This window comes from Pararhodonellum marinum (assembly GCF_015354735.1).
GTDB classification, from domain to species: Bacteria; Bacteroidota; Bacteroidia; order Cytophagales; family Cyclobacteriaceae; genus Pararhodonellum; species Pararhodonellum marinum.
This window is the reverse complement of record NZ_JACEFJ010000002.1, coordinates 115,344-346,029: the sequence shown is the minus strand read 5'-3', so window position 1 is coordinate 346,029 and position 230,686 is coordinate 115,344. Positions and strand designations below refer to the sequence as shown.

Here is a 230,686-nt window from a genome sequence, read left to right as displayed (position 1 = left end):
CAGAATAATGCGTAAATTAACCTTAAATTTTCTTTTTGCTTTTGTGATACTTGGCCTATTAGGCTCATGTGATCAGCAGCAGAATCCCTTCGGCGGACCACAGTATGACTTTGAAGGAAACTTGGCCATTGACCGAGAAAAAATTGATACCTATCTTGAAACCGCCCAAATAGATAGTTTATACAGAATCCATGATCCCAGCGGGGTGGTTATCATTGTACAGGAAGAGGGAGAAGGTGCAAGACCTAATCCAGGAAATTTTGTATACTGTAACTATACTGGGGCTCTTCTAGATGGCACTGTCTTCGATACAAATATCAGAGAAGTAGCCGAGGACAATGACCTGAATACAGATCGTCCCTTCAATGTATTTCAGTTTGTGGTCTTCTCTCAGGCAGGTCCCTCTGCCATTGAAGGCTTTAACCATGGTTTTAGCAGACTCAGAAGTGGCTCAAAGGCAGTGCTTTTGATTCCTTCCCCGTTGGCTTATCGAGACACGGAAAGTAATCCTTTGATTCCACCCAACTCAGTATTGGTGTTTGATGTGGATTTCTTAGGCCTTGACTAAATAAAAAAACCGCTGATAGCGGTTTTTTTATTTATCTTTTTTGGGGTTTTTGATTTCGTCCAAGTCATCCCTGTCTTTGAGTTTTTTATCCTCCACATTCTTATTTAAGAACTCATTGATTTTATCAATAGAGAATGAACTTGATATTTCACCAAAAGTATTGATGTTCATTTTAAACCCTTCCAAATCCGGGTTCACTTTCGGATTTTCTTCTTTTTTTGATTTTTTCTTAGCCATACAAATAAATTCAAGGTCGGGTTTTGCTTTTGTTTTCAGGTAGATAACTTTTTGACAAAGCTCAATACCTATAATGGTATAAACGGATTTATGGTCAACAAGTTAACAAATAGCCGCGTTGACTAGGCAATGATTTTTAAATTTTCCAAAGCATATCCGATCCTGCGGATCAATTCTTCCTTTCCAATGATGGCAAAAACGGCCATCAAATCCGGTCCAGCACCCACACCGGTGGTGGCCAAACGAACCGCCTGCATCACTTTTCCCAATTTTATGTCATTTTCTGCTGCGGACTGTTCTAGCAGAGATTTGGCGCTTTCGGAGGTAAGCTCCTCATGAAAATTTTCCAGCTTTTCTTTATAAGTAGCCAAAACCGACACCGCTTCCTGATTCCAGCGTTTAGCCAGCACAGCCTCATCAAATGTGGTAGGAGGAAATAACATGAACTTGCCTTCTTTCCATAGATCACCGGGAAAAGTAGCCCTTTCTTTCATCAATCCAGCAATTTGAGCTGCCTTTCCTGCCTCTACCGTGAAGCCTTCTTTTTCAAGATCCTGCATCAAGTAGTTGGCCAATTCCTCATCTGACTTAGCCCTTAGGTATTGTTCATTGTACCATTTGGCTTTGTTGATGTCAAATTTGGTCCCTGCTTTACCTATCCGTTCCACCGAAAAAGCCTCCACCAACTCGTCAAGAGAGAAAATTTCACGATGGTCTCCTGGATTCCATCCAAGGAAAGAAAGGAAGTTCAAAAATGCATCCGGCAAATAACCCTGCTCCCTGAAGCCCATGACAAGATCTCCACTATTGGGGTCTTTCCAGTCAAGAGGAAAAATAGGGAAGCCATGTTTTTCTGCATCTCTTTTGGATAATTTACCGTTCCCATCCGGTTTCAGCAACAAAGGAAGATGGGCAAATTGAGGCATGGTATCCTCCCATCCAAAATATTTATACAACAATACATGCAACGGGGCTGAGGGAAGCCACTCTTCACCCCTGATTACATGGGTAATTTCCATCAGATGGTCATCCACAATGTTGGCCAAATGGTAGGTGGGCATGCCATCAGACTTCATCAATACTTTATCATCTAAAGTATTGGAGTGCACCATGACCCAACCCCGGATCATGTCATTGAGCCGAACCTCTTCTTTGCGGGGAATCTTTACCCGGATCACATAGGGTTCACCCGAAGCCAACCTAGCCTTTACCTCATCTTCAGGCAAAGTCAATGAGTTTTTCATCTGGGTTCTGGTAATGGCATTGTACTGGGGAGAAACTACTCTGGCTGCAGTCAGTCTTTCCCGCATGGCGTCCAGTTCTTCGCTCGTGTCAAAAGCATAGTAGGCATGTCCTTTTTCCACCAAATCCAGAGCATATTGCATGTACATAGGCTTTCGTTCCGACTGTCGGTAAGGACCACAGTCCCCCGGATTCCAGGGACTTTCGTCCGGAGAAATGTCCAGCCATTCCAGCGCCTCCTTTATATACTCTTCTGCTCCTGGCACAAATCGGGTCTGATCCGTGTCTTCTATTCTCAACAGAAATTTCCCGCCTTGCTTTTTGGCAAAAAGATAATTGTATAAAGCGGTTCTAACTCCGCCAATATGCAATGCCCCTGTGGGTGATGGTGCAAAACGCACGCGTACTTCCCTATCCATCTTATTGTTTTTTCCTTTAAATTCCTACAGTAAATGAAGCCTAAACATAAGCAGCTGTACTGTAATTTAGGGTGCAAAGATAAGGAAAAGTTGATGAAGAAGGGAACATAATCCTAAGGACCTTTGGCATTAAGGGTTTAAAAAAAAGACTGAAAACATTCTCTTCACCTCACACTTTAAATCAGGAGACTCAATCCAGCCTAGGAAGGCTGAGCTTATACTTCACCGCAATCAAGCGTATGGCAATGATCACCATCAATGAAATCAGCAGGTTATAATCCCTTGCCAACCCAAACTCCCTGAGCAGCAAATACAACACCGCGCCAGCAAGACAGGCAGAGGCATAGACTTCCTTGCGAAACAAGATCGGAATCTCATTGGTCAAGGTATCTCGGATTACGCCTCCCATAACCGCAGAAAACATCCCCATAATGGCCGCAATCTCTACCCTTACACCGAGACTTAAAGCCTTTTCTACCCCGAGTACGGTAAAAAAGGCGATACCCAAGGTATCAAACAAAAACATGGTCTTTCTCAATTTGGTCAAGGCCGGAAAAATAAATGCCATAATGATTCCAGCAAAAATGGCATACAAGAAATACACATCGCCTATCCAAACCAATGGATAGCTCCCCAACAAGACATCCCGCAAACTGCCTCCGCCTATCGCGGTGATAAAGCCGGTAAAACCTGCACCGAAAAGATCATGCTCCCGGTCTTTGACTGCCAAGGCGCCAGAGATGGCAAACACAAATGTTCCGATCAATTCAAGGGGATATTGGATGTCCACAGCCTAAATTTCTTTTATTGATCCCATTTTATTGACAAAATCCCATACCGTAATTCCCAAACTTACAGCAATGTTAAGGGAATGTTTGCTACCAAACTGCGGGATTTCCAACACGTGGTCACAGGCGAGAACAACTTCCTCTTCTACCCCAAAAACCTCATTGCCGAAAACCAATGCATATTTCTTTCTGGCATCCGGCTGGAAGTCCTGCAATTTTGCACTTCTATCTGCCTGTTCCAGAGCACATACCAGATAGCCTTGCTTTTTGAGTTCTTTTACCAATTCAAGGGTGTCTTCCCGGTAGGCCCAATCTACAGTTTCCGTAGCGCCTAATGCTGTCTTTTGAATTTCCCGGTGGGGTGGGGTGGCAGTAATGCCACAAAGCCAGATTTTTTCTATCAAAAAAGCATCAGATGTACGGAAAGCTGCTCCTACATTGTTCATGCTGCGTACATTGTCCAAGACAATCACCAGCGGGGTTTTGGGCACAGCTTTAAATTGATCCACAGATAGGCGGTTTAACTCATCCATGCTTAATTTTTTCATGTGCCTTTTTGATTACCTTGGTTTATGACTTAATTTCAGGTTTCAATCCTGATTCAAAATTAGCACAAAGATTTATATATGGCCAAGGCAAAGGAAAAAGAGGTGAAAGAAACCCCTCTCATGAAGCAATACAATGCCATCAAAGCCAAACACCCGGGCGCCTTATTGCTCTTTAGGGTAGGGGATTTTTATGAGACATTTGGAGAAGATGCTATCAAGGCCAGCAAAATTCTGGATATCGTGCTGACCAAAAGGGCCAATGGTGCCGCTTCTCATATTGAATTGGCCGGTTTTCCACACCATTCCTTAGACAGCTACCTGCCCAAACTGGTAAGGGCAGGTCAGCGGGTGGCCATTTGTGACCAATTGGAGGATCCCAAGGAGGTAAAAGGAATAGTCAAAAGAGGTGTCACCGAACTCGTCACTCCGGGGCTTTCCTTCAATGACAATGTATTGGACAAGCGTAGAAACAATTACCTGGCCTCCATCTATTTTGGGAAGGATCTCTTAGGCATTGCATTTCTTGATCTCTCTACAGGAGAATTCATGTGTGCCGAGGGGACCAGGGATTATATTGAAAAATTGCTGCAGAGTTTTTCTCCAACGGAAATCATATATTCAAAAGCAGCCAGAAAAGCCGCTGAGGAAGTCCTCAAAGACCAATATGCCACCTTCCATTGCGAAGATTGGGTTTATCAATATGACTATACCTATGAAAAACTCACCAACCATTTTGAAACCCAAAATCTCAAAGGATTTGGCATAGATAACCTAGGGCATGGCATCATAGCAGCTGGGGCCATTCTGTTTTATCTGGAAGAAACCGAACACAAGGAAGTCAAGCACATTTCCTCCATCTCCAAAATAGCAGAAGAAAAATATGTATGGCTGGATAAGTTTACGATCCGAAACCTGGAGTTGGTTTATTCTCAGCAGGAAGGGGGCGTGCCTCTGATCCAAATCCTCGATCAATCCGTCACGCCCATGGGCTCCCGACTGATGAAGAAATGGCTGGTCCTCCCGCTGAAGGAAAAAGAACCTATCGACGAAAGATTAAAGATCGTCACGCATCTCTATGAGGATGATACTTTGAGGGATGAAATCATATCGCCACTCAAGCAAATTGGAGATTTGGAACGTCTGATATCGAAGGTGGCGGTGGGGAGAATCAACCCAAGAGAGATGAACCAATTGAAAAGGGCGCTTAAAAGCACCCTTCCCATCAAAAAATTGCTTAAAAGTCAAAAAAATACTGCGCTTAAAAAACTCTCAGACCAGATCAACTCCTGTGAGTTTTTGCTGGAGAAAATTGAAAATGAACTGATGGAAGATGCCCCTATGCTGACCCATCAAGGCGGAGTGATCAAAAATGGGGTAGATCCTGACTTGGATGAATACCGGGAACTGGCCAATAAAGGGAAAGATTATCTTCTGCAACTCCAATATAGGGAAACCAAAAATACAGGCATTTCTTCTCTGAAGATCGCTTATAACAAGGTCTTTGGATACTATCTGGAAGTGACCAATTCGCATAAAGACAAAGTTCCTCAAGAATGGATCAGAAAACAGACTTTGGTCAATGCGGAACGGTACATTACCCCGGAACTCAAGGAATATGAGGAGAAAATCCTGAATGCTGAGGAGCGGATGATTGCCTTAGAGCAAAAATACTTTGCGGCCTTGGTTCAGGATGCGGCTGAATATGTGGCTTTGATCCAGCAAAATGCCCGGATATTGGGAACGGTAGACTGCTTGCTTTCCTTTGCACAGGTGGCCAAGAGCAATCAATACTGCAGACCTAAGATCTCGGATACCAATTCTCTGGAAATTAAGGATGGCAGACATCCCGTCATAGAAAAACAACTGCCAGTCGGAGAGAATTATGTCCCCAACGACATCTATCTGGACAACGAAACCCAACAAATCATCATCATCACAGGCCCCAACATGGCCGGAAAGTCAGCCCTCCTCAGACAAACTGCCCTGATTGTGCTGATGGCACAAATGGGCAGCTTTGTTCCGGCTTCCTACGCCAGAATTGGCATCATTGACAAGGTTTTTACAAGAGTTGGCGCCTCCGATAACCTGTCCAAAGGTGAATCCACCTTTATGGTAGAAATGACTGAAACGGCCAGCATACTCAACAACCTCTCTGACAGGAGTCTGGTATTGATGGATGAAATCGGGAGGGGGACTTCCACCTATGATGGGATTTCCATTGCCTGGTCCATTGTCGAATTCTTGCACAACCATCCCAAGTACAGGGCAAAAACGCTCTTCGCTACCCACTATCATGAACTGAACCAATTGGCTGAGGATTTTCCCAAGATCAAAAACTTCAATGTCTCAGTGAAAGAAATAGGAAATAAAGTGATATTTATGCGGAAACTTAAACCGGGGGGAAGTGAGCACAGTTTCGGAATTCATGTGGCCCAAATGGCCGGTATGCCCAATCAGGTGGTTCTTCGGTCTTCAGAAATCATGTCTCACCTGGAAAAGGATAAATCTGTCAACAAGCAAAAGGCACAGATGAAAGATCTTCCAAAAAACAATTACCAATTGAGCCTGTTTGAGATGGATCCAAAATTCAAAACCGCCAAAGCGCTGTTGGACCAGCTGGATATCAACACCATTTCCCCCGTGGAAGCCTTGTTAAAACTCAATGAAATCAAGAAATCTCTGGAATAGATAGGCGTTTGAAAATCAGGCGCCTGTCCTTTATTGGTAAAAAAATAGCCAAAGGATATTGCGCAATCCAAAAAACCACTATACCTTTGCACTCACAAAAACGAAAGGTTTTCGTAATTTTGATCTTCATGCGAGAGTAGCTCAGTTGGTAGAGCACGACCTTGCCAAGGTCGGGGTCGCGGGTTCGAATCCCGTCTCTCGCTCAACGAAGCCCTTGAAAGAGGGCTTTGTCATTTCAAGGTACGCTACTTTCTAGGTAGCCAAGCCGGGATGGTGGAATAGGTAGACACGCAAGACTTAAAATCTTGTGGCCGTAAGGCCGTGCGGGTTCGATTCCCGCTCCTGGTACATAACCTCGCTGTAAATAGCGGGGTTTTTTTGTGGTTTAAATAATACCTTGAGATTTTTGTACCTTATCAGAATTAGAAGTGCTTACAATTCATCAGCCATTTTAACTACAAATCCACTTTATACACCGTCCAAAAGTCTTCTTCTTCTTCCAAATTCAACCTTGAAAGAAACCAAAGGAATCCCTCCCGGAATAGAAACTGTTGATTGTGTAACTGACTCGGAATTTCAAAATCAGTCAGCTTCTCCCCCTCCTTGTTTAAAACCAAAAGGTGGTCCGGGTATTTATCCTTTTTGCTTTCCAGAAAAATCTGGCTCTCTTGAAAGGTTTTCAGTGCCTTAAATTCTTCCCTGTCCAATTCGTCCAATCCTCTAAAATAGCTAATGATCACGTGCTTATCCGTCACCTTCATGTTCTTGATTCGGCCAAAAGTCATATCGGGTCTGATCGCCAAGGGGTCCATTTCCTTCATCGGCAAACCCGGGTTTTGATCAAATTCCTGAACAGGTAGAGCGGTCTTCTGTAGCAGTGCATGAGGCGGGTTTAAATCATATACGTTTAAAAATAAGTCTTTTCCGACAATCATCCAGATCTTTTCATCCCGGATCTGAATAAGGGGAATCATATCCGAAACATCGTGCCCATTGCCGTTTTTGAAGACACTTTCCTCTTCAAGCTTTATTACCCGCTCTACTTCACCATTTTCAGCATCTATTTTGGCCAAAAGTTCAAAATTATCGTAATACGCAGGAATGTTGTTTGGATATTCACCTCTTGGGACAATCCCAACGGTATGGAATTTATTTTCTACCTCAAAAAACTCAGATTCTGCACTAGCCCTTCCAGGAAAATAAACCGGTTCGGGATACCTCATCGCATGGATCAAATTCCCCTCAAAATCATAGGTAAATGCTCCCAGATAAGACAAAATCCTAAAGGAGCTTCCATCAATAAATTTACCGGCAGTCAATGGAAAACTCCCAAAGCTATCCGGAGCATCCCCTGTTTTATTGAATTTAGCCAGTTGGTTTCCTTCAAAGTCGGATACCAGAAAATCACGGGTTTGCTGATCAAAAAAAAGTACTTTTCCAATTTCGGGATTTACATCCATCAAATGGAGTTGGCCCAGGTATTCAAATCTTACGGAATCCAAAACCTCCAATTCAAGTTTTCCGTCAGAGTCCATTTTTTCTGATGGCTTGGTTCCACAAGATAGGACTATCATTAACACCAGACAGTTCAAAGAAAAGGTTTTCATAAACAAATATTTTAGTCTAAAACTAATGATTTATTTATTCAAATCCTGCAATATCCGCTTAAATGAATATATTTTTTTAAACGCTTTTGTTTTTAATTTTCCTTTGACTGTAATAAAATAATAAGGCGAATGCCAAAATGACCTAGCTTCTGTCTTCGGTCATCCGCCATCTGTCTAACCCGGATTGTATTGCTGTCAAGAAAGCAGCTAACTGTTTTAAAGCCTACCTCCAATCACCCTCTCAAGGTCTGCGGGAGAATACTGAACTGACTTTAAAGTCTTTCGGTCTCCTTCCCGATAAACCAAAAATAGATCCCCCTCCTTCTCATAAAAACAGGATACGCCTTGCTTTCGGTAATGATCCAAAGTTGCTTCTGCTTCATCTTTGGTTTTACAGGCCTTGCTCATGTTGGAGCGCTGCACCTCATCAAACAAGGCCTTGAATTTTTCCCCTAGCCCAAATTCCAATACCGCACCAGCCAAAACATACTGGATGTCACACAAAGCATCCGCCACTTCCACAATATCCTGATTTTGGATGGCCTCTTCCAGTTCTTTCAGTTCTTCTGCAATCAGGGAGACCCTTAGTTGACATCTCTTCTCCTCAGGAATGCCGGGTCTAGTCAAAATCGGGTGCTTAAAGGTCTGGTGGAACTCAGCAACGGAGGTTAGTGTCTTGGGATCTTGCATGTTTTTGTCATTCAGGTTTAGAATTTCAAACATAGCAAATGGTATGAACAAAATCACTTAAAAATTCATTAAATCACCGCAAAATCTCTGCTTCAAAACTATACCAATGCCCTGTTAAATCATAGAAAACTTATCGTCCTCCCACAAAGCTTGTTACCTAATAAAGCTGTTATACTCCCATTAATTTTACTAATTTTGCTGGAGTAAAAGAAATTCTGTATGCTTGATAAATTAGAAGCCATCAAGGAAAGGTTTGAAGACGTGGGACAGTTGATCATCCAGCCTGATGCCATGTCTGACATGGGAAAGTACACCAAATTGACCAAGGAATACAAAGAGCTCGAAAGGGTGGTGGCTGTGTATGAGATGTACAAACTGGTATTGGAAAACATTGACAGCACCAAGGCCTTGTTAGACAAAGAAAAAGACCCTGACTTTAGGGAAATGGCCAAAGTGGAACTGGATGAGCTTAAAGAGAAACAAATACAGATGGAGGAGGAAATCAGGCAGCTCTTGATTCCCAAAGATCCCAATGATTCCAAGGACTGCATCCTTGAAATCCGTGCTGGAACCGGGGGAGATGAGGCTGCGATTTTTGCCGGTGATCTGTTTAGAATGTATGAACGCTTTTGCGAAAAGCAAGGACTTCAACTCACTGTACTTGATCTTACTTTTGGGTCAGCTGGGGGATATAAAGAAATTATCAGCACAGTGAGCGGCGTGGATGCTTACGGTAGACTTAAATATGAATCCGGTGTTCACCGGGTACAGCGCGTTCCGGCCACCGAAACCCAGGGCAGGGTGCATACTTCCGCAGCTACAGTCGCTGTATTGCCCGAAATGGAAGAAGTAGAGGTGGAGATTGATATGAATGAAGTCCGAAAGGATACCTACTGTTCCTCTGGTCCTGGAGGACAATCGGTCAACACCACCTATTCTGCTGTCAGATTGACTCACGAACCTACCGGATTGGTGGTTACCTGCCAAGACCAAAAGTCTCAAATCAAAAATTTTGAAAAAGCCCTAAAGGTGCTTCGGTCCAGGATCTATGAAATTGAGCTGGCCAAACACAATGAAACTGTAGGTGCACAGCGAAAATCGATGGTAGGCAGTGGAGACCGCTCTGATAAAATCAGAACCTACAATTATCCACAAAGTAGGGTAACTGACCACAGGATAAATAAAACGGTGTATAACCTGCCTGATGTCATGGAAGGGAGCATTGAGGATTTTATTTCAGCACTGCGATTGGCCGAAAACGCCGAAAAGATGAAAATGGGTGGCATGGAAGAAAATTAGAGGCGCTTAAAATAGGCCCTTGCTATTTTACCTTGAATTTTTTTCACTTTATCAACTTGCTTGGTATGATATGTGTCGAATGGGTAGAAACCCAATGAAGAGATGATAATACAAGGAACAGAAACTGTTTTGCTGAAAACTTGGAGTGACGCGCACTACCATCAATTGTACAAATTGGCCAATAACCCAAAAATTGCCCATAACCTCAGAGACAGTTTTCCACATCCTTACACTGTTCACGATGCCAAAAACTGGATAAGTTTCAATCAAAAATTCAACCCTGCACTAAACTTTGCCATTCACCACAAAGGGCAGCTAGTCGGTGCGATAGGGGGTGAGCGGGGAAAGGACGAACTGAGGACCAACATAGAAATTGGCTTTTGGTTGGGCGAACCCTATTGGGGAAAAGGAATCGCTGTTGAGGCTTTGCAGCTGTATGTGGAATACATTTTCGAAAAATTTCCAACCCTCCATAGGCTTTTTGCCCAAGTTTATGATTTCAATACCAGTTCTTTTAAAGTTTTAGAAAAAGCCGGCTTTGAGCCAGAAGCTATACTTAAAAAGGCTTACATAAAAAATGGACAGATTGGAGACTTGTTTCAATATGTATTGATTAGGCCTGATTAAGACATCAATTTCGAAATTCCACGGTATTGATCAGGTGCATCAGGTCCAATTTGATGTATTCAATAATGGGCTCCAAGGAATCATTTTTGACTGCTGTATTAAAATATAGGGCTCCTCTGAGAAAATTCTTGGTGGAGTCCGTCACCACAAACTGAAATTGTGTAGGCACCTCTCCACTCAGCTCGGCCACCACGCCCGTGTAGCCATTAGGAGTTACGACAATACCTTCCTCAATGCCATACGCTTTGATTTGATGTTTGGCTGTCAGGGTAAAGGCGTCTTCCAAATAGGCCTTTAGGGTAGCTTGCTGACCATCGATGGGCTTGTATGTGAGATGTACCTTAGCGTCAAGGGCTTGGTAATTCAAATTGATCCAGTCCTTTTCCGCTTTGTTGAAAGTATCCGGCTCTACAAGTCCATGTACTGAATGCTCAAACACAAAAGGATGGTTTTCCTTAAGTGGTGTAAACTCCCGCTCCGGCAAATCGATCCTATTAAACCCTTTCGGTTTGGGCAGATAATCAGCTCCACATCCACACATCGAAAGGATGAAGCCTAAGGCAAACACTTTACTTTTCCACATGACTCCAAAGTTATACATTTGGATGGAATTAGCTGGTTAAAATTGGCAGATTAAGGTTGAAACAAAAAATCCCTCTCCTTCAAAAACCTACCTTACCCATGCTACTTTGTCTTCAAGAGGTTTTCTCTTCCCTTCAGGCCACCTGTCAATGGCAGGTTTGGCCACATAAAAGAAACCCATCAACATATCTTCCTCCTCCAATTCAAAATAGGGCCTGGCCTCTGGCCAAAAGGTTAACCCGCCGGTTCCCCAGTAGGCCGCCAAACCATATGCGCTTGCGGTGAGGTACATATTCTGCACAGCCATGGACACAGATGCAATCTCCTCCATTAAAGGCAATCCGGCCTTCAGGTCTCGTTTTAAGATAATGGCAATGATATGGGAAGCCTTTAAGGGGTTATCTCTTAATTTTTCGTAGGTAGCCTGTATAAAGTTTCCTGCTTTCTCAGATCTTTCTTTATACAAGGACGCCTGTAGGGTAGAAAATTTATGTAAGCCATCTCCTGTAAAAACCACAAATCTCCAGGGTTCAGTCATCTTGTGTGTTGGAGCCCAGTTGGCATTTTCAAGAAGCTGATGAATGATTTCATCCTCCACCGGATCATTTTCCTTGAATTGAGCTACAAACATCGATCTTCGGTGTCGTATGATTTTGTTGATTTCTGCGCTATTAAAATCCGGTCTTTCCATGTTTCGAGGTTTTTACGCTAAATAAGGCCTTTTTCTGCTCAGAAGTTTCTTTCGCAGCGTGATTTTTCCATTTTTTTCAAAAAATTAAAGATTTTGGAAAAAAAAGGTCAGTAATTGGCGAAAATCATCTCATAAATTTCAGTTTTGATCAGATTTATTTCCATAAATACATATAATAAAACATAGAAAACATATTCCTATTTTAATTTTTCAGAGATTTGTTTTCATATGGCACAAAGATTGTTTTCAATAGATTATATATCTATTAACCACTAAACCAATTAATTATGAGCTCTTTATTGTATTTTATCGCCTTTATCCTTGTAATCGGATGGTTACTTGGATTCTTTGTCTACAGTGTAGGTGGCTTGATCCACATCTTACTGGTACTGGCGGTCATAGCCATCCTGTTCCGATTAATCAGCGGTCGACCCGTTTAAACATAAGCTCCCCTCGGGGAGCTTTTTTTTACCTTTGTTTTTTTGAAAGGCAGTCGATTTTCATCGAGCAATTTTATTTCTTTTGCATAAAATGCCTTAATTATCTTAATTTTACCCCTTCATCTATAACATTTTTACTGCGTGCAACAGCATCACCAAAATCAAACCTTAGGAATTCTTGGCGGGGGTCAATTGGGTCGGATGGTCATACAGGCTGCCATCAATTACAACACCAACATTCATGTCCTGGACCCTGACCCCGATGCCCCCTGTAGACATTTGGTAGCTAATTTCACACAGGGTAATATCAGGGATTTTGATACGGTTTACGCTTTCGGTCAGGCCTGTGACATCATTACCATTGAAATAGAAAATGTAAATACTGATGCCCTGAAAGTTTTGGAAAAGGAGGGCAAAAAAGTATTTCCCCAACCACATGTCATTGAACTCATACAGGACAAGCGGAAACAAAAGCAATTCTATAAGGACAATCAAATTCCAACGGCTCCTTTTCATCTTACTGAAACCAAGGCTGATGTAGCCAAACACATTCCTTTTTTGCCTGCTGTCCATAAATTGGGGAGAGAAGGGTACGATGGGAGAGGAGTGCAGATCATCAGAGTAAGCCAGGACTTGGACAAAGCCTTTGATGCCCCTGGCCTTTTGGAAAAACTGGTGGATTTTGAATTGGAGATTTCAGTGATTGTGGCCCAAAATGAACAGGGGGCGTGTAAAGCTTTCCCTGCGGTGGCCTGTGAATTTCATCCTACTGCAAACTTGGTTGAATTTCTATTCGCGCCTTCCGGCCTTGAGGATTCCTTAGAGAAAAAAGCGGTGGACATCGCCATAAATCTGATCCAAAAACTAGATATGATAGGCTTATTGGCAGTGGAAATGTTTGTCACCAAAGACCGAGAAATCCTCGTCAACGAGATTGCTCCGCGTCCCCATAACAGTGGACACCATAGCATTGAAGCTAATTATACCTCTCAGTTTGAGCAACACCTACGTGCCGTTATGGGAATGCCACTAGGTGATACAAGTTTGCGGATACCCGCTGCCATGATCAATCTTTTGGGAGAGCCTGATCACCAGGGTGAGGCCTATGTTGAGGGGTTGGATGAAGTGCTGACGCAGAAGGGGGTCTATGTTCACCTTTATGGCAAAAAAATCACCAAACCTTTCAGAAAAATGGGGCATGTCACCATCTTGGATGAGGACATGCAACTACTAAAATCCAGAGCGATGGAAATCAAAAAAATATTAAAAATCAAAGCCATATGAGTAAATCCGTTGGAATCATCATGGGTAGTACCTCCGATCTTCCGGTCATGTCAGAAGCAGCCAAGGTATTGGAAGAGTTGGGAGTAAGTTATGAATTGACCATTGTTTCTGCACACAGAACGCCTCACAGGATGCTTGAATATGCGGAAAATGCCCGAAAAAATGGTTTCAAAGCCATTATTGCAGGAGCCGGTGGAGCGGCGCACCTGCCTGGCATGGTAGCCTCATTGACTACCCTACCGGTCATCGGAGTACCTGTGAAATCTTCGAATTCTATCGATGGCTGGGACAGCATTCTTTCCATTTTACAGATGCCTGCAGGAATTCCAGTGGCCACCGTTGCCCTTGATGGGGGGAGAAATGCCGGCATTTTAGCTGCTTCTATCGTTGGTGCGTATGAGGAGAAGATAGCCGATGCCTTGGAAAAGTTCAAGTCCGCCCTGAAAGAAAAAGTGGAATCTTCCGCCAATGAAATTGAAACCAAGGGCTGGAAGGCTGCTTTGGATCGGTAAATTTCCCTAGATAAAGATTACTAATTTGATATTCAATAGGGGCACTTAAATCGGTGCCCCTATTGTTTTATTCCATTTTATCTCAGTTTTTTCCAGGATTTTAAGACAATAAATCCACCAGTCAGGGCCACCAATGTGGATACAATGGCCATCTCCACTTTTCCGTATAACCAAAAACCAGTTGCAAACAAGGCAGCGTAAACCATGATGGAGGCCACCAACATCAGGCCTATTTCAAGGGGTAAACTACCCTGCTCGACCTTTTCTTCCGGATATCGCACGAGAACTTTGTTCCAACCAAAGGCTGCCGGTCTCACTTTTCTGTAGAAGGACAACAATACGGCGTCTTTTTCCGGCGCAGTGAGAAAAGTAACCAACAGCCAGGTAGCAGTAGTAAGACCAACACCGTAGAGCAGTTTTAAATATTCTTGGCCTACCGGGATATCGATCAGGTTGATTTTAGGATTGATGGTTTCAAAAAATATGGCAATGATAAATGACACAATCATGGCAGAAATTTCTGTATAGGCATTGATGCGCCACCAAAACCACCTCAGAATAAAAATCAATCCTGTTCCTGCACCTATTTGAAGAAGGATATTGAACGCTTCCAAAGCATTGGATAGAGCCAAGGCCAGAAAAGCAGCCAATACCATCAGCGTAACCGTGGAGATCCGGCCCACCGCCACCAGTTCTTTTTCGCTCGCTTCCGGTTTTAAGAACCTCAGGTAAAAATCATTGACGACATATGAAGATCCCCAATTCAAATGGGTGGATAAAGTAGACATCACGGCTGCGATCAAAGATGCCAGAACTATACCGATCAGACCGGTTGGCAAGAAAGTCAACATGGCAGAGTAGGCCAGGTCATCTCCCAGTTTATCCGCCGGCATATGGGGAAAAGCTTCCTGCAAGTCACTGATTTGAGGAAAGACTATTATGGATGCCAAGGCAATGATGATCCATGGCCATGGCCTCAGCGCATAATGAGCAATGTTGAAAAATAGCGTAGCGCCAATTGCATTTTTTTCGTCTTTTGCAGAAAGCATCCGCTGGGCAATATAACCTCCTCCACCAGGCTCGGCTCCTGGATACCAAGTAGCCCACCACTGTATGGCCAAGGGCATGATCAATAAAGGAACCACCGTGTTCCAATCATCAAAATCCGGTAAAAAAGATAGTTTGGTGGATACTTCCGGGTGGGTCAAAAGATTGCTTAAGGATCCTATTTCAGGCAAATCCAAGATGTAATAGGCTGCCCCGAAAGCCCCGATCATCGCAATGAAAAACTGGAAGAAATCAGTCAGCAGAACGCCTTTCAATCCACCTAGAGAGGAATAAATCACCGTGACGATCGATGCCAGTAACAAGGTTTCATATGGCTTGAGTCCCAGCATCACCCCACCGATTTTGATGGCGGCAAGAGATACCGTGGCCATGATCACCACATTAAAAAAAACACCTAAATACAAAGCTCTAAATGCCCTCAGAAATGCTGCAGGCTTGCCTCCATACCTTATTTCATAGAATTCCAGATCAGTCGTGACCTCAGAGCGCCTCCACAATTTGGCATAGACAAAAACTGTTAACATTCCTGTAAGCAGAAATGCCCACCACACCCAGTTTCCGGAAACGCCGTCCTTTCTTACAATGTCAGTTACCAGATTCGGGGTGTCAGCAGAAAAGGTGGTCGCCACCATGGAAACCCCCAAAAGCCACCATGGCATATTTCGACCGGAAAGAAAAAATTCTTTTGAACTCTTTCCGGCAGTTCGGGATGCATAAAGGCCAATCAACATCGAAATGACAAAAAATGCGATGATGATGCCCCAATCAATCATGGATATATTCATGTGCTTGGCTGTCTTGGTTTTGAATTAGGAAACTTGGGTTTTTGGTAACAATGAACTTAAAGTTATTGAAAATTTTATCCTTAGCAATATATACTTTTCTAATAAATTCTAATAACAACTGAATTCTTTTGTGTAATGCATCTATCATTTTTTTATCATTATCTTTAAAAAATCGTTTTTGATTTCTAAAAAGTAAATCCTCAAAGACAAAAATAAAGGCTTGATCAACCCTTTGAATATTTCAGAAATTGCCGTAATGTCAGGCAACTTACAATAAGTAAAGTATAGAAATTAGATGAAATTGGACCCAAAGATCCTGTTAAATGCTTATCGTCTAGACAAAGAAACTCCCTTTGAGATAGATAAGTACGGAGGTGGCCATATCCACCATACCTACATGTTGAGAATAGGTGATCGGAAATTCATTCTCCAGGAATTCAATCAGAAAGTGTTCCCCCAATACCACCGAATAGCCAATAACCAAAATATGGTGATGTCTAAAGCAAACCTGAAGGATTTGGATTTTCAACTACCCCTGCCTATTCGAAATGTTGATGGAGAACTATTCAGTAAGCTTGGGGATCAGCTGTTCAGGCTCTATCCTTTTGTTCATGGCCAATGCATTCCACAAGTCCATTCAAATCTGGAAGCTTCCCTTTCCGCAGAAGCCTTTGCTGCTTTCATCAAGGCCTGTAGTGGGATTGATGTGAAAGAAATGGCAGAAATAATTCCTGGGTTTCATGACCTCCAACTCCGGTATCAGCAATTGGAAACTGCCATTGGCATTACTCAAGTGGATTTCAATGATGAATTGGAAAACTTAGTGCGCTTCTATTTGGATCAAAAAGAACTTGTCGCCCGGTACAAACAGTTTATGATGGATCTTCCGCTGCGGGTGACTCACAATGATACCAAGATCAATAACCTTATTTTTTCAGAGGACTTTACCAAAGTTGAGGCCCTGATTGACCTTGACACGATTATGCCTGGTCTTTGCCTGTTTGATTTCGGTGATTTGGTAAGGACTGTCTGTTGCACTGTGGATGAAAACTCCCAAACTTGGAAAGACATACATTTTGATCTTTCTACGTTTGAAGCCTTGTTAAAAGGTTTCTTGAAGGTCGGCAAAGACTTCATGACAAAAGAGGAAATTCTGTCCCTTTCATTCGGAGGTGAGATGATGACCTACATCATGGGATTGAGGTTTCTGGCTGATTACCTCAATGGCAATATTTATTATAACATCCATTATGCAGATCACAATCTGCATCGAGCCATCAATCAATCCTATTTTCTGCGGGCCCAAATGGCGCATAGGACTCCAATCAGAGGTCTGATTTTAGAGACAATGGAAAAAGACATGTGAATTCTTCCCATTTAACGTTTCATTTATAAAGGTCAACGGGTATTTTCTGGGAAAATTGATGATTTCATTTTACCTTTTGCCTCCAATTGACCTCAAACCCATTAGACCATGAACAGAAGACTTGCCCTGAAAAACCTGGCTTTGATTTCTGGTGGATTGATTTTGGTTCCTTCCTGCGATTTTTCCCAAGAAGAAATCTTAGAGGCTTATGATAAGCTTAAGATCACGCCATCTCAGAATGCCTTAATTGCTCAAATTGCCGATACTATTATCCCCCCTGGAAAAATCAAAGGAGCCCAAGATATTTCTGTTCAGGATTTTATTCTCATCATGGTCAATGATTGTTACTCAGAAGAGCAACAGGCCTCCTTTATAACTGGATTGAATGGGTTTGAGGCCTACAGCAAAAACAACAAAGGGAAAAAATTTCAACGCTTGGATCAGGCGGAAAGAGAAAGCCTGATTTTGAACGGACTTCAGGACAAAGCAGAAGAAAACAAAGACTTATCCACTTTTTTGAGCATGACCAAAAGGTTAACCATTCAAGGTTTTATGAGCTCCGAATACATGCAGACGGAAGTAAAACCCTACTCACTTATCCCCGGAGCATACCAAGGGGCTGTCCTGATTTCCAACCTTAATCCCGAACAGCTCCATGGCTAATCTTAATATAAAAGCACAGGCGGAAAATACCTATCAGGCCATCGTCATCGGTTCCGGAATGAGTGGCAGCTGGGCAGCCAAAGAACTCTGCGAGAATGGGGTCAAAACCCTGGTCATTGAAAGGGGAAAGGATGTGAAACACATCAAAGATTACCCCACCACCAACATGCTTCCTTATGAGTTTCCCCACCGGGGACAGTTAACCCAGGAAATTCAAAAGGAAAACCCCATTGCCAGCAGGTGTTATGCTTTTCGGGAAGATGCTGCCCATTTTTTTGTCAAGGATCAGGAACACCCTTATGTCCAGGAAAAACCATTTGATTGGATCAGAGGCTATCAGGTGGGCGGTAAATCACTTCTATGGGCACGGCAGGTACAACGGCTTTCAGACTTTGATTTTGAAGGTCCTGCACGGGATGGCTTCGCAGTAGACTGGCCCATCCGTTACCGGGACATTGCCCCGTGGTACAGCCATGTGGAGAAGTTCGCAGGCGTCTCAGGCAACAAGGACGGATTAGCCCATTTGCCTGATGGGGAATTTCTCCCTGGTTTTCCACTGAATATCGTGGAACAGTATTTTCAAGAAGAGCTCAAAAAGCATTATGGCAACGATCGCCACATGATTTTGGCCCGGTGTGCCCACATCACAGGCAATCTGGAACATTTCCAAAAGCAAGGCCGAGCCAAATGCCAGAGCCGAAACCTCTGCCAGCGTGGTTGTCCATTTGGAGGCTATTTTTCTGCCAACGCCTCTACATTACCCTGGGCTGAACGAACCGGAAACCTGACTATGCGTACCGATGCAGTAGTCCATTCCATCATCTATGATGAAGCAAAGGGAAAAGCTACCGGTGTCCGCATCATAGACACCCATACCAAAGAGGAAGAAAGCTATTTTGCTGAGGTCATTTTTGTCAATGCGTCCGCCTTGAATACCAATTTGATCCTATTGAACTCCACTTCCAATCGTTTTCCCAATGGATTGGGAAATGACAATGGCTTGCTGGGAAAATATGTGGCTTTTCACAATTACAGGGCAGGGATATCCGCAGAACATGAAGGACATCAGGAATATACCACCGCAGGTGGAAGACCAACGAGCGGTTATTTCCCAAGATTCAGAAATCTTCACAAACAGGAAACTGATTTCCTCAGGGGCTATGCAGCCGGCTTTAGTGCTGGCCGAGGAAGCTATGCTGACCAAAGTGGCATAGGCATGGAACTGAAAGAAAACCTACTCAACCCTAGCCAATATGGTCCATGGCATGTGGGCTCCCACATGATGGGAGAGACCATCCCCAAAGAAAGCAATTATGTGGCTTTGGACGCCAATGAAAAAGACCCTTGGGGCATTCCTCAGCTCAAAGTACATGTGGATTATGATGACAACGACGAAAAGATGATAAAGGATTATTTGGAACAGATGACAGAAATGTTCGAAAAAGCCGGTTTCACCAACATCAAAACCCGGGATGATAAAAGGGCGCCTGGCTTAGATATCCATGAAATGGGCGGAGTCAGAATGGGCCGGGATCCAAGAACATCCCTTCTGAATGCCAACCACCAGCTCCATTCCGTGCCTAACGTATATGTCACTGACGGGGCCTGCATGACCTCCACCGCTACCCAAAATCCATCGCTGACCTATATGGCTTTTGCGGCAAGGGCTGCGCATCATGCGATGAAGGATTTCTGAATTGCAGAAACATAGAATCCATGACCCCTGAGCAGGAAATTGCCTCAGGGGTTTTTGTATAAAAAAGATTATGCTATCAAGGTTCATGAGATACCTCTTTGTAACGGAAACAATCCACGAGATGATCATTGACCAATCCAGTGGCCTGCATGTGGGCATAGAGGGTGGTAGATCCCAGAAACTTAAAGCCTCGCTTTTTCATGTCCTTGGCCAGTCGGTCGGATTCATTTGTGCTTGCGGGTGCTTCAGCCATGGATTTGAGCTGATTTTGGATCGGTTTGCCTCCCACAAAAGACCAGATATAGGCAGAAAAACTGCCAAATTCGGCTTGTACCTCTATGAATCTTTGGGCATTGTTGATCGCTGCCTGTATTTTCAGCCTGTTTCGGATGATGCTGCTGTCCTGCAACAGTTCCAATACGTAGCTTTCCGGAAAGGTGGCCACTACCCGGTAATCAAAATCCGCAAAGGCCTTCCGGTATCCTGCTCTTTTTTTGAGGATGGTAGCCCAGCTTAAACCTGCCTGCGCTGATTCGAGGACCAGGAATTCAAAATGCTTTCGGTCATCATAAACCGGAACTCCCCATTCCTCATCATGATAAGCCTTGTATTGGTCAAAACCAAGACACCAGGGGCACCTAATGGGTGTAATGCTATTATTTCCTTTCATAAGCTTTTAATGGGGTAGATAGTCAAATATATTTGAGGGAATACTTATTGATGTTGAAATCAACAGAACGATTTTCTTTCAGCTGTAACGCTTCGAAATCAAAAGATAATAAATACTTAGATCATCTTCTGGATTTTCATTAAACCAAATGATACTGTCCATCTCAAAATGCATGTTTGGATGTTTGGTACCAAATGTATTCTTAGTTAACAACCATGTGTAATAGCAGGCTTTTAAGTCAGTAAGGACAACTTTCCGGATACTAGGATTTTCTGAGCTTTTCAACAAATTCCCAAAGACCGCTCGCTATGATACTATCTTCCAAGGGATAGGATCCTTTCACGTGACAAATGATCACTCCTTTTTCAGCATCCAGGTCATCCTTACTGATCCTAAAGCCTTTGCTGATTTTTGGAGATAAGGTATTTTTGATTTCTATGGCATACTTCACTTTTCCTGACCTGAGCAATAACAAGTCACATTCCGCACCCTGATGGGTACGGTAAAAATAATACTCATATTCATCACCTAACACATTACAAATCTGTTCAATCACAAATCCTTCCCAGGAATTGCCTACCAAAAGTTGGTTAATGAGGTCTTCATAAGCGTCTATTCCCGTAAGACTGTGTAAAATGCCGGAGTCTCGGATGTACACCTTTGGAGACGCGACGAGGCGTTTTTTCACATTGGGAAAGTAAGGTTGGAGAAGTCGAACCATAAAGGACCCGTGCAAAAATTCCAGGTATTTATTCACTGTGGGACGTGAGATTCCAAGTGCTTTTGCGAAGTTTTCCGAAACGAGCAATCCCCCTTGGGCATGGGCCAGCATTCTCCAAAACCGCTCCACCAAATAAGGGTCTGTATTCAAACCCAAAAGGCCGAGATCTCTTTCAATATAGGTCTTGATAAAGTTTTCCCTCCATAATCGGCTTGATCTTTCTGAACCTGCTAAATACGAGAGTGGAAAACCACCACGGATCCATAACCGGTCCAATTCATCATATTCCGTTTCTCCTAAATGAAATGGCGTTAATTCCAAATAACCAATCCTTCCCGCCAAGGAATCTGCAGATTTCCGGATCAGTTCCGGGGATGCAGAACCCAATAGGATGAATCTTCCCGTTTCTCTTTTTTCATCAATCAGGCTTCTCAGCTCAGCAAACAATTCGGGCATCATTTGGATTTCATCCAAAATGACGGTTTTATCCACATGGGCTCTAAGAAAAAGTTCAGGGTCGGATAGTTTAGCCCGATCACTGGACTTTTCCAGATCAAGATAAATTCTTTCTTTTTCCAAGGTAAGATTCTGGACCAAGGTAGTCTTCCCGACCTGTCTAGGTCCCACTATCCCCACAGCGGGAAATAAATCCAGGTATTCCTGAAGCAAAGTCCGTATGTAGCGGTTTACCATGAAAATTGAAAGTTTGAGTTACGATTTTCATGGTAAATTTAGATTGAAAACATTGATTAAAAAAACATTTCCATGAAAAATGAAAGTTTGAGTTGCGTTTTTCATGGATAAATATTAGGGATTATTATCTGTTTTTCTATTCGCCCCTTTGTGACTTAGTGTCTTTGTGGCCAAAATTGTTCAAAACTAAGCAAGCAGGTAGGAGACCCATGTTTTCGCCACTGCACATTATATTTTGAAAAAATATACTGATGAAAAGGAATTGAGAATGAAATTATATGAATTGACTGATTTAATTCAGCTGATTGATGTTACGGAAACAAACCTGAAATAGGCGCTATTGTCTGAATTTAAGGATTTTGAAGATGGCCTTCAGATATATTCAGCCATTTCAATCGGCTAAGTTGATTATATTGTGACTAGAAATATAAAGGATTTTAAAAATTCAATTATACCAGTTCTAACATCAGACGAACTCATCTCTATGATTGAGCTTGACAAATAACCAAAAAAACGCCACGTTATGTTCAAAGTATGGGAGAATGGTGAATGACAGCAAAGGCAAATAAATTTCAGTCCTCTTAAATAATCTATCAATCAGAGGAATCTACCATAAGATTGAATCCTGACATAACTTTTTGTCAAGTAAAACTTCCAGTAACCTTCTTCATCTGACTTCCCTCCGATACCTCATCGGACCTGAGCCTTAGCATTTCTAAGCTTTACTTTTTCATTTAATCACTAGGGGCTGTCAAACGATAAAACACGATCAGTGGATTTTTCTCCTCGGAATTTTCCCTGTCCCGTAGAATAGAGTAAAACACATCCTCATTTAATTGCCTTGGGATGCTCTCTATGGTCAACTCCCTATCAAATAGTTGCCTTAAATGAATCAGGGGACGGTTGCTTTCTAAATCAATTACTATAAAATAGGAAGAATTGTCATATACAATGCGTAAAAACGCATGGCTATCTGACATCACTACTTGGCCCATTCCCAATTGAAGTGTGTTGTCAAATCCAATGAAATGAAGTAGGTATTCTGGGGTCAATCGACCCTCCTGTTTTCTAAAAATCGTATCCCTGTCGCTATGCGATGATACTTCTCCCAAAGGAAAATAGAAAAAGCACCGATAATGTAACCAGCAGGTGCTTCATGAAGTTGGATAAAATATTTACATGCTATGGCTTGAACTTAGAGAAGGAGGCTTAGGCGCACAAAACCCAACTCATCATCCATATTTTCATACATCCAGATTTTGCCGCCCTTGACAAAATGATTACCTGGCCTTTTCTTCAAAACCCCCACCGGGGATTCTCCTACCATATTCAAGTCCCGGTCAAATATGGTCAAATAAACCTGGGCATTGGCTTCACTTTCCACTGTACCTGAGTCCTGGCCCGCTTGCTTTTCGATATAGGAGAACCGATAAAACAAAGCTTTTTCTTCATCCCAAACAGGTGCCATAAACCTGATTTCTTCTTTGGCTTTTTCCATCATTTCCCTTAGTTCAGCCTGGCTTTCCACCACCGGGGGAAATTTTATTTTTCGCTCATTTTCAGTCAATTGGCTTTCGTAAAGCTGATAGTAAAGGCTGTCTTTTTCAATGTCATACCAATAGAATTCATTGGCTGCATCATTGGATAAAATTATTTTACCTTCTGAGGCATCCAACATGATGGATGGGCCCATAATCATCCTGCGCGTGCCGTCATTCAGTTCCATGAAAAAATCCTTTAATTTGACGAATTCGGGAAGTTCATATTTTTTAAATTGATTGGCATCATGGTTCAATTTTGCAAACTCCACGCTTTTATCAGTCCAATTTCTGAGAAGCCCATAAAATGTCTGTGGCTGATCCTCCAAAGAGACAATTGAAGAAAAGTCCTCTCCTTCTAAAAAACCTCCTCCTTCATATTCCCGTTTTTTAAAATCAAATTTTTCAAGTCTTTCTCCTTCATGGTTATAAAACCCTTTCGCCTCAAAACCTCCAATGAAAAAGCGGTCCTCTCCCAATACATAAAAATCATTGGGAAACATGCCCAACCCATTGGGGCCCTCCTTTTCATAAGGCAGCTTCTCGACAAGCTTCAGTTCCTCAAGATCAATTTTTTCGAGGGTATAATCATTCATGTTAAAATTATACAGGAAGTTTTTGTCCCCGGAAAGGTCTGAAACCCCCAAGGACCATTGGAGGTAGATGATTTCATCCCCGGGATCCACCACCACGGTATCCATGGAGAAGGAAATATTGGAAAAGTCAGTTTGGGTCTCGTTTTTATTTTTGCCGCATGCAAATAAAAGAACTGAAAGCAGAATTATTAATTGGTTTTTCATAGCGCTATTTAATTATTTGAAATAGATAGGCGGATAAATCCCATTTCATCCTCCATATTTTTGAAAATCCAGATTTTCCCGTCCTTGTAAAAATAGAATTCAGGCTGGAAGTCTAGGTCTTTTACACTGGATTCTGCAAGCTGATTCAGATCCTGATCAAATATGGTTAGGAATACCTCTGCTGTAGGTTCACTATCTTCGGCATCTTCGCTGAATTTGAGCTTATGGCTGAATCGATAAAAATTCCCGTTCTGGTCTGCAAAAAACTTTCCTTGGTTGGCCTCGGAACGCATTTCTTTCACCACTTCCTGAATTTCCTCCCAGGATTCTACCTGCGTTTTAACCGGCTTTTTCAATAAGTCAGGAAATAGTTCGCTTTGGAAGGAATGGTAAACGGGATCTCCATTCAAGCCCTGTATGGTCAAAGCTTCGTTGGCAACATTGGTACTGAGTATTACTTTTTTTGGGCTTCCACTCACTATGACACTTGGCCCATATCCTCCTGCCAGCCTGCCATCTATCGTCATGTTGATTTTATAATCTTTGAGTTTTAGCAAGGACTCATGGTCGGTCTTCTCAACTGTCTTTTTATCCAAATCAACTTTGGTTATCTGATACAGGTCCTCTTCCCAGTTCATTAAATACCCATAAAGGACCAATTCATTGGAGTTAAAAATTTTTTGGGGGCCAATGAAATCTGAATTTTCCAGACCGCTGTCTTCCATATTCATAAAATCTACTTTCTCCAAAAGATTGCCTTCCTCATCCACCCAAAAATAACTGTTGCGGCCTTGAACCAGAAGCTTTCCATTCTCCAATACATAAAAATCAGAAAGGTAATCACCCACCCCATTGGGACCTTCTTTGGCCAAAGCAATAGATTTTTCAAAAACCAACCCATCCAAGTTAACCTTTTCTATTTTCGTATCCCTCCAATTGTAATTATATAAATAGCGGTTTTGAGGGTCAATTTTTGCCATATTGAGGTTGCCGTTCAAAAAGAGGAATTCCTCCTTAGCGTCTACCATCACCGTATCGATCGTAAAGGTCATTTGATCGCTAAACTCTTTTACTTCTTTATCCGATTCACAGGAAAACAGGATTATTGAAAACAAAATAACATTATACCTTATCATCATAAATGTCTTTTTGGAATTACAAAATAAGTTTTAAAAACTTCTTTTAATAAAAAACAATGTGAAATTTAGTTAATATAATTCATGTTATACTGTAGTGCTGAGGTTGTTTGAAAGTTGTGTCTTCGGACTGCTGATTGTGGAGTTTTCGACTCCGGTGTAGTGAGCCAGAGGCTCAAAGCTTTCCATTGAGGTCAGTTTTCCCTACTGACATTAAAAATCGTAAATTTTGATGTCAGTTATTAATGCCATGATTGATAGCCGTATAAAAGCCATTTCATCCTCCATATTTTCAAAAATCCAGATTTTACCGTCTTTGACAAAATGGTGGTTCGGAATTTTTGTATATGAAGCCAACGGAGTTTCTGAAATTAATCGAAAGTCCTTGTCCAACACGATTAAAAATACTTCAGCGCCATCGGATTGCGGTTTTCCTTCCACTTCCTTGTTTTTCATAAAGTAGGCAAAGCGATAGTAAACCTGATTTTCTTCATCCCATACAGGTGAAGTAAAGTTGATGTCCTCTCCGAGTTTGCGATTGTGTGCATGGAATTCTTCCAGTGATTCAACTATAGGTGGCATTTTATTGGATTTTCTTGAGGGAATGGAATGGTGATCCATTGGCTTATGATTTAGAACTTCGGTATCAAGATCCAAAACATATAAATCTGAACCTATATTGTTCGATACGATTATTTTGTTGTTTGATTCGGTTAATCCCATCTGTTCACCTAAGATAGCCCTAGGGTTGCCACCATCAGAAAAAATCATCCTGAATTCTCCCAGATAATCAAATTCAGGAATGGGCAAATCTTGAAAGGTTTTCTTTTGGGTATCTATAAGTCCAAAGATACTAAGCCCTTCTCCCCATACATTCAATACAGAAAAAAGTTTGTATTGGTCTCTGGGATCGGTCATCAATGATTTTTCTATATAATCCGGTGGCATGTCATCACCTCCCAGCTCATCCATTTTAAAATTTAAGTTTTTTAGCTTAACCCCTTCAAGATCAAAAATTCCCCGATGGGTAAAACTCCCAATAAAGATCCGCTCATCTGATAAGACCTGAAACTGCATGGGAAACCTGCCCAGGCCATTTGGTCCTTCCTCCTCGTAAGAAACCCTCTTAACAAACTCCAATTGGTTCAGATCGACAATTTCCAAAGTCAGGCCCATGGGGTTTAAATAGTACAGATATTGATTGTCAGCAGAAAGGTCAGCTATCATTAAGTCACCTATCAGAAACAGAATTTCATCCTTTGAATCTACAATGACCGTGTCTAAAGTAAATGTGATTTGGCTGTAATCGATTTTACTTTCATTGGAAGGGCCGCAAGCAATAAACAGCGTAAGGGCCATAAAAGCCAAAAGTGCATTTTTCATATTGCGCAGGTTTTTAAGACTAAAAAGTTAATCATTATTATTATATATTTAAAACTAATTTTAAAAATGTTTTTTTTATTCACAAAGAATCAGGTAGGCATGTATTTTTAGATAATTTTACTAGTAGACTAGGTAAATTATCTGATATTTTTACTAGTTCAATAGGTAAATTATCTGATATTTTTACTAGTATGAGAAACAGTTACAAGTAAAAAGGTTAAATTTAAAAAGAATTATTATGATACAATGAAAAGAAAACTCTACAACAAGCTCCTCCAACATCTCCCCAAAAAAGAATTTACCATCTTGACGGGTGCCAGGCAAACCGGCAAGTCCACCTTATTGAATGACTTGAGGTTACATTGTCAGAGAAGGGGAATTCCTGAGGTATTTATAAATCTGGAAAACAAAACATTTTTAGCAGAATTGAACACCAATCCTTTAAATCTGCTTTCATACCTCCCTACCCAAGAGAAGAAAACAGTTGTCTTTTTGGATGAAATACAGTATTTATCTGACCCATCAAATTTTCTGAAATTGATTTATGATGACTTTCAGGACAAAATAAAAATAATAGCAAGCGGAAGCAGTGCATTCTATATTGATACAAAATTCAAGGATTCCCTTGCAGGGAGAAAAAGGATTTTTAACTTAATGACCTGTGATTTTGAAGATTATTTGATGTTGCAGAATAAGGAGGAACTTTGGAAAGAAGTGGTAAGAATTAAAGAACAGCCTTTGGCTAAGAGCCTAAAATTGGATCTCTTACGACTGGAATGGGAGGCATACATGATTTACGGAGGATACCCTGCAGTAATCACTGAGTCATCCATTCCTGAAAAAGCAGAAATGCTCAAAGAAATAAGGGACTCCTTCATCAAGCGAGACATTGTAGAGTCCGGTGTTCAAAATGAGGCAGTTTTCTACCGTCTCTTCCAGATATTGGCATCTCAAACCAGGCAATTGGTCAACGTAAACGAATTGAGTAACACACTCAAATCAAGAAACGAAACCATACAAAACTATTTGGAAATCATGGAAAAATGTTTTCATGTGACTTTAGTTCGTCCCTTTTATGCAAACTTACGTAAAGAGCTGGTAAAAATGCCCAAGGTGTATTTATTGGATGCTGGACTGAGAAATTCCCTCCTCAATAATTTTGCCCCCATCAATCAAAGGGTTGACAAGGGTGAATTGTGGGAACAGGCGGTTTTTAGAATATTGGCAGACCAGTTTGGAATGGATGGGATCAGATTCTGGAGAACAGCTGATAGCAAAGAAATTGATTTTGTGCTCCCATATGAAAATCCTCCAATGGCCTTTGAGGCAAAATTTGATGAAAGCCTGGCAAAAATCAAAAAATACCGATTATTTATGGATACCTATCCTGAATTCAATTTTCAGTTTGCAGGTTTTCAACCTTGGTCAGAGGATTTTTTCAGAAAATTTATGTGATATAATCGGTTTTCAACCTTTACCTTCAATTTCCTACTCATTTCCGTTGTCATGTTGTCACGCCCCAACTACGGGGGCGGTTATCGGGTTGTCGGAACCGCTTTGACTGCGGTTTTCGCACCCAGTACGAATCTGTTTTCGCGCTTAAATGAAATCCCGTTTCCTGTTAACAAAACCTCCCACTTTTTACCTTTGAGCAGTTCCTCTACAATCCTTTTTATCCACTTCAATTTATTACTTGGATCTTCCAAAAATTCTCACTTCATCCCTCATCCTTTCAAGCTCACCCATCCAACCACTCCTTCAAAGCCCCTACCTTTTCCCTGCTGACCAGAATGTCCTGGTCACTGCAATTGGCCAGTTTGATTTTCAGGCGGCTGTTGGAATAGGTGTGGATCTCGGCAATGGCCGGGAATGAAGCAATGTACTTTCTGTTCAGTCTGAAAAACTGCTTGGGATCCAACATGTTTTCAAGTTGATCCAGGGTATAATCCAAAATATACTTTTTACCCTCCGTAGTCTGCAGGAAAGTAATGCGCTCCTCACTGTAAAAATATGCGGTCTCAGACGTCATGACAGAGTGGATTTTCTCCCCGATTTTAACCATAAAACGGCTTTTAAATTCCCGCTGCTGGGGTTGGAGCAATGCTTTGATCTGGTCAAGGTCCAAATTGGATTTGAGGGACATGTTCTGAAATTTCTCAATGGCCTTGGCGAGTTCTTCCGGGTCGATGGGCTTGAGCAAATAGTCCACAGCGTTTACCTTAAAGGCCTTGATGGCATACTGATCAAAGGCTGTTGTAAAGATGATCGGGGAAGCGATTTTTACTTTTTCAAAAATCCTGAAACTCAGACCATCAGCCAATTGGATGTCACAGAAAATCAGGTCCGGGGCAGGATGGGACTCAAGCCATTCTACTGCTGAAGTGATGCTGTCCAGATGGCCCGAAACCTCAGAATTGGGCAGCGCTTGATGAATCAGCTGCCTGAGCCGGTTTGCAGCGGGACGCTCATCTTCAATCAGCAGGATTTTCATGGCTTACTCAGTTTTAGCAAAGGCAATTCCACAATAAATTCATGGTCTGTTTCAGAAATTTTTGGGGCTTGATCACTGAGCAAGGCATACCTCTTTTCAATGTTTTTTAATCCGATACCTCCTTCCGCTTCCATGGGGGTGGTTTTGGGCTGCAAAACATTCCTAATGACCAAAGCATCCCCGGTCTGCTCAATCCTGATCTGCAAGGGCTTTTCAAGGCTCGCAATATTGTGTTTGATGGCATTTTCCAAAAGCAGCTGCAGCGAAAGCGGCGGTAAATAAAACCCTTTTGTGTCCCGTAGATCCATCCCATAATCCAAACTTCCTTCAAAGCGGATTTTTTGCAGGTTCAGGTAATTTTCAGCAAAGCCGATTTCTTGGTCCAGACCTACCAATTCTTCCTGCTGTACATCGAGCACATAGCGGTAGATTTTGGACAACTGTTGGATAAATGCTGCGGATTTATCAGCATTTTCATATACCAGGTTACTCAATACATTGAGCGAATTGAACAGAAAATGGGGATTTAACTGGTCTTTCAGGGATTGGTATTGGCTGGCGATGTTCTCTGATTTTAACTGTTCTGCCTCAATGGCGGCATTTCTCCATTCATACAACCAGGATCGGGCAGTGAAAAAAGCCATGAAACATAAGCCGATGATGACGGGAGTTTTGGTAAATTCCAAAAGTGCCTTCCAGGGGATGTTTGACAGTTCAAATTGACCCTTTAAATACGAGACAATTAATACAATTAGATAACTGAAAAACAAACAGTAAATGATATAAACAATGGCAGTCACCAACAACCTGGCCAAGGGAAATTTCACCCAAGGCAAGCGGCTGTCGAGTATGGTGTCGGTCCAATATCCCCCAAAACTCAGGCAACTGGAAATCAAAAAAGAAAAAACGAAATCAGGAAAAACAGCCCTCAATCCCTCCCAGCTGGTAAGACATTGGGGACAAAGCACAACGATTAAAAATGTGGCTATCCCGACATTTAACAAAATGAATTTCCAGAATGACTTGAAAATACTATCCGAGCTGTAGGGACGGACTTTGCTCATATCATGAAGGTTTGCTAAAGCTATTGATTTAGACATATCTTTCCAAGGATTTAGACCTGCCAGGTTTTGAAAACCTGGCAGGTCTAAAGTTAATATTTTTCTACAACTGGCAATTTTCCTTCATCTTTAAGGCTATATCTTTGCCCCAAGTAGGCAGCAGGGTATTTTCGGCTTGCCCAGCCTCCTCCTTTTTAAACAATTCCAGACTTGACCCGACCAACCCACAGGCTTTTTCGGGCCCCTGTCCAAAAAACTGCGCCATACCCAATTCCATCTGGGCCATCAATATGATCGCACGGGGATTTTGCCTGTTCAACTCTATGGCCTTCCCAAAAGTCTGCAAGGCTAAAGGAGATAGACTTTGGCCCCTTGAATTGGGATCCACACTTAATTCTCCCATTACAATATATCCTTTCAAGGCCTCAATTTCGGAGTTGTTCCCGGAAATGGCTGCGGCCTTTTCAGCATGCTGTTTTGCGGCATGAAAATAACGGTCCTTTTCCTTTTTGTCCTCCTGAATCCTAAAGCCGGCATTGGCCAAAGCCAGTGCGGCATAGTAATCCGGCAGCCACTCTTCAGGCATCATTTCTGAAATCCTTGCAAATCCATTGGCCACCTTCTGCAGCTCTTCAGGACTTTTTGCGGCTTTCATTTGTTGTAATTCCTTGTGCATGGCTTTTTCGTAAGCCTCATTGGATGCTTCTGAAATCATGGAAATAAGCATCATGACGATAATGGCAATACAGTACTTTTTCATGGTTTGTAAAATTTATAGGTTGTTCAAATTATTGGCGGTTTTATCTTTGGAAAGGGTCAGGAATATGCCCAGAAATAGAAATCTGGGGGCCTGAAGCCTGATGGGCATCCCTTCAAATTGACCCAGTTCATTGGGTTGGTCACTGAACTGATACCCGAAAATATTGTCCCTTCCGAGCACATTGGAGCAGGCCAAGTGGATGATCAGGTTGGGCTTGGCCAAATAACTCCATCCTAGGCTCAGGTCCTGAAAGCTTTTGGTTTTGGCATTCATCTGACCCGGCAAATTGGGGTTGTCATAGGTATAGCCGTCGTTAAGGCTAAATGAAATTCCCAGCTGGGATTTGACCGGAGCTATGAAGTGTTTGACCACCACCGACCCATTGTGCTTGGGGGCAAAAGCCGGTTGTACCATTTCAGTAAACTGGGCGAATTTTCTGCGGCTGTCAATCAAACTGTAAGTCACCCAGAAGTCGGTATTTTTAAAACTCTTTTGATCGCGATAAAAGACATCAAATCCCCGGGCATAGCCTTGGCCATTTTGTTGGAGGTTGCTGATTCCGATGGGCATGGGAAGCAATTGTGCCACTTCATAGGTAATGAGCTCCTTGTAATCTTTGTAAAAGGCCTCAGCCCGGATGGTTCTGCCGTTTTTGGTCAGGAAATAATTGAGGATCAGATGGTCAGCACGGGTATTCTGAAGCGCTGTGCTCAGGATTCTAAGTTGCTCCACCGGCATTTGGCTAAACTGACCTGCTGCAAGGGAAAGCTGCCCTTCGTGGTCAAACTTATAAGCCAATGAAATCCTCGGATCCAGCCAAGATTGCCCGGCCAGGGAACTGTGCCCAGCCCTGAGGCCTCCCCGTAAAATGAGCTTGTTGCTGACATAGAAATCCGCTTCGCTAAACCAAACCGCATGGTGATCCCGGAAGCTACGGCTTTCCTGAACTGTGACCAATGTTTCTGCATAATCAAACAGATAGGATTCCAGTCCCATTTTGACTGAAAAGCGGTCAGAAAAGCCCTTAATCCCCGCAAGTTTAGTATGTAAAACCTGATTTCTGTTGTGGATGTCCACCTGGTCCAGCGTAAATTCATCCACGTTGTTGGAATAGGAAATCCCCCCATAATAGCTCCAGTCATTCTTCGCGGTTTGTTTGAAGGAAAGCTGACCAAACGTATAGTGGTTCTGCACACCGACCAGCTGACCCCGGTCTTCTGAACCTGGCATGGCCTGCCAGATCTTCATCCCATTGGATTCGGTATGGAGATAGGCTTTGACCATGCCGTTTTTGCCCCATTTCTGTCTGGCCGAAATTTCGGCATCCCAGCCATAAGGGGCCCTTTCCCAATCGAAATTTTGCCTGATCAGGGACTGATAAGGAGATAAGTCAAAGTAATTGGCGGATGCAGTAAGGCTGTTTTTTTCTCCGGCCAAAGTTTGGGTATATCCTCCTCCGACTGACATCAGGCTGATGTCTCCCTGGTTCCTTACCGGAAAATCCACAGTATTTAAAGCCAAAGCAGAGGATAGTGCCTGCCCGTATTCTGCAGAATAACCTCCGGTACTGAAAAAGGAACCTTTGAATAAATTGGGATTGAACCGGGTGCGGGTAGGTACATTGGTGGCGGTGGTGCCAAAGGCATTTCCTACCTTGAGTCCATCAATAAAAATGGCGGTTTCGGAAGCATCTCCCCCTCTGACAAACAGCCTGCCGTCATTGCCCACATTTGCTGTCCCAGGCAAGGTCTGAAACGCCCCAATGATATCTCCCATGGCAGAAGGTACCGTTACAATATCAACCGGCCTTAGGACAACCGCCCTTTTCTCATCGGATGTTTCCATTGCTCCCGCGGATATGGTCACGGCATTCATTTCGCTGATGGTTTCTTTCAAAACCGGATTGAAAATCAGAAGCTCCTCTTCTAATTCCACCGGTATTTCCACCGTCTTAAAGCCCATGGATTGAAAAACAAGGGTTTTTTGCCCTATAGCATCAGTGGTAAAATCAAAGGTGCCGTCCACCTCGGAAGAAGTGCCTTCATACGTTCCCTTTAAGTAGATGCTTACCCCTGGAATGGTTTTTCCTTTGACATCCAACACAGTCCCTTTCAGCTGGGTTTGCGCCCAAAGGGTGGCTGGTAAAAAGAAGATGATGATGGTGAAAAGTGCTTTCATTTTTGATCCTTTGACCCAAAATTCAGCAGAATAGCGGCCTTAAAAAATTAAAGGTGATTGAAGCGTGGAATTTTAGGGATGAAGTGAATTTGTCCCGGACTGGAATTGCTTATCTTGTCTAAAATTCTCCTATTAATCTGTTGATCTATATGAAAAATTTCCTGCTTTTTGTGATGATTTGGTTTGTTGTCACCGGGTGTTCCCAAGATCCCCGCATCGGGATTTTTCAATACAGCAAAGATATCGGTGATCCAAAACTTGCTGGAAAGGCTACTTTCAATGAAAAGGATCAAAGTTATTTATTGGAAGGTGCAGGGTACAATATCTGGTTTGACACAGATGAGTTTTATTATTTATTCAGCGAATGGCAGGGAGATTTTATATTGACCGCTGATTTTGAATTCATCGGAGCAGGAACTGACCCCCATCGGAAAATCGGCCTGATGGTAAGGGAATCTGAGCAAGCCAATGCCTCCCATATCAGTGCCACCCTACATGGGGATGGCTTGACCGTACTGCAGTGGAGAAGGGCTGAAGGGGAAGCCATGAGAGACCCTGAGGACCAGATTTTTGCTTCTAAAAGTCAGTATCAAACGCTCCAACTAGATCGGAAAGGAAATCAATTTACCATGCACGCTGCCTTGGCGGGTGAGCCGCTTGAAAAAATCGGTTCCCATACCATGTCGGCATTGGATGAAAAAGTATTGCTTGGTCTCTTTATCAATTCCCACCATGAGGATGTATTGGAACAGGCAAAAATATGGAATGTCCGACTGGAAAAACCTCCATTTTGAACCCAGTCGGACATTTCTTTCCAAAATGAATTTTTAGGGAAATATACCCAGATCCATGTAGCTCACTGCGATTCTTTCCAGTGCCAGAATAAAGCCTGCTGTACGAAGGCTTTTGATTTTCTTTTCTTTCCGCTTCTCATTCATGCTGTGATAAGCAGTTACCATGGTTTCTTCCAGACCTGAAATCACCAAATCTCTTTCGCTTGCTCCTTTGGCAATGGCATGCTTTTGATCGTCCGAAAAACTATCACCAGTGGTGTTTTCTATGCTTTCCAATAAAGTTTCATATTTTTTCATGTCATACCTCTTTTCCAGCTTTCCAAAAGATACCCTGGATAGGTTTTTGAGCCACTCAAAATAAGAAACTGTAACACCTCCTGCATTCAGGTACATATCTGGAAGTATCAAAACATTCTTTTTTAACAAAATCTGTTCAGCTTCTTGAGTAACTGGACCGTTGGCAGCTTCGGCTATGATTTTTGCCTTGATCATTTCTGCATTTTGTCCGGTAATTTGGTTTTCCAAAGCTGCAGGCACCAAAATATCGCATTGATAGGTCAGTAAATCTCCAGCGTTTTCAATGAATTTCCCTTTACTGTATCCTTTGAAACCCTTGTTTTTTATTTGGTAGGCCTTGATGGTCTCTACATCTATTCCATCCTCATCATAAATGCCACCATTCCATTCTGCTATGCCAATGACTTTGGCGCCTGCTTCCTGAAGATACTTACCCGTATGAAACCCGACATTACCAAGACCTTGGATGATGACGGATTTTCCAGATATACCAGTGGTCAAGCCTAGCTCATCCATGTCTTCCTTGACACTTACAGCCTCTCTGATACCAATGAAAACCCCCATACCAGTGGCTTCTGTCCGGCCATCTATTCCATGCTGGGAAAGGGGCTTACCGGTCACACAACCTTTGGCATTGATGGAATCCGGGTTGAAAGCCTCATAGGTATCTACTATCCAAGCCATCTCTCTAGAACTGGTTCCATAATCTGGTGCAGGTACATCCAAAGCTGGACCAATAAACTTTTTTTTGATCAATTCTGAGGTGTATCTTCGGGTAATTCGCTCAAGCTGATCTACATTGTACTTGGTTGGATCTATTTTGATCCCACCTTTTGCCCCACCATAAGGAATGTTGACCAATGCACATTTGTAAGTCATCAAAGCTGCCAATCCTTTTACCTCATCTTCATTTACCAAACTACTGTAACGTATTCCACCTTTAACAGGAAGTTTGTGATGGGAATGCTGCACCCTGTAACCTTCTAGGGTTTCGTAAGTACCGTCTCCATTTTTAAGCGGAAAATAAAATTTGTAAATGCTGTTACAAAACTTAATCTGCTCCACTAGGCTTGGATCCAAATCCATGTGCTTAGCGGCCTCATCCACAAATTTGCAGACATCATCAAATAAGCTATAATTATCGTGTGTTGACATAAAAATTTTTTTGGTTTTCAGGAAATATACAAAAAATTATAAGGATAAAATAAAAAACCAACCTAGAATTAGGTTGGTTTTCCTCTAACGAATCTATTTGGGTTTTATGAAAACGGATATCTTCCGCGATCGATCATATGGTCAGCTATTTCTCTTCTCAACTCCTTGGTATTGAACAAATCCACCTTGGTAAATCTTTTCAATCCCATCAGCATCACCTTCTGTTCATCTCCTGAAGTAAAGCTTCCAATGGCTTCTTTAGCTGCTGCTGTTATTTTATCTACTGCTTCTGTCAGGTAGATCTGGCACATGGCTATTTGGTGTTTACAGGCTTCATCACCTCTCATTCCTACCAGTTTTTCAGTCCTCAATATAGCGGATTCAGCAGCATAGATTTCAATCATCACATCGGCCAGGTTCATCATGATTTCCTGTTCACTGTCTATTTTGGCCTGAAGCGTCATGGCGGCCTTACCCCCCACCATCAGGAATACTTTTTTGAGTCTTTTGATTACCTCTTTTTCTGAGGCAAATAGTTCTGAAGTATCGATGGATTCAAATGAAGGTACAGAAGTCAATTCCTTGGAAACAGCCATGGCCGGATCAAAGATGTTCACCTCACCTTTCATGGCTTTTTTGAGCAACATGCCCACCATCAACATGCGGTTGATTTCATTGGTACCTTCATATATTCTGGTGATCCTTGCATCCCGATACGCTCGCTCCATGGGTGCATCTGCAGAATAGCCCATCCCCCCATAAATCTGAACGCCTTGATCCACCACATAATCGAGGATTTCAGATCCGTGGATTTTGGCAATGGCACATTCTATGGCAAAGTGCTCCACCCCTTTGAGTTTGGCTTCGGAGTCTTCCATTCCCTGGGCGATCAGGTCATTGATTCGGTCCTCTACATCTTGCCCAGCCCGATAGCACAGAGATTCACATACATAGGCCTTTACAGCCATTTCAGCCAATTTGCTCTTGATGGCACCAAAGGTATTGATGGCAACTCCAAATTGCTTGCGTTCGGTGGAATACTGAATACACTGGGATATGACGGTTCTACATCCTCCCAAAACACCAGCCCCTAGTTTGATCCTTCCAATGTTTAGGATATTTACGGCTATTTTAAAGCCATTTCCCCTGTCAGAAAGCATGTTTTCAACGGGAACTTTACAGTCATTGAAGAAAACCTGACGGGTTGAGGAGCCTTTGATTCCCATTTTTTTCTCTTCCTCATTCATGGTGATGCCACCAAATTCTTTTTCCACGATAAAGGCAGAAAGGTTTTTGTCATCATCCACTTTTGCAAAAACAATGAAAAGGTCTGCAAACCCTGCATTGGAAATCCACATCTTCTGACCATTCAACAGATAATGTTTCCCGTCTTCTGACAACAGCGCCTTGGTTTTTCCACTGTTGGCATCGGAACCTGCATCAGGCTCAGTAAGGCAATAGCATGCGGCCCATTGACCTGTAGCCAAGAGAGGCAGATACTTCTTTTTTTGCTCTTCCGTGCCATAATACAGGATGGGTAAAGTACCGATTCCGGTATGGGCACCATACGTGGTGGAAAACGATCCCACTCCGCCGATGATGTCTGCAATTAACATAGAGGTATTGAAGCTCATGCCCAGTCCTCCATACTCTTCTGGAACAGCCACACCCAATAGGCCCAATTCCCCTGCTTTTTTTAAAATCTGAGGGACCAGGTCCGGATTTTTCATAGAATCTATTTCCTCTAAGTGAGGATTGATCTCGGTATCGATAAAATCCTGACAGGCTTGCGCCATCATGCGTTGTTCTTCACTGAATTCTTCGAAAATAAAGACTTCTTTGGAGTCCGTTTCCTTAACTAAAAACTCACCTCCTGTACTTGATTTTTTTATGGTTTCCATTTCAATTGATTTTCTAACTATTTATACGACGGAAAAAGATCATTTTAACAATTCATAGATGCCTGAAACACCTTGACCTCCACCTACACAAGCGGTTACCATTCCGTACTTTCCTTTCCTTTTTCTCAACTCATTGAGAACCTGTACAGACAGCTTGGCTCCTGTGCAGCCCAATGGGTGACCCAATGCTACTGCCCCGCCATTTACATTGACAATTTCCGGATTCAGGTCAAGGGATTTGATTACCGCTAGGGCCTGTGCGGCGAATGCCTCATTGAGTTCAATCAGATCTATGTCCTTTAATTGCAGCCCAGCTTGTTTGAGGGATTTTGGAACGGCTTCTTTTGGACCTATGCCCATGATCCTGGGCTCTACACCTGCTACGGCATAAGATAGGAGGCGAGCTACTGGCTCCAGATTAAGTTCTTTAACCATCCTCTCAGACATCACGAGCGCAAAAGCTGCCCCATCAGAAGTCTGGGATGAGTTGCCAGCAGTTACTTGGCCCCCGTTTTTGAACGCCGGCTTTAGGTTGGCCAGAGCTTCCATACTGGTACCTGCTCTTGGGCCTTCATCTGTATCAATTGTGAATGTCCTTGTTTTGCGTTTGCCTTTTTCATCCAAATAAGTCTCCTCGACATTAATAGGAACAATGTCTTCTTTGAATCTTCCTGACTTGATGGCCTCCAAAGCTTTCTCGTGGGATTTCACAGAAAAGGCATCAGAATCTTCTCTACTGATGTCATAATCCTTAGCCAATTCTTCGGCAGTCAATCCCATGCTGAGGTAATAATCCGGTGTTTCCGAGGCTATTTTCCAGTTCAATGCAGTTTTATAACCCATCATAGGCACCATGGACATAGATTCAGTTCCTCCGGCAATGATACAATCGGCCATTCCTGCTTTGATTTTACCTACTGCCAAAGCAATGGCTTCTAAACCAGAGCCACAATATCTGTTGACGATAAATCCCGGAACTTCTTGTCCTAGGGCCAGAAGAGAAATCATTCTTCCCATCTGCATGCCCTGTTCTGCTTCGGGCACGGCATTGCCCACGATTAGGTCATCCACCCTTTTGGGATCTAACCCTGGGGTTTTGGCCAGTATGTGTTTGATTACATCAGCGGCAAGGTCATCAGGTCTGTAAAACCTAAATCCTCCTTTTTTGGCTTTGCCAACTGCAGTCCTATATCCTGTTACAATATATGCTTCCATTTGCTTGTTTTTTTACGGTTAAGTTGGATAGTATTGGGTTGAATTAGACAAGAAATTCTCTTAGTTTCTCAGCGGTTTTCCTTTGAATAAAATGCTATGGATCCTTTCCAAGGTCTTTTGTTCTCCTGTTAAACTAAGAAAAGCTTCCCGTTCCAATTCCAAAAGGTACTGCTCACTCACCTCTGTAGGTGATGAGAGATCTCCCCCTGACATTACCCATGCAAGCTTCCGGGCTATCTTGGCATCATGGTCAGAGATGTAAGCTCCGTACTGCATTCCAGTAATCCCTGCTTCAAATAAGGCCAGAGAGGTTTTTCCTACCACTTTTATATTGGTTTGTTCTACGGGTTGGGTATAACCTGCTTCATATAATTCCAATACTTTCGCTTTTGCGTCTGCCAATTGTCGTTTTCGATTGAGCGTGATGCCGTCTTTTGCTTGTAAATATCCAAGACCTCTTGCTTCTTCAGCTGAAGTGGATACTTTGGCCGTAGCGATGTTCATGAAATATTCCTGCAATCTGTTCAACTCCACATCCCCCTCTTTCAGTTGGTTTGACCAGCGAAGGGTCATTTCTTTGGTACCTCCGCCTGCCGGAATTAGTCCGACTCCAAATTCAACCAATCCCATGTATAATTCCGCATGGGCCTGAACAGCATCTCCGTGAAGAGACATTTCACATCCCCCACCCAAAGCCATGTTGTGGGGAGCTACTACCACAGGGATAGAAGAATACCTCACCCGCATCATGGTTTTTTGGAATTGTGCGATCATTAAGTTTATCTCATCAAACTCCTGATCCCCGGCATACATAAATAGCATGGCCAGGTTTGCACCAGCCGAAAAATTTTGCCCTTCATTTCCGATAACCAAACCTTTGTATTCCTTTTCAGCCATTGAAATGGCAGTATTGAGCCCTTCGTTGACTTCGGCACCCAGAGAATTCATTTTTGTATGGAATTCCAAACCGATGACTTCATCTCCCAGATCATAAATGGTGGTTCCTGCATTGCCCCAGATTTTCTTTCCTGCTGCCTTGAGTGTATCCAATATGATAAACTCTTCTGTTCCTGGAATATCTTGGTAAGTCTTAGAGGGAATATCATAATATTTTTTCTTGCCTCCCTCTACTTTGTAAAATGACTCATGTCCTGCAACTAGCATTTCATGCACCCATGAAGCTGCTTTTTCACCAGCTGCTTCCATTTTTTCGACGGTTTCTTTTACTCCAAGAATATCCCAATTTTCAAAAGGTCCGTACTCCCAGCCAAAACCTGCACAAACTGCCTGATCAATTCTATACAGTTCATCGGCTATTTCTGGTATGCGATGGGAACAGTATTTGAACAAGTCATAAAAGGATGCGCGGTAGAATTCACCTGCTTTATCATCAAAGTTGACCAGGAATTTGATCCGTTTTTTTAGATCATCGATCTCCTTGGAGGCCTCCAAAGCCTTGAATTTTGGCTTTTCTACATCTTTATATTCGAAAGTTTCAAAATCAATTTCTTTTAGTTCTTTGCTTCCGTCTTTATGACGGATCATCTTAAAATAACCCTGTCCGGTTTTGTCTCCAAACCATTTGTTGTCATACAAAACCTGAACAATTTTGGGTAATTTAAATTTGTCTCTTGATTCATCATGTTCGAGTGCTTTATGGAGGTTGTTGGCTACATTGACGGTCGTATCAAGCCCTACCACATCCATGGTTCTGAAGGTCGCTGATTTGGCACGGCCAATGACTGTTCCTGTCAATTTATCTACCTCAGATACGCCCATGCCCATTTTTTCGATCATGTGCATGCCTGAAATGATGGAGTAAACACCGATCCTATTGGCTATAAATGCTGGGGTATCTTTACAAAGGACTGTTTCTTTACCAAGAAACCGGTCGCCGTAATCCATTAGAAATTCTATAAGTGCAGGGTCTGTTTTGGGTCCTGGAATGATCTCAAGTAACCTCAAGTACCTTGGTGGATTAAAAAAGTGGGTTCCTGCAAAATTCCTTTGAAAATCTTCCGACCTGCCTTCACACATCATGTGCATTGGAATTCCGGAAGTGTTGGAAGTGATAAGTGTCCCGGATTTTCTGTGTTTTTCCACTTTTTCAAAAAGGGATTGCTTAATATCAAGGCGTTCTATGATCACCTCAATGATCCAATCTACCTCCGAGATCTTAGGTAGATCATCTTCAAAATTCCCTGTAGATATTCTGGATACAAAACTGCTGTCATAAAGGGGAGATGGTTTTGATTTTACAGCTGTGGCCAAGGATTCATCTACAATTCTGTTCCTCACCGATTTGTCCTCTAGGGTGAGTCCCTTTTTCTTCTCTTGGTCATTGAGTTCTTTTGGAATGATGTCCATTAACAATACCTTCACCCCGATGTTGGCAAAGTGACAGGCTATTCTGGATCCCATTACTCCTGAACCTAGGACTGCAATTTTTTGGATGGCTCTTTTCATAATATGTTGGTTTCAATTGGGTATTACTCGTATATGGTTTCTGGATTTAACGCTTCTGAATGTATCTGTTCGATGATTTTGTTGATTTTCTCAAAAACTTTGAAGAAAACCGTCAATTCCTCCTCTTCAACTACTTCCCTCACCATTTGATTGAAATCTTTGATGGTCTTGACCGATATTTCCTTTTTTTGTTTTCCTTCTTCTGTAAGAAAAATACGAACCGATCTTTTGTCTATTGGATCAGGCTTCCTTTCTATCAGGCCTTTCTCTTCCATGGTTTTAAGCATGCGGGTCAAGCTCCTCGCTTCCAATCCCATCAATGGAGCAATCTTCGTGGCGGGAGTACCTTCCTTTGAGTTGATATTGATGAGCACAAATCCTATCGAAGTAGTGAAATCTTCCTGTACCGCTTTTTGGTTATACATCCTGGATATGGCATGCCAGGCACTTTTAATGTGATAATCAACTGTTTCCTCTCTTTTCATAATCCTCAGGTCCCACTCTTATAATGTCCAATTTACAAAAAATATTGTATGCATGCATACTATTTCTTAAAAAAGTTATGCATGCATAAGAAATTAATTTTGTTGAATTAATCAATTATCAAAATATTATTTGTATTAATAATTAAAATTTTAAATATTTTAATGGAAAATTCGGAATTTGGCCCGAATTCCGAATAAGTTTTTAAAAATTTCAACTCTAATTTCTTACAAAGAAACCGTAGCGAACTTTGAAATAAAAAGATCCTAGATTCATATCAGGTGCATTGGTGAGTCGCGGTCTAAGCCTGCTCTTTAATACCACTATATTTGTCCCAAGCTCCAGACTGAAGGTATTTTTTAAGCGTCCGGCCTCTATGCTTTCATTGATGTCATTGATCAAAACATTCACGTTCAACCCGTAATTATTTTGCCTTAAAATAAGTTCGTTAAATTGGGGAGGCGTATTGAGTATCTGATCAAAATCTCCTAAATCCTGGGCATTTCGCAACCGATAATCCCCCAGAATATAGAAAATTCCCATTCCTGGCTCTACCCGCAAGAGTGAACTTTCAGGCATGATGTTATAATTGGCCCCTATTTTGAAACCTGTTACTGCAAATGAACTGTTTAAATCCGGATTGTCTTCAAAATTCCTTCTTACATTGGTAATCTGTACTTCCATAAGCACAATTCGCCATGATTCAATGATATTAGAGAACCCAAAGCCCACCCCCAGATTAGACGTTGGAATTCGGGTATAACCCATTGATTCCAACCCGTCAGAAAATGATCGATTAGCTAAATAATCAAGACCAAATCCAAAATATAAATCCTGCCCTCTAAACTTTCTTTCTTGAAAAATCAGTCCTTCCTGTGCATAAGAATAGGCTGACAACAGTAAAAATAGGACAGGTATAAATATCCATTTCATTGATAAAGTGCAGCTATCTCTTTTTCAAATTTTTTGTGAATAACTTTCCTTTTCAGTTTCATGGTAGGAGTCAATTCATCGGTTTCCACACTCCAAGGTTCGGAAAGTAAAGTGAATTTTTTTATCTGTTCCCATTTTCCAAAATATTTATTGAAATGATCGATTTCTTCCTGATATTTATCAAGGATTTCATGCTTTCTGATCATCTCAATATTGTCCGTAAAAGGAATGTCTTTTCTTTTGCAATAATCCTTTAAGCCGTCAAAACTAGGTACAATCAATGCTGATGGATAATTTTTGTTTTCGCCCAATACCAGAATCTGTTCTATTAGAACAGATTCTTTAAATTTATTCTCCATAGGTTGAGGCGCAATATACTTCCCTCCAGATGTCTTGAACATCTCTTTTTTTCTATCTGTAATTTTAAGATAATTACCCTCTACCAATTCACCAATATCCCCAGTATGGAACCACCCGTTTTTTATGACATCAGCCGTCATTTCAGGTTCTTTGTAATATCCCTTCATCACATTAGGACCTTTTACCAGAATTTCTCCGTCATCCGCAATCTTTACCTCAACATCTTTCACTAATTTTCCTACGTATCCTATTCTGATTTCTTCATGGTTACCTACTGATGCGGACACCACTGGGGAAGTCTCTGTAAGCCCATAACCTTCACAGACCTGAATCTGTGCTGCCCAAAAAACCCTAGCCAGTCTCGGTTGTAATGCAGAAGCTCCGGAATTAATTTGTTTGATATTTCCTCCAAGCGCTTCACGCCATTTGCTGAAAATGATTTTATTGGCCAACTTTAGCTGAAAAGTATACCAAAAACCTTGGTCTTTATTTGGTTCATATTTTAGTCCTAAGTTTAAAGCCCAAAAGAAAAGGCTTTTCTTTATCCCATCAAGTTCATAGCCTTTGGCAACAATTTTATCATATACTTTCTCTAGCAATCTGGGTACGGTATTAAAAAGTTGAGGCTGAATCTCCTTAAGATTTTCCCCTATTGTTTCCATGCTCTCTGCATAATAAATTGATATGCCCATGTAAATAAAACAGAAAGATCCGGTCCTTTCATAGATATGGCAGAGAGGCAAAAAGCTCAAAGCCTTAGATTTCCCCAATTCTACAACCAACCTATCTTTCACTGCCTCTACATTAGAAAAAACATTATTATGGGTCAACATCACTCCTTTCGGTCTACCTGTGGTACCTGATGTATAAATGATAGTGAAAACATCCTCTGATTGAATCGTTGCTTTAATCAGCTCCAATTCGGCCAAATTTGCTAAATCACCTTTTTTTATATAATCCTTCCAATATTGGGCACCATTGATAGAATCAAAGGTGATTATGGGAATTAAAGTATCTTCTGTGGCCACTTTTGCTTTTTCGAATATCTCCTGATTGCCAACGAAAATTTTCTTGACTTCAGCATGAGTAAAGATATATTTGTAATCATCGGAAGAAATAGTTGGATACATGGGAACCGAAAGGGCCCCGATCTGCTGCAATGCCATATCCACGAAATTCCACTCAGGCCTATTATCTGAAATGATGGCTACCTTATCTTCTTTTTTTATTCCGTCTGCTAAAAAAGCAAGGCTTAAGGTATCTACAATATCTTTAAATTGCTTTGAAGAATAAGTTTCCCATTTCCCATTGATTTTATGAGCTAGGGCTTCATCCTTTTCATAATTCGAGATCTGATAAGGAATTAAATCAAAGAGTCTGGTTGGATTCATTTTGGGTTAATTTGTTGGAGTGGATTAAGATATCAAAACTCTAGCAATTAACCAAAAATGATGTTTTCCACAATACCTTATATTAAATGTAGTTTTATAAGAATTTTAAAATAAGAAACTATTAAAGTTATTATGCTGTGGATTTGTGGAGAAATAAACCGTATTTAATTACCCACACAAAATGATTACGGTTTCTTAGGTTATTCCACTTCTTATTCACAGTCTATTAACATTTAATGTGTTGATAATAAATTGTTTACAGATAAAAATATTGGTTTGTTGAAAAGAGAAGCCTGAGTATTTGTGAATGATTTGTTGTTCGGAATATTGGGGATACAAGTGGATAAGTCTGTGGTTATTACCAATTTGATTATGTATTGATTTGTTACCAATCCAGGATGGGGAAAACTTAACTGTTATCCATATGTTAAGGAATACTTATCCACTTATTATCTAGGTCTTATCTACATTTTTTATTTTATTTCTCAATATTTTCTTCTTCAGATTGACCCTGTTCTTCTGTTTCTTCCCTAATAATTGGTTCTTGTATTTCTGTTTCTTCTGAGGTAGGTATGGGCGTTTGGGGTTTGGCAGGTATACCTGACTCTCTGATAGGTTTGACATCCATCTGTTCCATGGCCCATCCCCCTCTTATCATTAAAAAACGAGTACTGTCTACGGGGTTTTTAAAATAGTATATTGGCTCTGGTTGCCTGCCGATTGTGATGTCTCCTGTATCCCATTTCCTGTTCTTATTCCGGTCAATTATGGCTCTTATTTGATAATCACCCGCTTCTATGTCATTAAATCTGTATTGATTGGTTTCATTAAGGTATTGTTCATACATTAATTCGTCTTTTTTATTGAGCAGTTGAACTAGTATAGGGAATTCATCTGTAAGAATTCTGCCTTCTATCATATCCGCTAAGTTTTCAGATTTTATCTTTTTATAATTAGCCTCCAATTTGTTTTCATTCATCATACCCTCCACGTCCGTGAATGTAGAATCAGCTGCATAAACGGTAAATATTTCAGTAATGACTGTGTCGGGAACGGTTATGGCAACACTCAGTACATTTAATCGGGTGCTGTCCAAAAAAGAAACATTTTCAGCTCTTATGGGAATAACTGAAGCTGTATCAAATTTTACCAAAAGGGAATCATAGTTAATATGTAAAATAGGTTTATTAAATGTAAGCTCAGCTCTTATGGTTTTTACAAAGTTTTTGCCGCTATTGGCAGAAACTTCAAGTTTTTCTTTGGCACGGGTGCTTTCCTCGAATACCGCATAAATAGTAGTATCTATTTTGAATCCCACGGAATCTCTTATACTTAAACTGATTTCTGTGCTATCATTGACCAGTTTTCTGTGATATAGACGTATGTTTTTTTCTTTGATTCTGTAATACAAATCACTTAAAAAGTCTGGATGGGTGATCTGTACATCGACTGGATCTTTGCTTAAAACCAGGTCGTAGCTTCCCTGAACAGAGCTGCTTCTGTTAATGGCCAGCGGGGTGATATCAGACCTAAATAAATTTAACCTTACATCTCGAATGTCTTCCTGCATATCAATGGTATCTGCTATAAAGGCATATGGTTCTGTCTTGGGTTCTGCCTTTAAGGAATTGTTATCATCATACCATGCATATGCACGGTATCTACCTGCTTTGATATTCGTTATTTCAAAGTTTCCAGATGTATCAGCCTGAGCTATATAGTACGGTGGAGCGGTTACCACATCGGTGGTATCATTGGCTTGGTATAGACCTACCAAGACCTTTTTTATTTGTTTGTCTTTGATGGGGAAAAGATAATGTACCTTTCCGGAAAAATTAAGGCTATCTATCTCATTGCCTGTAGAAAAGACCAATTTGAGATTTTCGGCTGGATTATTTTCGGTAATATCTTTTACGCTTGTTTGAAAATTGAAAACATAGGTTGTACTATCCTCCAATTCTTGATTTAGTTTGATGTTCAATCTGTTTTTAAGAGCGACGTATTCAATTTCATCTGTGTTCAGCTTTGGGGTGATGATAATTTGCTTGTTAGGATTTTCTACTTTTATATATTCACTGAATTCTAGAATAATTTCTCTCGGTGATACGTTAAGTGATTGATCCTCAGGGTTTGATGAAATTAATCTCGGTGGATCCTCGTCCTGAGGGCCCCCCAATGGTGTACTTTGTCTGGCGCATGCTAATATAATCAAGAGAGCAAGAACGCTATAAACTAAGTGATTAAATCTCATTTTTTCTTCAGAATATATAATATACTGCTGTAGTTCTTGTCCTCTTTGGCTGCTTTATTAGAATTCCAACCATTTCGAAAAGCAGTAAATGCTTTTTTGAATAGGTTATTTTCTTGGAAATTTTCTGAAAGCCATGAAACATAGTAACTATCGAATAGCATAGGTTTTCTAGAAATTATTTTTAGATCAAATTCTTTGGCTAGAAATTCAACGGATTTTTGATCAAAATGGTATAAATGCCTAGGTACATCCCAGGCGGCCCAGGTTTGATTGTAGGTAACTGCATCCAAGGAAGCTGTATTTGGCAGGGCCACGCATATAATGCCTGTGGATTTAAGTTTATTTAGGAGCAGTTTAATGGTTTTTCTGAGTTCATGTACATGTTCGAGAACATGAAACAAAGTGATTACATCAAATTTCTTTTCTTCTTTTACACTTTTGAGATCACTGAAAAACGTTAGGCCAAAATTCTCTTTTGCAATTTTCACTGCGGTTGAGTTGGGTTCATAGCCAACTCCGTTCCAGCCTTCCTTAATTGCTGCATTCAAAAAATATCCTGTTCCTGCACCATAATCCAATAACCGGCCTTTTTTTGGTTTCAATTTATTTATCAATGTGACTTTTTGTCGAATCGTAATCCGCCGTACAATTTTATAGACCAAATGGATTAGGTTCTTCGTATTGTCTTGATGTGAGATATAATCTTCAGAAGCATAGTACTTATCGATTTGGTCTGCATGTGGTCTTGGGTTGGTAAAAAGCAATCCACAGGAATTGCACTTACAAACCACAAACGATTCTTGACTGATAGAATGGTCTTTTATGATCTGATGATTAAGAAAAAGCCCGCTTTTGCATAGCGGGCATTTATTTAACCTCTCGTACATGTCTTTAACGGCCAAGATATACAGTTAAAATGGATAAATCCGCAGGGGAAACCCCGCTGATCCTAGAGGCCTGTCCTAAAGTTTCTGGTTTGACTTTATGAAGCTTTTGTTTTCCTTCAGCAGAGAGCGCAGGTATAGCGAGATAGTCAAATTTACTTGGAATTCTAAAGTTTTCCATGTTGTTGATTTTATCTACCATCATCTTTTCTTTTTCTATGTAACTCTCATATTTAATGGTGATTTCTGCTTGCTCTATGACTTCTTTTGAAAAAGGGGAGATAAAGCTTTTGAAATCTTTGTCCATGGTTACTAAGTCTAAAATTCCTACATGGGGCCTTTTGAGCAACTTTTCAACACTTATTTTCTCCTTAATTGTAGCAGTATCCAAATTTTCAAGACCATTATTGATTGATTCAGGACTCAGCTTCATTTGCTTCAATTTCTCAATCAAATCGTTGGTCTCGGATTGTTTGTCTAATACTTTCTCTAGCCGTATGTCATCGGCTAAGCCAACTTGATGCCCAAGTCGGGTTAGTCTTAAGTCCGCATTGTCCTGTCTCAGCAAAAGCCTGAATTCTGCCCTTGATGTAAACATTCTGTAAGGTTCCTCTGTCCCTTTATTGATCAGATCATCCACTAAGACACCGATGTAGGCTTCGGATCTTTTCAAAAGGAAAGGATCTTTTTCCTGTACTTTTTGAGAGGCATTAATACCCGCAATTAAACCTTGAGCTGCGGCTTCCTCATAACCGGTAGTTCCGTTGATTTGTCCTGCAAAAAACAGATGTTCTATTAAATGTGTTTCTAAGGTCAATTTAAGCTGGGTAGGCGGAAAATAATCATATTCGATCGCATAACCTGGGCGAAACATTTTTGCATTTTCAAACCCGGCGATTTTCCTGATTGCGGCATATTGGACATCTTCTGGAAGAGAGGTAGAAAAACCATTTACATACATCTCGACAGTATTCCAGCCTTCTGGCTCCACAAATATCTGATGCCTATCCCGTTCTGCAAAACGATTGATTTTATCTTCTATGGAAGGACAATACCTTGGTCCTAGTCCCTGTATCCTTCCATTGAACATAGGAGATCTGTCAAAACCTGTTTCCAGCGTCTCATGAACCGATTTGTTGGTATAAGTGATCCAGCAGTTGTGTTGGTGTTTTAATGGACTGGTTTGGTCTGTATAAGAGAACTTTTCAGGGTTTTCATCCCCATATTGGACTTCCATTTTACTGTAATCCAAACTCCTTCCATCGACTCTTGGGGGAGTACCAGTTTTCATCCGGCCGGATTCAAAACCCAGTTGAACCAGCTGTTCGGTAATTCCCTTGGCAGCTGCCTCACCTGTTCTTCCCCCACCCAATTGCTTTTCACCGATGTGTATGATGCCATTAAGGAAAGTGCCATTGGTTAAGACTACTGATTTTGCATTGATCTCTAAACCCATGCCAGTCCTTACTCCTACCGCTCGGCGGTCTTTTATCAATAGCCCTGTAATCATTTCCTGCCAAAAATCTACGCCTGAGGTTTGTTCCAATGCAAGCCGCCACTCTTCAGCAAATTTCATCCTGTCGTTTTGGGTCCTAGGAGACCACATTGCCGGGCCTTTAGACCTATTTAACATTCTAAATTGAATCATGGACTTGTCTGCAATGATCCCGGACAACCCACCAAGTGCGTCAATTTCTCTCACGATTTGACCCTTGGCCACGCCGCCCATTGCCGGATTGCAAGACATTTGGGCAATGGTGTTCATGTTCATGGTACATAATAAAACACTGGATCCCATTTTTGCAGCAGCATGTGCTGCTTCACAACCGGCATGTCCTGCCCCTACTACTATTACATCGTACTCTGGAAACATATCCTTATAATTGAGATGTTCCACGTGGAACATCAGTTGGTCTTTTAACACTGTTCCACGTGGAACAGTTTAATTCAAGCTGTCAAAAACTGATAAAGCGAAATCTTCTTTTTCTCTCATTTTCAACGAATCTTTCTGCGTTTTATCTTTGAAACCACAAAGATGAAGGACACCATGGCTTAGCACCCTTCTTAGTTCTTTTTCAAAAACCTCGTTTCTATTTCGCGCATTTTCTTTTACTCTATCAATACTTATAAAAACATCTCCTTCAATGACTTTTGAATTTTCTGAATTATCGAAGGTGATGATGTCTGTATACGTATCATGGTCCAAGTAATCCCGATTTAATTCATAGAGATACTCATCTGAACAAAAGATAAAGTTTAAGTTGGAAATCCAAAATCCATGAATTGCAGCAATTTCACGCAACCATTTTTTCACTTTCAATTTTTGGGGAAGCTGGTATTTGATGTCTTCCTCAAAGAAAAGGATTGGCATTGCAATTAATTCATGTAGAAAGTTAGGACAATTCTTTTCCCCTCATTTTCAAAGCTGACTTCATCACAAAGGTGTTTGATGATGAATATGCCTCTCCCTCCCGGATTCTCCAGATTTTCGGGAGCAGTTGGATCATTGAGGTCATCAAAGTCGAATCCATCTCCTTCATCCTCAATAATAAATTGAAGCTGATTTTCCAGGAACTTCAATTCTAAATCTACCTTTTTGTTTCCTTTGTTTTGGTTGCCATGGATGATCGCATTACTGACGCACTCAGTTACCGAAATCATGATATTTCCGTAAATGTCATCATTGATGTCAAACTTTTCTTTGGCATTGTCTATAAAGCTTTCAATGATTTTAATGTTTTCAATCATTGAAGGGATAGAAATTTTTATGGATTTCATTCAGCTTTTATTAAATATTTTAGGTAGAATTTTCTTAATTAATGATCTAATTCCAATAGTACGGGACAATGGTCCGAATGTTTTGCTTCATGTAAAATGGTACTCGCCTTTACCCTGGTTTTTAAGGGCAGACTTGTCATGTGATAGTCAATTCGCCAACCCAGGTTTTTGACCCTTGCATTTGCCCGATAACTCCACCATGTGTACTGATGTGGTTCCTGATTCATTAATCGGAAACTGTCATCGAATCCAGACTGAGTAAATTTATCCATCCAAGCCCTTTCCTCCGGAAGAAATCCAGAAGAGTTTTTATTGGAAATCGGATTATGGATGTCAATGGCTTTGTGACAAATGTTGTAATCTCCGCTTAAAATCAAATTAGGAAATTTTTTGATTAAATCCTGAGTATATCCATAAATGTCGTCTAGAAAACGGTATTTAAATTCCTGTCGGATGTCTCCTGTAGTTCCGGAAGGAAAATAGGCCGAAAGGAAAGATAATCCATCAAAATCAACTCTAATCATTCGACCTTCGTCGTCATACATCGAATGACCCATGCCGTATTCCACATGCTTCGCTTTGATTTTACTCAGAATTGCGACACCGCTATACCCTTTTTTGATGGCTGGATACCAATATATATGGTAACCCATATCCTCAAAAATGCTTGTATCAAATTGTGCTTCAGATGCTTTAACCTCCTGTAAACCAATCACATCGGGATTTTCTTGAAGCAACCATTCTCCAAAACCCCTGTTTAGTGCCGCTCTAATTCCGTTAACATTGTAAGTAATGAATTTCATTTTTATTTCTTATTCTTATCAATCAATCCTTTATGGGACGCCGAATTTGTCTCATTTGATGATCACCTCAAACTCTTGTTCGAAATAATCCAAAACCTGAATCTTAAGTAATTTTTCCTGTTCTAATACATCAAAGAAAGGCAATTCCTTGACCAATTTCCAATGGGGCCACCCATCTTGATCAATAAAGTCAAGTTCATAAAAGCCTGCCAAACTAAGGACTTTGCAAATGCCAATATGCATTAAATCCTGTTTTTGTTCTTTGGAGAAATTTTTAAACCCTTGACCTAACTCCTGAACGCCTATGATAAAGATCACCCCATTCAGGTCTGCCGGCTTTTTGCCGATAACCTCTTCAATGGCAAGCAGAAGCTTACCCCAACGTTTTTCAAGATCTAGATCTTTCTTAAACATTTCTTTCTATTTGCTTTTCTAGCTCTTCCCAATATTCCGTGGCCCTACGGAGGTGGGGGATCACAATGCTTCCACCTATTAATGTGGCAAGGGAAAATACCTCAAAAACTTCTTCGGTACTTAAACCCAACTCATGGCACTTTCCCAGGTGATAGCGCACGCAATCATCACATCTCAACACCATAGAACAAGCCAATCCGATCATTTCTTTTGACTTGACATCTACTGCCCCAGCTGCATAGGCATTGGTGTCCAAGTTGAAGAACCGCTTTACTACTTTATTGTCTGTAGCCATGATTTTTTCATTCATCTGGCTTCTATAGGCATTGAATTCTTCTACTAAATTCATTAACTTAAGGTATGTTTGAATTAACTAGCAAATATAACAGGTATTTCCCTGTGAATTAGAACCAACAAGCCTTTTTCATGAAGCGTTTCACTTTTTGGGAAGATTTTTTGTCCCTTGTATTTCCGAGAACCTGCTGCGTCTGTAAGAGGAGTCTTTTCAGCTTTGAAAACCAGTTGTGTAAGCTGTGTGAGGCAAAATTACCTATTGCTTCCTATCATTTGAGACCTCAGAATAACGAACTCAAAATCAAGATTTTAGGATTAGCTGAACCCAATTTGGTGATGTCTTTTCTCAGGTTTACCAAAAAGGGGATGAGCCAAAAACTGCTGCATCAACTGAAATACAGGAACAAACCTGAACTAGGCATTCAGCTAGGTCGGATTTACGGAGAATTGCTTAAGTCAACTGGTTTCCAAGACCACTGGGAAGTTATCCTCCCTGTTCCGCTCCACCCCATGAAAATCAAAAGAAGGGGATACAACCAAAGTGAGAAATTTGCTTGTGGCCTTTCTGAAATACTGGATATCCGGCTAGGAACCGAACTGATTAGGGTAAAAATGACAGAAACCCAAACCAAAAAATCCAGACTTGAAAGGTTGGTCAATGTTCAAGATGCTTTCAAAGTCAATGATGTTGGCAGCCTTCAAAACAAAAACGTTTTGCTTGTTGATGATGTACTCACTACAGGAGCTACTTTGGCAGCTTGCGCCAACGTGCTTTATGCTGCGGGAGCGAAGTCGGTAGATTTTGCCGTCATTGCAGCAGGAGGACAATAAATGGTGTTTTAGATCTAATCCAAAAGGTACTTGAAATATTAAGCAATTACTTAGCGTCTTTTATCGAAGATTCTTTTCCAGCAAAGAGTATCGAGGTTTTTTATGCATTTTTTTATAATTTCAAGATTGAACCTATCATAACCTTATGTCTGAGTATAGAAAAAACACCAGAAGAATTTTCTTAAAACAATCTGCCTTGATCGGCGCAGGAATAGGCCTAAGTAGCCCTCAATGGCTTCAAGCGGCCAACATGTACAAACCCACAAACAAACTTCCAAAATGGAGGGGCTTTAACCTGTTGGACTTTTTCTCTCCTGAAGCGGATAAAGGACGCAAAAATCCTGATGAATACCTTGAATGGATGTCAGACTGGGGATTTGACTTTGTAAGACTTCCCATCTCTTATCCCAGTTATCTTGATTTTGACCGGTCCAAGCCCATTCGGCCAGATGAGGTGCTCAATTTCGATGAAAGGCGTCTAGAAGAAATCGACCGGTTGATATCAAAAGCCCACCAACACGGGCTTCATGTCAGTTTAAACCTGCATAGGGCTCCTGGGTTTTGTATCAATGCAGGCTTTGTGGAACCCTATAACCTATGGAAAGACCAGGAAGCCCTGGATGCCTTTTGCGCCCATTGGGAAATGTGGGCCAAACGCTACAAAAATGTATCCCACAAAAAGCTCAGCTTTGATTTGGTCAATGAACCATTTATGAGGGAAGATCCCAATGATCAACATTCCCCAGGGGGTCCTGTTCCGGTTGGGGATTATTACAGGGTCGCTGAAGCAGCTTTAAATACCATCAAAGGCATCAATAAAAAAAGAGTAGTCATAGCAGATGGGAACAATGGTGGAGGAACCGCAGTCCCTGAACTTTCTGGATTGGACTTGGCCCAAAGCTGCCGGGGCTATTATCCACACGCCATATCCCACCATGCGGCCCCGTGGGTATACAAAGACCCAGAAAGCTTGCCTGATCCCAAATGGCCGGGAAAGATCAATGAAATTCAATACAGCAGGGAAAACCTCGAAAAACACTATGCACCTTGGATAGCATTAATGCAAAAAGGAGTTGGTGTACATTGTGGAGAATGTGGGGCATATAGCAAAACACCCCATGATGTCTTTTTGGCTTGGTTTGAAGATGTACTTGATATCTTGGATGAAAATGGGATAGGGTTTGGAATTTGGGAGTTCTCAGGAAGCTTCGGCGTGTTGAACTCCGGCAGAAATGATGTGGCCTACGAAGATTGGTATGGCCAAAAACTGGATAGAAAGTTTCTGAATCTTTTGATGAAACATGCTTAAAAGCAATAATAAATTTCTACTCAAGGTGATTATCTTTTCCAAATGACCATTGATCTTTGGAAAGATCCAACCCTTTCATGCCAAGATGTCTTGAACATATACTGAAATTTTGGGCAAGCTCAACAAAGATCAAAACATTCAACCTGTTGAAGCCTAAAAAATTGGCTAATTTTAGGTGAGAGTGATTAACTTATCCATCTTATCATTTCTAACCCTTTCATCCATGAATATTAACCTTTCAGGACAACGCATTTTGGTCACTGGAGCTTCCAGAGGTATTGGCAAAGCGATTGCGCAACAATTATCTGAAGCTGGGGCAGAGATCCTTATTCATTGCCATCAGAACAAGGAAGCCGCAAAAGCTTTACAGCAATCCCTTCCCCATAAATCAATCGTGGTATCCTGCGATCTTGCCCAAACTGAGCAGGTCATAGGATGGTTGCCTGGTCTGGTAAAAAAGTTTGGGAAAATAGATGCCGTGGTGAACAATGCCGGGATAGCCATAGGTGTAACCGATAGCAGTGATACCTTGGATTGGTTCAGTGTCTGGGAAAAAACCATGGCCGTCAACCTGAATGCCTTGGCCATTATCTGCAAAGAATTTGTAGAGCTGGCCATAAAAAACACAAATGGAAGAATAATCAATATTTCTTCCAGAGCGGCTTTCCGTGGAGATACGCCGGAATACCTCGCTTATGCAGCCTCCAAGGGAGGTATAGTCAGCCTTACCCGGTCCATAGCCCGGTATTATGGTAAATCTGGCATCAAGGCGTTTATTCTGGCTCCAGGGTTTACCAGGACCGACATGGCAGAGGACATCCTGGGCCGCTATGGGGAACATTTTGCCTTGAATGACATTGCCTTGAATAAATTGACTGAACCTGAAGATATCGCACCCATGGTGGCCTTGTTGTGTTCAGGCCTTGCTGACCATGCCACTGGCTGCACCATTGATATCAATGCGGGGTCCTATGTCCACTGATAGAAACTGATAAAATGAACCCGAAGGATTTTCGCAAACACGCTCATGAACTGGTTGATTGGATGGCCGATTACCTGGAAAAGAAGGATTCCTTTCCTGTTACCCCCAACCTCAAACCTGGGTCTATCAAGAGCAAACTGCCCGAAAAAGCACCTGATGAGGGAGAAGCGTTTAATAAAATCATGTCCGAATTCAATTCGATTATCCTTCCGGGGATGACCCATTGGCAACATCCCAAGTTTTTTGGCTATTTCCCCGCCAACAGTTCCCCTCCATCTGTATTGGCAGAAATGCTGACCGCCACATTAGGGGCTCAATGCATGTCTTGGCTTACCTCACCTGCAGCGACTGAATTGGAAGAAAGGATGGCAGACTGGCTGAGGGATGCAAAGGGTTTGGACCCTAGTTGGAAAGGAGTGATTCAGGATACTGCTTCAACAGCTACACTGTGTGCCTTGCTTACTGCGAGAGAGAAATTTTCCAAGTATCAAATCAATAAAAAGGGTTTTGATGGTTATGGAAAATTCAGGGTCTACAGTTCGACGCATGTCCACTCTTCTATCGATAAATCGCTTATGGTGGCAGGCATTGGTAAGGAAAATTTGGTAAGAATTGAGGTAGATGAACATTTTGCCATGGTTCCGGAAGCCTTGGAATCGGCCATTAAGGAGGATCTGGCTGCGGGCTTTACTCCTTTGTGTGTGGTTTCCGCACTTGGGACCACTTCCTCGACCGCCATTGACCCCGTTGCAGACATTTCCGATGTATGTGAACAATTTGGAATATGGCACCACATTGATGCGGCGTATGCAGGGACGGCTTTATTGCTGCCCGAGTATAGATGGATGATCAAGGGTCATGAAAAAGCTGATAGCTATGTTTTCAATCCGCACAAATGGATGTTTACCAATTTTGACTGTACGCTACTGTACCTGAAAGAACCTCAATATCTAGTCAACACCTTTTCCCTAACCCCGGAATACCTGAAAACTGCTTCGGATGGGGAGGTAAACAACTACAGGGATTGGGGAATTCAATTGGGAAGAAGATTTAGGGCTTTGAAATTGTGGTTCGTTATTCGCTCATACGGTTTACAGGGTATTAGGAATAAGTTGTATTTCCATTTACAACTTACCCAACTGGCCAAAAGCTGGATAGAGGCTGAGGGCAGTTTAGAAATCGTGGCACCAGTTCCTTTGAATACCATCTGCTTTCGGTATGTGGAGAAAAATGCCTCTCTAGACCAGTTAAATGACTTCAATGCACGATGGATGGATGCGGTCAACCAAACTGGGGAAGCTTTCTTTTCACATACCAAACTGAATGGCCAATTTGTGATCAGATGGGTCATTGGGCAAACAGACGTTGAGGAAAAACATATCCAGGAAGCCTGGAGTTTATTGTTGGAAAAGCTTGGTTCTATAACCCCAATAGACCTCCCTTAGCCTTTTTACCAATATGCCCAGATCAACCCATGATACTTTTTCTCCCGAAATGATCAAAATCCTCAAGATTTTTGGTTTGGGATCTTTGTTTCTGGTATTGCTGCTCTCCTTTTTTAATGAAAAAAGGGCAAGGAATTCCGGTGAGGAAATCATGTCTATCACTTCTTCCAGCAGACTTTACTTTAAAAACATCAGAATGGCATACTATGATGCTGAAGGAAGAGCCGATGCAAAAATGAACATTTACAGATATGGAAAAAGGGTACAATCGAAGGAAAAACCATTGCTAAACCTTTCCATCATCATCAACCGAGTCAAGGATGAGGCCTACATTTATTTGGAGCCTAATGAATTGTTGACTTCCGCTTCTCCTTTAAGACTTCAATGGAGAGATGCAATGATTCAGGAAGAAGGAGAGTTGGTTTTTTACAACGGGGACAAATTTGCCCATTTTCATTTTGTGGAAGAATTGTACCCTTTAGTCCTGAATAATGCGTATGTTGAGGTAGAAATAGAGGGCATTTGGCATGAAATACTTCAAACCCAAGAAGAAAGGGATGCCTTCCGCATCACTTGTGCTGACTATTTTCGATTGATAGAAAACCCAAAATGACCATTTGCATGGAGCTCCAAAGGATCAATAACCTGTGGAAGTTTCTGGCCCTCAAAAACAACTTGCCTTTGACTGTATCAGCAGAGGCCGACATCAAATATGTCATCAAAAAGGGGGGATTGGAGCTGACACATTGCTTTAACCAAAAGTTTCTGAAACAATCCTCACTTAAATTGAAGGAAGGCACCTTCAATGAGAATCAGATTGCCCATTTTTTTAACGACCAGAAATTGCGGTTTGGCTTTGACCATGCTTCTTTTAATCCTCCCCATTCAAGGATTTTTTTCCCTAAAGATTTGCTTCAGCTCAAGACAAAATATGACCTTAAAGTACAAAAAGACAGAAATGGCCATTTCGAAATTACCATTCAGCCATTTTCACCCAAAAATATTTATGACATATTGAATGCTACCAACTTAATTTCAAGGACCTTGTGGAAAAAAAACTATTTTGCAGAAGGAATAAGGAATTAGGCTAAAGCCATCTTTTGAAAGAAACCAAAGGACTGGGATATTGGTTTTCCAGCTTGGAAATCCCATTCTGTTTCAAGGCTTGCTTGTCAAGTTCGTGGGGATTATGGATCTCAAAACCTTTTATTTTCTGCAACTCAGGAACCCAAGTCCTTACATATTCCCCCTCTTTGTCATAGTTTTTCCCCTGCCTTAGGATGTTGAAATACCGATTTTCTCTGGGGTCATTGCCAACGCCGCCAACGTACATCCAATTGCCCCAATTGCTACATACATCATAATCGATCAATTTGCATTCAAAATATTGAGCTCCCCAAGTCCAGTCTATGTTAAGGTCATTGACCAAGAAACTGGCTACAATCTGACGGCCTCTATTGCTCATGAAACCAGTCTGATTGAGTTCCCTCATGTTGGCATCCACGAAGGGAACCCCCGTCAATCCATTCTTCCAGTTCTCAAAGACAGCTTCATTTCTTTCCCAATCGCCTAGCTGATTTTTAATGCCTTGAATCTGAAAAACTTTATTGCCGTGTTTCTTACAGATAAATCTGAAATAATCCCGCCAAATCAGTTCGAAAATCAACCAATACGTGGATTGGTTTTTATGCCGTTCCTTTTCATATCGGACTACCTCTTGGTAGACGAATCGTGGAGAAAGACATCCCAAAGCAAGCCAAGGGGAGAATTTGCTGCTATAATTTTCACCTAACAACCCATTTCTGGTTTCTTTGTAGGACTTTAAAGCATTTGTCGTCCAGAAATAATGATTCAGCCTTTTTTGCCCCTCCAATTCCCCTCCTTTAAATGCCAAAACAGCTTTAGATGAGAGGTTTTCCTCTTCTATACCAAATTGGGATTTGCATGGCAGATCAGTATTGGCTAACTTCTTTTCCTGAAAGACAGGAATTTTTGGAAAAGGCAATGTAGGCCTGATTTCTGACATTTTCTCACAGACCTTTCTGAATTGGGTAAAAACCTCAGGAGTTTGGTTCACTGGAAAGGGTAGATCATCTAGGTGGTAAAGCGTGTGTTGCCAGTAGCTTTCAGTTCCTATTCCCTCAGACCATGCCTTCTCTTCCAGTGCTTTTTCCACTTTTATTTCTTCATCGGTGACTTCTTGAGAAAAATAGATGGATTTGGCATTTATGGATTTTCCTAATTTCGGAATTTCAATTTCAGGATGACCAACCAGCAAGATCAGGTTACTTTTTATTTGAATTAAAGACCTCTTCAAGGCATTTACAGATTCCCAAAGAAATTTTGCCCTGAACGATCCAGTTTTAGGCAACCCTAGAAAAGTCGGGGCAAAGTGCCTGGGATCAAAACAGTAAACAGGGACTACTTCTTCGGCGTTTTCACAGGCGTAAAATAAGGCTGCATGATCATGCAGCCTTAAGTCATTCCTAAACCAAACTATCACTTTATGATGCTTCATTTGGATTTAGAACAGGTTGTTTAATGAAAGTGTTTTGCAAAAAATTAAAATAATAAAACTGGCCTTTCAAAACCAATTCATAAATATTTGGCTAAATTGATAGTAAATTCTTTAACACAAAGAATTAAAAATTAACGCAAAGGCAATTTCCATAAATCTACGATCATCGTTTCTCATCACGTGCTTTATTTGCTATGAATGGTCATTTTTTAACCAAACCTTTTCCATATGTACTCCTTTTGTCTAAAAGACTGGGATTGAGTGTGGGCTTGATGGTGGTTGTGACTTTTATTCTAATTTTTATGGAACCTTATGACATAGGTTTGAAAATCATAAGGCCCAGGAATTTATTGCTGATGGGATATGGTTTTTGTGTTTTAATAGTGGATTTACCATTGATTGTCATTGAAAGGGAGTTGGTACTTAGGATAAAAAGAAAGTGGACTTTGCGGGCCGAACTTACCTATCATTTTCTGTTGTTTGCCTTGACTGGCATTTTAATCTATGCCTATGACCTTAGCATTATCAAACATGAAAAACTATACTGGAATCATTTAATGTCATTTGGGATCCAATTTGTATTGCCATTTACCATACTTATTCAGCCCGTTCTTTTTTACATCCGGAAGAAGCAAGGAGTACTGATCAAAGAGACAGCGCTAGAAAACCGGGAAATCCAATTGATCGGCAAAAACAAAGAGGATCGGCTTACGCTGCCGGACAATCAACTGCTATTTTTCAAATCTATGGACAATTATGTAAAAATTTTCTACTTGGGCAGCGATGGAAAAGTCAACGCGATCATGATGCGAACCACGCTGAAGAAATTGGCAGATCAAGCGCCATTTATGGCCAATTGTCATCGAAGTTACATGATAGATCCCTTTCATATCAAAGAACTTAAAGGCCACAAACAAAACGCAACGTTGGTTTTAAATCATGTGTTAGAAGAGATTCCTGTTTCCTCTACCTATTTCGAAAGGATAAAAAATTTGGTTGACGGATAATTTCGCCACTCAAACCTATTATTTCACCACAAATTTTATATACACACCAATTTTTATTCTTTTTCTGCCACAGCCATTTTTTTCTTAACCTCTTTAGTTTTTGCTTTGTATTCCAATAAGGATGGTGTTCCTTCCATCTTAGCCTCATTAATTTTAAATTCTTCAAAAACATCTGGTAGAAAGGTTGCTATAATCACCCAATAGACCTATTCAACCAGGTTGGGAGCGGTGTCCTTGCGGCATCGCTCTTTATTTTTTTGTCTGAAAAGCAAACCAACATTTTTCAAGAAATAGAGATTATTAATAAATGATTTAGTTTGAAAAATCCTTTTATCTTTTTAACTATCGGCTTAATCCTTTTTCCTAACTTCTATGATCAATTCAAGATCCCGCTTGTTCCTTTTTTCATTGATTTTGCTCCCAATGATAAGCTTTTCTCAGCAGACCAAAGAAATTGCTATCAAAACCAACATTGAAAAGGTTACAGTTTTCAGAGAAGGGGCACAGATTTACCGGAAAGGTGAAACCCGCCTCAACTCTGGAGAAACCTCCCTAAAAATTAAAGGCCTTTCCCCATACCTAGACCCCAAAAGCATACAAGTCAATGCCATGGGAGATTTTGTAGTGCTAGCCATAAACCATGAGGTCAACTACCTTGAAGAGTTGGAATTGGACAGGCAAAAGGAAATTTTTGAAAAAGAATTGGCTGACCTAGACAAAAAACTGGATCAAATCGATTCCCGAAAAGCGGTTTTAGATGAAAAACAAAGTCTGCTTAATGCCAATAAAACGCTGGGCGGTGTGAACAATGGGGCAACCATTTCACAATTGAATGAGGCCCTGAACTTCTTTGAAACCCAGTTGACTCAGATTAAAACAGAGCATTCAAAAATCAGACAGGACCAAAAAGCCCTTTTAGAACAAAAAGAAAAAATTCAAAAACAGCTTAATGATACTAAAAGCGCAAAAAGGAAACCTAGCGGTGAAATTGAAATAAAGCTGAAAGCCAGTGTACAAGGAGAGGCTAAAATAGAGTTTTCTTATTTGGTATCAAATGCAGGCTGGTACCCAAAATATGACATCAGGGTGGATGACATTGAAAAACCACTTAATATTCAATACAAAGCAGAAGTCTATCAAAATACAGGGATAGACTGGGAAAAAGTTAAACTGACGTTTTCCAATGGTAATCCCAACCAAAGCGGTGTAGCTCCCGAACTAAGGCCTTGGCGGTTAAATTATGCCAGAAACACCATTTATTCCAAAGATGATTTCTTGGGTATTAGGGGTCCACAAGGGAGTATCAGCGGGGTGGTCTACGATCTAAGTGATCAAATGCCGCTTCCAGGAGTAAACATTCAGATTCCCGGAAGTACCCTAGGTACAGTCACAGATCTTCAGGGGCGATTCAGTCTTACACTTCCCAAGGATGCAAGAAGTTTAAGGTTTTCCTTTGTTGGATTTTTAACTCAGGAGCTGCCTATCTCCGGTCCTCAGATAACTGTTGGCTTAGAACCAGATACTCAAGATCTAGAAGAACTTGTCGTGGTAGGATATGGTGTCAATGAAAGGAACCTTCAGGGACGCGTGGCCGGGGTTAATGTCCGACCTGCACCGAAAATGGCACAATCGGTTACTACCATCACTGTAGAAAATCAAACCTCAGTTGAATTTGAAGTGGAGGAACCCTACAGTGTGGCTTCCAATGGGCGAGCTCTCACCGTAGATTTAAAAAATTTAGAGATAGAAACTGTATATGAGTATTATGCCATTCCCAAGATAGACAAAGATGCATTTTTGGTAGCCAAGATCATTAACTGGGATCAATACAACCTGTTGGAAGGAGAGGCTAATCTCTATTTTGAAAAAGCATATATCGGAAGGACAATCTTGGACGTCAAAAACTTTTCTGACACCTTGAACATTTCATTGGGCAGGGATCGAAACATCCTTCTAGCAAGAAACAAGGTAGATGAATATAGTAAACGAAGAACCATAGGGGCGAATCAAGTTGAAACCAGAGGTTTTGATATCTTGGTGAGAAATAAAAAATCCCAAGCTATCAGATTGATTCTATTTGATCAGATTCCGGTTGCTGCCATAAGTGAGATAGGTGTTCTAGCCACCGAACTTTCCCTTGGCCACTTGGAACCAGAAACCGGTGAAATAAGATGGGAATTGGATATCCCGGGACAACAACAACAAGACCTTAAGCTGCAATATGAAGTAAAATATCCTAAGAGAGAACGGGTAATATTGGAGTAAGTGCTAAGGTGCAAAAATTTGACTGGGATCCTGAAAGGATTTGAATTCCAGCGCATTGCCACTGGGGTCCATAAAAAACATGGTGGCTTGTTCGCCGGTTTCCCCTTTGAATCTGATATAAGGCTCTATAATAAATTCCATACCTGCGTCCTTGAGCTTATCAGCAAGTTCATGCCATTCTTCCCAAGGCAAAATGGCTCCAAAGTGACGGACCGGAACTTGTTTTCCATCCACCTCATTGGCATGAGAAGCAGCGAGTTCCTCAGGTTTCAGGTGAGCGGACAATTGATGTCCAAAGAAATTAAAATCGATCCACTTTTCCGTGCTTCTTCCGATCTCACAGCCAAGGAGTTTGCCGTAAAATTCTCTGGTTTCCTCAATGTCCCTAATAGGAAAGGCCAGGTGAAAAGGCTTGAATTGGTCCATAATTGATGTAATTTTGTTTTGCTTGTTTCCAGAAGCAAATTTATATGATAATTGTGGTAAAATGCGCATGAAGAAAAAAACCGTTGCTTTGGTACTGTCAAGCGGGGGAGCAAGAGGCTTGGCGCATATAGGGGTCATAGAGGCGTTGGAGGAAGCTGGATTTTCTATCAGGGGCATTGCCGGATGTTCCATGGGGGCATTGATCGGAGGAGTTTATGCCAAAGGTAAGCTGCCGGAGTTCAAGGATTGGATCTGCCACTTGGATCGAATTGATGTTTTTTCGCTTATGGATTTTACTTTTTCAAGCAGGGGATTTATCAAGGGAGAAAAAGTATTTAATGTCATCAAGGGTTTTGTTGGAGACGGAGAGATAGAGGAGTTACCCATTCCCTTTTTATGCAATGCGGTGGATATCAATCTTGGTGTCGAAAAGGTTTTTTACCAAGGCAGCTTGTTTGAGGCAATAAGGGCATCTGCCTCTATACCTACTGTCATCAAGCCGGCCTATTTTGGTGGATCAGACTATATCGATGGGGGTGTGATGAACCCAATACCGCTTGACTTGGCTAGGAATTTCAAAGCGAATTACCTGATGGCTTCTGATGTAAATGCCCCTTTGTCCTGTTTCATTGAACCACCCAAGTTTACCAAATCTGAAAAATCCATCATGGCCGTTCCATCTTGGGTCGTAGAATATCAGGCAAAAATGAGCAAGTTTTTTCCCAAAGAAAAAGAGCTTAAAGAAAAACCGAAGAGCTTGGGATTTCTGGATCTGATGAACCTTTCCTTTGACATGATGCAGGATAGGTTGTCCGATTTGTTGGTACAGCAATATGCATTGGACCTTTTGGTAGAAGTGTCCAGGCGTCAATGTGGCACTTTTGAGTTTTACAGGGCTTCTGAGATCATTCAAATTGGAAAGGAATTAACTGAGGAGGCTTTGATTAAGAATGGATTGGTAAAGGAATGAATGTAAGCGATCTAAATAAGTTGTTGGGAAATATCGATATCTATCTTTTAGATCAGATCCTGAAAGGAAGGTTTAGCAAGGATATGAAAATACTGGATGCAGGTTGTGGAGAGGGTCGAAATCTCATTTATTTTTTGAATGAAGGGTACCAAGTTTTTGGAATTGACCAGGATCCATTGGCGATTCAGATGGTAAGATTGACCGCTAAATCCATCCAAAAATCCTATGATACACTTCGGTTTCAAAGGGCAAAAGTGGAAGAGATACCTTTCCATGATGGTGCTTTCGATGCTGTGTTGAGTTCTGCCGTGTTGCATTTTGCCGATAGCCACGATCATTTCGAAAGGATGTTTGAGGAAATGATGCGGGTTTTAAAGACCGGAGGCTTGCTTTTTTTAAGAATGACAACTGGTTTTGGTGGAATGGAAGAATTAGCCCTTCCCCTTCAAAATGGAATTTATCAATTGCCTGACGGCAGCGACAGGTATCTTTTGACACAAGAAATTTTGGAAAAATTATTGGATTTTTACCGATTGAAGGAATTAGAACAGCCCAAATCTGTATTGGTTCATGGAAAGCGGGCAATGGGGGTGTTGGTTATGGAGAAAGGATAGATTGCAAATAAGGGTCAAAACCATCCCGCCAAGGAGCCTAGTGCAAATACTCCCACTGCAGCCAAGGCGATGCCGCCTGCCAGGATAAATGATTGAACAGCACTGGTTCTTTTTACTTTTATGGCCTGAATCTCATCTAATTCAAATTGCATCAGCTTCGGTTCGGCTTTGATTCTATTCTGGGTTTTCTGGAACCCCATCCCCATAAGCTTTCCATCCATAAGCTGTTCAAAATCCAATAGATAAAGACTCCCGTCCTGGTGGGCCACCATAACTTGGTCACCCCGTTCAAGCGCCTGAACCTGCAGCGGAAGATCTTGAGAAGCTTTGATATTTTGATAGGACTTACATGACGTAATTTGAATGAATAAAGCACTGAGGACAATTGCGTAAAGTATGTTTTTTTTATTCATAGCTTGAGTGCCTAAGTTGGGATTTATTAACATTGTTCAGTATGGGTATCCTTTGCCTTGCTTAGAAATTCCTGCATGGGACTTCTATTAAAAGTACCACAAATTTCTTTTTTTCCCTAGGTCTTTAAATTTCTCCATCCTAATTTTTTGGAAGCCTTTTATCAGTATTTATTTCCAATCTTACCTGAAGTATAGGAAATTCCAAGGGATTGGTTTATTTTGATCCTTCCCATCCTAAGTACCCTGGAATCCATTCAATCACGGCGAAGACCTATGCACTTTAATGTTCGATTCAGCTTACTATTACTAATTTGTTGCTTATCTCTTCTTTTGTTTGCAATTCCTGCAAACGCACAGGAAAGAGAAATCCACTTTAGGGTCAATCAAGTGGGATATCTACCAGATGATCAAAAGGAGGCGATTCTGTTTAGCGATAAACCCATTCGAGGCAAGGTATCCCTGATTGATGAGAAAACCGGTAAGGCAGCAGGGACATTTCAACCAAGGAAGCTTCTGGCTGGGTGGGGGAATTTCAAGTACTACAGCGCAATTGATTTCTCCTCCATTAAGGAAGAAGGACAGTATCATCTGAAAGGTCCATCCCAAAATTACCGCTCAGCTTCATTTTCCATTTCAAAAACGGCCTATATGGGTTATCAGGAAAATCTCCTGGAATTCATGCGTCAGCAAAGGTGCGGATATAACCCGACCTTGGACATGGTTTGCCATGCCAAAGATGGGCGGACTTTTTTTGGTCCAATGCCTGATAGCACTTACGTGGATGTAACTGGAGGCTGGCATGATGCGGGAGATCAGCTGAAATACCTCATTACCGGAAGTTATGCCACCGCCCATATGCTGAAAGCCTTTGAAATGTATCCTGACAGATTTGATGATCAGCACAATGACCTGGGACAGCATGGGGCCAATGGAATACCGGATATTTTGGATGAGGCAAAGTGGGGATTGGATTGGATTCACAAGATGCATCCAGCCCCTGATCAATTGTTTCATCAGGTAGCAGATGACCGGGATCACAAAGGTTTCAAAATACCCAACCAGGACAATGCCGATTATGGTTGGGGAGAAAACAGTTACAGGGTAGCTTATTTTGCCACTGGACAACCTCAAGGACTCCAACAATACAAAAGTGTAGCAACTGGAATCGCCAATCTGGCAGGAAGATCAGCCGCAGCCATGGCCATAGCGGCTAGGATTTGGAAAAAGATTGATCCAGCCTTCGCAGCCAAATGCCATCAGGCAGCCCTCTCCCTATATGCATTGGGAAGAGCGCAGGAAGGCTTTCAGCAAGGCAACAGTTATGGGGCACCTTACCGATACAATGAAGAGACTTGGGCGGATGATATGGAATGGGGAGCCGCAGAACTTTACAAGCTGACCCTGGATGAATCTTATCTTAATCAAGCCAAAGTGTATGCGCGTAAGTCCAATACCATCGATTCATGGACAGTCAAAGACACCGCTGCTCATTACCAACTGTACCCATTTGTAAATTTAGGGCATTTTGTACTGCATGAATTTGTAGATAGGAATTTTAAGGATACCTTGGAGATGTATTACCGGGATGGAATTGAACACACACTATCCAGGGCTGAGAAAAACCCATTTCATGTTGGTGTACCCTTTATTTGGTGTTCCAATAACCTGTTGACCAGCCTGATTACACAAACGATTCTCTACGAAAAAATGAGTGGTGACCTACAATTTGATTCGTTCCTGATGGCCCAAAGAGATTGGCTTTTTGGAAGAAATCCATGGGGAACGAGCATGTTTACTGGAATACCGGAAGGGGGAGAATTTCCGGTGGAGGTTCATACCAGTCTATATGTGCTTAAAGGTCTGGAAGTAAAGGGAGGATTGGTGGACGGGCCTGTATATGCGTCTATTTACAACAGTCTTTTGGGTTTGAAACTGGAAAAAACGGATAAGTTTAGTCGGTTTCAAAACAACCATGTGGTTTACCATGATGATGTTGGGGATTATTCCACCAATGAACCTACCATGGATGGAACTGCAGGAGCAATTTTGATGATGACACATTTCGGAAACGCAACACCTAATAAATAATCAAATATAATGAAGCAAGCATGGATTTACACATTTGCTGTATGCCTACTTTGGAGTTGTGGGCCGGCTGAAAAAAATGAAGAAATAAAAGTGGAAAAAAAAGAAGTGGTCAAGGAAAAGAAAGACAATAAGCCTTTGTTGCGGCATGTGGTGTTGTTTTCCTTTAAAGAAGGAACTACTCAGGCTGAAGTAAAAGAGGTGGAAGATGCTTTTAAAGCTTTGCCCAAAAAAATCCCCCAAATCAAAGGCTTCGAATGGGGTACCAACAACAGTCCGGAAGGATTGGACAAAGGTTTTACCCATTGTTTTTTTCTGACTTTTGAAAGTGAAGCCGATCGATATGTTTATCTCCCTCATCCAGACCACAAGGCTTTCGGAGAGGTCCTGAAGCCCTACCTGAAAGATGTACTGGTAGTGGATTATTGGACCACTCAATAAGTATGGGTCGGATCTTAATTTATGGGGCCTATGGTTATACTGGGAAACTTATCATAGAGGAAGCTTTAGCCATCGGCTTAAACCCGATAGTGGCGGGTAGGAATCCGGGGAAAACGAAAGCTTTGGCCAGCGAACATGGTCTGGATTTCAGAATCTTTGGTTTGGCAAACAAAGATGAAATCATTAATGGGCTCAAAGGGATCGATCTGGTATTGAATGCAGCTGGGCCTTTTGTCCAAACCGCCAAGCCTATGGTGGAGGCTTGTTTAGCAAGTAAAACTCATTACTTGGATATCACCGGGGAGATTCCTGTGTTTGATTGGGTGAGTAAACATCATGAGGCTGCTTTGAAATCAGGGATATGTCTGATGCCAGGTGCTGGATTTGACATCGTTCCTACTGATTGCATGGCCAAAAGGCTTCACAAAGCCATGCCTGATGCCACTCACCTTGAGTTGGCATTCGCCAGTCTTGGTGGAGGAGTTTCTCACGGTACCATGCTGACCATGGTAGAGAATCTCGGTAATTCTGGGGCCATAAGGGAAAACGGAAAGATTGTAAACAATCCAATTGGATCCAAAGGAAAATACATTGATTTTGGACTCAAGAAGCTGTTTTGTATGAGTATTCCTTGGGGAGATGTGGTGACTTCTTTTTACACCACAGGTATTCTCAACATCACGGTTTTCACTGCCGCTTCAAAAAGCACCTTCCGCTTTTTGAAACTTCAAGGCTTGTTCAACCCCATCCTGCGAACAAAATGGGTAAAAAATACCATCAAAAAATACATCAATAAAAAAATCACCGGCCCTTCACGGGAGAGTAATAAAAACGGAATTTCTTTAATTTGGGGTGAGGTAAGCAACAGTCAAGGAAAAAAACATAGTCTGCGATTACAGACCAGAGAAGGCTATTTGTTGACAGCGAAAATGTCAGTCCTCCTTATAAAGAAGGTTTTGGAGAAAGGTCCCGTTGGTTTTCATACACCTGCTGCTTGTTTCGGAAGTGACCTCATCCTTGAAATAGAAGGGTCGTCTTTCCTGGAACAATAGCCTATCGGGTATCTATTTGAAGGTTTTGTAGAAAATTGGTCAAGGCCACTCTCCAATTGGGATCAGCATCCCATTTAGGGCCTACATAAAGTTCATTTCTCACCAGAAACCGGATGTAATATTTGATCACAATCCTGTTTTTGTCAGCTAAATCTGAGGAATTTAGCCCCATACTTTCCATCAAGTCAGCTTCCCTGCCCTCTACTTTGACCAGAACAAACTGAACGCGTTCACCAATAAGTTCTTGATCGGATTTAAAACTGGTTAAATATTCCACTTGATGTGGATAAAAGTTTTTGACGACTGCTTCAACGCCGGCCCTTTCCGCTTGTTGTTCCGCTTCTATCGCTGCTGCTGATTTACCAAGTAGGTCATATCTAAAGGAAGTCAGCAAGGCAGATTCTCCTGCTACTCCGGAAAGGGGAATACCAAGTTTAAAGGTTTCCAGATTTAAAGGATTTCGAGCAATAAAACGGTTTGTTTCGCCACTGAGCCCTCCAGGCCCCGAAGCAGAAAGGAATTCGGGTACATCTATTGCCAGCAGATTTTGACTTTTATGATTGGTACCCGCGGCTTTCACTCTTTCACCAACTTCCTTTACGGTAGGTGCGCTTGTGCTCCAGATATTTCCTGGACTGAGGATATTTTTGTCTTTGGTGTAGCTTCCTATGTTTAAGTGGATTTGTCCATTGCTGGTCCGAGATAAAATGATGATGTTTTTGATTTGCCGTCGGTTAAAAACATTCGCATAGCCAGCCTGTATTTCTTCCGAAAGGATGATGTCCTCCAGTTCATAATAAGCCACCGGGTCACCGCCGGCGTCTAAAAGTGAAGAATGAATTTCTTTGGAAATATCCTGCCAATCTAAAATAGGTCTTGCGTCTGGAGCAGCCGACACCAGTACAATGGCCTTGCCATCCCAAAAATTTTCTGGTAGCGTGCCTTGAGCAGCAACGATTTGGGGAGTACAAATCCAAGCGATTAAAGCAAAGATATATTTTGTCATTTTCTTGAGAGGCATGAGCCAATTTTAGTAAATTCAGCGCTAATTCACCAGAATTTGTGGTATTATCACCTTTCTTGTTTTATCGGCATTTTTTTTGAATGACCGATAAAAACATATTGCGACAAATAATAAAGAAAGGAATAGACGGATGAATTACCAAAAGGTGATTTTGTGGCAAACAAATTCCTTACCAATATACGTTAATTAACGAAGCATTAATTTGATCATTATGAGAAACCCCCTTAAACTGTTTTTTTTAATACTTTTCTTCGGTCCTCAAGTTCTTTTCTCCCAAGAGATCAACAAAGAACAGCTGCTGACGGATCTGCAATACCTCGCTTCCAATGAACTTCAAGGGAGAAAAACCTTGACACCGGGAAATGTACTGGCCCAACAATTCATCAAAGATAGGTTTGATTCCTTAGGGCTATCCAGTCAATTTCCTGATTTCACCCAGCATTTTAACTTTTACAACAGAAAAGAAAAAATCACTTATGAAAAGGCGGTCAATCTTGTTGGATTTGTAGCAGGAAGTGAAAAAGAAGATATTATATTGATTTTGGCGCATTATGACCACTTGGGAAAAATCAATGAGCAGGTTTTTTTAGGAGCTGACGATAATGCCTCCGGAGTCGCTGCATTGTTGCAATTGGCTGGATATTTTTCTTTCGAAAGACCCCTGCACTCTATGATTTTTGCAGCTTTGGATGCGGAGGAGATGGGCTTACATGGGGCAAAAGCTTTGTTGGAAGATTTCCCTTTTGATAAGTCTCAAATCAAATTGGTAGTAAATTTAGATATGGTCAGTAGAAGTAAGGATCAGGAACTCTTTGCGGTAGGCACCCATCATTATCCAGAATTGAAAAGACCCCTTGAAAATGTGGCAAAAAATGCATCGATCAATTTAACACTGGGAAAAGATATTCCTGGAACGGGTAAGGAAGATTGGAGTCAGGCATCTGACCACGGTCCTTTTCATGCAGCAGGGATCCCTTTTATTTATTTTGGGGTGGAAGACCATGAAGACTATCATCAGCCTACAGATACGTTTGAAAACATAGATCAGGATTTCTATTTTGAGGCGGTAAAAACCATTTTAGAAGCCTTAAGGGAATTTGATGCGCAATAGGTTTTTAGGATTTATACACGGTAAAAAGTGATTTTTGGAAAAATTTTAGCATATTCGCAGCACAAAGGGTCGTTAGCTCAGTTGGTTTAGAGCGCTGCCTTGACAGGGCAGAGGTCATCAGTTCGAATCTGATACGACCCACTATTTCTTCACTCCTCACTATCATCAAACAGCCGGTTTTCCCCTCCTAAAACCCCAACGTCACCTGTAATCCAGTAGGTTTTGGTAGGTTTTTTTCATCTTTTCCGGAGACCGTTTCATATAGAACATCATGAATACCGTCAGGTTGGAAAGCTGCACCCTCAGCCAGCTGTTGTGATCGTATTTTCGGGCGGAGACCAATATGTTTTTGGGAATGATTTTAAAGGCATATTTTCTTCTCAACCTGATCAAAAAATCATAATCCTCCATGATGGTATACTTTTCATCGTAGCCCCCCACATCCTCAAAAACTTCTTTAAGGATAAAAAGTGTCTGGTCTCCTCCCCTGCACATCAATCTGTCAAAGCGGGTAAAGTAGGCATTGATTTTCAGAATTTTTCGTCCAGAGTCAAACCGGTACCGGTAACATCCGGCCATATAACCTTCTTCTAAGGCTGCCTCGATGTCCGATACAAACGTGGCCACAGGCAGGGTATCGGCATGAACAAAATAAAAAACCTCCCCTTTTGAAGCTCTTGCACCGAGGTTCATCTGGGTAGCCCGGCATTTTTGGGGACTGTGAAGTACCTTGGCCCCGAGTTTTTTAGCTGTCTCTACAGAGTTATCCACACTACCACCATCCACCATGATTACCTCCACTACCGAATGGCTCCCATTTTCAAAAATAAAGGGAATCAACCGACTCAGGTTTTTGGCTTCATTCAGCACCGGGATGATCACACTTAGCTTCATAATTTACATCATTATCATAGGGTGGGGTTTTCCTCAGTATGGGCCTGATACCAGCATATACGCCATTAGTTGATCCGTTGGATCACATAATTCTTGATCGGGCTTTGCATCACCGCTTTTTCGAACTTGCCTTCCTTATAATAATACCGGTTGGTGTTTCCGTCTATTTCCACCTGATAATATGCATCATTGATCTTTTTGATGGGGCTGACCAAACCATAATTTTCAGCAATCATTTCTTTAAATTCAACAGGCTCTTCAAAGTACATCCGGATGCCTGAAAAATGCATGGGTTTTTCCAGAGAATCCAAGAGGGCATAACGATAGGTTTCCGCATTGATGTGATACTGATTTTCCACCCATTCAATAGTTGATTGATAATCCCCTTTGTTGGAAACGGAAGTGACCTTAGACTTGATAAATTTCCCGTTTTCATAATCAGAAAAAGTCTTCACATCCACTTTAACCCTGCCAAAAAACCAGAAATTCACTTCACTGTTCAGGATGTAACTGGTATTGCCATTGTCCTGAATGGCAGTGGCTTGTACCTCTCCGATTTTTATTCCCGCCACCTTGATGGCAAATGTATCCTCTGTTTGCTGGGCAGTAGCCGTTGCACAACCTGCAAAACACAATACACAAAAGAGAACAAAACATCTCATTTCCTCACCCATCCCGTTAAATCAACAACAACCACCCCCGTCATAAAAAAAGGTGGAATCTGATATGAAAATGTCACTTCTATCCAGCTTTTTCAATGCCAAGGCAGTCTTATCACATACAGACAAAGGCTGATTATTCATTAGCGTATGTCCGTTTTGATCGTCAAAATAGGCCTCTCTGCCAAAGTATATGGCAGTTTTTCCCGTGAATATACAAGGTCCATCCGATGGCATAGGGTCTTTAATGGCACAGACCTCCACACTTTCAAGAAAAATCAGGGCTTCCGTACCGTAATGCAAGGGATCCAGAATTCTATAGGGGCGTTTGGCTCTGATTTCCACTGTTCCGAATCCCACTGCTGTAATCATATCCAAATATTCCCTAAGGGATAAGGAACCGCTTAGGCAAAGTGCACGCAGGCGTTCGTCATTTTTAAGCTTGTCAGGAATGGGGTTTTCGGAAACCGGGTCACTCAAGACTAATCTACCATGTGGCTTCAGGACCCTGTACATTTCTTTTAGCGCTTTCTCCAGGTCTTCTTTGGTAAAAATATTGAAGAGACAGTTTTGTGCAGCAACATCCACAGAAGCATCTTCTAAGGGCAGGTTGAGGGCATTTCCTTTTCTTAGAGAAATAAAATCCCTGCTGAACCACTCATTGTTTTTTTCGGCCTCCAACAGGTTTTGATCACAGGCCTGCAGCATCTCTTCCACTACATCCACCCCGATTATTCCCGCCTTTTTGCGGGAAAAGTAGGCAAACTGAAAGATTTCCATGCCACCTCCGACGCCTACATACAGTACCGTGGGCTCATTGACCAGATCTCTGGGATTGACCGTGGAACCACAGCCATAATTCATTTCCAACATGATCTTGGGCATGGATAAACCAGGCAATTGCCAAACCGGTGTGGTGGTACAACACAGCCCCACATCCGGGGTAAGGGCTGCCTGCCGGTAAACATCTACCGTAGTATCCAAATAATCTTTCATAGATGATTTCAATGGGGGTGATTTTTTTACAAGTTTCGATTGTTGCCGGTTTCTGCATTTTAACCTCAGGAAGTAGCTCCACCGCAACTGGACCCTGCCCCGGCAGTGCATCCGAAGCAATGTTGTCTGACGATGATCTCCCTTCCCGTCAAGGCTTGCTGATTCCAGGTGGAGATGTGCTGGCTGTTTTGAGCAGCTACTTTTAAGTCCAGCATCTGATTGAAGTCACAGTCATACAGATACCCATCCCAGCCAACTGAAATGGTAGTGCGGCACATGACATTTTGCGCAGCCACAGGGTTAAAGGCCTCCATCAGTTTTTCCATATATCCTTCATAATTGCCACTGCTGACCAGGTATTCCAGAAAGCGGCTGATGGGCAGATTGGTGATGGCAAAAAGGGAATTGAACTGTATTTGATATAGGTCCCAGAGCTTCTTTTTAAACTGATCTTCCAAAGCGCTTTGAGCAGCAGGCAAAAAAGCCCCTGCTGGATTATAGACCAAGTTAAGGATCAGGCCGGAATCCGGCATTCCGTATCCGATTTCATTCAGCATTTCCAAAGCCTTGATGGATTTTCCAAAAACACCCTCACCCCGCTGGGAGTCTGTTTTGATGGCCGTAAAATAAGGTAAGGAAGACACGACCTCAATGCGGTGTTTTTTGTAAAATTCTGGAAGATCATGGTATTTGGGATTGGCCAGAATGATGGTCAGGTTACACCTGACGATGATTTTGATGGATGGGCTGATTTTCCTGATTTCTTCCACAAACCACCTGAAATCCGGGTTCATCTCAGGAGCGCCACCGGTTAGGTCCACTGTCTTGACTAGATGTTGCCGGATGACCTGAAGGCAAGCTTTCATGACTTCCCGGGTCATGATTTCTTTTCTGTCCGGACCCGCATCCACATGACAGTGCTTGCAAACCTGATTGCACATTTTACCCATGTTGATTTGTAAAATCTCTATTTGGGTAGGTTTCAACGGGTACAAGCCCACATTTGCCAGCTTATCTGAAAAAAGTTGTCCTTCGTTTTCAGTACTTTCCAGTACTTCCAACTCATATTCGGGATTGGAAAATTGATTGGATCTTGCCTTTAATGACTTCATCACATGGATAGTTCTTTCGCTTTGTTCATCATTTGGGTGCTGTGTACCAGAGAAGCCCCACCCCGAATGGCAGCAGCTACGTGCACCGCTTCCATCATTTGCTCTTCATCGCATCCTTTTTCAAGGGTATCGACCGTGTAGGCATCGATGCAATAAGGACATTGGATGGCATGGGCTACTGCAAGTGCGATCAGGGATTTTTCTCTTGCAGTCAAAGCACCTTCCTGGAATACAGCACCATAATAATCGAAAAATTTGTCAGCTAAGGGTTTTTGAAAATCAGCAATTTTGCCAAATTTTTTGAGGTCTTCGGGATCATAATATGTTTTCATGGAATTTATTTTTGTGGTGATTAGTATTAGTTTTTCAAGCTTGCCAGCCAAAATTGAAAAACAGGATGTGATTGGAATTGTTTCATATTCCTTTTCTATGAATTTCAATATACGACAATTTGATAGAGGGTAGATTTGCCTGATTGTGTTTTTTTTGATTTTGTCGCCTTAGCGACGCTCAGTGATGATGATGCCTTAAAACCAAATACCTTGCTTTTTAAAATAAATTGAGCCGTATTTGAAAAGGAATTGGTTTAGCTAAGCGAAAGGAATTATCTTCGGGCTTCATTTCAATGTCGTATCATTCAATCTTCAATAATGAGAAAAATTTACTTCAGTTTGTTCATGCTGCTGCCTCTGCAGCTTGTTTTTGCCCAAACCAAAAGCCCTGCAGAGTTTCTGGGCTATGAATTGGGAGAACGTTTCACACCGCATCACCAAATCATCGCCTATTTTGAGCATGTAGCAGCCAATAATGACAATGTAGAACTGGAGCGATATGGGGAGACCTATGAGCTCCGTCCGTTGGTTTTGGCATTTGTATCCTCCAAATCCAACATGGACAACAGGGAACAAATCCGTCAGGATAACCTAAAGCGGATCGGTATGCTGGAGGGCAACCCTACCGGCAAAAAGGTGGCCATCAACTGGCTCAGCTATAATGTCCATGGGAATGAAGCCGTATCTTCTGAGGCCACCATGATGACCCTATGGGAACTGGTCAATCCATCCAATCAAGCCACCAAAAAGTGGCTGGAAAATTCGCTTGTGATCATCGATCCCTGTATGAACCCCGATGGCAGAGACCGGTATTCCAATTGGTACAACCAGAAAAAGAATAAAAGAATGCAGCCTGATCGGCAATCTGTGGAGCACAATGAACCTTGGCCAGGTGGGAGACCTAACCATTATCTTTTTGATCTGAACAGAGACTGGGCATGGCAGACCCAGCAGGAATCACAGTTTAGGCTATTGAAATACAATGAGTGGATGCCTCATCTACATACGGATTTCCATGAGCAGGGCATTGACAGTCCTTATTATTTTCCTCCGGCGGCTGAGCCTTTGCACAAGCAACTCAGCGCCTTCCAACATGAATTTCAGGATCTTGTAGGACGGAACATTGCCAAATACTTTGATCAAGAGTCATGGTTTTATTTTACCAAAGAGCGCTTCGACATCCTCTACCCCAGCTATGGTGACAGCTGGCCCATGTATAACGGAGCCATTGGCATGACCATAGAACAAGGGGGCTCTGGAAGGGCTGGTATAGGTGTGTACACGGCAGAGGGGGACACCCTTACTTTAAAAGACCGGATTCTTCACCACCACACTACCGGCTTGGCCATCGTGGAGGTGACTTCCGACCATGCCGAGAAGGTGGTGGATGAATTTCAGAAGTATTTCAACAGCAACCGACAAAACCCAACTGGTAAGTACAAAAGCTTTGTCATCAAAGGGGATCAAAACCAGGAAAAACTGGCTGAATTGCTGAATTTGTTGGATAAAAATGGCATTCAATATGGCATGGGTCCCAACAGGTCAGGACTAAGGGGCTACGAATACCAGACGGGCAAATCCGCTTCTTTTGCGGTGTCTGACAAAGACATCGTCATCAATGCTTTTCAACCTAAATCCGTTTTGACCCAAGTCCTTTTTGAACCCAATCCGGAACTGGCTGACAGCATTACCTATGACATCACGAGTTGGGCACTTCCTTATGCCTATGGCCTTCAGGCTTATGCTTTAGAAAGCAGGCTGGATGCAGGAAGAGCTTATGAAAAAACGGCCTTTAACAGCAATCAGGTAAGTGGAAAGCCTTTGGCCTATATTGCCCCTTGGTCGGCCACCGTTCATGCCAAATTTTTGGCAGCCTTGCTGAATGAAGGCATCAAAGTCAGGTATGCGGCCTATCCCTTCGAAATTCAGGGAAAATCCTATGCTCGGGGATCCCTGTTGATTACGAGGAGAGGGAATGAATACAAGGCGGATTTTGACAAAACCGTGGTGGATTTGGCCAATCAACATCAGATTGCCCTCAGTACTTCCAACACCGGATATGTGGACAAAGGCAAGGATTTTGGTTCTGGAGATGTTCATTTGATTACTGCTCCCAAAGTCGCTCTGATCGGTGGTACAGGGGTCAGTTCTTTAAATTTTGGCGAGCTTTGGCATTTCTTTGAACAAGAGTTGGATTACCCGCTGAGCATCCTGGAAAATGACCTGATGGGTAGGTATGATCTCAGTAAATATGATGTGCTGATCATGCCTTCAGGAAATTACAGTGGGCTTGGAGATGCAGGCACGCAGATGCTGAAAGACTTTGTATCCAAAGGCGGTAAGGTCATCGCGATCGATGGTGCCTTGAATTTCTTTGCCAACAAGGAGGGCTTTGATCTGAGAACCTATGATTCTGAGGATGAAAAGAAAGAAATAGAAAAAGTGCAGGCCGCCATCGAAAGGGAAGAACGCATTGCAGATCAGCAGGAATCCGAAAGGTTGAACATCTCCAATTTTGCAGCCGGAGCAATTTTTGAAGTTAAAATGGATCCCACCTACCCCCTTTCTTATGGAATGGATGGAAGGTTTTATACCTTAAAGAATAATGGAAACCGATTTGCATACCTCAACAAAGGGGTCAATGCCGGTATAATTCCAAGCAATGAAGCCTATAGAACCGGATTCATTGGGTACAAGGTCAAATCTAAAATGCCTGAATCTTTGGCTTTTGGGGTGGAACCCCAGGGAAGGGGCCACATAATTTATATGGTGGACAACCCCAGTTTCCGGAACTTCTGGCAAAATGGCAAGCTGATATTGGCGAATGCGATTTTCCTCGTAGGTAAATAAAAACAGGCCTGAATCCCAACAAAAAAGCGGCTCCATCAATTGGAGCCGCTTTTTGTTTTTCAGGGGTTTAATTGGCCCATCAGATTTTTAAGCCGGATGATCCTTTCAGAAGGGTACAGATGCGCCGCTTTGATCAATTGATAATAAGCCTTCTTGTAACTTTTTTGATTAAATTGGTCGATGGCATCGTTGTAATACTGCAGGCCGGCCAATTCCTGGAAATCTACAGTTTGAAAAAGTTTTTTATTGGCATGGTTTGTCTCAAGTTTGCTAAGTCTCCTGTTTAGGTCTAAATCATCTATGTTGTTTTCTGTAGGAAGCATAGACGCAATAAATGCCTCAACATTTTTCTGATCGGCCTTAAAGCCTTTCAGAGAATCAGTGCTTTCGAAAACATAAGTTTGCTTTCCACTGTAAGCGAGTAAAAATACGTGGTAATCGGTTTCTATCAACTTGAAATCATATCCATACCGCTCTAACAACAAGGCGAAAGCAGCAGATCCACTCACACAATCAAACACTCCGTTTTTTAACATTCCGGAAAAATCAGAATGGATTTCGTATTCTACAAGCAAAATTCGTTGGGTGTTATAAAAAACTTTCCTTAAAAATTTTTCATTGGAACGCTTCTTTTCAAACTGACGGTCCAGCTTAACCAATAATTTTTCCCATTTGTTTGCCTGAAGGTTCTGTTGAGGATTTACACTTTGAAGCAACAGAAAAGGATTGTCTTGGTGTTGAGTGAACAAGGTAAGTTCTAAGGAATCTTCAAAAATATCATGATAGGTGGGCATACTTGTTTGTTGGGATTGCGCATAAAGTCCCCAAAGCCCCAAACAGCAAGTGAAAAAGTATTGCTTTATCTTCTCCATTCCTCCCCAATGTTAAGTAATTGTTACCTAATATAACAATTACTTAACATTGAGTCAAGTTCAGATCAAAATCTTAACATTGAGTTAACATTGATAGATAAATTCCGGCGCAATGAAGGATTGTCTAGCCGCACTTATCGATGGTGATAAGGCTCGTTTTTCAAAATAGTAAATGCACGATAGAGTTGCTCCAAAAAAAAGGGCCTTATCATTTGATGTGAAAAAGTCATTTTGGATAAAGAGAGCTTTGAGTTGGCCCGCTGATACACCTGTTCAGAGAAGCCGTATGGTCCTCCGATGACAAAAATAAGCTGTTTGATCCCCGCATTCATCTTTTTTTGCAGGTATTCAGAAAAATCGATGGATGTATAGGATTTGCCTGTTTCATCCAAAAGAACAAGTTCATCTGCGGCCTGCACCTTTTTGAGAATCAATTCCCCTTCCTTTTCTTTTTGTTTGGCTTCGTTCAGGCTTTTGCTGTTTTTTAGATCAGGAATGATTTCAAGCTCAAAGCGAATGTAAAAGCCCAACCTTTTGCAGTATTCTTCTATCAGGTTTTGTATGGCAGGATGGTCAGTCTTACCAACAGCCAAAAGTTTTATTTGCATGTATTAAAAGTAAGGAATACCTAATAAAATGAAAAGTATAGTGTGGTTACTAGCTTAAGAAATGACTAAAAGTAAAATATTACTAAAAATAAATTTTTAAATTGCTGAAAGCATGTGATTTATGGATTAAAAAAGGTTGCTATGCAAGGATCGGTTTGTATTACAGGTTTACTCCTAACTATTTTGGTCATGGGATTTGCACAAGCCCAAATGACCGGTAAAGTGATCAGGGAAAATCTTGGCTTGGAGTTTACCATTCCAGAAGGATGGATGGGCCAGGAAACAGATGAAGCCATCATACTGGGGTCGAATCAAGTAGCAGGTTTCGTGTACCTCACTTTGCATGAGCACGAAACGATGGCTGACATTCAACAGGAACTGAGACAAGGCTTCTCCGATGGAACCACAACCCATATGATGCCAACAGGTGTTTTTGAGGACTTCGATTTAAATATGGTTGGAGTTACTTTTGAAGGGACTATGGAAGGACAGGCTGCCAAGGCTTTTGTCGTGGCAATACTAAATCCTGAGGGCTATGGTATAAGCATGATGGCAGCTACTGAAGCCAACCTATACAATACAGATTATGAATCGGTGGCAAAAACCATTGCCAGAAGCTTTAGGTTCAAGAAAATGGAATCTGAAGGCGAAATTGCTGCTTGGAAACAAAAATTAAGTAATCAGGCATTAAATTACATCAGTTCCTATTCAAGCGGTAGTTCTGGAGGCACATCTGCAGAATCCAAGATTGACTTATGTCCCAATGGCCTTTTTACATTCAGAAGCACCTCGCAGTTAAGCGTTGATGTTGGAGGCGCTTTTGGGAGCTCCTCGAGTCAAGACGGTGGTACAGGAACATGGGAGATTGTATCCAATAAACGAGGTGGAGCCAAACTTATGATGTTTTTCGATGATGGCAGGGCTTGGGAGTATGAATTGACCAGCAACGACCAAGGTCATACTTTTTTAAACGGAAGAAGATATTTTGTCATAGGTCCAAATGACCCCAATGGCCGGGGGCCCAATTGTTTTTAAAAATAGTCAAACGATTTAGATTTGTGTTTGAAATCAAAATAAAAATAAACCAACAACAAACATAATTTTTTTTATAAACTTTTGGCAAACAATCAGATAGGGTTTAAGCTTATAAGATGCATAGACCAAAAAAACAATTACCATGAAAAAATTATTGTCATTCGCGTTGATTGCCACTTTTTTAGTGACGTCCGCATTTACGCTTAACAGAGATGCCTCCACTTTCGCAGACGAAGACATTGTGGATTTAGCTGCTCAAACAGATTTCTTGTCTACATTGGTAGCTGCCGTGAAAGCTGGCGACCTGGTTGACGTATTAAAAGGAGATGGTCCATTTACCGTCTTTGCCCCTACCAATGAGGCTTTTGCAAAACTTCCTGCGGGAACCGTTGAGAATTTATTGAAGCCTGAGAACAAAGCGCAACTTGTCGCTGTGTTGACTTACCACGTGGTACCAGGAAAAGTTTGGTCAAAAGATTTGAAAAATGGTCAGAAAGCCAAAACAGTTCAAGGTTCTGAAGTGACTGTATCATTGAAAGATGGTAAAGCCATGATTAACGGTGCCAATGTGACTACTGCGGATATTGAAGCATCAAATGGTGTGGTACACGTCATCGATAGTGTTATATTACCCCCTATGTAATTGAAAAACGTTTTTTTAAAAAAGCCATCTTGATCAGATGGCTTTTTTTGTTTCAATACCAGAAGTATATCCTTTTCTTTTCAAAATCGTTTCTACAAATTTTTTATCGTTCTCTGAATTAAAAATCTTGAAGGGCAAATGGATAAATTGCGCTTTGGACATGACCAAGACAAAAGCATTTTTCGTAATGTTCGCACTTTTTATCATGTTCCAGTTGATGGGCATTCCTTGTTTGGGATTGATTTTCATCAAAACTTGCTGACTGCTGATTTCATAAGACAGTTTTTCAAACATGGGTTTATTTTGCTCCATTTGGGTAACCCCTGCAAATTGTATAACCCAAAATAAGAGGTACAATATATAGGCTAAAATTGCCATACTGATCCACCACCAAGAAGGAATCCAGAAGTATCCGCAAGCAATGGCCACTGCTATCAAAGCAACCCACCATTGTTCTTTCAGGATATTGGCAAGGCCCATTTTGATATAGGTCCCTGTTTCTAGTTTGTATTTTTTTGTTTTTACGATCATGATAAATTTTTTCCGTGGGCAAATATCACATGATATCCCTTATTTAGCAAATAGATCAATTATTCTTAAAAAAAATCCGTTTATTTTCAACAAAGCTAATAAGCTGTGTGTTAGAATTTTGACATCTTGAAAATAATCTTGTAAATTAAGGGAAATTTAGAAATTGTGATGAGTAGTTTGTTTATAGATTTAATCTTGGTTGGAGTGGCTTACGTCGTTCTGATTTATTTTGTAGCGACTTTAACCAAAGCAAGGCTAAATCATGGAAAAGACAATGATAGCAATGACGGAGATGGTGGGGTGGAAAACATTACACCTCCCAAAATTGATTTGCCTCCCGGAGTCATTTGGCCCAGTGACAGCCCTGTCAGAAGAAAAAGAACAGACCCTATAGAAGCCTAAGCGCATTTGTTACATATTCCCTGAACCAAAACATTCACTTCTTTACTTTTATAACCTTTTGGTAAGGCAATATTTGGTAGACTTATTTCCTCTATACAATTAGTCAATCCGCATACCTCACACTTGAAATGGACATGGTTGTGGTCATGTTGTTCATGTTCTTCGTGTTGATGACTACAAAGCGCAAACTTTGCTGCCCCACTATCATCAAGTACTTTGTGAATAAGGTCTTTATCCAAAAAAGTCTTCAGTGTCCGGTATAAAGTGACACGATCAAAGTTTTCCTTCAAAACCTCTTCCAAATCAGCATGTGATAAAGCTACCTGTCTGCTGATAAATGTATTCAAAACATCTATTCGGCAATCAGTGACTCTCAGGTTATTTTCTTTCAGCAAGTGGGTAGGTTTCTCTGACATTTTTCGAGATTTATTAAATGGCTTAACAGCAGTAGAGTAAAAATAATTCTAATTTTCGAGAAACAAAAAAAGAGACCCCCTTGGAGGTCTCCTTGTCATTTAGGGAGAAGTCAATGTTTACTTAGGGTCTAAAATAAGGTTAATGCGTTCCAGCGCATCTTCCAAATGCACTTTACTCAGCCGATCAGACGTTCTGGGAATGGCTGCTCTGATTTGGGTTTGAAGCGTTTTCAGTTCACCCCTTACCACAGGTCGGATATCAGATTGAGACGCATTGATCTGTGTGCCGATAAAGCGTCTAAATTGAGCGGGTACGTCTGGTGCTTTTCCTGTCAAAAGTGTTTCCAGCCTTTCTATATGTGCTCGTTGTAAGCTTCTTCTGTGAACATCAATGGCAGTACCTCTGCCAAGTTCTGACCAAAGCCCTTTTCTCAAGTCATCAAAAAGTTCTAAGATCGGATACGCATCTGAACCGTTGAGGGCCTCATTTTCGATCATTCTTCCCAATCGATTCCATTCCAAAACACTGTTAAGTGTGCCTTCCTGCACGGCTCTGACTCTTTCAAGTGCACCAAAATCAGAGGTTCTACTAATGATGTCTTGATCCATTAACCAAGTGGGAGATGTAAAAAGCTCTTTGTTCAAAAACGCCACAGCCTCTTTTTGGGTTGATTTGTCTACATGGGTATAGACAGGTTCGGATTGTCCTGAGGCTTTGTATATCTCATAGACACCACCTACATTGGTTCGAACGTGGCCCATGTATCGGTTATACTGCCCAATTACCTGCCCATACATTTCTTCCAAATCGCTAAAATCTTTGAAGGGCTTATCCACTTCGGTAGTCCATTCCATAAGATTGGGCATGATTCGTTTTAGATTTTTTATTCCGTATTCCGATGCCTGCATGGCATTGTCACCCAAATCCTCGCTCTGTGTACTCGGGTCATAAGCATTGCCTTGGCGTCCATACCGATAGACAGGGTCACCTTGTTTCTCCATGATCCATTGATCAAGGATTGGTTGTTCTTCTTCAGGTGTTTTGGCACCTAAGATAGGTCTGTAGCCCCAAGCGATTGCATATTTATCATAAGGGCCTACATCTGGCATTAAACTTACTCCTTCATCTTCTGGTTGTGCAATATAATTGAACCTGGCATAATCCATGATGGAAGGCGCTGTTCCAAATTCGTGGGTAAAGGTAGCAGACCTCAAGGAATCTACGGGGTAAGCAAACGAGGAGGCGAAATTGTGGGGAAGGCCTAAGGTGTGGCCTACTTCATGTGCAGATACAAATCGGATCAACCTTCCCATCACCTCGTCTTCAAATTTCACTCCACGCGCTTCAGGATTGATGGCGGCAGTTTGGATAAAGAACCAATTTCTCAACAGATTCATCACGTTGTGGTACCAGCCTATGTCGGACTCGATGATTTCTCCAGATCTGGGATCGGAAACATGAGGGCCATAGGCATTTTGAATGTCAGAGGCAAAATAACGAATCACAGAATATCGGGCATCCTCAGGGCTCCAACCTGGATCTTCTTCAGGGGTAGGAGCATCTTTAGCGGCTATTGCGTTTTTGAATCCGGCCATCTCAAAGGCTTTGTTCCAATCTTCAACACCCTGTTTTAAGTATGGCCTCCATTTTTCAGGAGTGGCTGGATCTATATAGTAGACGATTTGCTTTTTTGGTTCTACCAGTTCTCCAGCCTTGAATTTTTCTACATCCTCATCCTTGACTTCTAGTCTCCAACGATCCAGAAATGCTCTTTTTGTGGCCTTTTGTTCATCCAAACCATAATCAGTGACGGTTCTTGAAAACCAGCCTACTCTGCGGTCAGCCAAGCGCTGCATCATGGGTTCCTTTGGCAAAAGTACCATGGAAGCATTCAATTCCACCGTGATGCTTCCGGTGCTGCTGTTGGATGGCGGCTCGGTTGCCACATAGGTCATCACATATCTTGCCTCTATGTTGATGGGATAGGTACTGATCTTTTCAATGTAAGACCGATCATTGTCCAGCCTAGTGACTTTATATTGGGTCCTTCTGTTTTTTGGAAGCCCAATCGCTTGAACATCTTTGGTAAATAAATCCGTCACTTCGATCACCACACCAGTGCTGTCAGTTGACTTGGACTTGACATCAAATTTGTAGATGATGGGTTCAAGGTTTGAACTTCTAACCGCGTCAAAAATCGGCAAGCTGTCTGCCGCTGTGTTGCTGTAAGAAACCAGTTTCAGGAGGATATTATTGGCATTTTGGTCCCACCTTACCAGTAGGGTATTGCTTCTTTCCCCTCCATATCCAAGGCCTTCAGCGGTTTTTGCAATGGTGGTTACCATTAACATCTCGCGGTTCAGCAAGCTGTCCGGTATTTCGTAAAAGTACTTCCCTTCTATTTCATGTACCTTAAATAAGCCATCTTTGGATTTGGCTTTGGCGGTAATGACTTCACTGTAAGGTTTTGGACCACTTTGATTATTGGCAGGTTTGGAGCTGGTTTGCGCTGTAGGGGTTGCATTTTTATCCTTCTTTTTCTTCTTTTGAGCAAGGGCTTCACCTCCTGAGAGTAAGACGGCGAAAAGAAAAAATCCGGTCACTAAAGCTTTTGTATATTTGGGCATGAACATATGGGTAAGTTTGACTGTTAACAGAGAATTAATTGGTAAATTAACTTTTAAATAGGCTTTGTTCTTAAATCTTGGGCTTGAAATTTTATAAACGGTATATTCCACTAGTGAAAGGTAGAAATTCTGATGAAGCAACATGATGTCCTCATTGTGGGTGGTGGATTGGCAGGGCTGGTTGCGGCCCATCAATTGGCCAAAGGAGGCAGGGAGGTTTTGCTGATAGAAAAAAAATCCTATCCTTTCCACAGGGTGTGCGGGGAATACATATCCAATGAAGTAAGGGATTTTTTGGAAAAAGAAGAGCTCTTTCCGTTTCAATATAAGCCCAGTGAAATCAGGAGATTTAGATTGACCTCTGTCAAAGGGAAAGTGGCCGAGGCACCCTTGGACATGGGTGGGTTTGGGGTCAGTAGATACCTCCTTGACCGATTCATCTATGAAAAATCGCTCGAAAAAGGGGCGTCTTTTCTTCTGAACACACAGGTAGAGAAGGTCCATTACGACTCTAAAAATAAAATTTTTAAGGTAGATGGGTCAGACGGCTCCATGAGGTACGCGAAGCACCTTATTGGAGCTTTTGGGAAAAGATCCAAAATAGACAAATCCATGAATAGGGATTTTATGAATAAACGAAGCCCCTATATCGGTGTCAAATACCATATCAAGGTAAGTCATGAAGAGGACATGGTGGCATTACATAATTTTGATGGGGGCTATTGTGGAATCAATAAAATCGAAAACGACCTTTACAACCTTTGTTATTTGGGGTCAAGAGAACATCTTAGGTATTTCGGGAGCATACCCAAAATGGAAACGTCCATTTTATATCAAAATCCCCAATTGAAACGAATTTTTGAAGCGGGGGAATTTGTCTTTGACAAACCTGAAGTGATCAATGAAATCAATTTTTCTCCCAAAAAACCCATCGAAAACCATGTTTTGATGACTGGAGATGCTGCTGGGCTGATCACACCACTTTGTGGAAATGGAATGGCTATCGCCATCCACACTGGAAAGCTTGCAGCAGAGGCTATCCTTCAAAACCGGTCCCAACCTGACATCGAGTACCAGTATCTTCATAATTGGAATAGGTTTTTCAAAACCCGACTATGGGTAGGCCGCAGGGTGCAACAATTGTTTGGTGCTAAATGGACTTCAGAATTTTCTGTGGGCCTGCTAAAGAGAAGTCCTTACCTTGCTCAACAAATCATCCAAAGAACCCATGGAGATCAAGTGGTTTGATCAAACTGTATTCAGTCAAAAACCTGCAAGACTTGGGTATTTTCCAGAAAATAATAGATGAAAAATAGGTTGAGAGCCAAAGCTGAAACCCTGTTCATCCACATAGCCCAAGAATAGCTTGCATGTTTAATTGGGTCTTTCCTCACAAACCAAAACCAAACATTGAAATACAACATCACAGGGGCCATTGCGGCCAAAAAGGCCCATAAGGCCCATTCTTGGTTACGGTTTAGAAAAAACCAGGCAAAGGCGATTCCCGCAATCAAAAACCAGATGGATGAGAACAAAAAAGTCCCATTGATGCCGAGCTTGAGACTCAGGGTATGGTCTCCTCTTCTGCTGTCCTCCCTGTGTTGATACACCTGGGTAAGCGGATAAGATCCCCAAAGCATGATACTGGTAAGCATTCCCGGAATCAATACATGCGGCATGAAAAATACCTCCCAGCCGAAATCAGACAAACCTGCATAAGCCATGGCAAAGGTAAAATAACCTTGAAAAAGACCTGCAATGATCCAGCTTGCATAGGGGTATTTTTTGATCCGGATGCTGGGATGGCTGTAGGCCATAGACACCAAACTGTAAACCAGAAGCATACTGGCAAAAGCCCAACTGATCAACAGGCCCAACAACAAAGCGATCAACAAAAAAACATGGGAAAGATAATACAAGCCAAGACTTACTTTGGGCGGGTTTTTCAGTCCTCCGATGCTTTCCTCATCCTTGTCAAAATAGCTGTTGTATCCGTTGCTGGAAGGGTATAAGAATAGGTGCAGGGAAACAAAAACAATCAATAGTCTTCCAAGATCCAAATTGGGGGTGAATGCCAATGCAAATAAAAAGACAGGCATCAGAAAAAATGAAAATGGGATTCGGAGATGTAACCAATTTGAATGTTTAAACATGTTTTATGGTTTTATTGATAACTTTAGGGACATGAGTAAGTTTTTGTTATACCACATCCAATATATAAAAATAAAGCGTAATTTAATTTGATGGATAACCATATTGTTAGTATTGGGACGGCTAATCCAGGTGATCCGATTCCACAGGAGAATATAAGTGATTTTATGAAGCTGGCCCATGGTTTGAGCAAAGAAGATTTCAGAAAACTGAATTTTGTCTACAAGCTTACAGGCATCAATTTTAGACACAGCGCATTGACAGACTTTAGATATAGTCAACCTGAAAAATTTAAATTTTTTCCGAAAAATAAAGAATTGGAACCCTTTCCTGGGACTAAGGCCAGGATGCAGGTATTTCAGAAAACAGCCGCAGATTTGGGCATAGTTGCCATCAAATCCTGCCTTGGTAAGACGGATGTTACTGTTTCGGAAGTATCCCATTTGATTTTGGTTTCCTGTACAGGAATGTTTGCTCCAGGGGTGGAAATGGAGATCATTCACAAAATGGGCTTTTCAACCAACATTGAACGGTACTGTATTCACTTTATGGGTTGTTATGCCGCTTTCAATGCACTGAGGCTTTCAGATAGAATCTGCGATAGTGATACAGATGCAAACGTGATGATAGTATCTGTTGAGTTATGTACCATTCATTTTCAGAAAACATACAATGAGGATAATCTCTTGGCCAACGCACTCTTTGCCGATGGGGCTGCTGCAGCTTTGGTTTCCAGAAAAGGAGAAGGGTTGAAACTCAAAGGCTATCAAAGCAATGTGTTCAAAGAGGGAGAAAAAGACATGGCCTGGCAGATCGGGGATTTTGGATTTGAAATGAGACTCAGTAAATACATTCCTTCACTTTTGGAAAAAGGGATTCATCAATTAAAGGAACAAATGGAAAAAAAATTCAATTTATCCGTTATTCAGCATTTTGCTATCCATCCTGGAGGCAAGCAGATTTTGAATAAAGTTGAGCAGGCCTTTGGCATACAAAAAACCCAAAATGCCCATGCCCATGATGTATTGGAAAATTTCGGAAACATGTCCTCTTCCACTATACTCTTCGTTCTTGAAAAGATCATGCAAGACCCAAAAATAATAGGCGAGGTGCTTGCCATGGGTTTTGGTCCTGGTCTTACTCTTGAAACAATAATGTTGGAGCGTTCATGAGCAAGTTTGAAAAAAGGAGCTATCAAAAAGAATTGATGGACGATTTGGATTGTGGGGGAGCCGAACTTACTCAGACGCTAAAGGAGTTGAGGATCATCAACAGGCTCCTGGGCGGTAACCATGTTACCACCAATGGTTTAAATCAACTTTTTAAGCTTTTTCCACAAAAAAGCTATTCCATAGCGGATGTGGGTTGTGGAGGGGGTGACATGATTAGAGTGATGCATGAGTGGGCAAAAAAAAGGAAGCTCGATTGTCATTTTGTCGGAATTGATGCCAATCCCAACATCATAGCTGAAGCCAAGCAAAATCTTGCTAATTTGCCAAATGTAAGTTTTGAAACCGCCAATGTTTTTAATGCAAGTTTCCCCAGTGAAAAAACAGATATAGTGAGCTGTACGCTTTTTACACATCATTTCACCGATGATGAATTGGGACAAATTTTTGGGGCATTTAAATCAAAAGCAAGAATAGGCATTGTCATCAATGACCTGCACAGACACCCATTGGCCTATCACAGCATAAAAATTATCACCAGACTTTTTTCCAAATCCCAAATGGTCAAGAACGATGGCCCCCTTTCTGTGTTGAGAAGCTTTAAGCGTGATGAAATTGTAAACCTACTGCATAAAATTGGATATGATAATGTCCGCATCAAGTGGAAATGGGCTTTCCGATGGCAAATAATTTGTTATCTTTGAACAATATTTTAAGAAGAAATATTTCTAAAATTCTTCTTTGTGCCGCTCCTGAGACTATCTTGGAGGCACATCTTGGACATTCCTGCTCAGCTTAGATAGCCTTTAGATTGATGATGTTCTAGATTGTATAAATCAAAAATTCTATTTATTTAACCAAAAACCAACTTATATGGATTTAGATGCTTCCACTTTACAAACCATTTATGATCAGGCAATAAACTTGCTTTTTGACATTGTGCCCAAATTGGCAGGTGCGATCATTGTTTACCTCGTTGGCAAATTTATCATTCAAAAATTGACCAAAGGATTTGGCATTGTAATAGAAAAACAAGCGGATAATCCTTCTCTGACTAAGTTCCTCATGAGTATGGTCAGGGCATTTTTGTACGTGCTTCTATTCCTTACCATTGCCTATATAGTCGGAATCAATGTCACCTCTTTTGTAGCTTTATTGGGTGCTGCCGGTTTGGCCGTTGGCTTGGCCTTGCAAGGGTCCTTAGCCAACTTTGCAGGCGGGGTTTTGATCTTGATGTTTAAGCCTTTTAAAGTTGGCGATGTAATAGAGGGTCAGGGACACCTCGGCACAGTAGAATCAATTGATATTTTGTACACCAAATTAAAAACTTTTGACAATCGCTCCATCATCATCCCCAATGGCGCATTGTCTAATGCTGACATCATTAACATTACATCCAAGCCAACTAGAAGAGTGGATTTTGAGGTGGGGGTAGCCTATGGTACGGATTTAAAGAAAACCCGCAAAGTAATTATCGACACTTTATCCAAAGATGAAAGGATCCATAAAGATCCTGCTCCAGTGGCCTTTTTTAAGGAATTTGGAGACAGTTCTTTGGATATCTCCGCAAGGGTGTGGACAGATGCTCCAAATTATTGGGGCGTATTCTTCGACAACATGGAGAACCTCAAAGAAGCCTTCGAAGCGGCTGAAATCGAGATCCCTTTCCCTCAGCGAGATGTGCACCATTACTTTCCTGAAGGCAACCCTCAAAGTGAAAAAAATAATCTTTGAAAGCTAAATCGGTGACTAAAAGTGACTTTTTTAGGGTCAAGAATTAAATTTGTGCGATAAAAAAAGCGGTCCATGATCGGACCGCTTTTTCTATGGCTATCGGTATTACTTTTTCCTTAAATGTTCAAGGAAATCAATTTATTTTCGCCATTGTAGGATATGGTAACTGTGCGATCACAGGAACCATTGCCATAGTCCACTTGAATTTCCCCTGTGGGTTGGGCGGTTTCCAAATCAATTGCGATCTTCCCTTCACTAGGGATCCAATTGCCACTGTTTATACAGCTTTGAAAGTAAATCAAAGGTTCTAGGATTTCTGATTGGTATGGAATCCCAATCCTGGTAATTCCTTCTGAAGTGCCTTCAATTTCATACTTGTTTTCGGTAGGTTGGGTTCCCAAAAATACTTTTCTCTGATGGTTCCAAGCAATGGTTGTCGATGATCCATCCTCCCAAGTTACCTTGCCGGATTCCAGTACCGAAGAAAAAACCATAGTTTTGGCCATGATATCCACACTTTCATTGGTTACCTTCCGGATCCCCTCAATTTTTTTTCCATTTACTTCATATCCTTCAAAAGTGGTAGTGATTAAAGTTCCTGGCATCCAATACAAGCCAGTGTAGGTAATTTTAACCTTACCTTTTCTCTGGGTACCATTTGGGCTGAGGCAACCATCGCCAAAATCCACCAAGATGGTTTTTATCTGCCCATTCAAATTCACCTCGGCTTCAGGACACCAATCAGCATTCAATAATTCACCCATCCTTCCGGATGGCTCTGATTCCTGTATAGCTCGGAAAGTAACATAATCCGCATCCTCATACATGGCCATTGTTTCAGACTTTTCTTGAGCCGCATCCAAATCAACTTCATTTCTGGGTACCTCATTTTCATTTTTGCAACTCAACAATGCCAGAAATACTGATACACAGTAAATAGTTAACGGTTTAGTGATTTTTTTCATCGGTACAAAAATTTTTTAGAATTACATTGATAAAAATAATGCCAAAAAAAGCTTTAGTAAAAAACAGCGATTTCTTCCAGTGGTTTTCTTTGAAGAGCGGGAACAAAGGTTTCTGGAAGAGGATAACCGATGGGAATAAGTAAATATGGTTTTTCATTTTCCGGTCTTTCAAGGATTTTTGAAAGGAAATTCATGGGACTCGGGGTATGGGTCAAGGCCACCAAGCCCGCTTGATGGATAGCCGCCAATAAAAATCCCGTAGCAAGACCCACGGATTCATTCACGTAATAGTGTTGTACCTTGTGATCTCCTTCCTTACCATAGGTTTTTTTGAAGATCGCAATCAGGTGTGGAGCCATCTCTAAGAAAGGTTTTTCCCAATTGGTTCCTAAAGGTTTCAAATCCTGTATCCAAGCCGCATTCATCCTTTCTTCATAGTTTTTACGCTCTTCAGCTTCTGCTGCTTCGCGTATTTTTTTCTTCAAATCAGGATTTGAAACCACACAGAATGTCCAGGGTTGTTTGTGGGCGCCAGAAGGTGCCGTTCCCGCTGTTTTTAGCAGGTTTTTTACCACATCCAATGAAACAGGCCGATCCGAAAATTCTCTGACAGTCCTTCGGCTATCCATTTCCTGGTAAAACTGTTCGCTCCGAACCATGAGCTCATTTTCATTTACCAATGGTCTGATGTAAGATTGGTACGGAAATCCATCAATATCTCTTTTCATGGAACATTTATTTAATTCTTGATTTCTTTTTTTGGTCTTTTTCCTCCGCATCCTACATTTTGCGTAAGGGAAATATCATTAGGAAAACCACCAAAATCACTGGGGATTTCTTGGTCCTTGATCAATTTTTTAGGGATTATTTTCGGTTGACTTGATTCCTTCGCCATTGGATCTGGTTTTAAGCTAAAGTTAAAATAAATTAATGGATTTAAGTGGCAACCGTTCAACCAAAATTGCCGTTTACAAAAGTAGGTTTTAAACTTGTCATTTATGAGAAAGCTATTCTATGCAGTGTTTGCTTTGGGTTTGCTGCTATCTTGTGCGAGCCCATATACCATTAGCCGGCTAACTCCTGATGAATCCGACATAGCCTTTTGGGATCAGGGAAGGGCATTCACCAGCCAAGGGGATGAGGCCTACACGGTGAAAATTGCTTTTGAAGAAAGCACTCAGGATCACATTATCATGAATTTTGAAGTTTATAATTTTTCAGATGAAAGCATCATGATTGATCCCCTTGATTTTTCAGTTCAATATGAAATGGATAATGGTGGGAGGCCTGTTCAAAGAGCCGTGGACCCGGAATCTACGATCTTGGATTTGGAAATGGCCATCTCTAGAAATTGGGCACAAGAAAGAAATGCTCAGACCAGCAATGCGATATTGGCTTTCTCAGAAGTAGCCGCTTCAGCAACCGCATTGGCCTCAGGTGTGGATGCCACCCCAATATACGAAAGCAGCATTGATCGTCAGATCAATCATGAAGGCTCCATGCAAAATCATGCCAATAGGCATTACAATCTCCATGACCAAAGGGCTTATTACAGAGAGGCTGTTCTCAGAAAGACCTCCATATTCCCTGGGAATTTCTTGGCCGGTAAGGTGGTGTTTCCGAGAATTGAAGCCTCCGATGCCATGGTGTTTAGGGTACCGGTAGAGCAGAGGTTGTTTGAATTCCGGTTTTTTCATTTTGCACATCGTCCCATCGCTAACGTGGCACAGTAATATTTGGCTCTTGAGGTGAGAAATCCAAAAGGATCTGGCTTTTTGGCCTGATATAATTACCTTCGTAGATAGAAATCATCAACCGATCATATACATGGAAATCAGTGGAAAAATCATACAGATAAATGCCGAGCAATCAGGTAATTCCAGAAACGGAAACACCTGGAGGAAGAAAGAGTATATTCTTGAAACAGCAGGAACCTATCCAAAAAAGGTATGTTTAGCAGTTTGGGGAGATAAAATTGACCAGTTTGACATTCAGGAAGGGGATGAAATTACCGCAGGAATAGAGGTGGAAAGTCGTGAATACAACGGAAAATGGTACACTGATGTGAAGGCTTGGAAAGTTGATAAAATGTCAGGAGCTACTTCTACCCCTCAGCATCCCTCTGCCATGCCTGATGTCACTTCTTTCAGTGAAGAAAGTGAAGATGATGTCCTCCCTTTTTAAGGACTGAATTGATTTTCCCCAATATTAAAACCGAAATAAGCACCCAATAGCATCAGCAGGACTGCGATTGAAAAAAACAGGATCAAAACCCCTAGGGGAACCTCCCATAATTCTCCGCCTAATTTGAATTTTATGATCTTTTTTAGGTTCATGGATTACTGATTTGACTCATTCCGTTCTAATGCCAATTTCACCAAAGGAAGGCGCTTGGCCATCCAGTGTCCTCCTGGCTAAAAGCCGGATATATCGGGCATTGATTTTTGAAAACTTCACTTCCTGTTCAATAGGGCTGTTGGCAATGTTTCCAAATTCCCCTTCTGCCACCTTTTCCCATTGATCTCCATTCTGGCTGACATGAAATTCGTAGTTTTGGATAATTCCAGTCATGTAGCGGTGCTGCATGGGAAGGTAAGTAAAACCAATGAGTGTTAGGTTTTCTCCTAAATCTATGTCGATCTTACCCTGTTTACTTGTAAAGTAGGACTTTTCATCCTCATCTATTGCCTTTTTCCCATCAGGATCATTTGTAATTACCTTCCATTTGGCTTTGGAAAGGTCAAAAAAAGCCATGCTTATTTCGCTCTTTTTTCCCTCAGTTTCCTTATCTATGGAAATCGCCTTTACCATGGCAGGTTTTTCCAAAAGAAAAGGGCCTTCAAATGGGGTACTGTTTTCATCAGGGTCTTGACCGTCAATGGTGTAATAAACTGCAACATTTTTATCCGGAACTTCTACCTGGATATACCCTGCCACATTCCTGCTGAGAATTGGTGGCGTGACCAATTTGGGAGCCTTATAAAGAGAAATCCGGGAAATTAACGGAATCGCCTTGGCATCGGTAACGGTGAATCTAACTGCTGTAGTGGTTTGATCCGATAATCTTAAAATTCGTTTATAACCAACAGTTGTTTCCTCCGCTACGCTGATCCATTCGTCATCACTCAATACCTCCACCGAGAAGGATTTAACCCTTTGGCCCAAGGGAACATGTTCCTGAACCAAAAACCGATTGAAGGAAACGGGATTTTCAAATTGTAAAATCAAAGAGGTACCGATTTCAGCCTTCCAATAGGTATTGGGGTTAGTATCGATCACATTTTTTGCTGGATGCCCGTTCCTTTGGTATTCCTCCGTGGTAAGTTTTGCAAGTAAGGCAAGGTCTTCAGCAAAATCCTCTTTGATTTTCGCACTCAATTGTTGAATCTGAATCACGTCATTTTCATGGATCAAACCTCTTTTATCCACAGGAAAGTTGAGTAGCAAGGAGGCATTTTGTCCAATGCTCAGGTAGTAAATGTCCAATAACTCTGCTAATGATTTAACTTTGTGGTCTTCATATGCATGGTAATACCAGCCTGGCCGGATGGATACATCAGCTTCCGCAGGCACCCAATGCGTTCCATTTTCCTGCCCTGTGGCATATAATTCCGCATATTCAGGCATGCCCGCGTATACGGAATCCCTCATCAGATTAGACCAGGTGGTGCGATAGGCGTGGCCATGTTCGTTACCTACCCAGCGGACATCCGGACCTGCATCACCAAAGATGACCGCATCGGGTTGCAGTTCCCTGACCAGTTCAATCGTTTTCTCCCAATCATAATAACTCCTCTTGTCTACCCGTCTGTCTTCATTGGCTCCTCCATAAAAACCGGTACCACCGTTTGCCCCATCAAACCACACTTCAAACACCTCCCCATACTCTGTCAAAAGTTCAGTAAGCTGATTTCGCATGTATAGGAGGTACTCAGGTTGGCCATATTCCGCATGATTGCGGTCCCAAGGAGAATAATAAATGCCCATTTTAAGGCCATACTCTTTGCAGGATTCGGCCAATTCTTGGATCAAATCACCCTTTCCATCCTTCCATGGAGCATTCTTGACAGAATGCTCAGTATATTTCGAGGGCCAAAGGCAAAAACCGTCATGGTGCTTGGCCGTGATGATGATGCCTGTCATTCCAGCCTCTTTGACAACCCTAGCCCATTGTTTTGTATCTAATTCAGTGGGATTAAATTGTTTGGGAGACTCATCGCCCATCCCCCATTCCATGTCCGAAAAGGTATTCATATTGAAGTGGACAAAAGCATAAAATTCCAATTCCTGCCAGTTCATTTGTCGCTCCGATGGTATAGGGTGAACGGGATCTGGAGGGTTTTGGTGAGGGGATTGACATCCCAGCAATACCATTTTTGTCAAAAACAATGTAAAATAAAACTGGGTTTTCATAAGGGAGATTTAAAACTGAAATTAACAAAAATATGACACAGTAAAAATAGGATACCACTGATCATATAATAAGGCAATAGGCCATGGAAATTTGGTATTTTTACAAAAATTGTCCTGATCATGTACCGTATTTATTGCCTTATATTTTTATTGGTGCCATTGTCCTTGCGTGGACAGACCCAATTGATGGTTCAAGATAGCCAAAGCCAGTCTGGTATACCAGGAGTAGTGGTCCAATCCAATGAAGGTTCTAAGGGCATCACTGATGCAGAAGGTAAATTATCTTTGGATTTGCCGGCAAATGCTACCCTTGTGTTCTCACATGTTTCTTATGACCGAAAAGTCCTGGTGTTGGATGGCAGCAACACCATATTGGTTAAATTAGATAAAAAGTTCAATACTTTGGCGGAGGTGGTGGTGTCTGGTTTTGATTCAGAAAGACCACTTTTTCAGCAGGCAGCTTCCATTGCCCGCATCCCGGAAGAAGCCCTTTTTAGGTTCAATGAAGCCTCCATTGTAAATGCCTTCAATACTCAGGCAGGGGTAAGGGTGGAAGAAAGGGCTCCAGCAAGTTATAGGATCTCTATTCGAGGCAGTTCTCTTAGATCACCTTTCGGTGTAAGAAATGTAAAAGTTTATTGGAATGATATTCCTTTCACTTCCCCAGACGGCACCACCCCTCTCAATATCCTGGACCTTTCCAATATCCAACAGACCGAAATCATCAAAGGCCCAGCAGGCAGCATTTATGGAGCAGGTAATGGAGGGGTCATCAGTTTTCAAAGTCGGCAAACAGTACCTGAAAACAAGATATCCACAGAATTGGGAATCGGAGAATTTGGATTGGTCCGATACAGAATCGGTATGGATCAACAGTTGGAAAAAGCCGCCTTCAGCGCCTCCTATGTCAGCCAAAAAAGTGATGGGTATAGGGACCACAGTGCCGTGGACCGTCAGGTATTCCAAATGGCAGGACACTTTTTTCCTTCTGACAGGCAACGCATTTCTACACAGTTGCTTTATTCGGACTTGGACTACCAGATTCCGGGAGCTCTAAACCAAAGTCAGTTTGACGAAAACCCTCGGCAGGCTAGACCTGGATCTGAAGAACAAAACAGTTCCATAGCTCAGAAATCAATGATTGGGGCCATTTCTCATGAATATGCGATCACTCCAAAAATTGACAATATCACTTCTCTTTATCTTCAGACTACTGAATTTGAAAATCCCTTTATTCTAGACTACAAAAAGGAAACTGCCTTTGGATATGGAGGTAGGACCAAATTTGTTTGGAATGACCAATGGGGTCGAATGCCTGTGCGGGTATTACTGGGTGGGGAATTCCAATACGGAAAAACCTTGGCTCAAAATTTTGGAAATCGAAATGGACTTGCAGATACGGTCAGGTTCAGTGATGATTTGGTCACTACCCAAGGCTTTTTGTTTCAACAGTTGGAACTCGAGGTTTCTCCCAAAACCCTGCTTACTGTGGGGCTTAGTCAAAATTATTCCAGATTCGATATTGATAGATCCATAGATGCCGGGCCCAACGAACCAGCATTCAACAGCCGCAGATTTGATCCCATTGTAATTCCCAGAGTGGCTTTGGCCTATCAGCTTAATCAGCAATCAGCGGTGCATGGAAGTATCAGTTCAGGATTTTCACCACCAACCATTGATGAGGTTAGGACCAACGAAGGAAGTGTTAACTTGGAATTGGAAGCTGAAAAGGGCATTAACTATGAACTCGGATACAGGGCTGTTTTCATCAATAGCAGAGTTAATTTAGATGCAAGTGCTTTTTATTTTCAGCTAGATGAAACAATTACAACATTTACCAATGAACAGGGAGTCGTATTGTTTAGAAATGCTGGTGCCACAGACCAAAAGGGCATCGAAGTTCAACTGGATTATTTGCTTATTCAGCAGCAGGGTGCCTTTATCAATCAACTCAAGATCACCCATGCGTTTACCGGGCATTACTTCCAATTCAGTGATTATGAAAGAGGAGGAGAGGATTTTACAGGAAACCAACTTACTGGTGTGGCACCCAATACCCTGGTAAACCAAGTAGATTTGAGCAACCGATCTGGTATATACCTGAATTTTACCCATCAGTTTGTAGATGAAATACCGCTCAACGACGGCAATACGGTGTATCAGGATGCCTATAATCTGATCAGTACCAGGTTGGGTTGGAGAAGTACAGTTGCTGCCAAGTTGGATTTTGAGGTATATACCGGATTGGAAAATCTTTTGGACGAGACCTATAGTCTAGGCAATGACCTCAATGCCTTTGGGGGCAGGTATTTTCAACCTGCGCCAGGCAGAAATTGGTTTGGGGGGATTAAATTGGCTTTTAGGTATTAAGAATTCGTCAAGCTGTCACTTTTTAATATTTTATATTCATAAAATTGATGGACACGCCGGCAAAAGGGTCAATACCTCTGAGGAAAATGGTATTGATGTCGTTTACGGCCAATGACACAAATAAGGATTCTGTAAGACCTATGGAAACACCCACGGGTATCCTGAAATTGACTTCAGCGCCATAAAACACCCCTGCGCTAAGATTGACTATGCCGTCAAGGGGGGACCAGTTGAAATAGCCTGAATAGAAGGCTGGGTTGTAAAACATAGGGAGTTCGTTATCAAACGACCGAAGTGGAATCATAAAATCCGTACTGATGTTCATGGAAGGCCCTAGATAAAAGAGTGTATTGAGTCTTAACTTGGTGGCAAATGGAGAAGTAAATGCAGGTCCAGGTTGGTGGTTGGAGGCATCGTAAAGCCGGTCCAGGTTTTCAATGATGGAATAATTTTGAATGATCCCATCACCCACCCCACCCAAAACTGTTTCAAAATCGGCGTCCGCCACTGTGATGTTATCATTCCAATTCATGCTTCCAATGTCAAGGATCGATGCACTGAATCGCCCTAATCCTTTTACTTTCATATCCACCCCAAGATCCAAAAGAAAACCACCTCCAGAAGTATCTAAAAGACCTCCACTGATGTTCTCAAGACTGGAAGAAACACTACTATAATCTACATCATAGAAAGCAGAAAATGAGGAGCCTCCCCGCAACCTTTGGTTATCAATGTAACTGTCAAAATAACCTACACCCCAGATTTTGGAGAAAGTTGCTCCGAGGTCAATGGAAAAATTTTCCTGCTTGACTATACTGCGTGCATAACTCAGTGTCAGTTCCCTCAAGTGAGTGTACTGGGTTTGGGTTCCATTTCCAATGGATAGTCTTTGGTCTGGAGTCAATTCTTCAAAGGCCGGAGAGTTGGTACCGAAAAACAGCACACCCAAGAATTCGTTGGGAATAAGGCTTCTCTGGTTTATCCGGTCCCTCAGGCTGATGGACAAGCCTCCAAACTTGGGGTCAAATACGGAATAGGATAACCAAGTAAAGTCCAGATTGGCATTCCATATGTATGCCGTTTGATCATCTCCACGGTCCAATATATCCTGTCTCTCCAATTCTGGAATGACATTGTCTGAAAACCCAAAGCGCAAGACTTCTGCAAAATTCAGTTGATTGCTGTGAAAATTAAAACCAATCTGCAAAAAACCAAATGTGGATACTTTTTTCCCCCTTTGACTAAGAAAGGCAGGGTTGACGCGGATGGCCTGTGCATTTCCGGTTAGAAGACTGTCTCCACAACAAATCATCCTACCTTCACTTTCATACATTTGAGCCATTGCATTTTGCTGATATCCGACCAAAACTAAACAAAAGGCAATAGCGAAAACATTGTTTTTGAGCATCAAATCGCAGTTAAAATAATTTTGAAACCAAATAAATCGAAGCTAACTCTGAAGAACTTTTGCAAAAAGTTCAACACCATCAAACCAAAATAAAATTGGGGATCAAGACTATCGGGTATTTCCTTGACTACTGTTAAAAAGTGCAGGATGGGGAGGGAACAAAACTTCAATTACCCGTTAAGTTTCAACTTAAGAATATTCTATGGCAATTACAATGATTTCATTTAAATAATAGGAATGAATATGAATTTCATGCTGGATTTCCTTATAATTTTGTGAACCAAATTGGATTTTAAGAATGTTTGCAAAAAGATAAAGTCATTTGGGCCAATGGTTAGGAAATAAGAAATGTTGGAATCCATTGATTTTTACAGCCGTAAAAATCCACTTTCACCCCAATGGGCCATTATCCAGAACAAATCTTTTTTTCTTTTAGGTTAAGAAAATTTGAAATAGTTAAAAAATTAAATGCTGTATGAAAGTAGATAAAAACATGGTAGTTGGGGTGGCTTATACACTTCAGGTAGATGATGGTGAAAATGGTAAAACAACATGGGAGGTAGTTGGAAAAGAAAAGCCTTACCACTTTCTGACTGGTGCTGATAATGTATTGCCACTTTTCGAAGCAGGTCTTTGGGGAAAATCAATTGGGGAAAGTTTTGAGATCTTCATAGATTATGAAGAAGGTTATGGTGATTATGATGAATCAAAGAGGGTAATAGTCCCGAAGTCCAATTTCAAAGAAGAAGGCAAGAAAAACAAAGACCTGTTAAAAGTTGGAAAGGTAATACCCATGCAAGATGACCAGGGAAATCAACTTAGGGGAGAAATTCTTAAGGTAGACTATCAAGGGGTGCACATGGATTTCAATTCACCATTGGCTGGATATGACCTTTACTTTTCAGGTGAAATTGTTTCTGTTAGGGCAGCAGAACCAGAAGAAATCGATCATGGTCATGTACATGGACCAGAGGGGCACGCCCATTAACTCACTGACTTATCTGTCAAAGAGCGGAGGCCTTTTTTGCTGCCATTCTGTGGCATCCTGATAGGCTTTTCCAAGCATAATCAACTTCTCTTCCTCAAAGAGGTTGGCCAAAAAAGTGATGGATGTTGGGCTACCATTTTCATTAAAGCCATTCGGCAGGCACAAGGCTGGATGGCCGGTGAGGTTGGTGATCAGCAATTGGTTCCCTGAAAATGAGGGTGTGATGATGACATCATAATCTTTAAATAAGTGGTGCACTTCTTCAATCAATTGGCTACGGTAACGGCTCGCCTGAATGTATTCAACGGCTGGGATGAATCTTGCTGCTCTGAAAAGGTTTGGCCAAGCTCCTTTGTGTTGGGCAACCAACTGGTCATCTAGATCCAGACGGGTAAGTTCGTCGAAAGCAGCAGCTCCCTCAGCCATAAGCATGATGATCATGCTTCCCACATCAACACTGGTTTCCAGTTTAATTTCCTCCAGCTCAAACCCCAGTTCCCTAATTATTTCCAAAACTGCAAGATCATTGGGAGTTACATTGGCTTCTGGTTTGAAGTATTCTGAAAAATAACCTACCCTTAATACCTTGATAGACTCTTTCCCATCATAATTAAAGGCTGCAGGAATGGTACTCTTATCCTTGGAATCAACCCCCTGAATGACGGAAAGGACCATTCCATTGTCCAGTGCGGATCTGGAAATCGGACCTATTTTATCCATGCTCCAGCTCAGGGCCATTGCCCCATGCCTGCTGACCCTGCCAAAAGTAGGCCGTAAGCCCGTGACCCCGTTTCGGGTGGAAGGGGATACGATGGATCCGTAGGTTTCCGTGCCGATTGCAAAAGGAATCAGACCAGCACTTACTGCGGATGCCGAACCGGCAGAAGATCCACTAGACCCTTGCTCCAGGTTCCAGGGGTTTTTGGTCACACCCCCATACCAAACATCCCCCATAGCCAAGGCGCCCAAGGTGAATTTTCCCAATAGTACAGCCCCAGCCTCATCCAATTTACCCACGATGGTGGCTGTTTCATTGATTTCCTGGTTTTTGTAGGGCATAGCGCCCCAAGTAGTTTTCGTGTTTTTGACAGCAAATAGATCTTTGATTCCGTAGGGTATGCCATGTAGTGGACCTCTGTAACGTCCAGCTTTGATTTCTATGTCCATGGCTTTTGCTTTTTCCAGAGCGGATGGTTCCATTAAAGTTATCAGACACTGAAGGGTATCACTGAAGGTTTTGATTCGCTGTAAGTATATTCGGGTTAATCTTTCTGAAGTGAGTTTCTGGCTTTTGATCAAGGGAGCTAATTCAGCTATACCCATAAAAGCGATATCCTTGTCATTTTCTGGAAGCGAAACCAATTCGGGAAGATCCCAATGGATTTCTTTTTGCTCTTGCAAAGGAAAAAATCTATGTGGAAGAGGATTGAACACAAGAGAAGGCGCGACCTCGTTTTCAATTGAATAAGCCCTCATTTTTTCGTAGTTGGCCTTTTGGTTTTCCAGAGTGCTGATCATGCTGTCTTTTTCTGCATTCGAAAATTGCAAACCAATCAGGTTTCCTGCCCAACCGATACTTTCTGCACTAATTCCTTCGTAAGATTTGCCTGCAAAAAATCCAAATATCAAAAAAGAAGCTGAAAGGACTAATATTGGGAAGAATTGTTTTTTATTCACGTTGTTCCTTTAGTTTTGTGTCGCAGAAATAAACTACCTAATGGCTTTTAGGTTTATACCAAAGAAAGATAGTCAAAAACAAATGATGTCAGAAAGCAAACCTTTTCCAATTTTTTCGATGCCCATGCGAGGCCTGTTGCTATTGGCTGGAATGTACACCGTGGCATGGGGAGCTTTTTTTAAATGGTTTGGGGCTGACCTGATCAAATGGTTGTCCATGAATCAGGGAGTTACAGTGCCATTGGATTTCAATTGGTTTGGGACTTTTGGTTTGGTCATCGGTATTGGGATCTTTTTGAGCGCCTTTTATCCCATCAGTTGGATGTACCTGATCCTCATCGGAGCCTTGGGAAAGCTGGTCTCGGCAGGCTGGTTTTATTTGGTGGTAATTGAAAACCTGGGATGGAACAAGCGAACGCTTTTTCATATGATCATCAATGAGTTGTTTTGGATATTGCCCCTAATTTGGATCTTTTTTCGATCTTTAGCAGTTAAAAAGTATCTGAAGACTTTGCCGGATTGACTTCTTCCCGGCAAGTGGCTTTGAACATACACTCAACCATCCCTAAAAGCATAAAATAATGGAAAATCAAAGAAGAGGATTTCTCAAAAAATCCGGCATCTTACTTTCGGCAGCAGCCATACTGCCACTTGCTTCCTTTACTGAAGGACAAAAACCGAAAAATGGGCCAATAGGCCTGAATCTTTTCACTCTGCCCAAAAGTCTTGATACGGATTTTAGAGGGACCATGGAGTTGATTGCCAAGGTGGGTTACAGGGAAGTGGAGTTTTTTGGTCCCTATGATTTCGGTACAGAAAAATCAAAACAAGCCTGGAAAGCAACTTCAGGATTTTTGGGCTTCGGTGGAAGTGGCTATTTTGGCAACAGTCCAAAGGAGGTAAAAATGATTTTGGACGATTTGGGTTTAAGCGCTCCTTCCATTCATATTGATCTGGATAGCCTTCAGCAGAATATGGGAGAGGTAGCTGAAGCTGCCCATCAGGTAGGCCATCAATATGTGGGCATTGCCATGTTGCCGAATGAATTGAGGACGGATATGGATGCTTACCGCAAGGCTATAGATGTATTGAATATAGTAGGTGAAAGTGCTAAAAAGCATGGCTTGACCTTCTTCTACCACAACCATGGCTATGGGCATCAGGAGCTGGAAGGGCAAATCCCCCTTCAGATGATTCTGGATCAAACCGATGCAGATATGGTCAAAATGCAAATGGATATTTTTTGGTTTAGCGCAGCCGGAAGTGATCCCATCGCCTATTTGGAGGCGAATCCCGGTAGGTTTGAACTCATGCACATCAAAGACATGCGGGAAATTCGCACCTTTTCCGGAGACGGAAGCAGCATGCAGGAGTGGATGGGGATGTTTCAGTATCTGGCAGATGCAGGGCAGGGTAAAATGGACCTGCCTACCATTATTGCAAAAGCCAAAGCATCCGGAACCAAACATTTCCAAGTAGAACATGACTTGGCAAAAGACCCTGAAGGCTCACTAAAAACCAATATGGCTTACCTTGAAAACCTGATATAAAAAAAGTCCCATCATCGTGATGGGACTTTTTTAATTACCGCCTCTTCCTGACCTGCCACTGCTTCTGCTGGGGGCAGTTGGTCGGCTGGTTCTTGTTGGTGTTCTCATTTGAGAGCGGTTGGATGGTGCTGCACGCCTCTGCACATTTCTGTTGTTACTTGGGGCGACAGTTCTGTTGGTTCTGTTCTGATTGTTTCGGATGACATTTCTTTGGTTGTTTCGCTGCCTTTGAGGGCTAACCACCCGTCTTTGATTGTTGGGGGCCACGATGACCGTTCTCGGTACAGTGTTATAATACATGTAATTCGCCCCAAAATATCCGGGATGACCATACATGTACATGGGGTCATAAAAACCACCGCCATATCCGCCACCATAGTAGCCCGCATTCATTCCTCCTCTAGTTCCAACACAAGATGAAAGGAATCCCAGCGCTACTACAATCAACACCATGTTTATTATCCTTTTCATGATTTCCTCCTTTTTACGGAATATCATGAAAAAATCATGCCAATATCAATATTACAAGCAAAAAATATAATATTAACAATAACTAGTATAAATAAAATTATACAACTTTTTTGCTTAAATATCGTGGGATGCCAAAAATGAAAAAACCGCAATAGAATGGGATTCCCATTCTATTGCGGTCAAGTATTAGAATAGCATAAAGTTATAGCAACAAAATCAAAAGTAAGATGATGATGATGATCGCTCCGATTGAAAGGTAAACTCCACCTCCCCTTTCGCGGGCTTCAACTTTCATCTCTTTCAATTCATTTTTGAGCGCTCTTCTTTCTTCTTTGGTCAAATCAGAGAAATCAGTGGCTTTGATCTCTTCGATCCTGTTTTCGATTTCCACCAATCTGGCTTTGTCTTCTTCGGTCAGTTCGGTCTTTTCTTTCTTTTTATCTTTGGCCATCACAGCAGGTGTGAATACAGAGAAAATCATAAGAAAAGACAACAAAAAGGCAATTTTTTTCATGTTGTATTTGGTTTAAATAATTAGAATTGGTTTTAACGCGGCAAAATCCACCACAAATATCGGTTAATCAAGAATTAGACCAATGGTGGGTATTTTGATTTTCAATTTAGGCAAATTTAATAAAAAGTGTCACTCTTCAAATTCATTATTATTTGTAATTTAGCTTTTCTTCCTCAAGATAGGATGTAACCAATGATTTTAAATTCACAAAAAATGCCCCAAAAAGGAGAAAAAAAACTTTTCCTGTTGGATGCCATGGCCTTGATCTACAGGGCTCATTTTGCATTCAGCAAAAACCCAAGAATCAATTCCAAAGGCCTCAACACCGGCATCATGCTGGGTTTCACCAACACCCTTTTGGAGGTGTTGGAAAAAGAAAAGCCGACACACATTGCAGTTGCCTTTGACACCCATGCCCCCACTTTCCGACATGTGCAGTTTGAGGCCTACAAAGCCAACAGGCAAGAACAGCCGGAGGACATAGAAGTGGGAATTCCCTGGGTCAAACAAATTGTGGAAGCCTTTAATATCCCTATTTTGGAGCTAGATGGATTCGAAGCCGACGACATCATCGGTACCATTGCAAAAAAAGCCGAAAGCAGCAGTTTTGTGGTTTACATGATGACACCCGACAAAGATTTTGGTCAGTTGGTGGAGGATCATATTTATTTATACAAACCTGCCTTTATGGGAAACGGGGTAGACATCATGGGGCCCAAGGAGGTATGTGCGAAATGGGACATAGCTGATGTGGATCAAGTGAGAGACATTCTGGGACTCATGGGAGATGCTGTGGATAACATTCCTGGCATCCCTGGCATCGGACCCAAGACTGCCACAAAATTATTGAAGGATTATGGAACCATAGAGGAGCTGTTGAAACATACAGACGAACTGAAAGGAAAGCAAAAGGAGAATGTGGAAAAGTTTGGCCAGCAGGGTCTGCTGTCCAAAGAATTGGCGACCATCAAACAGGATGTGCCTGTGGATTTTGACGAAAAAGCCCTCCATTATGATGGGCCAGATGAAGCCAAGCTCAAGGCATTGTTTGCCGAACTGGAGTTTAGAACGCTTACCAAACGGGTGTTTGGTGAAGCCATGAAAAAGCCAGCCATTCAGGTCAGCGAACAACTGGGATTATTTACCGGACAGGATACTCCCGAGGAAGAGGGTGACTTCAAAGAGGAGATTCCGATTCAAGAACCCAATACCCATCACCAGATTTTTTCTAACCCTCATGATTATCACAAGATATCCTCCGAGGAAGACATAAAGGAACTGATTACATATCTTGAAAGACAGAAGGAGTTTTGTTTCGATACCGAAACCACCTCACTCAACCCGAACGAGGCGGAATTGGTGGGTTTGTCTTTTGCTTATGTAGCAGGTGAAGCATTCTACGTGCCGATGCCTGAAGATCAAGGTATTGCAAAAGCCACATTGGAACCTTTTCGAAAACTTTTTGAAAATGAACAAATCACCAAAATTGGCCAAAATGTAAAATATGATATTTTGGTGTTGAAAAACTATGGGTTTGAAGTAAAAGGCAAATTGTATGATACCATGCTGGCCCACTACCTGATCGAACCCGAGGGCAAGCATTCCATGGACTGGCTAGCCATGCAATACCTCAACTATAAACCAGTCTCCATCGAATCCCTCATCGGCAAAAAAGGAAAAAACCAAGGGAACATGAGGGATGTAGAAGTGGATGAGGTAGTGGAATATGCCAGTGAGGATGCTGATATCACTTTACAGCTCAAGCAAAAACTTGACCCAATTATCAAGCAAAATGGATTGGAAAAGCTCCTGCATGAAGTGGAAAACCCGCTGATTCGAGTCCTTGCCGAAATGGAATTTGAGGGGATAAAAATTGATTCTGAGAGCCTAGCTGAATTGTCCAAGGTACTCGAACTCGAAAGCAAAGAAATAGAAAAAAAAGTATATGAATTGGCTGGAGAGAAATTCAATCTTTCCTCTCCAAAACAATTGGGAGAAATTCTTTTTGTGAAACTGAATCTGGATCCAAAAGCCAAAAAAACCAAAACTGGCCAATATGCCACAGGCGAGGAGGTCCTCTCTAAAATGGCAAGCGAACATGATATAGCCCAGGCCATTCTGGATTACCGACAACTGGTAAAGCTCAAATCTACCTATGTGGATGCATTGCCTACCCTGATCAACCCCAAAACCAACAGGGTTCATACCACTTACAATCAATTTGTTGCTGCCACAGGCCGACTTTCATCGACTAACCCCAACCTCCAAAATATTCCGATCCGAACAGAAAGAGGCAGGGAAATACGAAAAGCATTTGTCCCCAGAGATGCGGATCATGTGATCTTGGCGGCTGATTATTCTCAGATAGAACTTCGGATCATGGCAGCTTTCTCTCAGGATAAATCAATGATCGAGGCGTTCAAAAATGGCAGAGACATCCATGCCACCACCGCAGCCAAAATTTTTCAGGTCCCCTTGGAGGAAGTCTCCTCCGACATGCGTAGAAAGGCCAAAACAGCCAACTTCGGCATCATTTACGGTATTTCTGCCTTTGGTCTATCCCAAAGATTGAGCATTTCCAGAACAGAGGCCAAGGAAATCATCGATGCTTATTTCACTGAATTCCCAGCTGTAAAGGCCTATATGGATAATTGCATTGAAAAAGCCAGAAAAAACGAATATGTCGAAACCATTTTAGGGAGAAGAAGGTACCTACGGGATATCAATAGCCGCAACATGACCATGAGGGGTTTCGCCGAAAGAAATGCTATCAATGCACCTATTCAAGGATCAGCAGCAGACATGATCAAGGTGGCCATGATCCAAGTGCATGCTTGGATGAAAGCACAGAAGCTAAAATCTAAAATGATCCTTCAGGTCCATGATGAATTGGTCTTTGATGCGCATAAGGATGAAGTGGAACTTTTGAAAAAAGAAATCCCTAAACTCATGGCCCATGCGGTGGAAATAGAGGTTCCACTAGAAGTTGAGGTAGGTGTGGGCAAAGATTGGCTGGAAGCACATTGATCAATTTAAAATCCATTACTGATTACTTTATCGTTTAATTTCTAAAATGGCCAAAGTCAAAACCACCTTTTTTTGTCAAAACTGCGGCGCCCAAAGCCCAAAATGGATTGGGAAATGCCCTTCCTGTGGAGAATGGAACACCTATGTGGAGGAAGTGATCCAAAAGGAAGAAAACGGTAGGGGTTCATGGCAGCAGGGAGTTGTCAAAAAAGAAAGGGTCAGTATTCCAAAAAATCTAAAGGAAATCAATTTTGAGGAATCCCCAAGGCTCGTCACCGGTGACTTAGAATTGGATAGAGTTTTGGGAGGCGGAATAGTACCGGGCTCCTTGATTCTGATCGGAGGCGAACCAGGTATTGGCAAATCCACCCTAATGCTTCAGATTGCCTTGACACTCAATCAAACCAAGGTCTTGTATGTATCCGGTGAAGAGAGTGAATCTCAAATCAAAATGAGAGCAGACCGCATGTTGGCCCAATCCGAAAATTGCTTTGTCCTTTCTGAGACCAACACGCAAAATATTTTTCAACAAATTGCTGTTCTTCTACCCGATCTTTTGGTCATCGACTCCATTCAAACCCTTCACAGCCAACACGTGGAATCGGCAGCCGGTTCGGTAAGCCAGGTCCGGGAATGCACGGCCGAATTGATGAAATTTGCAAAAGAAACGGGCACGCCGGTGTTTCTAATCGGGCATATCACCAAAGACGGTGCGATAGCCGGTCCCAAAGTCCTCGAGCACATGGTAGACACAGTACTTCAATTTGAGGGGGATCGGCATCTGAGCTACCGAATCCTTAGAACCTCCAAAAACCGCTTTGGGGCCACCCACGAATTGGGTATATATGAAATGAGAGCTGAAGGACTCAGGCAAGTACCAAATCCCTCCGAAATTCTGATTACCCAACGGGAAGAATCACTCAATGGAGTGGCCATAGGTGCGATGCTAGAGGGCAATAGGCCATTATTGATAGAAATACAGTCCTTGGTAAGTCCCGCAACCTATGGCACCCCACAAAGGAGCAGCACCGGACACGATGCCAAGCGACTGAATATGTTGCTGGCCGTGTTGGAAAAACGAGGGGGAATGAGGCTTGGCCAGCAGGATGTCTTCTTAAATGTGGCAGGAGGCTTGAGGGTGGATGACCCCGCATTAGATTTGGCGGTCTGCGCATCCCTTATTTCTTCTTATGAAGACTATCCTGTAGCTGCTGAGGTTTGTTTTGCAGGTGAAGTGGGCTTAGGAGGAGAAATAAGAGCCGTAAACAGAATTGAGAACCGCATTGCAGAGGCAGAAAAGTTGGGATTCAAGCGGATCATTGTTTCCAAATACGCGGTGAAAGGTCTGGATCTACAAAAATACAGAATCGAGGTCATTGCCATCAGTAAATTGGAGGAAATGTACAGCCACTTATTTGCCAAAAATTGATTCAAAAAACCTGCTGAATAAAAGAAAATACACATGGGCCTCTCCGTTCAAAAGACCATTTCCCTGAAACCTTATCCCAGAGGATTTCATTTGATCACTGAAGAAATTTTGGAAAAACTTCCCGAATTGAGACAGATAGAAATTGGAATGCTGCATGTGTTTATCCAACACACCTCCGCAGGCCTCACGATCAATGAAAATGCCGACCCTACCGTACGCAAAGATTTTGAAACCTTTGTAAATGAGATGATTCCGGAAAGTTATCCACGGTTTATCCACACTTATGAAGGTGCGGATGATATGCCTGCGCACTTAAAAAGCAGTTTTTTTGGAAATTCATTGACAATCCCGATTTCTGGTGGAAAACTTAACCTCGGGATGTGGCAAGGGATTTACTTGTGCGAATTTCGGAATAGAGGAGGCTCTAGGACACTTGTTTTGACGGCTTTTGGTCAGTAATGATATTTTACCTTTCCCAAATTTCCCATAAATCTTTAAGCTGAATCTCTTTGAAGCTATTGATGTATGCGTCGCACGGAGGAAGCTCAGATTCTTTATGGGAAGACAGGACAGCGATCACCTTCATGCCTGCATTGATGGCAGCGCTTACTCCAGAAAAAGAATCTTCAAAAACCATACATTTATCAGGGGAAATGCCAAGGTTTTGGGCTGACTTGAGATAGACTTCAGGATCAGGTTTGTGTTTGGTCACATTCTCACTTGCCAGAATGGATTCCATATGTCGGTCAAAGGCCAGCTTCCCCATAATCATATCCAGGTTGGCCCTTGGAGCAGAAGTGGCTACTCCTGTAGACAACCCAGCCTGTTTGAGCTGATCAAGGAAATCTTGAAATCCTGCAATGGGTTGAACATGGGGTGCATATATTTCACGGAATAAACTCTCTTTCTCATCCTCAAGTTCATAGAATTCTGTAGCTGGGATTTCTCTTTTCAGAAAATGCCGGAGAATATAGCTATTGCTTTTCCCATACATGTGCTGCGAAAATTCCTCTTCTGTAGGATAGAGTTCTCTTTTGGCAAAGAAAGTTTTGAAGGCCTTAGAATGGTAGGGATTGGTATGACAGATTACCCCATCCATGTCAAAAATGACAGCATGCTTATTCATGACAGATAATTTTTTGGGTCAAAAGCGAAATCCGAAGGAGACGCCTGCCTTCAATTCCAAGGCGCTGAAGCGGTCTATGGTTTCTTCACCAAAATTTCTTCCGATGTTAGCAAAAGGTGCAATGGTGAATTTATTTTCAAAAAGGATTTTATAGCCTACACCCATGCCTAGAAGAAAACTGTTTAAATTCGTCACAGATAAGGCCCCATCTCTAGTTTCTGTATATTCTCCAAAACGATATCTTAGCAGAGGACTGAAATAAAAGCCTGCATTTTTTTCCTCTTGGGAAAGATAAAAGTTATACGCCGCTTGTATGCTTCTCGCTGAAAAGTCTCTATTGCTACCTCCTGCAAAATAGCCAAAACGATCGTTGAAGTGAACCTGAACATCAATAGACTGGTTGTCATCGATCAGGTATTCATAACCGAGTTCCACTGTACCGATCAATATGGTATTGAGCATATTGAGTTTGACTTCATTTTTAGGCGATAGGACCTCAACTTGCTGGGCTTGAACGCCAAAATTGCCAATTGCGAGGAGGAGTATAAAAACTAATTTTTTCATGATCATATGATTTTTTAAAACAAATATTTTAATTACAAATCTATTGCCAAGTATCCTTTTTACCCCAACCCCATGGTGGAGCGGGGGAGTCAACCGTTTGTTTGAGATTAAAAGCCACTGAGAAAAAGCGGTCACTACCAATTCTCCGGAGGTTATACGTGAACGTATCTTCATCAAGAGTAATCCACCAGACATTATTGGATGCATAGGGAATTAGATCGGAAGTTTCTTGGTCAGCTGGGAAAAACTGGATTCCAGCCAACCCAGTATTGGGAGCGATACCCCCATATTGGGTGATTTCATCCTCAGACCCATCCTCATGTCGGTGGTCATGCTTTAATTGGATAACCCCATCCTGCTTGCTTAGCACCCAGGTTCTGGATCGATCATCTCCCACATAAAAAGGAATTCTGATTTCATTTTCCGTACAGCTGATCACATACATGCGCAATGATTTCCCCCTAAAATCATCATTTGCAGGAGCCTCAATTACATCTCCTGCATACGCTTTTCCACAATGCATTAGCAAATTTTCCCAGAATTCATCAGCGCCTTTACTTGATTGAGAAAAACTAGGTAAGCTGATGAGCAAAAAGCAATAAAGAGAGATGTGCTTCATGGATTCATGTATTAAGTTTCAAAATTGCATTTACATTTCCATATTGCCAAAACTTTATTGGAAGTATTCACCATTACTTACCTTGACAACTGCCGGGCCTCTTCAATGTTTTTGGACTGGCGTTAAAGTAGGGGGAATAGTAATTGATTTTGGGTCGATTTTTATTCTACTGGTCAATGGTTAGGGTATTATTGGAACCTGAAAAAACCACCCCTATTTGGTCGCCAACAGCCTCTGGGTTTGTTTTTTCTCCATTGAGTAAAATTCGAAATGATTTATTGTCTTCCACCAAAAATATGACCCTCCAATCTGAAGAGGTTTGTTGAATATTGACTTCTAATCTGTCATTGACACGCCTTAGATTCAAATTAATTTCATTTTCTCCTATCAACACCCGTTCAATACTTGCCTCATTCCAGCTGCTAGGCAATTGCGGATTCAAAAAGATGGTTTTGCTGCCCGCATCAGGTTGAATTCCAAAAAACTGGGTAACAATAGGTACCGCATAGCTGTAAAGGTTCCATGCCTGAGCCATCATTCCATAATCAGGAGAAACCTCATAAATGGATCCCGGTAAAGCATAGCTAAAGGAGCGTGTCATCCTTTGGAGGTAATCCAAAGCCTTATCGGGTCTTCCATAATTGTTTTCTGCTATGGCCTGTACTCCTGTAGGTAAGGTCATGACAGCACCTGTGTAGGAAAAGACTTTACTTCCGGCAAATGATCCATCATCAGATTCTGATGACTCGTCACGATCAATGCCAGTAACAAAAACGCCAAAAGGATTGACAAACCTACTGCCTTTGTCCAAAGCCTTGATGCCTTTATCCTTATCCGCTATACCCATTTCCATAGGCGTATTGACTACCCAGTTGTGAAATAAAACAAAACCTTGTTTTTGGTCCATTGGATAGTCTCGGAGTTTTTTTTGAGTGGCTTTTAGCTCTTCCACGGCCCAGGGCTTTTGCAAGGTGTCAGACCTGATGATGGCTGCGTCGATCAATTCCAATGCTTCTTGGGTGGTACCAATGAAATCCGCGTAGGAATTATATTCTTCCACCCAAAATTCTTCATTAATTTTATCTTTGAGAACATCACCAGTTTCCTTATAGGCATCGGCCAGCTCGTTTTTTCCCAGCAGTGCGGCCATCTTGGAGGCATCGGCAAAAGCCTTTTGGGTATATACAGCCACATCAATCATCTCAGATTCCAAACCATGAATTTCCATCATGCCATAGCCGTCAGGAAAAAGATTTCCATCCAAATCTTTTTCATCCATCAGCCAGTCCAATCCCTTTTCTATGGTCGGAAAGTATTTTTCTAGAAACGGCAGGTCACCGGTCCAAGCATAAACCCACCAGATCAACGAGGCAAATTGGGGAGTTTCATTGATGTTTCCGGGGTTAAAAACCACCCCATTGGTGCTGACTTCATGGACGATTTTTCCATTTTCATTTGACTCAGATAGCTGATGAATAAGTGCTATCGTTTCATAGACCAAGTCTTTTCTTCCTGTGGCAATAGCCCCTTTCAGGGTATATTCGTTGTCTACACCAAACCACCAAGGATAGTCTGGCATACCGGCGCCTAATCCTCGGCCAATCTCAGGTACATCCCTGACCAACCACTCCGTATTGTATTTAACCCACTCAAAAGCTTCTTCCAGTTCCTTATCAGGTATGCTTATTCTGGAATAGGAGGCAATGTTCGCATAATGGTCCTTTTTATTGATGAGAAGGCCTACTGGGTCTTCTTTCAGCTCATCAAAGGTCTCTTGGGCATCTGCCAGCGATTGGTATGATCCGGAAATAAAAAACCTCAATACACTTTTTTCATTGGGTCCAAGGTTTACTTCATAGCCCAACCTAGCAGCCTTACCTTTTCCTTGGGGCTGGTAATCACAGCTTTCGGATGGACCAGAAGTTTTTTTTGCCCTTTGGTCAGAACCAAAAATCACATACCATTCATTGCCGAGGTCTTTTCCAACCCATGCTTGTCTGCTCTCATCAAAGGAAAGGGTGTCGGGATGGTCAATCATGCCGCTGCGTTCACCCAGCCAGACTGGCATAAGATCGGTATGACCTGCAAATTCAAACCCGAATGTTTTGTTCTGACTTTCCAGATTAGTAAACAAAAATTCAATGATCAGCCCTTGTTTTCCCTCCGGAACAAATTGAAATCTTTCTACCTCAAGTCCTTGAAGACTTTCCCCAAAAAGGTGCTTATTGGCAAATGGATAGTTGGTAAAGCCGGTGGCTTGATCAAGACAAAAGGAAGCGCCATCATATCCAATGGCAGCAGTAAATCCATCCATCAGTTTGATGGGATGATTCCAGATTCCCCCCATTTCTCCCTCCACATGCCATCCAAGGTCCGGAAAGCTACCATCTTGGTGTCCTACCATGTATACCCGGTCACCCGCGGTTACAAAAGGTGATGCCAAATACGCAGATTTGCCTTGTAGCAAAGGAACTCCTTCCAATTCATTTTGGAGACTTTGATTGCTTGGCAGATTTGAAGAACAGCCCGTCCATAGATTTATCAATAGTAGAGAAAGCAATTTGAAGAAAATACAAGTGCCCGAAGTTTTGCCGGATATTTTCATTTACAGAGAGGTTTTGGGATTATGGAAATTACTTGACTGCATCCCTAAATTAATGAAAACATACCAAAGCATCCGTTAACTGGTCCGATTCCATTCATTTTAATAAAAAATCCTAGGCAATTCTTTCAAAAATCAAGCATTGAAAAGCTCTTTTGAAATATTTCTTTATTTTTTGGGAATGGATTTCTGCTCTAAAAGACTCCCGATTTCTCTCCAAGTGATCAATTTGATTTCGTTATCTAAAATTAATTTTCTGGCTTTATCACTGGTGAAAAAATCAAAGTCAGCCTGCCTCCAAGCAGCATGCCAATGCGGATGATTCACCGTGATGGCCTGCATTTCAGGGTCATCATAAGCCACGTGAATCAATAAAGCGGTTACACCTGGATTGAGATTTTCCAAAAGCTCGGAGTAGAAACCCTCCATCCCTTTTTCATCATATTCCTCAGGGGTGGCAATGGAGATTTGATCAATGATAAGCTGTTTGGAAAGATCAAGCTTGTTGAAATAATCTGGATGTAGTTGCTTAAAAACGTCAAGGATTTGAGGGCTTACCATGGATGGTATGCCGTATTCTCTACCTAGTTTTAAGTAACTCATGAAATATTCTGGACGGCCAAAAAACAGACAGCCCATATGCGAATCCAGGTGGGTAGGTTTGATGCCCAGTTTGATCGCGGCGTCTATTTGGGCCCTTAACTCCGCTTCCACCTCTTCAGGTGTCGCATGCCTTGCCACTGAGGCACAATCAGCAAACATAAAGCCTTCTTCATCAACCAGTCCCGGAACATTTGATTTGGAAGCCACAGGGCCCCATTTATAATTGAACCACTCATTGGTAAGGGTTAGGTGAACACCCACATCTAGATTGGGATGATTTTGGATATAAGTGCCAACTTCTGTAGCCCATGCACAGGGCATCATGATGCTGGTAGAATTGACAAGTCCTTCCGTCATGGCCTTTAATGTGGCCCTGTTTTCGGAATGGGACAGGCCTATGTCATCGGCATGAATGATAAGTAATTTATCAGTAGGATTAAATCCGAGTCGCTCATTGAGACCAGTTGCTGATTGGGCGAAGACAGTCAAATCCAATCCTAAGGAAAAAAGAGCCATAACTAATAGGTAGACCCACGTCACAATGACTTTTTTTTTGACAGGAAAAATGGACATTTATTTACAGTTGTTTGATCACTTCTTTGGTGGGCATCAAAATACTCCACATACCTCTAAGGTCTCCCACTTTATGGCCAATAGCCTTATCTTCCGGATAGAGCGATTTGATTTTGTCCATGGTTTCGGGGCTGATGTCGGTTTCAGCATCTCCATGACAGTTGAGGCAAAGTGTGCTCGGAATCATGATTGCTTTAGTGAATAGCAATTCAGTACCTTGGTTAAGCTTTTGGATATTTGGCCTTGAATCAAGATCATTCTCTACATTGTATTCATAAGCACTTAGCAGACCGCTTTCAAATTCCTTCGGTTGGTCTTGTGGGTTGCGGTAATCATTGGAAACACGCCTCACTTTTACTTGATATTTGTCACTGACTTCCTTTAAAATCGGTAGGGCTTCTGCTTGACAAAACTCAACAGCTCCAGGTACACCTTTTTCAGTGATGGCTTTTTGTAAAGTACTGATAAGCTGTTGCTGGGCTTCTTGGCTGATGGATTCACCCCATTCCATGGCTTTGTTAATCAGGTCTGATTCATTGACCTTTTTTACCTCCATGGACTCTTTCACCTCGTCAAAAACCTCTTTGCTTACTCTCTCTTGGTTGCCGCATGACAAAAGAGCAAAGAAAAAGAATCCTGAGAACAAGCAGTGAAGTGCTTTCCTATTCATATCAATTTTTGGCTAAGGGTAACTCGAATTGTTCAATTAAGAAAGAGCCTCATACCGCTCAGCCACCTTTTCCCAATTGAGGAGGTTCCACCAATTGCTGATGTATTTTGGTCTTTCATTTTGGTATTTTAGATAGTAGGCATGCTCCCAAACATCAATGCCAATCAAAGGAGAACCCCTGAATTCCGAAAGGTCCATCATGGGATTATCCTGATTGGGAGTTGACCCTATGGCCAATTCACCATTGTTGTTCAAAACCAGCCAAGCCCAACCTGATCCAAAACGGGTTTTGGCAGCATTTTCAAATTCTTCCTTAAATGCCTCAAAACTTCCGAATCGACCATTGATTGCTTCTGAAATTTTGCCCGAAGGACCTCCTCCTCCATCAGGGGACATGATTTTCCAGAAAAGCTCATGGTTATAATGTCCACCGCCATTGTTTCTCATGGCTGTGGAGTAATTGGACATGTTGACCATCAGCTCCTCCAAAGGTTTGTCCATATCCACGCCTTCTTTTTCGCAAGCTTCTTTTAAGTTTTTGGCATAGCCTGCAGCATGTTTGGTGTAATGGATTTCCATGGTCTCAGCATCTATATGGGGTTCCAATGCTGAATAATCATATGCCAATGGGGTTTGTTCAAACCCAGTGATCAAGTCCACTTTGGCATCTTGTTGTGATTTAGATTCTCCTCCACATGCACTTAGCAAAGAAGTACCTGCCAGACTACCACCCAATCCTATAGAAAAAGTTGCCAAAGTTCCTTTATTGAGGAATGATCTTCTTGAAGCATCGAAGAATTTGTTATTCATAATACAAAGTGTTGGTTTTAGTTAAGCACAAGTTAAGTATTTCTACCATCAAAAAGAACCTTCTTTCGGACATTAAGTCTTATTTAATGACAAGATGATTATGTTTGTACAACCAATTTGGGCTTGGATTGGTTTTTGAATGAGGGAATACACTGAAACATTAATCCTGATTGGCACATGAATATCCATTTTTACAAGTATCACGGTACAGGCAATGACTTCATAATGATAGATGACCGAGAGCAGGTATTTGACCGTAATGACCTTCAGCTGGTTAGGCAACTCTGTGACCGAAAATTTGGAATCGGTGCCGATGGATTGATCCTTTTGGGAAATTTGGAAGGCTTTGATTTTGAAATGGTCTATTTCAATGCCGATGGTTCCCAAAGCATGTGTGGCAATGGAGCAAGGTGTGCGGTTGCCTTTGCAGAATTTTTGGAAATGATTCGGGACAAAGCCCATTTTATGGCCATAGATGGCCCCCACCAAGCCACCCTCGAACAAGAACAAATTACCTTGGCAATGAGGGATGTCGGCAGTTTATCCAATAATAAGTCAGACTTTTTCGTAGATACAGGTTCCCCACATCATATTCGTTTTGTTGAAAACATCATGGACTATCCCATTTTAAGCGAAGGAGCCGAAATCAGGTACAGTGATACCTATCAGCCTGAAGGGACCAATGTGAATTTTCTTGAAAAAATCTCTTCGAATGGGATTTTTGTAAGGACTTATGAAAGAGGCGTTGAAAATGAAACCTTGTCCTGCGGAACCGGTGTTACGGCCTGTGCTTTGGTATTTGGGTATTTAAATGAAATAAATGAAGTTGATATCAAGACCTTGGGGGGCATGCTTAAGGTAAAATATTCGGTGGCGGCAGACGGAAGTTTCCATGACATTCTTTTGATTGGCCCCGCAAAACAAGTGTTTAAAGGGGAAATAAACATCAAAACCCTCGAACGAAGTAGTTAACCAATTAAATCGAATCCTTTCAATTTCTGGAAAGGAATTTGTTGAAAAGAATGGACCGGTCTACAAGTCTACAGACCATTCATTATCAATTGTGACAAAAAGAAAGTAATTTTAAGGCCAATAAGAATACGCTAAATATATGTTAGAAACGATTGCAAAAGGACTGGCGAAAATCTTTGGAACCAAGTCTGGAAGAGATATAAAAATATTGTCTCCAATGGTGGAACTCATCAATGGAGCATATAGCAAGTTGCAGGTATTGTCAGACGATGAACTGCGTGCCAAGACTGGGGAATTGAAGTCCAGGCTAAACGAAGACCTCAAAGAATACGACGATAAAATAACAGAGATTAGGGCTCAGATTGAAGTGATGGCTCCCGATAAAGTGCATGAAAAAGATGCCCTGTTCAACCAGATTGAATCAGTTGAAAAAGACCGGGACAAAGCATTGGAGGATAGTTTGAATAAGATTTTACCGGAGGCATTCGGCGTCATAAAAGAGACGGCAAGGAGATTCAAAGAGAATAAGAAACTGGTCGTTACCGCCAACCTGTATGACAAAGAATTGGCTGCCAAGAAAAGTAATGTGGAAATTTCAGGTGAACAGGCCATTTGGCACAACAAATGGTTGGCCGCTGGTACTGAAGTCACATGGGACATGCTCCACTATGATGTGCAGTTGATAGGTGGGGTTGTCCTTCATCAAGGTAAAATTGCCGAAATGGCCACTGGGGAAGGTAAAACCCTGGTTTCTACATTGCCATCTTTCCTGAATGCACTGGCAGGCAGAGGCGTACATATTGTGACCGTCAATGATTATTTGGCCAAAAGAGATTCCGAGTGGAATGCGCCACTTTTTGAATTCCACGGACTTACAGTAGATTGTATTGACAAGTACCAGCCCAATTCAGATGCCAGAAGAAAGGCCTATGGCTGTGACATAGTCTACGGAACCAACAATGAGTTTGGCTTTGATTATTTGAGAGACAACATGGCCAGGGATGCTGGCGACCTTGTGCAAGGAAAACACCACTATGCCATCATTGATGAAGTTGACTCCGTGCTAATTGATGAAGCACGGACACCATTAATTATCTCTGGACCGATTCCAAGAGGAGACGAGCATGAGTTTTATGAAATGAAACCAAGGGTGTCCACTTTGGTGGAGGAGCAGAGGAAACTGGTCCAAGGATTTCTTACTGACGCCAAGAAGTTGATCAAAGAGGGCAATCAAAAAGAGGGGGGTCTTTCACTTTTTAGGGCCTTCAGAGGCATGCCTAAATACAAACCGGTGATCAAGTACCTATCCGAGCCAGGTATCAGGGTTATTTTGCAAAAAACAGAAAATTTTTATTTGCAGGACAACAAACGGATGATGCCTGAAGCAGATGAGCCGCTTCTATTTACCATTGATGAAAAAACAAATTCCGTAGAATTAACGGATAATGGGATTGAAGTCATCACCACGAAAAATGAAGATCCGAATTTCTTTATCATGCCGGACATCGGCATCGAGATCGCCGAATTGGAGAAGAATGCTGAATTGGATGAGAAAGAAAAGCTGATCCGAAAAGAAGAAATCATCAAAGATTACGGGGTGAAGGCCCAGCGGATTCATACCGTAAACCAACTGCTGAAAGCTTATTGTATGTTTGAAAAGGACACAGAATATATCCTTGCCGATGGCAAGGTAAAAATTGTGGACGAACAAACCGGTAGGGTCATGGATGGCAGAAGGTATTCTGATGGTTTGCATCAGGCCATTGAAGCTAAAGAGAACGTAAAAGTAGAGGATGCCACCCAAACTTACGCGACGATCACCCTTCAAAATTATTTTAGGATGTACCACAAGTTGTCAGGTATGACAGGTACTGCTGAAACTGAATCGGGAGAATTCTGGGAAATCTACAAATTAGATGTAGTAGTAATTCCTACCAATAAACCCATTCAACGTTCAGATCGGGAGGACATGGTCTTCAAAACGGTGCGGGAAAAGTTTAATGCCGTGGTAGACGAAATCAACGCACTTACCGATGCCGGAAGACCGGTGCTGGTCGGTACGACTTCGGTGGAGATATCCGAACTCTTGAGCAGGATGCTCACTTTGAGAAAAATAAAACACCAGGTATTGAATGCCAAGCAACACGCCCGTGAGGCAGAGGTAGTTGCCGAAGCAGGTAAACCCGGAACAGTCACCATAGCCACCAACATGGCTGGTAGGGGAACTGACATCAAGCTTGCACCGGAATCAAAAAATGCCGGAGGTTTGGCCATTATCGGTACAGAAAGGCATGAATCCCGACGGGTCGACAGGCAATTGAGAGGTAGGGCTGGTAGGCAAGGTGATGTGGGTTCTTCTCAATTCTTTGTGTCCCTGGAAGATAACCTCATGCGGTTGTTTGGTTCCGAAAGGATAGCCAAACTCATGGATAGGATGGGTTTGGAAGAAGGAGAGGTAATCCAACATTCCATGATCACCAAGTCCATAGAACGTGCCCAAAGGAAAGTAGAGGAGAACAACTTTGGCATCCGGAAGCGGCTGCTGGAATATGATGATGTGATGAACTCCCAGCGGGAAGTGGTCTACAAGCGGCGAAAAAATGCGCTTATGGGTGAAAGGCTGGAATTGGACATTCTCAATATCATGTATGATGTGGCAGCTGATATCATTGAAATGGCCAAGACCACCGAAGACGTGGAAAACCTGAGAATGAATATTTACAGTTCTTTGGGAGTTGACCACAAAATTGATTCTGAAACGCTGAAGTCGAAGGATATTCACCTTCTCACCCAAGAACTCTTTGATGCCTCTTACCAGAGTTACATGTCCAAGAATGATCGGATCCTGAACCGGTCTATGCCTATTTTGAAAGATGTATACACCCAAAGGGGTGCAACAGTCAAAGAAATCATGGTGCCTATCACCGATGGTCTCAAGCAAATCGGAGTGGTTGTTAATCTGGAATCCACCTTGCAAAATCAGGGGAGGGATTTGATCAGGGCCATTGAAAAAACAGTGACTTTGGCTATCATTGACCAAAACTGGAAAGAACACTTAAGGGATATGGACGACTTGAAGCAATCCGTTCAAAATGCTGTTTATGAACAAAAAGATCCTTTGCTGATTTATAAATTTGAAGCATTTGAAATGTTTAAACGGTTTGTAGGCAGATTGAATGACGATGTGATTTCCTTCTTGTCTAAAGCAGAATTGCCTCAGCAGGATCCTAATCAGGTAAAGGCGGCCCAAGCCCAAAGAAGGCAGGAACCCCAAGGGCAGGCATCCAAAGCGGAAGTGGGAAGCACGCTGAATCCAGGAGAAAGAAGACAAGCCGCTGCTGCAGTGGCCAACCGATCTGCTGCTCCCCAGGTGGTTGCCCCGCGCAAATCCGAAAAGTCTTATGGAAGAAATGATCGGGTATCAGTTCAGTATACCAATGGAAACATAAAAAAGGATGTCAAATTTAAAGCCGTAGAAGAGGATGTTGCTGCGGGAAAATGTGTAATTGTAGATTAAACGAAATGCTATGGGATTGAGAACAATTGGTTTAGCGGGCTTTGCTTTTGTCTTTTTTGCTTGTGCCTCCGTTAAGAAGGGTGGTTCAGGGGACAACGCATTCGCCAATTACAACGAAAATCTTTCCGAAAACAGGATTACATTTCCAGATATCCCCACTGCTTCTGTGACGGAGGAAACCGGAAATGGTGCTGCATCTGGCAATTTAAGTGTGGACGAAGATTTGGATTACGCCCTATCCAGGTTTTCGGAACAAAATCTGGAAGAGCGGTATTATTCAGGATTCACAATATTGGTATATTCAGGAATAGATCGTGAGTTGGCTTTCAAAACCCGCAATGACATCTACAAAGTCAATGAGGAAATCAAACCCGAAATGCAATACCAACAACCTAGGTATTTGGTAAAAGTCGGCAAATACGTCAACAGAATTGAGGCACAGGCCACTTATTTCACATTAAAAGAACATTTTCCAACTGCGAGGATCATTCAGGATCGCTTTGAAAGAGAAAACTGGAAGAAAAAAGAGGAATTGAATGACCTTGAAAGAGAAAATTAAAGCCTTGGCTGCATTGTTCAGCCAAGACCTGATCCATCACAGAAGACATATTCACGCTTATCCAGAGTTGTCCTTTGAAGAACATGAGACCAGTGCTTATGTAGAAAACCTTTTGCGGTCTTATGGGATAGAAAAGATTGAAAAAAAGGCGAATACGGGTTTGGTAGCTCTGATAGAAGGTGTTAACCCTGCTCAAAAGACTTTGGCTTTACGAGCGGATATAGATGCATTGCCAATTTTTGAATCCAATGAAACTTCCTATAAATCCACCAAACCCGGTATCATGCATGCCTGTGGGCATGATGTCCATACCGCCTCTTTGTTGGGTGTGGCAAGGATTCTCCAAGAACTAAAAGAAGATTTTTCGGGTACCGTAAAATTGATTTTTCAACCAGGTGAAGAAAAGATTCCAGGGGGCGCTTCTCTCATGATCCGTGATGGAGCCCTTGAAAACCCCACTCCCAATGCAATTATCGGCCAACACGTCATGCCGCTCATAGATGTAGGTAAAGTCGGTTTCCGAAAAGGGATGTATATGGCAAGTGCAGATGAACTTTACCTCACCGTAAAAGGAAAAGGTGGTCATGGAGCCATGCCGGAAAACCTGGTAGATCCCGTATTGATAGCCAGCCACATCATTGTTGCCCTTCAACAAGTCATCAGTCGAAATGCCAGCCCAAAAATTCCATCAGTCTTGTCTTTCGGCCGGATAGAGGCCTTAGGTGCAACCAACATTATTCCCAATGAGGTAAAAATCGAAGGAACTTTCAGGACCCTTGATGAGGAATGGCGCGCCAAAGCACATACCCATATGGTAAAAATTGCAACCGGTATAGCAGAGGGCATGGGTGGATCTGTGGATTTTGAGGTAAGGAAAGGATATCCTTTCTTAAAGAACGCGGATGAATTGACCGAAAGACTAAGACAGTTTGCTGTGGATTACCTTGGAGCAGATAAAGTGGAAGACCTCGACATTTGGATGGCCGCAGAAGATTTTTCTTACTATACCCAAGCATTAGAGGGTTGCTTTTATCGATTAGGGACTAGAAATGAGTCCAAGGGCATCACCTCAGGCGTGCATACTCCTAATTTTGATATAGATGAAGATGCTTTGGAAGTGGGCGCCGGATTAATGGCCTATTTGGCCATTCAGGAATTATCAAGCAACATTTGACCATAAAGCCTAGACTTCATCGAAACTTAATAAGCAATAGAGTGAGATTTTCAAATAAAAACCCAATTTTGGTTTTTGAAGTTTCTATAAAAGAAGATCTAATCAAACACAAATCTTAAATAATCCCCCCATCATGAAAAAACTGTTTTTTTCTTTGCTTCTCCTTACTGCTCTCTCATTTCATTCTTTTGGCTGGGGACAAAATGGCCATCGTGTGGTGGGTCAATTGGCAGAATGGCACCTAAAGAAAAAGGTTTTGAGAAAAGTCAACCAAGTTTTAGACAGAGAATCCTTGGCGATGGTCAGTGTTTGGATGGATGAAATTCGCTCTGAAACTGCTTACGATTATACCAATACCTGGCATTGGGTCACCATACCTGATGGGGAAAAATATGACGAATCCATACAAGAACCCACAGGAAATGCTTACGATGCCTTATTGAAGATTATAGGGGCACTTAAAACGGGTGGTTTGACTCCAAAAGAGGAAGCTGAATACCTCAAAATGTTGGTCCATTTGGTTGGCGATTTGCATCAACCCCTGCATGTGGGTCGAGGAGATGATAAAGGGGGCAATGACATCAGGGTCAATTACTTTGGTCAGGAGACCAACCTCCACAGTGTTTGGGATACCAGAATCATAGAAAGTCAAAATCTGAGCTTTACCGAGTTGGCGAAACACCTAAATACCAAAGTAACACCAGCCAAAGTAAACGAATTGCAATCCGCGGATCCTAGTAAATGGCTGGATGAAGCCATGGCCTGCAGACCTATGGTCTATGATATTCCCGAAGACAATAGAATCTCGTACAGCTACAATTACCAATATTATCCCATCATAGAAGAACGGTTATTGGCAGCAGGGATTCGTTTGGCTGGGATTTTAAATGAAATTTATGGATGAACAGGAGGCATGAAAACCCTTGGATCAAATTCATTTTTTAAACCGACCTGCAAAGCTCATCTTCTTGTAAATTCTGTTTTGGCTTCATCCAAAAATTCAATAAAACTTGGGATGCTGCTGTCATAGGCCTTGGGTTTGACAAGCAATTCTTCATTGTGGTCCAGCAAAACATAGTAAGGCTGAGCATTGTTGTTGAAGCGAGTGATCTGAAAATCAGCATTTTGTTTCCCCATGGTTTTTTTTACCTTTCCATCATACGATGAAGTATACCATTCAGCTTCGGGCAGTTCCAGCCTTTCGTCAATGTACAGTGCAACCATGACAAAATCTTCTTTGAGTCGTTTTAATACCTCGGGATCAGACCAAACCCTGGCTTCCATCTCACGACAATTGACACAACCATGGCCTGTAAAATCAATGAACAAGGGTTTGTCCTGTTTTTTGGCAACCCTTAAGGCCTGCTCATAGTCAAAATATCCATTGATGCCATGAGGCATTTTCAAAAGGTTGCCGTATTTAGGGATCTCATCCAACTCATTTTCTGCCTCTGACGCATACCGGTCTTCCAGAATGTTGAAATCGTGGGTAGACATAGGAGGCAGGTAACCACTCAATGCTTTTAACGGCGCTCCCCAAAGTCCGGGAATCAGGTAAAGGACAAAGACAAAGGTGATGATGGCAAGCATCAAGCGGGGAACTCCGAGGTATTCCATAGGAGAGTCATGAGGCAATCGGATTTTGCCCAAAAGGTAAACTCCCAAAAGCGCAAAAATGACAATCCAGATAGCCAGATAAATATCCCGGTCCAATAGGCCCCAATGATAAACCTGATCTGCAATGGATAGGAACTTAAAGGCCAAAGCCAGCTCAAGGAAACCCAAAACCACCTTTACGGAGTTCAGCCAACCGCCTGATTTGGGAAGAGAGTTGAGCCATTCCGGGAAAATGGCAAATAAGGTAAAGGGAATGGCAAAGGCCAAAGAAAAGGCAAACATGCCTAAAATAGGCTTGACCAAAGCCCCACCTGCTGAGCTAATGAGGATAGAACCTACAATCGGTCCTGTACAGGAAAAGGAAACCAATACCAAAGTAAAGGCCATAAAAAAGACTCCCGTCATGCCTCCTTTATCGGCTTTTGCATCCATTTTATTCACAAAACCCGTGGGCAAATTCAACTCAAACATGCCCAGAAAAGCAAAGGCAAAGAAAATAAATACCAGAAAGAAGAAGACATTGGGCACCCAATGGGTGGAAAGCCAATTGGCGAACTCTGGCCCTTGAAGTGCAGCAACCGCTGTTCCTGCTATCGTGTAAATGGCAATAATGGAAAAACCGTAAATAAATGCATTTCGAATTCCTTGAACCCTGGATTTGGACCTACCCGTAAAAAAAGTCACAGTCATGGGGATCATAGGGAAGACACAGGGTGTCAACAAAGCAGCCAAACCCGCCAGAAAAGCAATGATCATAAACCCGATCAATCCACTCTTATCCTCATCTTCTTCCAACGAAATGTAAGTTCTTGAAGAGGCTTCCACATCCGCAGCGTCAATTTCCTCCGTAGGATCGTCAATTTTATCTGCTTCGGAAGGAGATTCAGCAGCCAATTCCTCAGCTATTGTAGCCGGTTCTTGGGTCGAACCATTTGCCCTTGCAGTAAGTTGAAAGTCAAAATCTTCCTCGTAGAGGATGCATTGGCCTGTGATATCCGAACACATTTGATATTCTACTACACCAGTAAGCCTTCCAGCAGCTCCTGTGATTTCGAAGGTTTGTCTGAATTCACCCTTTTGCTCAAAATAAGTTACCTCGCCTTCCCAAATGTTGTCATATTTGGTTTTTGGATTGATGGCTTTTAGATCTCCTTTCTGTACGATGCCCACATTTTCTTCCAAGATCAGGTGGGTCAATATCGGGCCCACATCTTCATCAAAATCATTGGAATAGATGTACCAGTCTCTAGGAATGTCCGCTTTCAGAATCAATTCTATTTCCTCACCGATGTTAAATTCCTCCCTGTCAAATGCGATGTTCCATTTGGGAGGAGCCACCATTTGGGCCATGGCCGTAAAGAGGGAAAAAAAAAGAAAGGTGAAAGCAAATAGAGATGATTTTGGATGCTTCATTGGTTGGATTAATGCAAACTAAACTGGTTAATTAAGCTTTTTCGGTAGGGATAAGTTCCAAATTTTTTTGAACAAAGAAATGGTCACCTGTAATGTCCCTTCAACTTTTTAAGAGGTTGCTATCTTACCGTCAAATCCTTTTTGAACTTGGTTATTCCCCCACCTATTTATCGGATAGGGCCCTAAAATGCTTGAAAAACAATACAATGGTTTCAATTCCCATCAAATAGTTTTTGACACCATAATGTTCATTAGGGGAGTGTATGGCATCCGTATCCAGACCAAATCCCAGCAAAATAGGGTCAAGTCCCAATTCTTTTTGGAACAAAGAAGTAATGGGAATGGAACCACCTTCCCTAGTTGGGATCGCTTTTTTACCAAAGGCACTTTGGATAGCCGCTTCTGCTGCTCGATATCCCACCGAATCCGTAGGTATTACAGCAGGATGGCCTCCATGGTGTGGGGTGACTTTTACTTTCACTGAAGCAGGAGCTATGGCTTTGAAATGGGATTCAAAGCTTTTCGAAATTTGTTTGTGGTCCTGATTTGGAACCAGCCTCATGGATATTTTCGCATAGGCTTTGGAGGGAAGCACTGTTTTGGCTCCTTCACCGGTATATCCACCCCAAATGCCATTGACATCAAGGGTAGGACGTATTCCGGTTCGCTCTATGGTTGTATATCCTTTTTCCCCTTCTAATGCCTCAATGTCCAATTTCTTTTTATAGTCCGCTTCATCAAAGGGAGCCTTATTCAAGTTCTCCCGGTAGGCTGAGGAATAGTTTTCCACATCATCGTAAAATCCCGGTATGGTGATCTTGCGGTCTTCATCCTGGAGGGAAGCGATCATCTGACACAGAATGTTAATTGGGTTGGCAACTGCACCTCCATAGGTACCGCTGTGGAGATCTCTGTTAGGTCCTGTCACTTCTACCTGCAAATAAGCCAGCCCTCTAAGCCCCACCGTAACCGAAGGATGTTCCAATGAAAGCATGCTGGTATCAGAGATCAATACCACATCCGCCTTAAGTTTATCCTTGTTTTCTTTTACAAAAAGGTCCAAATTTTCCGACCCCACTTCTTCTTCCCCTTCGATCATAAACTTGATGTTGCAGGATAGCGCATTTTGGGCCGTCATTGCCTCAAAGGCTTTTACGTGCATATAGAACTGTCCCTTGTCGTCTGCCGAGCCTCTGGCAAATATGGCTCCTTCCGGATGGGCATCGGTTTTCTTGATGACAGGCTCAAATGGTGGAGACTCCCAAAGCTCATAGGGATCGGCAGGCTGTACGTCATAGTGGCCGTAAACCAAGACGGTTGGCAATGCAGGGTCCACTATTTTTTCTCCGTATACAATAGGGTAACCGGCAGTCTCGCAAAGTGCTACATTTTCTGCCCCTGCTTTTTCCAAAGCATCTTTTACAAATTCCGCTGCGGCAAATACGTCTGATTTAAATTTGGGATCGGCGCTTACGGAAGGGATTTTTAATAGGGCAATCAGTTCTTCAAGGAATCTTTCCTGGTTTTTATTAATATATGACTGGACGGACATAAGATGTAAGACTTGGATTTGATTAGGGCATAAAATTAAAGGATTCATCGGGCTTTGCCTAATGAATTGTGGTAGTTGGTTGATGAACAGGCCTTCAAATCAAAAGCAGGTTCTTTTTTAGATGTCTTTTCCGTATCTTCAATGGAATATTATCTCTCATAACCTAAGTCAAGCCCTGAGCCCAAAATGAATGATGAGATTAAATGACAAAGTAGCTATCATCACCGGTGGAGCCAAGGGAATTGGCGCTGCTACGGTACACCTTTTTGCCAAAGAAGGTGCAAAAGTGGTTATTTGGGATGTATCCAACAAAGGTGAGAGTTTGGCCAACCGACTGCACCGGGAAGGCTGGCCGGTCCATTTTATGAAAGTGGCCGTATCAGATAAAAAACAGGTACAAAAAGCCACGCAAAAGGTCAAAGAAGCTTTTGGCAAAATAGATGTATTGGTGAATAATGCCGGGATCACCAAAGACAAAACCCTTCTTAAAATGAGCATTTCGGATTGGGAAAAAGTAATTTCAGTCAATCAAACCGGAATATTTTATTGCACACAGGCAGTGGCGGAGGTCATGAAGGAAAACGGATATGGAAGAATTGTCTCAGCTTCATCCAATGTAGGTTTGAGAGGCAATTTTGGCCAGACCAATTATGTGGCTTCAAAGTCAGCGGTGATCGGAATGACCAAGGTCTGGGCACTTGAATTGGGGAAGTACGGGATAACCTGCAACTGCATTGCTCCTGGTTTTATCGAAACGGACATGACAGCTGCTATTCCTGACCATGTGGTTAAGCAAATGCTTCCTTTGATTCCTTTAGGGCATTGGGGCAAACCTATCGATGTCGCTTATGGATATCTTTACCTTGCTTCAGACGAGGCAGCCTATGTGAATGGCACCTGTCTGGTGATAGATGGTGGTGGGGCACGTTAATAGGATTTGTTTCTAACTCTGTACTTTATAAAATATAGCCTGGTTTTGATGGCCTTCAGTCAGCTTTGTAGGTTGGCTTTAGGGTTATTTTCGACGATTGGAAGTTTTTCTATTATCCAATTCTTATTGATCAAAGCCATTAATTATTCAAAAAAATCCTTATTTTTATATCACACCAATTAGGCTACAGATGGTATTGGGAAAAGGATATAGGTTGGTTTTACCGATGTTGGGATTACTCCTTGGCTTATATTCATATGTTCAGGCTCAAGACAATTGGGAAACTCTTGATGCCAAACTTAAAACTTTGGCTGACGAGAACAAACTTCCCGGTTTCTCAGTGGCCATTGTCAATCAAGAAGGCTTTTTGTTTCAGAAAGGGTATGGGTTTGCAGATGTTGAAAAAGCAAAGCCCTATACACAAAATACCCTTCAAAATATCGGATCCGCCTCACAAACTGTCATAGGTCTTGTCCTGATGCAAGCCATAAATAATGGAAAATTAGGCTTGGATGATGACATCAACGACTACCTGCCTTTTGAAATAGTCCATCCTTTTGCCAGCGGGAAATCCATCACCATTCGGCATTTGGCAACCCACACCTCTGGAATCAGAGATGCGGAAAATAATGAAAAGCGGTACATTTTTACTGAGGAAATATTTCCTTCCGGTACAAAAGTTCCTTCTGAATACAAACGGTTTTCCAAAAAATACCAAGAAAACATTCCCATGGCCATGGGGGTATTTTTGGAAAATGTCTTGACAAGGGGCGGCCGATGGTACAGTAACCGGAACTTCCTGAAGTCCGAACCCGGAGCAGTTTATGAATTTTCCAACATTGGTGCTGCCCTTTTGGCTTTTATCATTCAAGAGGCCACTGAACAGCCTTATGCCACCTTGACCCAAAACACTGTTTTTTCGCCAATGGGGATGAAAAATACCTTTTGGAGTCTTTCGGATGCAAAAGAACAGGATTTTATCACCCATTATATTGGGACCAATCTTCCGCTTCCTAATTATGCCTTGATAACTTTTCCAGATGGAGGTTTAATGACTTCCACCAATGACCTAGGGATGCTTTTAAAAGAACTGATGCTGGGCTATCAAGGAAAAGGCAAATTGTTTGATGAGGAGGTTTATCAACAATTGATGGCCGAAAATAAAGAGAGCATGGAGTCCTATAAGGGAATATTTTGGGTAAAAAGTCCCGATGGATATCTGCTTCATCTCGGAGAAGATCTGGGCACGGCCACAGCTTTGGCCTTTAACCCCGAAAGAAATGTGGGTCTGATTTTATTTTCCAATGTCTCTTTGGATCAAGAAGAGTATAAAAATTCATTTTTGGAAGTGTGGAATGAGATGGCGACTCAATCAGGGCTAATGTCAGCAGGAAATTCTCTTTCATCCAAATAATAGCTTATTTAAAGCGCACCACTTTTCCGAATGCTTTGCTACCCATTCGCTCGGGTATTGACTCTAGGATTTCCTGATATAGCAATTCCACCAATTTTCTTTTCAGAAAGTTGCGCGTCAATATGATACTGACTTCCCTAATGGGTTGCTCCCCCTCAAATTCCCTTAGGCGTTGCTTTTCTTCTTCTCCTAAATCAGCGGTGGCGAGTTCAGGCAACAAGGTGATGCCTTGGTAACTGTTCACCATATTTTTTAAGCCTTCCAAAGAACCACTCTCATATTGAAAATTCATTTTGTTGGTGCCTTGTTTGTCACAAAGGTTCAATACTTGTTCCCTAAAACAATGACCCTGTTGTAAAATCCAAAGGTCCTCTTCCATCAAAGCCTTCACCGTGATCTTTTTCTTTTTAAGTAAGGGATGGTCCTTTGAGAGGTAGGCCAGAAATTTTTCATAAAAAAGAGGCTTTTCAAGGATTCCAGGTTCATCTATAGGGGTCACAATGATACCTAAATCCAATTCGTCGTTTTTCAGTCTTTTGACCACTTCTTCTGTGATCATTTCTTCTACCCTTAGCTGTACTTTAGGATATTTTTCCAGAAAACGACGTACAAAAAGGTGCAGCAGGTAGGGAGCTAAAGTAGGTATGATGCCTAATTTAATCTCACCGCTGACGTCTCCTTTCAATTGAGAAACCAATTCCAAAATCCCCTTGCTTTCAGCAACCACTCTTTTCGCAAGCGTGATGATTTGGGTGCCAGTTTCGGTAGGAATTACGGGCATTTTGCTCCTATCAAAAATGATGACTTCCAATTCTCTTTCCAGCTTGTTGACTTGAGCACTTAATGTGGGTTGGGTTACAAAGCAAGATTCAGCGGCATGTCCAAAATGCCGATGCCGATCTACCGCAATAATGTATTCCAGTTGTTGAATGGTCATAACTTGAAATAGTAAGAATGGAAATAGGTGTAATGAAAACAAGGGTTTAACCGAGAAAAGAGCGTATAAAAGTCAATCTTCACAGATAAACGAAATTATTCCCTGTTTGCAATCCAGAATCAAAGATAAAAATGTTTTCTGTTTTATTTAGATTTAATTTAAATAATGATTAATTTCGGCTTTCAAATCAATTCGTATGAGACAAAATTTCAAATTATTTGCTGCTTTTTTTGTTTTTGGAACCTTGTTCTGGGGTTGCAATCGCGCCGAAAAAAACGAGGTTAATGTCTACACGCACCGCCATTATGAAGCAGATCAACAGCTTTTCGATGCTTTTGCCGAAAAAACCGGAATAAAAGTGAATGTGGTCAGTGCAAGTGCAGACGAACTGATCCAAAAACTGGAATTGGAAGGGGCAAGTTCCCCTGCTGATGTCCTGATTACTGTAGATGCAGGCAGACTTCACCGGGCAAAGGCGAAAGATTTGCTACAGACGGTCAGCAGTGAGGAACTCGAGAAGAACATTCCTGCCAAATTCCGCGAACCCGAAGGCTATTGGTTTGGCCTAACCTACAGAGCTAGGGTGCTTGCCTACAGCAAAGAAAGAGTGAATCCAGAAGATTTGAGCACATATGAAGCCTTGACGGAACCACAGTGGAAAGGAAAAATACTCACCCGTTCTTCAGAAAACATTTACAATCAATCTTTACTCGCCTCGATTATCGCTGCTCATGGAGAACAAGGTGCAGAGGATTGGGCAGCAGGTTTGTTGGCCAATATGGGCAGGGATCCTAAAGGCTCTGACCGTGATCAAATCAAAGGTGTGGCATCTGGAGAGGGTGATATTGCTATCGTCAATACCTATTACATAGGTCTGATGTTACATGACAGCAATGAGGAAGAAAGAAAGGCAGGAGAAAAAGTAGGTGTATTTTTCCCTAACCAGAATGATCGAGGTACCCATATCAATGTCTCCGGAGCAGGAGTTACCAAACATGCTCCAAACCGTGAAAACGCCATCAAATTGTTGGAGTTTCTTTCGCAGCAAGAAGCCCAGAAAGTACTGGCTGAAATCAATTTCGAGTATCCAGTGAATCCTACAGTAAGCATGTCAGAGTTGTTACAAAATTGGGGGTCCTTTAAATCTGATGAAATCAATTTATCCGTACTTGGAGAAAGAAATAATGATGCGGTCGTCATTTTCGACCGGGTAGGGTGGAAATAAAACCAAAATGGTTTGGAATTAGTCAAAAGAAACTATTACTGGTGGAACAGATGGGCAGGTTTTGCTTTGCTGATTCTCTTGGCTGTGGTGACACCTATTGGCACCATTTTATTCAAATTGTTTGAAAAACCGGGAAGCAGTTGGTCCCATATTGTGGATAACCTGCTTTTTGGATATTTTCAAAATACCCTATTGCTATTGATCGGGGTGGCTCTTGTCACTTTCCTCCTCGGTGTAAGTACCGCGTGGCTTGTATCCAATTATAATTTCCCAGGCAGAAAATATTTTGAATGGCTGTTGATCCTACCTTTGGGGTTTCCAGGCTATATCATGGCTTATACTTATGTGGGTATATTGGATTACACCGGACCTATTCAGGGCTTTTTAAGAAATACCCTAGGTATTTCTGTGAGAGGGAGTCTTATTGACATCATGAATTTACCGGGGGCCATTTTTATACTTTCAATAACCCTCTTTCCCTATGTTTTCCTGATTTCACGGACTTCATTTCTTCAGCAATCAAAGACACTTCAGGAGGCCGCTTCCCTGTTGGGCTCCAACCGGTTGAATACTTTCATCAAAGTGGCTTTACCTTTGGCGCGGCCAGCTATAGTGGCTGGAATTGCCCTTGCGAGTATGGAAGTGTTGAATGATTATGGCACTGTCAAATATTTTGGGGTCAATACCTTCACGACTGGCATCTTCAGGGCGTGGTTTTCCATGGGTGATGCTTCTACTGCCATTTACCTCGCAGGTATTTTAATGGTTTTTGTTTTTGTGATTCTTTATATAGAGTCTTTACAGAGAGGGAATAAGCGGTATTCTTTCAATGCCTCCAGCCATAAACCTACCGCAAGGGTAAACGTATCCTCGGGTAAAAAAGCCCTATATTTTAGCATTTGTGCCACCCTATTTGCAGTCAGTTTTTTTATACCTTTCCTTCAGATTCTGTATTGGGTCAGCATGACTTACCATAAGGTAGCCAATGCTGATTTTCTTATGCTGATTTACCGTAGTTTCAGCCTGGCTGCCATTTCCGGTATTTTGGTAGTGTTATTTTCTGTGGTTTTATTGTATGCCTTGCGGTTGAGTCCTTTTAATTGGGTCAAAAATGTCACAAAAATAGCCACGCTTGGTTATGCAGTGCCAGGTGCAGTGATTGCTGTTGGTATCATGATTCCCTTTTTGGCGTTTGACAAATGGGTTTTCAGTACCTTTTTTCCTAATTACAATCCAGGATTGATTTTTTCAGGAACCTTATTTGCCCTGGGTTTTGCGTATGTGGTCCGTTTCATGGCAGTGGGTTACAATCCAGTAGATGCAGGCTTCCAAAAAATAGGTATCCATGTCAATGAGGCCAGCAGGCTTCTCGGAACGAGAAGTTCCAGGACTTTGTGGAAAATAGACCTTCCTTTGATAAAAACCGGTTTGTTCACGGGGATATTACTTGTATTTGTGGATGTTTTAAAGGAATTACCCTTAACTTTGATTTTGCGTCCCTTCAACTATCATACTTTGGCAACCAAGGCCTTTGACATGGCAACCAATGAAATGATTGCGGAATCGGCGAATGCAGCTTTGGTCATCATTTTGACAGGGATCATTCCGATTATTTTCCTGAATAAGATGATCAAAAACAGAGAAGTTTAAAGCAAGGGTCTGACTGAATGATCATTTTATCGCTCCTAGAAATCACCAAAACATATTCTAAATCAAAAGAATTTGCTGTCAACAAGGTGTCTTTTGACGTGGAAGAGGGTGAAATTCTGGCATTGGTTGGAGAAAGCGGTTCGGGTAAAACCACCCTTTTGAGGTTGATTGCTGGATTGGAACACCCAGATGCCGGCTACATCATCCTTTCCGGTCAAAAAATAGTGGAAGGAAATTTATCTGTACCCGCCCACGAAAGGAAAATAGGGATGGTATTCCAGGATTACGCGCTGTTTCCCCACCTTACCATTCTTGAAAATGTAAAGTTCGGGTTGAAATATGTTCAGGGTGATCGGGAAAAAATCGCCAAAGAAACCCTTAAATTGGTCGGTCTGAAGGAAGACTTCAGCAAGTATCCTCATCAGCTTTCCGGAGGTCAACAGCAGCGGGTGGCCTTGGCCAGAGCCATAGCGCCCAATCCCAAGGTGCTGTTGTTGGATGAGCCTTTCAGTAATTTGGATGCGATGTTGAAAGACCAGGTAAGGGAAGAAATCCGGCAAATCATCAAAAGAAGTGGCGTTACAGCCATTTTTGTGACACATGATACTCGGGATGCCTTATCCACGGCAGATCGCATTGCCATCCTGCACAAGGGATACCTTCAGCAAATCGATGTTCCACAAGTCTTGTATGAAAGGCCTGAAAACCCCTATGTGGCTAATTTTTTCGGAAAAATGAACCAGATTATTGGGGTGCCTACGGTGGAGGGTTTTTATACTCCTTTTGGTTTTATGAAGGACGATAGGGCTAAGGATTTCAAAAATAGGGTCAGAATCCTTTTTCGGCCCGAACATGCCCTCATCAAAAAGAGCCATGATCAATACCTCAATGGGAAACTCTTCAAAGTAGCTTATTTTGGAGATCATCAAATCGTAAAACTTGCTGATGAAGATGGAAAGCGGATCAGCATCAAGACACAGCCCAACAAAAAATTCAACCCCAGCGATAGGGTGTTTTTTACGCTAAAAGAATTTTTACTGGAAGAAGCTTATTGATTAAATTCCAGCATATACAATTAAAATAAGTCCTACAATAAACAAACTAAACATCCCCCAAATCATGCTTTTTGGAGCGGCATCCAGTTCTCTCCAGATAAATACCCCCCAAAAGGCCGCTACCATGGTGGCCCCTTGGCCAAGGCCATAGGATATGGCAGGCCCTGCTTTCTCAGCCGCTATGATGCTGAAGGACATACCTACGCACCAGATTATTCCGCCCAAAATGCCCATGAGGTGTTGGGTAAAATTCCCTTCAAAATATTGCCCGTAAGAAAGTCTGGCACCTTCAATAGGATTGCGCATCAGATAAGTATTGAAAATGAAATTACTGGCAAGTATTCCCAATGAAAAGATGAACACAGCGGCATAGGGAGTGAATTTTCCGATTGCGGGATTAGAAAAGTCCAAAGACATGGACTTTGCAACGAAAAAGTAAAAAAAAGACATCAAAAAACCACCTACTAAAGCCAAGATCAAGCCTTTGCGGGAAGATTTTTGGGTTTCTTTGGCAATTTTTTTATAAGCCATTGCATCCAAAATAATGGCCCCGGTAACAAAGGCTACCCCAACAAACAAAAACAAGGGATCACCTATTTGAGCAGAAACATAATTCACCAATACCCCCAAAACCAAGGCCAGTCCGATGCCTACGGGAAAGGCCACAGCCATGCCAGCATATGCAATCGCTGCAACAATGAGGATATTAGCCAAATTAAAAATAACTCCCCCTAAGACAGCCAGTCCATAATTCAGAAGATGGGCTTGCTGAAGGTCCTCCCAGAAATTTCTGCCATCTGACCCTGTACTGCCCAAGGTAATCCCGAATAAAAAAGCCAAAAACACAATACCCAAGACATAATCCCAGTAAAACAATTCAAATCTCCAGGTGGAGGCAACCAATTTTTGGGTGTTTGCCCATGAACCCCAGCAAAGCATGGTAATCACACAGAAGAAAATGGCAAGCCCATAGGAATCTATGATGTACATGGTGGAGTAAGGTTATAGTTTAGGTTTGACCAATTGCGGATTCCTCATGGTGGAATAAAAATCTTCCATGATGGCATTTTTGTCAAAATCTTCCCAAAGTATTATTCGACGGGGGTTTTCAGGAAGTTCCTGCCACGCATTGTCCATCAATACAGGGGCAGGGATTTCCTTGTTTTTGGCCCACTCGGGATTTTTCAAAATGGCCACTGCTGCCATATCAAAGAGGGCTCTTGAGGGCGGATCACCATGATAGTCAATGTGTTCGAAAAGATTGACCGCATAATCTCCAAAATGAACAAAGCTACCCCCATGCCTCCCTGTGACCGGTTGATCGGATTTAGGCCCCAAACCTGGCATATTGGCTTCGATTTCCGATTTAGTGGCCTTGACAGCATCAGTTCCACTTGATGCACCATACCGAACAGTTACCATTTCAAAAGGAACGGCAGTTTTCAGAACATAATTTAAAGCAACCGTATCATTGTCCTGATTGTATTCGCCGGGTTTGGGATAATTGGACCCTAGCCAGACCACCTCGATTTTGGACCTGAGTGCTGTATCCCTTTCCAGAGCCAGGGCTACATTGGTCAGTTTTCCCACAGCCAAAACAATCAATTTTGATGGATGGTCTGCATTTGCTTGCTCAATGATAAAATCCACCGCGTCTTTTCCATCATACGTGGAACGGGCCAAATCACCTCTGATTTCCTCAAATGATCCATTTGCACCTTTCAACAAAGGAATATCCTGGTACAGGTTTGCCAATTGAAGAATTCTTTTGGCCTCTTCATAATGTTCCTCTATTTTTCCTCCACTCCTTGTTGCATTTACAGTAACGCCTTCTATGTCAAAGATGTGCCCATTGAACAAAAGATATGCCAATGCAAATTGGTCATCCAATTCATTGTTAGTGTCGGTGTCAAAAATCACTCGTATTTTGGTTGGTTCCGGATTGCAGGATATTAGGCAAATACAAATCAGAGAAAAGAAAAGGTAAGAATTTGATTTAAGCTTCATAAATTAATTTTGGGTTGTATCATAATTCACTAAGAAAAGGTATAGAAGGTTGAGCACCCATTTTTTGAACACTCAAGGCAGCAGCTCTATTGGCCAGTTTGACTGCTTCTACCATGGATTTACCTTGGGCGATTTGTACCGCCAACACGCCGTTAAAGGTGTCCCCTGCCGCTGTTGTGTCCACTACCTTTACTTTTTCTGCAGAGAGTATTCCTTTATAGGTTTCAGTGTGCAAGTAGGCTCCTTTTTCACCCAAAGTGATGATGACATTTTTAACCCCTTTTTCCAGGAAAATTTCAGCGGCTTCAGCAGCCGTTTTTTCATCCAGAATCTCTACTCCCGTCAAAGTAAAAGCTTCCCATTCATTAGGCGTGATCAGATAGAGGTGAGCCATCAATTCGTCCGGAAGAGATTGGGCAGGTGCAGGATTCAATATAACTTTAGCGCCGAGTTCGAAGGCTGTTTTGGCAGCAAACAACAAAGGCTCAAGTGGGCATTCCAATTGCATCAGTATGGTGCTTGCTGGAGATATGAGGCTTTTCAAGCTCATGATATCATCTGAGCATAACTTTAAATTAGCCCCTGATGCGACCAAAATGGTGTTTTCTCCTTTTTTGTCTACAGTGATTTGAGCCACACCAGTTGGGGCATCAGGATCTACGGTTACAAATTCGGTTTCTATACCCTCATTTTGAAAGTTTTCCATGAATTTTTCACCAAAAACATCTTTTCCCAGTCTACACACAAAGACTACCTTACCACCTACCCTTGCAGCAGCTACCGCTTGATTGGCCCCCTTTCCGCCTGGTGCAAAAAAAAATTCCCCTCCGATGAGGGTTTCACCTGGCTTTGGGAAATGGCTGGTTTTGATCACCATGTCCATGTTTGCGCTACCGATGATGATGAGTGGATTGGGAGTATCCATTGGTATTTATGATTTATTTTTCACCTTACATATTGATTATGGCACCACTTATAAAATTTAATTGCCCACAAAGTACTTTTCAGGTATTTTAATTTTTACAATCAGTTTAATTAAAGTAATATTATATTCCTTTCTGTTAAAATCAAAGTCGGAAGGTCAAAATTCGAGGCATTTACTGCATCATTAGAAATTTAGCTAACCCAAAAACCTTAATTCATGAAAAATAAGCAGAAACTTTTGGCTTCAAGAAGAAAATTCATGGGGGTCAGCCTTTTGTCAGCCGCAGGACTGAGTACCCTACCCCAATGGAGTATGGCCGTAGGAAACAAATTTATGTCAAACCCTGATGACAACCATCAGGCCAGATTAGGCTTTATTGGTCTGGGAAGACAAGCCGGAGGTTTAATTAATGGCTTGAGCCGAATACCCGGTGTAGAGGTTTTGGCTGGATCTGATGTCTATGGTTTGAAACGGACCCGGTTTGAGAAGCAGGTAGCTGATCTAAGAAAGGAACTCGGTAAAGAAAGTATTTCTGTTCAGACTTACGAAAACTACAAAGATCTTTTACAAAGACCGGATATTGATGCCGTGGTGATTGCCTCTCCGGATCATTGGCATGCTTTGATGGCCATTGATGCTTGCAAAGCCAATAAAGACGTCTATTTGGAAAAACCCCTGACCTTGACGGTTAAGGAGGGACAGGAATTGGTCAAAGCGGTGAGAGCTAATGGCATCGTGTTGGCCGTCGGGAGTCAACAGCGTTCCGACCTCAACTTTCAACATGCCGTCAGAATGGTCCAAAAGGGAAAAATCGGAAAAGTCAAGCAAATACTTGTCCATGTAGGCCAACCAGAATCTCCAAAGCCTTTTGACTTACCTGCTGAGCAGGTACCGGAAAGCTTAAACTGGGAAAAATGGTTGGGTCCACTAAAGCATTTACCATTTAACAACCAACTCGCCCCACCGATAAGCCTCAATCCTCCAAAAAATGAAGGATTTTGGGGTGGATGGCGCTGGTACAAAGAAACCGGTGGCGGATACATGACCGATTGGGGTGCCCATATGTTTGACATTGCCCAGTGGGGCTTGGGTATGGACCGGAGCGGTCCGGTGGAAGTAAGACCCAACAAAGACGGAAGGCCACTCACCTTCCTGTATGCCAATGGTACGGAAATGGTTGTAGGACCCTTTGACGGGGGCACCCAAGGAGTAAAATTCATAGGAGAGGAAGGTTGGATTCAGGTTTCTCGTGGCAATTTTAAGTCCTCTGACAAATCTTTAAAACCGGAGTCCAAATCTGAGAAATTGCCCTACTCTCCACACCTGTTGGATTTTTATGAGGCCATTCAGAAAAGAAGAGACCCCCAAGTACCTGTAGAGGTAGGCCATAGCACCTGTGTGGTATGCACCATAGGCAACATTGCCAACGAGCTACAAAGAACCCTTAGATGGGATCCTGCAAATCAGGAATTTCCAGGAGATGAGGAAGCCAATGCCAAACTCCATTATGATTACGAAAACGGATACAGCCTAAACGCCATATGAAGAACAGAAGAGAATTTCTCAAACTGGGTGGATTATTAACCCTGGGCAGCTTGACCGGAGCTGCTGACCTATTTGCATACAGCAACCCCATCATGGAAAAGATGATTGGCCTTCAACTCTATTCCCTTAGAAAGGACATGGCAAAGGAACCCAAAAAGATGCTTGAGAAAGTTGCCGAAATCGGATTTAAAACTTTGGAGACTGCTGATTACAAGGATGGAAAAATCTATGACATGAGTCCTTCAGATTTTAGGGCGCTAACCAGTGATTTGGGAATGCGGCTGACCAGTGCCCATTTAGGCGGGCCGAATTATAACCAAACCAGAAATGGAGAAGCATTGGATTGGTGGAAAAAAGCCATTGAGGATCACGTAGAGGCAGGCTTAAACTTTATCATCAAGCCATCTATGCCAAAACCCAAAACCTTGAAGGAGTTGGATGGGTGGTGCGAGTATTTTAACAACATTGGCCTGCTGTCCAAGGCTTCAGATATCAAGTTTGGCTTCCACAACCATGCTGGAGAATTTGTCAAGATTGAAGATGAAATCATGTATGACTACATGTTGAACCATACCGACCCTGATCTGGTCTGTTACGAAATGGACGTATACTGGGTGACCAAAGGAGGACATAACCCTGTTGACTATCTTGAGAAATATCCTGGCCGATTTCCTTTGCTGCACATCAAAGACGAAAAAGAATTGGGAGAAAGTGGATTGATGGACTATGGCCCCATATTCGAAGCCGCTTATAAGCAGGGTATGAGGGATTTTTATGTAGAAGTGGAGCGTTACAATTATGAGCCCATTGAAAGTGTAGCTAAAAGCTTCAATTACCTGCACCAGGCGGCTTATGTAAAATAGTAAGATACAAAGGAGGTCAGTGAAAGTGATGGAATTATTGTTGTATTAAGATCACCTAGGGAATTTATTTTTTCACTGATAATCCTTAGTAAAAACAATTTAAATGAACCAAACAAAGGAGAAACCATGAAAAAATTGATGCCGCTCACCTTTTCTTTATTTTGCCTGCTGATCATAGCTTGCTCTTCAGAAAAAAGGGAAGATAACCAAATTTCTGAAGAGAGAGAATTTGTCCCTAATCCGCAAGAACTGCCTGAAATGCCTGTCGCAAAACTCAATTTGGGAGATCAGGCCCCCTATTTCAACCTTCCCGATGTAAGTGGAAAGTATTACACCTTAGACCATTTTAAGGATGCAGAGGTATTGGTTGTGAAATTCACTTGTAACCATTGTCCAACTGCTCAAGCTTACGAGGACCGGTTTATCCAGGTAGTGGATGACTTCGAGGATCAGAATGTGGCCTTTGTTGCTATCTCACCCAATAGTCCTATCGGAGTCCTGCCGGAAGAGTTGGGATATACGGATCTTAACGATGATTTTGTAAGCATGCAGATCAGGCATGAAGAAAAGGGATATAATTTCCCCTATCTGTATGATGGTGATGTTCATGAGTATTCTTTGGCCTATGGCCCTACAGCTACTCCTCATGTATTTGTTTTTGACAAAGATAGAAAACTGACTTATTCCGGTAGAATTGATGCATCGGAAAAGCCAGGTACTGCCAATGCCGAGGACCTAAGGAAGGCCATTGAAAAGGCAAAAGAGGGAAATACAATGGAAATAACACCCGCATTTGGATGTTCCATTAAATGGGCTTGGAAAAACGAGTATACCAAAAAGGTCAATGAAGAGTGGAAAAAGAAGCCAGTTGAACTGGAATCCTTAAGTACTGAAGGACTGAAAAACTTACTTGAGAATGACAGTGAAAACCTTTTACTTGTCAATTTTTGGGCGACCTGGTGTGGTCCCTGTATCATAGAATTTCCGGAATTTATAGAAATTCAACGCATGTACGGAGGCCGAGATTTTGAATTCGTTTCTGTATCACTTGATAATCCGGACCAACATGATAAGGCTTTAAAATTTCTGACAAGCAAATATTCAGCTATCACCAATTACATCATGGATACCGATGACAAATATGCCATCATTGATGTGGTCAAGCAAGACTGGGATGGAAGCCTGCCACTAACGCTTTTGATAGAGCCAGGTGGAAATGTGGCTTATAAAGTTCCGGGAACCATTGAGCCGCTAAAGTTGAAGCAAGCCATCGTAGACCACCCAATGATCGGACGATACTATTAATTGATGGAACAGGCATAAACATTTAACACAATTTAATGTTACTCAATTATATTAACCACTATGACTGAAGAAAAAGAAAAGCCAGCCCTATCCAATCAAATGAGCTTTCCCTTGTATGCCGCCTCCAGATTGATGATTCAAAATTATCGGGAGCCCCTGTTGCAGTTTGGTCTGACATATCCTCAGTATTTGGTCATGTTGGTATTGTGGGAAGAGGATGGATTGACAGTAAGTAAAATTGGGGAACGTTTGTATTTGGACTCCGGAACATTAACCCCTGTTTTAAAGAGGCTTGAAGCCATGAATTTGGTCAAGAGAAAAAGGGATGAACATGACGAAAGGTTGGTTCAGGTGCAGTTGACTTATCCAGGCAAATCCCTGCAGGCAAAGGCATCAAAACTTCCGGATCAGGTAATGAATAGTCTGGAAAAATTGCCTGAAAAAGACTTAAAAAAACTTAAACTAACGCTGGAAAAATTAATTGAAGTACTGAAATAAGGAAATGAAAATGCAAAAGATTACTATAGATTATACGGCGACAGCCACCAATTCCGGTGGGAGAAATGGGCACGTTCGAACCGATGATGGTCAACTTGATTTTGATGTGGCATTTCCCAAAGAAATCGGAGGGCCTGGAGGAAAAACCAATCCTGAACAATTTTTTGCTGCCGCATATGCCTCTTGCTTTGGAGGAGCGCTGGGTTCCGTAGCTAATGGCGTCAACCTGGAAGATGCTCAAACAAAGGTAATGGTCCATCTAGGTAAGACAAAACCAACAGGTTTTGGTTTAGCAGTGGACATTGAAGTAAGTATCCCTCAAGCCGATAGTTTGGAGGCTGCTCAAAAACTGGTCGAATTGGCCCACCAACATTGTCCTTTTTCCAAAGCTGTCAGGGGAAACATAGAAGTCAAAGTAAAAGCAGTATAATTTGGCCATTCTATGGTCATCAAAGTGACTTAAATTCTTATTGTGGTTATTGAATAAATGATTAAAGGTTGATGTCAAAGAGTTTTAGGTAATTTTCTGATTGCTCAACCAGATTATTTTCTCTGTCCAACCAATTTTCCACACTGATCTCATTGTTTTCATTCCAGTTTTCATCAGTCCAGATTTTTAGTTTGCCTTTTTCAAGGATATAATTTGCATAAGGCTGGGTGACAGCGAACAAATCTCCATCTTGGTAATAAAAAATACTCAAGCCCGTCATTTTTCCTGCATCCGTAGGTTCAGTGACTTCCATGACCACAGGCTGGCCGGGAATATCATACCGCAAGATGATTTTCCTTTTTTCCCATCCTAATTTTTCAGCTTCGATCTCCCTCTCCTCATAATTTAAAGACTCCCGTGCAGCTTTTTGCATGATGCTGGTTTTTTGTTTCATTTGTACCAAAAAACTACTTTGGGTTGTTTCCTGAATGATTTCTTCCGCATCCCTCATTTCTTGGATTTCATATTTTGCCTCCTTTGAGGTGCAAGCGACAGTCAATAAGAAAAAGAAACAAAAACAATTTCTAGTAACAGAGGTCATAACAGTTGGAATTAGTTGGCCTAAATTTCCAACTAATTCCAAGCAAAAACAATAGGTTATTAGAAATTCAAATTTATTAACTTTGAGCCTATGGTAAAGGGTTTAAGCAACGACCTTATTTTAGAAATATGTGAAGGAAAGTGGATTCAAAAAGGCTCAGATACTCAAATTGACACCATTTCCATTGATTCCAGAAACATAGTTAAACCGGAAAGCACCCTTTTTTTGGCTTTAAAGGGTTTGAAGTCAGATGGACATGATTTTGTCTTACGGCTTTTTGAAAAAGGCTTGGCCTGTGCCCTTGTGGAAAAAAAGAGTTGGGATCCCCAATGCCTCTCCCAATACCCCAGATCTTCCATGATACTGGTGGAAAACACAGGAGTTGCCCTACAGCTTTTGGCTAAATATCAGAGAAGTTGCTTTCATGGTACTGTGGTTGGTATTACCGGCAGCAATGGCAAGACCATTGTAAAAGAATGGGCAGCTCAGATTTTGAGCAACCACCATGCTTTGGCCAAAAGCCCCAAAAGCTATAACAGCCAAATAGGGGTTCCTCTTTCTGTTTTTGAAATTAAACAAAGTGATCAGATCGCTATATTGGAAGCTGGAATCTCTCAATCTGGAGAAATGCAGCACCTGACCGAATTGATTCAGCCCACTATCGGAGTATTTACCAATTTGGGTACTGCACATGAGGAAGGATTTAAAGATCGCATAGAAAAATTAAAGGAAAAAACCCTGCTATTTGACAACTGTCGCTATCTTATTTATAACAAAGACCAAACCGAGGTGGATCAGGTTCTCAAAGAAAGATTTCCTTCTGAGAAGCTCATCTCCTGGTCCTCAACAGTAGGTTCAGACTACACCCTTTCCGTAAAAAAAGGTTTGGGTTTTAGTAAAATCCTGATGGTCAAACCAGCTTATGGTCTTTTTACTTTTAAAGTTGGATTTCAAGATGAAGCTTCACTGGAAAATTTAAGACATGTGATCGTGCTTTGTCTTACTCTAGGCTTATCCGAAATCCAAATACAGAACGAAATAGAAAACCTTCAGGCGGTAGACATGCGCCTTACCCTAAAGCAGGGAAGTCAGGATTGCCTGATCATTGATGATACTTACAACAATGATCTGGCTGGTTTCAGGCTGGCCATTGATTTTATGCAACAGCAAAGGCCCAAAAAGCGAAGAATCCTAATCATTTCTGATCTGCTTCAAGTCGGAGATGTGGAGCAAGTTTACCGAGAAATCGGAAAACTCATTGTCCATTTCCACTTTGATGTAGTACTTGCTGTAGGCCAAAATATCAAGGCCTTAAGAAAATATTTTGATGGTTACTTGAAATTTTTTGATGATACTCCAGCTTTGATGGATTATTTAGGCCAAGTGTCTTTTGAAAATGATCTTATCTTGGTTACCGGTGCAAGGGTTTTTGAATTTGAGAGGGTAGTCAATAAGCTCCAAATTCAGCTACACGGAACCGTTTTGGAGATCAATCTAAATGCGCTGTCTCACAATTATCACTTTTTTAAAAGCAAACTAAATCCAAAAACCAAAGTGATGGTCATGGTCAAGGCTTTTGCCTATGGGGGAGGTGCTATTGAAATCGCCAATCACCTTCAGCAATTGAAGGCCGATTATTTGACTGTTGCCTATACCGATGAGGGAGTTGCCTTAAGGAAGCAAGGTATACAACTGCCCATCATGGTACTTAATCCCTTGGAAGAAGCATTTCATAATTTGGTAAACCATGATTTGGACCCGGTAGTTTATAGTTTGGGTTTTGCCAAAAAATTGCTGAGATACTGTGAAAACCATGGGTTATCGATGACTGTTCATTTGGATTTGGACACAGGGATGAAGCGCTTGGGTTTTGAAATGGATGATTTAGAGGAATTGGCCTCATTGATCAAAGATAAAAGTAGGTTAAAGGTAGGGAGTATCTATACCCATCTGGCAGGAGCGGATGAAGAGATACATGAAGATTTTACAAGGATGCAGGTCAAGCTGTTCGAAGAAATGTATGTTTATTTAACCGAAAAATGGGATATCCGGCCATTGAAACATGTACTCAACTCACCGGGTATCATCCGTTATCCTGAATATCAGTTTGATATGGTCAGGTTAGGGATCGGTCTCTATGGCATAGAGGTCAACGGCTGGTTTGATGAAAAATTACAGCCCATCAGTACATTGAAAACTTCTGTGTCCCAAATAAAATCCTTACAAAAAGGAGAATCTGTCGGATATGGCCGAAAGGGTATTATGGATCGCGATGGAAAAATCGCCACCATCGCCATTGGATATGCTGATGGCTACGACAGGCGCTTTAGCAATGGAAAGGGCAAGGTGCTTATTCGAGGACTGGTTGCGCCTGTGATAGGCAATGTCTGCATGGACATGACCATGGTGGATGTCACCGGGATTGATGTCAATGAAGGCGATGAGGTAATTGTATATGGCAATCAATTGTCCCTCAAAGAGATGGCAGGAACTATCGGTACCATCCCTTATGAGCTCCTGACCAATGTCAGCAGTAGGGTAAAGCGGGTATATTACCTTGATTAGCGATTGTAAATTTCGGATAATTTTTTCACAATCCTTTCAGCCGTCTTTCCATCCCACAGGGGGATTCCCTGATATTGCTTCCAAGCCCCGTTTCTGATTTTATCTAAATATGGCTTCAATTTATTTGGATCAGTACCGACCAATTCATTTGTGCCCAATTCAATTGTTTCAGGTCTTTCGGTGTTGTCTCTCAATGTCAAACACGGTACATTCATCACAGAAGCCTCTTCAGTGATTCCTCCGGAATCTGTAATCACCCCTTTTGCATTTTTAACCAGGTAATTGAATTCGAGGTATCCCAGGGGTTCGACCATGTGTAACCTATCATGGGAAACACCAAGATTTTGAAGGATTTTGGCTGTTCTGGGATGTACAGGAAAAAGGACAGGGAAATCTCCTGTTCCTTCCATTATGGCGTCCATCATGGCCTTAAGCTTTTGTTCTTCATCTACATTGGCTGGCCGGTGGAGCGTGAGTACAAAGTAACTTTGAGGTTGTAATTGATCAAACAATTCCCCTTCCGGTTGTTGAAAATTAGGGATATTTTTGAGCAGCGTATCGATCATGGTGTTCCCTACATAATGGATGCTTTTTTCAGTAAACCCAAGGTTTTTCAGGTTTTGGTTGGCCAATTCTGAAGTGGTGAAAAAATGGTCCGTGATGCTGTCTGTCACCATTCGGTTGATTTCTTCCGGCATGGTAAGATCTCTGGAACGGATTCCTCCCTCCACATGAACCACGTCCACCTGCAGTTTTTTGGCAGTGATAGAGCATGCTAAGGTGGAGGTAACATCGCCTACCACGAGGACCACATCTGTAGGATGATCCATAAGTTCTTTTTCAAATCCCACCATCACTGCAGCAGTCTGTTCTGCTTGGGTACCCCCTCCTGCACCCAGGTTGGCATCTGGTTCAGGGATATTGAGCTGTTCAAAAAAATCTCCAGACATCTTCTTGTCATAATGTTGGCCAGTATGGATCAAACGGTATTCGATCCTTATTTCACTTTTATTAAATGCGTCAATGGCGTGAATGATGGGGGCGATTTTCATAAAGTTGGGTCTTGCGCCAGCCACCAAGGTAATGTGGAACATAAAAATGAGTTTATAAAGTGGAAATCCTGTTAATAATGAGCAAGTTAAATTAAAGATTGCCAAAATTACAAATCAATGCTGGGATTATGTGAATTTAATGCCCATCAATTCCATCAATTTATGGGCATTGAAGCTGGGGCAAGGTCCTTTTTTGATTTTATAATCAAATAGTACATCATTTTGTCTGATTTCAGAATGGAAACTGTGGTTGATTAATGTTGGGATTTTCAATTCCAACTCACTCAATTCGATGTCGTGGGTTGAAATGATCCCCTTACATTGACTCGGGAGCAATTGCCTTATCAATGCTTCCGAACCCATGATGCGGTCAGTAGTGTTGGTACCTTTCAGTATTTCATCTAAGAGAAAAAAAACAGGTAACCCTTTTTCAGCTCGATCCAGAAGCCCTTTGATCCGATCCAGTTCCGCATAAAAACTGCTGACACTTTCACCAAGACTATCTGTATTTCGCATAGAAGTGAACAATTGAAAGCCTCCCAATTCAAATTCCTTCGCAAATGGGGACAAACCCAAATTAACCAAAACCATATTGATACCGATGGTCCTCATGAAGGTGGTTTTCCCTGACATGTTGGATCCGGTAAGGAGGACAATTTGTTGTTCCTGGTTTAGGTCAAAATCATTGGCCACACAAGTCTCGGGCTGAAGAAGGGGGTGTTGGATAGCCAATGCATGCATGACGGGCTTATCTATCCAAGTCACTTTTCCCTGTAACTTTTCATCTTTTGTAAACGCAGATAGGGACACGAGAACCTGCCATTGGTCAAAAACGTTTTCCCAAGTTTTCATAGGAGTTCCATACACCCTTTTCCATTTTTCAAGGCGGTAAAGCACAACAAAATCAATCCAGAAAAGAAAGTTGAATATCAAATACATCAAGTTGGCCCGGTTCTGAACCGTAAAACTTTGTTGCTCAAGGGATTTCAATGCCTTAGAAGCCAAAAAATCTCCTTTGGTAAAGGGTTCTTGAAGGGAAAGGAGCTTTTTATCCACAAATTTGTCTTCTTCCATTTGTTTGGACCATGCCCCAAAAGTCTTCAAATCACCTCGATCTGGCATGGACTTTCCTGCATGAAGCATGGTTTTGAATACCATACCCAAGGCTGGAATGCCCAAAAGAAGCCAGGCTGATAATACGGAGACCGGTAACAATCCCAATATCAATCCCAATAATACAAGTGTTCCCAGCAGAGGTCCTAGAACCATGGGGATGAGGTACCATTTTTTCCAGGAAATGGGCGCGGAAAGCCAACCATAAAAATTTTTCTTGGATTTTTCTTCCTTGAGGAATGCCTTTCCATAGGCTTCGAACAACAGCAAAAAAGGTTCTTTCTGAGCCAACTCCTTGATCGCGCTATGACGCTCTACTGCTATCTTGGGATCAATATCGGATTTCATCCAACTGACCAGCAGTTTTTCCCCACTTTTGTTGACCGTATGGTTGATGAGTTGGAACAGGGAATGCTGTCCAAAAAGATCCAGGTCGTTGGCAAAGGGATGCTTTTTATCCTTGAATACCTCACCATCAGGAAAATCAACCAATTTTCTGGATTTCCTTTTTTCAGCTTCTTGCTGTATCCTTGAGATGGCTTTTAAAATGGCCTGTTTATCTTTCTCTTTTTCGTAGGCCAAAACCAGATACACAAAAAGAGCACTCAGGGGAAAAAACAACAACAACAACCAACGAATCTCTGATATGCCAACGATAAGCACTGCTCCCAAAATGAAAAACAACAGCAACCTTGCAATGGATAATACAGCAATTTTTTGTTGGGTTGCTTTGATCTCTTTGTCGGCTTCCCGGTAATTGACTTCCATATTCATGCGCCAAAGATAGCCAATCTGACTGCTTTCCCCAGCATGAAAATAATTTTGAAAGTTTAATGCAATATTGTTGCATTTAAAAAAAGCTTTCAATACATTTGATACATCATTCAGAACAAGTTCTCTTAACATGAATGATGGTGGTTGACAAAGAAAACTCCGGTTTATCCGGAGTTTTCCTATTTAGTGACAATGACAATGCGAATTAAGACAGCGATAGGGATCTGCATAATTGGGATGATTTTTTCATCTTTTGTTTTTGAGGGTCCAGATCTTTGGGCCTTGTTTTCCAAAACCCGATTTACCGAAAAACTGAATAGGGAACTTAAGATGTATTTTCTATATCCCAACTTTCCAGAGGAACTCAAAGCCTTGGAAGGTAAGCAGGTTCAGGTTTCCGGATTTTATATACCCTTGGAGGTTAATTTGGGAAACTTGGTTGTACTGTCGAAGTATCCCATGGCCGAATGTTTTTTCTGTGGGGGTTCGGGTCCTGAAAGCGTGCTGGTTGCCTATTTAAAAGGCCGACCACCCAAAAGGCTGAAAACCGATGACATTATCACCATCAAAGGCACTTTGAAATTGAATGCCAACGATATTGAAGAATTGAATTTCATCCTTGAAAATGCAGAAATACTCCCAAATAAATGAATAAAAAACTTCCTGTAACCGTTCTAAGTGGTTTTCTTGGGGCAGGTAAAACCACCTTGCTCAATCATATTTTGCACAATAAATCCGGCTTAAAAGTAGCAGTCATCGTCAATGACATGAGTGAAGTAAACGTTGATGCCCAATTGGTCAGGCAAGAAAATGTGCTGTCCCGAACCGATGAAAAATTGGTCGAGATGAGCAATGGCTGTATTTGCTGTACCCTTAGGGAAGACCTGATGCTGGAAGTGGAGCGGTTGGCGCGAGAAGAGCGCTTTGATTATTTATTGATAGAAAGTACCGGCATTTCTGAGCCTCTGCCTGTTGCTCAGACCTTTAGTTTTATAGATGAGGAAAAAGGAATTGACCTTTCGGCTTTTAGCAGGCTCGATACCATGGTGACCGTGGTGGATGCTTTCAATTTTATCAATGATTTTGGCAGTGATCAGACGGTTTACACAAAAAGGCTGAATGATGACCCGGAAGATCAGCGATCCATTGTCAATCTGCTGACAGACCAGGTAGAGTTTGCCAACGTAATTCTGCTCAACAAATCAGATTTGGTAGAAAAAGAAGCTTTGGAAGAACTGAAAGCCATTTTGGAAAAATTAAATCCATCTGCCAAAATTATTCCTACATCCTATTCGAAGGTAGATCCAACTTTGATTCTAAATACAGGCTTATTTGACTTTGAGGAGGCTTCAAACAGTGCTGGCTGGCAGGAGGAGTTAAACAAAGTCCATACCCCGGAAACGGAGGAGTACGGGATAAGCTCATTTGTATTCAGGGATAAGCGGCCTTTTCATCCCCAACGCTTCTGGGATTACATATCCAAGTCATGGCCTGCAGGCATCATTCGGAGCAAGGGGCTGTTTTACCTGGCTTCCAGGAAAGATCATGCACTTTCATGGTCTCAGGCAGGGGGTTCTTTGAAAGCAGACAACATCGGGGTTTGGTGGGCCAGTATGCCTTACGCCCAAAGAATTCAATACAATTCTTATGTGGAAAACCAAAAGCTCATCGAAAGTAGATGGGACAAGCAATTCGGAGACCGGATGAATGAACTGGTGATCATAGGTCAGGATCTGGATGAAGACAACATTTGTGAAGAACTGGAAGGTTGTTTGTTGACTCCTTTGGAACTACTGGCCTACAAACATGGGAGTACTTTTGAGGATAATTGGCCTTTGTAGATTCCATTTGTGATTTACTTGGGGATTTTAGAGAGTATTTTTAGAAAGTTTAGCAGGCAAGCCTTAACTTACCAATTGCTTTATTTTCAGAATCCATGTCAGAATACCTCAAAAATTTTTTCCATCAAGAACTCGAAAAGCAAGGCTTGGACCTTTCCAATGTGCCGTTTATTCAAGCCTTGGAGTTGGCCCTTAGTTCGGACAGATCCTTTTTTCTTACTGGGAAAGCAGGAACTGGGAAGACTACTTTTCTTCATACGTTAAGAAGAATTGGAATTCATAAAAACATGGTTGTATTGGCTCCAACAGGTGTGGCGGCTGTAAATGCAAAAGGCAAAACCATTCATTCCTTTTTCAAAATCGATCCCCGTCAGCTTTTTCTTCCAGGTGATCCCCGCCTACAAGCCCGGCCCGGGAAAGGCAATTTTTCTATTTATGATACCTTTCAACTCAATAAATCCAGAATATCTGTGATCAGGAGATTGGATACTTTGGTAATAGACGAAGTCTCCATGCTGCGGGTCGAGCTCTTGGATGTGATTGATCAAATCCTGCGGGTATACCGCAAAAAAACCCATTTACCCTTTGGAGGAGTACAAATGATCTTGATAGGGGATCCTTTTCAGCTTCCTCCGGTGGTAAAAAGTCCGGAATGGGAAATACTATCCAAATACTACGGAACACGGTTTTTTTATGGCTCATTTGCTTTCAAAACGCTGCAACCCATCCATCTGGAATTACAGAAAATTTACAGACAGGAAGATGAGGCATTCAAAGGCATTTTGAATAGAATCAGAGAAAACAGACATGATATTACCGATATTCAGACCTTAAATGCTACCGCTAAAAGATATGATTTCAGCCTCTTAGACCAAGGGTATATCCTGATAGGCACCCACAATACCACCATATCGACTGTCAACGAAAAAAAACTGAAAGAATTGAACACCAAAGAGTGGGTTTATCCCGCCACTGTCAGGGATAATTTTCCTGCACAAATGGCTCCATTTGATCCCATTGACCTTACCTTAAAGAAAGGTGCCCAAGTGATCTTTATGAGAAATAATCCCGAAAAACGCTACTACAATGGCATGATCGGAAAAGTGACGGGTTTGAAAGACAACAAAATTGAAGTGGAGACTCCGGAAGGTTTTATCCTTGAGGTAGAAAGGGAAGTCTGGGAAAATGTGGAATATGTCTACGATGAGGAAAAAGAACAGGTCGTTTCCGAAGTCATAGGGTCCTTTACCCAGTTTCCCTTGAAATTGGCCTGGGCGATCACTGTACATAAAAGCCAGGGTCTGACTTTTCAAAGGGCTATCTTGGACATCAATCGGTCCTTCGAATCCGGTCAGGTTTATGTGGCTTTGAGCCGCTGTACCAGCCTTGATGGGCTGGTGATCAAATCACCCATCTATGCCAATAGCGTAAAGACTGACCCGGATAGCGTGCTATTTAGCCACCAAAGATCGGCTGAAAAGCTGGTAGAGCAGGAACTGATCCAAGCCAGGGCTTTTGCGGCTGCCAGATATGCTTTTCTTGCCTTTAGAAAGGGGGAATATCCCAAAGCAAAAGAATTGTTGGAGGCTATTCTCGAAGTCCATGATATCACCATCTATCCCAAGTGGCAGCAGTTTCTAAAGATCAAAGCCAGGATGGAACAGAAAAACGCAATCGAAAACAGACTGAATTAGTCGGTGACGACCATTTTGAATCCTTCCCCATGCAGGGTGATGATCTGTACTTTTGGATCTACTTTGAGCAACTTCCTTATTTTGCTTAGGTAAACATCCATGCTCCGAGCATTGAAATAACTGTCATCTCCCCAGATTTGCTTTAAGGCATGGGTTCTGCTAACGTTTTTATTCAGCTCTGAGGCCAACAGTCTCAGAAGTTCGTTTTCCTTGGATGTCAACTTGTGTTTCCCTTCAGAAGACTCCAAAACCTGCTCATCATAATGGAGTATAAAGTCCCCGAAATTATAATTTTTGAGCGGGCTGATCTCATGGCTTTTTTGGGTTCTTTTGAGTATGGCTCCGATGCGTAGAAGAAGCTCTTCCATACTGAAAGGCTTGGTGATGTAGTCGTCTGCTCCCACTTTGAGGCCAGCTATGATATCTTCCTTCAGGTTTTTGGCGGTAAGGTAGATAATCGGCTGGTTTTCGGCCACCATTTTTATTTCCTTACCCAGGGTAAACCCATCCTTTTTAGGCATCATGATATCCAAAATGCAGAGATCAAATTTATCCTTTTTGAATTTATTCCAGCCCTCTTCTCCGTCTCGGCATAGAGTCGTGTCATATCCTTTCATTTGCAGGTATTCCTGCAGGATTTCACCAAGATTGGGATCATCCTCCACTACTAAAAGTTTTGCCTTATTCATTGTTTTTTGGGTAAAATTATGGTGAAATTACTTCCTTTATCCTGCTCACTTTCTACGCTAATCCTACCATGATGTGCTTCTAGCATGGTTTTGACATAAGATAAGCCCAGCCCAAATCCTTTGACATCATGGATATTGCCGGTAGGGACCCTGTAGAATTTATCAAAGATTTTACGTATCGCTTCCTTGCTCATCCCTATGCCATTGTCTCTGATGCTGACAGTCATTTCATGCTCGTTGTCTCTAGCTTTGATGGTGATTTCAGGGCTTTCTTTTGCGTATTTATTGGCGTTGTCCAGAAGGTTGTTGAATATGTGCGTAAGGTGAAAGGCATCCCCCTCCAAATAGGGAGAGGTCAGGTCAATGTCTGCAATTAACTTACCCCCCCGATTCTCTACCTGAAGGGCAAAATGTTGCACTACGCCGTTCAACAATTCTTCCAAATTGACCTGCTCCAATTTGAGATTAAATTCTTTTTTATCTAATGTGGCGGCCTGTAATACCTTCTCTACCTGAAGACCCAATCTTTTGTTCTCCTCTTTGATGATTCCGATATAACGGTTCCTGAATTTATCCTGATTCACCAATTCAGGATCCTGAAGTGCTTCCACAGCCAAGCTTACAGTAGCAATCGGGGTCTTGAATTCATGGGTCATGTTGTTGATAAAATCATTCTTGACTTCGGATAATTTCTTCTGTCGGATGATGACCATGATGGCATAGGCAAAGCAAAAAATAATGATGATCATGAACAACAGCGAGCTGGAAAGCGGAAGCCAGATCTGCTTGATGATGTAGGTGGCCTTATTGGGGAAATTGATAAGTAGGAAATTATTTTTCCCCACAATGTCACTTGGAAATAGCTCGGCTTTTATACTTTCCTTAGCAAAAATTTCTGGATTTTTGATGTGGTTGATAGCAATCAGAGAATCATTGTTTTTAATGATACCCAATTCATAATCAACCCCAATCCCCCTTTCCTCCAGCTGTTCTCGCAGGATTTGCTGAAGCTGGGAAGTATCTATTCTGGTCATCACATCCCTTTGGCCTTCAAAAATCTCTTGCCAGGCCCTCTCAAACAACTCTGATTTGAGGTTGGCCCTGATGATCCTTTCTGCTGCATCTTTTGGGACATTGTATTCCTCAATGATTTCTGTTTCTCTGATACTCTGTCTTCTTCTTTCCGTTCTGTTGAGAAATTGAAATTGACGCTGTTTTTCGAGGAGTAGGATTTCCATTTCATCAGGGGTAAACAGTTCGGCAGCCATTTCAGGAGGCATGAATGCAAAAAAGCTTTCCATGTCGGTGATTTGATTCAGGTCTCCACCCCTCGACTCGATGATTCTTCTGAAGCTTTGGGAAAGTTTAGGCATCGGCTGCACCAACATGGTGTCTCCGATAAAGGACCGGTTTCTCACCACCTCCCGGCGTCTGATCTGCAGGTTGATTGGCTCGATTTTTTGAAAAAGAAACTGCTGCAACAAAGTATCTTGGGCCAGGTTTTTCAAAAAAAAGTCACTGGTTTCACCTTTCTCAAGCTTATCCACCGTAGAGGTAATCGCCTGATACACATTTTGCTCAAAACGCTCCTGGTTGATTTTATATGCATTGTTGACCCAATAATACTGAAACCCCATCAGACCCAGGCAAGCCAAGGCCATCAAATAGATGATCAGTTTCATTCTGTGTTGTGACATGGTACAAATTTAGTAGTATAATGAGTTGTCCGGCAGTTCATTAACAATTTTTAACGGGCAACTTACATATCCTATTATTTCTTGCAGATCAAAAAACAAGCCAATGAATTGGACGGCAGAAAAAGCCAGAACATGAGGTTCGGTCGAAAAAATCCCTCTAGGGATTGAGTCAGATCAAATAATTTTTCATCAAAATTCCTGAAATTTGAAAACCATTATAAGACTGAAATCGTAATGTAATTAGTTTCTTATAATAAATGCAAATACCTAATCATGAAAAGGAAGGCTTTAGCCTTCTTTTTTTGTTATGAGCCATTTCATATCTTTGGCACTCAATTGACGAATCATGGTGCAAAACAACCTTCAGTTTGAAATTCAGGGCGTGGCCTTGTTAGATATTGCCAAAAAATTTGGGACTCCCCTATATGTTTATGACGGGCAAAAAATACTCGATCAGGTCGCCCTTTTGAAACAGGCTTTTAATACGGTGGACCTAAGAATTAAATATGCCACCAAAGCCTTATCAAACCTCAATATACTAAAATTGATGCGGAAGTCCGGCGCTGGAGTAGATGCTGTTTCCATAGAAGAAGTGCATTTGTGTCTCCATGCGGGTTATCAACCTGAAGAAATCATGTACACACCCAATTGTGTTGCTTTTGATGAAATTCAGCAAGCGGTCAAGTTGGGTGTCATGATTAACATAGACAACATTCCGATGCTGGAGCATTTTGGCACCTACTATGGCCAGGAGATTCCCATATGTATCAGGCTGAATCCCCACATACTTGCGGGAGGAAATGCAAAAATATCAGTAGGTCATATTGACAGTAAATTCGGTATTTCCGTCTTACAGCTAAAGCACGTATTGAAAATCGTAGAGGCTTATCAGCTCAATGTCACCGGACTTCATATTCATACAGGATCGGATATATTGGATGCTACAGTCTTTTTGAAAGGAGCCGAAATTGTGTTTGATGCTGCCAGAGAATTCAAGGATTTACAGTTCCTTGATTTTGGAGGTGGATTTAAGGTCGGTTATAAGCCCGGAGACGTGACAACGGATATCATGGATGTAGGACAGAAGGTTTCTGAGGCCTTCAAAGCTTTTTGTGAGGAGTATGGTCGCAATCTGGAGTTATGGTTTGAGCCAGGAAAGTTTTTGGTCAGCGAAGCCGGTTATTTGCTGGTAAAAGCCAATGTGGTGAAATCCACTCCTGCTTCTACTTTTGTGGGGGTAGATTCTGGATTGAATCATTTGATACGGCCCATGATGTATGATGCCTACCATGGAGTAGTCAATCTTTCTCAAACGGAAGGTCCGGAAAGGGTGTACACCATAGTGGGCTATATCTGTGAAACCGATACCATTGCCGCGGATAGAAAACTGAAGGAAATCAAAGAAGGAGATGTATTGGCCATCAAAAATGCCGGGGCCTACGGTTTTAGCATGAGTTCAAATTACAATTCCAGACTTAGACCAGCAGAAGTACTGGTCCTTGATGGAAAGGCGCATTTGATCCGGGAAAGGGAAAGTTTCGAGGACATCCTCAGGCATCAGGTCGATATCGGTCTTTGATCGGATCGGCCTAATTGCCACCACATAAGGCACTTAGTTCACCTAGTTTTTAATTTGGAATTTAAGCTTTCTTGCAAATGTAGGCAGAGGCAATGTGGAAATATCTGTTTCACATTTCTGTTTAAGTAATACCAGTCTTTCATGGCTACATCTCTATGTTAACTAGGTGGTAAAAAAATAAATTAAAGTTCTCTTGGCTGGGTTTTCAGTCAATTAGAGGTTAAAACATACTTTCACCACATAAGGCACATCGTTCACAAAGTTTTTTTGAATAGTCTTTTTGACAGTGAGAGTCACTGGAAAGAGACCATAACATTCAAATCATTTTTTGAAATGTGGCTACCGGCAGTATTGAGTTTTCCCTATGTTTAAATTATTGCCTATGTGGCTTAATTTTTTTTTCTGCTTCAAATCATTTTGTCAGTGAAAAAAAGCTCCTTCTGTTGGGCTTTCTGCCCCTTGTAAAAAACCAGCCCAAATCATAAAATTTACAACAAATTTATTTTTATAAAATTTTGTATAATCCAAAATTTATTTACTTATTTCATATAACAGTATTAATTAAAAAATATCATTTTGACGTATATGAAATGCTTAAAATTTTATTCCAAACCATAAAAAGCAATATTTACGGTTTATTTGACAAAAAACTGACCGTAAAACCAAAAAAAATGGCTGGAATCAAATAAGGTGTTTCAAATGGAGGTTCAAATGATCAAGGTTTAGTCTGAAGGCATCGTTGCTATGGAAAACAAGGTAAATACCACATATGACTCATACCAAGGTTTTAAGGAGGGAGTCGATTCTACTTCCTCAATCCAAGTATCTTGGGAAGCCAGTGTCAGCCAGGTTTTACCTTACTATCAGACAGGAAATAAGAAAGTAAGGGTAATCTTTCCGTCCAAGTATGGACCAAAGGGAAGTTACATGAAGGGGAGGATAGTTTCTACCAAGTATTTACGGGAGATAAACACTTTCAACAGGCCTGTCCAAAACCTTTCATTCAGTACCTATACAATTTTCACCAAGGAAAGTGAGGATCGGAAATCCGGGGTGAACCTTGGGGTACTACCTCCGTTATCATTTTTTTCATCATTATTTTCAATATCAGGCATCCCCAGTGCAGTTGGTCATTTGCAGTTGGAAACCCGAGTGGATACGGGTCGGGGAGATTTTTGTCCTAGTATCCGGAGCCAAATAAGTGCAGTAGCATCAGTGAAGAGGAATTTGGCTCCGGATTTATTTCATTCATTACCTGCTGGTATCGATTTTGGGTTTTGGGCCAAAGCCTTCAATCCAAGTCTTGACATGGTTCCAGCCATTCATAAATTTAAGTACAGACATACTCACGGCTTAGCCACCCATTTTATGGAATTGTTCTAATCGCCCGTACATTTTTTTTATACCATTACTGGTTATCGTGTGTGTAAGGCTGCCTCATTGATCATAAGGATCTTTAGGCAGCCATTTTTTTTTGAAACAATCCCTTGCTCTTTTTCTTTTACATACCACAGGTAACCAGTATTTTCTAAAGTATGGGCAAAAAACTCAGGTTGATTTTAGGCGATCAATTGAACGCAAAACATTCTTGGTACCAAAAGCAAGAAAGGGATACCCTCTATGTGATGATGGAGGTGAGGCAGGAGACGGATTATGTCCACCATCACATCCAAAAAGTAGTAGCCTTTTTCCAAAGCATGAGGCAGTTTGCGCAGTCCCTACAAGACGAAGGACATGCGCTTGTTTACCTGACTTTGGATGATGAAAGAAATGAACAGGACATCACCAAAAATCTGGATTGGCTGATCAAAGAAAAGGCCATTGAACACTTCGATTATCAGTTGCCTGATGAATACCGGCTAGACAAACAGATCAAGAAGTGGGTTTCAAAGCTTAAAATCAGCCATGAAGCATGGGATACAGAACATTTCATGACTAAACGGGAAGATTTGGAAGCATTTTTCAAAGGAAAAAAAACCTATCTGATGGAGACATTTTACCGGCAGATGAGAAAAAACCACGATATCTTGATGGATGGGAAGGAACCGATCACCGGAAAGTGGAATTATGATCATGACAACCGCAATAAACTCAAAGATCCTGATTTAATTGAAGCCCCTTTAACCTTCAAGAAGGATGTTTCGGGATTAGTGGATATGGTTAGAAAAGCAGGGGTCAAAACATTAGGGGAAATTGTAGAAGCAAATTTTGATTGGCCAACAAGTAGAAAAGAAGGACTTCGGCTGTTGGATTATTTTTGTGAAAAGCTTTTGCCCAATTTTGGCACTTATCAGGATGCGATGCACACTGACCATGCCTTTCTCTTCCATTCCAGACTCAGTTTTGCTTTAAACAGCAAAATGCTTTCACCCCTTGAGGTGGTCAAAAAAGTGGAACAGCAATGGGAAAATCACCAAGATGATATCGATATCTCTCAGGCAGAGGGATTTATAAGACAGATAATCGGTTGGAGGGAATACATGCGAGGCATTTACTGGGCTAAAATGCCAGCGTTTGCCGAACTGAATTTTTTTGAGCACAAAAGAGCTTTGCCAGATTGGTATTGGACAGGAAAAACGAAAATGAATTGCCTAAAGCATGCCATTGGTCAATCCCTTAATGAAGCCTATGCCCATCACATTCAACGCCTGATGGTTACCGGTAACTTTGCACTTTTGGCCGGATGTGATCCGGATGAAGTGGATGATTGGTATTTAGGTATTTATATAGACGCGATAGAATGGGTAGAAATCACCAATACCAGAGGCATGAGTCAGTTTGCCGATGGAGGTATAGTAGGCACTAAACCTTATGTGTCAAGCGCCAATTACATCCATAAAATGAGTAATTATTGTACTCAGTGTAAATATGACAAAAACAAAAAATATGGGGAGAATGCCTGCCCGTTCAATAGTCTGTATTGGGATTTTTATGATCGGCATCGGGAAAAGCTTGAAAATAACCCAAGGATAGGCATGATGTATAGGACTTGGGAAAAAATGAAGCCTGCCGAAAAGGGAAATATCCTTCAGCAGGCTTCAACATATCTGGATCAGATCAATGATTTGTAATGGGATCTATTCCGATTTGGCTTGAGAAACGTTTTCAGAAAGGTTCATGGCTATCCTTTTCAAGACTACCGGTTCCTTGAATTTACTGGTCACCATTTCCAAAAAGTATTTCAGATCCTTATAATCACTGGCCAATATCATGCTGTTTTTCATTTCGAAGACAGCTGAAATCTTGATCATGCCTTCCATTTGAGTAACACTGTACAAAAGTTTGGAATTGCCATCGGGCATGGCGATGTTGATGCTTTCAGGAAAATCATCCAACTCAAATCCATCTGGAATATTGATGATGGAAGAATAATTGTCGCTGAAACTGTAGTTAAAATCGACAGGAAATTGTCTGCTGTCTTCTTTAAAGGGGTTTTCTTTGTACTTTAGGTATTTGAATGGGGTAAGGTAGATTAAATTGGTACTCTCATCCATCTTGTCAGTAACAGTAAATTTTGTATCAATTTGAGGTCTTGGACCTGATTTTACATTTACTTCCAATAGGTTAATATTATCCTGATTTTCTGAGAACATAGCTTTTTTAACCTCTTCCAAATCATCGCTACCCTTGCTGTTGTTTCTGAATTGAATGGCATCATAATCAGAATATCGGACCACATTATCAAATGTCATTTCATTTTGTTCATTGAGCTTAACATTGACCATCTGAAATACACCCGAACGGTGTCCCAGTTGAATGGGCATCAGCCCACTGTTGTTATCCATCAATACAAAGCCTCCTTCTACATGATTATCAAGGGAAAGGTATCCAGGACGCAATTCCTTATCAGAGGCGTCCAAATATATGGCGGTTCCTTTTTCATCTTCAGCTACGATGATGAGTTGGTTAAACTGCGTAATAAAAGGGTACTGAACCAATGTTGATCTTCCGTTTCCTTTGCTGCTGATCAACAAAGGGTAAGCAGAAATGTTGTTCGCCCGCAACATGGCAAGCAACAAAAGATTAAGATCCGCTTTGGTTCCAGATTTGCTACCAAGCAATTCTTTGATGGTTTGAGAAGGAAAAATCCCAACTCTTCGACTGTTTTCGAAATTTTCCTGTATATATTTTTGCGCACTTGCCATACGCTCTACCGAAGAGGTTCCTTCTAAAGGGATTTCCTTGAGAGATTTTGTGGAAGCATTGTTTTTTAGAAAACCGCCGAATTTATCCGACGAGGTGAGTTCATCAGCGGTTTCTTGCCAAGAAGACATGACACTTTCATAAGCTGGACCTGTACCGCCATAACCCTGGCTGTTGTCTTTTTTGTATCCAGCAAGTTGAAACTCTATTTTGTCAAGATAGTCTTCAAAGTTGGAGATATAGGGTTCGGGTTTGATGGATTTAAGGTTAGTCAATTCCCATTCGTATTTGCCATTCTTCTGAGTTTTTTTGGCTCTTGAAACAAAATTATCCCCTTGACCCAAAAACCTGTAATCCAAGTACTCAGGGATGTCAATGCTGTATTTTGAAACCATGGTTGGAATTCTGTTTTGAAAGGACCAGCCATCCAGAAATGTGATGTATTTATCAATTTTCTTGTAACTATATTCAAGTATAGAACCGGGCTGTACATTTGGGAAAGTTATCCGGTATTCTTTTCGGCCATTGCCCGCATCTATCTCGAAAATTTCTTTTTTGCTTAACTTGATCACCTCCTCTTTGCCGTCTGTAAAATTCACAATCTGGGCCTTGAGACCGGAAATAATCTCAATGCTTTTGCCCCCATGGTAATAGCTGATGGTCACATCTGCGATGTCAGTGGCGCTAGGATTGAACACTTTTTTCCTGAAATGAATATCAGTATGCAGGTTACCTCCCACAAAGTAACTGGAGGCACTTTCATAAATGACTACCGCAGCTGCATCAGGCTCATATTCACAGGAACTTAGGTCAATTTCTTCCTGGGAATATTTACCGAATTTGATATCTTGTGCTATGGCGGTTATCAGGGTTAGGGTTCCCACCAAGCAGCTGCTTAAAAGAAATTTGTAAAATGTTTTCATGGGTCAATCTAATTTTTTGAAAAATAAGGTTTTGTTGTGCAGCCCGTTGATGGTTTTAAGGACCTGCTGCTTGTCCTCTTTGGTCATGTCTTCTGGAAAATTAATTTCCACAGTTCTGTCCATGGTTAAAGTATTGTCTGAAAAAGACATTTTCAGCGATGATTTGTAATTTTCTTCCTCCTGAAGAAAGTCAAGCAATGGTGCTTCAGGCTCTAAGTTGCGGTGCGCTTTGATGGAAATACGGTCTTGCAACTTGATGCAATTATTGGACAGCATATCGGTTTCCAAAGGCTCGAACTGCGGTTGGATCATGATCCGCTTGGCAGTGTTTTGAAAATATTGCTGCACAATGCCCTGATAACTGATTTCTGCTGATGGAATGTTGTTCTCCTTGGCTACATTTAATTCGTATTGGTCGATCACCAGGCCTTTGAGGTTCATTTTATTCAATACATATTTCTTTTTCTCGGTCTCACTCTGTTGCATGGCGGATGCAAACCACTGAGCTGGCAGGCCCTGAAAAGATCTTGAACCCTTGATTCGGGCATTGCCCAAGTCATCCAGGTCAAGATTGGCCTCATGTAAAACAGTATTGTACCTTAAATCACTGTAGTCTGGCGTTTTGTCCAAATACCCCCCATCTTCTGTCACTACCAACACATGCCTGTTCATGGTAAAGTCACCCAGAAATCCGGGAGGCAACAAGGTGGAGGTACACTCCAACCATACTGGGTCTTTTCCTTCCAAAGGCACCTTCAAAATGATGTGATTGAATTGGTTGGAGGGGAAATCCACATCGATGTCTTTGGCGTCTTGTCCAGCTCTCACGATGGTATAATTGGAAGGTACACCTGCTTCTTTGAGTATGGCCATCATCAGATTGGACAAACCCTTACAATCCCCGTATTTGTATTTGTAGACCTCTGCTGCTCCGGTAGGCATCCACCCCCCTATACCCAACTGTATGCTGACATAGCGGTAATTTTCCTGAAGATAGCGGTACAATCTGGCAATTTTTTCTTCTGGTGATTCTAGGCCAACCACCATGCTTTTTATTTCGGCTTTGAGGGGACCAGGAAGTTCATCTTTTCCTTTATTCAATTGACTTTGCCATTTCGCCAAACCCTCCCAACTGTCCATTTCACTTGCATAGCCTTCCAAGGAGAATTTTTTAGGACCCAAGCGGATGAACAAATCATCTTCTTCATCGATGTCACTGGGCTGTGGATCCAGGTTTTCTAAAGTCCATTTGAGTTTTGTTTTTCCATTAACCTGACCGGTTTCGGGTTCTACATTGATGTTTTGGGTTTTGTAGCGGATGCCCAAAGACTCAGGATAAATCAGTTCAAGACTGGAGGAAAGGACTTTTTGGTGGGTTTTAGGAACCACTTGCCAGGTGGGCATATAGTAGTTGCCTACATATTTCATTTCAAGGGAAGTTTCCACTTTAATTGGAAATACACCCGTGTTGATTTCAAAGTATTTTACTCGACTGTCATCCATGACCGAGATGTCTGATATGGTGGCCACATCATTAAGGTCCTTCAATTTTAGTTTTTTAATCACCTTTCCGGTTAAAGGACTGCTGATGGTGGCCTCAAAGTTTTGGATTTTTCGCAGTTTGTCATAGTGAATCAGGATGACACCGTGACCAAGCCCATCTTTGTTCAGGATCAAAAGACTTTGGGTGGTTTTCAGGTTGATGGAATAATCCTCATTGAGTTCAGTGACTTGTTGCATCTCAAGTATGGAATGGGCTTTTTCTTCTTTTTGTGCCTGTGCCGATAGGCTAAAAAATAATGGGATGGCCATAAGAATTAACAGCCCTAGACTTTGTTTCATAAAATCTTTAGTTTGGATAAAATCTTTAAAACCTGCTGAAATTTATTGATTAGTTTTATAAAACAATCATTAGGGAGTAATTATTTTTGTCTTTTGATTCACAAAATATTTTTAGTTGGATGAACGGGCTTTTTTTATATCCGAAAAATTTAAGTTAAGATTTTTGATTTTCTCATACCCGGTAAGCTGTCATTGCTTTACAAATAGGCATATTCTAATTTTGCTTTAGCGTCAATTTTCAAAATCCCAAAATTAGGTTTATGATTGTGGGACACCACATTATTGTTTAATTTGAACGATGGAAAAAATTATAGTCGGAAGTTTTGAGGCATTTGAGCAGTATGCCGGACAACAATTGGGTGCATCAGCCTACCATAAGATAACCCAGGAACAGATCAATCAATTTGCTGATGCGACCCTAGACCACCAATGGATCCATACCAATCCCGAAAAGGCGAAGAAAGAGGGGGCATTTGGCAATACCATAGCACACGGCTACCTAACCCTTTCACTTGTACCCCACCTTTGGGATCAGATTGTTCAGGTGGATAACCTGAAGATGATGGTCAACTATGGCATAGAAAACCTGCGTTTTGCCCATCCGGTTTTGGTCAATGACGAGGTCAGACTGATTGCCACCCTTTCGAGTATTCAGAATCTCCGAGGAACCATCAAAACTGAGGTCAAGGTAAAACTGGAGATCAAAGGCCAAAAGAAGCCTGCCTTTGCAGGTGTATTGGTTTTTCTCTATCATTTTCTTTAATTCATGATTTTCCCTCCAAACTATCATTAGGTTCCCATGAGCCAAAAATCCAAACCCTCTTTATCTGATATTCGCAGGGCCCACGAGCGGATTCAGCCTTTTATTCACCGGACACCCATCCTGACCAATTCAGCCATAGATGAAATCGCTGGATGTAAAATTTTTTTCAAATGCGAAAATTTCCAGAAAGTAGGTGCATTCAAAGCAAGGGGGGCGGCGAATGCGGTCCTGAAGCTTAGGCCAGAGGAAAAAGAAAAGGGAGTAGCTACCCATTCCAGCGGAAACCATGCCGCAGCACTGGCCCGGGCAGCTTCTGTGGCTGGAATCAAAGCTTACATTGTGATGCCGTCCAATGCCCCGGAAATCAAAAAAAAGGCAGTCAGGTCCTACGGTGGTGACATCATCGAATGTGACCCCACACTCAAAGCTAGAGAAAGTACCCTGGAAGAGGTAGTGAAAAAAACAGGTGCCAGGTTTATCCCTCCTTTTGAGGACTGGGATGTCATAGAGGGTCAGGCCACATGTGCATTGGAGATGTGGGAGGAAGGCATTGCCTTTGATACCCTGATGGCCCCTGTGGGAGGAGGAGGTTTACTGGGAGGGACCGCTTTGGTGACCCACTATTTGTCCCCCAACACAGCCGTGATAGCCGCAGAACCTTCAGGGGCTGATGACGCATATCAATCCTTCAAAGCCGGAAAACGGGTTCCCATGGAAGGACCCCAGACGATTGCCGATGGCCTGTTGACCTCTATGGGGGGAATAAATTTTGATTTGATGATGGAGCATGTGGATGATGTGTTGACAGTGGATGATGGTGAGATTATTGAGGCCATGCGGCTCATTTATGAAAGAATGAAAATCATCATTGAACCCAGTTGTGCAGTGCCTTTGGCTGCACTGCTGAAAAACAAGGACAGGTTTATGGGTCAAAAAGTAGGCATCATCCTCTCGGGAGGAAATGTTGATTTGGGCAAGTTGCCTTTTTAGTTTTTTCAATTCCAAAAAGGTATCAGACTTACAACCAGATGTTGAGTAAGGCAATTTATGCCCTATGCATCGCCTGGGGAAACGAGATAAAATGTAGAAAGCCGGGATATGAGACTGGGACAAAAGAAAGAGGGCATAATGCGAAAAAACCCGACTTGCTTTACACCTGCACAGGGTATAGTTCTTTCAACTTTTCTACGGTGTAGTTAACTTCTTCTAGCGTATTGAACCTACTGAAAGAGAACCGGACCGAATCCCTGTGAGGATCGGACTTGAGCGCCCTTAGTACATGGGAACCCACACTGGCCCCGCTGCTGCAGGCAGATCCCCCTGAGGCCGAAATTCCATTCAAGTCAAGGTTAAACAACAACATCCCGCTGTTTTCTTCAGAAGGGGGTAAGCTAACATTCAAAACCGTATACAAGCTTTTTTCCAAGTCCCCAGATTGACCATTGAAAGCAATCCCTGGGATATGGTTTTGCAAAGCATGGATAAAATGTAGTTTCAATTGCTCAATGTGTTTACGGTGCCCATCCATGTCTTCATAGGCCAATTCCAGCGCCTTGGCAATGCCGATAATGCCGATCACATTTTCGGTACCGCCACGCATGTTTCTTTCCTGTGCGCCTCCATAGATGAAAGGGTGTATTTTTTTGGCTTTGTCAACGTAAAGAAATCCAGAGCCTTTTGGTCCATGGAATTTATGGCCGCCTGCAACGATGGAATCTACTGGCAGGCTTTTCAGATCATGCCTGTAATGTCCTATGGTCTGTACGGTATCGGAGTGGAAAAAAGCCCCGTATTCCCTGCAAAGCTGCCCAATCTGATCCAAATCATTGATATTTCCTATTTCATTGTTGGCATGCATCAGGGATACCAAGCTGTTTGGATGGGTTTTGAGCAAAGTTTCCAATTGATCCAAATCCAGATCACCCTTCTGATTGACATCCAAAAGGCTGAGTTTTACCTGACCCTTTTTGGCACAACTTTCCAAAGTGTGCAGCACAGCGTGGTGTTCGATAGGGGAGCTGATGGCGTGTTGGATTCCATGGGTGGCAATGCCACAAACCAAGGCGGTATTATCGGCCTCGGTGCCTCCTGATGTAAAAAAGATTTCCGACGGAGCGGCATTGAGCAATTCAGCGACTTTCTTTCTGGACCGCTCTATGGCAGTGCGTACTTCCCTTCCATGACTATGGACAGAGGATGGGTTTCCGTAGTGGTCCTTCATGTAAGGAAGCATGGCTTCTATCACTCGCTCATCCATGGCGGTGGTGGCGGCGTTGTCTAAATACACTCTCATCTCTACTGGGTTTATATAATTCTTTTGCTTAAAGGATCCCAAATTGTTTTGGACGACTTCCTATCGCAGGTACATCAAACAGAGGCCTTGATGACTTCTTTGATGTCCAATATGATTTTATTGGCCAAATGCTCTGCAGTTGCTTGAGATTCTGACTCGGAATAGATGCGGATAATGGGTTCGGTATTTGATTTTCTCAGGTGAACCCATTCCTTTTCAAATTCCACCTTCACCCCATCGATGTCATTGATGGGCTGTTTGATATACTTTTGCTTTATTTCCTTCAAAATCAGGTCTACATCAATTTCGGGAGTAAGCTCAATCTTGTTTTTTGAGATGTAATAGTTGGGATAGGAGGCCCTCAGACGAGATACAGTCTTTCCGAATTTAGCCAGATGAGTCAGGAACAACCCGATACCCACCAAAGCATCCCGACCATAATGGGATTCTGGATAGATGATACCGCCGTTGCCTTCACCCCCAATCACGGCATTCACTTCTTTCATCTTCTCTACCACATTCACCTCACCCACAGCAGCGGCATGGTAAATGCCATTCCTTTTTTCGGTCACGTCCCGAAGTGCCCTGGTCGAACTCAGGTTTGAAACGGTATTGCCGGGTGTTTGGGACAACACATAGTCTGCCACAGCCACCAAGGTATATTCCTCTCCAAATGGCGTTCCATCCTCGTTGATGAAAGCCAAACGGTCCACATCCGGATCGACCACAATGCCTAAATCAAATTTTCCCTTGGCCAGTTTCTCCGAGATATCCCTTAGGTTTTCCGGTAGAGGTTCTGGATTATGGGGAAAATTTCCGTCCGGTTTGCAATGCATTTCTTCTATTACGGCAACACCAAGTGCATTCAATAACTTGGGCAGTGCGATACCACCTGTAGAATTGACACAATCAATGACCACTTTGAAGTTCCGGGCCGCGATGGCCTCAGGATCTACCAATGATAGGCTCAATACATGCTCAATGTGCCGATCTATATAATCTTCAATCAAGGTATATTTACCCAGTTTTTTGACTTCTGCAAAAGTGAAGTCTTCGGCTTCCGCACGCTTCAGAATGTCCTGTCCCTCGGCGTCAGAAATAAATTCCCCTTTATCATTCAATAATTTCAGGGCATTCCATTGTATGGGATTGTGGCTTGCTGTCAGGATGATTCCACCGCCTGCTTTTTCTAAAGGAACCGCAAATTCCACAGTAGGTGTAGTACTGAGACCCAGATCAATCACATGAATTCCCATTCCCTGCAGGGTAGCTGCTACCAGTTTGGAGACCATTTCCCCCGAAATCCTCGCATCCCTGCCGATTACCACCTTGGCATTTTGGGTACGGTCAAGGACCCAAGCCCCATAGGCGGCTGTAAATTTGACCACATCCAATGGTGTCAAGCCTTGACCTGCTTGACCACCTATGGTACCTCTGATACCGGAAATCGATTTGATTAATGCCACTTGTTAAAGAATTATTTGTTGATTAAAAAATCCCATGCGAAGTAGCACAGGAGTCAGGTGTTTATTTGAATTTGGCCATTACTTTGTCCACTTCATTGTCTGGATTGCCACAGGCACTGCTGGAGTCCACTGTTTTACCACAGTAACCACAGGTGCCTCCCTCCTTATTCAAAAATGGGTTTTGGGAGGCACAGGTGCCTTTAAATTCTCCGTTTTTCAAAAAGATCAGCCTTACAGACATCAAAATGAAAAACAGCGCCAGAAATCCTAATGTTAAATAGAGAGTTGCCATATCCAATTAATTTGCACAAATTTACATATTACTTTCAAAACGTCCACATCCAATTTATAGTTTCCCTTATTTATGTCTGCCTTGACTTCCCGAGAAAATCAGCTCAAAGCTTTTGATCGTTTGCTGACCATTATGGATGAACTCAGGGAGCAATGTCCTTGGGACCGCAAACAAACCCTTGAAAGTCTGCGCCATTTGACCATAGAAGAGACTTTCGAACTTTCGGATGCAATTCTAGACCATGATTTGGAAGAAATAAAGAAAGAATTGGGTGACATTCTTTTACACATCGTTTTTTATGCACGCATCGGGGCAGAAAAGGAGGCATTTGACATGGGAACCGTTATCGATGCCCTTTGCGAAAAGCTGATCCGAAGGCATCCCCACATCTATGCCGATACCGTGGCCAATGATGAGGAAGTGGTCAAACAAAACTGGGAAAAAATCAAACTTCAGGAAAAGGGTAACCGGTCGGTATTGGGTGGTGTCCCCCGGTCTCTTCCAGCACTGATCAAATCCATGCGCATCCAGGAAAAAGCCAGGGGAGTGGGTTTTGACTGGGAAGAAAAGCATCAGGTATGGGAAAAGGTAGAGGAGGAAATGCAGGAATTCAAATCGGAATTCAATGCCATGGATGAAAAATACATCGACAAGGAGAAAGCCACCGCTGAGTTTGGAGATCTGCTTTTTTCCCTGATCAACTATGCCAGGTTTATTGACATCAACCCTGAGGAAGCTCTGGAGCGGACCAACAGAAAATTTATCCACAGGTTTCAATATTTGGAGGCGGCAGCAAAATCTGCTGGAAAGAAGATCGAAGACATGAGCCTGGCGGAAATGGATGTCTATTGGGAAGAAGCCAAAAAGGCGGCGGGTGCATCAGAAAGATAATTTCAGGGATGGATTTCATTCCTCCTCTCATGCAAAAACATAAAGCTTCAAAAAAACTTTTTGACTGGTAAAATCTTCATTCCCCGTTAAATTCTCAAATCACAAAAGCACGGCGCCTATTCCGTTTCCCGCAGGAAATACCACTTGATCCGTAGTAATCAGGACTCCTTTGGCGATGTCTTTGGCAAGCAGCATGGCCCCATCCATGTCTACATAATCCAACAAAGGGGCAATATGGGCAATGGCGGTAATACCGATGGAAGATTCCGTCATACAACCCACCATGGTTTTCATGCCCAGGGATTTGGCTTCATGTAGCATGAGAAGTCCCGGGGTGATGCCTCCTGCTTTTACCAGTTTGACATTGATCCCATGGAAAAATCCGTGACATTTTTTAACATCTGATTCAACGATGCAGCTCTCATCCGCGATCAAGGGGAGCTTGCTGTATCGATACACTTCACGCATTCCTTCAAAATCATCCTTTCCAAGCGGCTGTTCCATAAATTCCACATTCAATTTTACCATTTCCTCGGAATTGTGGATGGCCTCTTCGGCAGACCAGGCGCAGTTGGCATCTATGCGGAATACCGCGTCGGTATGCTTTCTGAGTTCTTTGATAATCTCAAGGTCATAGGCGGTACCCAGTTTGATTTTGTAAATGGGCCAGTGGACCTCCTTCATTTTTTTGACCATGTTTTCCACTGTATCGATGCCTATGGTAAAATTGGTGGTAGGGATGTCTTCGGTTTTCAAACCGAGGTATTCGTACAGTTTCTTGCCTCTTTTTTTTGTAAACAAGTCCCAGGCTGCCATATCTAAGGCACATTGTGCGAAAGGATTCTTGGAAAAAATGGTATTGGTTTGCTTCCATAGCGCTTCTGGAGTTTCCCATCCACCTTGCTCCACAATTTCCCTTGCTTCTTCCAAACAAGCCTGCATGTTTTCCACCGTCATGTCATAAAAGGGATTGGTGGTCGATTCTCCCAACCCCTCTAGCCCATTTTCCTCCAGCCTCACAATCAAAGTCTCCTGCGTATCCCTGCTTTGGTGCGCAATGGTAAAAGTATGTTTTAAAGGAAGCTCTTTGACTAGGATCTGAAGTTTCATATTCAGTTAATGAGTTTTACTGTGAAAGAAAGGGTAAATTTAAACCTAAGTTTATTATTTTGGCACCAAATAAGTAAATATTCGTTTCACAAGAAATTTTGATTGCTTGACCCCTGCACTTTATGAACAAACATTTAATCTGCTCCACCCCTTTTTACTTGAGTATTTTCGCATTTTTACTTTTCGTATCCTGTGGGCCGGAAAAAAGCCAGCCAAAAGAAAAACCAGCGGACAGGGAGCTTCTAGATCAAGCTTATGAAAGTTTCCAAGAGCCGGCCATTACCCACCGTCGGTTCAAACATGTGGACATAAAGCCATTGATTGAAGGAAGGAAAGCTTTGTTTCAGATAGAAGAACTGGGAAAGTCTGTGGAAGGAAGGGAAATTTTTCAGTTGACCCATGGGGAAGGACCTGTGAAGGTTTTACTTTGGTCGCAGATGCATGGTAACGAGAGTACGGCAACCATGGCTTTGTTTGACCTGTTTAATTTTCTGGAAGGAGAGGCAGATGCATTTGATGAATTGAGAAATCTGATCAGGGAAGCACTGACCTTAAAATTCATTCCAATGGTCAATCCCGATGGGGCAGAGGTCTTTGAGCGACGCAATGCGTATGGCATAGACCTTAACCGGGATGCCATCAGGGAAGTTTCTCCCGAAGCGGTCATCCTAAAAAAGGCCAGAGAAGATTTTGGGGCTGATTTTGGTTTTAACCTTCACGACCAACAAATTTACTACAATGCGGAGCGCAGCCCAGAACCTGCCACCATTTCCGTGTTGGCACCGGCTTACAATTTTGAAACTGAGGTGAATGAGGTCAGAAAAGCGGCCATGCAAGTCATCATAGGCATGAATGAGCTGCTTCAGGAAGTTGTGCCAGGGAAAGTCGGCAAATATGATGACGCCTTCGAGCCCAGGGCTTTTGGGGATAACTTTCAAAAATGGGGAACCAGCACCATCCTTATCGAATCCGGTGGCTATCCTGATGATCCGGAAAAGCAGTACATCAGAAAACTTAATTTTATGATTATCCTGCATGCCCTTCAAGAAATTGCTCTGGGTTCTTATGTGGACCATGATTTATCGGATTACTATAGCATCCCTGACAATAATACCAAATTGATGGATCTAATCTTGAAATCAGTCCAGATAGAAAGGGAAGGCCAGACTTTTCAGGTTGATTTGGGGATCAAGAGAAGGGAATCAGAGAGCGAGGAAGGCTATGCTGTAAGCGGGGCCTTGGACGATGTGGGTGACCTATCCGTTTTTTATGGTTATGAAGAAATGGATGCATCCAAACTGAGGGTCAAGGAAGGAAAAGTCTATGATAAAACTTTCCCCAATGCCACGGCCATCAGCCCAGAAGAGGCTTTTGAAATATTGAAAGAGGGTTATCTGGCGGTAAAGGTCCAGGAAGGAAAGGCTGGAGACCTCCATGAATTGCCTTTGGTGATATTAAAAGAGCGGGAAAATATTCCATATGGTGTCAAACCTGGAAGCCCTGCCAATTTCTTCTTGGCCGAAGGTGAAACCATGAAATATGCCGTGGTCAATGGTTACCTGATTGACCTCAACAACACGGAAACTAAACTGTGGAAAAACAGGGTATACTGAACTTAACCCTCTAAGATTTTTATTTTTAAACCCAGGTATTTGGCCAGGGTGTCGGAATAGCGCTGGGCTTCCCAGATTTCCAAGGTCATGTTTTCCTCACCAAACACCTTTATGGTCAAGCTTTTCTCTTCAGGTATACAGTAAACATTCTGCACCCATTGGTTCTTGGTTTTATCCAAGCCTACTGCAATGCGCAAAATGCCTGCGAGCAATCTGAGGTTTTTCCTTTGTTTTTTATCCAGTTGGCGGTACTTTTTCTGCTTTTTGGAGGGGCTGCCTTTTCGGTGATAGCGTGCCATGTGGCCTAGAAGAAGGATTTCTTCGTTATTGAAACCCCTAAGACCACTGTTGGTAATGATATAACGGGAATGTTTGTGGTAATCTTGGAATTTGATAAATAGGCCTACATCATAAATCATGCAGGCTTGTTGTAAAATATCCCTTTCATGGGCTGCGCCATGGTGCAAATCCTTGAGCTGATCAAAAAGTTGCAGGGCAAGTCCGGATACATGCCTTTTTTCATCGAGGTTGACTTCGTAGCGTTTTGCCAGGAGCAGGCTGCTTCTTTCCCTGACGCTGTTTCCGATGGGTTCTTCGATCAGGAACTGGGCATTTTTTTCCAAGTAGTCGATGATCATGCCCTCCCGTAAGCTGGAATCAGAAAGCATGATTTCTTCCGCTCCTGCCATATGCAGTAATTCTACCAAAAGCAATCCACCCAGGTGAATGGCCTCGACCCGGTTGCTGCTGATGCCGGGAATATCGGATCTTTTTTCTTTTTCTACCTGAAGCAGTTTATTCACCAGTTTTTCCAGATCCTTGGTTTTGACCACCTCCATATTCACGTCACCGGGATTGGGATTGGCCCCTTTGGTCAGACAGGCCTCCCCTAGGGACCGGATGGTTCCGGAGGTGCCTATTACTTTGGAAAAGCCATGGGATGTAGCTTCCGACATGATTTTCTCAGCCTTTTTGCGGATGTATTTTCGGATGTCCTCCTGCGCTTTTTCTTCTAAAGGTCCATCGTATCCTACCCAATCCAAAAGTCTCAACACGCCCAATCTCATGCTGTTGCCAAACAGGATTTTTTGGTGATTGCCTACCACAGCTTCCGTACTGCCACCACCAATGTCCAGCACAAGTGCTTTTTCTCCATTCAGTTCTATGTTTTTGCGCACCGCCAAAAATATCAAACGGGCTTCTTCCTTACCTGAGATCAGTTGAGGGGAAAGTCCGGCCTCTGCGATGACTTGATCCAAAAATTCCCGTCCGTTTTTTGCCTCCCTAGTGGCACTGGTTGCGGAGGTGATGATGTGTTCCACCCCAAATTGATCGGCGAGGTTGACATAGCGTTTGATGGTGTCGATTCCATAGTGGAAGGCCTTTTCGCTCAACATGTTGGTGGCAAATACCCCTACGCCCAGTTTTACCATTTCCTTTTCCTGCATCAGCACCTCAAACTGGTTTTTTGAACTGGCATGAACGATGATCATGTGAATGGAATTGGTTCCAATGTCTATGGCGGCGAGCTTCATGGGTCTTTTTTGTTTTTAAACAGCTTTTAAGGTAACCATCTATTCCCCCTTTTGCAAGCTGGATTGTACGTAAAGATCCAATGGATTTTTTGTGGAATAGAGGACGATATCATGATTCTAGGCCAAAGCAACTTACAAAACAGCAAAATGTGGTACCCTATTGGCGTGCTTTGCAGGAATATGCCGTTGAAAAATCCTCAACAGGGAACAAAAAATAAAGATGTAAATTTCGCATAATGTAAAAAAATGAATTGATAATTAAATATAATGTATATTTTACTTTATTTATTTAAAAATATTTTAATGAATAGATACTTTTATTAACTTTGAAACATCAAACAAAGGCAAATGGTCTTTTATACTGTAGGGTGATGAAACTGGCAGACATGCCCTCCTGTCTCGGGGGTAGGGATCCAAGTAAAAAGCAAATATCGAGCTCGTGTTTTGCCTAACTACCCTGTGGAGGTTCGAATCCTTCCCCTTCAGCCAGTATTTTATACTGTAGGATGTTGAAATTGGCAGACAAGCCCTCCTGTCTCGGGGGTGGGGATCTCAGCATAAAGCAAATATCGAGCTCGTGTTTTGCCTAACTGCCCCGTGGAGGTTCGAGTCCTTCTCCTACAGCAGGTTATTTTGGGTTTATTGTTAATTGACTAAAGTCATGAGAGTTTCTTTCATGACTTTTTTTATGCCCTTTTCCCAGTTGCCCCATTTTAATTGAATCAAGGGACATCAAATCGTTTTGTAGTAAAAAATTCACAATTTTTAACCGTTTGCAAGTTAGAAGACAGTTTAATCGTTGGATTTAGCTTAACTTTTTTCTGGAATTTGTGGTTATGTTTCATGGTAAGGCTTTCATCCAATTGATGGATATTTCCGTATCTACCGATCCAAGCTGCCTTCAAGTGTTTTTGACCATAAAAAATTAGATTAAAATGTATAAAGTATTGATCGCTACCTTGAGCATGTGCCTTTTGTTAAATGCCTGTTCAGAAGCAAAAATCCAAAGTGGAGAAGAGAAGCCCATAGATTTGGAAAACTATCCAGGTAAAAAAGAACTGGCCACTTTTGCCGGAGGCTGTTTTTGGTGCATAGAAGCGCCATTTGAAGGGATTGATGGTGTGCTTTCCGTGATTTCCGGCTACGCAGGTGGGAAAGAGAAAAACCCAACCTATGCCCAGGTTTCTTCCGGACAAACCTCCCACAAAGAATCCGTGCAGATTACTTTCGATCCGGATATCATCAGTTATTCCGAACTGGTAGATATCTTTTGGCAACAGTTTGACCCCACAGATGCGGGAGGATCTTTCTATGACCGAGGGACTCAGTACCAATCTGCCGTTTTCTTCCATTCCAATACCCAAAAAGAAGTGGCAGAAACCTCAAAAGCACGCCTGGACAAATCCGGCAGGTTTGACAAAAAGATAGTGACCCCCATTGTCAAATTCACCAATTTCTATGAGGCAGAAGCCTACCACCAGGATTATTACAAAAAGAAACCTGCTGACTACAAAGCCTACCGAAGAGGGTCAGGCAGGGATAAGTTTATCGCGGATCACTGGCCTGAACTCAGTGCTGCAAAATACAAAAAACCTTCTCAGGCGGAGATCAAAAAATCCCTGACCAGCCTGCAATACCAAGTGACCATGGAAGAGGCTACCGAAAGGGCCTTTGACAATAAATACAACGGCAATAAAAATGCGGGGATTTATGTCTGCATCATTTCCGGAGCGCCTCTGTTCAGTTCCAAAGACAAGTATGAATCCAATTCCGGTTGGCCCAGTTTTGTAAAACCCATCGATGCCCGACTTTTGGATAAGCCCACAGACACCGCCTACGGCATGGTGCGTGTGGAGGTCAGAAGCAAATTGGGAGATTCCCACTTGGGCCATGTATTCAATGATGGCCCACCCCCTACAAGACTCAGGTATTGCATGAATTCCGCCGCGATGCGCTTTGTGGCCAAGGCAGACATGGAAAAGGAAGGCTATGGGGATTTTATCTGGCTGGTAGATTAAAGAAGCTTCAAAAGAAATGTGCTCCAATCCAAGGTGTCAATTTTTTAACTACATGGGCATTGGAGCACACCTCTTTTATTTTTGGATATAAAAAGGAATGGATCTTTGAGATAACAGCCTTCTTTACCTAAAAACGTATTTGATGCCGATGCCCGCACGGAAATAGGCACTGCTTTCTGTAGGGAAAATGGGACTGGCCTCCAATAGAAAACCGAAGTTTCTGCTTTCTGAAAAAGGTTTGATAAACAGGCCCAATGGAATACCCAGGTATAGGCTTTCCTCTGACCGGGTGCCCAAATGGAACCCTGAATAGAAATTCACCTCATCCCTTTGGATAAAATTGTACCCAAAGGTGCCTTCAATTCCGATGTTACTTCCGGTGGATACCCGGCCTTCTCCAAACATTTTCTGATCTGGATCGGATCCAATGGCGGCAAAAGTATGGGAGCTCAAGCGGTACACACCCGCACTTACCTGTGCATGGGCCACCGCCACCCAACCAAAAAACAAGGTCAGGGTCAATAAAGTCAGTTTTTTCATGATTTTAAATAAGTTGGTTTGCCCCATCTTTTCAAAATCCCTGCCAAAGTGAAGGGGTTTTGGGGTGGGTGATTTAAATTCATGCCCAATAGGCATTTGTTTTCTGGATAGAATTCCAGGTGTGATTGTGGATTTCTTGGAGGATGCAATACCCGGAGTATTTTGAGGCAAGATAGGTGGGAGATTGCTGCGGGATAGGTATTCAACCCCTCCGGGGTTGTATGATCTTTGTAATCTTTTATTCACCGGATTGCATCCAGGGCTAATAACATGGTATTAAATCCCTGCCCTGAAGGCAGACGGGCCTTCGGGATTAATGGGGTTTTTCTGCCTTAAGGCTAATTCCTTAGGCATTATTTTGGTATTAACTGGAATAATATCTAAAATCGGTCAGTTTACCGGAAAAATCCCGGAGGCCTGTCTGTCGGCCAGGTAGAGATTAAATCCCCTTCAGGGGTATTAACCCCGGATGAAATCCGGTGGGTTTGCCACTCCAACACACCATCCCCAACCCCGAGAGGGGTTGAATTCTTTTAGACATCAACCGCTATCTCAATAAGAATCGATCCTTTTCCACAAATCCCCAAGGCTTGCATGTCTGCCAGGAAGATTCAATCCCCTTTAGGGGTATTAACCCCGGATGAAATCCGGTGGATTTGCCACTTCAACTCCCCGTCCCCCAACCCCGAGAGGGGTTGAATTCTGGGCAGGGAATGCAGCAGCCATCCGCTTCAGTTGATATCCAAAAACTGCTTACTTACCCATTTTTCATCCAGGCTGATTTGGCACCATCCTTTTTTTTCATTCACCAAAAAGACTTCTTCCCCTTTCGCTACAGCGCCAATTTTGGGGAAGGAGGTACTGGGTCCACTGCGTACATTTAAAGTATTGGCATTCACAGCCGCCCGGATTACTTCCTGGGTATGTCTGCCAAAAACCCAATGGCTTTGGCTGTTGGAGATTTTATACCAGCCATCCTTTTCCCCATACACCCGAAGGATGGCACCCAGAAGTGCTGGATCCCGATCTTGGGCCAGTGCCTCCTGACCACTGGGACCTTGGCGGATGAACAGCCGGTCATTGGTGACAATGAGGTGTTTGCTGAGTTCCGGATTCTCCGTTTTAAGGGGATTTCCACCCAGGGCTTTCCTGACAAATGGTAAAAAGTACTCCTCACAGTCCGCTACCTTGTTCCCCCCAAAAAATGCGGTACCAGGACAGGATTTGTTGCCACCTGCCCCATTGTTCCGAACCCCTGTCCCCAGCTGAAACCAATGGTGGTAGAGGATGCAGTTGGTGTTGACCTGAAGGTTGAATTTCTTACAGAGGGCAGCGGTCACTTGGATGATGCTCTCCCTTTGTTCAAGCGTCATGGTATCCCCATCTGTATCAAAATTGCCCAGGTTTTCTATGCAGATGGAGAAAGCATTCTGACCGGTGATGCAGGCGGGCACCCGCTCCATGGAGCGACCAGTCAGGATGCTGCCATCTGGAAAAATGGTAAAGTGTTGCCCGATGTCTGCCCATCCATTCATGCCCACATGGTGGTTTTTCATGGCCAATTGCCGATCAAAGTGGTTCTTTCCATCGAAATGGGCATAGCTTGGAATCCAGGTATGGTGTTGCTGCACATTCAGGATGGTTCTGGCCAACCGCTGTACACTTATCCAGGAGATAAACTCCTCCAGGCTCATTTTGGTAAATCCGTATTTGCTTTCCATTAGTTGGAGGTTAAGTTTTGGAGGATGGTTAAAATTATTTTTTGTCTTTCTGTACCGCCAAAGCTATGGCAGCTTCCAGTTCCTGCTTATGGAGGGTATGCTCGCCTTGAACAAAAGCTTTGAGGCTCGCTTGTTGCAAGGCAGCCACGATTGTGCCAGGCTTAAGCTCATATTGATCGGCAATCTGACGCAAATCCGTTTTGGGATCCAACTCCAGTTGTTTGGGGAAATTTTTGCGCCAAATCTCAAACCGCTCCTTGGCTTTGGGGGGCGGAAATGCAATAACAAACCCCATTCTCCGCAAAAAGGCAGCGTCGAGGTTGTTTTTGGTTTGGGCCGCAAAGATCACCCATCCGGGATGTTGTTCCACCTGCTGGAGCAGATACGAAACCTCTTGATTGGCATAGCGGTCATGCGCGTCCTTGACTTCCGTTCTTTTTCCAAACAGCGCATCCGCCTCATCAAAAAACAGGATGGCATCCCCATCCCTCGCTTTTTCAAAGATTTTCGAGAGGTTCTTTTCGGTCTCCCCGATATACTTGGAGACCACTTTGGACAACTTGACCCTGTAGATATCCTTGTTGGCGCTCTTTCCCAGAAGAGTAGCCGTAAAAGTTTTTCCGGTGCCCGAAGGCCCATGGAATAAAATGCTTCGGGTTCCTTTGGTCAAGGAAGCATCTTCTGGAAAACCCGGCCCTTTGGACATGAGGGTCTCCAATTCCCGAACCTGTTTCAGAACGATTCCTGGAAGGACCAAATCCTCCCATTTGGAAGATGTGCTAATGGGTTTGATTCCGTTGATTGACATGGTTTATGGTGCTTTCATTTTTTGGGTTAGTCGTAGAATCAAAAACTCAGCTGGCTTGACAACAGCCAATCCCATCTCCAGGATCATTCGCCCTTCCCAAAAGTCATTTTGGGTCATGGTTTCCCCCAATCCGCATTTGACAAAAAAGGCTTCGTCCGGGCTTTGGCCTTGAAGTGCCCCGCTCCTCCAAAGCTGCATGAAGAAGTTTTCTGTCATGGCCTTGGCTCTTATCCAGGTTTTGGCCTCATTGGGTTCAAAACCCATCCTTTCCAAGGGTTCCCTCAGCGAACTTTCTACCATGATCATAAATCGCCTGACCGGAACATAGCGCCATTCATTGTCATTGCCGGCCAAAGTGCGTGCTCCCCATACCAAAATGCCCCTTCCCGGAAATTGCCGGATGACATTGACCGACTTCCCCCCGACGGTATCCACATTGAATTGTTCCTGTTCCCGCTGGGTGATGTTGGCCTTCAAAGCCTGAGCGGTCTGTAAGGCCACATTGGCCGGGGCTTTCCATACGCCGCGGGAACCATCCACCCGGGCATAAATGCCTGCTATAAATGGGGATGGGGGCAATACAGGTTTTAGGGTGCTTTGGATTTCGCTGAGACATTGGAAATACAAGGCATTGTTGATGTCTTTTAGCTCTTTCAGGCTTATGGTTTGCGGATTGGACCTACCTGTAGGATCCACAAGGTTTACCGTCACCTCCTCGGGTTCAAAAGCATAATCCAGCCGGCTGATGACATCCGGATAATAAGCAGCGGCAAATCCCAGACCTTCTTCTTGGCTCAGCCCATTTCTGAACTGGTTAAGCGTCTCATGATGATCAGCCTTTGGACTTTGCAGGTCAACCAGAAGAAATCGGCTGCGCAATTGGCTGCACTGCAGCATGGCTTCACCCATCAGCTGGTAGTAGTCCTTCTCACCCAAGAGCCTCACGGCATCCGGAAAGCAAAGCAGGGTAATGCGTGCTTCTTTGGTGCTGGCAAGTAAACCATCCTGATAATCCTTAAGCTGGGGCTCTTGGTCCAAATCGCCCAGGGAAATCACAAAACAACTGCTACCGCCATTTTCAAAAAAAGCCTGAAGGCTGTAGTAAAGCAACTTTGGGTTGGGATCATGAATGGTAGCCTGAATGGGGCCAGTAGGAGTTCCTGTGGCAGATTGCTGTAAGTTCAGCTGTATCCCCTTTTCTTTGGCAGCCGTCCCAAAATAATTTTCATATTCCCCCATGGACGAAATCCGTCTGGGAACGCCCTGCAGGTTGATGCCTGCATTTTCACCTGCCATCTGGGTATAGCCGAGAAAAGCAGGAAGGGCGGTTTCGGCTTGGGGGACGGTGGGCGGCAGAACAGATAACTCCTCTACATAGACGCCCGGCTTTGAGTACTGACCAGGGTTTGACTTTGCCATGGCAGATTTTGGTTAACGGAAGATTAAAGTTAACCATTTTCAGGCAGAATCGGAGAGAAAGGCAAGGAATTGTGCAAGCAGAAAAAAGGAGGTCCGTGGCACTTATTTTTTAATAAAATTCAGGTCTGAATAGGGAAGAGCCTTGGCTTTTTGATACTTTAGGCTTGGAATCAAAGGGAGTAGAAATGATCGACGTGACCTGCGCCATCCTCATCAAGGAAGGAAAAGTACTGGCTGTTCAGCGAAGTAAAAGGATGAAACTGCCCTTAAAGTGGGAGTTTCCCGGAGGAAAGGTGGAATCCGGGGAAAGTGCAAGGGAGTGCCTGATCCGGGAAATCCGTGAGGAACTGGGATTGGGGATCAGCATAAAAGAAGCCCTGACCCCTGCAGCTTATGATTACGGCAGCTTTCAGATCAGATTGCTGCCCTTTATCGCCCAGATCGAGAGTGGGATCCTGCAACTGGCCGAACACAGCGATTACGGCTGGTTTGATGTGGAGGAACTTCCTTTATTGGATTGGGCGGCGGCGGATGTGGCGGTGATGGAGGAGGTTTGTGCTTGGTTGAGGGGGGAGCTTTTTTAATTCGGTTCTCGGCAAGGATGTTGTCTGCCGCTAGCGCAGCTGTTGTCGCTTGCCACACCTGCGGTGGGCAAGTGTTGTCAGGTTATCCACAAGTGTTTTGCCTTGGACAACTTGACAACAAGGCCGCGTTAGCGGTCCCGACAACTTGACAACCTTCTGTGCTGCTACCCCGGTTATGGCCGCATCCGATCACTAGGGTAGGCAACCATTATCAAGTTATCCACAAGGCCTCTCCTTAAGACAACCCGACAACCCGACCACTTTAGTGGTCCCGACAACCCGACAACCATCTTTGCTGCTACCCCGGTTATGGCCGCATCCCATCACTTAGGTAGGCAAGTCTTATCAAGTTATCCACAATAATTTTCCTTAAGACAACCTGATAACCAGACCACGCTAGTGGTCCCGACAACCCGACAACCTTCCTTGCCGCTACCCCGGCTATGGCCGCATCCGATCTCTAGGGTAGGCAACCCTTTTCAAGTTATCCACAAGGACTTTCATGACAACCCGACAACCAGACCACTTTAGTGGTCCCGACAACTTGACAACAAGACCCTGTAGGTGATCGCGAAAACCTGACAACGTTTCTCCCGACAACCGGTCATAAAAGAAAATTCCCGACTTATTATTTAATTCCCTTTGGTGAAGGACGAACTTCCAGGGTTTCAAAATACAGGTGATAGTGATTGCTGCAGCCTGGATTGAAGCCGGATTGGCAATGGGGACAGGTGTTGTCTGATGCCATATAGTCCCTGATCCTCAGTTCAGTGCCGCAGACCCCGCAGAGGATCGCTTTTTGGTCAAATTCCGACTTGGGCCATACCTGATGAGGATGGTCCGCCTCTTCCTCATGGCAGGAAAAACAGGGGAAGTACTTGTCGCAGCACTTGAATTTGATCGCTATGATATCCAGGTCCGAATGCCAGTGTACACAGCGGGTTTGCTTGTCCACATTTTTACCAAAGACAGGAATTTCACCAATCTCAATGAATTTAAAGGGTTCCGTATCCTTTTCCTGTGCAAAGGCAAGGGGAGAGCTAAGCAGTGTCAGACCGGCAAAAATCAGTAGTGTTAGTTTCATGTATGGATCAGTAGGACCATCCGCAAAGATAGGTTTTTATTGATTTGAACACATAGGGTTATTTGAGCGGAAAATTTGACTTCAATAAATAAGTGGTTTGAGAGGCTTAAAAAAATCGTTGATTTACATGAAATTTTTGTTTTATTCGCTTTCTCAAACTAACATCCTATCCATGTTTAAAAATACCTTTTTCCTGTTTTTCCTTCTTTTTGCCCAAATGGCAGCTGCCCAATCGGAATATTTTGAAGGGTTTATTCTGTATGAATACCAATATTATGATTTGGATGGCAAAGACATCACCGAAATGATGGGGCCGCTCCATGGCAGGGAGCAGCATTATTATATCAATGCAGGAAATTACAAAGCATTTGATGAAAATGGGAACCTGATTCAACTTTACAATTCCAGAGACAATTCCTATTATTTTAACAGGGCAGGTAAACTGTTTCAGCTGGATGCAGGTCAAACCTATTCAGATCCTCCGAAATTTTCGAAAATAAGCAAAAGAAAGAAAATAGCCGGGTATACATGCAAGGGCATTGAGAGTCAAAATGACTCGGAAACTCCCAGTGTATATTTTGTTTCAGATAAACTGAAGATCCATACCGCGGCATTTCTGGAACATAATTTGGGCAATTGGAATGATTTTTTGAGGGTCAGCCAAGGCAGTATTTTTCTGGAATACATCGGCTACAAAGCAGACCATTATATAGTCATGACCGCCAAGCAAATCAAGCCAATGAAACTTCCCGATTCGGAATTTGAGCTTGAAAAGTACCTTTGATCCTCTAACCCAATCAGAAGGCCGCATGTGAAGATAAAAAAATAAAGTCAGACAGCTTGTGTCAGCAAGGCGCTTGGTCAGGTCGGTTTTCGTAACTTGTGTGCTGTGAGAAAAAAATGAAGCCTTGTGCTCACCTAAACAAGCACGCTATGGAAAACCAAAAATGTCCGATTTGCCATAAAGGGGTGGCCTATTCAGAAAGGTATCCCAATTATCTCTGCGGGGACTGTGTCCACAAGGCGACCGACTGGGAGGGTCGGGCTGTGGTATTTTACAATACGGCCATCAGTGGTCATGGCTGTGCAGGGGAATACCGGGACTCTGGGGAAAAGTACCATGGCAACAGCTGCTATGTGGAGGGCATCGCCTGCGAGGCCAGGGAAGCGAGATTTGGGGGGATCGTGATGGAAAGGGTTCAATGACAAGACAAGAAAAAATTGACCGTTTAAAAAGCCATTTGGAAAAAAATTCCGGTACTTACGCCGATAGTTTCAAAGGGGAGATTTGGTGTATGATTGGAGAGTTTGTGGTAGGGAATCCAATGCTATCATTTTTGGAAAAGCTTCCGGATCCAGAAGCAATTCACAATTACATCGATCGGCTTACTTCAAGGATTGTAATGAAGTTTGATCCGGAATCGGAGCGTTTGGGGGATTTTTTTTGGGATTATGTGGAGAATGGGTGAGCTTAGTAAAAGGTTTTGATAAGAAAAAATGGATCATATTTAAGAAATGACTAAGACAAAGAAAGGTAAGTATTTTTCTAACTTCTTTATATATTTAATAGATTGCAAAAGTTAATTGGAATTGATTATGGAAAATAATTTGGTAATAAAAGATGAAAATTTAGTTGAAGAATTTTTCGGTAAAAAGTTCAAGTTAAGATTTGTGGAGGAGGACACAGGTAAAGCAGCTTTAACTCATTTTGTAAGCTCTGTAGGATCGGAAGATAGGTCCTACTTTGAAGATAGAGCTATAATGTATTACAAGTCTCTTCTTGAGGAACAGGATGTTTCACATATGGCGTGGTCAGATTCATTCGAGGCTATCCAATATTCATTATTTGACCATAAAGAAAACATACCTTTTCCTGAAAAGGAAAATCCAAAGTTTAAATTTATAGACCTTTTTGCTGGAATTGGGGGGTTTAGATTAGCCTTACAAGAACTCGGCGGAAAATGTGTATTTACGAGTGAATGGGATGATCAAGCAAAAAAAACCTATTTTGCCAATTTTGGGGATATTCCTTTTGGGGACATTACTAAGGAAGAAACGAAGAGTTTTATTCCAGATGGCTTCGATGTTTTATGTGCAGGATTCCCATGTCAGGCATTTTCAATTGCAGGTCGAAGAGGGGGTTTCGAAGATACTCGCGGAACATTATTTTTTGATGTAGCTGAAATTATAAAAAGGAAAAGGCCAAAAGCTTTTTTTCTAGAAAACGTTAAAGGCCTCAGAAATCATGATAAAGGAAGAACCTTAGCAACAATTTTAAATGTCCTTAGGCAAGATTTGGGATATTTTGTTCCTGACCCAGAAATTATTAATGCCAGAGATTTCGGGGTTCCGCAAAATAGAGAAAGGATATTCATTGTCGGATTTAGGAAGGATTTAGGAATTGATCAATTCGATTATCCAGAACCAATAGAAGAAATTGTTGCTTTTGAAGATGTAAAAGAAGAAAATCCAGTTTCTGTTAAATACTACTTATCCACCCAATACCTGAAAACACTTGAAGACCATAGAAATCGTCATTTGTCAAAAGGAAATGGTTTTGGATTTGAAATAATTCCGGACGATGGAGTTGCAAATGCTGTAGTCTGCGGAGGAATGGGAAGAGAAAGGAACCTAGTATATGATGATCGATTGGAGGATTTTACGCCAATTACACATATAAAAGGGGAGGTAAATAGACGTGGTATTAGAAAAATGACACCTCGCGAATGGGCTAGACTACAAGGGTATCCAGATGAATTTTTAATACCTGTAGCAGATGCTTCTGCCTATAAGCAATTTGGAAATTCTGTTGCTGTACCAGCAATTAGGGCAACGGCAGAGCAGATTTTAAAGAAACTAGGATGTTTTTGAAGAAGATCATTGATGTAAAAATTTCAAATAAAGAAATTTCAGTCAGTAGAGACGCAAAAATTTCGATAATTGACTTAGAAAATCAGATTAAGCAACTCGATTATTCGGGCGAAAATAAACCAAAAGATCCAAATGTTGAAAACGCTTCAATTCCTCCTTTCATCCAATCATTTTACTATCTCTTTTTCAAAGATTTAAGAATTCCAACTGAAAACGAATATTGTGAAACATACCTTGAATTTATTGGAGGAGATGTAAATGGTAATGTTTTAGTAAGTGGTTTAGTTCTTTGTAAGGATGGATTATTGAACCGAATGAAGCGCACGTATCCATCATTAGTAAGGGATTTACATTTCATTTATTTATTGGAGGAGTCTGAAATCTTTGAAGAAGTTGAATATTCCATGAGAAAAGATTATTTTAATGGGTTAGATATAAGATTAATTTATAATAAGATAGAATTTTATGTCTCTCTATTTATAGACACTACTCGCGGAGTTTATTTCAAAAAAAAGAAAAGAACCAGACATGATTTTTCGACGGTTAACGAGATTGAGTTTAATGTGGCATTTTCTTCTCTGAAAAAAGTAGGAAATTTTTACCTATTAACCCCAGAGCACGTTAAGATTCTATTGGAAAGAGTAAATAATTAAACTAACTCGAATGCTAACAGGAAATAAAGGAGAATGGAGTGAGATTTATACACTTTTAAAAATTATATCGGATAAAAATCTATTTGCAGGTGACAGTGATCTAAACAAAATTGAAAGCCTGATTTTTCCCATTATCAAGATTTTACGTGACGAATCTAAAGGAACTTACGAATTCGGCTATGAAAGTGATTTGGTAATTGTTAAAGGCACGGATGAGGAATTTAGGATACCCATTTCCTTATTTCAGGAGAAAGCTGTTTACTTGCTTTCTAGTTTAAAAAAAACAACTTCTTCAACCTTTTCTATTCCTGTGATTGAGTCATTTATAAATTCTTTTAACTGTTTTTCGCTAAAGGCAAAGTCCTCCATTAAAAGTGATATTAGGATAATTATTCATGACCAAAGAACAGGCACAATGCCTAAGTTAGGGTTCAGTATAAAGTCTCAACTTGGTAGTGCTTCAACTCTTTTAAATGCTGGTAAAACTACAAATTTTATTTACAAGATTGCTAACAAGAGACTTAACGGAGATGAAATCCATTTAATAAACTCTATGTATATTTCTAGAGGGGAAAAGATGCATAAGGACATTAAAGGGAGAATTTTTAAAATTCTAGAATTTTCTGGGAAATTAGATTTTGAAAGAACAGAAAATTCAGTCTTTGAAAATAACTTGACATTGATTGATAGCGCATTACCTGAAATTCTTTCTGAAATTGTTTATCTTTTTTTTACATCTGGCCACAACAAAATAAAAGAACTAGTTCAGGAAATTTCTGAGAAAAATCCGCTTGGTTTCAATCTTGAAACAAATCATCCATTCTATTCTTATAAAATCAAAAGGCTTTTGACAGATATAGCTTTGGGAATGACGCCTGCAAAAGTTTGGACCGGAGAACTAGATGCTACTGGTGGTTATTTGGTGGTTAAGGATAATGGAGAGATTTTATGTTACCATATTTATAACCGAAATGAATTTGAGGATTATTTGCTGAACAATACCAAGTTAGAAACAGCAAGTAGTACAAGACATGATTTTGGGTCAGTTTATCTTGAAAACAACAAACTATTTTTTAAATTGAATTTGCAAATACGGTTTTTAAAATGATAATTATTTCTTTATGAGATTTCTATTCGAAGACTGGCTAAAACAAAATAAAAAAACCATTACTAGACCAGATAAGTATTCAAATACTATAAATACCATTTCAAATCATTTGAAATCTAAGAAGTTTAATGATTTAGATATTTACTCTGTTTCAGATGTAGAAGAAGTGATTAGAATTAAGCAAAAGTATTTTAGTTTTGATGAGTTTTATAATAAAAATATTAAAGGGAATAGAATGTACAGTAGATCTCTTGACTTGTATATCGAATTTCTCGATTCTTATGAAGGAATCCCTGGAAGGATAATTACTCCAGAAATTGAAAGTGTAATTATTAATCCGGCCCTGACGGTTACTGAAAAGGAAACAATTATTTTGAGTAGAAGAGGTCAGGGCCAATATAGAGAGAACCTTTTAAATCTATGGGGTAAATGTTCAATATCAGGCTATTTGGATGTTAGGCTTCTTAATGCGTCCCATATTAAGCCATGGAGTAAATCAGATAATCTTGAAAGAATAGATAAGTTTAATGGATTACTGTTGTTGCCAACATATGATAAATTGTTTGATTTAGGTTTTATAAGCTTTAGTGGAAAAGGGGATATTTTTATTTCAAAGGAATTAATTAATCCAGAAGGTCTTAACATAAATAACAAAACCAAAATTAAAACTCATAAAGGTCACGAAACCTATTTAGACTATCATTTGGAGAATATATTCAGAAACTAATGGATTTAAATAAATTACATGCAGACTATTTTGTTTAAACTCGTTAAAATAAAATGACAATCAACTTCTCACATATTGGCACTCATCTAGGCACAAGGGTTCTTGGCGAATCCATCAGGAAGGATATAGAAATTGCCTTGGAGCAAAACCAATTGGTAACTTTTGACTTTTCCGGTATAGATTTTATTTCACATAGTTTTGCTGACGAGTGCTTTGCCAAACTCCTTATTTCTATGAAAATTGAGGAGCTTAAGAAAAAAACCACCTTCAAAGATGCCAATAAGCTAGTAAAAAGAACCATTGCTTTTGCATTGAAAGAAAGAATGTTGCAGTTGGAAACAGCTTAAAAATCCACCAACTCTCCAATCCCCGCCCCCAGCGCCTCGACCAATTTCTCCATCACCTCTAACGATACATTCCTTTTCCCCTGTTCAATTCCTGAGATATAAGATCTGTTAAGACCGGATCTTTCGGCCAGTTTCTCTTGGGACAGGCCTTTTTCTTTTCTGAGGGTTTTGAGCTTTAATCCGAATTTTTCTTTGATATCCATAAAATCTAAATGTTTACAATAGTAAACATTTAGATTTTTTTCATTGTATTGAGATAGTTTACTTATTTTATACATCAGGTTATACAAAGACAATAGATTTAGTTAATGAAATTTCAAGGATCAATCCACTTGGTTTTAACCATGAATCAAATCACCCTTTTTATTCCTATAAAATAGGAAGTTTTTTAACCGATATTGCTCTCGTTATGATGCCTGCAAAAGTTTGGTTTGGTCAACTTGATGCAACAGGTGGATATTTGGTTGTAAAAGATAATGGAGAGGTCTTATGTTACCACATATACAACCGAAACGAATTTGAAGATTATTTATTGAACAACACAAAGTTAGAAACAGCGAGTAGTACAAGACATGATTTTGGATCGGTTTATAGTGAAAACAATAAACTATTTTTTAAATTGAATTTGCAAATAAGGTTTTTGAGATAGCGCAAAAACTCCAATAATATTCTTTGATTCCCTGCTAAGACTCTTTGTTGACCCAAAATATCCCCAATTAATTCTTTTGGCTTTAACTAGTAAAAAGTGTGCATTAGTAACGATAAATCCTTCTGCCTAATTCTGTAATCCTTTTGAAATTAATGGCTTACATTCCCTACTTAAGTTGTTCCCATTTATAAAAAGTGTACACTTGACTTCCATTTCACGGTAAATTTCTTCTTCATTTCTGCGAGCCTCATGAGGCTTGGATCGCTTTTACGGCCTAAGTTTTTGTGAATCTCGATTTTTTCATAATTCGCATTTAAAGTTGATGATTTCAATTCAACTTTCATATGGACATTTTATTAGTAGTGCTTAGAAAAACTTGCTTAAAATTATTTTTTTTTTTAACAAAATTGGAATTTCCCTGTATAAGAATTTTACTAAAGACTTTTCTTTCTTAAAATTTGAATATTTTATTTCATAATAAAAATGGATTTTAGATTCTACATTAAAAAAATGGATTTGAAATTGTCATTCTTTTTCACTACAATAATATTTTGTAGTAAATATTTTGCATATGTGTAATACATTTACTTAATTTAGAAAAAAATTTCAAGATTATATGAAATCTGATAAGCGAAAAAGATTCGAAAAAGTGGCAGAAAATAGAGTCGAAAAAATTCTGGACGGTTTACGGCTACTGGGAAATTGCTCAAATAAAAACAATTATGAATTCACAAAAGAAGACGTGGACTACATGTTTGATGAAATCCGCAGAGCAATGAAAGATTCTCAAGCCAAATTTGAGAATGAGTTCAACAAGTATGATCAAAGGAAATTCAAGTTCAAACAATAAACCAAATTTTTATATGCCAGGAAAAATTAAATGGTTCTTTGAAACCACAAAAAATACTTTTAGCGGTGCTAATGACCCCATACACGAGACATTTCGCGCAAATCCTTATTATTCCATTGTCCGTGAATCTATTCAAAATAGCCTTGATGTTTGTTTAGACCATTCTAAGCCTGTAGAGGTAAGATTTGAAATCATTTCAATAAATCAGGCTGAACATCCCGAGTTATTCTCACTTCGAGAACACATTGAATCTTGCTTGGAATTCCACAAGGATAACAAGCAAGCCAGGGACCTTTATACTGGTATGCTGAAATACCTAAATGAAAACAATTCCATTAAAATTCTTAAGGTGGGCGATTATAACACCAAAGGAATGCATTATGATCCATATAATTATCAGTGTCCATTCAACTCTTTTATGGGAGAGGGTATAAGTTCCAAATCATCAGGTTCGGGTGGATCATTCGGTTTCGGGAAAGGAGCCTATTATGTACCGAGTGAATTAAGAACCATTTTGGTCTCTACTATGATCGAAGGAGATCAAGTTTTTTTTCAAGGAAGGACAAGGTTGGCTTCTCACAAAATCGGAGATGAGATTAAAGGAAAAGACGGTGTCTTCAAGATTGAAGAGAGTGGACCAATCACCGATGTTAATGATATCGGTGTGATGTTCAGAAGAAAGGAGCGCGGCACCGATGTTTTTATTCTGGGAATGAGAAATGACCCGAATAGCGGTAGAGAAATGATAAAATCAGTTCTCAATAATTTTTGGCTTGCAATTCATGAAGACCGACTTGATGTAGTAATTAAGACAGACGATGTTGATGTTAGTTTTGATGAAAAAAATCTCGAGGAAATAATGAATGAATATTTTCCTGAAGAAAACGAATATGGCTCCATTAGTGAATTAGATCAATGGAATCCAAAAGCCTATTACAAGGCTGTGAAGTATGCCGGGCTATCAGATGACTTTATTCTATTCGACAAAGATGAATTGCCTATTTTAGGCCCCGTACGTTTTTATGTTTACAGAAATGAAGGATTGCAGAACAGGACATCATTTATGCGAAAACCAGCAATGACTGTTTTTAAAACAACCCGAAATATACTATCGGGATATGCCGCAGTTTTTATTTGTGACAATGAGGAGGGAAATGAAGTTTTGAGACAGATGGAAAATGCTGCTCATAATGAATGGAAACCTGAGAATGTTCGATTTATTTCATCCGAAGAATTGCAAAAATACAAAGAGGCTTATAATCAAATTAATAAATACGTGACGGAAAAACTGAAGTCAATTTCAGGGGTGGGTAATTCGAGTAAAATGGAAGTTGTTGGTTTAGCGGATTTTTTATCTATTCCCGAAGAATTGTTAGACGAAGAGGAAGCTGTTCCCGGTACGGCGGAAAGCACAAGGGATGGAATATCATCTGAAAACAAATCTTTAGGTGAAACCGCTCTAATTACATCAATAAACACTAAAATAAAAGTCAGAGCTTATTCTCCAGTAACTAGTTCTGTTGCTGACAGTGCAGAAAAGGATTCAGGCGAGGATAATTTATTGAATGGAGGCGGTGAACCAAACGAGGAATCAAACCCAAATCCCCAACCATCTGAAGAACGAGGTAATCAATTAGAAGATGGAGCTTTATCTGAATTAGGAAAAGGAAAAACTCCGATTTCTGTACGTTTCAGGCCTGTAGCTACAAAAGATGAAAAAGGCATAGTGCATAACCTGATTATACAAGCTGACCAAGCTCATTCAGGAGTTGTCATAGATATTAAATCAGGATCGGATAACGGTGATGATTTACCTTTAGCTATTATAGAAGCAGATCAAGGAAAACATAATGGAAGTAGTATTTCAGAATTAAGCCTTGCCAAAGGGAAAAACATTATTATGGTTCGATTTGATGATGGGATAAAACATACTTTAAAATTATCCGCATATGAAGCTAAATAATTTATTATTGCCACATCCAGTATTAGGCCAGGCGGATGACATAAACAGTTCATTTGGATTCAAAGAGTCTCCTACAATTGATATAAAAGAGTCCACCTATCTAATTGAATTTGAAATTAAACATGATAACGGTACTATAGCTGACCTTGTAAAAGTCAATAAGGCAATCTATTGTTGTGAAGTAAATTGTGGTGGAACACTTTACAGAGAAATCTTCACATCAAAAGAACCTAGATTTAGTATTGAAATTCCCCGAACATCACTTCGAAAAAGAGTAGATTTTCAAGTTTTTTGTTTTGCATTAGAAGAAATTCCAAATTATAATAACCCAACGGCTCATCCTGACTTTGCAGGCTTTTTATTTGACCTCGAAAAAGCAGACTTACTTGGTGTATTTGGAAGTTTTCAATTTAACGCTGACGTCCAGTACCACAAATTGAAAGCAGCTTCTTCCTTTTTGCAGATTATTCCAAATGAGGGAGATGAAGATTTTACAAAATTTGTCCTGGATGACAGTAAAATCCAGATCAAATTACCGAAAGCTCTCTATGAAAAATATAAACAAGACTACATCGGAAAAAAAAGGGAGTTTGCTGATATCATCCATGCCTCTCTTGTCCAAAATGCTCTGACAATAGCTTTGTTCAATTTTAAAGTACATCTTGAAAGGGAAAATGTATGGGCTGTTTCAATTCAGCATCGACTTTTAAACGAACCCGAATTAAATAACGGTTCTGACCAAATTGACCCTAATAATATTCCTGACTTAGTTCAGAAACTATTGGGAAACCCAAATAAACGAATGATTGAACAATTGGAAAAATTATCGAATGTAAATCAAACTGACTGAAAATAATGGAGCTACAAAGAATCTTAAGAAAAAAATATATGGATACCCTGATATCCAGTATAAAATCAGGGGAATCAGTTCACTTATTCAGAAACAGCGAATTCCAATTAGATGATAAAAACACACTTATTATGCCTCATTTGAAAAGGCCCTTAGGCCTATTTAGTAGAATGAATGCAGAGAATGATTTTGAGTCTGCAATTGCCTTATTTGAAGCATATGATAAACTGACTCCACTAGAGGCTGCAGACCCCAGATTTTGGAATTATCTTGCAATAATTGATTTATATCCTTATTTGAGAGAAAGGTGGCCCAACGTAAGTAAACGAAAAGAAGGTACGAGTGAAGAAGGATATATACTGGAACATTTCCTTTTGGAAAAAAGCAGTCAGTTATTAAGAAATTGGTTATCTGGCTTGTGGTGGTCCATTTATTTGTCAGTTGACGAAAAAAATTTTGAGGATAAATATTGGTTAACCAAGGTTTTATTTTGGAATCAAACTCTTAGAACCAGAACAATGGGCACGTATCAATTGGCCAGGAAAAAAGAGATAATAATGGGATTTTTGGAATATTGTTTGGAAAGGGGGAAAAGCAATTTTGGAAACTTTGAAAAGGAACACCAAGAAATAACTGAATTTCTAAATAAGCTGGGTGGTGCAAAACCCCTTACTATATTTAATCGGGACGAAGTAAAGTCAATCTTATTTAAAAAATTTCCAAGTGTGGTTGAAGAAACTTAAAAATATCTAAGGTTACGTTCCAGCCTAATTTTGACAGTTTCTTACACATTTTTAGCTTCTGGTTATTTGGATAGAATTTTTTATACCACTTCCTTTATAATCAAGAAACAGTAAGCTTGGTACTAACCCTGTTACACACTTCTGTGGCCCATCGATAACGGCCCTTTGTGGAAATTATGGACGGTGTTGATCCCCACTTAAACAGTTTAGTGTTGTTTTGAGCAACGGCTGGTAATTTTATGTTTTTTTCTCAAAGATTTCCATAGAGAATTATGAACTATTCATTCAGAAGGTACGCTGATAGTGGATAAAACAGGAAATGAAATCATTCTTTCAACTGATCCACAATTTTAGGTGGGTAGCGGGACATTGGATGACCCATCCACCACCCGCTTCACTCCTCCCCAATTCTCCCTTTTCCCTAAAATCACCATTAGCTGGCCACAAAAGCAAATCGCCCACAAACTGCCTTGTTGGGACATGCTTGTGGGCGAGGTTGAAAATGACCGTAGACCATTTCCTTAATTATGTATCCAATATTTATTCGAAGTTGGAACCGATGTCACCCTGGGCAACGATCACGTTCAATTCTTCTGCGCTCAGGTGCACATTGACATAACCGTCCACGGTCAGGATTTCTGCAAAGGTGTAACTTGGTTCACCGTCCATCATGCCGCTTCTGGTATCACTGACGCTCATTCCGGTACTGCCGTCCACAGGTGTAAAGGTAAAGAGGATTCCTCCTCCTACCGCTGCACTGTTTTCATGGATATGGGCAGGATGGCTTCCGCCGTCAGGAGTTCCCGTCAGGCTGATGGTTGCCAATGCAAATCCATTGATCCGCTCTTGAAAGGTTATTTCTCCAGAAATACCGGGCACTGCAGCCTCATTCAATGGATAGGTCTGTGATTCACCTGTCAGTACATTGGATCCGATATCCCCTTGGGCTACCACGGTGGCAAGGTCCTCCATACTCAGGTGTACATTGATGTATCCATCATAATCCAGCAACTCATTGTAATTGATGGCCGTACCTTCATCTGTTTCGGAAACCGTGGTTTCGCTCATCCCTGTGGTTCCGTTAACTGAAGTCAAAGAAATGGCGATTCCGCCCCCTACAGCAGCCGAATTAAAATGGATATGGGCAGGGTGGTCCCCACCGTCCGGTGTGCCGGTCAGGTTGATCGTCACTTTGGTACTTCCGGTGGTCATTTCTTCCAATAAGGCTGTTCCGCTGATCCCGGAATCTCCCACTGCGTCCAAATTGTAGGTTTTAGACTGTCCTGTCAGACCATCTCCCGGGTCTACGGTTGGGCTGTCGTCATTGCCGCAGGCCATAAAGGCGAGGCCGACTGTCAATAACAAGGCTCCCTGCCTAAGGCGATTGATAAATGTGATTTTTTTCATGGTAGAAATATGTTGGTTCTCTACTAGAACAGCTTCAACTTGGTTTATGTTCGAACCGCTTTGCACATAAAGCCAAGAGCCACAAATTTAGGTTGATAACGGATTAGTAAACAGTACATCCACCACCCGCTTCACACCTCTCCAATTCTTTCATTGCCTCAAAATCCCAAGCCCCCTGCTACCCAACCTTATTATTTAACGCTTGTGGGGTTAGCATGATTTTAAAAAGTCAATTTACCTGAAATTTCTCAGGATTTTGGGGCACCCTTTGGCAAAAGCTTCTTATATTTAGGTAGTTAGCTTTAGCCGGAATGGTAATCTGTTTTTCCGGTTTTTGGTTTTGGCAGTTCCGTCACACATGTTCTCCTGCTTTTTCTTTGGGTTTTAATTTTACAGCGGAATCCTCGTTTATAAGCCTAAATGGACAATCGGGAAAATTGATCATACAACATTTATCTAAATTAATTCCAACATAAACACACAAAAATTATGGCAAGAAAAGGGGATTATCCATTGCCTAAGTTTCATTTTCAGGTAGAATGGGGCGAAGGTTTTCGGATTGGATTTACAGAGGTCAGTGGATTGGACTTCGAAACAGAAGTCATTGAGTATAGGGCAGGGAACAGTAAAATGTACAACAAATCAAAACAACCTGGCCTCACCAAATTCAGCGATGTGACGCTCAAAAGGGGCACTTTTGAAGGGGATTTTGATTTTTTTAAAGAATGGAGGAAGACCTATTATTTTCAGGAAGGAAACAAAACCGGATCTATGTATCGCCGTGACGTGATGATAAAGCTCCTCAATGAAAACCACGAACCGGTGATCGTTTGGAGACTTGAAAATGCTTGGCCGAGAAAAATACAGTCCAGTGACCTCAATGCCGAAGCCAATGAAGTGTGTATAGAAACGATGGTATTGACACATGAAGGTTTGTCCATCTTAAACGTGGATTGAAATGGCGGATGGATACCAGATAGCGGGTTTTCACTTCCGGGTGAATTTCCACGGTTTGCCTGCCCTGAAAGAAGTTGATGTAGGATTTCAGTCCGTTTCCGGACTGGATGTGAAGATGGAAATGGTGACCTACAGGGAGGGAGGAGAAAACAAGTTTGAACACAGGTTACCTGGCAGAACCACTTATTCTACCTTGACCTTAAAAAGAGGTATTCTGACTCCTGAAAAGTCCGCACTTACCAATTGGCTTCAGGATGCTTTCCAAGGTCGGAATATTATTCCGCTCAAAATTGTACAGGTCGACTTGTTGAACGAAAATCATGAAGTGCTGATGCAATGGGAGCTGCATCATGTGTGGCCTGTCAATTGGACCGTGGGGGAGCTCCATGCCGAAAAAGGAGAGGTTTTAATCGAAACGTTGGAACTCAGCTACAATGGTTTTGAACTGAGAGGCACAGGCAAAGTAGCGAAAAAACAAAAAGCAGATAAATAAAAGGCAATGGCGGATAAGGATCAGTTGACCAAGGTATTGATTCATGCTTATGACGATAGGGGTTTGAGGATAAAATCCAGGATAACCCGGAATCCAATTTCATTGCCGGTAAATCCTGAAAATTTCACCCAAAAGTATTCCTTGGCCTTGAATCGATCCAACCAAGAAGGCTTTGGGGATTTTAAGGTGGTGAACCCACGGGATTTGAAGTTGGATTTTATATTTGACGGAACCCAAACCATTCAGGGTTATGTCTACAATGGAAAAGATACTTCCGTAAAAGCCCAACTGGAAATTTTTATGGAGGCGGTTTACCGCAAAGAAGGATCAGTCAGCTACCCCCGTTATCTGAAAGTCCAATGGGGGAATTTTATTTTCCCCTGTGTCTTGGCCGATCTGGAATTGAACTACACCATGTTTGCGCCCAATGGAGAACCTTTGAGGATACAGGTTACCACCTCATTTTTGGATTTTAGAGGGCTTGAGGAAGTCAATCAAGGCCCAAAAGAAAGCGCTGCCGAACAAGTCTTGCTGGAAAAAGCCAAAGACTTGATCGATCAAATGTTGGCTTCCAAAAGGAATCCGGAGGTATTTCTTTCGAAAAGCCAGCCTGAAAAAGAAAATAGGATGGCTGAGCTTCTGAACGTCCCGATAACTAAAAATGACCCCGGGCATTCAGAGCATAAGGATAAGAAAGACGGTGAAAAAGAATCCAATGGGGATAAAGATCAAAAACCAATCACCATAAATACCGGAGTAATCTTGTTACACCCATTTTTAAATGAACTGTTTACCAAGCTTGAGCTGATGAAAGGGTCCAATTTTAAAAACCGTTCATCCAGGAGCAAAGGGGCATTATTGCTTCATTTTTTGGCTACTGGGAATGAAAAGATGACTCAGGATGAAATGGAATTTCCCTCACTGCTGTGTGATTTACCTCCTAAGACAGCTTTTGACCTGAGCCTGAAGTTGAACAAACAGGAAAAGGAAGAAGCAAACCGCGTCCTTTTGGTAACCATAGACCGTTGGAAAGCACTCAAAAACACCTCCCCTGATGGTCTTCGCAGTGGTTTTTTGATGCGCAACGGGACAGTGGAAAGGATCAACAATGATTGGAAGCTGAAAGTAGAAAAAAAATCCATCGATGTGCTGTTGGACCAAATCCCATGGAATCTGGGGATGGTCAAACTTCCTTGGCGAAGGGACCTTTGGATGGTGGATTGGCGCTAGCGCTTTTTGGTTGTTTTGGCAACAAACCAATCAATCCTCATAATTATACTCATTTGTAATCCATTCGATTTGGACCTGGTTTTTACCAAGGAAAGTTACTTTCCATTCCTGAAAGTGGGTCCCTCCCCAAAATTCGGATTCCAGCTGAATGATATCGCCAATGACTTCCCATCTTCCGGGATAATCTTGGGTGATGATGGGCGGGGTACCGCAAAAACCCAAATTGGAACGATGGATCAGGGTGCCATCGCCACGAATGATAAACCCATAGGTGTTTTCAGGAATTTGGCTTGTTTTTTCCATGGTAAAGCCGCTTTCACTGTATTTAAGGTTGGTCCATTGACCGACCAAAAATTCCTCATCTCCCATTGTAAAAGGCTCTTCCTCCATGCAGGAGCTGAACAAAAAGACCAAACAGAGCAAGAAGTAAATTTTTTTCATGATTTAAGCCGTTGATTGTCCCCTAGACGAAGGAAAATGCAGCGGCGTTGTAATGGGCCTGTGTTTTTTTTGAGGGGGAAAAATTAGTATAAAATAACCTAATCAGCCTATGTCAATCGGAAGTGTACACAAGCAAAGGATATGTCCAGTTCCTAAAACAGTGGACATATCAACTCAATATGTCCAGTTTGAAAACCCAACTTATCATGTTGAAATTTTCTGTTTCCTTAACAAGTTGGATTTTAATTCACCCTAATTTCTTCCCCACAATTGATCCTGGCTTGGTCTAGAGCCATGCCGATAAACATGGGGTAGCTCCAGCTTTTGTACCTGCCCCATACCTTCCCCTCAAACCTGGGATAAATTTCGGCTTTGACCAGAGGGATCAGCGGTTTGGCTTTTTCTTCCAGTAGCCTCAAGGCGATGGCTGCATGGAGTACGGTGGTTTCCTCTTCCGCTTGCAGGTGTTTGCCAAGGGTTTCATAGGCTTTTGGATCTTCCCTAAATTGAATCAGCATTTTGGCGCTTTGAATGGCATTGATCGGAGAGGGATCATCCAACATGATTTCCAATTCCTGAAGTAATAAGCTGGAATTCAGCCCGGCGTATTCCAAAGCCATCAAGCCCCAATATCGGATCAGGGGATCCTCATCCTGCATCCGTTTTATGGTAGAGCCGCCATCGATCTGCCCTACCAGGTTCATTGCTTCAAGTGTTTTCTCAGGATCGAAATGTGCACCATCCCTCAAGATTTCATACACTGAACTTCCTTGGGCACGGAGCATGTATTCAGATTCATTGAGCATGCCGGAATCCCTGTGCTTGACCATCCACTGATCCAGCTCTTTTTGAAACGACCGGACGCGTTCTTGATATTCGGGTTTCAAGGCCAAGTTATTCAATTCATAAGGGTCTTCATCAAGGTCATATAACTCTAAAGTCATTTTGGGATGAAAGTATTGTTCCATGTGTGATGGCAAGGCGTTCTCATTTCTAGTCCGGTAAATTTCCGCCATGGCCTGCTTGGCTTGGGTAAAAATAACTGCTTCCTGAATGTAAGGAAGCTGAGGGATATAATTCCGGATATACAGGTATCGACCGTCAAAAACGGACCTTGACATGTCATTGCAATCATCTGCCCGGCTTCGGAACCCGAAATTGTACTGGTTTATTTCCGCTTTAGGGCCAAGGAAATTCTTTCCTTCCATATAGGAAGATGGGGCTATGCCGGCCAAACCCAGCACTGTGGGTGCAAAATCCACAAAGCCGACCAAGTCATCTACCTGTTGGGTTTTCAGGTTGGAGACCAGGTGACGGTATTTTTGAGGCACATGAAGGACAAGGGGAATGTGCACCCCGGAGTTGTTCAGCCATCGCTTGTGTCTTGGCAGTCCAAAACCATGGTCTGAAAAGACAAAGATGATGGTATTGTCATACAATCCGTCGTCTTTGAGCTGTTGAACCAGATCACCTACCCCTTGGTCAAAGATGCTGATCAGGTCATAGGCATGGGCCATGATTTCCCGCATTTTGGGGGTGTCGGGGAAATAGGGTGGGATAGGGGCTTTTTCAGGGTCATGCCTGAGTTCCAGGTCTTTTTTTACCGATTCAGGATTAGCATTGTTGGTGGGGCCTTCGTGGGTGATCATGAAATTGACCACGGAAAAAAAAGGCTGTCCCTCCTCCCTGTTTCGCCAATGGGCCTCGTTGCTGCTGTCATGCCATCTGCCTTCCGCGCTGAAATTATAATCTGTTTTTGCATTGTTGGTGGTATAGTAGCCATTGTCACGGAGGATTTCGGGCAATATTTGCAGGTCATCAGGAAGGGGAACGTCGGAACGAAGGTGTTGGGTGCCCAAAGAAGTGGCATACATACCGGTAATCAGTGTGGAGCGAGCAGGGGCACAGATCGGGGAAGTAGAACTCGCCCTCGTATAGATAAATCCATCAGCGGCCAGCTTGTCGATGTTTGGGGTAGTGGCATAATCATCTCCATAACATCCCCAAGCCGGATCAATGTCCTCTGTAGAGATCCATAGGATATTGGGTGGGGGCAGTTCTTTTTGGCTGTCAGACCCGCAGGAAAATAAGATCAAAGTGGACAAAATAAAGAATGGAAGTATGGTTTTCATAGTCACTATTTTATAAAGTGCCAATCACGTTATCGGATTGACCGTTTTTGCAGTTGATTTTCACTTTCCATGCTTCCCCCCAAATCCCTCATTTGGGGGACTTTAAGATCGTGCTTTCTATTCATTTTAATTTGTAGAAAAGTAATGCGCGGATTTATTACTTCTGCGTTCTCCAATATAACGAAGACTCCCACCTTTATCGGGCAGGCTTCGCTCCGCTCAGAGTGAGGGTAAAATGGTTGTTTTCCCTTCTTTCAGCTTTCACCTTCCCCCTTCAAACTTTCCACTGTTCTCTGTTTTCTGATACCCTGATATCCAGTTCTATGTTTTCAACTACTTTCAGCTTTCACCTTTGAGCTTCAAGCTTTTCAAAAGTTAACCGATTCTCTAATTTTCTGATATCAGTTATTCTGTTCATCATACCTACAACCTCTTACCTTTTACAATTTTTACCATTTACTTCTCATCTCTCACCTCTCACCTTTTACATCATTCAGTTGTATTTACTTTTAGCTTTCACCTTTGAGCTTCAAGCTTTTCAATAGTTAACCGGTTCTCTAATTTCCTGATTTCCAGTTATTCTATTCATCATACCTACAACCTCTTACCTTTTACAATTTTTACCATTTACTTCTTATCTCTCACCTCTCACCTTTTACATCATTCAGTTGTATTTACTTTCAGCTTTCACCTTTGAGCTTCAAGCTTTTCAATAGTTAACCGATTCTCTAATTTCCTGATTTCCAGTTATTCTGTTCATCATACCTACAACCTCTTACCTTTTACAATTTTTACCATTTACTACTTACCTTTCACCTCTCACCTTTGAGCTTCAAGCTTTTCAATAGTTAACCGGTTCTCTAATTTCCTGATTTCCAGTTATTCTATTCATCATACCTACAACCTCTTACCTTTTACAATTTTTACCATTTACTTCTTACCTCTCACCTTTTACATCATTCAGTTGTATTTACTTTCAGCTTTCACCTTTGAGCTTCAAGCTTTTCAATAGTTAACCGATTCTCTAATTTTCTGATATCAGTTATTCTGTTCATCATACCTACAACCTCTTACCTTTTACAATTTTTACCATTTACTTCACCTTTCACCTTTTACCACCTTCACCATCCAAAATAAACCACCTAATCCACAACAGGCTCCTTTTCAAAATCCGACTCATTCACCCACCCTGCATTCGGCGTTTCTCCTTTCAGCCATTTTTCGTAGAAGCCCACATCATTGGGGTTGACGTAAGGGTATTCGTCAAAAATATGCCCCCTACCCAACATCCTGGGGTCTTCCTGTCTTCTTAATGCTGCTTCCATCTGCTGGATCATAGATTCCTTTACTGCCCGGTATTCGGGATTATGGGCCAGATTTTTCAGGCAATCTTTGTCTTTGCTGATGTCATATAGTTCCACTTCCATTCTTTTCCCGAAATTGAGATCCCAGTAATGTTGGTTTTCACCCCTTCTTCGAAGATTAAGGATGACTGATTTGGTGGCTCCTCCATCGGTATTGAGGTAGCCGGTTTCCGGATTGCCGGCTGGCCATCGGTCTGTTTCATAATTTTTCACGAGCAGGTAATTCCCCTTCACCATGCCCCTCATGGGGTAGCCCACATCATTCGGCCTGCCTACATCGTGTCTTTCCTTACCGATCAGGACATGGTCTCTTTTTGGATTGATAAGGCCATCTTTGTCTGTTTGGAAAATGTCAATGAAACTTTTGCCTTCGATGATCTGCATTCCATGTGTTGATTCGGTAATCTGAGAAGCTTCCAATACGGTAGGGGCCATGTCAATAAAACTGATAAAGTCCTCGATTTTTCTCCCAGGATTTTTAATGCCATTTTTCCACATGATGGCCAAGGGCAGGTGGTTGGAATATTCGTAGGATTGCCCTTTTGCTCTTGGAAAGGGCATGCCATTGTCCGCGGTGATGATGATCAGCGTATTGTCCAATTCCCCAAGCTCCTCGAGCATGTCCAGCATCTTGCCGGCCTGCGCATCAAAGTATTCGAGTTCATAGGCATAGTCCAACAAATCAATCCGCACTGAATCCACATCCGGCCAGAATCCAGGGACCTGATCAATTTCAGCTGTTTTTCTTCCGAAGCGGAGGGAGGAGCCAAACTCGTATGCCCTATGGGGCTCGATGGACCCATACCAAAAGCAGAAAGGTTGCCCCGAAGTCCGCTCATTCAAAAAATCCCTGAAGTTTTCCGCATAATCCGTACTGGAAATCTGGGTGGTGGGTGGTTCTAAAGTTTTGCTGTTGTAGGCCTTTCCTGTAAGCAACCTGGGTTGGCCATTGATCTGACCTGGATTGCCAGGGCTCCAACCTTTTCTGGTATGACCGGTAAAATACCCCTGTTCTGACAAAGCTTCCATAAAGGTCTTGAACTTTTCAGGAAAGTTGTTCCAATGGTTGGCCGCCTCCTCCAATTGCCATGAATTGCGACCAGTAAGAAAGTTTGCTCTGGAAGGCGCACATTTGGCATTGGGGGTGTAGGCATTCATAAAGAGAAGCCCCTCTTGGGCAATCCGGTCAAAAGTCGGCGTATTGACCCATGAGGTGCCATAAGCGCCCATGTGGGGAAATGAAACATCATCTGCCATCAATATCAGGATATTGGGCGGAGGGAAAGATTCATTTTCCTTTTCCGAGCAAGATAGCAGAAACGAAAGGCATAAAAAGCTGGTTGAGATGATCCAAAACCTGCCCGATGAAATTAAAGTCTTTGTGTATTTGACAAAAAGGGGTAGAATTTCCATGTTGAATTATGTATCCTCTGCTTACAAATAGTTACAAATCTCCTCGCTTAGCCACAATGCAAAATACAAGTTTAAGTTTTACCATGCACGTTTAAGCAATGTTTTTGGATAAAGAGTTGATGGTTTATTGGTTAGACATGCCAAAAGACAGATCTTTTTTTCTTGTTAGGCATAATGCAGAATGATATTCATTCATATTATCCATGGTCTCCGGTCTTCTTTCTTCTGACCCAAACTTTATTGGAATTTACAAAACCTTGTACAGGGGCGAAGTCCTAATGTTACTGTTTCATAGAATTTTTGTAAATTTCAAGAAATCAAACCCAGACAAAGATGAAGACAAAATTGTTAATGGCATACTTTATCCTATCTATAGGGCTGTTTTCCTGCGGGTCGGGAGGTGACAGATACTCTGGAGCAGTAGAAACTGAGTATATGGAGCTTGAAAACTTCAACAAACTCAAAGTGGAGGGCATGTTTAATCTCAATATCAGTCAGGGAGATCAAGAATCCCTCACGATGAAAGGCAGCCCGGAGGTGATCGAAAAGTTGAGGGTAACCCAAAATGGAGATTGGCTAGAATTGAGTTTAAAAGGCAAAAACAATCGCTTTTGGGGTGATAATTCACTTCAAATTGACCTTACACTGGCTAATTTACAAGAACTTGAATTCCAGGGAGCCGGTCAGATCAAAACCACGCAAGCGTTGGAGGTAGGTGCATTCAGAATCAGAGGCGAAGGAGTAGGCAACATCATATTGGAGTTGGACGCGGATACTGTCGAGGCAGATTTGGATATGGTGGGCAACCTGGAACTGAGGGGACAAACGGAAACCTTTAGCCTGAAAAATGAAGGCATTGGTAACATCGATGCCTCCAGATTAATTGCCAATGAAGTGGATGTATTTAGTTCGGGGATCGGATCGGTATCAGTACACTGTAAGGGAGAACTGACTTTAGAAGCCCATGGCATCGGTTCGATCAACTATTCCGGTAATCCTACCAAGGTCAATGAGAAGGTTTCTGGCATTGGGAAGGTGACTAGGAATTGATTTGTTTTTAGCTGAAAGCTCGAAGGTGTAAGGTGAAAGTAGGGCTCGGAGAACAGGAAATCGGGATATCAGAAAACGGATAATCAGAAAACAGAAAAACAGAGGATTAGAGAAAAAGCTTGAAGCTCAAAGCTCAAAGGTGAAAGTAGTGTGATGTGAACAGGATATCGAGATATCAGAAACGGACAAGCTGGAAACAAAAAAATAGGATATCGGAGAATGGGCAGGAAGCAGAAAGCGCAAATGACAACCCGACAACTGGCCCCCTCAGGTGGGCCACGACAACCCGACAAGGGAAATTGGATAATCAGATAAACAGATAATCAGGATATCGGAGAATGTGAAGGAAGCCGAAAGCGGAAATGACAACCCGACAACTGGCCCCCTCAGGTGGGCCGTGACAACCCGACAACGGAAGTCGGATAAGCAGAAAACAGAAAAACAGGATATCGGAGGGTTAGCTGGAAGTTCAAAGCTTTTGGCAGTTTCTGTGAGGGGGGAGCAAACTGAAGAACGATCTTAGCGCTTAAATTTCGAACCTGAAGGTTTAGAAATGAGTTAATTGGGACAACTAGACAACTTGATATCAGATTAACTCGAAGGTGTAAGGACTAGCTGCTCCTTAATGGTTTTTCGATAGCGCATCCAATACCTGTTTGACACAACTTCCCAAGGCCTCTTTCACCTCAAAGTCCCAAAATCGGAGAACGGTCCATCCTCTGGACTTGTACAGGTGGTTAATTTCCTGATCCCTTTGTTTGTTCCTTTCGATTTTGGGGATCCAAAAATCCCGGTTGGATTTTAGGCTGGCTTGCCGGTTTTCCCAATCATGCCCATGCCAAAAAGCTCCATCCACAAAAACCACCACCTTGTATTTTATCCAAACAATATCCGGCTTTCCGGGAAGTTTGCGCCTATTGCTTCGGTAGCGGATTCCAGCCTGCCAAAGTGCCTTTTTTAGTCTCTGTTCGGGCTTGGTGTTCTTCCCTTTGATCTGAGACATGTTGTAAGACCGCTGTTTGGTTGTATAAAAACCATTTTCCTCACAGAATTTAGGTACGGTGATTTTTGGCTCTGCATAAGGTTTTTGAGACTTCGACATAGCACATTTTAAACCAAGTATCCTTGATGGGAAGTTCCACTTAATGGGTCAAGGTTGTTTCATGGTCCCCAAAATCCCGAAGACCCCACTGCAAGCTGGTACAAATCCACCCCCCTTATGGGGGGCAGGGGGGTAATTTTGGAAGAAAGCAATCCACTTGCAAAGACAAGGTGAATTAAAAGGCGTCGAGTTATTACTGCAAATGGCAAACCGTACTTATCCGTCATGCTGAGCCTGCCGAAGCATCTCTTCGAAATTCTGAAGACACTTCGGCAAGCTCAGGGTGACGTCAAAAGTGTGGCTATACCCTCCGAAATCCTTAAGACCCCACTGCAAGCTTGTACAAATCCACCCCCCATATGGGGGGCAGGGGGGAAAATATGGAAGAATTTGCAACCCTGCCAAGGGCAAACCCAGCAAAAACCTAAAGAGGTACAAAGTTTTCCAAAATCCCGAAGACCCTTCGGCAAGCTCAGGGTGACGTCAAAAGTGTGGCTATACCCTCCGAAATTTCGAAGACCCTCTACCTAAGGGTAGACAGGATTCGGCAAGACTCTACCTAATCCACCCTCCAACCGTGGGGCAGGGGGGTAATTTTGGAAGAAAGCAATCCACTTGCAAATACAAGGTGAATTAAAAGATGTCGAGTTATTACTGCAAATGGCAAACCGTACTTATCCGTCATGCTGAGCCTGCCGAAGCATCTCTTCGAAATTTCGAAGACCTTTCAGCTAGCTGATACCTTACGGTTTAAAGGCAGGGTGACGTCAAAAGTGTGGCTATACCCCCCGAAATCCCGAAGACCCTCTACCTAAGGGTAGACAGAATTCAGTAAGACCCTACCTAATCCACCCTCCAACCGTGGGGCAGGGGGGTAATATTGGAAGAAAGCAATCCACTTGCAAAGACAAGGTGAATTAAAAGGTGTCGAGTTATTACAGCAAATGGCAAACCGTACTTATCCGTCATGCTGAGCCTGCCGAAGCATCTCTTCGAAATTTCGAAGACCTTTCAGCTAGCTGTTACCTGACGGTAGAAAGGCAGGGTGACGTCAAAAGTGTGGCTATACCCTCCGAAACCTCGAAGACTCTTCGCTTCACTCAGAGTGACGGTAATATGGACGACAATCAAGGAAACATGAAAACCCTGACAACTTTGACAACAAAAAAAAATCTAATATCCAAGAATAACCACCAGTATCCCAAACCACTAAACCCCCCACTTCTCCAATCTGTACGCACTCTCCCAAAACATCCACTCCAGTTTGCTGGCCATTTCGAAGGCTTCAAACATGTCTTCTTGCCCCTCTGGACTTAGTTTTTCCGCCAATTGATCCGTAATTTGGATGGCTTTGTGTACAGACCGAGCAAAATCCTCCCCTGCATAGGTGTCGATCCAGTTTTGGTATGGGTTCATTTCTGATTGGGTCTGAGCCGCATAAATGTAATCTCCCACTTCTTTATAAATCCAAAAACAAGGCAAAACGGCTGCTACCGCTTTTTCCACATTGGCATAAGCCGCCTGATTCAGCAAAAAGTTTGTATAAAGCAGGCAGGTCGGTGAAGGCTTTACCTCATGAGGAAGCCCCAAAGTTTGAAAATACCCTTCATGTAAGGCCCTTTCTACGACAATAGCGCCTGAGGCAAAATTGGAGAAGGCCAAAACATGGTCTAAATCCGACAGTCGCCCACTGATTGTGCTGAGCGCTTTTCCAAATTCACCGAGATAATAGGCATCCTGAGCAAGGTAGAATTTGAATTTCTCTCTGGGCAGAGAACCTTTCAGAAGTTCTTGGTTGAAGGGCAAATGGATGATTTTTTTATAGAGCGGATCGATCCGCTGCCAGACACTTTCAGTCCAAGTCATGGGTGATCTGTTTGAGAGGTTTGAAAAAATGGTTGAGAGGTCCTGCGCCATGTCCCGTTTTGACATCTTTCCCCCGCTCCAAAGCAGTCTGAACAAATAAGCGCGCCATTTCTACAGCAGTGGTCAACGGGGCTCCTTTTGCCATTTCAGAAGCGATGGCTGCTGAAAGGGTACACCCAGTTCCATGTACATTTTGTGTTTCGATATAGGGTCCTTCAAAAACTGTCTGTTTACCACCACTTTCCAGCAAAACATCAAAAATCTGATCTCCTTTGAGGTGGCCTCCTTTAACCAAAACCGCCTTAGCCCGTTGCTTTTGGATCATTTCGGCAGCCTGCTTCATGTCTTCCAGATCTTTGATGTGAATCTTGGACAGAATTTCTGCTTCGTCCAGATTGGGCGTCAACAGGGTGGTGATAGGTATGAGCAATTCCTTCAGGGCAATGATGGTTTCATCACGGATCAAACGATCCCCTGAACTTGCCACCATAACTGGATCGAATATGATCGGAATGCTTTTTCGGTCTTTCAGTCTTTCGGCCAAAACTTCCACCACCTCAGGCCTGTCCAACATGCCTAATTTGATGGCCAATGGTGGGATGTCTTCCATTACGGCATCCAATTGGGCTTTGATATGATCTACCGGAATGCTATGAATATCTCTTACTCCTTTAGTATTTTGAGCGGTAGTGGCAGTAAGTACGGACATCCCATAGCAACCAAGGGCTGCGAAGGTTTTTAAATCTGCCTGAATTCCCGCGCCTCCTCCGCTGTCCGAACCGGCAATGGTCAATACTGGTATATAAGTTTTCATAAACGTTGGTTCAATCCTTTTTCAATTTCAATTCTAAAAGATTTTGCTGCTTTGCCTGGTGAATCGGCACTGCAAATTCCTGACACCACAGCCAAACAATCTGCCCCTGCCACCACCAAATCGGCTGCATTTTCAACCTTTACTCCACCAATGGCCACTAGCATTTTACTGGTTTTTTTCCGCAATTGGATCAATCCTTTTATTCCCCATTCCGTAGCCGTGTCGGTCTTGGTTGGGGTGGAAAAAATGGGACTTACGCCAAAGTACCAGGCATTTTCCACTTGAGCTTGGGATAAATCAGAAAGCTTTTCCAATGACAAGCCGATTCGGAAATCATCCCCCAAAACTTTTTTTGCTTGATCAAATGCGAGGTCTGATTGACCGATGTGTAACCCATCCGCCCCTGTAGCTTTCACAACATCGGGATTATCATTGATGATCAATGGCACTTGGTATCTGTCACAAAGAGCTTTCAATTTCATTCCTTTCGTAATAAATTCAGTTGTGGACAATTGTTTCTCCCGCAATTGAACCACATCTACACCCCCTTTGAGGGCTTCCTCGATCACCCAAAAAAAATCCCTGCCAAGGCAAAGGGCCTCATCCGTGACGAGGTACAGTCGGTATGGGAAATTAGACATCATGGACTATAGCCGACTCACTTTCATGTGATTGATCAGTTGTTGTTCATCAAGTCGGTAAAGGGCATCATAGAAATGCATTTGCAAGCTTCCGGGTCCTTTGGCTTCCCCTGCGGCAAGTTCCCCTGATACTCCCATCACGGTCATGGCACTGTATGCAGCTTCAAAGGCTGGCCCAATAGCGGCAAAAGCGCCGACAAGGGCGGAAGCAGTACAGCCCATTCCGGTTACTTTGGCCATCATGGGATCTCCGTTTTCTATTTTTACAATATCCTCAGCTTGGATGACAAAATCTGTTGCTCCGGAAATGCAGATGACGGTTTTGTGCTGCTGGGACAAGGATTTACCAGCTTCCAGAGCAGCTTCTGCACTGTCGGTGCTGTCCACTCCTTTGGTATTGCTTTTGGATTGGTTCAGCGCAAGAATCTCCGATGCATTGCCCCTTATGATGTTTGGTTGATAAGAAAGCAATTGTCGAAGTACCTTGTCTCGATAAGGCGTAGCACCTGCCCCTACTGGATCCAAGACCCATGGAGTGCCGTATTCCTGAGCAGCTTGGGCAGCCATCAGCATACTTTCCACCCAGTACTCATCCAGCGTGCCTATATTGATCACAAGGGCGCCTACTATCTTGACCATATCTTTTACTTCGGCTTGGGCATGGGCCATGATAGGTGAAGCCCCCAAAGCAAGTAGGGCATTGGCACTGTTGTTCATCGCCACATAATTGGTGATGCTTTGAACGAGGGGGTTCTTTTCTCTGACTGATTGAAGGTGACGTAAGCAAGTAGATTCCATGCAATTAGATTTATGGTAAATCAATACTTTAGGAGGGCTGATTGCCAAGAAAAGGGGAAAGTTGGGCGGGCTTTTCCCTTCGTCGGCATTATCCGCATCAGGTTTTGAAGGGTATGATCTCAGCCTTTTGGGCACCCCTAAAGTAAATGTTATTCCAAACGAAGGTAAGATTTAAAATTTGGAAGGCCAAAGAATTTCGAAATTCAAGCGCATAGAAATGATGAAATATTTCAATTTTTTCTCCAAAAATTTATCCAAATAGAAGCCACTAGTGCAGTCAGTGTAGTGCCTACCGTAAGGATATCGACAGTCTGATCGGGAAGGTGCAAACCCAAGAGCCTCTGAAGCAGGTAACTGATGTAAGAGTTGGGAAGATTTTTTACGCCTTTTTCCCTGAGGATGTCCCAATGCCAGTCGGTCAGGGGACAATAGCCCCACCCGTACCAATAGCCTAAAACAACCCAGGAACCCAATGTAAGGCCAATGGTCCAAAGGTGCCATTTGCGTAAGGGTCGCCATATCCAGGCAAAGAGATTAAACAGAACCAGTACACTGTGAAAAACCACAAAAAAGATATCAGCAATATTTAAAAATGTTTCTGACATAGGCCACTTTTAGAATCCTGCCTCCTTGTCTACAGCATTGATCAGAGGCAAACCTGCCACATATCGGTTGACGTTTTCCACGAAAACTTCCTGGCTGCGCAAACTGGAATATTGTGATCGTCCTGAAATATGAGAAGTGATGATCACATTCGGAAAATCCCAAAGTGCATGGTCTTTGGGCAAGGGTTCAGGGTCAGTGACATCAAGACCTGCACCGGCAAGATGGCCACTTTCCAAAGCCTTCATCAAATCCGTGGTTTTGGCTACCTTTCCTCTTGAAATGTTGATAAAATAGGAGTTTTTGGGCATTTTCTGAAAGGCGGCCATGTCAAACATGTCTTCTGTTTGTTTGGTATGTGGTACGGCTGATACTATTATGTTCGATTTTTCAAGCACTTTTTCCAGGCCTCCAAAAGAGACATCATGCAACTCATCCACGAGATTTCCAGTGGTCTCTTGCGTCATTGGCCGTATGTCAGCAGCCAGTACCCGAAGGTCCATCGCTTTGGCTCTTCGGGCAATTTCCCGACCTATGCCCCCAAAACCTATGATTCCCATGGTCAGGTTTCGCATTTCGATTTGATTAGACACCCCTTTCCATTCCTGTTTGGGCATGTTCAGAGCCTGTTCTTTGATGCCTCTTGTGAGGGCAAAGAGCAAGCCAAAGGTATGTTCGGCAATGGCCGGGCCGTAACAGCCTTTGGCATTGGACATTTGGATTTCTTGCCTCTTTAACATCGCAGGAAAAAGTTGTTTCTCAACACCTGCGGAAGAGCTATGTACCCATTTCAGATTTTTTGCTTTAGCGAGTTCCGATTCACTGATCCTTCCGAAACAGACATCAATTTCAGAAAGAAAATCTGCATTGGAGGAATTGGTTTCATTGTGAAAGAGGGTAATTTCCGGGGAAATGGCCTTCAGTTTTTGTTCCAGCTCTTTGCTTAGACCTGAAGCCAGCCAGATGCGCAGGGGCAGTCTTTTGGTTTCAATCTCGGAATTTGAATGCGTTGCCCCTTGCAGGATATTGGGGGAAATTACAGCCGCACTTCCGAGCAATAAGCCATTCTGGGTTGCTTTTTTCATAAAAGTTCTACGGGACTGAGATAGGGAGACCATGGTAGGGAAAGTTAGGATTAGAAAGGATAAAGATGTCCATCTGAAGGACAAGTCCGTTGTCTGGCTGAGCAATACAAGATACAAAAAAAAAGTGGGCCTGCTATTGCTTAGGCACATTGAGCAAAGGAATTGCTTCAATAACCACAACCTTTGGTCTATTTGGAAAGCTGTGGATGATTGAATTGCACTAAAATTTAACAAAAAATCAAATTTTTCATGTCTTATTTTCCTAAATTCCCTATTCCATTTTCAATCTGATGAAACACCTCTTTTTCCATGTAAGTTTTTTGTGGCTGGTGACCCTTTCTTTTGGGAGCCTTGCTCAGTCCAACGCCCAAATTGACTCACTGGATATGGAGGCCTTTATGGATGGCCTGATGCATAACATGCTTGATGAGCGAAAGGTAGCCGGTGCCACTGTTTCAATTGTCAAAGATGGCCGGCTATTGTTACTGAAAGGCTATGGCGTATCAGATGTGGAACTACAAAAGCCTGTTGAACCTGAGAGGACCCTGTTTCGGATTGGTTCCATTACCAAGCTTTTTGTATGGACAGCGGTCATGCAACTTCACAGTCAGGGAAAATTGGATCTGGATGCGGATATCAATGTTTATTTGGATGACTTCGAAGTTCCTGAAAAGTTTGGCCAGCCCATCACCTTGAAAAACCTGCTGTCGCATACCCCGGGTTTTGAAGACCATGTGTTGGAGCTTTTTGTCAATGATGAGTCCAAGCTGTTGCCTTTAGGGGAAATATTGAAAAAGGAGATGCCCGAAAGGGTGCGCCCCCCTTATTCACAAGCCTCCTATTCCAACCATGGATCAGGTATTGCAGCCTATATTGTGGAAAAGGTATCAGGAATGTCTTTCCATGATTACACCCAGCAAAATATCCTAGATCCTTTGGGGATGAACGCCACGACCATGCGCCAACCCCTTCCCGAAAACATGCAGGAGCACATGTCAAAAGGCTATGTTTTCAACAAGAGATTTGAGGAAAAAGATTTTGAATTGGTACCGCTCTATCCCGTGGGTGCTGCAACATCTACGTCCTCCGATATGGCCTTATTGATGTTGGCCTACCTTCAACAAGGTCATTTTGAGGGCTATACTTTGCTGGATTCCGCCACTTTTATAAGCATGCTGCAGCCCTTGCACCATCACCACCCCGAGGTAAATCCCCTTTTATATGGTTTTATGGATTTGAGCCAAAAAGGAACCATGGTTTATGGCCATGGTGGAGATACTTTCTGGTTTCACTCCTTAATGGCCTTGGTGCCCGAACATGACTTCGGTTTATTTATCAGTTTCAACACGGGTAATGTGATGAATGGGTATATAAAAGTCATGGAGGCAATTATGGATCGGTATTTTCCTGACCCTAGGCCTTTGGCACCTCCTGTGGAAGTCAATCGGGATGGCTTGCAGAAGTTTGCTGGGGAATACAAAGTCAATAGGTACAATTATAATGACCTGACCAAAATCGTATCTCTCATGAGTAGGGTACAAGTTACCGTGGAGGAAGACGGAAAAATTGCCGTTCACCAACCTGGAGACAGCAAATACTATGTCCCTCTTGCCAACCATACTTTCCGGGAAATCCACAACAACAACCGCATTGCCTTTGGTGAAAATGAGCAAGGAGAAATCCATTATCTTTTTGATGGCATCTTATCCATCTATGCCTTGGAAAAAGTAAGCTTGATCGAATTGTCTCAAATTCATATCAGCATCTTGGTTATGGCTTTGCTCACAGCTATTTTGGTACTTGTATATTGGCCTTTGGCAGCTAGGATTCGCCGGAACCATCAATCTCTCCATTCCCATAAAAAGCTGATACCTGTGGTAGGAAAATGGGTAGCCTGGCTGAATTATGCCTGTTATTTGGTTTTTTTGGTAGGTATTGGATTAATACTTTCTGATCCCTTCGAATTGGTTTATGGTATTCCAATCAGTTTGAAGCTGCTCCTGTTTTTGCCGATTTTTATGGTGGTCTTTACCTTTTTGATGCTTTTCTTCACCATCAGGTATTTGGGAGACCGTGATTATACTGCTTTGAGTAAGGCTTTTTTTCTTCTCCTCACTTTAATCAGTTTCGCCGCCATTTGGCAGTTGTATTTCTGGAATTTTTTGGGATGGCAATATTGATCATAAATCAATACTGGGGTTGCCCTACATACCTTAGGCCTAAAAGGGCAGCTTGTGGCCTCAGCCTGTTCTGCCCTGTCAAATCCGAAAAGAGATATTATCTGGCAAGTTGGTCAGATTTGCAAAGGTGGCTCTAATGAATTACCACTTTACTAACATCAATGCGTATATGCCTGAAAAAAATCAAGTTTTTCATGACTTGATAAAATTGACTTGGATATATTTGCGCATAATTCAATTACCATCATGAAAAAGTGGATTTTCTATTCTTTGCTATTTTTACCCTTTTTAAGCTGGGCTCAAACAGAGAAAGATAGTACGAAGACAGATAATATCTACCTTGACAGTATTTTTATTGGGGAGATAGAAAATAAAAAGGGCGAAAAACCGAAAGTACTTCATGCAGAACCGCTCTATATTGACCTGATCCGCGACCTTGGAGCCAGAAAAGGGGAGAAGGAATGGAACCTTGGTGTGGGCATGAAGGCCGACAGAGATTTTGATGAATTTGAAGCCTTGTTGGAATATGAATGGGCACCGATAGATCGACTTGGTTTCGAGGTGGAATTACCCTTCACTTTTTACGGACCGGTCAATTCCGGTGGTGATGGTGTCCGCCCTTCCAATCGTCTGGAAAGTCTAAAGTTGGCTACTCAATGGTCTTTTTTGGTTTCTGAAAAACACAGTACCTCATTGGCTATTGGCTATATCCACGAATTTGAATTGACAGACCTAGACAAAATCCGTACTGAACGTTTCTTCAAAGGGAATGTTTACAACCCCTTCTTCATTGCAGCAAAAAGGTGGGGAAGGAATTATCATACCCTGATTTATACAGGTCCTAGGCTGATCAGTGAATTTGGTCAGACAGGCGTAGAGACGGTTTTTGAAATCAACACCAATTTGCATTACATGATTTCAGGTACCCGGAATTTCATAGGACTGGAGGTCAATAAGGAAGTGGTATCAGGCAAACTGCTCACCGTATTCAGACCACAGATGAGGGTGGCTTTGGCAGAAAATCTGATGGTGGGCATTGTGACAGGCATCCCCGTGAATACTGAGATTTCTGGCCTTAGCTCTTTCGTGCGCATCATCTATGAACCTGGGTTTAAGGCAATGCATTGATTCGCTTATTTTTTTCGAAAACTCAATGAAGGGATTCCCTTGCTGATCATGGAATAAACGGTGCCCAAAAGGCCAAGAAAACCACTTAGATAGGCGTAAGCTTCATTCAGGAAATTCCGGTCAAAATAACCGATCAAGGCGACCAAAATCAACACGAAACTAACTGCTGCCACTTGGATGGTATGTGCATTTCCATTGTTTTTTTCATCTTCAACAAATGCCGCTATTTCAAGGTCAGTGATGTGGGTCAATAGGAAATGTTTGAAGGTTCGGTTAAATAGGAATAGTCTATCTCTCACCTCATCATGGTACAGGATGCCTTTTTGTACCAATTCTGTTATAGTATCCCAATGGGCATAATTGAAAAAACCTTCTTTACTGAAGTAATAACAGACCTTTTTTTCCTGAAAATTTAACTCAGACCAAATGTTGGCATAATAAGCTTTGTTATACCGCTGAATCAATAAGAGCACATTTTCCTCGTCTGTAACATCGGTGAGTTTATTGGTCAGTAGGGATTGGTTGTAACCAAATTCCATCTCTCGGTCCAGTGATTCGCTTTTGTTTCGGATGCTGAAATCCAAGGGTACAAAGTCCATAAAAAATGGGCTGAACAATTCCGAAAACCGCATCCTTTCTGTTTCATTCTCCAGGCTTTTCAATAACTCCTTCCATGATTTTCCTGAGCTTAGAATGAGTGGAATCTGGTGTTTTTGTGCCACTGCCATGCATTGGACAAGCAGGTCCATCAAACTTTTCGGACCTGAATGGCAATGGAGATTTTCTATAAGCCAACCTTTTTTTCCGGTAAAGTCCGAATCTGTATGATCAAGCAATGTTTTTTCCTGCAAGTTATCTACAATTAAATCCTCTAAGCCATTCAGTTTGAAGTTACGAATCACCCAGTTCCTATTTTGAAGACTATCCAATCCGCACAAAAAAACCTGAGTAAATGGGTTGACTCGGTCCCATTCAAATGAATGACCCACATGCTTGTCAAAATAGAAATCTCTGAGGTAGATTTTTTTGACCAAAACTTTGACTAAGAACCACATGGCTGCCAGCAAAAGGGCCAAGAGAAGGTAAAATGGAAGGGTATTTGCGAAGTTTCTACGGAATTCTTGGCCTTTCCTTGACAAGGAAACATCCCTGTTGGATTCAGCATTTTTTTCAACTTTGCCGAAAGCCTGATACACCAAATCCCGATCCGGAGAAATGAACTGAATGATTTCCGTTTCATTGAGATCCCCAACAAAGCCAAAAAGACCCCGTCGGAATTTTTCATATTGGTTGATCCAGGTTATGTCCATTGCGCTGGGTATTGGTGCTTCATTTTGCCAGATCTTTAGCTCAAAGTCATGGACCTTGGCATGAAAAGCATAACCGGGTAAAAAACCAATCAAAAGCGTCCAAAGGCTTAAAAATCCCACAAAGGTATTGAATGATGGCCTAGGTTGTTTTTTAAAGATCGAACTGAAAATATCTGTATTTCCTTTTATTTTTAAAAAAATGATCCCAGCCAAAAGGCCTGCAAGAACCAAGGATGGGAATGAAAAAGTGCCTAGGTAAAGGATTCCAATAAACAAACTAAGCCAAAGCAACCCCATCCCTATCAAGTAACCTTTGTCTCTACTGATCCCTGGAATAGCCGCATGAGGCCCTACCAAAAGGTAAAGACTGATGGAAGACTGTGTAGTGATCAACCCCGCTAAAAATAAAACAGTAAGCATATTGGTTTGCTTGCTGTGAAGGCCCAGCAAAAAAATCAGAATAAAGCCTACAAAGAGCACCATCAAAAGGAAATACTGGGGCCGTTTGTGCGCAGAGGGATAAAGCCAATCATAAGTAAAAAAATTAAACTGTTTGATCTCGGAAGGAGGAAAAGAAAGCTTGGTAATCAAGGTAATGATCATAAGGAGTATCACATACACCAGGATTAAGCTCACCGCTTCCGCCGAAATCAAAGAGGAGCGTACATGGTTTAAATTTTTGTTGATCAGATAAATGATCCAAACCGCTTGATCATATCTCTGATTGTCCATCAATTGGAGAATGCCCACGTATTGATGTCCATTTAGGTAGAGCGGGATTTCCCAAAATCTTCCAAAATCTCCATGATCTTTATTTTCATCCATCAAACTTTGGATCTCCATCCATTTTTGAGGTGTCAATGCATCATGGATCTGATCCAGTGGAGTGGCTATTTTTTGGCTTTTAAAGAGCACTTTCCCATCTTGTTTGACTACCAAAAACCGGTCTTTTTGAAAGTTATTTTCTTTTTTTTCCAGGCTGAAGGTAATGGCCTCAATGGATAATACTGAATCGGTCTTCATTCTGCTGATCACTGATTCCAGCAGTCCAGAACCCCTGGAATAGTGAGACCCCATAAATAACAGTTTGTTGCCTTGGTTAAAATAAGCCACATATTCCCGATTGGATATATCAATAAAAGAATCTTCATCGCCAAAATCCAAGGCCTCCATATTTTTTATATGTAGCTTTTGAATTTTCCCTGATTGGATTCTTAGTATTTCGTTGATGGGTTTATGATCCCTTACGGAATCATTCAAAGGCACATTTTTGGGATGGTCTAATTTTGATTCCAAAGTTTGATAACTTTCCCTGAAGTATCTGGGTAGGGTTTCAAAGTGAGATTTTTCATTCTTTACGGAATTTTCGAGGTGAAACTGAAATGAGGCGCCAAATCCTAAGATGATCATCAGTAACATAAGAGAAAGGCCGACGCCGAATACTTTGTTTTGGTTGAGCACATCCCCTCTTTCCAATGTCAATGTACTGATAATGGGAACCGTACAGAACAGCATGATAAGGGCAAATACCAATGTGCTGAGCAAAGTGAAATTGATTTTTAACCCTGCTTTATCAAACTGCCTGCTTTCTTTCAAACCTAATAAATAGAGCCGTTGTCCGTGAAACTCCAAAGGGGTATAAAAAACCTTATAAATAATATTGGATATTTCTAAGTTTGTCAATTTAATTCCGGCTTGATGGTGAGCTACGGTATCGTCTTTAAGGATTTTCTGAAAATCCATCAACTGAATAAATGCCAATGAATCAGGAAATATGGCCATACCTTGCTCATCTGTCAAGACGATGGCATCAAAGAACTTATTGGTTCGGTCTTTTTTCATCAATTTATCCAAAGGAATCCTAGAGTGGATAAGCCATTGATTGTCCCTATCGTCGGAGGATAAACCAATTGTTTTGGGTTGGCGGAGTACTTTTTTATAAAAATCAGAACTAAGGACCGAATTAGGGCTTTCCTGCCTTGGGTTCCAGCTCAAAGGATGATTGATGTCTATCAGACTAATTGGAGGAATAGTGGAATTCAGTTGGACTGCCGGAGGAAAAGTACCCAAAAGGTTTTTTCCGATAAAAAGGCTTGAATCAATAATGGGAACATTTCCCCCAAATGCCTCATTCAAGGATATAGCTATCCTTTTTCGGTTTGATTCTAATTCACTGTAGCTGAAATAATTCCTTTGTATGTATGATTCCAGTTCCTCGTGGTATGCATTATAGGCATTCAGCACATTCTTTCGGGTGATTTCCATTCCTTTTACCGCCTGGCTTTCCAGTTGCTCTCGATTGGTTTGGGATTGTTGGTACAGAACCGCACCGATGACCATGATCAGTCCAAACAATATGATCCACAACCTAAAATTCCGGAGGCGCATAGCAGGAGGTTTTGGTGGAAATACAACTACTAATTTAACTGAAACCTATTGATATACAAATAGATATGGTTTATTTTACCAACTACAAACCTCGAATTTGTATATAACAGCTAAGGGGAGTCCCCAAAAGCAAAATTGATTGATTTAGGTTTTTTGTTCTGGATTTCCATTTATTTCAGGTAAAAAAAATGATCAGTCAATCCAAAAGGCTTAAATTCCCGAAAAATGGAAGGCCTTAGCGTGCATCGAGATCTGAAATCCAATCTATCTCTTAAAAAATGAAAGTATTTGATCTGGCAGTAATAGGCTTGGGGGCTCTGGGTTCATCTGCGCTATGGCATTTGAGTCAATCGGGGAAAAGGGTCCTAGGCTTGGATCAATATGCTCCTCCGCATACTTTGGGTTCCACCCACGGAGAATCCCGCATCACCAGGTTGGCAGTAGGGGAGGGAAAACAATTCGTTCCTTTGGTCAAGCGCTCCCATGAGATCTGGAGACACCTCGAAAAGCTGACCGGTAAAAACATCATGACCACGACCGGAGGCCTGCTTTTGGATTCTGCTACCAAAAGCTGGTCTAAACATGGATCGGAAGGATTCTTTGAAAGGACCTTGAGGATTGCCAGAGAGGAGGGCATTGCACATGAGGTTTTGGAAGCTAGGCATCTGTCGGAAATATTTCCGGAATTCAATATCGGTGCAGAGGGCAAGGTTTATTATGAACCATCGGCAGGTCTGCTAAGGCCTGAACTGGCAGTGAGGACACAACTTGATCTTGCCGAAAAGAACAAAGCAGTGATTAGGACCCATACCAAAGTGTATCAATTTGAGCCCTTACCTGGAGGGGGTGTTCAAATCAAAACCTCAGTAGGTGATTTTGAAGCGGGTAGGGTATTGTTATCTGCCGGGGCTTGGCTCAAGGATTTTCTTACGCCTGAAAGACGAAGTCATTTTAAGGTTTCGCGGCAAATGCTGCATTGGCTGCCTATCAAAGAAGGAGCTTATCAACTGGGAAAGTGCCCCGTTTTTATGTGGGGATATGGCCCAAGAGCTGAAGACTTTATCTATGGTTTTCCCTCTTTGGATGGCAGTAGCATCAAAGTTGCCACAGAATCCTTTGTTGAAAGCAGGCATCCGGATACCCTTTTAAGAGAAATTACAATAGATGATCAAAAGGCTTTTGTCAAAGAAAAACTGGCCGAACGGTTGAATTTTCTCAAACCTGGCGTAGAACGGTCTCAGGTATGCCTTTATACCCTAACGGATGACGCCAATTTTGTGGTGGATCAGTTGGAGGATTTTCCTGAAGTCATCATGGCCTCTGCCTGCAGTGGGCATGGATTCAAGCATTCTGCCGGATTGGGAGAGGCTTTGGCAAAAAAACTGTTAGACCAAAGTCCAGACATTGATCTTGCTCCTTTTTTGTGGAATGCTTGAAAAGAACCCGGATTTTTTAGGCAACAGGGAAGATTCAAGCTTCAATTTTATTGCAGCATCCGATTCAAGGGGGGCAATTCAAATTGAGCACAATTCAATTGTGAAATCTTAAAATTTTCTGGCTTTCACCCACTACAGGGCTTTTAATGCTGCTTCTGCGATCATACCGTCCTGGGCTGAAGTGACTCCGGATATACCTATGGAACCCACGATGGTGCCATCTTTGAAAATAGGAAGCCCACCTTCTACAGCGGTGACATTGGGAAGCGTAGTGAGGTGGTGATTCCCTTGTTTTATCATGTCCTCAAATACTTTGGTGGGGCGTTTTAAATAAACGGCGGTTTTGGCTTTAGCCTGAGCAATCTCTACAGAACCTATCTGGGTTCCATCCATTCTTTTTAAAGAGATCAGGTGACCACCTGCATCCATGATGGCGATCACCACATTCCAGTTGTCTTCCTTGGCCCGGGTTTCAGCAGCATCTGAAATCCGCAAGGCATCTTCCAGGTTCAGGTAAGGCTGGGTACTTCCTTGTGAATAAGCCATAAATGGAAAAGCAATGAACAGTGTCAAGGCAATGATCAAACTTGTTTTGCTGTTGGTCATGATTGATAGGGTTTGGGTTTGATGGATAAATGTTCCGTTCATCTAAGATAAAACCTTATTCGGTAAAAGAAAACTTTGATTCTAAGGTTCAAAATTCTTAAATTATACATTCATCCATTTAAGGCCATCTGAATGAATCCTTTTTATTCAGTAGACGAATTTTCACCTTTAATTAATTTATTATGTCTCAAAACCCTAGAAGAAAAGCACTCAAAACCATCGCTTTAGGCAGTGGATTGGCCTTGTTAACCCCGCATACTTTGGTCTCCTGTGCCTCGACTCCAAAAAAAGATAAATTGGGAGTGGCTTTGGTTGGATTGGGATATTACAGTAAAGACCTTCTTGCCCCTGCATTGCAACAGACAGAAAATTGTTTTTTGGCAGGTATCGTAACAGGTACACCTTCAAAAGCGGATGAATGGAAGATCAAATACAAAATTCCCGAAGGCAATATTTATAATTATGAAACCTTTGACAAAATAGCTGATAACCCGGAAATCGATGTGATCTATATCGTATTGCCGCCATCTATGCACAAGGAATATGTCATCAGGGCAGCCAAAACAGGTAAACATGTCTGGTGTGAAAAACCCATGGCAGTGACCTCAAAAGAATGCCAGGAAATGATTGATGCCTGCAAGGCCAACAATGTAACGCTGTCTATTGGTTACAGATGTCAGCATGAACCAAATACCAAAGAATACCGAAAAATCGTTAAGGATCAGAAGTTGGGGAAAGTGTTGGGAGTGGATTGTGCTGCTGGATACAGGGAAAGTAGGACAGATCATTGGAAACAAAAAAAGGAGATGGGTGGCGGTGTCATCTATGACATGGGGGTTTATTCCATCCAAGGAGCAAGGTTAGGGGCCGGAATGGAACCCATTGCAGTAGTGTCAGCCAAAACCTGGGCAGAAAGACCTGAGATTTATAAAGATGGGCTTGCTGAAGTAGTAGAGGCAAAGCTTGAATTTCCGGGAGGAGTCATGGCGGACATCAAAACTTCATTTGCTGAAAACATAAACTTCCTTACGGTCAATTGTGAGGAAGGAAAAATCGAAATGGCACCGTTTTCCGCCTATGCAGGCATCAAAGGAAAAAGTCCTCTCGGTGAAATCAACCATCCCTATGAAATTCCTTGGCAACAAGCCAACCAAATGGACATGGATGCCAAAGCCATCATGAACAATCATCCTATGCCTGTTCCAGGTGAGGAAGGGCTTAGAGACATTCGGATCGTTGAAGCCATTTTAGAATCCGCTGAGACGGGTCAGCGGGTAGAAATATAAAATTTGGGAGGAATTTTTCCTTGTAATCCTATTCAACCTGACTGGAGGAATCAGGATATTCTACTCCAATTGATCGCATGTTTCTTTTGGGTTCTAATTTGCCTCAAAATCATGCTGTTCTGGGGTTGGATCAGGTCTGGGTCTTCTTTAAGGAGATTTTGTACCGCATCTCTTGCTACAGTCAAAATGGGGGCATCCTTACTCAGGTCAGCGATCAATAAATCAGCTATGCCGGATTGTTGTGTGCCCATCAAATCCCCTGGCCCTCGCAATTTCAAATCCACATCTGCTATTTCAAATCCATCGTTGGTTCGAACCATTGTTTCTATCCTCACACGGCTGTCTTTGGACAGTTCATACTTAGTCATCAATATACAATACGATTGGTCAGCTCCTCTTCCTACTCGCCCTCTCAGTTGATGAAGCTGAGAGAGACCGAAACGTTCCGCATTTTCCACAATCATCACACTGGCATTGGGTACATTGACTCCCACTTCTATGACGGTGGTTGCCACCATGATTTTGGTTTCTCCCTTTACAAACCGCTGCATTTCAAAGTCTTTATCCGCCGCCTTCATGTTTCCATGTACGATGCTGATGGGGAATTCAGAAAAAGCCCGGCAAATGCTTTCGTAGCCATCCATCAGGTTTTTCAGATCCATTTTCTCTGATTCTTCGATCAGGGGATAGACAATGTATACCTGCCTTCCTAATCCGATTTGCTTACGGATAAATCCAAAAACTTTCAGGCGGTCTTTGTCATACCGGTGGACAGTCTGAATGGGCTTCCTCCCCGCAGGTAACTCATCAATGACTGAAATATCCAAATCACCGTAAAGGGTCATGGCCAAGGTTCTTGGAATGGGTGTGGCAGTCATTACCAGAATATGCGGAAGGTATGTTGTGTTTTTCGCCCAAAGTTTGGCTCTTTGTGCCACTCCAAAGCGGTGTTGTTCATCCATGATGGCCATCCCCAGGTTTTTAAATTGAACCACATCTTCCAGTAGGGCATGGGTGCCGATCAAGATCTTCAGGTCACCTGAAAGCAACATTTGGTGGATGATTTTTCTGGTTGACTTTTTGGTAGAGCCAGTCAGTAGGGCGATGGGCAGACTCATTTTATCCGCGTAGGTCTTTAAGCCTTCAAAGTGCTGGTTGGCCAGTATTTCGGTGGGGGCCATCAGGCAGGTTTGGGTTCCCGAACTGATGGCTATCAGCATGCAGATAAAAGCCACCATGGTTTTGCCACTTCCTACATCTCCTTGGAGCAAGCGGTTCATTTGCTTGCCTGATTTCATGTCTCCATATGCCTCTCTTACCACTCTCTTTTGCGCTTCGGTCAATTCAAAAGGAATGTGATCCCGATAAAATCTGGTCAGCAGTTCAGTTTGGTTGAGAACCTGCCCAAGGGACTTTTCTGTCCGGGTCAGCTTCATCATCAACAACCTCAGCTGCACAAAAAAGAACTCTTCAAACTTAAGCCTGAACCTTGCTTTCTGAAGTATTTCGAGTTGGTCTGGAAAATGGATCTGTTTCAGGGCCTCCTTTTTGGTTATGAGGTTGAATCGGAGCAGAATGTCTTCCGGTAAGGTCTCCTGAATATTCGGATAAGCCAGCTGAAGCAGGCCTTCCATGATTTTCGAAATGCCCTTGGCATCCAGGAAGCGGGCCCTCAGTTTGTCTGTGGTCGGATAAATGGGTTGAAAAAAGCTTTTTTCCTCTTTGGCAGTGGTTAGTGGTTCCATCTCCGGGTGGGCGATAGAGAATTTTCTTCCAAAGCGATTTGGTTTGCCAAAAATGACATAAGGGGTACCAATGACCAGCTTTTTTACCACCCACTGTATGCCCTTAAACCAAGTGAGCTCCATCTCCCCGGTTTCATCTGTCACATGGGCGACAAGCCTTTTTTTCCTGCCCATACCGATGGTTTCAATGTGCCTGATCTTGGCAATCACCTGCACGTGTTCGAGATCCTCCCTCAATTCCTTGACTTTAAAAAACCTACTTCGGTCCTCATAGCGGAAAGGGTAGTGCTGAATCATTTCCCCAAAGGTAAAAATGTTGAGCTCTTTGTTGATCAGGGCTCCTTTTTGGGGACCAACCCCGCGTAGAAATTCTATTTTGGTATCAAAAAAACCGGACAATGGAATGGTATTGGATTAGGCTTCCAAATTATAAAGTAAGCGTGGTATTTGCTAAAAGTTTGGGATTTGATTTTGGCCCAAAAACACATAAGGTTGGTTTGATGAGGGGAAAAAAATCAGAGCAAAAAAAAGGGATGCAATGCGCATCCCTTTCGGTATAAAGTGCTGGTTCTTATTTGAAAGAACGTTTTTCTTTGATTTTGGCTGCCTTACCTTGACGTCCTCTGAGGTAGTAAAGTCTGGCTCTTCTCACTTTGCCTTCTCTGATCAATTCGATTTTCTCGATGCTTGGGGACAAAAGTGGAAAAATTCTTTCTACGCCGATACCATTGGAAATTTTCCTCACAGTGAAGGTTTCACCGTTAGAATTTGGGTTTTTCCTTTGGATGACGGTGCCTTGGAATTGCTGAATACGCTCCTTGTTACCTTCTGTAATCTTCACGTGTACGTTGATCGTATCACCCGCTTTGAATGAAGGGAACTTGGACCTAGCCTCGTTGGACTCCGCTTCTAAAAATTTAAGTAGTTCGCTCATAGCTTTATATTTTTTTGTTACCGCTGCGCGGTTTGTTGTTCGAATAATTTCTCCAGGTTAATTTCAATCGGCGGATCCGGAATCCTTGTCCTTCAAAAGGTCAGGTCTTCTTTCTTTGGTCCGACGAACCGATGCTTCAAACCGCCATTGATCTATTTTGGCTTGATGTCCAGAAAGCAATACTTCAGGTACCTCCATGCCCTCATAATTGGCGGGGCGGGTGTAAACTGGAGGTGCCAGCAATCCGTCTTGGAAGGAGTCGGTCAGTGCCGAGGTCTCATCATTGAGCACTCCCGGAATCAACCTGATAACCGCATCAGCTACCACAGCAGCTGCCAGTTCACCGCCAGATAAGACAAAATCCCCAATACTGATTTCTTTGGTGATCCATTTCTGTCTTACCCGTTCATCTACCCCTTTATAATGACCGCAAAGGATCATCAGGTTGCTCTTGAGAGAAAGTCCGTTGGCCATTTGTTGGTCAAAGGGAATTCCGTCCGGGCTCATGTAGATGATTTCATCGTAGGCTCTTTCTTTGGAAAGGGCCTGAATGCAGCGTTCTATGGGGCCTATCATCATGACCATGCCTGCTCCACCACCAAAGGCGTAATCATCCACCTGCTTCTGTTTGCCGGTGGCATAATCCCGCAGGTTGTGTACCTTGATGCTCGCAAGTCCCTTGTCTTCCGCTCTTTTGAGTATAGAGTGGGAAAAAGGTCCCTCCAGCAAGCCAGGTACAACGGTGATGATGTCAATGTGCATGCGTCAGTCTTCCAGATAAATTTCAAGTAAGCCTTCCGGCAATCGGCAGTAAACTTTTTTTGCTGCCTTATCCACTTTTGGAATGATTTCGTCCTGTGTAGGAATCAAAATTTCTTTTCCTTTGTAGTCTACCCCCAATAGTATTTGGGTTTCTAGATCGTAGATGGTTTTGATTTCTCCCAATGCTCCAAGTGCTTCATCTTGCACTTCAAACCCTATGAGTTCATGGAAATAATATTGGTCATCCTGCAATTTGGGCAGTTGGCTGAGGGGGAGGTACAATTCCGACCCCACCAAGCTACTTGCTTGATCCAGTGTGTCATATTCTTCAAATTTAGCCAAAAACCTGTTGTTAGGCTGAAGGACAAAATGTTCAAAGAAGAAAGGCACCAGCCTGGATTTTTGCTCGATGAAGACATGTTCCAAATTTTCGTATTCCTCAGGAAAGTCTACATCAAGGACTGCAACAATTTCTCCATGTAGGCCATGAACTTTAGCAATGTAGCCAAGCTGGAAACAGCTGTCTTTGTTCATGGTTGGGGTAAATCTTAAGCTTTGTTCTCTTCGCTTTCAGCCGAGGCCTCGGGAGCTTCACCTTCAGCTGAGGCGTCAGGAGCATCCGCAGTTGTATCGGTAGCTTCAGGAGCTTCCTCAACACTTGCGCTCGCCTCGGCTTCCGCTTCTGCAGTTTCAGCAGCAAGGGCGGCTTTGGCTTCATCTTCCTTGGCTTGGATCGCGTCAAGACGGGCTTGATTTTTAGCTGTCTCCGCATCAAAGGCCTTCTTGAAAGCATCCTGCTTGGCTTTGGATAATTTCTCTACTTTGCTGGAGATCGCAGCATCTTTGGAGGTCTTCCAAGCTTCGAATTTTGCATCGGCATCTTCTTGGGTGATAGCCCCTTTCAACACTCCGATTTGAAGGTGTTTCTGAAGCAATACGCCTCGGTAAGAAAGCATGGCCTTTACCGTATCGGAAGGCTGTGCACCGTTCAACAACCATTTAAGAGCGCGCTCATTGTTGATGTTGATTGACGCGGGGTCAGTGTTGGGATTATAAGTCCCCAGTTTTTCGATAAAGCGTCCATCCCGTGGAGCTCTAGCATCAGCTACGACAACGTCATAGATGGCCATTCTCTTTCGGCCTCTACGCGCTAATCTGATTTTTACTGCCATATTGTATTGATTTTTAGTGAATTGATGGATCCCGTCCATCCTATTTTTGGACTGCAAAGATAAGGCTTTATATTCGAAATGAACAAATGCCATTAAATATATTTGCGTGAATGGGTAATTATGGTTTAAATTGCGACCTGAAATCAGCGTCAAAAATCTCAGAGATGAGAAACCGAACAGGTTTTGGGTGTAGAATAGAAGGTATTTATAAAAATATGGCCTCGTAGTTCAATGCTTGCCCGGCAGACGCCAGTCGGACGGGGATAGAATAGAAGGTTTCTATAAAAATGGCCTCGTAGTTCAATGGATAGAATAGAAGTTTCCTAAACTTTAGATACAGGTTCGATTCCTGTCGAGGCTACACAGTTAATATTCAGTGTTTTAAGGGTGTTTTTTCACCCTTTTTTTTTACAAGATTAAAAAATGGAGTAAATTTTTAAATGGTTACCCGCTTCTTTGCCAGTAACCCAATATTCTTGTTCAAAAGGGTTGGAAGTCCGAAGCCCGAAGTCTCATGTCTGTCGGGCAGGCCCGCCTGTAGGGCAGAGATGTACGGGACATTTCAGTTTGGAGGCGTGAATTGTATTACCATTTTACTGGCATCATTGCGTACATACATAAATTTTTATAACCAAAAGTGCTTTATAGTGCCCCATTTGCAGTAATTTTTATTTTAAAGCTCTCCAAAAAAGAATTGGTTGAAAAAATGGTGGCCGCCTCCTTTCTCCATTCTGCTACGCAAAGAAATTATCTACAGACTTATCAGGGGCGTTTTAACCAGCTGTTAAAAAAATGAGGGATTGATGGCAACCTTCCCATATCTCTACACCCCTAAATTCATGGCAATGAAATTCTGGCATGCTTTTTTGCGTTATGTGCTGTATGAACAAATTCCTCCTGTTGTCTTTATTGGCCTGCATTTGGACGCTGTCGGGACATGCCCAACAAGTGCCGCTTCAAATCAAAGCAGCAGGGAATCAAGTAGACCAGGCCGTTTTTGAAATCGTGGAGGTAGTGGATGCCAGAAAAAAATCTGGTTCATTGGGTAGGGTATATACAGGCGCCGGAATTGCTGCACAGGCTACACTATCAGGGGGGTTGGAACAGGCTTTGCAAACCTATTTCCAGGAAGCCATAAACCCCACCGGAAAAGCCACCCAGATCCAAATCAAAGTGGAGGAATTGTCCATCGCAGAAAAGACGGGGGCAAGGAATACAGTGGCAGGAGAGCTGACCATGAAATTCAATTATGCTGTCAAGGGCAGTTTTGAACCAGTTCACCTCGTTGGCTTTGAAGGAGGGCTGAAATACCAGAGATCCCTGAACAGAACCGACATGGTGGAAGGGGTTGTGAAGCAGGCCTTGGATAAATCGATTGCTTTTTTCGACGAATGGATCAGGTCCCAGTCAGCCTCTGACAACAGACTCGCTAAAAGCGTCCGTTTGCAACTGATGGATCACCCCGGTGGGGCAAACAAGGATACTGTTTTTTATTCCGAAGATAGACCGTTGGTCTGGGGGGATTTTACAGATCGACCCAGTAGCCGAAGCAGCTTTAATGCGGCCATTTTCACAAGTTTTTCCATGGAAGGAAATCCCTATGTGGAAGATGGAGAGATTGTGCTTCCAGTTGAAATTAAGGTTTACATGCTTCCCGGCTCCTCTTGGGTGAGAGGTTCTGGACAGAACGATTACTCGCTCAATCATGAACAACGGCACTTTGATCTGGTAAAGGTGGTTGCTGACCGATTGAGAGACCGGCTTCAGCACATGGAACTGGATCCTGAGGATTATGATGGTTCCCTCAACCAGGCCTTTTTCGATGCCTATAGGGAAATGAACCAATGGCAGGAAATCTATGATGCCCAGACCCAGCATGGCCTGAAGCGCAATGCCCAAGAAAATTGGAACCTTGCCCTAGACCAAGCTCTAAAGGGAGAATGGGCAGGGATTGAACAGTTGGTGCAAAAAAGAAAATGAGGAAAAACCATAAGAATTGACGTTTTTAAAACCCACATTTTCTTTGCAAAAATCACCAGTACAACCAGTAGGAAATAACAAGAGAAAGGATTAACTTTCATCAAATTTGTAACACATGTCAAAGGAAAAAACAGTCAAGAAGGCAGAGAAAAAAAAGCCTGAGAAAAATCTCAAAGAAAAGCGGGCTGATAAAAAAGCCAAAAAGGAAACCAAAAAGCGGAATGATTGATCCGTAATAAATGGTGATTCATCACATACATGGAACCCTCATCTGATCTAAGGTGAGGGTTTTTTATGACCAAGCCTTCCTCAAAAAACCAAGCCAATTCCCATGCATGACTTTTTCAATATCAGAGGCATCGTAACCTCTTTTTTCCAATAAATCCGGGATTTTATTCAAATCTGTAATGGTACCCAAATCATAGGGACACTGCTCCTTACCAAACCCACCATCTAAATCGGATCCTATTCCGATGTGATCCGCATTTCCTGCCAACTGGCAGATGTGATCCAGGTGGTCGATCATTTTTTCCAAGTTGCAACCTGTGCTCTCAGGGGTAGATTGGCCACGTACCCAATCAGGGACCATCATCCAGGCATCCAAAGCCCCGCCGATGACTCCGCCTCTCTCTATCAAAGCCAAAAGTTGTTCGTCACTGAATTGCCGGTTGTGGTTGACCAATGACCGGCAGTTGTTGTGGCTGGCCCATATGGGTCCATCAAAGTGTTGCAAGGCTTCCCAAAAACTCTCATCAGAAAGATGTGTTGCATCCAGGATGATATTCAGTTCCTGCATTTTTTTCAGAAGTGCCCTGCCAGCATTTCCCAAGGGTCCCGAGGAATCGGTGCCAAAAGCATACCGTCCAGGCCCATAATGGGCGGGCCCCAATGCCCTTAAACCTTGGGCATAAGATTTTTCCAAATAATCCAAGTTCACCAAGGAATCAGCGCCCTCCAGGGAAAGTATAAATCCAATGGGTTTGCTCTCAGCAGGGAGTCCGTTGTTCCAAACGGTCACATGGTTTTCCAATTTTTCCAAATTGTCAATCTGTACCATTTCTCCGGTATCTACCATGGTCTGGTACCAAGCCAGTTGACCTTGGGTTTGGGCCCAGGCCTGTTCCGGAGAGTGCCAGCCGGGTAAAGGATTGCCCCGATCCACAAACCGGGCAATTTGAGTGGCGACCACCAGACCGATTTCTCCGCTTCTCAATTCGGGTAAGGAAACAGTAGCTTTTCCCCTGTCAGGTTTGTCTTGCATTCCCTGTTCCCTATCATTGATTTCAGCTACAGGAAGCCTCAGGTTGCGGTTCCACTCCATGGCATTCATGCTGAGGTCCAGATGGGCGTCTATGGTAAACATATTCAGAGATTATTTTGGGTTAAAGAATCCTTGTGATGGTAAGTTACTAAAACGGGAAGATTTCTCGCCGGCTGATGGTTAAAAGTTGATTTTTCTGTCTCGGCCCAGATTTTTCCAAGTACCTATTTGGTGATTTTCAACAATCACCTGGACCTCTTCATACAGGGCCACCGTGGGACAGACGTGAAAGGGAATGGCATACAGCACCGTTCCAACCGGAAAGTCCTCACCATTTTTAACTTTTAACACCAAATGTTCTTCACTGTGGCTGACTGCTTTCAGCTCCGGGTTTTTGAAAAAATAGGCCCTTTTATCCAATGGACTTTCCGAGGCCACTGCTTTGTAACCCAGATCCACACAGATCAAATCCTTGGCAGGTCGTGAAACGACCCTGGTAAGTAGGACTGCCGCAAACAGAAATTTTTGTTCGGGAAGTGCATCTGCATATCCCTTATCCCAATAAGGAAAAGTGCCAGGACTGCAGATTACGCCAGGCCTTTTGGCATGAATGGGGAAAGTAGGTGTACCCCCTGCGATGATTTCAAGTTGTTGGAATCCTTTTTTCTCAATTTTTTTCAAAATACCCTCCACCTCAGAATAAGCAGTATCACATGCTGCCTTTCTCATTTGAAGGTTTTTGTCCCGTATGTGGCCATCGTAGATATGGAGGCCTTTGAGGTGAATGGCTTGGAGGTTTTGAGCTTGATCAAACAGTCTTAAGGTTTTTTCATCAGGAAGTACTCCTGTTCGGTTCGTGCCGATATTAAGGTCTACGTACCCATCAAAAATAAGTCCCTTACTATCAAATGCTGCGTTCAGTTTTTTCAGGGCTTGTTCATCATCCACCAAAGCCGAGAACTTCACCTCAGGAAAAGCACGAATCAATTTAATGTATCTTTCGGTTTTGGGTGCTAGCAAGGGGTAAGCCAAGAGCACGTCTTTGACCCCTGCGACTGCCAACATCTCTGCCTCGGCGATGGTGGCACATTTGAATTGGGATATGCCGGCATCCAACATCAATTTGACCACCTCCACACATTTAAATGTCTTGACGTGAGGACGTAGCCTTTCAGGCGTATTTATTTTTTGGAGTAAAGTTTGGATATTGGATTTTATCCTGTCTTGGTACACCAATAATGCAGGACTGTCAATTTGATCCACCTCATGGCAGATATACCAGTCCTTGGGCTCCATGGCTTAGGAATGGATTTCAAATAGGGCTTCTATTTCTACGGGAATGTTGTCTGGTAGGGAACCAAATCCCACCGCACTTCTCACACCTACTCCGTTTTCTTCACCCCAAATTTCTGAGAACAATTCACTGCATCCATTGATGACATAGGGGTGCTTTTCAAAATCTGTGGTGCAGTTGACCATGCCTAATACCTTGATGACTCTCTTTACTTTATTCAGGCTTCCCAGTTTGGTCTTGATGGTCGAAAGCATGGCCAAGCCAACCTGTCTTGCCGCTAATTTCCCTTCTTCTAAGCTGATATCCTCACCTATTCTACCTATGATCAATGTACCGTCAGTTTTGACCGTACCGTGACCCGACAGATAAAGGTATTTGTCATCTATGAGACTTGGTTTATAAACGCCCATTGGGGCCGGAGGAGGGGGAAGGGTGATTCCCAGAGCCTCCAAATTTTCTTCGGGTAATTTCATTATGTCTAACTTCAAAACCTACGATCAATCCTGATTTATAGGTTATATTTTGGGTGAAATAAAAATAATCAGATGAAATCTCGTACCAAATTATAAAAAAAACGATAGAATCCAATAGTATGAAGTCAATTTATCACTTTAAAGTACAATTTCTAATAGCAATACCCCCGCCAATCCTACAACTGCGACAATGGATTCCATCAAAGACCAGGATTTGATGGTGTCTTTGATGCTGACATTGAAGTATTCTTTGTAAAGCCAAAACCCTGCGTCATTGACATGCGAAAACATCAGGCTTCCTGCGCCTATGGCCAAAACCAACAGCTGAGGGTCTACCTCCCCACCACTGACAATTGGCGCTATGATGCCGGCAGTAGTTAAACCTGCCACAGTTGCAGAACCTACACATACCCTGATGATGGCAGTGATCAGCCAGGCCAAGATCAGCGGATGCATGTCCCAGTCCTGAAGGGCATCTGCAATGTAAATACTGACTCCGCTGTCCATCAAGACCTGTTTGAGGGCTCCTGCTCCGGCTATGATCAACAGGATCATGGCAATGTCCTTGGTAGCATCCACATAAATGTCCATCAAACCTTTCATCTTAAATTTCATCCTTAGCCCCAGTGTATAGGTGGCGACCAAAAGAGAGATCAACATGACAATACCGGCATCCCCCAAAAAAAGCATCACAGGATAGAAAGCATGTTCCGGATCAAGTTGGAAAGTGATTAAGGTAGTTCCTACCAATAAAATAACCGGCAAAAGAGCAGAAAAGAAGCTGTTAAAAGCACTGGGTAAAGCTTCCTCGGGCTTGATTTTAGCTTGAAAAGTTTCTAAGGGGGAGGCTTTGATATTTTTCAAAAAGCGGGCAAACCAGGGTCCTGCTATGATGATGGTGGGAATGGAAATGATCAAGCCATAAACAAGGGTGAGCCCCATGTTGGCCTCAAACTGGGCGACCAAGGCCGCCGGTGAAGGGTGGGGAGGAAGGAATCCATGCGTGACTGACAAAGCTGCCAAAAGCGGAATTCCCACAAAAACCGGAGGTAATTTGTATTGGTAGGTCACCGTAAATACGAGAGGGACCAAAAGTACAAAGCCAACATTGTAAAACAGCGGAATACCTACCACAAAACCAGTAACCATCATGGCCCAGTGGATGTATTTTTCTCCGAAAATATTCATAAGAAAACCAGCAATCCGTTGGGCGGCACCACTTTCAGCTACCAATTTTCCAAGCATCGCGCCCGTAACAATGACAATAACCAAATCCCCCAAAAGGCTTCCCATTCCTTTTTGAACAGATACCGCGATTTGATCTACTGGGATGCCTAAAAGGAATCCAGCAAGGATAGAGGAAATCAAAAAAGCTAAAAATGGATTTAATTTTGCCCAGACGATCAACAATACAAGCACCAAAATGCTGATCAATACGAAGATAAGGGTCATAGGCTGAGGTTAATTTAGGTTTGGGGAAATTAAAATTATAAATAATTGGCTTATTGTCATCTTTTTTGAAAGAAAATTTCCCTCAGCCTTATTTTTTGATCCAAATAAATGGAATCTGTTGGCTTCTATCCTTTAGAATCACGAGGTATTTGCCTTTTGGTAATTCCTTCAATTTTTCTTCCCATCCCGAATTGCCAAGGTGGATTTCAGAAATTGAAGTACCTCCAAAACTATACACGAGCAATTTTGAAGTACTTATTAGATACGTTTTAGGGGCCTGTATTTTTATGTCCCCACCTAAGTAAGGGTTAGGGTATAGCATGAATTTTTCCAAATTTGAAGAAGGGGAATGGATTCTCGCCCGAATGATATGGCTGCTGTCTCCCTCACCGTGGTCATCAATATATTCCAACTGATAGTAGGTTTGTGCATAAATAATGGGAGATAAATCTTGGTAAACATACGACTGCGGCTTTTCTGAGGGGCCATAACTGGGAATTTCGGCCAAAACCTTAAAATTATCTATTCCATCTTCTGATTTTCGAAGGATAAATTTTTCTTTGTTTTTTTCCTGAGCCGTTTTCCAGCTAATCTGAATATATCCCTCCTCTTGCTTAGCTTCAAAATCCAGCCATGTGAGCGGTAGGATGCTGAATATACCCGTACTACCCACTGTGGCAGAAGTACCCATCAACTGATCAAAATTTACCGTTCTTCTGGCCCAGAGGACCCCTTGGTCTAAGCCGGGAAAATGGTTTCCCGCTGCGGGGATACCTTCTCCTACCACCCTTAAATCCAACACATCCACCACGATCAGCTCATCTGCTGAGATCCGCAATTCCAGATTTTCAGTACCGCTTAGGTTTCCTTCAAACTCGAAATGGCTGTTGAGTTTGTAAAGGATTGGACTGCCGTCATTGTCATCAAAGTTGGGATCCCAATCCACATTCGGCAGTTGATGGTACCGAATGCGGAGCAAGTTGCCAGCTGACGAATGGTTTCCAAGCAATTGGAACATCCTAATCCCCTCCTCGTATCGATCTTCGAATGGGAAACTTGCATTGGTAGCGGTAAGATTTGCGGGAAGGCCATGATAATGAAGCTCCAGCAAGTTGCGCCAACTCCCTCCAAGGAATTGATAAGTTCCTGAAAGTTCGGTATTCAAGAAAAGTGAGTTGTCCATAAAATCTACTGTGCCGTTGATCATGGAAAAATTGGTTTTTACCCGAAGGTTTTGTTCCAAAAAAAGTATGCCACCCGGCTTATTCACCTCTATCTCGGTCAGGTCGAGTTCCAGACCGCTAACCCATTGGTTGTTGTTGCCCAGAA

Annotated in this window: 206 protein-coding genes, 5 tRNA genes, 1 pseudogene and 1 riboswitch (2 of these 213 only partly in view); of the genes and pseudogenes, 99 read left to right on the top strand and 113 right to left on the bottom strand. The window is 42.2% G+C overall.

Going from position 1 to position 230,686, the window contains the following annotated elements:
- Together H1A14_RS05300 and H1A14_RS05295 are read left to right on the top strand one after the other, a co-directional pair.
- A protein-coding gene (locus H1A14_RS05300; protein ID WP_228527591.1) for an FKBP-type peptidyl-prolyl cis-trans isomerase crosses the window boundary here: on the top strand, window positions 1-8 show its 3' portion. Its footprint begins 547 nt before the window's first position; the window shows 8 of its 555 coding nt (coding positions 548-555); its start codon lies off the left edge, out of view; it ends in the stop codon at window positions 6-8.
- On the top strand, window positions 8-568 hold the full coding sequence (locus H1A14_RS05295) for an FKBP-type peptidyl-prolyl cis-trans isomerase (RefSeq protein WP_194775178.1): 561 nt from the start codon (window positions 8-10) through the stop codon (window positions 566-568). The genes H1A14_RS05300 and H1A14_RS05295 overlap by 1 nt, the downstream gene beginning before the upstream one ends.
- Before the next feature lie 27 nt (window positions 569-595).
- Here the strand turns inward: H1A14_RS05295 and H1A14_RS05290 are convergent, their stop codons facing one another.
- From H1A14_RS05290 to H1A14_RS05275, 4 genes are all read right to left on the bottom strand, one after another.
- Window positions 596-805: a hypothetical protein gene (locus H1A14_RS05290; protein ID WP_194775177.1), complete on the bottom strand. Its 210-nt coding sequence runs from the start codon at window positions 803-805 to the stop codon at window positions 596-598.
- Window positions 806-927: 122 nt separating this feature from the next.
- Entirely contained in the window at window positions 928-2,466 is a 1,539-nt protein-coding gene (gene gltX / locus H1A14_RS05285; RefSeq protein ID WP_194775176.1) for a glutamate--tRNA ligase, read from the bottom strand.
- Between the two features lie 190 nt (window positions 2,467-2,656).
- Window positions 2,657-3,256, bottom strand: a complete 600-nt coding sequence (locus H1A14_RS05280) for a trimeric intracellular cation channel family protein (RefSeq protein WP_194775175.1) — start codon at window positions 3,254-3,256, stop codon at window positions 2,657-2,659.
- A gap of 3 nt (window positions 3,257-3,259) precedes the next feature.
- Entirely contained in the window at window positions 3,260-3,802 is a 543-nt protein-coding gene (locus H1A14_RS05275) for an RNA methyltransferase (protein WP_194775174.1), read from the bottom strand.
- Window positions 3,803-3,880: 78 nt separating this feature from the next.
- Between H1A14_RS05275 and mutS the strand changes: the two genes are divergently transcribed.
- The 3 genes from mutS to H1A14_RS05260 all read left to right on the top strand — a co-directional run bounded on the left by mutS (window position 3,881) and on the right by H1A14_RS05260 (window position 6,838).
- Window positions 3,881-6,490: a DNA mismatch repair protein MutS gene (gene mutS / locus H1A14_RS05270; protein ID WP_194775173.1), complete on the top strand. Its 2,610-nt coding sequence runs from the start codon at window positions 3,881-3,883 to the stop codon at window positions 6,488-6,490.
- A gap of 130 nt (window positions 6,491-6,620) precedes the next feature.
- Window positions 6,621-6,693 (top strand) — tRNA-Gly (locus tag H1A14_RS05265).
- 61 nt (window positions 6,694-6,754) lie between these two features.
- Window positions 6,755-6,838, top strand: a tRNA-Leu gene (locus H1A14_RS05260).
- 107 nt (window positions 6,839-6,945) lie between these two features.
- On the opposite strand, the gene H1A14_RS05255 is transcribed toward H1A14_RS05260, so the two are convergent.
- Both H1A14_RS05255 and H1A14_RS05250 read right to left on the bottom strand, forming a co-directional pair.
- Window positions 6,946-8,097 (bottom strand): hypothetical protein, encoded by a 1,152-nt coding sequence (locus H1A14_RS05255; RefSeq protein WP_194775172.1) that lies wholly within the window; start codon window positions 8,095-8,097, stop codon window positions 6,946-6,948.
- 216 nt (window positions 8,098-8,313) lie between these two features.
- Entirely contained in the window at window positions 8,314-8,787 is a 474-nt protein-coding gene (locus tag H1A14_RS05250) for a pyrophosphohydrolase domain-containing protein (RefSeq protein ID WP_194775525.1), read from the bottom strand.
- Window positions 8,788-9,006: 219 nt separating this feature from the next.
- Here H1A14_RS05250 and prfA point away from each other — a divergent pair, with 219 nt between their 5' ends.
- Entirely contained in the window at window positions 9,007-10,086 is a 1,080-nt protein-coding gene (gene prfA, locus H1A14_RS05245) for a peptide chain release factor 1 (protein WP_194775171.1), read from the top strand.
- A gap of 102 nt (window positions 10,087-10,188) precedes the next feature.
- Window positions 10,189-10,713 carry a GNAT family N-acetyltransferase gene (locus H1A14_RS05240; protein ID WP_194775170.1) on the top strand — a complete coding sequence of 175 codons (525 nt, stop codon included), beginning with the start codon at window positions 10,189-10,191 and terminating at the stop codon, window positions 10,711-10,713.
- Between the two features lie 4 nt (window positions 10,714-10,717).
- Here the strand turns inward: H1A14_RS05240 and gldD are convergent, their stop codons facing one another.
- Window positions 10,718-11,296, bottom strand: coding sequence for a gliding motility lipoprotein GldD (gldD, locus tag H1A14_RS05235; RefSeq protein WP_194775169.1), 579 nt, complete (start codon window positions 11,294-11,296; stop codon window positions 10,718-10,720).
- Window positions 11,297-11,383: 87 nt separating this feature from the next.
- Window positions 11,384-11,986: a nitroreductase family protein gene (locus tag H1A14_RS05230; protein ID WP_194775168.1), complete on the bottom strand. Its 603-nt coding sequence runs from the start codon at window positions 11,984-11,986 to the stop codon at window positions 11,384-11,386.
- Between the two features lie 287 nt (window positions 11,987-12,273).
- Here H1A14_RS05230 and H1A14_RS05225 point away from each other — a divergent pair, with 287 nt between their 5' ends.
- From H1A14_RS05225 to purE, 3 genes are all read left to right on the top strand, one after another.
- Window positions 12,274-12,426 carry a lmo0937 family membrane protein gene (locus H1A14_RS05225; protein ID WP_194775167.1) on the top strand — a complete coding sequence of 51 codons (153 nt, stop codon included), beginning with the start codon at window positions 12,274-12,276 and terminating at the stop codon, window positions 12,424-12,426.
- A 141-nt stretch (window positions 12,427-12,567) separates the two neighbouring features.
- On the top strand, window positions 12,568-13,710 hold the full coding sequence (locus H1A14_RS05220; protein ID WP_194775166.1) for a 5-(carboxyamino)imidazole ribonucleotide synthase: 1,143 nt from the start codon (window positions 12,568-12,570) through the stop codon (window positions 13,708-13,710).
- Window positions 13,707-14,222, top strand: coding sequence for a 5-(carboxyamino)imidazole ribonucleotide mutase (gene purE, locus H1A14_RS05215; RefSeq protein ID WP_194775165.1), 516 nt, complete (start codon window positions 13,707-13,709; stop codon window positions 14,220-14,222). Before H1A14_RS05220 ends, purE begins: the two co-directional genes overlap by 4 nt.
- Before the next feature lie 77 nt (window positions 14,223-14,299).
- Here purE and H1A14_RS05210 read toward each other — a convergent pair whose 3' ends face one another.
- Window positions 14,300-16,075: a sodium:solute symporter family protein gene (locus H1A14_RS05210; protein WP_194775164.1), complete on the bottom strand. Its 1,776-nt coding sequence runs from the start codon at window positions 16,073-16,075 to the stop codon at window positions 14,300-14,302.
- A gap of 295 nt (window positions 16,076-16,370) precedes the next feature.
- Here H1A14_RS05210 and H1A14_RS05205 point away from each other — a divergent pair, with 295 nt between their 5' ends.
- From H1A14_RS05205 to H1A14_RS05195, 3 genes are all read left to right on the top strand, one after another.
- Window positions 16,371-17,441 (top strand): phosphotransferase enzyme family protein, encoded by a 1,071-nt coding sequence (locus H1A14_RS05205; RefSeq protein ID WP_194775163.1) that lies wholly within the window; start codon window positions 16,371-16,373, stop codon window positions 17,439-17,441.
- A 108-nt stretch (window positions 17,442-17,549) separates the two neighbouring features.
- Window positions 17,550-18,104, top strand: a complete 555-nt coding sequence (locus tag H1A14_RS05200) for a gluconate 2-dehydrogenase subunit 3 family protein (protein WP_194775162.1) — start codon at window positions 17,550-17,552, stop codon at window positions 18,102-18,104.
- Window positions 18,097-19,800 (top strand): GMC oxidoreductase, encoded by a 1,704-nt coding sequence (locus H1A14_RS05195; RefSeq protein ID WP_194775161.1) that lies wholly within the window; start codon window positions 18,097-18,099, stop codon window positions 19,798-19,800. The genes H1A14_RS05200 and H1A14_RS05195 overlap by 8 nt, the downstream gene beginning before the upstream one ends.
- Window positions 19,801-19,876: 76 nt before the next feature.
- Here H1A14_RS05195 and H1A14_RS05190 read toward each other — a convergent pair whose 3' ends face one another.
- The 6 genes from H1A14_RS05190 to H1A14_RS05165 form a co-directional block, all read right to left on the bottom strand.
- The gene (locus H1A14_RS05190; RefSeq protein ID WP_194775160.1) at window positions 19,877-20,470 is read right to left on the bottom strand and encodes a DNA-3-methyladenine glycosylase I; all 594 of its coding nucleotides are present in this window, start codon (window positions 20,468-20,470) and stop codon (window positions 19,877-19,879) included.
- Window positions 20,471-20,732: 262 nt separating this feature from the next.
- Window positions 20,733-21,884 (bottom strand): ATP-binding protein, encoded by a 1,152-nt coding sequence (locus H1A14_RS05185; protein WP_194775159.1) that lies wholly within the window; start codon window positions 21,882-21,884, stop codon window positions 20,733-20,735.
- Window positions 21,885-22,618: 734 nt separating this feature from the next.
- Window positions 22,619-22,996 carry a hypothetical protein gene (locus tag H1A14_RS05180; protein WP_194775158.1) on the bottom strand — a complete coding sequence of 126 codons (378 nt, stop codon included), beginning with the start codon at window positions 22,994-22,996 and terminating at the stop codon, window positions 22,619-22,621.
- Between the two features lie 83 nt (window positions 22,997-23,079).
- Window positions 23,080-24,222 (bottom strand): DUF4221 family protein, encoded by a 1,143-nt coding sequence (locus H1A14_RS05175; RefSeq protein ID WP_194775157.1) that lies wholly within the window; start codon window positions 24,220-24,222, stop codon window positions 23,080-23,082.
- An 8-nt stretch (window positions 24,223-24,230) separates the two neighbouring features.
- Window positions 24,231-25,361 (bottom strand): DUF4221 family protein, encoded by a 1,131-nt coding sequence (locus tag H1A14_RS05170; protein WP_194775156.1) that lies wholly within the window; start codon window positions 25,359-25,361, stop codon window positions 24,231-24,233.
- Window positions 25,362-25,571: 210 nt separating this feature from the next.
- Window positions 25,572-26,741 (bottom strand): DUF4221 family protein, encoded by a 1,170-nt coding sequence (locus H1A14_RS05165; RefSeq protein WP_194775155.1) that lies wholly within the window; start codon window positions 26,739-26,741, stop codon window positions 25,572-25,574.
- Window positions 26,742-26,987: 246 nt separating this feature from the next.
- Between H1A14_RS05165 and H1A14_RS05160 the strand changes: the two genes are divergently transcribed.
- Entirely contained in the window at window positions 26,988-28,196 is a 1,209-nt protein-coding gene (locus H1A14_RS05160) for an ATP-binding protein (RefSeq protein WP_194775154.1), read from the top strand.
- A gap of 283 nt (window positions 28,197-28,479) precedes the next feature.
- Here the strand turns inward: H1A14_RS05160 and H1A14_RS05155 are convergent, their stop codons facing one another.
- From H1A14_RS05155 to H1A14_RS05140, 4 genes are all read right to left on the bottom strand, one after another.
- Window positions 28,480-29,232 (bottom strand): LytR/AlgR family response regulator transcription factor, encoded by a 753-nt coding sequence (locus tag H1A14_RS05155; protein ID WP_194775153.1) that lies wholly within the window; start codon window positions 29,230-29,232, stop codon window positions 28,480-28,482.
- Window positions 29,229-30,296, bottom strand: a complete 1,068-nt coding sequence (locus H1A14_RS05150; RefSeq protein ID WP_194775152.1) for a sensor histidine kinase — start codon at window positions 30,294-30,296, stop codon at window positions 29,229-29,231. Before H1A14_RS05150 ends, H1A14_RS05155 begins: the two co-directional genes overlap by 4 nt.
- A 100-nt stretch (window positions 30,297-30,396) precedes the next feature.
- On the bottom strand, window positions 30,397-31,053 hold the full coding sequence (locus tag H1A14_RS05145; RefSeq protein WP_194775151.1) for a hypothetical protein: 657 nt from the start codon (window positions 31,051-31,053) through the stop codon (window positions 30,397-30,399).
- 12 nt (window positions 31,054-31,065) lie between these two features.
- Window positions 31,066-33,231, bottom strand: a complete 2,166-nt coding sequence (locus H1A14_RS05140) for a TonB-dependent receptor (protein WP_194775150.1) — start codon at window positions 33,229-33,231, stop codon at window positions 31,066-31,068.
- 149 nt (window positions 33,232-33,380) lie between these two features.
- Here H1A14_RS05140 and H1A14_RS05135 point away from each other — a divergent pair, with 149 nt between their 5' ends.
- Entirely contained in the window at window positions 33,381-34,025 is a 645-nt protein-coding gene (locus H1A14_RS05135; protein WP_194775149.1) for a hypothetical protein, read from the top strand.
- A 33-nt stretch (window positions 34,026-34,058) separates the two neighbouring features.
- Here H1A14_RS05135 and H1A14_RS05130 read toward each other — a convergent pair whose 3' ends face one another.
- From H1A14_RS05130 to H1A14_RS05060, 15 genes are all read right to left on the bottom strand, one after another.
- The gene (locus tag H1A14_RS05130) at window positions 34,059-35,477 is read right to left on the bottom strand and encodes a Glu/Leu/Phe/Val family dehydrogenase (RefSeq protein ID WP_194775148.1); all 1,419 of its coding nucleotides are present in this window, start codon (window positions 35,475-35,477) and stop codon (window positions 34,059-34,061) included.
- A gap of 104 nt (window positions 35,478-35,581) precedes the next feature.
- Window positions 35,582-37,378 carry an acyl-CoA dehydrogenase family protein gene (locus H1A14_RS05125; RefSeq protein WP_194775147.1) on the bottom strand — a complete coding sequence of 599 codons (1,797 nt, stop codon included), beginning with the start codon at window positions 37,376-37,378 and terminating at the stop codon, window positions 35,582-35,584.
- 39 nt (window positions 37,379-37,417) lie between these two features.
- Window positions 37,418-38,593 (bottom strand): acetyl-CoA C-acyltransferase, encoded by a 1,176-nt coding sequence (locus tag H1A14_RS05120; protein WP_194775146.1) that lies wholly within the window; start codon window positions 38,591-38,593, stop codon window positions 37,418-37,420.
- A gap of 60 nt (window positions 38,594-38,653) precedes the next feature.
- Window positions 38,654-41,059, bottom strand: coding sequence for a 3-hydroxyacyl-CoA dehydrogenase/enoyl-CoA hydratase family protein (locus tag H1A14_RS05115; protein ID WP_194775145.1), 2,406 nt, complete (start codon window positions 41,057-41,059; stop codon window positions 38,654-38,656).
- A 23-nt stretch (window positions 41,060-41,082) separates the two neighbouring features.
- Entirely contained in the window at window positions 41,083-41,544 is a 462-nt protein-coding gene (locus H1A14_RS05110) for a MarR family winged helix-turn-helix transcriptional regulator (RefSeq protein ID WP_194775144.1), read from the bottom strand.
- Window positions 41,545-41,761: 217 nt separating this feature from the next.
- A complete protein-coding gene (locus H1A14_RS05105) occupies window positions 41,762-42,475 on the bottom strand; it encodes a hypothetical protein (RefSeq protein ID WP_194775143.1) in 714 nt (237 codons plus the stop codon).
- Window positions 42,472-44,226 carry an AMP-dependent synthetase/ligase gene (locus H1A14_RS05100; protein ID WP_194775142.1) on the bottom strand — a complete coding sequence of 585 codons (1,755 nt, stop codon included), beginning with the start codon at window positions 44,224-44,226 and terminating at the stop codon, window positions 42,472-42,474. The genes H1A14_RS05105 and H1A14_RS05100 overlap by 4 nt, the downstream gene beginning before the upstream one ends.
- Window positions 44,227-44,704: 478 nt before the next feature.
- Window positions 44,705-46,477: an Ig-like domain-containing domain gene (locus tag H1A14_RS05095; protein WP_194775141.1), complete on the bottom strand. Its 1,773-nt coding sequence runs from the start codon at window positions 46,475-46,477 to the stop codon at window positions 44,705-44,707.
- Window positions 46,474-47,379, bottom strand: a complete 906-nt coding sequence (locus tag H1A14_RS05090; protein ID WP_228527589.1) for a class I SAM-dependent methyltransferase — start codon at window positions 47,377-47,379, stop codon at window positions 46,474-46,476. Before H1A14_RS05090 ends, H1A14_RS05095 begins: the two co-directional genes overlap by 4 nt.
- Window positions 47,369-49,234, bottom strand: a complete 1,866-nt coding sequence (gene mnmG, locus H1A14_RS05085; protein WP_194775523.1) for a tRNA uridine-5-carboxymethylaminomethyl(34) synthesis enzyme MnmG — start codon at window positions 49,232-49,234, stop codon at window positions 47,369-47,371. Before mnmG ends, H1A14_RS05090 begins: the two co-directional genes overlap by 11 nt.
- Before the next feature lie 69 nt (window positions 49,235-49,303).
- Window positions 49,304-49,732: an rRNA maturation RNase YbeY gene (gene ybeY / locus H1A14_RS05080; RefSeq protein WP_194775140.1), complete on the bottom strand. Its 429-nt coding sequence runs from the start codon at window positions 49,730-49,732 to the stop codon at window positions 49,304-49,306.
- 5 nt (window positions 49,733-49,737) lie between these two features.
- Window positions 49,738-50,139 (bottom strand): ATP-binding protein, encoded by a 402-nt coding sequence (locus H1A14_RS05075; RefSeq protein WP_194775139.1) that lies wholly within the window; start codon window positions 50,137-50,139, stop codon window positions 49,738-49,740.
- A 38-nt stretch (window positions 50,140-50,177) separates the two neighbouring features.
- The gene (locus H1A14_RS05070) at window positions 50,178-50,942 is read right to left on the bottom strand and encodes an exodeoxyribonuclease III (protein ID WP_194775138.1); all 765 of its coding nucleotides are present in this window, start codon (window positions 50,940-50,942) and stop codon (window positions 50,178-50,180) included.
- A gap of 51 nt (window positions 50,943-50,993) precedes the next feature.
- Window positions 50,994-51,356: a hypothetical protein gene (locus tag H1A14_RS05065; RefSeq protein ID WP_194775137.1), complete on the bottom strand. Its 363-nt coding sequence runs from the start codon at window positions 51,354-51,356 to the stop codon at window positions 50,994-50,996.
- Entirely contained in the window at window positions 51,349-51,705 is a 357-nt protein-coding gene (locus tag H1A14_RS05060; protein ID WP_194775136.1) for a carboxymuconolactone decarboxylase family protein, read from the bottom strand. Before H1A14_RS05060 ends, H1A14_RS05065 begins: the two co-directional genes overlap by 8 nt.
- Before the next feature lie 77 nt (window positions 51,706-51,782).
- Between H1A14_RS05060 and H1A14_RS05055 the strand changes: the two genes are divergently transcribed.
- From H1A14_RS05055 to H1A14_RS05030, 6 genes are all read left to right on the top strand, one after another.
- Window positions 51,783-52,481 carry a ComF family protein gene (locus H1A14_RS05055; protein WP_194775135.1) on the top strand — a complete coding sequence of 233 codons (699 nt, stop codon included), beginning with the start codon at window positions 51,783-51,785 and terminating at the stop codon, window positions 52,479-52,481.
- A gap of 145 nt (window positions 52,482-52,626) precedes the next feature.
- Window positions 52,627-53,790 (top strand): glycoside hydrolase family 5 protein, encoded by a 1,164-nt coding sequence (locus H1A14_RS05050; RefSeq protein ID WP_194775134.1) that lies wholly within the window; start codon window positions 52,627-52,629, stop codon window positions 53,788-53,790.
- Between the two features lie 223 nt (window positions 53,791-54,013).
- On the top strand, window positions 54,014-54,772 hold the full coding sequence (locus H1A14_RS05045) for an SDR family NAD(P)-dependent oxidoreductase (RefSeq protein ID WP_194775133.1): 759 nt from the start codon (window positions 54,014-54,016) through the stop codon (window positions 54,770-54,772).
- 14 nt (window positions 54,773-54,786) lie between these two features.
- The gene (locus H1A14_RS05040; RefSeq protein WP_194775132.1) at window positions 54,787-56,217 is read left to right on the top strand and encodes a pyridoxal phosphate-dependent decarboxylase family protein; all 1,431 of its coding nucleotides are present in this window, start codon (window positions 54,787-54,789) and stop codon (window positions 56,215-56,217) included.
- 13 nt (window positions 56,218-56,230) lie between these two features.
- Window positions 56,231-56,830: a hypothetical protein gene (locus tag H1A14_RS05035; protein WP_194775131.1), complete on the top strand. Its 600-nt coding sequence runs from the start codon at window positions 56,231-56,233 to the stop codon at window positions 56,828-56,830.
- Window positions 56,827-57,303 carry a hypothetical protein gene (locus H1A14_RS05030; protein ID WP_228527587.1) on the top strand — a complete coding sequence of 159 codons (477 nt, stop codon included), beginning with the start codon at window positions 56,827-56,829 and terminating at the stop codon, window positions 57,301-57,303. Before H1A14_RS05035 ends, H1A14_RS05030 begins: the two co-directional genes overlap by 4 nt.
- 1 nt (window position 57,304) lies before the next feature.
- On the opposite strand, the gene H1A14_RS05025 is transcribed toward H1A14_RS05030, so the two are convergent.
- Window positions 57,305-58,735, bottom strand: a complete 1,431-nt coding sequence (locus tag H1A14_RS05025) for a DASH family cryptochrome (protein ID WP_194775130.1) — start codon at window positions 58,733-58,735, stop codon at window positions 57,305-57,307.
- Between the two features lie 239 nt (window positions 58,736-58,974).
- Here H1A14_RS05025 and H1A14_RS05020 point away from each other — a divergent pair, with 239 nt between their 5' ends.
- Complete coding sequence (locus tag H1A14_RS05020; protein WP_194775129.1) at window positions 58,975-59,742, top strand: LytTR family DNA-binding domain-containing protein; 768 nt, start codon at window positions 58,975-58,977, stop codon at window positions 59,740-59,742.
- A 53-nt stretch (window positions 59,743-59,795) separates the two neighbouring features.
- Here the strand turns inward: H1A14_RS05020 and H1A14_RS05015 are convergent, their stop codons facing one another.
- Entirely contained in the window at window positions 59,796-59,939 is a 144-nt protein-coding gene (locus H1A14_RS05015; RefSeq protein ID WP_194775128.1) for a hypothetical protein, read from the bottom strand.
- Between the two features lie 226 nt (window positions 59,940-60,165).
- Between H1A14_RS05015 and H1A14_RS05010 the strand changes: the two genes are divergently transcribed.
- Window positions 60,166-62,007, top strand: a complete 1,842-nt coding sequence (locus tag H1A14_RS05010; protein WP_194775127.1) for a mucoidy inhibitor MuiA family protein — start codon at window positions 60,166-60,168, stop codon at window positions 62,005-62,007.
- 3 nt (window positions 62,008-62,010) lie between these two features.
- Here the strand turns inward: H1A14_RS05010 and H1A14_RS05005 are convergent, their stop codons facing one another.
- Window positions 62,011-62,433, bottom strand: a complete 423-nt coding sequence (locus H1A14_RS05005) for a VOC family protein (RefSeq protein ID WP_194775126.1) — start codon at window positions 62,431-62,433, stop codon at window positions 62,011-62,013.
- Between the two features lie 67 nt (window positions 62,434-62,500).
- Here H1A14_RS05005 and H1A14_RS05000 point away from each other — a divergent pair, with 67 nt between their 5' ends.
- Together H1A14_RS05000 and H1A14_RS04995 are read left to right on the top strand one after the other, a co-directional pair.
- Complete coding sequence (locus H1A14_RS05000) at window positions 62,501-63,403, top strand: patatin-like phospholipase family protein (RefSeq protein ID WP_194775125.1); 903 nt, start codon at window positions 62,501-62,503, stop codon at window positions 63,401-63,403.
- Window positions 63,400-64,017 (top strand): class I SAM-dependent methyltransferase, encoded by a 618-nt coding sequence (locus H1A14_RS04995; protein ID WP_194775124.1) that lies wholly within the window; start codon window positions 63,400-63,402, stop codon window positions 64,015-64,017. The genes H1A14_RS05000 and H1A14_RS04995 overlap by 4 nt, the downstream gene beginning before the upstream one ends.
- A 14-nt stretch (window positions 64,018-64,031) precedes the next feature.
- Here H1A14_RS04995 and H1A14_RS04990 read toward each other — a convergent pair whose 3' ends face one another.
- Entirely contained in the window at window positions 64,032-64,430 is a 399-nt protein-coding gene (locus tag H1A14_RS04990; protein ID WP_194775123.1) for a hypothetical protein, read from the bottom strand.
- 330 nt (window positions 64,431-64,760) lie between these two features.
- Between H1A14_RS04990 and H1A14_RS04985 the strand changes: the two genes are divergently transcribed.
- The 3 genes from H1A14_RS04985 to H1A14_RS04975 are packed head-to-tail and all read left to right on the top strand — an operon-like array spanning window position 64,761 to window position 68,008.
- Window positions 64,761-66,518 (top strand): glycoside hydrolase family 9 protein, encoded by a 1,758-nt coding sequence (locus H1A14_RS04985; RefSeq protein ID WP_228527585.1) that lies wholly within the window; start codon window positions 64,761-64,763, stop codon window positions 66,516-66,518.
- A 9-nt stretch (window positions 66,519-66,527) separates the two neighbouring features.
- The gene (locus tag H1A14_RS04980) at window positions 66,528-66,956 is read left to right on the top strand and encodes a Dabb family protein (protein ID WP_194775121.1); all 429 of its coding nucleotides are present in this window, start codon (window positions 66,528-66,530) and stop codon (window positions 66,954-66,956) included.
- Window positions 66,957-66,958: 2 nt separating this feature from the next.
- Window positions 66,959-68,008, top strand: coding sequence for a saccharopine dehydrogenase family protein (locus tag H1A14_RS04975; protein ID WP_194775120.1), 1,050 nt, complete (start codon window positions 66,959-66,961; stop codon window positions 68,006-68,008).
- Window position 68,009: 1 nt separating this feature from the next.
- Here H1A14_RS04975 and H1A14_RS04970 read toward each other — a convergent pair whose 3' ends face one another.
- A complete protein-coding gene (locus H1A14_RS04970; protein ID WP_194775119.1) occupies window positions 68,010-69,014 on the bottom strand; it encodes an NTPase in 1,005 nt (334 codons plus the stop codon).
- Between the two features lie 229 nt (window positions 69,015-69,243).
- On the opposite strand from H1A14_RS04970, the gene H1A14_RS04965 reads away from it, so the two are divergent.
- Window positions 69,244-70,143, top strand: coding sequence for a M28 family peptidase (locus tag H1A14_RS04965; RefSeq protein ID WP_194775118.1), 900 nt, complete (start codon window positions 69,244-69,246; stop codon window positions 70,141-70,143).
- 66 nt (window positions 70,144-70,209) lie between these two features.
- Window positions 70,210-70,284 (top strand) — tRNA-Val (locus tag H1A14_RS04960).
- Between the two features lie 60 nt (window positions 70,285-70,344).
- Here the strand turns inward: H1A14_RS04960 and H1A14_RS04955 are convergent.
- From H1A14_RS04955 to H1A14_RS04935, 5 genes are all read right to left on the bottom strand, one after another.
- Complete coding sequence (locus H1A14_RS04955; RefSeq protein ID WP_194775117.1) at window positions 70,345-71,037, bottom strand: TIGR04283 family arsenosugar biosynthesis glycosyltransferase; 693 nt, start codon at window positions 71,035-71,037, stop codon at window positions 70,345-70,347.
- Between the two features lie 65 nt (window positions 71,038-71,102).
- Window positions 71,103-71,699 (bottom strand): DUF6134 family protein, encoded by a 597-nt coding sequence (locus H1A14_RS04950; RefSeq protein ID WP_228527584.1) that lies wholly within the window; start codon window positions 71,697-71,699, stop codon window positions 71,103-71,105.
- Window positions 71,700-71,720: 21 nt separating this feature from the next.
- Complete coding sequence (gene arsM, locus H1A14_RS04945; RefSeq protein ID WP_194775116.1) at window positions 71,721-72,692, bottom strand: arsenosugar biosynthesis arsenite methyltransferase ArsM; 972 nt, start codon at window positions 72,690-72,692, stop codon at window positions 71,721-71,723.
- A 65-nt stretch (window positions 72,693-72,757) separates the two neighbouring features.
- Window positions 72,758-73,804, bottom strand: a complete 1,047-nt coding sequence (arsS, locus tag H1A14_RS04940) for an arsenosugar biosynthesis radical SAM (seleno)protein ArsS (protein WP_194775115.1) — start codon at window positions 73,802-73,804, stop codon at window positions 72,758-72,760.
- A complete protein-coding gene (locus tag H1A14_RS04935) occupies window positions 73,804-74,136 on the bottom strand; it encodes an arsenosugar biosynthesis-associated peroxidase-like protein (protein ID WP_194775114.1) in 333 nt (110 codons plus the stop codon). Before H1A14_RS04935 ends, arsS begins: the two co-directional genes overlap by 1 nt.
- Before the next feature lie 318 nt (window positions 74,137-74,454).
- On the opposite strand from H1A14_RS04935, the gene H1A14_RS04930 reads away from it, so the two are divergent.
- Window positions 74,455-76,986, top strand: coding sequence for a M14 family metallopeptidase (locus H1A14_RS04930; protein WP_194775113.1), 2,532 nt, complete (start codon window positions 74,455-74,457; stop codon window positions 76,984-76,986).
- Window positions 76,987-77,045: 59 nt separating this feature from the next.
- On the opposite strand, the gene H1A14_RS04925 is transcribed toward H1A14_RS04930, so the two are convergent.
- Both H1A14_RS04925 and rlmH read right to left on the bottom strand, forming a co-directional pair.
- Entirely contained in the window at window positions 77,046-77,858 is an 813-nt protein-coding gene (locus H1A14_RS04925; RefSeq protein ID WP_194775112.1) for a hypothetical protein, read from the bottom strand.
- 134 nt (window positions 77,859-77,992) lie between these two features.
- The gene (rlmH, locus tag H1A14_RS04920) at window positions 77,993-78,466 is read right to left on the bottom strand and encodes a 23S rRNA (pseudouridine(1915)-N(3))-methyltransferase RlmH (protein WP_194775111.1); all 474 of its coding nucleotides are present in this window, start codon (window positions 78,464-78,466) and stop codon (window positions 77,993-77,995) included.
- A 189-nt stretch (window positions 78,467-78,655) separates the two neighbouring features.
- Between rlmH and H1A14_RS04915 the strand changes: the two genes are divergently transcribed.
- Complete coding sequence (locus H1A14_RS04915) at window positions 78,656-79,501, top strand: hypothetical protein (protein ID WP_194775110.1); 846 nt, start codon at window positions 78,656-78,658, stop codon at window positions 79,499-79,501.
- A 142-nt stretch (window positions 79,502-79,643) separates the two neighbouring features.
- Complete coding sequence (locus tag H1A14_RS04910) at window positions 79,644-80,144, top strand: fasciclin domain-containing protein (protein WP_194775109.1); 501 nt, start codon at window positions 79,644-79,646, stop codon at window positions 80,142-80,144.
- Window positions 80,145-80,177: 33 nt separating this feature from the next.
- On the opposite strand, the gene H1A14_RS04905 is transcribed toward H1A14_RS04910, so the two are convergent.
- Window positions 80,178-80,675, bottom strand: coding sequence for a YcxB family protein (locus tag H1A14_RS04905; RefSeq protein WP_194775108.1), 498 nt, complete (start codon window positions 80,673-80,675; stop codon window positions 80,178-80,180).
- A gap of 168 nt (window positions 80,676-80,843) precedes the next feature.
- Here H1A14_RS04905 and H1A14_RS04900 point away from each other — a divergent pair, with 168 nt between their 5' ends.
- Window positions 80,844-81,077, top strand: coding sequence for a hypothetical protein (locus H1A14_RS04900; protein WP_194775107.1), 234 nt, complete (start codon window positions 80,844-80,846; stop codon window positions 81,075-81,077).
- On the opposite strand, the gene H1A14_RS04895 is transcribed toward H1A14_RS04900, so the two are convergent.
- Window positions 81,074-81,493, bottom strand: coding sequence for a Fur family transcriptional regulator (locus tag H1A14_RS04895; RefSeq protein ID WP_194775106.1), 420 nt, complete (start codon window positions 81,491-81,493; stop codon window positions 81,074-81,076). The two genes, H1A14_RS04900 and H1A14_RS04895, sit on opposite strands and share 4 nt — an antisense overlap.
- A gap of 117 nt (window positions 81,494-81,610) precedes the next feature.
- Window positions 81,611-84,121, bottom strand: coding sequence for a zinc-dependent metalloprotease (locus H1A14_RS04890; RefSeq protein ID WP_194775105.1), 2,511 nt, complete (start codon window positions 84,119-84,121; stop codon window positions 81,611-81,613).
- Between the two features lie 132 nt (window positions 84,122-84,253).
- Between H1A14_RS04890 and H1A14_RS04885 the strand changes: the two genes are divergently transcribed.
- Window positions 84,254-85,369 carry an NAD(P)/FAD-dependent oxidoreductase gene (locus tag H1A14_RS04885; RefSeq protein WP_194775104.1) on the top strand — a complete coding sequence of 372 codons (1,116 nt, stop codon included), beginning with the start codon at window positions 84,254-84,256 and terminating at the stop codon, window positions 85,367-85,369.
- An 11-nt stretch (window positions 85,370-85,380) separates the two neighbouring features.
- Here the strand turns inward: H1A14_RS04885 and H1A14_RS04880 are convergent, their stop codons facing one another.
- Complete coding sequence (locus H1A14_RS04880) at window positions 85,381-86,274, bottom strand: UbiA family prenyltransferase (protein ID WP_194775103.1); 894 nt, start codon at window positions 86,272-86,274, stop codon at window positions 85,381-85,383.
- Window positions 86,275-86,364: 90 nt separating this feature from the next.
- On the opposite strand from H1A14_RS04880, the gene H1A14_RS04875 reads away from it, so the two are divergent.
- The 3 genes from H1A14_RS04875 (at window position 86,365) to H1A14_RS04865 (ending at window position 89,175) form a co-directional block, all read left to right on the top strand.
- The gene (locus tag H1A14_RS04875; protein ID WP_194775102.1) at window positions 86,365-87,444 is read left to right on the top strand and encodes a type III polyketide synthase; all 1,080 of its coding nucleotides are present in this window, start codon (window positions 86,365-86,367) and stop codon (window positions 87,442-87,444) included.
- Window positions 87,441-88,145 (top strand): methyltransferase domain-containing protein, encoded by a 705-nt coding sequence (locus H1A14_RS04870; protein WP_194775101.1) that lies wholly within the window; start codon window positions 87,441-87,443, stop codon window positions 88,143-88,145. Before H1A14_RS04875 ends, H1A14_RS04870 begins: the two co-directional genes overlap by 4 nt.
- Window positions 88,146-88,314: 169 nt before the next feature.
- Complete coding sequence (locus H1A14_RS04865) at window positions 88,315-89,175, top strand: mechanosensitive ion channel family protein (RefSeq protein ID WP_194775100.1); 861 nt, start codon at window positions 88,315-88,317, stop codon at window positions 89,173-89,175.
- 116 nt (window positions 89,176-89,291) lie between these two features.
- Here H1A14_RS04865 and H1A14_RS04860 read toward each other — a convergent pair whose 3' ends face one another.
- Window positions 89,292-90,140: a hypothetical protein gene (locus tag H1A14_RS04860; RefSeq protein WP_194775099.1), complete on the bottom strand. Its 849-nt coding sequence runs from the start codon at window positions 90,138-90,140 to the stop codon at window positions 89,292-89,294.
- A gap of 53 nt (window positions 90,141-90,193) precedes the next feature.
- Window positions 90,194-90,868 (bottom strand): nitroreductase family protein, encoded by a 675-nt coding sequence (locus H1A14_RS04855; RefSeq protein ID WP_194775098.1) that lies wholly within the window; start codon window positions 90,866-90,868, stop codon window positions 90,194-90,196.
- 270 nt (window positions 90,869-91,138) lie between these two features.
- Between H1A14_RS04855 and H1A14_RS04850 the strand changes: the two genes are divergently transcribed.
- Together H1A14_RS04850 and H1A14_RS04845 are read left to right on the top strand one after the other, a co-directional pair.
- Complete coding sequence (locus tag H1A14_RS04850) at window positions 91,139-91,873, top strand: hypothetical protein (protein ID WP_194775097.1); 735 nt, start codon at window positions 91,139-91,141, stop codon at window positions 91,871-91,873.
- A gap of 94 nt (window positions 91,874-91,967) precedes the next feature.
- Complete coding sequence (locus H1A14_RS04845) at window positions 91,968-92,324, top strand: DUF3127 domain-containing protein (protein WP_194775096.1); 357 nt, start codon at window positions 91,968-91,970, stop codon at window positions 92,322-92,324.
- On the opposite strand, the gene H1A14_RS04840 is transcribed toward H1A14_RS04845, so the two are convergent.
- Entirely contained in the window at window positions 92,321-92,476 is a 156-nt protein-coding gene (locus H1A14_RS04840; protein WP_194775095.1) for a hypothetical protein, read from the bottom strand. The genes H1A14_RS04845 and H1A14_RS04840 overlap by 4 nt on opposite strands.
- A 16-nt stretch (window positions 92,477-92,492) precedes the next feature.
- Window positions 92,493-94,553: an alpha-L-fucosidase gene (locus H1A14_RS04835; RefSeq protein WP_228527582.1), complete on the bottom strand. Its 2,061-nt coding sequence runs from the start codon at window positions 94,551-94,553 to the stop codon at window positions 92,493-92,495.
- 120 nt (window positions 94,554-94,673) lie between these two features.
- Between H1A14_RS04835 and H1A14_RS04830 the strand changes: the two genes are divergently transcribed.
- On the top strand, window positions 94,674-96,923 hold the full coding sequence (locus tag H1A14_RS04830) for a TonB-dependent receptor domain-containing protein (RefSeq protein ID WP_194775094.1): 2,250 nt from the start codon (window positions 94,674-94,676) through the stop codon (window positions 96,921-96,923).
- 22 nt (window positions 96,924-96,945) lie between these two features.
- Here the strand turns inward: H1A14_RS04830 and H1A14_RS04825 are convergent, their stop codons facing one another.
- On the bottom strand, window positions 96,946-98,331 hold the full coding sequence (locus tag H1A14_RS04825; protein ID WP_194775093.1) for a DUF5723 family protein: 1,386 nt from the start codon (window positions 98,329-98,331) through the stop codon (window positions 96,946-96,948).
- Window positions 98,332-98,806: 475 nt separating this feature from the next.
- Between H1A14_RS04825 and H1A14_RS04820 the strand changes: the two genes are divergently transcribed.
- Window positions 98,807-99,319: an FKBP-type peptidyl-prolyl cis-trans isomerase gene (locus tag H1A14_RS04820; RefSeq protein ID WP_194775092.1), complete on the top strand. Its 513-nt coding sequence runs from the start codon at window positions 98,807-98,809 to the stop codon at window positions 99,317-99,319.
- Window positions 99,320-99,328: 9 nt separating this feature from the next.
- On the opposite strand, the gene H1A14_RS04815 is transcribed toward H1A14_RS04820, so the two are convergent.
- A complete protein-coding gene (locus H1A14_RS04815) occupies window positions 99,329-100,996 on the bottom strand; it encodes an amidase (RefSeq protein WP_194775091.1) in 1,668 nt (555 codons plus the stop codon).
- Between the two features lie 82 nt (window positions 100,997-101,078).
- Between H1A14_RS04815 and H1A14_RS04810 the strand changes: the two genes are divergently transcribed.
- Both H1A14_RS04810 and H1A14_RS04805 read left to right on the top strand, forming a co-directional pair.
- Window positions 101,079-101,519 carry a hypothetical protein gene (locus H1A14_RS04810; protein ID WP_317174852.1) on the top strand — a complete coding sequence of 147 codons (441 nt, stop codon included), beginning with the start codon at window positions 101,079-101,081 and terminating at the stop codon, window positions 101,517-101,519.
- A gap of 58 nt (window positions 101,520-101,577) precedes the next feature.
- Window positions 101,578-102,546 (top strand): sugar phosphate isomerase/epimerase family protein, encoded by a 969-nt coding sequence (locus tag H1A14_RS04805; RefSeq protein ID WP_194775090.1) that lies wholly within the window; start codon window positions 101,578-101,580, stop codon window positions 102,544-102,546.
- Between the two features lie 30 nt (window positions 102,547-102,576).
- Here the strand turns inward: H1A14_RS04805 and H1A14_RS04800 are convergent, their stop codons facing one another.
- Window positions 102,577-103,017, bottom strand: a complete 441-nt coding sequence (locus H1A14_RS04800) for a hypothetical protein (protein ID WP_194775089.1) — start codon at window positions 103,015-103,017, stop codon at window positions 102,577-102,579.
- A 202-nt stretch (window positions 103,018-103,219) separates the two neighbouring features.
- Window positions 103,220-103,531: a hypothetical protein gene (locus H1A14_RS04795; protein WP_194775088.1), complete on the bottom strand. Its 312-nt coding sequence runs from the start codon at window positions 103,529-103,531 to the stop codon at window positions 103,220-103,222.
- A gap of 213 nt (window positions 103,532-103,744) precedes the next feature.
- Between H1A14_RS04795 and polA the strand changes: the two genes are divergently transcribed.
- The 3 genes from polA to H1A14_RS04780 are packed head-to-tail and all read left to right on the top strand — an operon-like array spanning window position 103,745 to window position 108,446.
- Window positions 103,745-106,558, top strand: coding sequence for a DNA polymerase I (gene polA, locus H1A14_RS04790; protein WP_194775087.1), 2,814 nt, complete (start codon window positions 103,745-103,747; stop codon window positions 106,556-106,558).
- 46 nt (window positions 106,559-106,604) lie between these two features.
- On the top strand, window positions 106,605-107,987 hold the full coding sequence (gene radA / locus H1A14_RS04785; RefSeq protein ID WP_194775086.1) for a DNA repair protein RadA: 1,383 nt from the start codon (window positions 106,605-106,607) through the stop codon (window positions 107,985-107,987).
- A 33-nt stretch (window positions 107,988-108,020) separates the two neighbouring features.
- A complete protein-coding gene (locus tag H1A14_RS04780; protein ID WP_194775085.1) occupies window positions 108,021-108,446 on the top strand; it encodes a secondary thiamine-phosphate synthase enzyme YjbQ in 426 nt (141 codons plus the stop codon).
- Window positions 108,447-108,453: 7 nt separating this feature from the next.
- On the opposite strand, the gene H1A14_RS04775 is transcribed toward H1A14_RS04780, so the two are convergent.
- The 7 genes from H1A14_RS04775 to H1A14_RS04745 form a co-directional block, all read right to left on the bottom strand.
- Complete coding sequence (locus H1A14_RS04775) at window positions 108,454-109,113, bottom strand: HAD family hydrolase (protein ID WP_194775084.1); 660 nt, start codon at window positions 109,111-109,113, stop codon at window positions 108,454-108,456.
- A gap of 18 nt (window positions 109,114-109,131) precedes the next feature.
- Window positions 109,132-109,677 (bottom strand): DUF3575 domain-containing protein, encoded by a 546-nt coding sequence (locus tag H1A14_RS04770; RefSeq protein WP_194775083.1) that lies wholly within the window; start codon window positions 109,675-109,677, stop codon window positions 109,132-109,134.
- Between the two features lie 40 nt (window positions 109,678-109,717).
- On the bottom strand, window positions 109,718-110,296 hold the full coding sequence (locus tag H1A14_RS04765) for a hypothetical protein (RefSeq protein WP_194775082.1): 579 nt from the start codon (window positions 110,294-110,296) through the stop codon (window positions 109,718-109,720).
- Window positions 110,297-110,462: 166 nt separating this feature from the next.
- Window positions 110,463-112,901, bottom strand: coding sequence for an alpha-L-rhamnosidase-related protein (locus tag H1A14_RS04760; protein WP_194775081.1), 2,439 nt, complete (start codon window positions 112,899-112,901; stop codon window positions 110,463-110,465).
- Between the two features lie 165 nt (window positions 112,902-113,066).
- Window positions 113,067-114,017, bottom strand: a complete 951-nt coding sequence (locus H1A14_RS04755; RefSeq protein ID WP_194775080.1) for a polysaccharide deacetylase family protein — start codon at window positions 114,015-114,017, stop codon at window positions 113,067-113,069.
- A gap of 61 nt (window positions 114,018-114,078) precedes the next feature.
- Window positions 114,079-114,744, bottom strand: coding sequence for a Tll0287-like domain-containing protein (locus H1A14_RS04750; RefSeq protein WP_194775079.1), 666 nt, complete (start codon window positions 114,742-114,744; stop codon window positions 114,079-114,081).
- A gap of 36 nt (window positions 114,745-114,780) precedes the next feature.
- A complete protein-coding gene (locus H1A14_RS04745; RefSeq protein WP_194775078.1) occupies window positions 114,781-115,554 on the bottom strand; it encodes a superoxide dismutase in 774 nt (257 codons plus the stop codon).
- A 177-nt stretch (window positions 115,555-115,731) separates the two neighbouring features.
- Here H1A14_RS04745 and dapF point away from each other — a divergent pair, with 177 nt between their 5' ends.
- The 5 genes from dapF (at window position 115,732) to H1A14_RS04720 (ending at window position 122,680) form a co-directional block, all read left to right on the top strand.
- Window positions 115,732-116,526 (top strand): diaminopimelate epimerase, encoded by a 795-nt coding sequence (gene dapF, locus H1A14_RS04740; protein WP_194775077.1) that lies wholly within the window; start codon window positions 115,732-115,734, stop codon window positions 116,524-116,526.
- Window positions 116,527-116,665: 139 nt separating this feature from the next.
- Window positions 116,666-120,043 (top strand): preprotein translocase subunit SecA, encoded by a 3,378-nt coding sequence (secA, locus tag H1A14_RS04735; protein WP_194775076.1) that lies wholly within the window; start codon window positions 116,666-116,668, stop codon window positions 120,041-120,043.
- 10 nt (window positions 120,044-120,053) lie between these two features.
- Window positions 120,054-120,602 (top strand): hypothetical protein, encoded by a 549-nt coding sequence (locus H1A14_RS04730; RefSeq protein ID WP_194775075.1) that lies wholly within the window; start codon window positions 120,054-120,056, stop codon window positions 120,600-120,602.
- Window positions 120,580-121,776, top strand: coding sequence for a M20 metallopeptidase family protein (locus H1A14_RS04725; RefSeq protein WP_194775074.1), 1,197 nt, complete (start codon window positions 120,580-120,582; stop codon window positions 121,774-121,776). Before H1A14_RS04730 ends, H1A14_RS04725 begins: the two co-directional genes overlap by 23 nt.
- A 133-nt stretch (window positions 121,777-121,909) precedes the next feature.
- Window positions 121,910-122,680, top strand: coding sequence for a S1/P1 nuclease (locus tag H1A14_RS04720; RefSeq protein WP_194775073.1), 771 nt, complete (start codon window positions 121,910-121,912; stop codon window positions 122,678-122,680).
- A gap of 56 nt (window positions 122,681-122,736) precedes the next feature.
- Here H1A14_RS04720 and H1A14_RS04715 read toward each other — a convergent pair whose 3' ends face one another.
- Both H1A14_RS04715 and H1A14_RS04710 read right to left on the bottom strand, forming a co-directional pair.
- The gene (locus H1A14_RS04715; protein WP_194775072.1) at window positions 122,737-124,806 is read right to left on the bottom strand and encodes a protein-disulfide reductase DsbD family protein; all 2,070 of its coding nucleotides are present in this window, start codon (window positions 124,804-124,806) and stop codon (window positions 122,737-122,739) included.
- A gap of 163 nt (window positions 124,807-124,969) precedes the next feature.
- Window positions 124,970-126,358: a dipeptidase gene (locus H1A14_RS04710; RefSeq protein ID WP_194775071.1), complete on the bottom strand. Its 1,389-nt coding sequence runs from the start codon at window positions 126,356-126,358 to the stop codon at window positions 124,970-124,972.
- Between the two features lie 193 nt (window positions 126,359-126,551).
- Here H1A14_RS04710 and fabG point away from each other — a divergent pair, with 193 nt between their 5' ends.
- On the top strand, window positions 126,552-127,289 hold the full coding sequence (gene fabG, locus H1A14_RS04705) for a 3-oxoacyl-ACP reductase FabG (protein WP_194775518.1): 738 nt from the start codon (window positions 126,552-126,554) through the stop codon (window positions 127,287-127,289).
- Between the two features lie 190 nt (window positions 127,290-127,479).
- Window positions 127,480-128,703 carry a serine hydrolase domain-containing protein gene (locus H1A14_RS04700; RefSeq protein ID WP_194775070.1) on the top strand — a complete coding sequence of 408 codons (1,224 nt, stop codon included), beginning with the start codon at window positions 127,480-127,482 and terminating at the stop codon, window positions 128,701-128,703.
- Between the two features lie 4 nt (window positions 128,704-128,707).
- Here H1A14_RS04700 and H1A14_RS04695 read toward each other — a convergent pair whose 3' ends face one another.
- A complete protein-coding gene (locus H1A14_RS04695; protein WP_194775069.1) occupies window positions 128,708-129,640 on the bottom strand; it encodes a hydrogen peroxide-inducible genes activator in 933 nt (310 codons plus the stop codon).
- Window positions 129,641-129,836: 196 nt separating this feature from the next.
- On the opposite strand from H1A14_RS04695, the gene H1A14_RS04690 reads away from it, so the two are divergent.
- The 3 genes from H1A14_RS04690 to H1A14_RS04680 are packed head-to-tail and all read left to right on the top strand — an operon-like array spanning window position 129,837 to window position 133,570.
- The gene (locus tag H1A14_RS04690; RefSeq protein WP_194775068.1) at window positions 129,837-130,865 is read left to right on the top strand and encodes a Fe(3+) ABC transporter substrate-binding protein; all 1,029 of its coding nucleotides are present in this window, start codon (window positions 129,837-129,839) and stop codon (window positions 130,863-130,865) included.
- Between the two features lie 12 nt (window positions 130,866-130,877).
- Window positions 130,878-132,515, top strand: coding sequence for an ABC transporter permease (locus H1A14_RS04685; protein WP_194775067.1), 1,638 nt, complete (start codon window positions 130,878-130,880; stop codon window positions 132,513-132,515).
- 17 nt (window positions 132,516-132,532) lie between these two features.
- Window positions 132,533-133,570: an ABC transporter ATP-binding protein gene (locus tag H1A14_RS04680; protein WP_194775066.1), complete on the top strand. Its 1,038-nt coding sequence runs from the start codon at window positions 132,533-132,535 to the stop codon at window positions 133,568-133,570.
- On the opposite strand, the gene H1A14_RS04675 is transcribed toward H1A14_RS04680, so the two are convergent.
- From H1A14_RS04675 to rbsK, 3 genes are all read right to left on the bottom strand, one after another.
- The gene (locus H1A14_RS04675) at window positions 133,571-134,560 is read right to left on the bottom strand and encodes a GRP family sugar transporter (protein WP_194775065.1); all 990 of its coding nucleotides are present in this window, start codon (window positions 134,558-134,560) and stop codon (window positions 133,571-133,573) included.
- Window positions 134,561-134,572: 12 nt separating this feature from the next.
- Window positions 134,573-135,490, bottom strand: coding sequence for a nucleoside hydrolase (locus tag H1A14_RS04670; protein WP_317174851.1), 918 nt, complete (start codon window positions 135,488-135,490; stop codon window positions 134,573-134,575).
- Window positions 135,491-135,596: 106 nt separating this feature from the next.
- Window positions 135,597-136,502, bottom strand: a complete 906-nt coding sequence (gene rbsK, locus H1A14_RS04665; RefSeq protein WP_194775063.1) for a ribokinase — start codon at window positions 136,500-136,502, stop codon at window positions 135,597-135,599.
- A 216-nt stretch (window positions 136,503-136,718) separates the two neighbouring features.
- Here rbsK and H1A14_RS04660 point away from each other — a divergent pair, with 216 nt between their 5' ends.
- The 5 genes from H1A14_RS04660 (at window position 136,719) to H1A14_RS04640 (ending at window position 141,143) form a co-directional block, all read left to right on the top strand.
- Window positions 136,719-138,047 carry a Gfo/Idh/MocA family protein gene (locus H1A14_RS04660; protein ID WP_194775062.1) on the top strand — a complete coding sequence of 443 codons (1,329 nt, stop codon included), beginning with the start codon at window positions 136,719-136,721 and terminating at the stop codon, window positions 138,045-138,047.
- Window positions 138,044-138,910 carry a sugar phosphate isomerase/epimerase family protein gene (locus H1A14_RS04655; RefSeq protein WP_194775061.1) on the top strand — a complete coding sequence of 289 codons (867 nt, stop codon included), beginning with the start codon at window positions 138,044-138,046 and terminating at the stop codon, window positions 138,908-138,910. The genes H1A14_RS04660 and H1A14_RS04655 overlap by 4 nt, the downstream gene beginning before the upstream one ends.
- A gap of 126 nt (window positions 138,911-139,036) precedes the next feature.
- Window positions 139,037-140,215 carry a redoxin domain-containing protein gene (locus tag H1A14_RS04650; protein ID WP_194775060.1) on the top strand — a complete coding sequence of 393 codons (1,179 nt, stop codon included), beginning with the start codon at window positions 139,037-139,039 and terminating at the stop codon, window positions 140,213-140,215.
- A gap of 60 nt (window positions 140,216-140,275) precedes the next feature.
- Window positions 140,276-140,713, top strand: a complete 438-nt coding sequence (locus tag H1A14_RS04645; protein ID WP_194775059.1) for a MarR family winged helix-turn-helix transcriptional regulator — start codon at window positions 140,276-140,278, stop codon at window positions 140,711-140,713.
- Window positions 140,714-140,723: 10 nt separating this feature from the next.
- A complete protein-coding gene (locus H1A14_RS04640) occupies window positions 140,724-141,143 on the top strand; it encodes an organic hydroperoxide resistance protein (protein ID WP_194775058.1) in 420 nt (139 codons plus the stop codon).
- A gap of 61 nt (window positions 141,144-141,204) precedes the next feature.
- Here H1A14_RS04640 and H1A14_RS04635 read toward each other — a convergent pair whose 3' ends face one another.
- Window positions 141,205-141,744, bottom strand: coding sequence for a hypothetical protein (locus tag H1A14_RS04635; RefSeq protein WP_194775057.1), 540 nt, complete (start codon window positions 141,742-141,744; stop codon window positions 141,205-141,207).
- Between the two features lie 90 nt (window positions 141,745-141,834).
- Between H1A14_RS04635 and H1A14_RS04630 the strand changes: the two genes are divergently transcribed.
- On the top strand, window positions 141,835-144,309 hold the full coding sequence (locus H1A14_RS04630; protein ID WP_194775056.1) for a bifunctional UDP-N-acetylmuramoyl-tripeptide:D-alanyl-D-alanine ligase/alanine racemase: 2,475 nt from the start codon (window positions 141,835-141,837) through the stop codon (window positions 144,307-144,309).
- Here H1A14_RS04630 and wecB read toward each other — a convergent pair.
- Window positions 144,306-145,403: a non-hydrolyzing UDP-N-acetylglucosamine 2-epimerase gene (wecB, locus tag H1A14_RS04625; protein ID WP_194775055.1), complete on the bottom strand. Its 1,098-nt coding sequence runs from the start codon at window positions 145,401-145,403 to the stop codon at window positions 144,306-144,308. The genes H1A14_RS04630 and wecB overlap by 4 nt on opposite strands.
- An 84-nt stretch (window positions 145,404-145,487) precedes the next feature.
- Window positions 145,488-147,380 carry a MutS-related protein gene (locus H1A14_RS04620; RefSeq protein WP_317174850.1) on the bottom strand — a complete coding sequence of 631 codons (1,893 nt, stop codon included), beginning with the start codon at window positions 147,378-147,380 and terminating at the stop codon, window positions 145,488-145,490.
- Window positions 147,381-147,485: 105 nt separating this feature from the next.
- On the opposite strand from H1A14_RS04620, the gene H1A14_RS04615 reads away from it, so the two are divergent.
- From H1A14_RS04615 to H1A14_RS04605, 3 genes are all read left to right on the top strand, one after another.
- On the top strand, window positions 147,486-147,899 hold the full coding sequence (locus H1A14_RS04615; RefSeq protein WP_228527580.1) for a peroxiredoxin family protein: 414 nt from the start codon (window positions 147,486-147,488) through the stop codon (window positions 147,897-147,899).
- Window positions 147,896-149,089, top strand: coding sequence for a GTP-binding protein (locus H1A14_RS04610; protein WP_194775053.1), 1,194 nt, complete (start codon window positions 147,896-147,898; stop codon window positions 149,087-149,089). The genes H1A14_RS04615 and H1A14_RS04610 overlap by 4 nt, the downstream gene beginning before the upstream one ends.
- Window positions 149,090-149,184: 95 nt before the next feature.
- Window positions 149,185-150,783: an ATP-dependent DNA helicase gene (locus tag H1A14_RS04605; RefSeq protein WP_194775052.1), complete on the top strand. Its 1,599-nt coding sequence runs from the start codon at window positions 149,185-149,187 to the stop codon at window positions 150,781-150,783.
- Here the strand turns inward: H1A14_RS04605 and H1A14_RS04600 are convergent.
- Both H1A14_RS04600 and H1A14_RS04595 read right to left on the bottom strand, forming a co-directional pair.
- On the bottom strand, window positions 150,780-151,472 hold the full coding sequence (locus H1A14_RS04600) for a response regulator transcription factor (protein ID WP_194775051.1): 693 nt from the start codon (window positions 151,470-151,472) through the stop codon (window positions 150,780-150,782). The two genes, H1A14_RS04605 and H1A14_RS04600, sit on opposite strands and share 4 nt — an antisense overlap.
- Window positions 151,469-153,169 (bottom strand): sensor histidine kinase, encoded by a 1,701-nt coding sequence (locus H1A14_RS04595; protein WP_194775050.1) that lies wholly within the window; start codon window positions 153,167-153,169, stop codon window positions 151,469-151,471. Before H1A14_RS04595 ends, H1A14_RS04600 begins: the two co-directional genes overlap by 4 nt.
- Before the next feature lie 346 nt (window positions 153,170-153,515).
- On the opposite strand from H1A14_RS04595, the gene lysA reads away from it, so the two are divergent.
- From lysA to H1A14_RS04580, 3 genes are all read left to right on the top strand, one after another.
- Window positions 153,516-154,748: a diaminopimelate decarboxylase gene (lysA, locus tag H1A14_RS04590; protein ID WP_194775049.1), complete on the top strand. Its 1,233-nt coding sequence runs from the start codon at window positions 153,516-153,518 to the stop codon at window positions 154,746-154,748.
- A gap of 744 nt (window positions 154,749-155,492) precedes the next feature.
- Window positions 155,493-156,131, top strand: a complete 639-nt coding sequence (locus H1A14_RS04585) for a hypothetical protein (RefSeq protein ID WP_194775048.1) — start codon at window positions 155,493-155,495, stop codon at window positions 156,129-156,131.
- Window positions 156,132-156,283: 152 nt separating this feature from the next.
- Complete coding sequence (locus H1A14_RS04580; RefSeq protein WP_194775047.1) at window positions 156,284-157,819, top strand: cryptochrome/photolyase family protein; 1,536 nt, start codon at window positions 156,284-156,286, stop codon at window positions 157,817-157,819.
- 6 nt (window positions 157,820-157,825) lie between these two features.
- On the opposite strand, the gene H1A14_RS04575 is transcribed toward H1A14_RS04580, so the two are convergent.
- Both H1A14_RS04575 and H1A14_RS04570 read right to left on the bottom strand, forming a co-directional pair.
- Window positions 157,826-159,814 (bottom strand): DUF3857 domain-containing protein, encoded by a 1,989-nt coding sequence (locus H1A14_RS04575; RefSeq protein ID WP_194775046.1) that lies wholly within the window; start codon window positions 159,812-159,814, stop codon window positions 157,826-157,828.
- Window positions 159,815-159,817: 3 nt separating this feature from the next.
- Complete coding sequence (locus tag H1A14_RS04570; protein WP_194775045.1) at window positions 159,818-161,656, bottom strand: transglutaminase-like domain-containing protein; 1,839 nt, start codon at window positions 161,654-161,656, stop codon at window positions 159,818-159,820.
- A gap of 298 nt (window positions 161,657-161,954) precedes the next feature.
- Here H1A14_RS04570 and H1A14_RS04565 point away from each other — a divergent pair, with 298 nt between their 5' ends.
- On the top strand, window positions 161,955-162,419 hold the full coding sequence (locus H1A14_RS04565; protein ID WP_194775044.1) for a MaoC family dehydratase: 465 nt from the start codon (window positions 161,955-161,957) through the stop codon (window positions 162,417-162,419).
- A gap of 36 nt (window positions 162,420-162,455) precedes the next feature.
- Window positions 162,456-163,409 (top strand): pyridoxal-phosphate dependent enzyme, encoded by a 954-nt coding sequence (locus H1A14_RS04560; RefSeq protein WP_194775043.1) that lies wholly within the window; start codon window positions 162,456-162,458, stop codon window positions 163,407-163,409.
- A gap of 160 nt (window positions 163,410-163,569) precedes the next feature.
- On the opposite strand, the gene H1A14_RS04555 is transcribed toward H1A14_RS04560, so the two are convergent.
- The 3 genes from H1A14_RS04555 to H1A14_RS04545 all read right to left on the bottom strand — a co-directional run bounded on the left by H1A14_RS04555 (window position 163,570) and on the right by H1A14_RS04545 (window position 166,470).
- The gene (locus tag H1A14_RS04555) at window positions 163,570-164,712 is read right to left on the bottom strand and encodes a cysteine desulfurase family protein (protein ID WP_194775042.1); all 1,143 of its coding nucleotides are present in this window, start codon (window positions 164,710-164,712) and stop codon (window positions 163,570-163,572) included.
- Window positions 164,713-164,786: 74 nt separating this feature from the next.
- Window positions 164,787-166,178, bottom strand: coding sequence for a phosphoglucosamine mutase (gene glmM / locus H1A14_RS04550; protein WP_194775041.1), 1,392 nt, complete (start codon window positions 166,176-166,178; stop codon window positions 164,787-164,789).
- A 61-nt stretch (window positions 166,179-166,239) separates the two neighbouring features.
- A complete protein-coding gene (locus tag H1A14_RS04545) occupies window positions 166,240-166,470 on the bottom strand; it encodes a hypothetical protein (protein WP_194775040.1) in 231 nt (76 codons plus the stop codon).
- Window positions 166,471-166,542: 72 nt separating this feature from the next.
- Between H1A14_RS04545 and mazG the strand changes: the two genes are divergently transcribed.
- Window positions 166,543-167,361, top strand: coding sequence for a nucleoside triphosphate pyrophosphohydrolase (gene mazG / locus H1A14_RS04540; protein WP_194775039.1), 819 nt, complete (start codon window positions 166,543-166,545; stop codon window positions 167,359-167,361).
- A gap of 99 nt (window positions 167,362-167,460) precedes the next feature.
- On the opposite strand, the gene H1A14_RS04535 is transcribed toward mazG, so the two are convergent.
- Window positions 167,461-168,471, bottom strand: coding sequence for a dipeptide epimerase (locus H1A14_RS04535; protein ID WP_194775038.1), 1,011 nt, complete (start codon window positions 168,469-168,471; stop codon window positions 167,461-167,463).
- 122 nt (window positions 168,472-168,593) lie between these two features.
- Here H1A14_RS04535 and H1A14_RS04530 point away from each other — a divergent pair, with 122 nt between their 5' ends.
- On the top strand, window positions 168,594-170,084 hold the full coding sequence (locus tag H1A14_RS04530) for a M14 family zinc carboxypeptidase (RefSeq protein ID WP_194775037.1): 1,491 nt from the start codon (window positions 168,594-168,596) through the stop codon (window positions 170,082-170,084).
- Between the two features lie 2 nt (window positions 170,085-170,086).
- Here the strand turns inward: H1A14_RS04530 and H1A14_RS04525 are convergent, their stop codons facing one another.
- Window positions 170,087-171,619, bottom strand: coding sequence for a Ppx/GppA phosphatase family protein (locus tag H1A14_RS04525; protein WP_194775036.1), 1,533 nt, complete (start codon window positions 171,617-171,619; stop codon window positions 170,087-170,089).
- 362 nt (window positions 171,620-171,981) lie between these two features.
- Between H1A14_RS04525 and H1A14_RS04520 the strand changes: the two genes are divergently transcribed.
- Together H1A14_RS04520 and msrA are read left to right on the top strand one after the other, a co-directional pair.
- Window positions 171,982-172,108 (top strand) — tRNA-Asp (locus H1A14_RS04520).
- Window positions 172,109-172,554: 446 nt separating this feature from the next.
- The gene (gene msrA, locus H1A14_RS04515; protein ID WP_194775035.1) at window positions 172,555-173,637 is read left to right on the top strand and encodes a peptide-methionine (S)-S-oxide reductase MsrA; all 1,083 of its coding nucleotides are present in this window, start codon (window positions 172,555-172,557) and stop codon (window positions 173,635-173,637) included.
- Window positions 173,638-173,760: 123 nt separating this feature from the next.
- Here the strand turns inward: msrA and H1A14_RS23150 are convergent, their stop codons facing one another.
- The 4 genes from H1A14_RS23150 to H1A14_RS04495 form a co-directional block, all read right to left on the bottom strand.
- Window positions 173,761-174,423 carry a hypothetical protein gene (locus H1A14_RS23150; protein WP_228527578.1) on the bottom strand — a complete coding sequence of 221 codons (663 nt, stop codon included), beginning with the start codon at window positions 174,421-174,423 and terminating at the stop codon, window positions 173,761-173,763.
- 485 nt (window positions 174,424-174,908) lie between these two features.
- The gene (locus tag H1A14_RS04505; RefSeq protein WP_194775034.1) at window positions 174,909-175,898 is read right to left on the bottom strand and encodes an SH3 domain-containing protein; all 990 of its coding nucleotides are present in this window, start codon (window positions 175,896-175,898) and stop codon (window positions 174,909-174,911) included.
- Between the two features lie 34 nt (window positions 175,899-175,932).
- On the bottom strand, window positions 175,933-176,706 hold the full coding sequence (locus H1A14_RS04500; protein WP_194775033.1) for an ATP-binding protein: 774 nt from the start codon (window positions 176,704-176,706) through the stop codon (window positions 175,933-175,935).
- A gap of 3 nt (window positions 176,707-176,709) precedes the next feature.
- Window positions 176,710-178,125 carry a phage tail sheath family protein gene (locus tag H1A14_RS04495; RefSeq protein WP_194775032.1) on the bottom strand — a complete coding sequence of 472 codons (1,416 nt, stop codon included), beginning with the start codon at window positions 178,123-178,125 and terminating at the stop codon, window positions 176,710-176,712.
- 164 nt (window positions 178,126-178,289) lie between these two features.
- Between H1A14_RS04495 and H1A14_RS04490 the strand changes: the two genes are divergently transcribed.
- Complete coding sequence (locus tag H1A14_RS04490; protein WP_228527577.1) at window positions 178,290-178,709, top strand: (deoxy)nucleoside triphosphate pyrophosphohydrolase; 420 nt, start codon at window positions 178,290-178,292, stop codon at window positions 178,707-178,709.
- A gap of 628 nt (window positions 178,710-179,337) precedes the next feature.
- On the opposite strand, the gene H1A14_RS04485 is transcribed toward H1A14_RS04490, so the two are convergent.
- The gene (locus H1A14_RS04485; RefSeq protein WP_194775031.1) at window positions 179,338-179,793 is read right to left on the bottom strand and encodes a CHY zinc finger protein; all 456 of its coding nucleotides are present in this window, start codon (window positions 179,791-179,793) and stop codon (window positions 179,338-179,340) included.
- A gap of 127 nt (window positions 179,794-179,920) precedes the next feature.
- Between H1A14_RS04485 and H1A14_RS04480 the strand changes: the two genes are divergently transcribed.
- The 8 genes from H1A14_RS04480 (at window position 179,921) to H1A14_RS04445 (ending at window position 185,499) form a co-directional block, all read left to right on the top strand.
- The gene (locus H1A14_RS04480; RefSeq protein WP_194775030.1) at window positions 179,921-180,577 is read left to right on the top strand and encodes a hypothetical protein; all 657 of its coding nucleotides are present in this window, start codon (window positions 179,921-179,923) and stop codon (window positions 180,575-180,577) included.
- 149 nt (window positions 180,578-180,726) lie between these two features.
- Window positions 180,727-180,999 (top strand): hypothetical protein, encoded by a 273-nt coding sequence (locus tag H1A14_RS04475; protein ID WP_194775029.1) that lies wholly within the window; start codon window positions 180,727-180,729, stop codon window positions 180,997-180,999.
- A complete protein-coding gene (locus H1A14_RS04470) occupies window positions 180,996-181,262 on the top strand; it encodes a hypothetical protein (RefSeq protein ID WP_194775028.1) in 267 nt (88 codons plus the stop codon). Before H1A14_RS04475 ends, H1A14_RS04470 begins: the two co-directional genes overlap by 4 nt.
- A 127-nt stretch (window positions 181,263-181,389) precedes the next feature.
- Window positions 181,390-182,664 (top strand): DNA cytosine methyltransferase, encoded by a 1,275-nt coding sequence (locus H1A14_RS04465; RefSeq protein WP_194775027.1) that lies wholly within the window; start codon window positions 181,390-181,392, stop codon window positions 182,662-182,664.
- Complete coding sequence (locus H1A14_RS04460) at window positions 182,661-183,317, top strand: hypothetical protein (protein ID WP_194775026.1); 657 nt, start codon at window positions 182,661-182,663, stop codon at window positions 183,315-183,317. Before H1A14_RS04465 ends, H1A14_RS04460 begins: the two co-directional genes overlap by 4 nt.
- A gap of 10 nt (window positions 183,318-183,327) precedes the next feature.
- Window positions 183,328-184,425, top strand: a complete 1,098-nt coding sequence (locus H1A14_RS04455; protein WP_194775025.1) for an HpaII family restriction endonuclease — start codon at window positions 183,328-183,330, stop codon at window positions 184,423-184,425.
- Between the two features lie 13 nt (window positions 184,426-184,438).
- Complete coding sequence (locus H1A14_RS04450) at window positions 184,439-185,152, top strand: HNH endonuclease (protein WP_194775024.1); 714 nt, start codon at window positions 184,439-184,441, stop codon at window positions 185,150-185,152.
- 53 nt (window positions 185,153-185,205) lie between these two features.
- On the top strand, window positions 185,206-185,499 hold the full coding sequence (locus tag H1A14_RS04445) for an STAS-like domain-containing protein (RefSeq protein ID WP_194775023.1): 294 nt from the start codon (window positions 185,206-185,208) through the stop codon (window positions 185,497-185,499).
- Here H1A14_RS04445 and H1A14_RS04440 read toward each other — a convergent pair.
- Window positions 185,496-185,702, bottom strand: a complete 207-nt coding sequence (locus tag H1A14_RS04440; RefSeq protein WP_194775022.1) for a helix-turn-helix domain-containing protein — start codon at window positions 185,700-185,702, stop codon at window positions 185,496-185,498. The genes H1A14_RS04445 and H1A14_RS04440 overlap by 4 nt on opposite strands.
- 47 nt (window positions 185,703-185,749) lie before the next feature.
- Here H1A14_RS04440 and H1A14_RS04435 point away from each other — a divergent pair, with 47 nt between their 5' ends.
- The 5 genes from H1A14_RS04435 (at window position 185,750) to H1A14_RS04415 (ending at window position 190,554) form a co-directional block, all read left to right on the top strand.
- A complete protein-coding gene (locus H1A14_RS04435; RefSeq protein WP_194775514.1) occupies window positions 185,750-186,148 on the top strand; it encodes an HpaII family restriction endonuclease in 399 nt (132 codons plus the stop codon).
- A 616-nt stretch (window positions 186,149-186,764) separates the two neighbouring features.
- On the top strand, window positions 186,765-186,998 hold the full coding sequence (locus H1A14_RS04430) for a hypothetical protein (protein WP_194775021.1): 234 nt from the start codon (window positions 186,765-186,767) through the stop codon (window positions 186,996-186,998).
- A gap of 13 nt (window positions 186,999-187,011) precedes the next feature.
- Window positions 187,012-188,961 (top strand): hypothetical protein, encoded by a 1,950-nt coding sequence (locus tag H1A14_RS04425; RefSeq protein WP_194775020.1) that lies wholly within the window; start codon window positions 187,012-187,014, stop codon window positions 188,959-188,961.
- The gene (locus H1A14_RS04420; protein ID WP_194775019.1) at window positions 188,948-189,811 is read left to right on the top strand and encodes a hypothetical protein; all 864 of its coding nucleotides are present in this window, start codon (window positions 188,948-188,950) and stop codon (window positions 189,809-189,811) included. The genes H1A14_RS04425 and H1A14_RS04420 overlap by 14 nt, the downstream gene beginning before the upstream one ends.
- Before the next feature lie 5 nt (window positions 189,812-189,816).
- A complete protein-coding gene (locus H1A14_RS04415) occupies window positions 189,817-190,554 on the top strand; it encodes a DUF6339 family protein (protein WP_194775018.1) in 738 nt (245 codons plus the stop codon).
- Window positions 190,555-191,094: 540 nt separating this feature from the next.
- On the opposite strand, the gene H1A14_RS04410 is transcribed toward H1A14_RS04415, so the two are convergent.
- Window positions 191,095-191,961 carry a CHRD domain-containing protein gene (locus H1A14_RS04410; RefSeq protein ID WP_194775017.1) on the bottom strand — a complete coding sequence of 289 codons (867 nt, stop codon included), beginning with the start codon at window positions 191,959-191,961 and terminating at the stop codon, window positions 191,095-191,097.
- Between the two features lie 489 nt (window positions 191,962-192,450).
- Here H1A14_RS04410 and H1A14_RS04405 point away from each other — a divergent pair, with 489 nt between their 5' ends.
- The 3 genes from H1A14_RS04405 to H1A14_RS04395 are packed head-to-tail and all read left to right on the top strand — an operon-like array spanning window position 192,451 to window position 194,641.
- Window positions 192,451-192,918 carry a phage tail protein gene (locus tag H1A14_RS04405; protein ID WP_194775016.1) on the top strand — a complete coding sequence of 156 codons (468 nt, stop codon included), beginning with the start codon at window positions 192,451-192,453 and terminating at the stop codon, window positions 192,916-192,918.
- Window position 192,919: 1 nt separating this feature from the next.
- Window positions 192,920-193,411 (top strand): phage tail protein, encoded by a 492-nt coding sequence (locus H1A14_RS04400; RefSeq protein ID WP_194775015.1) that lies wholly within the window; start codon window positions 192,920-192,922, stop codon window positions 193,409-193,411.
- A 6-nt stretch (window positions 193,412-193,417) separates the two neighbouring features.
- A complete protein-coding gene (locus H1A14_RS04395; protein ID WP_194775014.1) occupies window positions 193,418-194,641 on the top strand; it encodes a contractile injection system tape measure protein in 1,224 nt (407 codons plus the stop codon).
- A gap of 30 nt (window positions 194,642-194,671) precedes the next feature.
- On the opposite strand, the gene H1A14_RS04390 is transcribed toward H1A14_RS04395, so the two are convergent.
- From H1A14_RS04390 to H1A14_RS04380, 3 genes are all read right to left on the bottom strand, one after another.
- Window positions 194,672-195,082, bottom strand: coding sequence for a hypothetical protein (locus H1A14_RS04390; protein ID WP_194775013.1), 411 nt, complete (start codon window positions 195,080-195,082; stop codon window positions 194,672-194,674).
- A gap of 242 nt (window positions 195,083-195,324) precedes the next feature.
- Window positions 195,325-197,214, bottom strand: coding sequence for a sulfatase family protein (locus H1A14_RS04385; RefSeq protein ID WP_194775012.1), 1,890 nt, complete (start codon window positions 197,212-197,214; stop codon window positions 195,325-195,327).
- A gap of 1,142 nt (window positions 197,215-198,356) precedes the next feature.
- A complete protein-coding gene (locus H1A14_RS04380) occupies window positions 198,357-199,991 on the bottom strand; it encodes a sulfatase family protein (RefSeq protein ID WP_194775011.1) in 1,635 nt (544 codons plus the stop codon).
- A 333-nt stretch (window positions 199,992-200,324) separates the two neighbouring features.
- Here H1A14_RS04380 and H1A14_RS04375 point away from each other — a divergent pair, with 333 nt between their 5' ends.
- Window positions 200,325-201,041, top strand: a complete 717-nt coding sequence (locus H1A14_RS04375; RefSeq protein ID WP_194775010.1) for a head GIN domain-containing protein — start codon at window positions 200,325-200,327, stop codon at window positions 201,039-201,041.
- Window positions 201,042-201,663: 622 nt separating this feature from the next.
- On the opposite strand, the gene H1A14_RS23395 is transcribed toward H1A14_RS04375, so the two are convergent.
- From H1A14_RS23395 to H1A14_RS04340, 8 genes and pseudogenes are all read right to left on the bottom strand, one after another.
- The gene (locus H1A14_RS23395; RefSeq protein WP_394355325.1) at window positions 201,664-201,774 is read right to left on the bottom strand and encodes a hypothetical protein; all 111 of its coding nucleotides are present in this window, start codon (window positions 201,772-201,774) and stop codon (window positions 201,664-201,666) included.
- A gap of 15 nt (window positions 201,775-201,789) precedes the next feature.
- A pseudogene (locus tag H1A14_RS04370) lies at window positions 201,790-202,143 on the bottom strand (very short patch repair endonuclease); the annotation flags it as partial.
- A gap of 1,209 nt (window positions 202,144-203,352) precedes the next feature.
- Window positions 203,353-204,009: a thiaminase II gene (tenA, locus tag H1A14_RS04365; RefSeq protein ID WP_194775008.1), complete on the bottom strand. Its 657-nt coding sequence runs from the start codon at window positions 204,007-204,009 to the stop codon at window positions 203,353-203,355.
- Window positions 203,996-204,823, bottom strand: coding sequence for a bifunctional hydroxymethylpyrimidine kinase/phosphomethylpyrimidine kinase (thiD, locus tag H1A14_RS04360; protein ID WP_194775007.1), 828 nt, complete (start codon window positions 204,821-204,823; stop codon window positions 203,996-203,998). The genes tenA and thiD overlap by 14 nt, the downstream gene beginning before the upstream one ends.
- Entirely contained in the window at window positions 204,820-205,467 is a 648-nt protein-coding gene (gene thiE, locus H1A14_RS04355) for a thiamine phosphate synthase (RefSeq protein ID WP_194775006.1), read from the bottom strand. Before thiE ends, thiD begins: the two co-directional genes overlap by 4 nt.
- 3 nt (window positions 205,468-205,470) lie before the next feature.
- A complete protein-coding gene (gene thiM / locus H1A14_RS04350) occupies window positions 205,471-206,262 on the bottom strand; it encodes a hydroxyethylthiazole kinase (protein WP_194775005.1) in 792 nt (263 codons plus the stop codon).
- A 57-nt stretch (window positions 206,263-206,319) separates the two neighbouring features.
- A riboswitch (TPP riboswitch) is annotated at window positions 206,320-206,411 on the bottom strand.
- A gap of 81 nt (window positions 206,412-206,492) precedes the next feature.
- Entirely contained in the window at window positions 206,493-206,867 is a 375-nt protein-coding gene (locus H1A14_RS04345; RefSeq protein ID WP_194775004.1) for a DUF2784 domain-containing protein, read from the bottom strand.
- Window positions 206,868-206,876: 9 nt separating this feature from the next.
- Window positions 206,877-207,950 (bottom strand): D-2-hydroxyacid dehydrogenase, encoded by a 1,074-nt coding sequence (locus H1A14_RS04340; protein WP_194775003.1) that lies wholly within the window; start codon window positions 207,948-207,950, stop codon window positions 206,877-206,879.
- Between the two features lie 290 nt (window positions 207,951-208,240).
- Here H1A14_RS04340 and H1A14_RS04335 point away from each other — a divergent pair, with 290 nt between their 5' ends.
- Both H1A14_RS04335 and H1A14_RS04330 read left to right on the top strand, forming a co-directional pair.
- Window positions 208,241-210,130: a serine hydrolase domain-containing protein gene (locus H1A14_RS04335; RefSeq protein ID WP_194775002.1), complete on the top strand. Its 1,890-nt coding sequence runs from the start codon at window positions 208,241-208,243 to the stop codon at window positions 210,128-210,130.
- A gap of 246 nt (window positions 210,131-210,376) precedes the next feature.
- Window positions 210,377-211,258, top strand: coding sequence for an HAEPLYID family protein (locus H1A14_RS04330; RefSeq protein WP_194775001.1), 882 nt, complete (start codon window positions 210,377-210,379; stop codon window positions 211,256-211,258).
- Between the two features lie 5 nt (window positions 211,259-211,263).
- On the opposite strand, the gene H1A14_RS04325 is transcribed toward H1A14_RS04330, so the two are convergent.
- On the bottom strand, window positions 211,264-214,956 hold the full coding sequence (locus H1A14_RS04325; protein ID WP_194775000.1) for an MFS transporter: 3,693 nt from the start codon (window positions 214,954-214,956) through the stop codon (window positions 211,264-211,266).
- Between the two features lie 278 nt (window positions 214,957-215,234).
- On the opposite strand from H1A14_RS04325, the gene solA reads away from it, so the two are divergent.
- The gene (solA, locus tag H1A14_RS04320) at window positions 215,235-216,392 is read left to right on the top strand and encodes an N-methyl-L-tryptophan oxidase (protein ID WP_194774999.1); all 1,158 of its coding nucleotides are present in this window, start codon (window positions 215,235-215,237) and stop codon (window positions 216,390-216,392) included.
- Between the two features lie 132 nt (window positions 216,393-216,524).
- Here solA and H1A14_RS04315 read toward each other — a convergent pair whose 3' ends face one another.
- Window positions 216,525-216,998 (bottom strand): GlcG/HbpS family heme-binding protein, encoded by a 474-nt coding sequence (locus H1A14_RS04315; RefSeq protein WP_194774998.1) that lies wholly within the window; start codon window positions 216,996-216,998, stop codon window positions 216,525-216,527.
- Between the two features lie 182 nt (window positions 216,999-217,180).
- On the opposite strand from H1A14_RS04315, the gene H1A14_RS04310 reads away from it, so the two are divergent.
- A complete protein-coding gene (locus H1A14_RS04310; protein WP_194774997.1) occupies window positions 217,181-218,284 on the top strand; it encodes a Gfo/Idh/MocA family protein in 1,104 nt (367 codons plus the stop codon).
- Window positions 218,285-218,334: 50 nt separating this feature from the next.
- Here H1A14_RS04310 and recG read toward each other — a convergent pair whose 3' ends face one another.
- From recG to H1A14_RS04285, 5 genes are all read right to left on the bottom strand, one after another.
- Window positions 218,335-220,428, bottom strand: coding sequence for an ATP-dependent DNA helicase RecG (recG, locus tag H1A14_RS04305; protein WP_194774996.1), 2,094 nt, complete (start codon window positions 220,426-220,428; stop codon window positions 218,335-218,337).
- A 172-nt stretch (window positions 220,429-220,600) separates the two neighbouring features.
- Window positions 220,601-220,963, bottom strand: coding sequence for a 50S ribosomal protein L19 (gene rplS / locus H1A14_RS04300; RefSeq protein ID WP_194774995.1), 363 nt, complete (start codon window positions 220,961-220,963; stop codon window positions 220,601-220,603).
- A gap of 63 nt (window positions 220,964-221,026) precedes the next feature.
- Window positions 221,027-221,725 (bottom strand): tRNA (guanosine(37)-N1)-methyltransferase TrmD, encoded by a 699-nt coding sequence (gene trmD / locus H1A14_RS04295; RefSeq protein ID WP_194774994.1) that lies wholly within the window; start codon window positions 221,723-221,725, stop codon window positions 221,027-221,029.
- 3 nt (window positions 221,726-221,728) lie between these two features.
- On the bottom strand, window positions 221,729-222,259 hold the full coding sequence (rimM, locus tag H1A14_RS04290) for a ribosome maturation factor RimM (RefSeq protein ID WP_194774993.1): 531 nt from the start codon (window positions 222,257-222,259) through the stop codon (window positions 221,729-221,731).
- Window positions 222,260-222,273: 14 nt separating this feature from the next.
- Complete coding sequence (locus H1A14_RS04285) at window positions 222,274-222,897, bottom strand: 30S ribosomal protein S16 (RefSeq protein ID WP_194774992.1); 624 nt, start codon at window positions 222,895-222,897, stop codon at window positions 222,274-222,276.
- A 289-nt stretch (window positions 222,898-223,186) separates the two neighbouring features.
- On the opposite strand from H1A14_RS04285, the gene H1A14_RS04280 reads away from it, so the two are divergent.
- Both H1A14_RS04280 and H1A14_RS04275 read left to right on the top strand, forming a co-directional pair.
- A tRNA-Arg gene (locus H1A14_RS04280) sits at window positions 223,187-223,258 on the top strand.
- 521 nt (window positions 223,259-223,779) lie between these two features.
- A complete protein-coding gene (locus tag H1A14_RS04275) occupies window positions 223,780-224,877 on the top strand; it encodes a DUF922 domain-containing protein (RefSeq protein ID WP_194774991.1) in 1,098 nt (365 codons plus the stop codon).
- Between the two features lie 292 nt (window positions 224,878-225,169).
- Here H1A14_RS04275 and H1A14_RS04270 read toward each other — a convergent pair whose 3' ends face one another.
- From H1A14_RS04270 to H1A14_RS04250, 5 genes are all read right to left on the bottom strand, one after another.
- Window positions 225,170-226,240 carry a dipeptidase gene (locus tag H1A14_RS04270; RefSeq protein ID WP_194774990.1) on the bottom strand — a complete coding sequence of 357 codons (1,071 nt, stop codon included), beginning with the start codon at window positions 226,238-226,240 and terminating at the stop codon, window positions 225,170-225,172.
- 78 nt (window positions 226,241-226,318) lie between these two features.
- Window positions 226,319-227,434: a D-TA family PLP-dependent enzyme gene (locus H1A14_RS04265; protein WP_194774989.1), complete on the bottom strand. Its 1,116-nt coding sequence runs from the start codon at window positions 227,432-227,434 to the stop codon at window positions 226,319-226,321.
- A 3-nt stretch (window positions 227,435-227,437) separates the two neighbouring features.
- Window positions 227,438-227,905: a RidA family protein gene (locus H1A14_RS04260; RefSeq protein WP_194774988.1), complete on the bottom strand. Its 468-nt coding sequence runs from the start codon at window positions 227,903-227,905 to the stop codon at window positions 227,438-227,440.
- A gap of 138 nt (window positions 227,906-228,043) precedes the next feature.
- Window positions 228,044-229,357 carry a gluconate:H+ symporter gene (locus tag H1A14_RS04255; protein ID WP_194774987.1) on the bottom strand — a complete coding sequence of 438 codons (1,314 nt, stop codon included), beginning with the start codon at window positions 229,355-229,357 and terminating at the stop codon, window positions 228,044-228,046.
- Between the two features lie 88 nt (window positions 229,358-229,445).
- Window positions 229,446-230,686, bottom strand: partial view of a T9SS C-terminal target domain-containing protein gene (locus tag H1A14_RS04250; RefSeq protein WP_194774986.1) — the 3' portion only. Its footprint extends 1,003 nt past the window's final position; only the last 1,241 of its 2,244 coding nucleotides appear in the window; its start codon lies beyond the right edge, outside the window; the stop codon is at window positions 229,446-229,448.

Coding starts and splice junctions, on each gene's coding strand:
- H1A14_RS05295 (WP_194775178.1), top strand. CDS start 8: ATGCGTAAATTAACCTTAAATTTTCTTTTTGCTTTTGTGATACTTGGC.
- H1A14_RS05290 (WP_194775177.1), bottom strand. CDS start 805: ATGGCTAAGAAAAAATCAAAAAAAGAAGAAAATCCGAAAGTGAACCCG.
- gltX (WP_194775176.1), bottom strand. CDS start 2,466: ATGGATAGGGAAGTACGCGTGCGTTTTGCACCATCACCCACAGGGGCA.
- H1A14_RS05275 (WP_194775174.1), bottom strand. CDS start 3,802: ATGAAAAAATTAAGCATGGATGAGTTAAACCGCCTATCTGTGGATCAA.
- mutS (WP_194775173.1), top strand. CDS start 3,881: ATGGCCAAGGCAAAGGAAAAAGAGGTGAAAGAAACCCCTCTCATGAAG.
- H1A14_RS05255 (WP_194775172.1), bottom strand. CDS start 8,097: ATGAAAACCTTTTCTTTGAACTGTCTGGTGTTAATGATAGTCCTATCT.
- H1A14_RS05250 (WP_194775525.1), bottom strand. CDS start 8,787: ATGCAAGATCCCAAGACACTAACCTCCGTTGCTGAGTTCCACCAGACC.
- prfA (WP_194775171.1), top strand. CDS start 9,007: ATGCTTGATAAATTAGAAGCCATCAAGGAAAGGTTTGAAGACGTGGGA.
- H1A14_RS05240 (WP_194775170.1), top strand. CDS start 10,189: ATGATAATACAAGGAACAGAAACTGTTTTGCTGAAAACTTGGAGTGAC.
- gldD (WP_194775169.1), bottom strand. CDS start 11,296: ATGTGGAAAAGTAAAGTGTTTGCCTTAGGCTTCATCCTTTCGATGTGT.
- H1A14_RS05230 (WP_194775168.1), bottom strand. CDS start 11,986: ATGGAAAGACCGGATTTTAATAGCGCAGAAATCAACAAAATCATACGA.
- H1A14_RS05225 (WP_194775167.1), top strand. CDS start 12,274: ATGAGCTCTTTATTGTATTTTATCGCCTTTATCCTTGTAATCGGATGG.
- purE (WP_194775165.1), top strand. CDS start 13,707: ATGAGTAAATCCGTTGGAATCATCATGGGTAGTACCTCCGATCTTCCG.
- H1A14_RS05210 (WP_194775164.1), bottom strand. CDS start 16,075: ATGAATATATCCATGATTGATTGGGGCATCATCATCGCATTTTTTGTC.
- H1A14_RS05205 (WP_194775163.1), top strand. CDS start 16,371: ATGAAATTGGACCCAAAGATCCTGTTAAATGCTTATCGTCTAGACAAA.
- H1A14_RS05200 (WP_194775162.1), top strand. CDS start 17,550: ATGAACAGAAGACTTGCCCTGAAAAACCTGGCTTTGATTTCTGGTGGA.
- H1A14_RS05195 (WP_194775161.1), top strand. CDS start 18,097: ATGGCTAATCTTAATATAAAAGCACAGGCGGAAAATACCTATCAGGCC.
- H1A14_RS05190 (WP_194775160.1), bottom strand. CDS start 20,470: ATGAAAGGAAATAATAGCATTACACCCATTAGGTGCCCCTGGTGTCTT.
- H1A14_RS05185 (WP_194775159.1), bottom strand. CDS start 21,884: ATGGTAAACCGCTACATACGGACTTTGCTTCAGGAATACCTGGATTTA.
- H1A14_RS05175 (WP_194775157.1), bottom strand. CDS start 24,222: ATGAAAAACCAATTAATAATTCTGCTTTCAGTTCTTTTATTTGCATGC.
- H1A14_RS05170 (WP_194775156.1), bottom strand. CDS start 25,361: ATGATGATAAGGTATAATGTTATTTTGTTTTCAATAATCCTGTTTTCC.
- H1A14_RS05165 (WP_194775155.1), bottom strand. CDS start 26,741: ATGAAAAATGCACTTTTGGCTTTTATGGCCCTTACGCTGTTTATTGCT.
- H1A14_RS05160 (WP_194775154.1), top strand. CDS start 26,988: ATGAAAAGAAAACTCTACAACAAGCTCCTCCAACATCTCCCCAAAAAA.
- H1A14_RS05155 (WP_194775153.1), bottom strand. CDS start 29,232: ATGAAAATCCTGCTGATTGAAGATGAGCGTCCCGCTGCAAACCGGCTC.
- H1A14_RS05150 (WP_194775152.1), bottom strand. CDS start 30,296: ATGAGCAAAGTCCGTCCCTACAGCTCGGATAGTATTTTCAAGTCATTC.
- H1A14_RS05145 (WP_194775151.1), bottom strand. CDS start 31,053: ATGAAAAAGTACTGTATTGCCATTATCGTCATGATGCTTATTTCCATG.
- H1A14_RS05140 (WP_194775150.1), bottom strand. CDS start 33,231: ATGAAAGCACTTTTCACCATCATCATCTTCTTTTTACCAGCCACCCTT.
- H1A14_RS05135 (WP_194775149.1), top strand. CDS start 33,381: ATGAAAAATTTCCTGCTTTTTGTGATGATTTGGTTTGTTGTCACCGGG.
- H1A14_RS05130 (WP_194775148.1), bottom strand. CDS start 35,477: ATGTCAACACACGATAATTATAGCTTATTTGATGATGTCTGCAAATTT.
- H1A14_RS05125 (WP_194775147.1), bottom strand. CDS start 37,378: ATGGAAACCATAAAAAAATCAAGTACAGGAGGTGAGTTTTTAGTTAAG.
- H1A14_RS05120 (WP_194775146.1), bottom strand. CDS start 38,593: ATGGAAGCATATATTGTAACAGGATATAGGACTGCAGTTGGCAAAGCC.
- H1A14_RS05115 (WP_194775145.1), bottom strand. CDS start 41,059: ATGAAAAGAGCCATCCAAAAAATTGCAGTCCTAGGTTCAGGAGTAATG.
- H1A14_RS05110 (WP_194775144.1), bottom strand. CDS start 41,544: ATGAAAAGAGAGGAAACAGTTGATTATCACATTAAAAGTGCCTGGCAT.
- H1A14_RS05105 (WP_194775143.1), bottom strand. CDS start 42,475: ATGAAATGGATATTTATACCTGTCCTATTTTTACTGTTGTCAGCCTAT.
- H1A14_RS05100 (WP_194775142.1), bottom strand. CDS start 44,226: ATGAATCCAACCAGACTCTTTGATTTAATTCCTTATCAGATCTCGAAT.
- H1A14_RS05095 (WP_194775141.1), bottom strand. CDS start 46,477: ATGAGATTTAATCACTTAGTTTATAGCGTTCTTGCTCTCTTGATTATA.
- mnmG (WP_194775523.1), bottom strand. CDS start 49,234: ATGTTTCCAGAGTACGATGTAATAGTAGTAGGGGCAGGACATGCCGGT.
- ybeY (WP_194775140.1), bottom strand. CDS start 49,732: ATGCCAATCCTTTTCTTTGAGGAAGACATCAAATACCAGCTTCCCCAA.
- H1A14_RS05075 (WP_194775139.1), bottom strand. CDS start 50,139: ATGAAATCCATAAAAATTTCTATCCCTTCAATGATTGAAAACATTAAA.
- H1A14_RS05070 (WP_194775138.1), bottom strand. CDS start 50,942: ATGAAATTCATTACTTACAATGTTAACGGAATTAGAGCGGCACTAAAC.
- H1A14_RS05065 (WP_194775137.1), bottom strand. CDS start 51,356: ATGTTTAAGAAAGATCTAGATCTTGAAAAACGTTGGGGTAAGCTTCTG.
- H1A14_RS05060 (WP_194775136.1), bottom strand. CDS start 51,705: ATGAATTTAGTAGAAGAATTCAATGCCTATAGAAGCCAGATGAATGAA.
- H1A14_RS05055 (WP_194775135.1), top strand. CDS start 51,783: ATGAAGCGTTTCACTTTTTGGGAAGATTTTTTGTCCCTTGTATTTCCG.
- H1A14_RS05050 (WP_194775134.1), top strand. CDS start 52,627: ATGTCTGAGTATAGAAAAAACACCAGAAGAATTTTCTTAAAACAATCT.
- H1A14_RS05045 (WP_194775133.1), top strand. CDS start 54,014: ATGAATATTAACCTTTCAGGACAACGCATTTTGGTCACTGGAGCTTCC.
- H1A14_RS05040 (WP_194775132.1), top strand. CDS start 54,787: ATGAACCCGAAGGATTTTCGCAAACACGCTCATGAACTGGTTGATTGG.
- H1A14_RS05035 (WP_194775131.1), top strand. CDS start 56,231: ATGCCCAGATCAACCCATGATACTTTTTCTCCCGAAATGATCAAAATC.
- H1A14_RS05030 (WP_228527587.1), top strand. CDS start 56,827: ATGACCATTTGCATGGAGCTCCAAAGGATCAATAACCTGTGGAAGTTT.
- H1A14_RS05025 (WP_194775130.1), bottom strand. CDS start 58,735: ATGAAGCATCATAAAGTGATAGTTTGGTTTAGGAATGACTTAAGGCTG.
- H1A14_RS05010 (WP_194775127.1), top strand. CDS start 60,166: ATGATAAGCTTTTCTCAGCAGACCAAAGAAATTGCTATCAAAACCAAC.
- H1A14_RS05005 (WP_194775126.1), bottom strand. CDS start 62,433: ATGGACCAATTCAAGCCTTTTCACCTGGCCTTTCCTATTAGGGACATT.
- H1A14_RS05000 (WP_194775125.1), top strand. CDS start 62,501: ATGAAGAAAAAAACCGTTGCTTTGGTACTGTCAAGCGGGGGAGCAAGA.
- H1A14_RS04995 (WP_194775124.1), top strand. CDS start 63,400: ATGAATGTAAGCGATCTAAATAAGTTGTTGGGAAATATCGATATCTAT.
- H1A14_RS04990 (WP_194775123.1), bottom strand. CDS start 64,430: ATGAATAAAAAAAACATACTTTACGCAATTGTCCTCAGTGCTTTATTC.
- H1A14_RS04980 (WP_194775121.1), top strand. CDS start 66,528: ATGAAGCAAGCATGGATTTACACATTTGCTGTATGCCTACTTTGGAGT.
- H1A14_RS04975 (WP_194775120.1), top strand. CDS start 66,959: ATGGGTCGGATCTTAATTTATGGGGCCTATGGTTATACTGGGAAACTT.
- H1A14_RS04970 (WP_194775119.1), bottom strand. CDS start 69,014: ATGACAAAATATATCTTTGCTTTAATCGCTTGGATTTGTACTCCCCAA.
- H1A14_RS04965 (WP_194775118.1), top strand. CDS start 69,244: ATGAGAAACCCCCTTAAACTGTTTTTTTTAATACTTTTCTTCGGTCCT.
- H1A14_RS04955 (WP_194775117.1), bottom strand. CDS start 71,037: ATGAAGCTAAGTGTGATCATCCCGGTGCTGAATGAAGCCAAAAACCTG.
- H1A14_RS04950 (WP_228527584.1), bottom strand. CDS start 71,699: ATGAGATGTTTTGTTCTCTTTTGTGTATTGTGTTTTGCAGGTTGTGCA.
- arsM (WP_194775116.1), bottom strand. CDS start 72,692: ATGAAAGATTATTTGGATACTACGGTAGATGTTTACCGGCAGGCAGCC.
- arsS (WP_194775115.1), bottom strand. CDS start 73,804: ATGAAGTCATTAAAGGCAAGATCCAATCAATTTTCCAATCCCGAATAT.
- H1A14_RS04935 (WP_194775114.1), bottom strand. CDS start 74,136: ATGAAAACATATTATGATCCCGAAGACCTCAAAAAATTTGGCAAAATT.
- H1A14_RS04930 (WP_194775113.1), top strand. CDS start 74,455: ATGAGAAAAATTTACTTCAGTTTGTTCATGCTGCTGCCTCTGCAGCTT.
- H1A14_RS04925 (WP_194775112.1), bottom strand. CDS start 77,858: ATGGAGAAGATAAAGCAATACTTTTTCACTTGCTGTTTGGGGCTTTGG.
- rlmH (WP_194775111.1), bottom strand. CDS start 78,466: ATGCAAATAAAACTTTTGGCTGTTGGTAAGACTGACCATCCTGCCATA.
- H1A14_RS04915 (WP_194775110.1), top strand. CDS start 78,656: ATGGGATTTGCACAAGCCCAAATGACCGGTAAAGTGATCAGGGAAAAT.
- H1A14_RS04910 (WP_194775109.1), top strand. CDS start 79,644: ATGAAAAAATTATTGTCATTCGCGTTGATTGCCACTTTTTTAGTGACG.
- H1A14_RS04905 (WP_194775108.1), bottom strand. CDS start 80,675: ATGATCGTAAAAACAAAAAAATACAAACTAGAAACAGGGACCTATATC.
- H1A14_RS04900 (WP_194775107.1), top strand. CDS start 80,844: ATGAGTAGTTTGTTTATAGATTTAATCTTGGTTGGAGTGGCTTACGTC.
- H1A14_RS04895 (WP_194775106.1), bottom strand. CDS start 81,493: ATGTCAGAGAAACCTACCCACTTGCTGAAAGAAAATAACCTGAGAGTC.
- H1A14_RS04890 (WP_194775105.1), bottom strand. CDS start 84,121: ATGCCCAAATATACAAAAGCTTTAGTGACCGGATTTTTTCTTTTCGCC.
- H1A14_RS04885 (WP_194775104.1), top strand. CDS start 84,254: ATGAAGCAACATGATGTCCTCATTGTGGGTGGTGGATTGGCAGGGCTG.
- H1A14_RS04880 (WP_194775103.1), bottom strand. CDS start 86,274: ATGTTTAAACATTCAAATTGGTTACATCTCCGAATCCCATTTTCATTT.
- H1A14_RS04875 (WP_194775102.1), top strand. CDS start 86,365: ATGGATAACCATATTGTTAGTATTGGGACGGCTAATCCAGGTGATCCG.
- H1A14_RS04870 (WP_194775101.1), top strand. CDS start 87,441: ATGAGCAAGTTTGAAAAAAGGAGCTATCAAAAAGAATTGATGGACGAT.
- H1A14_RS04865 (WP_194775100.1), top strand. CDS start 88,315: ATGGATTTAGATGCTTCCACTTTACAAACCATTTATGATCAGGCAATA.
- H1A14_RS04860 (WP_194775099.1), bottom strand. CDS start 90,140: ATGAAAAAAATCACTAAACCGTTAACTATTTACTGTGTATCAGTATTT.
- H1A14_RS04855 (WP_194775098.1), bottom strand. CDS start 90,868: ATGAAAAGAGATATTGATGGATTTCCGTACCAATCTTACATCAGACCA.
- H1A14_RS04850 (WP_194775097.1), top strand. CDS start 91,139: ATGAGAAAGCTATTCTATGCAGTGTTTGCTTTGGGTTTGCTGCTATCT.
- H1A14_RS04845 (WP_194775096.1), top strand. CDS start 91,968: ATGGAAATCAGTGGAAAAATCATACAGATAAATGCCGAGCAATCAGGT.
- H1A14_RS04840 (WP_194775095.1), bottom strand. CDS start 92,476: ATGAACCTAAAAAAGATCATAAAATTCAAATTAGGCGGAGAATTATGG.
- H1A14_RS04835 (WP_228527582.1), bottom strand. CDS start 94,553: ATGAAAACCCAGTTTTATTTTACATTGTTTTTGACAAAAATGGTATTG.
- H1A14_RS04830 (WP_194775094.1), top strand. CDS start 94,674: ATGTACCGTATTTATTGCCTTATATTTTTATTGGTGCCATTGTCCTTG.
- H1A14_RS04825 (WP_194775093.1), bottom strand. CDS start 98,331: ATGCTCAAAAACAATGTTTTCGCTATTGCCTTTTGTTTAGTTTTGGTC.
- H1A14_RS04820 (WP_194775092.1), top strand. CDS start 98,807: ATGAAAGTAGATAAAAACATGGTAGTTGGGGTGGCTTATACACTTCAG.
- H1A14_RS04810 (WP_317174852.1), top strand. CDS start 101,079: ATGATGTCAGAAAGCAAACCTTTTCCAATTTTTTCGATGCCCATGCGA.
- H1A14_RS04805 (WP_194775090.1), top strand. CDS start 101,578: ATGGAAAATCAAAGAAGAGGATTTCTCAAAAAATCCGGCATCTTACTT.
- H1A14_RS04800 (WP_194775089.1), bottom strand. CDS start 103,017: ATGAAAAGGATAATAAACATGGTGTTGATTGTAGTAGCGCTGGGATTC.
- H1A14_RS04795 (WP_194775088.1), bottom strand. CDS start 103,531: ATGAAAAAAATTGCCTTTTTGTTGTCTTTTCTTATGATTTTCTCTGTA.
- polA (WP_194775087.1), top strand. CDS start 103,745: ATGCCCCAAAAAGGAGAAAAAAAACTTTTCCTGTTGGATGCCATGGCC.
- radA (WP_194775086.1), top strand. CDS start 106,605: ATGGCCAAAGTCAAAACCACCTTTTTTTGTCAAAACTGCGGCGCCCAA.
- H1A14_RS04780 (WP_194775085.1), top strand. CDS start 108,021: ATGGGCCTCTCCGTTCAAAAGACCATTTCCCTGAAACCTTATCCCAGA.
- H1A14_RS04775 (WP_194775084.1), bottom strand. CDS start 109,113: ATGAATAAGCATGCTGTCATTTTTGACATGGATGGGGTAATCTGTCAT.
- H1A14_RS04770 (WP_194775083.1), bottom strand. CDS start 109,677: ATGAAAAAATTAGTTTTTATACTCCTCCTCGCAATTGGCAATTTTGGC.
- H1A14_RS04765 (WP_194775082.1), bottom strand. CDS start 110,296: ATGAAGCACATCTCTCTTTATTGCTTTTTGCTCATCAGCTTACCTAGT.
- H1A14_RS04760 (WP_194775081.1), bottom strand. CDS start 112,901: ATGAAAATATCCGGCAAAACTTCGGGCACTTGTATTTTCTTCAAATTG.
- H1A14_RS04755 (WP_194775080.1), bottom strand. CDS start 114,017: ATGGCTCTTTTTTCCTTAGGATTGGATTTGACTGTCTTCGCCCAATCA.
- H1A14_RS04750 (WP_194775079.1), bottom strand. CDS start 114,744: ATGAATAGGAAAGCACTTCACTGCTTGTTCTCAGGATTCTTTTTCTTT.
- H1A14_RS04745 (WP_194775078.1), bottom strand. CDS start 115,554: ATGAATAACAAATTCTTCGATGCTTCAAGAAGATCATTCCTCAATAAA.
- dapF (WP_194775077.1), top strand. CDS start 115,732: ATGAATATCCATTTTTACAAGTATCACGGTACAGGCAATGACTTCATA.
- secA (WP_194775076.1), top strand. CDS start 116,666: ATGTTAGAAACGATTGCAAAAGGACTGGCGAAAATCTTTGGAACCAAG.
- H1A14_RS04730 (WP_194775075.1), top strand. CDS start 120,054: ATGGGATTGAGAACAATTGGTTTAGCGGGCTTTGCTTTTGTCTTTTTT.
- H1A14_RS04725 (WP_194775074.1), top strand. CDS start 120,580: ATGACCTTGAAAGAGAAAATTAAAGCCTTGGCTGCATTGTTCAGCCAA.
- H1A14_RS04720 (WP_194775073.1), top strand. CDS start 121,910: ATGAAAAAACTGTTTTTTTCTTTGCTTCTCCTTACTGCTCTCTCATTT.
- H1A14_RS04715 (WP_194775072.1), bottom strand. CDS start 124,806: ATGAAGCATCCAAAATCATCTCTATTTGCTTTCACCTTTCTTTTTTTT.
- H1A14_RS04710 (WP_194775071.1), bottom strand. CDS start 126,358: ATGTCCGTCCAGTCATATATTAATAAAAACCAGGAAAGATTCCTTGAA.
- fabG (WP_194775518.1), top strand. CDS start 126,552: ATGAGATTAAATGACAAAGTAGCTATCATCACCGGTGGAGCCAAGGGA.
- H1A14_RS04700 (WP_194775070.1), top strand. CDS start 127,480: ATGGTATTGGGAAAAGGATATAGGTTGGTTTTACCGATGTTGGGATTA.
- H1A14_RS04695 (WP_194775069.1), bottom strand. CDS start 129,640: ATGACCATTCAACAACTGGAATACATTATTGCGGTAGATCGGCATCGG.
- H1A14_RS04690 (WP_194775068.1), top strand. CDS start 129,837: ATGAGACAAAATTTCAAATTATTTGCTGCTTTTTTTGTTTTTGGAACC.
- H1A14_RS04680 (WP_194775066.1), top strand. CDS start 132,533: ATGATCATTTTATCGCTCCTAGAAATCACCAAAACATATTCTAAATCA.
- H1A14_RS04675 (WP_194775065.1), bottom strand. CDS start 134,560: ATGTACATCATAGATTCCTATGGGCTTGCCATTTTCTTCTGTGTGATT.
- rbsK (WP_194775063.1), bottom strand. CDS start 136,502: ATGGATACTCCCAATCCACTCATCATCATCGGTAGCGCAAACATGGAC.
- H1A14_RS04660 (WP_194775062.1), top strand. CDS start 136,719: ATGAAAAATAAGCAGAAACTTTTGGCTTCAAGAAGAAAATTCATGGGG.
- H1A14_RS04655 (WP_194775061.1), top strand. CDS start 138,044: ATGAAGAACAGAAGAGAATTTCTCAAACTGGGTGGATTATTAACCCTG.
- H1A14_RS04650 (WP_194775060.1), top strand. CDS start 139,037: ATGAAAAAATTGATGCCGCTCACCTTTTCTTTATTTTGCCTGCTGATC.
- H1A14_RS04645 (WP_194775059.1), top strand. CDS start 140,276: ATGACTGAAGAAAAAGAAAAGCCAGCCCTATCCAATCAAATGAGCTTT.
- H1A14_RS04640 (WP_194775058.1), top strand. CDS start 140,724: ATGCAAAAGATTACTATAGATTATACGGCGACAGCCACCAATTCCGGT.
- H1A14_RS04635 (WP_194775057.1), bottom strand. CDS start 141,744: ATGACCTCTGTTACTAGAAATTGTTTTTGTTTCTTTTTCTTATTGACT.
- H1A14_RS04630 (WP_194775056.1), top strand. CDS start 141,835: ATGGTAAAGGGTTTAAGCAACGACCTTATTTTAGAAATATGTGAAGGA.
- wecB (WP_194775055.1), bottom strand. CDS start 145,403: ATGTTCCACATTACCTTGGTGGCTGGCGCAAGACCCAACTTTATGAAA.
- H1A14_RS04620 (WP_317174850.1), bottom strand. CDS start 147,380: ATGTTAAGAGAACTTGTTCTGAATGATGTATCAAATGTATTGAAAGCT.
- H1A14_RS04615 (WP_228527580.1), top strand. CDS start 147,486: ATGATTTTTTCATCTTTTGTTTTTGAGGGTCCAGATCTTTGGGCCTTG.
- H1A14_RS04610 (WP_194775053.1), top strand. CDS start 147,896: ATGAATAAAAAACTTCCTGTAACCGTTCTAAGTGGTTTTCTTGGGGCA.
- H1A14_RS04605 (WP_194775052.1), top strand. CDS start 149,185: ATGTCAGAATACCTCAAAAATTTTTTCCATCAAGAACTCGAAAAGCAA.
- H1A14_RS04600 (WP_194775051.1), bottom strand. CDS start 151,472: ATGAATAAGGCAAAACTTTTAGTAGTGGAGGATGATCCCAATCTTGGT.
- H1A14_RS04595 (WP_194775050.1), bottom strand. CDS start 153,169: ATGTCACAACACAGAATGAAACTGATCATCTATTTGATGGCCTTGGCT.
- lysA (WP_194775049.1), top strand. CDS start 153,516: ATGGTGCAAAACAACCTTCAGTTTGAAATTCAGGGCGTGGCCTTGTTA.
- H1A14_RS04585 (WP_194775048.1), top strand. CDS start 155,493: ATGGAAAACAAGGTAAATACCACATATGACTCATACCAAGGTTTTAAG.
- H1A14_RS04580 (WP_194775047.1), top strand. CDS start 156,284: ATGGGCAAAAAACTCAGGTTGATTTTAGGCGATCAATTGAACGCAAAA.
- H1A14_RS04575 (WP_194775046.1), bottom strand. CDS start 159,814: ATGAAAACATTTTACAAATTTCTTTTAAGCAGCTGCTTGGTGGGAACC.
- H1A14_RS04570 (WP_194775045.1), bottom strand. CDS start 161,656: ATGAAACAAAGTCTAGGGCTGTTAATTCTTATGGCCATCCCATTATTT.
- H1A14_RS04565 (WP_194775044.1), top strand. CDS start 161,955: ATGGAAAAAATTATAGTCGGAAGTTTTGAGGCATTTGAGCAGTATGCC.
- H1A14_RS04560 (WP_194775043.1), top strand. CDS start 162,456: ATGAGCCAAAAATCCAAACCCTCTTTATCTGATATTCGCAGGGCCCAC.
- H1A14_RS04555 (WP_194775042.1), bottom strand. CDS start 164,712: ATGAGAGTGTATTTAGACAACGCCGCCACCACCGCCATGGATGAGCGA.
- H1A14_RS04545 (WP_194775040.1), bottom strand. CDS start 166,470: ATGGCAACTCTCTATTTAACATTAGGATTTCTGGCGCTGTTTTTCATT.
- mazG (WP_194775039.1), top strand. CDS start 166,543: ATGTCTGCCTTGACTTCCCGAGAAAATCAGCTCAAAGCTTTTGATCGT.
- H1A14_RS04535 (WP_194775038.1), bottom strand. CDS start 168,471: ATGAAACTTCAGATCCTAGTCAAAGAGCTTCCTTTAAAACATACTTTT.
- H1A14_RS04530 (WP_194775037.1), top strand. CDS start 168,594: ATGAACAAACATTTAATCTGCTCCACCCCTTTTTACTTGAGTATTTTC.
- H1A14_RS04525 (WP_194775036.1), bottom strand. CDS start 171,619: ATGAAGCTCGCCGCCATAGACATTGGAACCAATTCCATTCACATGATC.
- msrA (WP_194775035.1), top strand. CDS start 172,555: ATGTATAAAGTATTGATCGCTACCTTGAGCATGTGCCTTTTGTTAAAT.
- H1A14_RS04505 (WP_194775034.1), bottom strand. CDS start 175,898: ATGGAAAGCAAATACGGATTTACCAAAATGAGCCTGGAGGAGTTTATC.
- H1A14_RS04500 (WP_194775033.1), bottom strand. CDS start 176,706: ATGTCAATCAACGGAATCAAACCCATTAGCACATCTTCCAAATGGGAG.
- H1A14_RS04495 (WP_194775032.1), bottom strand. CDS start 178,125: ATGGCAAAGTCAAACCCTGGTCAGTACTCAAAGCCGGGCGTCTATGTA.
- H1A14_RS04485 (WP_194775031.1), bottom strand. CDS start 179,793: ATGAAACTAACACTACTGATTTTTGCCGGTCTGACACTGCTTAGCTCT.
- H1A14_RS04480 (WP_194775030.1), top strand. CDS start 179,921: ATGAAATTTTTGTTTTATTCGCTTTCTCAAACTAACATCCTATCCATG.
- H1A14_RS04475 (WP_194775029.1), top strand. CDS start 180,727: ATGGAAAACCAAAAATGTCCGATTTGCCATAAAGGGGTGGCCTATTCA.
- H1A14_RS04470 (WP_194775028.1), top strand. CDS start 180,996: ATGACAAGACAAGAAAAAATTGACCGTTTAAAAAGCCATTTGGAAAAA.
- H1A14_RS04465 (WP_194775027.1), top strand. CDS start 181,390: ATGGAAAATAATTTGGTAATAAAAGATGAAAATTTAGTTGAAGAATTT.
- H1A14_RS04455 (WP_194775025.1), top strand. CDS start 183,328: ATGCTAACAGGAAATAAAGGAGAATGGAGTGAGATTTATACACTTTTA.
- H1A14_RS04450 (WP_194775024.1), top strand. CDS start 184,439: ATGAGATTTCTATTCGAAGACTGGCTAAAACAAAATAAAAAAACCATT.
- H1A14_RS04445 (WP_194775023.1), top strand. CDS start 185,206: ATGACAATCAACTTCTCACATATTGGCACTCATCTAGGCACAAGGGTT.
- H1A14_RS04440 (WP_194775022.1), bottom strand. CDS start 185,702: ATGGATATCAAAGAAAAATTCGGATTAAAGCTCAAAACCCTCAGAAAA.
- H1A14_RS04430 (WP_194775021.1), top strand. CDS start 186,765: ATGAAATCTGATAAGCGAAAAAGATTCGAAAAAGTGGCAGAAAATAGA.
- H1A14_RS04425 (WP_194775020.1), top strand. CDS start 187,012: ATGCCAGGAAAAATTAAATGGTTCTTTGAAACCACAAAAAATACTTTT.
- H1A14_RS04420 (WP_194775019.1), top strand. CDS start 188,948: ATGAAGCTAAATAATTTATTATTGCCACATCCAGTATTAGGCCAGGCG.
- H1A14_RS04415 (WP_194775018.1), top strand. CDS start 189,817: ATGGAGCTACAAAGAATCTTAAGAAAAAAATATATGGATACCCTGATA.
- H1A14_RS04410 (WP_194775017.1), bottom strand. CDS start 191,961: ATGAAAAAAATCACATTTATCAATCGCCTTAGGCAGGGAGCCTTGTTA.
- H1A14_RS04405 (WP_194775016.1), top strand. CDS start 192,451: ATGGCAAGAAAAGGGGATTATCCATTGCCTAAGTTTCATTTTCAGGTA.
- H1A14_RS04400 (WP_194775015.1), top strand. CDS start 192,920: ATGGCGGATGGATACCAGATAGCGGGTTTTCACTTCCGGGTGAATTTC.
- H1A14_RS04395 (WP_194775014.1), top strand. CDS start 193,418: ATGGCGGATAAGGATCAGTTGACCAAGGTATTGATTCATGCTTATGAC.
- H1A14_RS04390 (WP_194775013.1), bottom strand. CDS start 195,082: ATGAAAAAAATTTACTTCTTGCTCTGTTTGGTCTTTTTGTTCAGCTCC.
- H1A14_RS04385 (WP_194775012.1), bottom strand. CDS start 197,214: ATGAAAACCATACTTCCATTCTTTATTTTGTCCACTTTGATCTTATTT.
- H1A14_RS04380 (WP_194775011.1), bottom strand. CDS start 199,991: ATGGAAATTCTACCCCTTTTTGTCAAATACACAAAGACTTTAATTTCA.
- H1A14_RS04375 (WP_194775010.1), top strand. CDS start 200,325: ATGAAGACAAAATTGTTAATGGCATACTTTATCCTATCTATAGGGCTG.
- tenA (WP_194775008.1), bottom strand. CDS start 204,009: ATGACTTGGACTGAAAGTGTCTGGCAGCGGATCGATCCGCTCTATAAA.
- thiD (WP_194775007.1), bottom strand. CDS start 204,823: ATGAAAACTTATATACCAGTATTGACCATTGCCGGTTCGGACAGCGGA.
- thiE (WP_194775006.1), bottom strand. CDS start 205,467: ATGATGTCTAATTTCCCATACCGACTGTACCTCGTCACGGATGAGGCC.
- thiM (WP_194775005.1), bottom strand. CDS start 206,262: ATGGAATCTACTTGCTTACGTCACCTTCAATCAGTCAGAGAAAAGAAC.
- H1A14_RS04345 (WP_194775004.1), bottom strand. CDS start 206,867: ATGTCAGAAACATTTTTAAATATTGCTGATATCTTTTTTGTGGTTTTT.
- H1A14_RS04340 (WP_194775003.1), bottom strand. CDS start 207,950: ATGAAAAAAGCAACCCAGAATGGCTTATTGCTCGGAAGTGCGGCTGTA.
- H1A14_RS04335 (WP_194775002.1), top strand. CDS start 208,241: ATGAAACACCTCTTTTTCCATGTAAGTTTTTTGTGGCTGGTGACCCTT.
- H1A14_RS04330 (WP_194775001.1), top strand. CDS start 210,377: ATGAAAAAGTGGATTTTCTATTCTTTGCTATTTTTACCCTTTTTAAGC.
- H1A14_RS04325 (WP_194775000.1), bottom strand. CDS start 214,956: ATGCGCCTCCGGAATTTTAGGTTGTGGATCATATTGTTTGGACTGATC.
- solA (WP_194774999.1), top strand. CDS start 215,235: ATGAAAGTATTTGATCTGGCAGTAATAGGCTTGGGGGCTCTGGGTTCA.
- H1A14_RS04315 (WP_194774998.1), bottom strand. CDS start 216,998: ATGACCAACAGCAAAACAAGTTTGATCATTGCCTTGACACTGTTCATT.
- H1A14_RS04310 (WP_194774997.1), top strand. CDS start 217,181: ATGTCTCAAAACCCTAGAAGAAAAGCACTCAAAACCATCGCTTTAGGC.
- rplS (WP_194774995.1), bottom strand. CDS start 220,963: ATGAGCGAACTACTTAAATTTTTAGAAGCGGAGTCCAACGAGGCTAGG.
- trmD (WP_194774994.1), bottom strand. CDS start 221,725: ATGCACATTGACATCATCACCGTTGTACCTGGCTTGCTGGAGGGACCT.
- rimM (WP_194774993.1), bottom strand. CDS start 222,259: ATGAACAAAGACAGCTGTTTCCAGCTTGGCTACATTGCTAAAGTTCAT.
- H1A14_RS04285 (WP_194774992.1), bottom strand. CDS start 222,897: ATGGCAGTAAAAATCAGATTAGCGCGTAGAGGCCGAAAGAGAATGGCC.
- H1A14_RS04275 (WP_194774991.1), top strand. CDS start 223,780: ATGAACAAATTCCTCCTGTTGTCTTTATTGGCCTGCATTTGGACGCTG.
- H1A14_RS04270 (WP_194774990.1), bottom strand. CDS start 226,240: ATGTTTACCATAGACGCCCATCTGGACCTCAGCATGAATGCCATGGAG.
- H1A14_RS04265 (WP_194774989.1), bottom strand. CDS start 227,434: ATGGAGCCCAAGGACTGGTATATCTGCCATGAGGTGGATCAAATTGAC.
- H1A14_RS04260 (WP_194774988.1), bottom strand. CDS start 227,905: ATGAAATTACCCGAAGAAAATTTGGAGGCTCTGGGAATCACCCTTCCC.
- H1A14_RS04255 (WP_194774987.1), bottom strand. CDS start 229,357: ATGACCCTTATCTTCGTATTGATCAGCATTTTGGTGCTTGTATTGTTG.